The sequence below is a fragment of the Bifidobacterium sp. W8112 genome (assembly GCF_016101425.1).
In the GTDB taxonomy this organism is placed as follows: Bacteria; Actinomycetota; Actinomycetes; order Actinomycetales; family Bifidobacteriaceae; genus Bombiscardovia; species Bombiscardovia apousia.
On sequence record NZ_JACFQN010000001.1, the window covers coordinates 230686 to 461371 of the forward strand.

Sequence of the window (230686 nt, forward strand, 5' to 3'; positions counted from 1 at the left end):
AACCAGCAAACGCAATGGTCCTTGCGTTCGATTGTCTCCACGCTCTTCGTTTGGTTCCAACGCCATCCGTTGACGGCCGACCTGGGTCTGGTAATCGGAATCCTATTGGTAGAAAATCCAGGTCAAGCTCTCGCCATAGCACCTGTCACTCCCCAATATGATCCAGGCCGGCCAGTAAGAATCATTGCCACACTAGCTATAGCTTTGCCTCTGATTGTGCGCAGGGTCCGTCCCGGCATTTGCGCCGCCATAGTGGCTGCAGTCGCCGCCCTGCTGCTGCTCTTCTCGCCCTGGCTGCCGGAAGCTGCAGTCTTGTCCCCAATCGCCGTCTATTCGGCGATGGTTTACGGTAAAAACTCCACCAGGCGCTGGGTTCCGTTCGCGGTCATCACGGATATGGTTTTGTGGTCTGTCAGATGTGCAGTCAATACCCAAGGGTGTCCCACCATTTTGTCCTACATGACAGAAGGACCGGCAGAAGCCTCTTTTTCTGCATCCCATTTAGCGCTTTTTATAGTGATGGCCACACCGGCCTTGATCTGCCTGCTGACCATTCTGATTGCCTCACGCCGACGCACTCGTGGTTCGGTCCTGCTTCTCCAGCAGGAACGCGAGCGCGCCCTAAACCAGACCTTGCAGGAAAGCCAGGCTCTGGCAGCCAATCTAGAGCGTGAACTCATCGGCGCCACCATGCAGATAGAGGTGGCCGCCACACTGAATACAGTCATTGCATCCACCAGCAAAGCACTCGCTCAGTTGAACGATTACCAAGTCAAGGAGGTGGACCCTCCCCCAGAGCAGGTAGCACAAGCCTTCGGCGACATTGCAACCCAAGGACGCCATGCCCTGGCTCGTATGCGACAACTACTCACAGTCCTGCGTCACAGTTCCAGCACTGATTCGCGTTCAGACAATGACACCACCGACGTGTCAGACGAGAGCCCCAATTCAGACAGGAACCATATGGTCGATCCCACCCACAAGACCACACCTTCGCCGGCTCTTCACCCAGCCAAACCCCTGCCAGTAGATCTTGACGATCAGCCTGACAACCCTCCGCAACAGTCACAACAGGATAAGGAACCAGAGCATGTCTAATCGGACCAACCGTACTCCAGACATGAGCGTTCTTGATGATGTACACCTCCTATGGCGGGCACACAGGAAATGGATACATAGGAAACGTACACAGCAGGCAATCAGCCCACCGGAAGAATGGAGCATTCCATGAATCACGGACCTGAAGATCAGCCCAGGCCAGGAGTCAGTGACAGAAACGGCTCACTTCACCATTTGGTGGTGGATCCATCAACAGTTATTTCGGTAACAATCACTCAGACAACCATCGCTTAGACAACACTCAATCAAACAGCGATTACCTTGGCTACAAATTGTAACCTGTCGCAATTCCTAGCCACACTCGACTCAGATAAAATCGGATGGTGGCGCTGACCATCATCTAGCGGAAAGAAGCAGGCAGTTATGGAACGGACCGACCCCATCAGCGTTGCCATCGTGGATGACCAGGATCTGGTCCGGGCTGGCTTTGCCATGGTCATCGGCTCCCAGGATGACATGACCGTGGTTGGCCAAGGCGCGGACGGCGAGCAAGCGGTGGACCTGGCTTCACGCCTGCGGCCTGATGTGATCCTTATGGATGTCCGAATGCCCGGCATGGATGGTTTGACAGCTACCCGCCGGATCACTGCTTTGTCGCCTGACCGTCCGGAGCCCAGGGTCATTGTGCTGACCACCTTCGATCTTGACGAATACGTCATGGCTGCCATAAAAGCCGGCGCATCAGGATTTCTGCTCAAGGATACCGAACCTGAAACCCTCTTGTCCTCCATCCGTACAGTTCACCATGGCAATGCGATCATCGCCCCTTCGGCTACAAAACGCCTAATCGAGCATATGGCCCATGACATGCCTACGACCGGATCCATGCCATCGGGCTCAACCTATCGCGATCCCGAAGCAGACCTGCTCACTGATCGCGAGCTGCAGGTCCTGGTTCACATAGCCCAAGGCCTGAGCAACCAGGAGATTGCCGACAATCTGGGAATCTCACTGCCCACGGTGAAAACCCATGTCACTCACATTCTCCAGAAAATCAATGCCCGCGACCGTGTCCAAGCAGTGGTCTTCGCTTACGAAAACCATCTGGTATGAACCAGGCCATCAGTCAGCATCAATCATCACTGAGCGCCTCAATGGGTGAAACCTTGACTGCCTCCCTGGCTGGCAGCACACTGGCTGCCACCGCAGCCAGCAAGGCCACTGGCAGTATCAGCGCAAAAGCCGACCATGGCACGGTGAAGGTCACGGATCCTAAGGGCACAAAGACCTGATAGGCTCCTATCCACCCGAATAGCATTCCTAGAACGATTCCAGCCAGACTGGCTCCTAGGGCAATCATGCAGGCCTCGACTCCCAAGGATCGGCGAACCTGGACGCTGCTCATGCCGATTGCTCTGAGCGTGGCGGTCTCACGACGGCGTTCCAGCACCGACATCATCAAAGTGTTGGAGACCCCTATGAGGGCAATGATGACGGCAACGCCCAGCAATGCCACCATGATCGCCAACAAGGAATCGATTCTTTCGCCCCATAGCCGCTTTTGCGTCAGCCCACCGCTGATAGCCATGTCGTCATGCTCTCCGACAGCCTGACGTATGTCATCCAAGAGCAGCGCGGCATCGCGATCTCCCTGCGTCCTGATCCAGATTTCATGCGCCTTGGTCTCAATTCCAGCGACATTCCGGGAGTCCGTGATTGCATAGACGCCACTGGTATCCAGCCCGCCGAATCCGGCAAAGACCCCAGTCAATGTTCTTCTTGCATCTGCCTCCTTTTCACGTTCATCGTCCGCCTGAGGATCGGCTATCGACAACTTCAGCTGACTTCCATCCCGGTAACCGGAATGCTTGGAAATCGTTCTGGTCGACACCAGCAGTGCATCCGATTTTTGCGTATCTGGACCCAGATCGGCATGAAGCACATGCCTGATCCGTGAAGTATTCAAGGCGTAGACAGTCATGGAATCTTGTGAGGGGCCTCCTGACTCGACCTTGGCATTGAATCGTTGCACCAGCTCTGCATCAGCGACACCTTTGATCCGTTCAATGGCCCGCACATTATTCTTATTCAGCCCCTGACCAGATATTTCAATATCCAAGGAATAACGCTGATCAATATCCTTGGCCAAGGTCCGTTTAGTGGTTGCCGCACCTGTAGCCAGAGTGGAGACCAGGGTTACGCCAATCAGCAGAGCAACACCTGTGGCAGCGACTCGTGAGGGATTTCGTGCGATATTCGCCACTCCAACCCTGCAAGATGGTCCAATCCGGGACACAGGCCTACCCAGGCAACGCAGAAGAGCTGGAATCCACCGACGCGCCCCGATCAGCGCACCCAGAAAAATCAGCAAAACACCCAATACCGCGAGACCCAGCAAGAGTTCCTGCTGATTAGTGGTCTGGACTGTATCGCCGGTGTTTGTCCTGACTAGCTCCCTGACACGCCAAGAGGACCAGATCACGAATACTAAGCCGCAGACCGCCAACAGGATGCTGATCAGCAAACCGGTCCGTTTCCTGTTTCCTTGCTCCTGATAATCCACTGGCTGCAGGGCTTCAAGCGGTCTGACCCTGATAGCCGTACGCGTAGACCCAAAGGCAGCCACCAAGGTTGCCAGAACGCCAAGCGCAAATGGAACCAGAAGGGCAGCAGGAGTAAGCAGAAGTGCAAGCTCCATGGTGCCCGAATGCAAACCAAGGCAACCGGCAAGACCCATCAAGCCCATGGCCAGCAGAATGCCAATCAAGGACGATATGACACCAAGAAGCAGTGCCTGCTGCAGCACGCCTAACCTGATTTGCCGTCGATCCGCACCAATAACCCTCAGCAGGGCCAGATACCTGCGCTGTCTGGCCACCATGATCTGGAAGGTGTTGGCAATCACCAAGGCAGCCACCACCATGGCCAGTACACCGAAAGTCATGAGGAAGACAGTCATAATGTTCACGCCATTGCCTGTCTGCTCACTGAGCAGCCTGTCCTCCATGGCGCGACGGTCCTCCAGCCGGTATCCGTCGGGAACGTATCGACTGATCTCATGCAGAGTGTTCTGAAGTTCCTTGCCTTGGCCATCAACCTGCAGATAGACGTTTTCCACAGGAGGGGACGCCGGTCCAACCATTCCCATCTTAGTCAGCAGACGATCAATCCGGGAACCCGTCAGCACCACAGCTCCGCCGAAGTCGTCGTACTGTCCACCACGGCTCTTGCTGATGCCTGAGATGGTCAAGTCCACAGAACCTTGGCTGACAAGGCGTTCTTTATTTAAAGAATCTTGAGCACTATCACTTCCTGGCAACATCAACGGGGACAGATGGAGGCGCACCTTATCCCCGAGACGCGCCCGGAGCCTGTCGGCGACGGAACGCGGCAGTACCACCTGATCGTCTGAATCCGGCCATTGTCCCCGATCCAAATCGATAGGCATGAGCTCCCGCCTGGCACCCATAATCGCCAGAATCCCCTTGCTGGACTGACCGTTTGCTTCCGTATCCACCATGAGGTTGACATCGGGGCGCAGACCACGAACCCCCTGCGGTTTCGACAGCCCCCTGCTATCGAACTCGTCGAACAGAATTGGCTTGTCCTGATCCCTTCTGGAGGTCACAGCATAATTGGCTTGGCCGGCATCCATGCTGATCTCGCGACGCATGGAGGCATTCGCCACGTTGCCAAAAAGAAGCGTCAGGCACATAAAGAGGGTGCCGATCACGATGGCCAGACCAGCCGGCATCATCATTCGCGCATCGCGCTTCATCATCGTACGGGTTATCCGCCACACAATGCATCCCCTAGTCCTGTACCTGGGAATAGCCAGCAGCACCAGCCGAAACTTGTTCAGCCAGAAGATCGTTCATGGCTTTCACCGTCGGATTCTGTCGGTCCGCAACGATCTGTCCGTCGGCAAAGACCAGCGCACGGTCGGCATAGGATGCGGCATAGGCATCGTGAGTGACCATGATGACGGTCTGATTCAGCTCGCGTACGGAATCGCGCAGGAACTTCAGAACACCAGTGCTGGCTGCCAGGTCCAGGTTCCCCGTCGGTTCGTCCGCGAAGACCAGACCGGGTTTGGTTATTAGCGCTCTGGCGATGGCGACCCGCTGCTGCTGCCCCCCGGATAATTCACCGGGAAGATGGTTCAGCCTCTCCGACAAACCCAGCGTCTCTACCAGCTGCTCCATCCACGAGCTGTCAGACCGAACGCCGTCCAATACCAGCGGCATGAGGATGTTCTGTTTGGCCGTGAACATAGGCAGCAGGTTGAAGCTCTGGAAGATGAATCCCAGATGTCGTCGCCTGATCAGGGTCAGCTGACGGTCGTCCAGTCGTGTCAGATCGACTCGGCCAGCCTGATCAATCGATGGATGATGACGATGTCTACTCTTCGGCTGCAGAAGATCAGCGGCCATATAGACATGGCCAGAGGTGACAGTATCCAGACCGGCCAGAACGTGCATGAGCGTTGACTTGCCCGAACCTGAAGGCCCCATGATGGCCGTGAACCGGCCTTGCTCGAAATTCACGTCGATTCCGCGCAGGGCATGGACAGCATTCGAACCTTGCCCATAATCCTTGGTCAGCTGCCTGGCGCTGACGGCCGGCGGTCCCGCGACGCCTGGGCCTGCACTGTCGATTAACCCTTGTGAAGGTGAAGTATCCGCTTTGTTCTGCATGGTGCTCCTTATCCGCCAGGAAGCCTTTCTCCCGTTAGCTTCCGACCCTATGCGGCTATCAGCTGCCGCGATATGGTCCCTAGGAGGGATGAAAATAATCATTCTTACGGATGAGTGCGCTGAAAAACTCTTCCTGTTAGGCTGGCACCATCCAAATCAACGCGGGGCGGCGGGGATGGACATCTGGGAGATGAAGAACATCATGTTCAGCGCAAAAGACGTGAGCCTCAAGACATGCAACCATCGGACCAAGAGATTGAAACAGTTACCTGGATCCCCTTGATTGACTCCGGGAATATCAAGGTCCCTTCGCTCAAGCCGGCTCGCTTCCAAGCAGCAGCAGTGAAGACGGCATCTGGGGAGACAAATCAATCATTCCCGGCGCCGACCAAGGCGCGCTGAGATAAAGGCTGTGCTTATGATGCGCGCTGGTTGCTTACCGTCATTCCTCAGCAAGAGCCACGACCGGTGGAGTCCGGTTGACGCGTCTTGCAGGCAGGACGCTTGCCAAGATTGCGGCTACGAGCGCCACCAGCAGAATCACTATGCCTATGGTCCAAGGAATGGGGAAAGCCACCGTACCCAGAGAGGAGAAAATCTCATAGGCTGCAGCCCAGCCGAAAAGCAGGCCCAGGACCATGCCAGACAAGGACGACCCCAGGGCTATCAGCCCTGACTCCACAGCCAAGGACCGCCTGATCTGCTTGCGGGTCATCCCGATGGCCCGCAGGGTGGCGGACTCACGCCGACGTTCCAGCGCCGAAAGGGAAAGCGTGTTGGCCACGCCGATCAATGCGATGGCAACTGCCACCGCCAGCAGGGCCAGGATGATCATGAGCAGGTTGTCGATGGTCCGGTCCCACTGTCGCTTCTCAGCCAGCCCGCCCTTCACAGAAACAGCCGAATACCCAGAAAGCGCACTCTTCACCTTGTCTATGAACGCCGAGACTGTTGGCGAGCCATCGACCTTGGCCCAGATCTGCACGGTCTGAGGCTGAACGCCATTGAGTGAGGATGAGTCGGTCAGGCCATATAAATTGCTGGCATCAATCCCCTGGAAGGGCGCGTAGACACTGGTCACGAAGAGTCTTTGAGCCACCGATGCAGATCCGCCTTGAGCGTCGCCTTGAATTGGGTTGAGCACATTGAGTCCCAGATTTCCGCCGTCATGAAAATCCTTCTGTCTATCCATGAGGCTTTTGGGAAGTAGAAGGGCATCTTGTCCTGAAAGATCCCTGCCGACCTTGGCATTCAGGAGGCGATCGATCTTGTTTGAATCCAGAGCGAAAATAGTCATTCCTGCACCGTTCTCGCCGCCTGATTTGACCATGGCAGCATACTGGGGCACCAGTTCGGCCTGCGCGACCCCGTCGATCCGTCGAATGGCGTTCAGAGCCTTGGTATCCAGGCCATCGGCGCTGATCTGCAGATCGACCGAGTAGTGCTCATCCATCATGTCGGCCATGGTCTGCTTGGCGCTGGCGGCGCCTGTGGTCAAGGTGGCGACCAGCGTTACGCCGATCAGGAGGGCGGTGCCTGTTGCCGCCACACGGGAATGATTCCGTGCAATGTTAGCCACGGCGATTGTGGACGAGGGCCCGATCCGCGAAACCAGGGACCCGACTCCCTTGAGCATGAAAGGAATCCAACGATTGGCACTGAAAAGGATACCTAGGAAGGCAAGGACAATGCCGATGACAGCCATGGCAGCGACGATATTCGGCCCGTCTCCGGATGCCTTGCTGGCCTTGTCTGCCGTGACATTGAGCCTGACATGCCAGAGAGACCAGACCGTCATGGTGATGCCCAGCAGAATCATGACCACGCTGACAAACAGTCGTATTCTGCTCGTCCGCTTGTTCTGCAAAAGATCGGCAGGCCTCAGCGCCTCCAAAGGACTGACCCTGGTGGCGGCCCATGAAGATCCCAGGGAGGCCAAAACCGTAACGACGATGCCGAAAACGAGAGGCACCAGGATAACTGCCGGAGTCAGCTTCAATTGGAAGTAGAGGGAACTCGTATGAGCCTTGGCTACACCCAGAATGGCCATGATTCCGATGGCGGCGCCGACCCCGATCAGGGAAGCCACAGCGCCCAGGATGATGGAACGCATCAGGACGCTGGTCCTGACCTGGCTCTTATTGGCGCCAATCGTCCTCAGGAGGGCCAGGTAGCGACGTTGCCGAGCGACCATGACCTGGAAAGTGTTGGCTATGACGGTGGCAGCCACGAACATGGCCAGCGTGCCAAAGACCAGAAGGAAGGTGGTCACGGGGTTTTGGGAACCGCCGAGCGCGGTCTTGACCAGTCGGTCCTCCATAGTGTGACGGTCTTCAAGGGAATAGCCGGAAGGCATGAGCTTGCGCAAAGAGGCCAGACTCCCATCGAGGTCGCTGCCCTGCCCGCCAACATTCAGGTAGATGTTCTGGGCATACAGGTTACCCATGTCGCCAAGACCTGCTGTAGCCATAAAGGCATCTATGGTCTTGGGGGTCAGCACGATTGCGCCGCCCGACTCGCCAAACTCGCCGCCCTCGTTGCCCTGGTTCGAACTGACCCCCGACAAGGTCAGCGGCCTCGATACGAACCTGCCCGCAACCTGGTCAGCGCTGGCTTGCCCTTTCGGCCCAAGGTCCTCAGAAATATACAGCATGTTAGGCGACAGGTTCAGATTCACCTTGTCACCGAGGGAAAGCTTGAGCCTGGACACAGTCGGCCCGGGTAGGACCACCTGGTCATCAGCACTGGGCCAGGATCCTTTGGACAGACCAACCGGCATCAGCGATGAATCCGCCATAGGAATGGCAATCACGCTCTCGCTCTTGACCTTGCCGGCGCGGACATCCACCATGAGCTGGGTGTCTGATCTGACTGCGTGAACGCCTGGGACTTTTGCCAGCTCCTCTGTTTTGAAGTCCTTCACCCTTTTCTGCTCTGAATGGTTGCCTTCCGCTGGGATGATGGCGTAGTTGGCCTGGGCAGCATCGGATGAGACCATACGCCGCATGGAAACATCCATAGTGTTGCCGAAGAGGAAGGTCATGGCAATGAACAGTGTTCCGACGACAATGGCGATGCCGGCGGGAACCATCATGCCCAGGTCATGCCGCATCATTTTTCTAGCAACGAACCACATAAGCGTTCCCTCAGCGATGAGCAGCCGAGTCAGCTGTAGCTGTAGAGGCCATGACTTCCTCGGAGAGCAAGGCATTCATGGAATCCATAGTGGGTCTGTCCTGGTCTGCCACGATTCGCCCATCCGCAAATACCAAAGCCCGGTCGGCAAAGGAGGCCGCAAAGACATCATGCGTGACCATGATGATGGTCTGCCCCAACTCGCGGACCGAATCCCGCAGGAAGCTGAGCACTTCGGTCGAAGAGGCCGTGTCCAGGTTTCCGGTGGGTTCGTCTGCAAAGACAATGGAAGGTTTGGTGATGAGGGCCCTGGCGATGGCCACACGTTGCTGTTGACCGCCAGAAAGCTCGCTGGGTCGGTGGCTCAGCCTCTCCTCCAGGCCCAGGGTCTTGGCCAGAACATCCAACCAGGCTGTGTCTGGCTTGGCCCCATCCAGGATCAGAGGCATGAGGATGTTCTGCTTGGCCGTAAACATGGGCAGGAGGTTGAAACTCTGGAAAATGAAGCCCAGGCTCTGGCGCCTCAAGAGGGTCAGCTGATTGTCGTTGAGCTTGGTCAGGTCGACCACTCCCCTCTGCCCTCCTCGACGACGGGCCCGCCTGCTCTTCACACCGGCGGCATCGGTCCCGTTCAGGTAGACATGTCCGGAGGTAACGGTGTCCAAGCCCGCCAAGGTATGCATGAGGGTGGACTTGCCCGACCCGGAAGGACCCATGATGACCGTGAACCTGCCCCGTTCGAATTCGACATCCACGCCCCGCAAAGCATGAACCAGGTTCTCCCCACTCCCATAGTCCTTGGTCAGTCCCTTGGCCTTGATGGCCACCTGAGCTATCTGCCTCGGTTTCCCCGCACCGGACGACGGATCGGAAGACGCCCTCGTCTTTGCTCCATGTTTCATGCTTCCATCTTACCTACCGCAATATTGCCACCTCACTGGTCAGGTGCTGTCTGCCACTGGAGAAGGAAGGGGAGGCATATGCAAAGGCGCCCATCGAAACGTAATGAGGTTTCGACAGGCACCTTCTGCTTCTGTGCCTTCTCGGTCGTATATCACGCAGATATGACACCAAGAAGGAAGTGTGGTTGCCGGTTACTTGGCCAGACCGGACTCCTTCAATGCCTGGAAGGCACCCTTGAGGTCATCCAGAATGTCCTCGATGTTCTCCGTGCCGATGGAGAGCCTGATGGTACCGGGATGGATGGCCTGATCCTCCAGCTCCTCCGGCGTCTCCTGGGAGTGAGTGGTCGATGCCGGATGGATGGCCAGCGACTTCACATCAGCCACGTTGGCCAGAAGGGAGAAGAGATGCAGGTTGTTGATGAAGACCCTGGCCGCATCCTTGCCGCCCTTCAGATCGAAGGTGAAGATGGACCCGGCGCCGTTGGGGAAGTAGCGCTTGTAGAGCTCGTGGTCGGGACGCCCCTCGATGGCCGGATGGCTGACCGACTCCACCTCCGGCACGGTCTGCAGATAATCCACTACTTTCAGGGCGTTCTCGACGTGACGCTCAACCCTCAGCGAGAGCGTCTCGGTCCCCTGCAGGAGGAGGAAGGCTGCAAAGGGCGAGATGACGGCGCCGGTGTCACGCAGGAGAATGGCGCGAATGCGGGTGACGAAGGCCGCAGCCCCCAGATCCTGATAGAAGCGCAGACCGTGGTAGCTGGGATCGGGTTCGGTCAAGGTGGGGAACTTGCCGGGCACTGCCGCCCAGTCGAACTGCCCGCCTTCCACGACGACCCCGCCCAGGGTGGTGCCATGGCCGCCGATGAACTTGGTGGCCGATTCCACGACGATGTCAGCCCCGTGCTCCAGCGGACGGAAGAGGTAAGGAGTGGCAAACGTGTTGTCGACGATTACCGGCAAGTTGTGGTCATGGGCGATCTTGGAGATGGCCTCGAAGTCGGGCAGGTCGGCGTTGGGGTTGCCGAAGGTCTCGAAGAAGACCAGCTTGGTGTTCTCCTGGATGGCCGACTCGAAGTTGGACGGGTCCGAAGGATCCACGAAGGTGGTCTCGACACCATCGCGGGGCAGAGTGTGCTTGAGGAGGTTGAAGGTGCCGCCGTAGATGTTCTTGGAAGATACGATATGGTCCCCGGTCTGGGTGATGTTCCGGAAAGCATACTCCACCGCTGCCGCTCCCGAAGCCACAGCCAAACCAGCGGTGCCGTTCTCCAGGGCGGCGATCCTGTCCTCGAAGACCCCCTGGGTGGAGTTGGTCAGACGACCGTAGATGTTGCCCGGATCCTTCAGCGCGAATCGGGCCTCGGCGTGATCGAAGTCGTGGAAGACGTAGCTGGTGGTGGCGTAGATGGGCACGGCCCGGGAATCAGTGGCGGGGTCGGCCTGCTCCTGGCCCACGTGGAGCTGAAGCGTCTCGAAATGGTACTTGTGCGGGTTCTGGTCGGTCATGTCGATTCCTATCTGTTGGTGACGTGCGTCCTCGTCCATGTTCTTGAATGTGACCATAAGCGGCACAAGCCCACCTGTTCAAGCCAGAACGGACTTTTCGGTATCGTCCTTTTTTATAACAGCTTCCAAAAGGTTGAAAACGCGCCCTTTTCCATCTCGCCATTCCACACGCGGCGGTGCCCGTTCAATCCCTCCGCTGTAGAGTCGAGTAAGCAACGGAGAAGGCTCCGCTGCGAACAGCCTCAGCAGGCATGAAGGAGTTCAAGAGATGGCCGGACAGACGGACGATCAGAACAGGCTCTACCAGCGCGACAGCAAGTACATTCCCCGAGTCGCCGCTGTGCATGACATGTGCGGGTATGGCAAGTGCTCGCTGACGGCCGCCATCCCCATCCTTTCGGCAGCCGGATGCGACGTTTGCCCGGTGCCCACAGCCCTGTTCAGCGCGCATACCATGTTCAAGGATTACACCTTCCACGACACCACTGAAATGCTGCCGGGATACCTGGATGCCTGGCAGAAGGAGGGCGTCGACCTGGACGGGATCTACAGCGGGTTCCTGGGCAGCGCCGAGCAGGTCGACATCATTCAGCGCATGTATCGGGAATACCCCAAGGCTCTGCGGCTGGTCGACCCGGTCATGGGCGACGGCGGATCCATGTACCCCACCTACACCGAGGAGATGTGCCGGGCCGTGACCAATCTGGTCGATGGAGCCGACCTGCTCATGCCCAACCTGACCGAGGTCAGTCTGCTGACCGGCATCGACTACGAAGGCCAGGACCTCGACGATGCCCAGGTTGGCGAGCGTCTGGGCCGCCTGCTGGACATGGGCGCGAAAAACGTCATCATCAAGGGCATCGATCGGAAGGACGGCAAGCTGCGCAACTTCGTGGCCTCGGCAGATCATGGCGGGGTCAGCGAGCGCACCGAGCTGATCCACGACAAGCTCCCCTTCATGATTCACGGAACCGGCGATGCCTTCGCCTCCAGCCTCTGCGGGGCGCTCTTTGCAGGACGAGGCCTGGCTGATGCCTCCCGGATCGCCGGCGAATTCGTCCGCTCGGCCATGCAGCACACACGCAATCAGCCCGACTATCAGCAGCGCGGTGTCAGCTTCGAGCTGGATCTGAGGCAGATGACTGCTCTGATGCAGGAGCAGTAAGCCCAAGGTCGGTGAAGCAGTCTAGAAGTCCGAGCATTCGTCAAGTTTGGAAAACCAAGGTGGATGAATGGAATCCAGACCAACTCAATCGCCTTATTGTTGCCGACCAAATAACCGGTCGACAAGCTGATAAATCAGTCATAGAGATGGGTTGACCACAGCAGACCGGAAGGCGTTGCCAGCGAATTCGCCGGCGGTGTCTTCCGGTCTTTTTATCTGCCTGTTGCCCTGCTCCCTTTGCTTATTTGCTTTACTTGGTGTCACTCGTTGCTGCTTCCTTGGTTCTGCTTTTCTTGATTCCGCTTTGCTTGGTTTCTGTCTCAGTCCTTCTTGCCTTTGCCGCCTCTGCCTGATGCAGAGATAAGCGCAATAGGTACAGCGTCTGCATCGTCAATCCACTCGTTCATCCACTTTCGTGCGTGCGCAGGTTCATTCGACCACATGCCCGGTTCTATTAGTCGCCGACCTCCTTCCAGTGGTCTCCTAGAAACATGGACACACAAGCACTGACTAGACCAAGTAATCTCCGCACAATTTTCAACGACCGGGGTGGCAGCACTGATGCCGATATTAAGATCCCAGACTCAACGGTCGCGCAGCCCATAAGCGCTCTGCCTGCTTCCACAAGGTCCGCCGACAATCCAGAAACCAGGCGGCCTGGAAGAACAAGGTTAAATACGAGCAACCATGAATCCATCGACATGGAGCTGGCAGATGTTGAGCGACAGATCAGGGCCAAGGGCGTAAGCAGCCGAGAACTCGGACGTTTGGGCGAGGACTACGCCTGCCAGTGGCTGAGACAACGGAACTGGAGAATCCTGTCCCGGAATTGGAGAAGCCGGTTCGGCGAGCTGGACATCATCGCCCTGGATCCGGAGGCGACTTTGGTATTCGTTGAGGTCAAAACCAGACGCACCGGCCGGTTCGGATCCCCAGAACAGGCTGTCGGCCCGCGCAAACAGACCCACCTTCGTCGCGCTGCAGTCCAATGGCTGATCAGCCATGACCGAGATCCCAGCACACGGCATCGCGGCACCCGTTTCGATGTCATCAGCCTGTCAGTCAAGTCCGACCCTGGCAGAAGCATGCATTCCGAGGGCTCCCATCCCCCGGCTTCCTGTCCGGCATCCGCCGAGGCCGTCAGGGGATCCAACCGTTCGGGCAGGGGCGGATGGAATCCGGGATCGGTCTTCCTCAGACACACCAGGGAGGCCTTCTGATGCGTCTCGGATCCGCTGAATCCGTGGGACTGATAGGTCTCAAGGCCTTCCTGATCCACGTGCAGTCCTTCATCTCGCCAGGTCTGCCCTACTTCTCCATCATCGGCCTGCCGGATGCCTCCTTGTCCGAGTCGCGGGAACGGGTCAAATCCGCCTGCTCAGCCTGCGGATTCCGATGGCCGCAGACCAGGGTCACCGTCAACATGTCCCCAGCTTCAAAACCCAAGCACGGCTCCTCACACGACCTGGCCATTGCGACCAGCGTTCTCGAAGCCGGCGGTGCGCTGCCGACGGAAGGCCTGGACCATACGGTCATATTGGGCGAACTCAACCTGGATGGCACGATTCTGCCCATCAACGGTCTGCTGCCCATCCTGACGCAGGCCAGATCCCAGGGGATCACGCGGGCTTTCGTCCCTGCAGACAACCTGGACGAGGCTCATCTGGTACCCGATATCGAGGTCGTGGGACTACGCCACCTGGGCCAGCTTATCCAGGCCTTGGGCGGGCGAAGCAGGATCACCGCCCCTGAGCTAGACAGCCACCTAGACACCGACAAGTCAACCGCCATAGCGAGTGTGGATCCCAATAACTCAGGTCATGAAGACAACTCACCCGCCAATGCCGACCCGTCTCCGCCCAAGCCGGACATGGCTGATGTGATCGGCCAGGAGGAGACCAAGTGGGCCATGATGGTAGCTGCAGCCGGCGGCCATCACATGCTCATGGTCGGTCCTCCAGGAGCCGGCAAAAGCATGCTGGCTGCACGGCTTCCCAGCATCATGCCCGTCCTGGATGCTGTTCAACAACTGGAGGTGGCCTCCATCCGATCCCTGTGCGGCACGCTGAGCCAGTATGGGATCTCCGATGTGCCGCCCTTCGAGGCTCCTCATCATACGATCTCCATGGCGGCCATGGTTGGTGGCGGCGCCGGACTGGCCACGCCTGGCGCCATCACCCGTGCCCACCGCGGCGTCCTCTTCATGGATGAAGCCCCGGAATTCTCCCCAAGGGTGATCCAATCCCTGCGCGAGCCCCTGGAGATCGGGCGAATCTTCCTATCCCGCGCCAAGGGCAGCACCACCTTCCCGGCTCGTTTCCAGCTGGTCATGGCTGCCAACCCCTGCCCCTGCGGATACGGATACGGCACCGGCGAGCGCTGCACCTGCACGCCCCGCGAACGCCTCCGCTACTGGAACAGGCTCTCAGGACCCATCATGGACCGCATCGACATCCAGACCACGGTCCCCCCGGTGACCGACCCGGGATTCGACGACCACCGTCCGCGCCAGCACAGCGCTCAGATCCGCCAGCGTGTGACCCGCGCCCGCCAGACGGCAACAGAGCGTTTCCACAAGGAAGGCTGGACCTGCAACGCCCAGATCAGCGGCGAATGGCTGCGCCAGAACACATCAGCCAAGGCACGTTTGGTCGTCGACCAGGCCCTGCGCAGGCAGCGGATCAGTCTGCGCGGGGCCGACCGAACCATGCGCCTGGCATGGACTCTGTCAGACCTGGACGGACGGACCAGCCCCGGTGCCGACGATGTGACCACCGGCATCCTGCTCAGAACAAGGGCCGTCTGAGATGGCCCAACCCATGATGAAGACCATGCCCGAGAGCCAGCCGCAGCCGATGGCCATGGTCGAAAGCGACTGGCTTGCCAGAACCGTGCTGACTCTAGCGGCAGATGGCCCCGATGCTTTTATGATTGCTTGTCTTCTGGGCTCAGACCAGGCGGCCGATCTTTGTCGAAATCTGATCGAACTAAGAGCGCCAAACCAGGCAGGGACTGACAGCCATCATGATGCTGCTCGCACGAGACTGGATGAACGCTTTCTGAAGGGGACGGCTCGGTGGGGACGACAAACGAGCCCCGAGGATCTCACCCGGTTCCACAAGATCAGCAACTCCTGGCGAAGACGCCTGACACCCTTGCTTGCCATGGACACCGACCAGGTGCGGACCATAATGACTGGCGGTGGACGATTCTGGGTGTTGACCCCAAGCGATCCCTGCTGGCCAGGCCAGGTGGATGACCTGGCACGCCGCTCTGATTGGGCCCCTCCCCTCTGCCTGTGGGGGCAAGGCAATCCCGAAACATTGATCTGCTGTGACCGACCCTTGGCCGTGGTCGGGTCAAGGACATGTGACGAGTATGGTCGGTCCACTGCTCACCAGATAGCCAGGAAGGCTGCCGGCGAAGGCCACCTGGTCGTCTCCGGCGGGGCCATGGGCACGGATGCCGCCGCCCACTGGGGAGCCCTGGCTGCTGGCGGCGGACGCACGGTCGCCGTTTTTGCCGGAGGCTTGCTGCACATGGGTCCCAAACGCAACAGTCGTCTGTTCGAAAACATCGAGGCAGATGGCGGCGCACTGATCAGCGAGTTGCCGCCCGGAACCATCCCCGAGGCGCGTCGGTTCCTGCTGCGGAACCGGATCATCGCCGCCCTAGCCTCCGACATCGTGGTGGCACAGGCACGGCACAGATCAGGCGCGTTGAACACAGCCAACTGGGGCGTCGAATTGGGTCGTCGCGTACTGGCCGCTCCTGGCAGAATCGATCAACCGGAAAACACTGGCTGCAACCGGCTCATCCATGAGGGCAAGGCGGAGCTACTCCTATCTGCATCCGACATCCGAGACATTTGCCACCCTGCCCATGGACCGGTTCACCCCGGCAAGTCCGTCCGTCAAGAAGCCTCCGCTTCAGTCAGTTCCACCGAATCGTGTGATAACCAAATCAACAGGCAGAACGCGCGACGCATACCGACGGTTGGTTCGGATCATCCGGCCCAGACCATCAACGGTGGTCAATCGGACCCAACCGCGCTCGAACAGTCCCGGACTGATAGAGACGGACCTTCAACCCACTCTCAGAACAGAGAGGATTCTTCAACCCAGCCATCAAATTCGGGGACTGACAGTGAATGCAAAAAAGCAGATGACGAGTGTCTAACCAAGGAAGAGGCAACCGTGCTGGCGGCTATCCGCATCTGCCAGCGTCGGAATGGTCCTCCCATGACGGGACAGCTTCGCGCGGAACTGGCCGATCAGGGACATGAGTTCTCTGTCAGGCATCTGATGCAACTGCTGGGATCCCTAGAGATTCGTGGTCTCATCAACATGCAGGACGGATGCGTCGTAGCTGAGCACCCGAAGAGTCAGGCCTGCCAGCGGCAGCGGTCCAAATCCACCACCCAGCCGTCTGCACCAGCCGATTCGTCACTACGCGGAGGAACAAAATGAACGCCCTCATCCTCCAGCAGCTGACGCTGACGTTCCGGACCGCCAAAGGCGAATCCCGGCGCCAGAGAACCATCGCGGAAGACCACGCGATGACAGGGAATCACCCCGGGTTCGGGGTTGTCATGAAGCGCATAACCTACGAACCTGGCGTTGCGCGGATGACCAGTCAGGGAGGCGACCTGACCGTAGGTGGCTACCTTGCCGCGAGGGATCCGCCTGACGACCTGATACACCTGCTGGGAGAAGGAAAGTTCGGTCATAAGACCCATTCTGCCCGCGTAAGCAGACATGGACCCGAAGGGCCACCACTATCAACGGGTTGTGACAGTATCAATGGTATGAATCCGCAGAAGGTCAGAAACCGCTATGATGCCGTCATCGTCGGAGCCGGAGCGGCCGGGTTGTCAACCGCCCTGGGACTGTACAGGGCTCTGGAGAGCAACCGGAGCGAAAGCAGCTTATCGCCAAAGGTCCTGGTCGTCTCCAAGCTGCAACCCCTGCGCTCCCACACCGGATCAGCGGAGGGCGGCATCGCGGCCAGTCTGGGCAACCAGGAGAAAGACGACTGGCATTGGCACTACTACGACACCATCAAGGGCAGCGACTGGCTGGCTGACCAGGATGCCGTGCGGATTCTGGCCGAGCAGGCCCCGGGGATCGTCATCGAGCTGGAGCATGACGGGGTGGCCTTCTCAAGAACCGAAGACGGGCACATCGCCCAGCGGAAGTTTGGCGGCCATACCGCCGATTATGGCGGCCATCCAGTCCGGAGAGCAGCCTATGCAGCCGACCGTATCGGCCATCAGATCCTGCACGCCCTTTGGCAGCAGTGCCTGCACCTGGGAGTCGAGTTCGCTGAGGAATGGTATGTGACTGATCTGGTCGTCGACCCTCCTGCTGATGAGGAATCCGGCGGCCAGGCCCGTGGACTGATCGTCCTGGACACCCACGCCGGCAAACTGCAGGCCATCCAAGCCGACAATATCGTCCTGTGCACGGGCGGGGCCGGCCGACTCTTCCATACGACCTCCAACTCCTGGGATCTGACCGGCGACGGCATGGCGCTCGCCCTGCAGGCCGGCCTGCAGCTGGAGGATGTGGAGTTCATCCAATTCCACCCCACCGGCCTGGGCCACACGGGCATCCTGCTTTCAGAAGCCTCCCGCGCAGAAGGCGGCGTGCTCAGGAACAGTCAGGGCCGGGCCTTCATGCAGGACTACGCGCCGGGACACGGCGACCTGGCCGCCAGGGATGTGGTCAGCCGTTCCATCATGGCCGAGATTGATGCAGGTCGCGGGGTGGCCGATCCATCGGACCCGGACGGGCCTCATGATTGCGTCTGGCTGGACATGACCGGCATTGACGGCCAGCGCATGACCGCCCTGCTCCCCCAGGTCACCGAGACCATCCATCGCTACGCCCAACTGGATCCCACTGTGGACATGGTTCCGGTCAAACCCACCGCCCACTACACCATGGGAGGCATCCCCATCACGGATCGCGGCCGTGTCTATCGCTGGCAGGATGGACGCCGTCGAGTCGTCGACGGACTGTTCGCGGCCGGGGAATGCTCCTGTGTCAGCGTTCACGGAGCCAACCGACTGGGCGGCAACTCCCTGCTGGATGCCTGCCTCTTCGGCACCAGAACCGGACAGACCATCGCCGCCGCCATGCCCAAAGCCGACGAGCCAAACGACATGACCGACACGTCTCCGCTCGCACCAGCCCTGCAAAGGCGTCAGGCCTTCATGGACGTGTTGCTGGCTGGCGCAAGCAAGGCGGAGCCCACGGAACCAGCATTGGCCGACAACCAAGGCGAAGAACCCGACACCGGTGACGATGCCAGCCTGAACAACCCTTACGCACTGATGGGCCGACTGGGACGGCTGATGGAGGAGGCCGTTGCCGTCCGATGCGATCAGAGCAGCATCGAAAGGGGTTTGCGCGGCCTGGATCACCTGGATGCCGATGCCAGACAGCTGCATGCACACAGTGACACGGCAGTGCTTAACCAGGAGGTGACCGCCATCATGGAGGTGGACAACCTGCTGACCCTGGCTCGGGCTGTGTTGAACGCCAGCCTACGGCGTCAGGAATCCCGCGGCGCCCTGTACCGGAGCGATTATCCGCAGCGTGATGACGAACACTACCTGGCTCACACCATGATCGATGCCAATGAAAACGTCTCCTGGCAGCCCGTTCATATCGTCGACATGCCTCCCAAGGGTCGCAACTACTGATGGGCTCTGATGATGAACTCTGAGCCCAATCTGTTCAGACAGGCAACCGCTCGACACCTATCCAGATCAGGCAGGGATAGGATGGAGTCCGCGCATATCAGTGGGCATCGGGCCGTTTCCCGAACAAGGACAGGAGCAACCGTGACATCACAGTCCACGGAATCAGACGGATCCAAGGCATCCGGATCGGACCGCGATCCCCGCCCGGTGACCTTCCGAATAGCCCGGTTTACCCCACGACCTCAATCAGAGCGGCCGGCACGAACCAACCCATTCTCCAAAAGCAATCCTTTCGCCACAACAGGCAGTCGACGGGCTCGAGGTCGCCGCTGGACGCAGGAGTACACGATTCGAATCGCCCCACAGCGCACCGTTCTGGATGCCCTTCTGCAGATCAAGCGAGAGGTGGACCCCACACTGAACTTCCGGTACTCCTGTGGCCATGGCATGTGTGGGTCGGATGCCGTGCTCATCAACGGCCGCCCGGATCTGCTCTGCACAGCTACCATCGCCGACTGCCTGTCTGCATCCAAGACCATGCCGAACGCCTACGCCTCACCCGGTGTAGTTAATGGAACTCCGCAGGTCCAACAGTCTCCAGCCTTCCGTCGCACCGGCACAGCGACACCCAAAACGGCCATACCCCCGTCGGCATCACATCCGGATTCGGTCTCAGACTCAACGGCCTCAGACTTCTCGGCTACGGATCCTGTGGGCACAGCAGGCCCTGCAGAACTTTCAGAAGCTACAGGCCTTATAGATGCCACGCACCTTACAAAAACTTCAAACATTGCAGAATCTTCAGCAGTGGAGATCCGCCCGCTTCCCGGCTTCACCCCGCTCAGAGACCTGATAGTGGACACCGATGCCATGTTTGAGCAGATTCGACGCTTCAAGCCGTATCTGCTCCATAATGATTCCTCGGCTGATGGCAACCAATCGGCCCAGGCAAAGGCGGTCGACACAAAGCCATCGTCGGAATACCGGCAAACCCCGGAAGAGCTGGCCCGGTATGAACTGCTCAGCACCTGCATCGCCTGCGGGCTATGCCAGGGCGCCTGCCCTATTTATGCGGGCGGTGAAGCCTTTGCCGGCCCGGCAGCCATGATCGCAGCGGCTCGATTCATCAACGATTCGCGCGACAGCCATCGCCAGGAACGACTTGAGGCCATTGACCAGGTGGACGGAATCCAGGCATGCCAGTCCATACGAGCCTGCACCCGACCCTGCCCCCGAGGGATCGACGTGGGTGAAGAGATGTGGAAGCTGGTCGAAGCCGTCAAGGAATAGTCAGACTCATGCATACACAGGGCAGCATGAGCTGGCGACAGGCTTGTGCCCTCTAGTCGTTACCATGGTTAGCATGGACAAAACCTCGTACAACAACATCGCCAGAGGATGGGAATTCGCCGAGGCAAGCGCTCTGAACGTCGAATCCGACAAGTTGCAGACCTTGCGAGACAAGGCTTCGGAGGCCGGATTCGCCCAATGTTCCCGGTCTCAAGGCGCCTTCCTGCAGTTTTTGGCTGGCCGGAACGCTCCGGCATCCATCATCCTGGTCGGCAACGGCTCCGTGGTCGAAGCCCTGCGCCTGATGACAGGCCTGCATGGTCATGGCCAGTTCACCGCCGTCGACTCCACAGCCCAAGGCACCTCTCTGGTCAAAAAAATATTCGCGGGCATGGAGAAAGCCCACCCAGGCATGAGGCTGCGGGCGGTCAACGCTGCTGCCCGAACCTACTTCCCCAGACTCAACCCCAGCGACTACGACCTTATCGTCGTCTCAGGCAATGGGGACAACTACCAACAGGTTATGGACCAGGCTCCACGCCTGCTCAAGGACCGGGGACAGCTGATCTTCACGGATGCCTTTGACCTGCTGGACGAGCCTGACAAGGGCGGCGTGCTCAACCCGGCCAATAGATCCGACAAAACGACCACCTTACGCACCATCATGGAGGCCATGAGCAAGGACGATGCCTGGGAATCCTGCCTGCTGCCCATCGGCACGGGCATGATCATGGCCACCCGCGCCCGCTGACCGCCGCTCACCTATTATTCAGGCACGGTGACGCAGAATGGCCTGCACAGCCTCATCGGGATCATCAGTGCGGATGACCAGATCGGGGTCCAGATCAGAGATCATGCCCCGCTGCCTCACCGTGTCTGAGATCCAATCGAAGAGCCCCTGCCAGTAGGCCCTGTCGAAGAGGACGATGGGCATGCTGGGTGCCTTATGGGTTTGGACCAGGGTCAGCACTTCAAACATCTCATCCAGGGTGCCGAACCCGCCGGGGCAGACGATGATGCCCGAGGAGTATTTCATGAACATCATCTTGCGTACGAAGAAGTAGCGGAAGGTGATGCCCAGATTCACCCAGCGGTTTAGTCCCTGCTCCATGGGCAATTCGATGCCCAGGCCGACGGACTTGCCACCGACCTCAGCAGCGCCCTTGTTGGCCGCCTCCATGATGCCAGGCCCTCCCCCGGTGATGACCGCCATACCGGCCTTGGCCAGGTCGCCGCCCATCTTGCGCGCAGCAGCGTAGTTGGGATCATCACGGCCGGTCCGGGCTGATCCAAAGATTGCAGCAGCTGGCCCCAGCTCCGCCAGCGCGCCGAACCCGTCGACGAACTCAGCCTGGATGCGCAGCACACGCCAAGGATCCATATGCAGCCAGTCTGTGTCACCGCCAGACGAGAGCAAACCAGCATTGGCGTCCGCCTCGGGAATCATGGGCCCGCGCATGATGACCGGACCGCTGTGGTAGGTCCTGCCCAGGTCCGGGCCTTCGTCGTCATTGTGATCGTCAACCATATCCGCCATACACGCATTCCTTCATCGGGCCCCGATTCGAAGGACCCGCTCGATCCTGTTCCGGCTCTCATGATAGCGGCCCCCGCCGCCCGGCTGACGGCAAGACCGGATTCATATCAGGAGAAATAACCGCAGGAGTTGAGGGTAGCGTGGACGAGCTAAATCAAATCAACAGAGTATGGTGTTACAGTCCCAGACATGGACAAACAACTAAGAGAAAAACCGAGTTTGGCCCTCCAACCGTCCTATGGCTGGTGGCATGGATGACTTACAACTTGCTTGAATATTTCAACTTTCAAACATGTTTAATCAATGACACTTTGGGTTCCAAACTCACTCCACATCCCATTTGAAACCACGAACTGCCAAAAACACAAGCACTGCAGTAACAGCAAGCACGATGGAAGTTGAAAGCATGGCGCCCGTTTGCTGCAGAGGATTTTTTTCTGCCACACATTCATATAAAGATAAAAAACTCACTTATTAATTCGATCAGCCATCGGCAATACGGAATCTCTGCGGTTCCCCTAATAAGACATCTGCAGCCCCCCCCCCGCAGCCTCTCTGGCAAAACAAAACACTATCTCCCAGAACCTGGTTTCCTCATCCATGGCTTCAGCAAGCGATTTGCTCAAATGCCTGAATCTCAAATGCTGGAGTTCCCCGAGCGGAAACAATGTGTCTCGCAGGTTGTTGGGCGTTGCTTTTGCCACAACGAGAACCGTTATCCGACTTCTACAGATGGAAGAGGCCATGTCAGACTCTTTTTATACTGGGAAGGATCGATCCCTCCCACGAAGCACCCCAGGCAGAACTACAAGTTGCTTGAACCTATCAGGTTTCCCCCTGCGCAGTATGTCCAGCCACATACTGGGCACACTCAATCCCGCCCGACAGCGATCTGTACTCATACTTACCTGATGCTGGCAGTCGGCATTGTTTCACCGGGTGCTCATATAGCAAGCCAAACGGCGAATGCCAGGCTTGCTGCGCCCAATATGCACAGCGCAAACCAGCGCTTGTCCTTCTTGCCCAATACGAATCCCCGAACCATCAGTGCCAAGCCGAGCAAAGCCGCGAATACCATAATCCAGAAACCCATGTTCTAGACCTTACGTTGAAGTTTGATGATTCGATCATGCTGGTCAGCCAATGAGGCGTCATGCGCAACGGTGACGATTGTGGATCCCGAATCGTGGTTCAGGGCAAAGAGCAGAGCGATGATCCTCGACCTGTTCGCTGAATCGAGAGCGGCAGCAGGCTCATCAGCAAAAACAGGCTCGGAATTCAGAATAACGACCCATGCGAAGACTGCTCTTGCTTTTCCCCACCGGAATATTCAAGCGGTTTTTGCCAAATATAGACCCAATGCCCAGAGAGTCCGCCACCTGGCCGAATCTTTCGGAATGCTCCTTGCCTAGTGCCCCTGCATAGAGCAGGGGCAGCTTGATGTTGCCCACGTTGCTCAAGGAGCTGACGAGCCTTGATTCCTGCAAAACGAACCTGATTTCCTGGCTCCTCCATGCAGCCGATTCAAGCTTTTTCTATAAGGACCAGTCTGCGCTCTCGCCCTGCAAGCGAACCATCCGCGCAAACTCACCATCTGCAGCCATAAGCTCCTGCGGAGAACCCTGCTCGACCACACGCCCATGGTCAAGAACGACAATCTTGTCGGCCTGCTCAACAGTGCGCATCCGGTGGGCAATGACCATGACGGTCTTCTCCACCAGTAATTGCGACAGGGCTTCCTGCACCTGCGTCTCGTTCTCCACATCCAGGGAGGCAGTGGCCTCGTCAAGCAGGACAATCGGGGCGTCCTTGAGAATGGCTCTGGCAATGGAGATTCGTTGCCGCTCACCTCCGGAAAGCCTGGAACCGTTTTCACCAATCATCGTCTCGTACCCCTGTGGCAGGCGCGATACAAACTGGTCGCAGTTGGCGGCCCTGGCCGCAGCCAACACCTCCTCGTCACTGGCACCGCACCGCCCCATCCGAATATTGCCCATGACCGTGTCGTCAAAGAGCATCACGTCCTGGAAGACCACGGCATAGTCCCGCAGGAGAACCTCCGGATCCACCTTGCTCACATCCACCCCTCCTACGGTGATGGAACCTGAAGCGGTATCCCAGAAACGAGCCGCCAACCGAGCACAGGTCGATTTACCGGACCCCGAGGGGCCAACCAGGGCCGTAATCTCCCCCTCCTTGGCAGTGAAACCAACATCTTCAAGAACCGGCTCACCCGCCGCCTTACCAGCAAGGCCGGGATAGGAGAAGGCAACGTGGTCGAAGACGATATCGTGCCCATCGGGATGAAATTCCGTACTCCCCTCGGTTACAGGTTCCTCGTTGATGGAGCGAATCCGCCGGGCTGAGCCCTGGGATTGGAAGAGCTCCGAAACCAGCATCAGCGCCTGATCAAAGGGCGAGTAAATCCGTGAGACCATCAGGAGGAATAGGAACATGACCATGAAGTCGATCCTGCCCTGGATGATCAATCCGGCAGCCACCAGGAAGGTCGTTGCCACACCCAACCTCAAAACCACCATGGCGGAGTTCAATATAAGGCCATTGGTCATCTCGGTTCGGACCGTAGTGGCTTCGGTGTCATCGATGGTCGAGGAGAGCCTTTCCAGATACCTCTCTTCCTGGTTGGTGGCGTGAATCTCCCGAACGCAGTCAAGCGCCTCCTGAATGCCGTCACTGACCCGAATCTGGGCCTGCCTCGTACGCCGTGACGAAGCTTCAACGAATCGTCGAGTGGCAAAGATGATGGTGAAAGCCACCGGCACGCTCCAGAATGCAGCCAAATCAAGTGCCCAATTGATGGGCAGAAGCGACAGGAATATCAGGACGGATGAAACGACTGCGCCATAGAGCTGGCTCAGCGCATGGGCGTAGGCATGTTCCATGGTGGCCACGTCACCCAGAATGGTATCGGTCAGATCAGCCAGGTCACGCCGCCCGAAAAATGAGAGCGGCAGTTTGCGCAGTCTCTCGGCCAGGTCGATCCGCTGGGTTCCGGTCTGGCTGAAGACCGCACCGTAGGAATAACTGTACTGGAACCAGGAGGTGCCGAAGAGAATAAGCGCAAAGACCAGGAGACCGGCCAGATAGGGCAGGACTTTCGGCAGAGGCGCCCCTGCCGTCAGGTGCTCAACAAAAGCGTTCATGACCAGCAGAAGGGAGGCCGTTCCCGCCATGATAATCAGATTGGTCAGTGTGGTCCACAGCGTTCCCAAAACCACGATCTTCATGCCTCGGTCGGACAGGGCGTACTTCTTCTTGAATGAGGCGAACACTTATGCCTCACCTCCTTTCCTCTGGATGTCGGAATCACCGGTAGACGAGTCCGTAGCGAATGGCCCGACACCGGGAACGACGTGCTTCTCACCCGCAATGGGGCCTGCGGGATTTTGACCCGTTCCGGCGGCAGCCTTCGGAGAGTTGTCGACCTTCCAGGAGACCGCCCGTTCATAATCAGACCAGATACGGGCATAGGTACCCTGCGCATCAAGAAGCTGGCGGTGAGTGCCCTGCTCAACCAGGTGACCCCCATCCAGCACCAGGATTCGATCGACATGAGCCACAGTCGATAGACGGTGGGCGATCATGAGAACGGTTCGCCGTCGGCCCCCTTCGCCGCGTGTCAATTCGGCCAGCGCCTTCTGTATCAAGAATTCATTCTCGGGATCGGCAAAAGCAGTCGCCTCATCCAGGACCACAATGGGAGACTCCTTGAGGATTGCCCTGGCCAGGGCCACACGCTGGACCTCTCCCCCGGAAAGGTAGGTTCCACCTGAGCCGAGCATAGTATCCAGCCCCTCGGGAAGCTTGTCAACGATGTCCATGCATTGGGCCGCTCTCAATGCCTCCATAACCTGCTCAGGAGCGGCGTCCGGTCTGGCTGCGCGAACGTTCTCCAGGAGGGTGGTCGAAAAGAGCCTGTTGGTCTGGAAGACAAAGGCGACCTGCCCCATCAGATCATGTGGATCGATGGATCTGACATCAATGCCACCCACAGCGACCCTGCCCGAATCCACATCCCAAAAACGTGGCAACAGACTGGCACAGGTCGATTTGCCGCCTCCCGAGGGACCGACCAGAGCGACCATTCCACCCTCCGGCACCTTGAAATCAATCCGATCCAGTGCCGGGAGATCAGCACCTGGATAGGTATATGACACATGTTCCAGGGAAGCATCTGCCGACTTCGGGCGTTCCGGTTCGTCAGCTACCGTCAGAGGATCACTGCTGAGCACGCCGGCAATCCTGTCCAAGGCATCGTCGGCCTTGCTGAAGGACTCACTGGAGAACTGCAGACGAATCATGGCCGTGGGGACCATGCCCGAGAAGACGGCGTAGAAGGCGAAATCGGCCACAAAAGAGGTGAAGTCACTCTGCCCCGAAGCCAGCAGGATGGCCACAGGAATCAGGAAGATCACGGTCCCGTTCAGGGCCGTCATCTGAATGGTCTGGGGCAGGTGGCAGATTTGCATGGCATAGTTCCTGGCTATTCGGCTGTAATGCTCGATGGCCTCATGGAACGCCTTGAAGGAGTACACCGTCTGTTGGAAGACCTTGACGACCGGAATACCACGGACATATTCTGTCCCGGTCTTCGACATCCGCACCAGCGCATCCTGGTATTCCGTCATAAAGGACTGTCCCTGATCGTTCATCATCATGCGGATACAGACCAGGGCTATCAGAATGGGAAAAAGGCAGGCCAGGCCCATACGCCAGTCGAAGACCAGCATCAGTATCGGCATGCCTAGAATCATGGCGAAGGATCCAGCCGCGTCGGGGAGGATATGGGCGAGCAGATTCTCGGTATCGCCCGCCGAGCCATCAATGGTGCGACGCAGCTCGCCGGAGGCATGGAGGTCGAAATACCCCAAGGGAAGGCTCAGCAGGTGGCCTATGGCCGCTTTGCGCATGTTGGATGCGCTCCTGAAAGCCGCCAGATGCGTCATCAGCAGCCCTGCACAGTACAGAACGACGGAAGCTGCCGCAAACCCGAATCCCAGCCATCCATAAATGGCGATTTCCGTAGCCTGAGACCACCCCGGAGCAACGGCGAGGAGGTCTTTTACCGCCAGCCATATGCAGATGTAGGGTCCAAGACCGGCAATCGTGGAGAGGGCTGACAGACTACAGCCGAGATAGGAGAACACCTTACGAGGGCCGGCGAAATCAAGCAGCCGCCTGAGGGAACTACGCCCATGCGACCTCTCACGATTAGACGCACCTTCCCCGCCCTGTGCTTTACCTTCTGCAGGATCCGGTTTGCTTCCCGAATCCGCCTGATCTGTGGTCATCTCTTTCCTCCAGGTTCATCCAAAACTCTTGTCGTTCGCTGCCATCGAACGTAATCTGAGAAGTCAATGCCCGGAAGACCGTCACAGAGCGACGGATGAATCCATAAAAGGTGCGAACGAAAACGAAAGTCCGCCGAGATCGCCATAAAGCCGGCAAAATGAAACCAGGTGAGCCATGACAGACCACACGATATACTCCGAATCCCGCGAGATTCAGACCCTCTATCGCCCCCAGGCGGAGCAACTCGGCATGGAACTCCATCACCGATCGGGAGGATTGGAAGGGCAGGTCGATGGCGACATCTGTCAGGGAAGATTCCAAGCCAATCCAGCGGGTCCTCATTGCCTGGTCATATGGCACGACATCACCTTCCTGCGCGAGATGGATTTCAACGAGTACGCCGTGACCGACTACGCCTGCCTGACCCTGGATGAAAGCCCGGCATCCAACCACGCTCCCTATGGGTTGCAGCCATGTACGAAGCAGGAGGGCAATATGGTCTCCTTGGTACAGCAGGCGGGAACAGTCACCAACCATATGCCGGCAGGCTTCCGCTCGCGGACCCGGAGCATCTGCATCCTCCCCGACTATTTCATGGAGCTGGAAAACCAATGGCCCGGCCAGGTCAAGGGACTCTTTGACGCCTTCTGCCAACCCTGGCCATCCGATATTGCACTGGCCGCTTCAACCGCCCTGTCAAAGTTTGCCCCAGGGAGGCAGGGCCAGACAGAGTTCCTCATCAAAGCACACATCGACCTACTCCTTGCAAGGCTGGCCCAATCTTCCTCTGCCTTTGTACAGAGCCACGAACCGTCACACGACCGCGACCTGGTCCAGCAGGTCAAAGCCCACATCCGATCCCACTTGGGCGGCGACCTCTCCATTGATCGGATAGCCCAATCCCTGTATGTGGGACGCACACGTCTATGCCTGGCATTCAAGCGTGAGACCGGCACAAGTCTGGCCAGGTACATCAGAGAGCAAAGAATGGACCGGGCCCGTCATTTTCTCTCGTCCACCGAGGAGGACGTTGCCTGGATTGGCCGGCAGGTCGGATACATGCGCCCCAGCTCATTCAGCGCCGCTTTTACCAGAAAAACCAGGATCTCTCCAATCGCTTGGCGCGAGCACTGCAACCGTGTCGAGTGAGCTCGCTGCAATCGTTGTGTCCGCAGTTGCAAAGGTCAGGCAGATGGTCACGAAATTGCTGGCCTGATGCTTTATGTACGTTCCTTTACTGAGACCTTTGCCAAGGCTTAACTCAAAAATAAGGTGTTCTATAGAATGAAGGCGATGCTCTCGTCCAAGCAGAGGGGCACCATCTTACGTTCCTCTACCTGTAGAGCAGTTCATATAGTTCTGTATGGAAACGATGGGTGGCTATCTTTGACTTGCTGTCATGGACTGTGCCTTGTCTAACTACCAGCGTATATGGCTTGTGTAATTTGCGCACATTCACCAGCTCGTGCAGGGCATCCATGGGTCTCTTCTTCGGACATGGAATAGTCCCAGCGGTGAATGATATATCAGTGCCACACTTTATATCACAGAATTTGAATTCTGTATATTTATTTAGATATTGACTCATTTATCGCTCATGTCTCCTGAGCAGAGTCTGGAAATTTCTGTACAAGTCTGGACAATATCTTTTTGCAAAACTTAACAGCTTTTGCCTTCGACTCATCTATGTATATTTGTTTCTAACCGTCTAGCCATGTCTTGAGCAGAGCGCTCGTTTCTGATCTATGGCTTCAGCATGTCACTTAATTTGTTCAATGCCGTCTTTAACAGAGTCCCGTCAATTTTATGATGAATTATCCTATTAAGACACAATTGCAGGCATTGCTTTGACAATATAGCTTTTATTTTCTATCGCTTTGTTGTACTGCTATAACCGTTTATCAACATGTTCATTGTTTAACATACCAGTTTAGGTTAGAGAATCTTAAATCTTATGAGAAATCGCTATCAGTGCCGATCGGAGTAATGCAACCTTACAATATCAGGAGAACTGACATCGGCTGAGAGAATAGTGGGGGGATAAATGCTCGGCTTTCAGCCACACTCTTAGACCCCCGAGAGTGATATATAGTCAATATCAAACACTTACAAAAAAAATTTGGTGCTCCAGCTGGAACTGGGAGACTTATTGACGATTATTTGTATATCATGTCATTCGTACATTCAGGTCTAACGATGCCTCAACCACCGAAGCAACAAAGACAGGCCTTTTAAAGCCATTTGTAAAGTATTCTCAACATGAGCGGCATTAATGAAACGGTAATTCATGATGTAGAGAAGGAACCTAAAAAGTTGACGCAATCAGTTTTATCATTAAATTTCGATAAAAATTACGGAAAGAGCCTTGTAAATTTTCACACTCTCCTTCTAATAATTTTGAACGGGGATAGAATATTCACACGAATTATTTGACCAAAATGGCCAAATAGTATTCATACACAAAATTCCGAGACTGCGGGACAATGTCAATCCTTAAAAGAAAACAGATATTACTCAAAATCCTTGGCGACTATCTGAGCATTAAGATCTACCATCCCCACAAAATACCCCTGAGAGATGCCACCGCTCAAGCTAAGAAGAAGCCCAGCAATTGTGCACTATACCCTTTTAGATTCTTGATCGACAGCTTATATAACTAGTCGTTGGAACAATACCTGCATAAAACTTAACCTTCACCTTCATAACCCCCTATTTATATAATCATCTTACAAAGGTTATGGCATAGCTCACACTTATGCAAAGACCTTGCCTACCAAAATGAGAAAGACCTTTATTTGACATAATCTGCAGCCATGGACTCCAAGACACACCAAAATTGGTAATTCTCGAGATATTTTGGGTGTCATCCTGCAAAGTACACGCGCTGAATCACGCATCGTTGATTTCTTTGCAAAGAGTAACAGCCTCTTCCAATATTCTTGCAGATTCCTCTTGTGTTTTTGCGCTTAGCTTTTCAACCTTTTGTTCTTTCTTAACCTCTTCTTGAGCTATTTTCTCAATCTCCTCAAGATCCCCATGAGGCATTTTATTTAATTTATCCATATTATCGTTTGTTTCACTCATTTTCCTAGCCCCTTTACCTTTATCTAAAGCATCATTTCTATGAGATTAATCAAGTTGTCATTAAGCCTTTTACTCCTCTCTATGTTAATAAATCAAACTTATATATTTTAGTCTTCGCTACTTTATGTATACTACTATTTGCCGATTAATTGGAATTATTGTCCAGCATTCACCTTACCTTGTAAATTTAGGGTTTTTAGCTTTTGTATGAATGTTATACCATTTTTTATGTTTTCAAACATCTTTACTGAGATTTTCGGAATTGTGTTCAAGCTTTTCTGTTTTTTGTTTCAAATATTTATATAACACCTCAAGGTTTTGGGTTACACAATCCAGCTATTTTCTATACTGACTTTCGACATAGTTGCTTCTAGACAAAATTCTTACTGCATCAAATTCTAAAAACCATTTTTCATTGTGATGCGATAATTAAATCTGATATTCCTGATTTTCCCCCTTGGCCTGTTCTGATCAGATGGGGCGGGTTACTATAATTTTAATGCAATTTTAGCATATTTCATATTTAGTTTCATACAAATACATCTTGTATCACACACACTTTTAACCCGATAAGAAGTAAAAGCGACGAGCTAAATTATTTGACTCAGAATCAAGCAATACTGATTCGGCATTGAGGCCATGAGATATAATATCGCAACTCCAACAACCTCTTATATACTATAATAAAAAACAATAGCGATAATCTATAGCAGTTCATTATTCAACTTTATTCGAAAATAACAGATCAATTTGAGTACATGGGGAACTATGGATATTAATGCGCCCAATTTTATTGAAGCGTTCTGATTCACTATATATGGTTATCTCTTCCATTCGTTGCTCGAGAAAAATAGCATTCTTTAAAAAGAGAACCGTTGCCTATAGCTTTCTGCCGCAACTGAATGACCGAAGTTAGCAATGGGATTACTGGGCTGTGAGATGGGGTCATCCTCGCATGCACCAAGTTTTGGCTCTAGTCTACAAGCTGAAGGATTGGACACCGCTTTCGAACTGCCTTCATACTCAGACCGCGCGTAGGAGCAAGCTCCAATACACTGGCCCATAGGGCGGTTCTCTGCAAGCACACAATCTACGACCAAAATGAGGTAATCCGACTTCTCTTTAATTCCAGTAATGAAAACTGTCTTCCGAGCCAGAGGCATCCTGAGTGATGTAACACCTCTGATGGAGAGCATCATAGAAACCTCGTAAGCGTCTGGAGCGCTTGGGCTGGCAAAGATGGGACAAGTTAGCTCCCCCTGTCAACAGGATTCCCCGTATACCCTAGTTGGCGAACGCATGCTGGCATGAGACACCGTATGTAGTCCTCTCTGGACTAGACTAGTAAAATCCCCCGAGCAGGCAACAGAACAGTTGGTACACCAGGCAGCAAGCAGGCTAAGCATCTTCAAAACCTTCCTCATTTCGATAGGCATCAGTGCATATGATTTTCTGTGTATCATTGATACCAGTACCGTTGTCTTTTGGGCTGCGATAGATTAGGTAGCACTTGTCCTAGAAGGACATACTCCAAAGCTCGTATTTCACCTTAAACTCGATGCGATTCAGCAGCTCGACTCTTGTGTGGGCACAGTCCGGCATTTCCTTCTCTTATAGCTTTTTGCAGCCAATTGTTCCACCACCCATACCATTGCAACAATGTTAGAGCAGCCTCACCATTCAAATCAGCAGGTCGGTCATCATGCAATTTTACGACTACCGGGTGCTCCGATAGCCCCTAACCAAATATGAGACAAGCCCCATGGCTGGCTCTGTGGTCTTTAAAATAATCTTAAGCTCTCCGATCGCGGTTAGCAATCAGACTCGATCCAGTTAATCGGAGCTCATCAGACTTCCACATCCGAGGCTACTTCCCAGCAATTCACAATTAGCAGACTAGCACAAATAGACTGTTCGTATGGAAACTCCCTGATAAGCCTACCACTGCACAAGGCTCTAGTCACGCGCGCGTAACAGGTGCTGTCCAACAGTAGGCCTCTGAAACTGGACACCCTTTATAGCCATAACAGACTGGCGGCGGGGGATAGTCACACCCTAGACGATGACGGAAGGTGTGTCGTAGACTGCTCCAACGCTACCAAGCTCGTAATCATTCGGTCGTCCACCGGATCCACTGTACGATATCTATGCTGTAAGTTAGAGCTTCTGCAATAAGACGACTTGCAGCAATCACGAGTCAGAAACAAATGCGTCTTCGCTGCAGCAGAGTCAGTCTGACAATGCCGCAAAAGCTTCACCGGCTCCAGCCACGCCAAAAAGCCCTGGGTATGCAAGTCGATCCTTGCCAAGGCCGGACCCAACTGTGCTCTTATGTGCAAGAGCGCATTTATCTACCCACAGATAACCAGCGAAGCAAACCGGTTCAAGCCGAAAACTACCCATTATTATATATACAACTTACAAGTTAGCCAGAACGGTAATGTTTTACCGAAAACAAACGTTTCAGCAGACGATTGACAAGAACCCAGAAGGCATCCATACTCAGCTCAGCAGCGAGACGGATCGTTCACGCCTGACTAAGCAGTGTACGAGGTCCAGCACCTCGATAAGTAACAAATAGGCTCCACTCCGACGGGGTTGTCTTTTGCGATGACTTTTGTCACTCAAATGACACACAAAATCGTATTTTGTGAGAATTCTTTAAGTAATGGAAAAGCCCCACAGCTTTTGTGGCTGTAGGACTTCCACGTTGTGCGCCAGACAGGATTCGAACCTGCAACCTGCTGATCCGTAGTCAGCTGCTCTAATCCGTTGGGCTACTGGCGCATGTCATCTTGACGAGGAACTCGTTTTTGACAACTCACTTATATTACCGCAACTGTGGATTCTGTCCAGTCTGGTGTGTCGCGCGAGAAGCGGGAAGCCGCAGGCTTCAGGCTGACTGTGACCAAGATAGCCAGAGTAGATATTCTACGTTGCCATGAGCTCCGGTTATGGGCGATGTCATAGTGGCACGTACAGCGAATCCATGCTCACGTGCACAGGCCAGGACACGCTCCAGAGCCTCTTGCCTGCGGTCCTCGTCCGTCACAATGCCATGGTGGCCAAGAAGACTGCGTCCGACCTCGAACTGGGGCTTGACCAGCAGCAGACAGTTGGCAGCAGGCGCCAACAAGGCGGGGAGGACAGGAATGACATAAGTCAGCGAGATGAAGGACACATCCGAAACAACATATTCCGGGCGATACGGCAGGTCCCCCGGCTGGACTTCGCGTATGTTGACACCGCTCATGTCAATCACCCTAGGATCAGCGGCAATCCGTTCCAGCAACTGTCCGTGGCCCACATCAAGGGCGATAACTCGCCTTGCGCCATGTCTGAGCAGAACGTCGGTGAAACCACCCGTGGAGGCCCCGATATCGAGACAGAGCCAGTCACGCGGATCTGGCATCCCCTGCGCCGCAAAAGTCGTCAGAGCACCCTCCAGCTTCAGCGCTCCCCGGGAAGCATAGTCATCGCCCGGGTCCAGAAGAATCACATCGCCTGGCTGGACGATCTGAGCAGGCCTTGATACCAGATGATCGTTGACCGTAACCCGGCCCTGTCGAATCAGCCCCTGGGCTCTGGCCCGCGAATCCGTCAGCCCTTGCGCAGACAGGATGCGGTCAAGTCGGTCGCGGGCAAGAGCCACGGTTCTTCGCCGACCGGACCCAGCGCTGACGACCGTATCCTCATCGTTCACTTGCCCTCCCGGTTCAGATCCTGCTGGAGCCCGGCCAGCACCTTGCCGAGCAGCTCAACCTGTTGGGCATTGTCCAGGTCGTCCAATTGAGCCAAATCAGGGAAACGTTCCAAAAGAGGGGCCATGGCTTGCTTATCCATGGGCTCCTCAGGTGCTGACGCAGTTGTATCCTCATCATCTGTCTGTGAGGACCGTCCAGAAGGCTCAGACTCTACAGACTGCTCATTCTGGCCGGTCTGCTCAGGTAGCCCGTAGTGATTGGATTCCTGGGATGGTCCACTCGCTCCCAGCTGTCCGGGCTTGACCTCTTCCGACATGGCCGCTATGCCCCTACGACGAAGGCGGGCAGATTCAGCGCGTCCATGTCTCCACCACGATCCTGGTACTCCCAGAGCGCACAGGCGCAGGCTCGCACAGCATCCAGATCGGACAGGGGATCGCCGCTACCCTCAAGAGCACGCAAAGTGACATGCCCGTCGTCACCCACCTTTGCGGTTTGGCCTCCGCAGTGCCAGGTCTGGTCGGCCTCCTTACTGGGCTGAGGTTGCGGCGCAGTGAGGCCACGCAGGTCTTCAGCCAGATAGGTTGGCCGCCATTTGGCCGGTGCAGTCAGAATGGCGGGTGTTCGGGCCACGCCCGTCAGGACGAGCATGGAGTCGTACCCGCCCCGGTTGGCTGCCTCGATGTCAGTGTCCAGACGATCGCCCACAGGCAGGCATCGGTCAATGTCCAAGATCTTCTTCTGGTCATCGGCCAAGAGCAGCCGAGCCTCGTCGTACATGGCCGATTCCGGCTTCCCGGCCGAATCCTCCGGTTGCTTGCCAGTGGCCAGAATCACCGCTTGAAGCATGGCCCCGTTCCCGGGTGCCATGCCACCTTCGCGGGGCAGGGTCTGATCCTTGTTGGTAGTGAAGTAACGTGCACCGCCTTCGATGGCAAAGGCGGCCTGGGCCAGGTCCTGCCAGCTCAGTTCGGGATACCAGGCCTGAATGACGGCCTCTGGCTGATCTGCAGCCTTGTCTACCGGCACCATCCCGTTGATGCGGATCTGATCACGTAGATGATCGGATCCGATGACCAGCACCCTGGCGCCCTCCTGCAAATGTCGGCGCAGCATTCGTGCGGCGACTACGGCCGAGGTAATGACCTGGCCATCGTCCAGGGTCAGCCCGAACCCGCGCAGCTGATCGGCCACCACATGGGGAAACCGAGATGCATTGTTGGTGGTGTAGGCCATGCGCATGCCGAGCGTCTGAGCGCGGTCGATGCCCTCGGGCGCATGCTCGACAGGATCAGCGCCCCGGTAGACCACCCCGTCCAGGTCCAGCAGGGCCAGACGGTAGGTCTTTGCCGGAGCGTCATCAGTTCCTTTGAGGAAGACGGTCACGATTCAGCCCTGTCTTCATCAGACGTATCGGACTCCTTGACCTGCTCATCATTGGTCTGTTCGTTTTCATGATCGAAAGTGTCTGCCTCGGATCCTGCATTCAGGACAGCCGCGTCGCCGTTGTCAGCAGCGGATTTATCGGCGACAGCCGTGTCGGTTTCGTCACTGCTCTGGTCGCTTTGAGAGCCATCGTCCGAAGTTTGCCCATCAAGGCGAGAGGGCTCTTCCCTGTGTTGTTCCACAGCGTCTGACGATTTCTGCATTCCGGATTCCGGTATTTCGGATGAACCCGCTGAGTCGGACGAACCGGTTGAATCAACTGCGTCGGATGCATCAGCCGAATCAGATGAGTCAGTCGACTTAGATGAGCCACTTGTGTCAGTTGAGTCCGCTGAATCGTCCGAAGCTGCTGATTCAGGGGATTCCTCAACCTTGCTGTCATCGTCACCCTGATCGGATGCATCAGTGACATCAGACTCAGCGGCGTCAGTCTCAGCTTCAGCCTCATCCGAGTCCTCCTCACCGCCATCCGGGTCGATGGAGAGATCCTCTATCATGGCCGAATCCAGGTGCTCCAGGTCGTAGTCGATCAGGATCTCCTCGGACTGTCCGTCCTTCTGGCCATCCTCGTCCTCATCCTCGTCGGCATACTCCGCTTCCAGCCGATCCAGCAGAGGTTCCAGCTCCAGGGCCTCCTGACTGCGACCAGCCTGTTCGAGGAAGTTCTGCTCGGCCTGCACGGCACGCATCCGGTAGTCGCCGCTGAGCCCACGGGCCTTGGCCAGGGCCTGAACGGTCTCGATGGCCTTGTCCCACAGGCCCAGATCGCCCAAGGCTCCGGCATAGACCAGGAACATCTCCGCCTTGGACTCGCCCTGGAGCTGGCTGCCCTCCTCAGAGGTGGCCTCCTCAATGGCCTTGCGGGGATTGCCCAGACCACGCTCGCAGTCGGCGATGAAGGGCAGGTAATCGGAATAGCCGTTCATGCGGTGTGCAGTGCGGAACTCCTTTAAGGCAAGCTTGTAGTCGCCTTGACGGTAGGCCACCAGAGCCAGCGTCTCACGAGCGAGATCGATCCGCGAGGCCTGCCGGGCAGCCCACTTGGCATGAGCCAGAGCCCCCTGGGGATCGGTCTCCTCCAGCGCGTAGGCGGCCAGGATGTGCAAACCGATGTTCTCGGCATGCTCCTTGCTCAGCCCGCGCAGGCGCAGACGGTCATCCTTGGAGAGCATGGACCATTCAAGGCCCTTGGGCATCTTGGGCTCGCCAGGCCGGCGATCAGTGTAGGGGTTCTGCGAGGGATAGGAGATGGTCCCGTCTGAGTTGCGGCGACCGCGTTCATAGCCATTCTGGCGGTCACGCTGATAGGTCCCGCGGCGGTCGTCGTGGCGACGGTCATCGCGGCCATGCTGGCCCTGGTAGCGGTCGCCCCGATAGCCGCCTTGACGATGGTCATCACGGGAACGGTCGCCGTAGGAGCGGTTGCCGTAGGGACGGTCCTCATGTGAACGGTCTTGACGTGGACGGTCATCCCGCGAGCGGTTGTTCCATGGACGATCCCCGCCGAACCGCTCATCCTGCCGACGATCAAACCTCCGGTCGTCACCCCGACGGCGGTCTCCGTGGAAGCCCTGACCACGATCACGGTCACGGTCACGCCGCTGGTAGCCACGACCGGAACGACGATCGCCATACCCCGACCTACCGCGGTCGTTGTCATGATCACGATGCCCGTATCCGCCATGCCCATTGGCATGGAAATCACGACGTGGACGGTCGCCATCCTGTCGATGGCCGTGGCGATCCCGGTCGGAATCCCTACGGAAGCCGCCGTGGCCATCCTGACGATCATGCCTGTATCCGCGATTGTCCCGGTCGAACCGGTCGTGCCCGCGTCCGCGGAAGGGCCGCTGTCCATTCCTGCCCTCGGAACGACGCTCTTCGCCGCTCTCGCTGTCATGGTTGTGGAAGTTGCCGGAACGGTGCCCTCCCGAACGGTAGCCTCCGGAGCGGTATCCGCCCGAGTGCGAACCGCCCTTGTGGAAGCCCGAAAAGCGACGGCCGCCCGACCGGAAGCCGCCCGGGCGCGAACCGCCCCGGCCCCGTCCGCGATCGCCCCGGGAATGATTGTGTTCTTCTGCCATCAGTGTCCTTAATTCCTGCGTTCCTACTTGCCGGCCCGACGCTCAAGCGCGCCCAGGGCCTTCTTTCCTCTGCGAACCAGGGCGAAGCGCCCATGCAGAAAGTCCTTGTTCTCCAACACTTGATCCGGATCCTCGACCCGCTGGTTATTCAGGTAGAAGCCGCCCGAGGCCACAGTCTTGCGCGCCTCGGAGACCGAACGGAAGAGCCCGGCCGCAACCCCGGCTTCCACCAGACGCTGGCCCTCGCTGGCCGCGGGCAGAGCTCGCCCGCCTTGACCATCATCGACCTTGAGGCCGTCCAGTGCGGAATCCAGCACATCCTCGTCCAGCTCCTCCAGGGTCTTGCCGCGGCCGAAGAGGGCGCCTGAGGCATCGATGGCCCCCTGGGCGGCATGCTCGCCATGTACATAGGAGGTCACCTGCCAGGCCAGGACCTTCTGGGCCTCGCGAGCGCCCGGATCCTGAGCGGTCCGCTCCTCCAAACGCTCGATCTCGGCCTTGGGCAGGAAGGTAAAGGTCTTCAGCAGCTTGACCACCTGGTCGTCGGGCTGGTTGAACCAGAACTGGTAGAAGCGGTAGGGGCTGAACATGGTGGGATCCAGCCAGACTGCATTGCCCTCGGACTTGCCGAACTTCTTGCCCTGGGAGTCGGTGATCAATGGGCTGGTCATGACGTTGACGGAGGCATTGCGCACCTTGCGGATCAGGTCCAGGCCGCTGGTCAGGTTCCCCCACTGGTCGCTGCCGCCCAACTGCAGACTGCATCCGTAGCGGTCGAAGAGCTCCAGGAAGTCGTTGCCCTGGAGCACCTGGTAGCTGAACTCGGTAAAGGAGATGCCCTCGTCGGAGTCCAGGCGGCGGGCCACTGTGTCCTTGGCCAGCATGGTGCCCATGCGGAAGTTCTTGCCCACATCGCGCAGGAAGTCGATGGTGCTCATGGACCCGGTCCACTCATAATTATTGACGAACCGGACAGGATTCTCGCCTTCGGTATCCAGGAAACGCCCGATCTGGCCACGCAGGCGCTCGGTCCACTCAGCCACGGTCTGCTTGGGATTCAGGGTGCGCTCCCCCGACTGCCGAGGGTCGCCAATAAGCCCGGTGGCCCCGCCCACAACGGCGATGGGATGCAGACCGGCCGCCTGCAGGTGGCGCATGTTGAGCAGCTGGACCAGATTGCCCACGTGCAGTGAGGGAGCTGTGGGGTCGAATCCGCAATAATAGGTCACCGAGGGGTCGGCCAGCACCTTCCTGAGCTCGGACTCGTCCGTGCACTGGGCAATGAGACCGCGCCACTTGAGTTCGTCGAAAAGCGAGTTGAAACCCGCCTGCCTGAAATCGGTGACCTGCGACATGAGAGGCTACTCCCTATCGAATATTTGGATGAATGTATGCTAAACCCTACTATTCTTGCAACAGATACCGACACGACAGAGCCCCGGAACGCCGCAGACAAGGCCTCACCAAGCAGGAATCCCCAGGGGGCGAAACCAGATAATCACTGTGAATCGACCACTGCGAATTGGCGATTAACCGCTGGCTGCTTTGGCCAAGACGGGGCGGCCGGCTGAATCCTCTCAGCAAAACCACCGCGTCTAAGTCAGGAATGCGCAGACACAGACAACTTATCTATCAGGTCTTGGGGAATGTGGTCAACCACCCAGGCGGCCATGCGCCGGTAACCCTCTACTCCGGGATGGAAGTGGTCAATGCCCCAGAAGTCGGGTCGATCGGTGCCGACATCGTCGCGGGTGGCATCCACGAAGGGCACCGAGGCATCTTGACAGACCTGACGACTGGTCTGAGTCTGGCGGGCTATCCGACGCTCCACCTCGGCCCTGAGCGCCCGGCCCAGGGCAGGATCCCGATAAAGTTGACCGGAGCTCAGGACCAGCACTTGGCGGCCCTTGTTTTGGGCCAGCTCAATGCTGGCAGCCAGGTCATCCCGCCACTGCTCATCGGTGCGGTTGGCCATGATGTCGTTGGATCCTGCACACAGAACCAGCAGATCGGGATGGTCCTGCAGGGCGGGCAGGAACCGGTAGCGCACCCTGCGGATAGTGGCCCCCAGCCGCCCCTGGGTCGACCAGGATACCGGACGCCCCAGCCGGGCGGCCAGGCAGGCGGCTATATCGGGGACGAAGCCCTGGCTCTGGTCCTTCACCCCGCAGCCGACCGCCATGGAGTCGCCCACCACCAGCATGGTCAATGGCTCCAGGTCGCGGCCTTGGTCCGGAGGCGAGCACAGCCCCTGGCGGGAACCGGGCGGCTCCTTGGCCAGAGTGATGTGCTGCTTGGCCCACCAAGCCTGGACCAGTGCCACCGGATTCATGATCGCCGCCGCCTTTCGCTCTGTGCCCCTCCCCTTGAGGAATTGCCGTTGGGCATTCTAGCGCGATCACCGGCCTAGCAGAGATCAGAAGACTCACCTGGGCGGACGGTAGGCAGGCCCATCAGACTGCGAGTCGGCGAAGGTCTGCAGCTCCTTCAGCGCATGTGCCGCCTGGTCCATCTGCTCCTTGACCCTCTCCGGTGCGGTGCCACCCTGGCCCCGGCGAGCGCGTACGGCTCCCCCAGCTGTCAGGACAGAGCGGACCTCAGGAGCCCGATCGGCGGGCACCCAGTCAGCGAAGACCCTGACGAAATCGGCATCTTCCAGGTCGGCCAGCTCGCAACCACGGCCCTCGGCCAGCTTGACACAGGCGCCGGAGAGTTCGTGGGCATGCCGGAAGGGCACCCCCTGCCTGACCAGCCACTCGGCCAGGTCGGTGGCCAGGGCGAAGCCTGTGGGAGCCTGCTCCTCCAGACGATCCTTGTTGAAGGTCAAGGTGGCGACCATGCCGGCAAAGGCGGGCAGCAGGACCTCCAGGGTGTCCACCTGGTCGAAGACCGCTTCCTTGTCCTCCTGCAGATCGCGCGCATAGGCCGTTGGCAACCCCTTGAGTGTGGTCAACAGGCCAGCCAAGTCCCCGACCAGTCGACCGGCCTTGCCGCGAGCCAGCTCAGCCACGTCCGGATTCTTCTTCTGGGGCATGATGGAGGACCCGGTCGAGTAACCGTCATCCAGGCGGACGAAGGCAAACTCCTGGGTGTTCCAGATGATGATCTCCTCAGCCAGCCTGGACAGGTCCACGCCGATCATGGCGGCGACAAAGGCGAACTCGGCCACCACATCCCTGGCTGCGGTCCCGTCGATGGAGTTGGCACAGACCCGGCTAAAGCCCAGATCCTGGGCCACTGGCAGGGGATCCAAACCCAGGGTGGTGCCCGCGAGCGCGCCCGATCCGTATGGACTGGCATCGGCACGCTGATCCCAGTCCCTCAGGCGCTCCAGGTCACGGATCAGGGGCCAGACATGGGCCATAAGCTGGTGGGCCAGCAGAACAGGCTGGGCATGCTGCATGTGTGTGCGGCCAGGCATGACCGTGGTCCCCGCCGCCCGGGCCTGATCCATCAGAGCCTGGGCCGTGCGCAGCAGGTCCTTGGCCAGCACCCGGGCGTGACGACGCAGCCAGATCCGAATCAGGGTGGCGATCTGATCGTTGCGCGAGCGCCCGGCACGCAGCTTGCCGCCCAGCTGGTCCCCCGCAATGTCGATCAGGCCGCGCTCCAGGGCCGTGGCCTCGTCCTCATCGTCAGGTTCAGGGGCGAAGGCGTCGGAGTCCACCTGGTCCTGAAGCTCATCCAGGGCCTGCTCCATGCGTGCCAGCTCATCATCGTCCAGCAATCCAGCACGGTTGAGGGCCCGAGCGTGGGCCCGGGAACCGGCCAGGTCGTCATCGGCCAACCGCCAGTCGAACTGGGTGGACCGGCTGAGCTCGACCAAGGCCGGCGAGGGACCTCCGCTGAAGCGCCCGCCCCAGAGGGCCATGGGCTTGTCGCCGGTGCTCACTGCTCTTGCCCGTCCTGCGCGATGCCGTTGCCGAAGCGCATATCGCGGGCGGCGGCCACCTTGTCGGCCAGACCATAGATGGCGATGAACCCATTGGAGGCGTTCTGGTCGAAGCTGTCGCCGGACTCGTAGGTGGCCAGGCTGTAGTCGTAGAGGGAGCTGTCGGAGTGCCGGCCGGTGACCACGGCCCGTCCCCCATGCATAACCATACGGATGCGGCCGGAGACGTAGCGCTGGGTCTCCTCGATGAAAGCGTTCAGAGAGCGGACGGCCGGCGAGTACCACTGGGCGTCGTAGACCAGCTCGCCCCAGCGCTTGTCGATGTCGCGCTTGATCCGGTGCTGTTCGCGCTCCAGGCAGCAGTTCTCCAGCTCCTGGTGGGCGGTGATCAGGGCCACGGCCCCCGGAGCCTCATAGAGCTCGCGGGACTTGATGCCCACCAGCCGGTCCTCGATCAGATCCACACGTCCGATCCCCTGGGCTCCGGCGCGGCGGTTCATCTCCTCGATGGCCTCCAGAGGAGTGACGGCCCTGCCGTCGATGCGCACAGGGATGCCCTGCTCGAAGTCGATGGTCACCTCATCCTCGACCGGCGGGAAAGCCGGGTCGTCGGTGTAGGAATAGACGTCCTTGGTGGGCCCGTTCCAGGGATCCTCCAGGTAGCCGGTCTCGATGGCCCGCCCCCAGACGTTCTGATCGATGGAATAAGGGCTCTCCTCGGTCTGCTCGATGGGCAGGCGGTGCTCCTTGGCGTAGGCAATCTCCACATCCCTCATCAATCCCAGATCGCGAATGGGGCTGATGGCCTTCAGCGAGGGGTCGATGGACATGATGGAGACCTCGAAACGGACCTGATCGTTGCCCTTGCCGGTGCAGCCGTGGGCTATGGTGTCGGCACCGTACTGGTGGGCCGCCTGGACCAGATGCTTGGTGATCAGCGGCCTGGAGATGGCCGATACCAGCGGGTAGACGCCCTCGTACATGGCATTGGCCTTGAGCGCCAGCATGCAGTAATCCCTGGCGAACTCGTCCCGGGCATCCACCACGACGGACTCGACGGCCCCGCAGTCCAGGGCCCGCTGGCGGATGGTCTGCAGACGCTCCCCGCCCTGGCCCACATCCAGGGAGACGGCCACCACATCCTTGCCGGTGCGCTCCTTGAGGTAGGGAATGGACACTGAGGTGTCCAGGCCACCTGAGTAGGCCAGCACGATGCGATTGTTTTCGGTCATGGCGATCCTCTTTCCTTGTAATTTCACACTTGTCGATTTCCAGTTCGTGCCTTCCGCCGTCATCGGGCCCTGGCATCCTCCTGGCCGGAGACGATGGTCATGAGCCAGTCGGCCCGGGATGAAGCCGATTCATCGTCTGCAGCGATGATCAGAATCGTGTCGTCTCCGGCTATGGTGCCTAGGATCCCCTTGATGGGCTGGCGGTCCAGGGCGGAAGCTGCATATTGGGCGGCGCCGGCCGGGGTTCTGACCACCAGCAGGTTGCGGGCCCGGGCCACCGAGGTGATCAGCCCGGTCAGAATCTTGGCCAGGTAGGCATCGGTCTTGTTCTCCCCCTCGACTTCAGGCCCCTCTGCGACAGCGGCTTCCATGGCCTGCTGGTCGGTGGTGGCGGGAATCCAGTAGGCCATGCTGCCGTCTGCGTACCGCAGCTTGGTGGCATGCAGGTCGTCCAGATCCCGGCTCAGGGTGGCCTGGGTCACCTCGATGCCCTGCTCAGCCAAGAGGGCCGACAGCTGCTGCTGGGAGTTGACCCTATGTCGGTTCAGGGCCTGGCGGATGGCATCCAGCCGGGCCACCTTGGTCGTCGGACGCATCAGCACACCCCCTGCAGGAGGGATTCGTCACCCCGGGAGCGGGCCACCAGCCAGGTCATCAGGGCCTTCTGGGCGTGCAGCCGGTTTTCGGCCTCGTCCCAGACCACGGACTGGGGGCCGTCGATGACCTCGGCCGTCACCTCCCGGCCCCTGTAGGCTGGCAGGCAGTGCTGGAAGAGGGCATCCGGGCGGGCATGGGCCATAAGTGCGGCGTTGACCTGATAGGGCAGGAAGGGATGGGAGCGGATTTCATACTGGTCCTCCTCGCCCATGGAGACCCAGGTGTCGGTGAAGACGCAGTCGGCGTCCTCGACAGCCTGAACCGGATCCGTGGTGACCAGAATGGATCCGCCGTTTTCAGCGGCCAGGGTCCGCGCCTGATCCACCAGGCTTGGATCGGGCAGGAAGCCATGGGGCCCGGCAATCCGCACGTTCATGCCGGCCACTGCCCCGCCCAGCAGATAGGAGTTGGCCATGTTGTTGGCTGCGTCGCCCAGGTAGGCGATGGTCATGCCGGCCAAGGCATCGACCCCGCCCCGGTGCTGGGCCAGAGTCAGGAAGTCGGCCAGAACCTGGCAGGGATGGAAGGAGTCGGTCAGCGCGTTGATGACGGGCACGGTGGCATGGGCAGCCATGGTCTCCACCCGATCCTGGCCGAAGGTGCGCCAGACGATGGTGGACGTCATCCTTGTCAGCACCTTGGCGGTGTCCGCCACGGGCTCGCCACGGCCAAGCTGTGAGCCAGAGCTGTCGATGACCATGGGATAGCCGCCCAGCTGGGCCACGCCTACGCAGAAGCTGGTTCTGGTGCGCGTGCTGGGCTTGTCGAAGATGATCGCCACGGCCTGAGGCCCCTGATAGGGCTGGGACAAATAGGGATTGGTCCTGAAGGCCATGCCCAGCCGAAGCACCTCCAGCTGCTCCTCGTGGTTGAGGTCGTCGTCACGCAGCATGTGCCGCAAACCCTTGTTCATCTCTGCCTCCCTATCGCTATGGTGATGCACGTCATTGAGGGCTGATCTCACTGATCATCCTGCCGCAAGGCCTCGTCCGCGAGACTGGCGGGAGCCTTAGCCAGGATATCCACGGCCAGGTCGATCTGGTCGGCCTGGATGATCAGGGGCGGGGCTAGACGCAGGGCATCAGGGGCCACTGCGTTGACGATCAGCCCATGGTCCAGGGCCCAGGAGGCCAGATCCCCGGCACAGGGAGCGCTCAGCTGGACCGCATCCAGCAGCCCCCGGCCTCTGACCTGGCCATAGAGGGGATTGCCGCAGGCGGCGAGGCCAGCGCGCAGCCTCTCCCCCATTTGCTGCGCCTGTTCCAGCAGGCCCTCCCGCTGAATGGTCTCCAGGGTGGTCAGCGCCAGGGCCGATCCCAGGGGATTGCCACCGAAGGTGGACCCGTGCATGCCCGGGGTCAGCAGGCCCGATGGCTCAGGGCCGAAGGTGATCATCCCGCCCATGGGAAAGCCGCCTGCCACCCCTTTGGCGAAGGTGAGCACGTCTGGGCTGGCTCCTCCGGACAGGCTCTGGTCCTGGAAGGCGAACCAGTGGCCGGTCCTGCCCATGCCGGTCTGCACCTCGTCCAGAATCATCAGGGCCCCATGACGAGTGCAGAGCTCACGCACCTGCCGAACGTAGTCAGGATCCAGCGGCAGCACCCCGGCCTCCCCCTGGATGAGCTCCAGAATGACAGCCGCCACCGGCTCCCCTGAGGTCTCCCCCTGTGCGAAGGCCTCCTCTAGAGCCTCGCCGTCTTCTGCCGGCAGAAAGCCCATGCCCGGAACCAAGGGCTGGAAGGGCTCACGGATGGCCGGCTTCCAAGTCAGGCTCAAGGAGCCCATGCTGCGGCCGTGGAAACTATGGGTCAGCGCCAGGATCCGGCCAGGGTGACCGCCCATGCGAGCGCCATGCAGCCGGGCCAGCTTGATGGCCGCCTCATTGGCCTCGGTTCCCGAGTTGGCGAAGAAGACACGGGATCCCTCCGGAGCCTGAGCCAGGTCCAGCAGTCGTTCGGCCAGCTCGATCTGAGGCTGGGAGGCGAAGAAGTTGCTGATGTGGGCCATCTTCCCGGCCTGCTCAGCCAGGGCCTTGTTCCAGGCCGGATGGGCGTAGCCCAAGGCGTTGACCGCGATCCCGGCCATCATGTCCAGATAGCGGTTGCCGTCCAGGTCCCAGATCCAGACGCCTTGGCCATGGTCCATGACCCTGCCCGGGCGTCCGAAGACCTGCATGTGGACGCGGTCATAGCGGTCTGCCCATTGACTGCTCTGCGGCCCCTCGGGGGTCCTCATAGGTGCATCAGCATTCGTCATGGCTCCTCCTCATGATCATGTCCCGGCCCGGCACGACCACTGTGCCGATGCCGTTGCGGGTGAATATCTCGTTGAGCATGGAATGCGGCCGCCGTCCGTCGATGACGTGGGCCTCGCCCACCCCGGAGCGCACGGCCTGCAGGCAGGCCTCCATCTTGGGGCGCATCCCCTCATGCATGTCCTCCAACATATCCTCAAGACGGTCCACGCCGATGCTGGAGACCAGGGAGTCAGCCTGGGGCCAGTTGGCATACAGTCCCTCCACGTCAGTGAGAATGACCAGTTTCCGGGCCTCCAGAGCTACTGCCAGAGCCGATGCGGCCGCGTCGGCATTCACGTTGAGCACCTGGGTGGGATCCTGCTCGTCAGGAGCCACGGAGGAGACCACGGGGATACGCCCGGCATCGATCAGATCTTCGACGGCTGAGGCATCCACGCCCACGACCTCGCCCACCAGTCCCAGGTCGACTGGTCGGCCATCCGCCATGCCGGTGCGGCGGGCCGCACTGAACAGGCCGGCATCCTCCCCTGACAGGCCGACCGCCATGGGACCGTGGGCATTGATGGCACCGACCAGATTCCTGCCTACCTGTCCGGTCAGCACCATGCGGACCACCTTCATGGTTTCGGGGGTGGTCACCCGTAGCCCGCCGCGGAAGACTGAGGGGATGCCCAGAGCCTGGAGCATGCTGGAGATCTGCGGGCCGCCACCGTGCACCACCACCGGATGCATGCCCACCTGCCTCAGGAAGACCATGTCCTGGGCAAAGCACTGACGCAGGTGGTCGTCCACCATGGCATGGCCACCGTATTTGACTACGATCCTCTGACCGGCGAACTCCTCCAGCCAAGGCAGGGCCTCGATGAGCACCTGGGCCTTGTGGGCATCGTCCAGGGCCTTTTCGGCTTCGGCATCCTGCTCGTCATCCGCCATCCTCTTCCCCTTCCTTATGACCATCTTCCAATTGCTGCAGCTCTTGGCACCGTGTCCGATCAGGCTTCCTGTCAGGTGTGGTAGTCGGCATTGATGGTCACGTATTCGTGGGTCAGATCATCGGTCCATACCGTGGCCTGGCTGTCGCCCTGACCAAGGTCGATGTCGATATGGACTTCGGGAACGTGCAGGTCGACCAGTTCCGGGTCCTGCCCGGGACGGCCTCCCCGGCAGACCTTGATGCCATTGAAGCTGACATCCACATGGGCCGGATCATAGGCCGCCGTCGCAGCCGGGACGGTGCCCAGGGAGGACACCACTCGGCCCCAGTTGGGGTCCTCGCCGGCCACCGCGCACTTGAGCAGCGTAGAGCCGGAGACCGCCCGTGCGCAGGCAAGGGCTGCATCCTCATTGTCAGCACCGTCCACCCGGATGCGGATCCGATGCCTGCTGCCCTCACCGTCAGCCACGATCCGATGGGCCAGATCCGCGCAGGCCTGACCCAGCTTCTCCTGGAACTGGTCGGGGTCAGGCCGCACGCCAGAGGCCCCGGAGGCCATCAGCAGGACGGTGTCGTTGGTGGACATGCACCCGTCCACGTCGATCCGGTTGAAGCTGAACCGGCAAGCCTCGGACAGGGCTTGGCGAGCCTGTGCCGGCTCCAGAATGGCATCGGTGGTGATTACGCAGATCATGGTGGCCAACTGCGGAGCGATCATCCCGGAACCCTTGACCATGCCGCCCAGCCGCCAGCCAGAGCCGTCCACAGCCACGGTCTTGGTGCAGGTGTCGGTGGTCAATATGGCCTTGGCGGCCTCTTCGCCAGCCTCCTGACTGGCCGACAGCCCCTGGGCAGCCTGGTCGATGCCGGTCAAGATGGAGTCCAGATGCAGAAGATGGCCGATGATCCCGGTTGAGCAGACGGCAACCTGCTCGGTGGGCAGGCCCAATTGCTCTCCTGTCCGCTCGGCCATGGCCCTGGCCTGGTCCAGGCCCTCGGGACCCGTGCAGGCGTTGGCATTGCCGGAGTTGATGACCACGGCTCCAGCATGGCCTTCTTCCAAGATCCGACTGGTCCAGATGACCGGAGCAGCCCGGAACCGATTGGGGGTGAAGACCCCCACAGCCGTGTCCATGGGTCCGCTGTTGACGACCAAGGCCAGATTTCGGCGCTGCGAACCTCCCGGACGGTGGGCGATGGCGGTGCCGGTCCGGAAGCCTGCAGGGTAGGTGATGCTCATGGTGCCACTCCTATGGTTGTCAGTCCGGTCTCCTCAGGCAGGCCCAGGGCCAGATTCACGGCCTGAAGGGCCTGGCCTGCGGTGCCCCGGGTCAGGTTGTCAATGGCGGCGAAAGCGTAGAGGCGGTCGGCACGCTGGTCCACAGCGACCTGGACCTGGGCCCGGTTGGAGCCGTACACGTCAGCTGTCGAGGGAAGCTTGCCCTCGGGGAGCAGATCGACAAACGGCTCCTTGGCATAGATCCCTTCCCAGACGGCACGAATATCAGCCATCCCCATGCTCCGGCCAAGCGCGCTCAGCCTGGCTGAGACCACAGCCAGAATCCCCCTTGACATGGGGACGAGTATGGGGGTCAGCCCCAGGCGGATGGGTTTCTGAGACTGGGCGAAGCTCGGATCCACCGCAGCGGCCTTGCGCAGGTTCTGCAGAATCTCAGGGATATGCCGGTGGGTGCCTCCGACCGAGTAGGGATGGGCCGAATTGATGGCCTGGGCTGCCAGCAGATCCATTCTGCCGCTCGAGCGTCCGGCACCCGAATAACCGACTGCCAGGTCGGCCACCAGATCATCAGTCTGGACCAGTCCGGCTGACAGGGCAGGCTGGAAGGCCAGAGTGACTGCTGTGACATTGCACCCAGGACCAGCGATCCGATGGGTCTGTCCAAGCAGCTGACGCTGGCGGCCGCCACCCGGATTGAGCAGCTCAGGCATCCCGTAGGTCCACGGGCTTGAGAAAGGCCCGCCGTAGTAGTCTTGCCAGTCGCCTGGATCCTCCAGCCGGTGATCAGCCCCCAAGTCGACCATCAGCGATTGCGGATCCAGCTGCTCGGCCAGGGGGCCAGAAGCCCCGTGAGGCAGGGCCAGAACCACCAGATCATGGCCGGCCAAGATATCCGGCTTCGTATCCTGAATCTGCAACGAGGCCAGCGACTCCGGAAGGTTGGGAGAGAACTCCCCCAGCAACCGGCCAGCCGAGCCGTGACCGGTGACCGTGCATACCTGAAAGGCTGGATGGGCCGCCAACAGACGGATCATTTCCGAGCCGGCATACCCCGAAGCTCCCGCTACAGCCACCGTGTATTGCCGCATGAGTGCTCCCTTCATCGGGCACCATCATACATACTCATGCAGTGAAACGCATATTTATGCAATTCGGCGTGTCGCTATGCGTCTGCTTTCGCTGCGTTGCACTTTCAATATGCGAAGGGGTCATAACCGGAGTCTCGGTTGCGGATGTATTCCATTTGCCTACTGGCCCTGTCCGACGCCTCGGGCCCGCATGTGTCCTCCACAAAGGCCAGTGCCATGTCAATACCGGCCGAGATGCCCGAAGAGGTACGAAACTTGCCATCGACCACCCAGCGGGCATCCTTGATCCAATCCACGCGGTCCCCCGTGCCGACGACCCAGTCAAAGGCCAAGTCATTGGAGGTCGCACGCCGACCGTCGAGCACACCGGCGGCAGCCAAGAGAGCCGAGCCTGTGCATACCGTCATTACCTGCGGCGACTGGGCGGCCAGGCTTGCCAACTGCCCAATCCATCGGTCGCTTCTAACCAGAGTTCGCGTGCCGGACCCGCCAGGTATCAGCAAAACTCCCTTGGGATCGATCGCTTCGGATCCTAGAGCTTCGACCCTGACACCGCCCTCCCCGACTTTCACTCCAGGGCCGTCCAAGGAGAAGAGCCGCACCCGGGCGCCATCAGTATTGATGAACACCTCAAAGGGGCCGAAGACATCCAAGGGCTCAAACCCGTCGAATACGACAATATTGATATCCAAGCCCATCTGAATGACCCCCTGCTTAGATCTCAGGCGCTGACACCATCCCCGCCCGAGCCGCCGCCACCCGTTGAGGGCGACGGCACCATCTGTTGGTAGAAGTCGTTCAGGGAGACCCCGTTGACCAGAAGCCAGATCCAGGCCAAGGTGAAGAGCAGGTTGATGATCAGGGCAGCCATGGCCAATCCATAGCCCTTCATGTGCAATTTGCGGGTCCGATACATGGAAACGCCACCCAGCAAGGCGGGAATCACAGGCATGGGCAGGAAGAGGGCCATAAGGAAGGCGATGATGGCGCAGGGATCCCAGTGGCCGTAGACCGGATTTTGGGAGGGATCGTTCAGATCGGGCATGCCCTGGGGAGGCCATCCTGGCGCACCGGGACGGGTCTGAGGATTCCCAGGATTTCCGCCGCGACCGGGACCCGGCTGCCCCGCCATGGGCATAGGCCTATTGGCGGGGTTGCCCTGGGACGAATCGGATTCCTTGGCCTTGGGTTCGGGGTCTGGGCGACCGTATACGTACGGATTCCATCCTGGATAACGATCGGCACGGGCGCCATACAAGGGCTGGTCGCCCCCATCATGATCCTGGCGGTCGGGTCCACCGGCTGTGCCCTGTTCTTGAGAATCCGTCATGTCCCTCGGTCCCCTAGATGCCCGGTCAGGCACGCAGCACGGCGCCCAGACCTGCAGTCTTGTCAACGATGGCCTGGCGCAGGGATTCGCTGTCCTCGGACGTCAAGGTACGGTCCGGGGCGCGGAAGGTGACTGCGAAGGCCAGCGATTTTGCATGCTCACCGATCTGATCGCCAGTGAAAACGTCGAACAGCTCGATGGATTCAAGACTAGACCCAGCCGCTTCTCTGATGGCGGAAGTCAGGTCGGCTGCCGAGACCGTGTCCGGCACGGTGAAGGCCAGATCCTGACGGACCGGAGGGAAGGTCGACACGGGCTTGGCCTGCAGGGGGGTGTAGTCCAGTTGGTCCAGCACCATGTCCAGACTCAGCTCGAAGGCGGCCGAGTGGGCAGGGAAGCCCAGGGCCTGATCAACCCGAGGATGCAGCTCGCCCACCATGCCGACAAGCGTGCCGTCATCCAGGACCAGCCTGGCGGTACGGCCCGGATGCCACTGGTCGGGCACCTGCTCGGCCGGGAGCTGCTCCAGCCGATAGTGTGCCCCCAGCCTGTCCAGGACACGACGAGCCGATTCGACTGCATCGGTCCAGTCCACATCCCTGCTGTCCTTGAGCCAGCCGTCCTCCTGGGCGCGGCCGGTCAGCAAGGCCGCCACATGCAGCCGTTGCTCTGGCAGACCCTGGTCCAGGCGGGCCAGATCCTCGTCGCTGGGACGCACGCCGCCCGGAAGAGTGGGCACCGCTGGAGCCTTGGGATCGCGACGGAAAACATAGCCGATCTCGAAGAGGCGCACGTCCGTGTTGCCACGTCGCAGGTTGCGCTCCACGGTGTTGGCCAGCGGCAGCAGCAGGCTCTGCCTCAGATAGGGCCTGTCAGCTGCCATGGGGTTGGCCAGTTCCACGCTGTTGACATGGACCTGGTCAGGGTCCATGCCGAAGGCCTTGAAATCATTGTCGCCAACGAACGGGTAGTCCAGGACCTCGGTCAGCCCATACTCGGCCAGGGTGTCAGCCACCCAACGACGACGCTGCTGACGATCGGTCAGACCAACCGCTCCGGACACCTTGGGTGATGGCACAGTGACAGGGATGCGGTCATAGCCCACCAGGCGGGCCACCTCCTCGACCAGATCACAGCCCTCGCCCAGGTCAGGCCTCCAGGTTGGCGGGGTCACCGACAGCCGGTCCTGAGGATCGCCCTGGACCGTGCAGCCGATGTCACGCAGAATAGCAACGATGCGCTGGGGCTCCACCTCCAGTCCGGTCAGACGTGCCACCTCGCTGACGGCAAAGTCGATGACCGGCATTGGCTTGGTCTGGTTCATATCCAGCGGAGCATCCAGGTCCTGGCCACCGGCAAGGCGATGCAGCAGGTCAGCGGCCATGGCTGCGGCGGCCGGCTGCATCTGCGGATCGACCCCGCGCTCAAAGCGCTTGGAGGCCTCCGAGGGCAGCTTGTGGCGACGGGCGGTCCGGGCGATGGTCACCTGGTCGAAGTGAGCGGACTCGATCAGGATGTTCCGCGTCAGATCGGTCACCTCCCCGTATAGACCGCCCATGACTCCGGCCAGACCCAGGATTCGGGAACCCTCGTGCCCCTCGGGCGAGTCGGTGATGAGCAGATCTTCGGTGCTGAGCTCGCGATCCTTGCCATCAAGGGTGGTCAGGTGCTCGCCCTGCCTGGCCCTGCGGACGACGATGGGGCCGCTGAGCTTGTCCAGATCATAGGCGTGCAGGGGCTGGCCCAGGTCCAGCATGACGTAGTTGGTGATGTCCACCGGCAGGCTGATGGAGCGCATGCCGGCCCGAACCAGCCGACGACGCATCCAGCTGGGAGTGGCGGCCTTGGGGTCGCACCCGGTCAAGGCACGCAGGTAGTAGCGGTCGCACCCGGGCTGACCGTGAATGGGGTTCTCATCCTCAACATGTACGGCCAGCGGAGCCTGATCCTCCTGAGCTGCTGAGTCCGGCACCGTCTTGTTCAGCTCAATTACCGGATCCGTGTATTCGGCGCCCGTGGAGTGGTGGTATTCGCGGGCAACCCCCCGGTAGGAGAAGGCGTAGCCACGGTCAGGGGTGATGTTGATTTCAAGCACGGGCCTATTCATATGCAGGAGGCTCATGGCATCGTCACCGGGCTTGAGCTGCTCGTACTGCTCGGGGGTGAACCCGTAGTTGCGTAGCAGGATGATGCCCTGATGGTCCGAACCCAGCCCCAACTCACGCTCGGAGGCGCACATGCCATCCGAGATGTGGCCATAGGTCTTGCGCGGTTCGATGCGGAAGTCTCCAGGCAGGACAGCCCCTGGCAGGGTCACCACCACCTTTTCGCCCGCAGCCATGTTGGGGGCCCCGCAGACAATGCCCCGGGGCACCTTGCGGCCCTGGTCGTCCACGGCGTTGTACTGCTCGCCTACATCCACATGGCACCAGTTGATGGTCTTGCCGTTCTTCTGAGGCTCGGGCTCGGCATCCACCACATAGCCGACCACAATGGGGCCGGTCACCGTGGACTGATGGATGTCCTCCTCCTCCAGGCCGACCCGGACCAGGTCCTTGGCCAACTGTTCATAGGTCAGATCCTCGGGGACCTGCACATGCTCCTTGAGCCAGTCGATATCTACCATTGGCATCTGACGGTCACTCCCCCATCTCGAACTGCTGGCTGAACCGCACGTCGCCCTCGACCAGGTCGTGCATGTCGTTGATGTCGTGGCGCAGGAGCAGGGTGCGCTCCATGCCCACGCCGAAGGCGAAGCCTGAGTACCGCTGCGGATCTACGCCGGCCGACCTCAGAACGTTGGGGTTGACCATGCCGCAGCCTCCCCATTCGATCCATCCGGGGCCACCCTTCTTGTCGGGGAACCAGAGGTCCATCTCGGCGCTGGGTTCGGTGAAGGGGAAGTATGAGGGCCGCAGTCTGGTCCGGGCCTCGGGACCGAACATGGCCACGGCGAGCTTGTCCAGGGTGCCCTTGAGGTCGGCCATGGTCAGGTGCTCATCGACGGCGATGGCCTCGCACTGGTGGAATACCGGGGTGTGGGTGGCATCCAGTTCGTCGGTACGGAAGACCCTGCCCGTGCAGGCCACGTAGAGCGGTACACCACGGGTTATCAGGGAACGGGCCTGGTCGGGCGAAGTATGGGTGCGCATGACCATGTTGGATCCGACGAAGCCGGCGGCGTCCCTGGCCTGGCTGCCCTTGACGTAGAAGGTGTCCTGCATCTGGCGGGCAGGATGATCCGGGCCAAAGTTGAGGGCATCGAAGTTGTACCACTCGGCTTCCAGCTCGGGGCCCTGGGCGATGCTCCAACCCATGGAGACGAAGAAATCCTCCACATCCTCCATGAGCTTGGACAGCGGATGACGTGCGCCCTGAGGTTTACGCTCGACCGGAAGGGTCATATCCACCTGCTCGGCAGCAAGACGGCGGGACTCTTCCTCCTGACGCAACTGCCGGTCCTTGAGCCCGTAGGCACGGCCGAAGTCAGCCTTGAGCTTGCCTGCCAGACGCCCAGCGGTCTTCTTCTGATCCGCTGGCAGCCGTCCGATCATCCGGCCTGATCCGGCCAGGGCTGAACCTGTCCCCGCATACTTGGCCTTGATCTCCTTGAGTTCTGCCAAATCGGAGGCTTCGCGAATCCTGCCGATGCCCTCGTTGACCTCGTCGGTCATCGCCGCGGGGTCGAATTCTTCCTGTGCCACCATGGACCTTTCCACTGTTGCCAATGCCGTGTCCGGGCCGCAAATCAGCGGAAATCCCGGTCGTTGACGCCTTCACATTCTTTCAATACGACTCGACATGGCCATGGCGTAAAGCAGCACTGCTGCCGAAGTAGCCAGATTGAGTGATTCAGCCCGCCCGTATATGGGTATGCGGACGATCTGATCCATGGACTGCAGCAACTCATTGGGCAGTCCACGTGCCTCATTGCCGAAGAGCAGGGCCATGGGCTGACCCGCTGAATCCGGCTGTGACAGGGCGCCGCTTGCCATCAAATCAGTCAGGGAGCGGACCAGTTTGTCCGGCGTGCCATAGACATCAGCCGCCACCATGATCCGTCCCTGCCGTCTGCACAGGGCCAGGAAGTCATCAGTGTCCATGGTCATCAGGGGTATATGAAAGGCCGATCCAGCCGTGGAGCGAATGACCTTGGGATTGGTGGGTTCCACACACTGATCCACCAGGATGACCGCCCTGCAACCGGCGGCATCGGCGGTGCGGATCACGGTTCCGGCATTGCCTGGATCACGAATCTGCCAGAAGGCCGCCACCAGGTCGGGGCCCTCCCCGGTCAGGCTGCGGGGATCGCTGAGGTTCGTCGGCTGGGCCAGAAATCCGTCCGTATGGGCCTGCGCCAGGATCCCCTGGGCATTGCTGCTGATGGCACGCATGACCCGAGCGGAGACGAAGTGCCCGTAGCAGTCAGGCAGCTCCCGAGCCTGCTCCATGATGGCGCCTACAGTCTCGTTGAGCGGGCGCCGATGGCCGCCCTGGGCTGCAGGAGAGGACTCATCGGCCTGAATATAGAGGTCAGTCAGCAGGTCGGGACGCCAGCGGACCGCCTCGCGCACGCTCTGCGGCCCCTCTATCAGGAAGCGGCCATGACGCTGCCGGGCCCGCCGATCCTGCAGTTCAGCCAAGCGATGAACGCGTTGGGCATGGGGATTGTCAAGAAGGGTGTCATCAAAGGGCATGGGCACCACTCTAGCCCCGCCAGCCGAGAGCCCCGCAGTCCAGAAGCCTGCGGCTTCACCTCGGTGAATCTACATCTGTGGGAAAGTTCACTGAAAGAAAGGCCTGCGCCCCTTGTGCTCCTCGGACAAGGGGCTAGGGTAAAAGAACCGGTCGGGTCGACCACATCCGTTGTTGGTATGGCGCAGACCGACCATCACTCGTCTGGCTTGGCCAGAATCATTGTGAGGAGACGATATGCCCGTATACACACTTCCCGATCTGCCCTACGACTACTCGGCGCTGGAGCCGTACGTGTCCGGCAAGATCATGGAGCTGCACCATGACAAGCACCATCAGGCTTATGTGAACGGTGCCAACAAGGCCCTGGAGCAGATCCACGACGCGGCCGAGTCCGGCAACGTGGCTCAGTCCAACCTGCTGGAGAAGAACCTGGCCTTCAACCTGGCCGGGCACAAGAACCACTCCATCTTCTGGAAGAACATGGCCCCGGCCATCGGCCAGGAGCCAACTGGCGAGCTCAAGGCCGCCATCGAGGACCAGTTTGGGTCCTTCCAGGGCTTCCAGACCTACTTCGAGTCCATGTGCGCAGGCATCCAGGGCTCCGGCTGGGCCGTCCTGGCCTGGGATACCCTGGGCGAGCGCCTGGTCACCCTGCAGATGTACGACCACCAGGGTAACCTGCCCGTCACCATCTTCCCGCTGGTTCTGCTGGACCTCTGGGAGCATGCCTACTACCTGGAGTACCTGAACGACCGGGCCAGCTACGTCAAGGCCTGGTGGCACATCGTCAACTGGGAGGATGCCTCCAAGCGCTTCGACGAGGTGCGCAACATCAACACCACTCTGGCCAGGTAAGAGGCCAGCGCTTCCAACCACAGGTGGATCCCGGTCCTTTCCCCTCTCTGCGGGAGGCGGAAAGGACCGGGGTTCCTCCGTATCTGGAGCCTTCGAGAAACCCTGGCGGTCAGTTGCCGAAGAAGGCGATGGAGCCGGTCAGCGCAGCCGCGGTCAGGGAGATGGCAGGCACAGCCAGGCAGATGAGCAGGAAGCCCGCATCACGTGGTCTGACCTGGGAGACCCGGGCATGGGTGCGTGGCGTGCTGCCCCCAAAGCCCCTGGCCTCCATGGCCGTGGCTAAGGTCGTCGAACGCCTGATGGACAGGACCAGCAGGGCGAAGGCCTGGGGCATAAAGGCCTTGAAACGGTTCTCATCGCCCAGCCCTCGACTCCGGCGGGAGGCGGTCAGGGCCGACCAATCATCCTTAAGGACGGTGAAGAGTCGCATGCCGGCCAGCCCTCCGTAGACGAAGCGATCAGGCAGGTGGAGCACTTGGCTGAAGGCATCGGCCAGGTCAGTGGCGTCTATTCCCAGGACGGTAATGATAGCCGGGATCCCGATGGCCAGAATCCGCAGCGCCGTAGCCAGGGCCAGATCCAGCGACCGCTGGGTGATATGAATCATCCCCCACTGCCAGAAGGTGGCGCCACCGCTCTTGCCATAAAGGATGATCGCCAAGGCTGAGCCAGGCGCCCCCAGGAAGATAGGCCAGGTGGATCTGACCACGCGCAGAGGCGTGAAGCCTGCCGCGCCCAATAGCAGGAACTCCAGGATCAGGGCCGTCGTGGCCGAGACCGGGTCCAAACTGATCAGCAAGGGCAATGCGGCCAGAAAGGCCCCGATCAGACGGAAGGCCGGATTGATGGAGGCTATGTATGGCGACCGGCTGGCCGGCTTGACCGGCTCGTCCCGCTGATCCATGGGCGTGACGGTCAGTCTGGCCGCAACAGTCTTCTGACGGGCCTGCAAATCTGACTCTGATACAGGCCAGACGGCCTTCTGGGCTCCCGGAGGCGTCATCTCCACCAGACGGGCATCCAGGGCCTGGACCAGCTCCCGGTCGTGGGTGACCAGGATTATGCAGGCTCCCTGGTCGCGCAGGTCTGCAATCAGCTGGGCCATGCTGACCCAGGTGTTCCTGTCCTGACCGAAGGTAGGCTCGTCAAGAATCAGCATCTGCGGTGCGGCGGCCAGGGCCGAGGCCACGGTGAGCCGCCGCTTCTCACCGCCCGAGAGCGTGTAAGGGTTGGCATGCGCGTACTGCCTCAGCCTGAAACGGCCCAGCAGCTCCAGGGCGCGGATCTGGGCCCGGTCCTCGCTCATGCCGGTGCGCAGGGGGGCCAGTTTGACCTCATCCAGGACCGTGCCACGGGCGAACTGATGCTCGGGATTCTGAAAAACGTAGGCGATGCGCGCCGCCAGCTGGGATGAGGTCCATCGGATGGGCTCGGACTCAGCAGGCACCTGCCCCTGTGATCCCCGAAGCAGGCGGTCCTGGGCAAGAACCGAACCGGCCACCGGCTCCAGCAGACCGGCCAGGGTCATGGCCAGCGTGGACTTGCCGGCTCCGTTGGCCCCGACCAAAGCGGTGACCTGCCCGGCCCTGAATTCCAGATCGATATGCTCGGCAACCGCCCGGCCCTGACGGCCCACCACCAGATCCCGAGTGGCCAGCAGGACGGGATGATCATTGCGGCCCGATTCAGATTGCCCGGACCTAACCCGGGACCGTCCAAGCTCGGGGAGCGAATCCCTGGCGCTCCTATACGCTTCGGGAACCCAGACGCCCAGGGAGGCCAGGTCCAAACCAGGATCAGTGAAGACCTCCCGGGGGCTGCCGTCGGCCATGATCACCGTCTTGCGATAGGTCGCAGCGCCCGATCCGCTGGTGCTATCTTCAACCTCGCCCAGCCCAAGCACGATGACCCGGTCGATCATATCCATCCATGGACCTGCCCGGTGCTCGACCAGAACCATCGTGGAGCCCTGCCGGTCCAGGACCTTCCTGACGGCGCCGACAATCTGCTCGACACCGACCGGATCCAGGTTGGCCGTTGGCTCATCCAGCAGGAGCAGCCCAGGCTGCATGGCCAGGGCGCCGGCCAGGGCCAGACGCTGCATCTGCCCTCCGCTCAAATGCACGGTGGACCGGGTCAGCTGCAAGTCAGCCAAACCTACCTCGGCCATGGCCTTCTGTACCCGTGGCCAGATTTCCTGGCGGGGCAGCCCCATGTTCTCGGGCCCGAAGGCCACATTGTCACCAAGCCGCTGAAAGATGGCCTGAGCATCCGGATCCTGCAGGACCAGACCCACACGCCCCCGGCTGGAGACGGCCGGATTGCCGTCAATCAAGACCTGGCCCTGGGTCACCCCGCCTTCATCATCCTCGACCTGGTCCTGGCCGTTCTGCGGGGCATGATCGCCCAGCAGCCCGGCCACACCCTCGAGGATGGTCGATTTGCCGATGCCGGAGGCTCCCAGCAACAGCACCCGCTGACCTGCAGGAATGCTCAGGGAAAGATCCCTGACGGCGAAGTGGTTCCGATAGGCATGCCGATAACCCCAACCGCGCAGTTCCAAGGCTGCGGGTCGGTAGGGATTATCCTCGATGCTCTGGTCCACGCCCAGACCTCTACTTCCCGGTCGTACGAATATCGCGGCCGGAGGCGAAGCGGTCCAGAGCCCCGGTGGCGGCAATGGCCTTATAGAGGTACCAAACCAGCACTCCGGCGATCAGCGCGCCCGAAATCAGGGTGGCTATCAGATAGATCACCCCGTAGGGACCGGTCAGGTTGATGGCCTGCAGGTGCGTGCAGAAGGAGTACAGCCAGCAGCCGAAACCGGCGGCAGCGCCCGACAGTGCCACCGTGGACATGTTCCAGCGCCGGTAACGCAGCAGTATGAAGACCAGCTCGGCCATGAAGCCCTGAAGCAGACCGATCAGTATGGTCTCCACAGGCACCCAAAGGCTGCCCAGCAGCGACTCCAGGATGGCTGCGACCAACTCGGCATAGACGGCCGCACCCGGCTTGCGCACGATGACCGAGGCCAGAGGCCCGGCAAATAGGTAGAGACCGTTGAGGATGCCGCCCAGACCGGGCACGACCCCATCCAGGAACGACCAGGGAATGGTGGTCACCATGGCGACCACCCAGTAGATTACTGCGGAGGCCACCCCGATGACCGAAGCTACGGCGATATCCACCACCCTCCACCGTCGGGAGGGGGTCCTGACCTGGGAGGGAGTCCGCTCGGACTCCGGCTCCGATCCGGAAGCAGTGTTGTTGATGAAATGACCATCGGTCATGATCTTGTGCCTTTCCTCGGGGCGCTCCCTATGAGCGCCATCCCGTTCAGGCACGGGTCCAGTGACATCCGTGCGCCGGCATTACCCGGTAAACGTTCGTCCGGTTGAGGCTGAGCCTCCTCTCAGCCGCACGCCCATAGGCATACGGCCCCCGTGTCACTTGCCATCTTAGAACGTACGGTGGTCAAGGGAATCCAGCAGCAGGGCCTCGGTGATGATGTTGTCGACCAGCCCCTGCAGGGAGATGGACTCGTTCGGGCTGTGGGCGTTGGACTGGGGATCCTCTGGGCCGGTCACCAGGACCTGGGCCTCAGGGAAGAGCCGCTTGAGCTCGGGGATGAAGGGGATGGATCCGCCCTCGCCCTTGTTGACCGGGTCCCGTCCGAAGGCCTGCCGCATGGCCTCCTCGGCCTGCCGGACCACCGGGCTGCCGGCATCCATGGCCCATCCCATGCCCATGTCGCCGGGCGTGACCTCCACCCTGGCCCCCTGAGGAGCATGGGCGATCAAAAAATCAGCCAAGGCCTGCGCGGCCTGCTCAGGGCGCTGGGTGGGCGCAGTGCGCAGGGAAATGCGGAAGCGGGTCGTATCAGCCAGCACGTTGAAGGAGCCCTCCACCGGGTGGGCATCGAAGCCGATCACCGCCGCTGCAGGCTTGGTCCAGAGCCGGGAGGCCAGGGATTCGGTTCCGGCCAGCCGGTAGGAGTCCACTACGCCGGCATCCGCACGCAGCTGGGCCTGGTCCAGGTCACGCTGCAGGCCGCCTATGGGCTGTCCGCCCTCCAGGCCGGGCACCGCCAGCTGACCCTGGTCGTCATACATGGAGGCGATCAGCATGGCGGACAGGGTGTTGGCATCCAGGATGGGCCCGCCGAACTGCCCGGAGTGAACCGGGTGCTCAAGGACTGTGACCGTGACATCCAGGTCCGCATTCCCTCGCAGGGAGGTGGTCAGGCTGGGGGTGTCCGCCGACCAGTTGCCCGAGTCGGCCACGATGATCAGTTCCGAGGCGAAATCGTCCCGATGAGCCTGGAGGAAGGGGATGAAGCTGCGCGAGCCCATCTCCTCCTCACCCTCGATGAAGACCTTGACGTTGACGCGCAGGTCCTTGCCCAGGGCGTGCAGGGCACCCGAGTGGATGGCGATGCCGCCGCCGTCGTCGGCCGATCCGCGTCCGTAGAGCCGTCCCTCCTTCTCCACGCCGGCAAAGGGGTCAGTGGACCACTGGGAGGGATCGGGCACCGGCTGCACATCGTGATGAGCGTAGAGCAGGACGGTCGGGGCCTTGTCATCCACCTGCCGGGATCCGATCACCTCGAAGGCGCCCGGGGTCCCGTCAGGATTGGTCGCCTGGACCACCCGGGCATCTACACCCACCTGCCGCAGTTGCCCGGCCACATAGTCGGCCGATCGCCGCATGTGATCCCCGGTGATCCCCTTGGCCGAAACCGAAGCCAGGGCGATCTTGTCCTTGAGCAGATCGACGATCCGGCTCCTATCGTCCTGCACACGTGTGCGGATCGTCTCCAGGCCCAGCTCCGCCATCGTTACCTCCTGTGATTGCTTGCGAATCAATGCTTGCGAGTCTAGGCGTCACCGTAACCTGTTCGCATGACATGGAACCCCTTCTCACGCAAGGATCGACGGGACAAAGAGGCGGAGGCGGACCAGACGGCCTCCACTGAAGAAGCACGAGGCAAGGGACGCCCCACACCCAAGCGCAAGCAGGCTGAGGCCCGGAACCTGCGCCCGCTGGTCCCCAAGGACCGCAAGGCCTCTCGCAAGGCCGCCAAGGCCCGGATCCGAGCCCGTGAGGATGCCCAGTACGAGGCCATGAGAACCGGCGACCTCGACCACATGCCCAAGTCGGAGCGCCTGCCCTGGAGGATCTACATCCGCGACTATGTGGATGCCCGCTTCAATCTGCTGGAATGGATATTCCCGGCCATCATCCTTATGTTCGTCGCCACCCTGATGGGCATGTTCGTGGGCCCTCAGCACTATGCAACCTTCACCATGATGGTGACCGTCCTGCTCTATGGCTACCTGATCATTGCCCTGATCGATACCTGGCTGATGTGGCGCAAGCTCAAGCGCCTGCTGATCGACAAGTTCGGCGAGCGCTCGGTGGCCAAGGGTTCGCGTTCGGCCTCCTACGCCTGGCAACGGGCCATGATGGTCCGGCGGTGGCGGGTTCCCAAGCCCAATCAGAGCAAGCGCGGGCACTGGCCCGACTGACAGCCGATTATCCTGACATACCAAACGGTGAAGTAGTCATGCCGCCCGGTGCCCTTGGGTTCCGGGCGGTCTTTGCACTCACTCCGCATTGTGCGAATGCTCTTCATTCTCCCAGCCGGTACGGCTAGCATGGATTGTTATGCAGCAATCGATCAACCAAGCCGGCACAGAGTCTCTTGACCCATGGGACGCCGACAGCCGCCAGTACGACACCATCATTATCGGATCCGGCCCAGGCGGGTATGCCACAGCCCTGCGCACGGCAGAGCTGGGCGGACGGGTGGCCCTGGTCGAGCAGGACCCTGTGGTCGGCGGCGTCTGCCTGAACCGCGGATGCATCCCCACCAAGGCCCTGCTGACAGCCACCCAGGTTCTCGAACAGGCTGATCTCGGGGCCGCCATGGGCATCAATATCGGGTCGGCCAGCATCGACTACCATAAGCTCCAGGATTATCAGGACCGGATGGTGGACGCCATGACCGGCGGCCTGTCCAGCCTGCTGAAGCAGCGTGGCATCACCGTGGTGCACGGCCACGGCACCATCGTCGGCGACGGCCTGGTGGAAGTGACCGACGATGACGGCAATCGAACCCGGCTGACCACCTGCGACACCATCCTGGCCACCGGGTCACACGCCAGGCCCTTGGAGGAGCTCCCCTTCGATGATCTGGTCATCGACACCGACCGGGCGCTGACCCTCAAGCCCTTTCCCCGCCGGGCGCTGATTATCGGCTCAGGTGCGGTGGCCCTGGAATTCGCCACCATTTGGAACCAAGCCGGCTGCCAGGTGACCCTGCTGGTCAGACGGGACCGGGTGCTCTCCCACTGGGGTCGACGGACCGGCCAGATCATGACCCGGGAGCTGGAGCGTCAGGGAATTCAGATCATCACCCATGCCCGCTGCTCGGGCGGACACCGTCTGCCCGCAGATGGAGGCATGCAGGTCGACTACCAGCCGACCGACGACAAGGGCCAGGCGGGAGCGCTCGAGACCGATCTGGTTCTGGTGGCCATCGGCAGGGATCCCAATACCAACCCCCAGCATATGAAGGAGCTGGGCATCGACCTGGACGAGCAAGGTCAGGTCCTGACCGACTCCCAAGGGCGCACCAGCCGCGACCGGGTTTGGGCCCTGGGCGACATCACCCCTGGTCACCATCTGGCCCACAGGGCCTTCCAGCAGGGCATCACCCTGGCCGATGCCGCCTCTGGTCTGGATCCTGAACCTGTCAATGAGGCCACCATCCCCCGCGTGGTCTTCTCCTCCCCCCAGGCCGCAGCTGTGGGCTTCAGCCGGCAGGAGGCCGAGGACGATCCATCGCTGAACCAGGTCAAGGAGACCATCTACCCCATGATGGCCAACTCGCGCATGCGCATGAGCGGCCTGCAGGGCACCCTCAGCCTGATCACCGCCTGCCAAGCCACCGATCTGGAGAATCAGATAGTCGTCGGCCTGGAGATGGTCTCCCCACAGGCCTCTGAGAATATTGCCGAGGCCCAGCAGCTGGTGGGCAACCAGATCCCCCTGCACCGGGCGGCCGGGCTCATCCACCCCCATCCCACCTTCTCGGAAGCCATTGGAGAGGCCCTGCTCAAGGCTGACGGCAGACCCCTGAACATGCGTTAGGCATGCGGTAGACTGGTCAACCAGTGAACGTTTCCGAGTGAGGATGGCATGGCTACAGAGGACAGCAAGGGCAAAAAAGCAAAAAAGAAGAACAGCACGATCAGTCAGATCGTCAAGATCTACCAATTCACTTACGCAGAGGACAAGGCGCTTCCCTGGCTGCTGACTGCGGCCATTCTGGTGCCCACACTGATAGCGGTGGTGATCTGCCTGCTGGCCCACTTCAGCTGGCTGTCCTGGATCCTGACCGTGCTTCTGGGCATCATGGTCGGCCTGCTCCTGGCTACCATGACCCTGACCAGGCGCTCAGACAGGGTCGGCTACGCCAAGATGGAGGGCCGTCCAGGCGCTGCCGCCGCCGTGCTGAGCAGCATCTCCAAGGCAGGCTTCTCCTTCCCCCAGGAACCCGTCTGGATCGATGCCAAAACCAAAGATGCCGTCTGGAGGGGCACCGGCCGCACCGGGGTCTACCTGATCGCCGAAGGCGACTACAACCGCGTCAACAAGGCCATGAACCGCGAGGAGGAAAAGATCCGCCGCATCACCCGTGGATCAGCCATCCCCATCTACCGGATCAGCGTGGGCCACGGACCCGACCAGGTTCCGCTCAACAAACTTCAGCGAACCGTGATCAAGAAGAAAGTCAAGCTGACCGCCACCGAGCTGGAGACCCTGAACGACCGGCTGGTCACCCTGCAAAAGCGGCAGAGCGCCCTGGGGATGCCCAAGGGCATCGATCCGACCAAGATACACGTCAGCCGCAAGGCCATGCGCGGGCGCTGATGTTTCAAGGTCCCGGCATCTTCCACCAGGAAGGCGCCGGGACCTTCGCATGAAACACCCCCGTAACCTCAGCGGCGCATTGCCGAAAAAACCGGTCCCCTAGACTGGGTGACCGTTACGGTTTCCACGAAAGGAGCAGTTCAGTGAGCGAACTGAAGTCAAAGGCCGATTGTGAAGCTCTGATCAACCAGGAGGGCGTGGAATATGTCTCAGTCAGGTTCACGGACCTGATCGGGGTCCAGCAGCACTTCACCGTGCCCGCCAGCGAATTCCTCAAGGACGCCTTCACGGACGGCATGGCCTTCGACGGCTCCTCCGTCCAAGGCTTCCAAGCCATCAACGAATCGGATATGAAGCTGATTCCGGATCCAGAGACTGCTTACCTGGATCCCTTCCGCCGCCATCGCACCCTGAATGTGGCCTTCTCCATTGTTGACCCGGTGACCGATGAGCCCTACTCGCGCGACCCCCGGCAGATTGCCGCCAAGGCGGAGGCCTACCTGCGCTCCACCGGCATCGCCGACACGGCATCCTTCGCCCCCGAGGCCGAGTTCTTCATCTTCGACAAGGTCCGCTTCGAGAACAGCATGCAGCGCTCCTTCTACGAGGTCGATTCCATCGAGGCTCCTTGGAACTCGGGCGTCGACATCGAGGAGGACGGCTCCGACAACATCGGCTTCAAGAACCGGGTCAAGAAGGGCTACTTCCCTGTACCGCCCATCGACCACTACCAGGATCTGCGCGACGACATGGTGGCCAACCTGCAGAAGGTGGGCCTGATTCTGGAGCGCTCCCATCACGAGGTGGGCGGCGCCGGCCAGCAGGAGATCAACTATCGCTTCAACACCCTGCTGCATGCAGGCGACGACCTGATGAAGTACAAGTACGTGGTCCACGAGACCGCCGCCCTGGCCGGCAAGGCTGCCACCTTCATGCCCAAGCCCATCGCCGGGGACAACGGGACCGGCATGCACTGCCATCAGTCCCTCTGGAAGGATGGCAAGCCCCTCTTCTATGACGAGAACGGCTACGGCGGACTCTCCGACATCGCCCGCTGGTATGTGGGCGGCCTGATCGAGCATGCTTCGTCCGTCCTGGCCTTCACCAACCCCTCCACCAACTCCTACAAGCGGCTGGTGCCCGGCTACGAGGCCCCGGTCAACCTGGTCTACTCCGCCCGGAACCGTTCGGCGGCCATCCGCATCCCCCTGGCAGGCACCTCACCAGCTGCCAAGCGGATCGAGTTCCGTGCCCCCGACCCCTCCTGCAACCCCTTCCTGGCCTTCTCGGCCCAGCTGATGGCAGGACTGGACGGCATTCTCAACCACACCGAGCCCCCGGCCCCTATCGACAAGGATCTCTATGAGCTGCCCCCGGAGGAGCACGCCCAGATCAAGCAGGTGCCCGGCTCCCTGGAGGAGGCCCTGAACGCCTTGGAGGAGGATCACGACTTCCTGAGCGAGGGCGACGTCTTCACCGACGATCTGATCCAGACCTGGCTGGACTTGAAGCGCGGTGAACTGGACCAGACCCGTCTGGCCCCCACCCCCCTGGAGTATGAGCTCTACTTCCACATCTGAGTTCGCCTGATGACTGAGGCTGGCTGACCGGCCAGGTCACATGTGGCCCGATCCTTCCTGCAGAAGGGTCGGGCCTCTTTGCGTCGTCAGGACTATCGGCATCCACCCATTGACGGCAACACGCCAGCACCGGCATCCCGGCAGGCGGTCAGGCCAGAATGAGGAGAGGTTTGAAAAACGGATCCGATGGAGGTGGAGACCGATGCGCTGGCTGCGCGAATTCATGGAGTTGCCCGTCTATCTGCGAGCCATGCTCATCGTGGACCTCATGTGCAACTTCGGCATCGGCCTGGTCATGCCCATCGAGCTGCTCTTCGCCACCCATTCCCTGGGTGCCACCATGAGCGAGGCCGCCCTCCTGGTGACCATCAGTTCAGCAGGGTCCCTGATCTCCAACCCCATCATCGGCTGGGTCTCAGACCGGCGCTCCTCCTGGCTGGCTATGCATACGGCCATGATCTTCTCGGTCATCGGCCCCCTGATCTTCACCGTGGCCCACGACTACCGGGCAGCAGTGGCGGGAGCCTTCGTCTCAGGCTTGGGGATGGGCATGCAGACCTCCTGGGCCAGTATTCTGACACAGATCTCCACCAGGGAGCAGCATCGGATTGTCTATGGAATCAATCAGGCCGAGCTCAACCTGGGCATAGGCCTCGGTGCAGCCGTGGGCGGCCTGCTGGCTGCGGGAGGTCAGGACTTCCTCTATCGGATTGGCTTCGGCGGCAGGGCACTGGGATTCGCCTTGCTTAGCCTGTCCCTGCTGGTCATCGAACGACACTGGCAGCTGCGCCGCCTGACAGCTGAGCTCAAGGCCCAGGCAGAGCGGGAGGTCGTCCAGGAATCCGCAGGGGCAACCCAAGCCCTGAAAGCCAGCCAGAAAGACGGCACAGCAAGCATGGCCGTCAACGGCACCTTCGGCGGACGCACCAGCTCCCTGACCAGGGTGCTGGCCTCAATGGCCCTGCTGACCATGGGAACCTTCTTCATGGACCTGTTCGGCTACTCCCAGTTCGACGCCGGCCTGGTCACCACCCTGATCTCCGATCCGCACATTCCCCGCTGGTCCCTGTCAGTGGTGGACGTGGTCAACACCTTCTCGGTGGTGATCATGAACATCGTGCTGCTGCCCCGGCTCAAGGACGCCAACCATGTGCGCCTGCTGCGCACCGTGCCGGTCTTCTGGGCTGCGGCCTGGGTGATCATCGTCCTGGGCCTGCGCCTGGATTCCACCCCCGGCGCCCTGAGCGTGGCCTCCCTGGGCATCACCATCTTCGGGCTGGGCGAGGTCATGATGGGCATCTCCCAGCCGGTTGTGGCCGCCGAACTGGCCGGTCCATCCTTCAGCGGACGCATGTTCGGCCTGCTCAACACGGCCGCCTCCCTGGGCTACATCGTGGGACCCATGTTCGCCTCCTACATCCTGGCCGGACATGAGGTCATTCCCTTCCTGGCCATGTGCGCCATCGGCCTGGTCGTGCTGGCAGTCCCCTGGTTCCTGGCCATCCCCTCGCGGCAGAACACCAGCCAGCAGAGCCCGGCTGCCCTTTAGCCTCAGAGAAGGCACCGCGTCGGATTGCTACCCTTGTTTAAGAGTCAGTCTTCGCCGGCCGCCCGACGAGCATCGCCTGGCTCCGAACCTTCCATCAGGGTCTTGGCCAGATCTACGAATCTCTTGGTCAGCGGCGAATCATCCAGGGAGCCATCCGGTCTGAGCACGGCCGGCCGACCGGACTCCCCCGACTCGCGCAGGTCGGTCTGCAGGGGCAGCTGTTCCAGCAGGGGCACTTGGTATCCCAGATCCCGGGTCAGCTGGTCAGCCACCCGCTGGCCGCCTCCCTGGCCGAAAATGCGCAGTCGCTCACCATTGTGCTCGTACCAGGACATGTTCTCGATTACACCCTGGACCTTGGTGGGCAGTTGGAGGGCCACCAGCCCTGAACGCACGGCCACCTGCGAGGCCGATGGCTGGGGGGTGGTCACCACAATCAGCCGGCTGTTGGGCAGGGCCTGGGCCACCGAGAGGGCCATGTCCCCGGTGCCAGGAGCCAGATCCAGCAGGAGCACGTCGGGGTCCCCCCACCAGACATCGGAGAGGAACTGTTCCAGCGAGCGCTGCAGGCGAGGACCTCTCCAGAGGATGGCCCGGTCCGACCCGGCGAACATGCCGATGGAGATCAGCTTGACCCCCCAGGCGGTCACCGGCATCAGCATGCCGTGCAAGTTGGTAGGCCGGCTGTGTACGCCGAAGAGCCCAGGCAGGGAGAATCCATAGATGTCCGCGTCAATGGCGGCCGTGTCATAGCCCAGGGCAGCCAGCGTGGCCGCCAGGTTGACGGTCACCGAGGACTTGCCCACGCCCCCCTTGCCCGAGGCGATGGCAAAGATGCGGGTGCCCACGCCTGGTTTGGAGAATGGGTTGCTGCGCCGGGCGGCCTTGAGGTCGGCCACCAGGTTGTCCAGCTTCTCCCGGCTCATGGAGGAGACATCGATATGCGGGCGCAGCCGGGCTCGCGGGTAGGAGGTCACGGTCCCGTTGATCTGGTTGGTGATGGTGGTCGACAGCGGGCATCCCTTGATGGTCAGCTCCACCCGCACGGTCACCTCGTAGTCGGCCTGGGCATCCCTGGCCGGCTCGACAATGATGTCGGTGATCATGCCCAGATCGGTGATGGACCGCCCCAGCTCTGGATCGATGACCCTGCTGAGCCGCTCATAGACCTCCCCCTTGATTCTTCGAGGCAGCTCCTCCAGATTCCGGGTCCCTTCCTTGCGATGCTCTACTTGTTCCATGCCGTCACCATATCGCGCCCAGCCATCGGCTGCTAGGGCGCGGCTGGTCGGATATTGCGAATGTCACAATCAGCCTTGGGCCGGGCTGGGGTCGCCAGTGTCAAGCAGGCGATGGAAAGCCGCCTCGTCCAGGATAGGCAGGCCCAGACTCTCAGCCTTGTCGGCTTTGGAGCCCGGGTTGGCACCGACCACCACATAGGTGGTCTTCTTGCTGACGGACCCTGAGGCCTTGCCGCCGCGCTCCACGATGGCCTCCTTGGCAGAGTCCCTGGAGAAGTCCTCCAAGCTGCCGGTGACCACCACGGTCATGCCTTTCAGGGTCTGGGGCTTGGTGCTGCGTTCGACGTGGGCGCCCACTCCGGCGGCCTGCCAGGCATCCAGGATGCGACCGCGCCAGTCACCGAGCTGTCGGGCGCCCTGGAACCAGTCGTGGATGGAGTGCGCAATCTCGGGGCCCACCCCGTCCAGCTCGGACAGGTCCTCTACGCTGGCCTCCTCCACGGCCTTGAGTGACGGGAATCGGGTGGCGATGGCCCGAGCCGAGGTCGGTCCCAGGTGCCGAATGGACAAGGCGACCAAGACCCTCCACAGGTCGGCATGCTTGGCCTTGTCGATCTCTTCAAGCATCTGCAGGGTGTTCCTGGAGGGTTGGGCGTCGGCACTGTCCAGTGCGGCCTCCTGGATCTGGGTCTCATGACTGTTCATGGCCCGCTCGCCTTGTCCAGCCTGGGCGCCCTTGGGCAGATTATAGAAGGCCGGCACCCGGTACCAGAGGCCGCTGCCGCCAGTCCTGCGCTTGGTTGCGGCACGCCCCTGCCGGCCTTCGACCTCCACCTGCTCCATCAGAGGAACCTCACGCCAGACATAGACCTGACGCAGATCCTCCACCTTCAGGTCGAAGAGTCCTGCCTCGCTGGTCAGGACCGGATCCTGACGTGGCGGAAGCTTCAGGTCCGGATCCGGCTGGTAGGGGGCTGCCTGGCCGCCCTGGTCAACCAGAACCTCACGCAGGCCGGGCGCGTAGACCTCAACGGAATCAGGCCGGTTCTCATCGGGGTTGGTCAGGGCTATGGCGCTCTGCTCCCCCAGATGCTCGATGTCCAGGGCCTTTCGCGAGGCCATATGGATGATCCGCTCGGTCAGCTGGGCCGGGCAGGACTCCACGTTGGGGCAGCGGATGTCCACATCGCCCTCCTTGGCCGGAGCCAGACGGGCGCCACAGCTGGGGCAGGTCTCGGGCATGACGAAGGGTCTCAGCTCCTTCTCGCGCCCCTTCCTGGCCTCGACGACCGGTCCGACCAGCTCGGGGATCACATCGCCCGCCTTGCGGACCACGACCGTGTCCCCGATCAGAATGCCCTTGCGCTTGACCTCAGAGGCGTTGTGGAGGGTGGTTCTGGAGACCGTGGACCCGGCCACGGTGACCGGGGTGAGCACAGCCACCGGGGTGATCCGCCCGGTCCTGCCCACCTGGACGGTGATGTCCAGAAGCCGGGTATTGACCTCTTCCGGGGGGTACTTGTAGGCCACGGCCCAGCGGGGGGCACGGGAGGTGGCCCCCAGCCTGCGTTGAAGATCCCGGTCCTGCAGCTTGACCACGATGCCGTCCAGGGCGTGCTCGATGTCATTGCGGTGCTGGCCGTAATAGTCGATCATGTCCAGGATCTGGTCGAAGGAGGTGACGACCCGGTTGTGGGGGGAGACCGGAATCCCCCACTGCTTGTAGAGGTCGTAGGCCTGGGACTGGTCGATGACCTCGTCGTGTGTCCCCTTGGGATGGGCCGGGCCCCACCTCAGGGAGCCCAGGCCATGGGCGTAGAAGCTCAGACGACGGCTGGCTGTAATGCGCGGATCCTTCTGCCGAAGAGACCCGGCGGCGGCGTTGCGGGGGTTGGCAAAGGGCGCCTTGCCCTCCTTCTCCTGCTGCTCATTGAGAGCGTTGAAGTCGTCGAACCGCATGAAGACCTCGCCGCGGACCTCCACGAACTCAGGGATGTCGCGGGCCGGGCCGGACAGGTTCTGCGGAATGCTTGGGATGGTCCGGACGTTCAGGGTGATATCCTCCCCGGTCACCCCGTCCCCCCTGGTCAGCCCCTGCTCCAGCACCCCGTTGCGATAGAGAAGGTTGAGGGCCAGGCCGTCGATCTTGACCTCGCTGGTCATGGGCAGGGCCTTGTCCTGCGGCCAGTCAAGCTCGCTGCGCAGCCCCTCATACCACTGGCGCAGCTCAGCGACGCTGAAGACATCATCCAGGCTGAGCATCTGGGAGGGGTGGCGGACCGAGGCGAAGTCGTTGGAGAAGGTCCCTCCGACCCGGTGCGTCGGCGACTGGGGGGTGTCCAGGCTGGGGAAGCGGGACTCCAGCTCCTGCAGGCAACGCATCCTGGCATCGTAGGCCGCGTCGGAGGAGACCGGAGCATCGTCTATGTAATAGGCGACCTGGTCGGACTCCACCCAGGCGGCCAGCCTGGACCAGAGACGCTGGGCCTGTTGGGCTCCCAGGGAGTCAAGATCCAGCTCCCCCAGCCGCATGGCATCGGCATCGTCGGGCTGAAGGGAGGCTATCCATCGGTCAGTGCCCGGCCTGGGCCTGGACTGGGCATTCCCGTCCTCATCACTGGTTTGCTGATTATCTTCCTGAGCTGTTTTGTCATGCATTGAGCGACCTCATGAACTGTGCCTGTACCACATCAACACCTTCATTATCGTCGTCGTTCATCCTGGCGGCCGCCATTGACAGGGTCCGGGCCGGGACAAAGAGCCCGCCGTCCACACAGATGCGCGCAGCCTGGCGCACTATGGAGGCCACCTCGGTATGAGGCCAGACCGGCAGGCCATGTTCGGCCAGCACCCGACGGGCCTGCCGGTGGTCTTCGGGCAGGACCACGCACTGGGAGCGGGCCCTGGCCTGCAGCTCGGCCAGCTCGGTCTTGAGGGCCGGTATCCGGTCGGGACTGATATGCTCGCTCATCAAATAGGCCGCAGCAGCCACGTCGAACTCGTCGCGCATCCATGAAGCATAGGCCAGACGGTAGTAGGCGAAGGAGGCATCGTCCCGGTCCAGGGCCACCCGCAGAGCGTTCAGGGTGGCGGCCCGGGCCGAATCCCAGTCCTCCCGGTTGGCCAGCATGACCGCCAGCTTCAGGTGGGAGAGCGGGTAGGCGGGCGCATAGGCCACCATGGCGTTCAGATGCTTGAGGGCTGCCTGGTCCTCCTTGAGCTGGGCCAGCAGGTCGGCTATCTCAAGGTGGGCGTAGAAGAGGTTGTCAGGAATGAGCAGGGTCCGCTCCCCCGGGGTGGCGAAGAGGCGGTTGTAGACCACCCGCTCGGCGTAGGAGTTGAAGTAGCGGGGCACCTGGCCCTCGGCCGCAAAGACGGCATCCATATGGGCGATGGCATCCTGCTCAACCTGTATGCCCTGGGCCGCGCCGCCGGAAAAGAGCAGATCGCGGGCTTTGACGCGCTCCTTGTCCAGCTGGGAGGACAGGGAGAAGTCAAAGTCGGGAACAGGGGTGCCGTCGATCATGGCGCTGGCAACCTGAGGGGCCAGCTGTTCCAGCTCCGGGTCGCCGATGCTCTGGATGATGCCTGTGGCCTCCTGGGCCTTGGCTGCCGAAGTCATGGTCCGGTCCGAGGCCAGCTGATGGAAGCCGCCTACAGCCCTCTGCAGCAGGTCGGCCCGCTGGATGGACAGGTCCACGGCCTTATGCGCGCCCAGGGCCTGGGCTGACTTGTCGGCAAAGGTCACCTCGGAAAACTCGGGCTCCTCCTGGCTGCCATGGGGGCTGAAGTGGTCATCGCGCATGTCGAACACAGCCTCAGTGGGCTTGAGCCCTCCCTGGGAATCCACCTGCATGGCCGCGTCGAAGAAGCGGTAGATGGCACGTGGATCCTTCAGACCTTGTGAACGGATGCGGGAGAGGAAGAGTTCCCTGCTGAAGACCACCGAGACCAGGGTTCGGATGGTCGGATTGCTCTGCAGGGCACTCAGTGGATTCTGGGATGCGTCGTCCTCGGTCTGGTCTGTGGAGGCATCATCATTGGAGATATCCCCGTTCGAGGCTCCATCGGTGGCAGACTCGTCCTTGTCGGATCCATTGGCTGACGACGGCGCTGCAAAGGCTGCAGAGTCAAGGTCCACGCCTTGCATGAGATCCTTGAACTCGCGGTCCACGGATTCCTTTTCACCCTGATCCTCGGCCTTGTCTTCCTCTTCGTCCTGTCCTTGCTCAGGAGCCATCCGGGAGGCGATGGGCTTGGTGGGATCGCCGTGTACGTCGCCATCCTTGGGATCAGCCTTGGACCCAGTGGGAGCCACCTCACCCGAACGCATGCGTTCAAAGGCCTCCAAAGCCTGTCCCATCATGGTCCTGATGGCCGAGTTCTGCTGGTCGACAGCCTCTTCCAGACCGATGGAGTCGATCTGCAGGCTGACCTCGCGCACAGCTGGATCCGCACCGAAGGCCAGTGCGGCCATCATCAGTCCAACGCGCAAGTTGTAATCAGCGCTCATGGCGGAACGTTCGCCCTCGTCCAGGTCCCGCCAGGCCCGTGACTTGTCCTCGTAGCGGCTGGAGGGCATCATGGTGCGCCCTGCCGCAGTGAAGGCCAGAGCCACCTGCCCCTGGGCCAGATTGGACCTGAACTCCACATCAAAACGGAAGGGCAGCCGCAGGGATCGCATGAGCATGGCCAGCGTCTGCCGGTAGACCCACTCGGATTGCACGGGCTCCTGACCCTGGCCGTCCGCCCGCACCGGCAGCGCCTGGGGAGCCTGTTGACGCACCATGACAGCGGTGGCTGCGGCCTTGTCGACCATGGCGTTGATGGCGGTCCGCCCGTCGTCCTCCAGCGGGTCGAAGCGAATCGGATAGTCACCCGGGCGCAGCAGGGCGACAATGGCAGGATCGTCCAAGAGGGCCTGGTCCAGCCGGGTAGCCTGGACGCGGTTGATCGAGTCCTCGGTGGGCAGCGTCCCCAGGCGAGCATTGCGCTCCAGCCAGGCGCTGACAGCGGCAAACCTGTTCAGATTGCCTTCGATGCGCAGGGCCGCCAAGGCGGCGGTGAACTCCAGTCCGTTATCCCAGCTCAGGAAGTAGGCGCCGGAGTAGGAGGAAGCATACAGATGCAGGGGCTCCGCCCCGTGAACGGCCTCCAAACCCGAGACGGGCGACAGGGCCCCGGCCTCACGCATCAGGTCGGCGAACAGATCCTCCAGCCCGGAGACCCGCTGCCCATGGGAGCGTGCCTGGATCATGTCGCCCACGCTGCGTCGGATAGCTCCCATCGGTGCCTCCCGGTTGAGCCGGTAGAAGATGTTGCCCGAGCCGAACCCAGTGAAGGTCCCCTGGATGCGCGGCAGCAGGTAGGCAGCGAAGAAGGCGATGGCCACAGCATCCCGATACTCCAGGTCCAGACGCATCTCCGGAGGCAGCAGGGGCCGCAGCTGCTCCAGGCAATAGCGGCCATTGGATCGCAGCCAGGAGGCCAACCAGCGCAGGTGGCCGGCATCGTCACGACCTACTACAGCACCCTGCAGGGCGCGCACCGGTCCCGAACCCTGTTCTGGATTAAGGCCCAGCCGACGACCGTCGGCCAAGGTCACCTCCTCCTCCCGGCCCAGCAGGAAGGCAGGCTCCATGTTCTGCAAGTCCATCCGGCTCTGCTCGCCAATGAAAACCCGGCCATGGTCGTCAGCCAGAGCGATCTGGGCAAAGTGACGGCGATCGGTGAAGATTCCCAATGCGAAGCCCCGGCCAGGGGCATCGGGCCACTGGACCCAGCCCAGCGTCAGCCCCTCGGGCACGCCCTGCAGGCGGGGAAAAAGCCGGCGCTTGACAGCAATACCTAAAATACGGCTGTGAGAGGCCAGGAATTCGCGCATCTGCCGATCATCCGGATGGCCTCCCGTCCGGTTGATCAGATCGACCATGTCGGCCACCGAAGAATCCAGGGGACGATCCCCGCGACCCCCTGTGGTCGGCCGAGAGGAGCCCACCAATCCCTCCAGTGCGGAAAGAATGGAACGGCCCAGGCCGGACAGATCCCCGAGCCCCCGGGACTTCTTCGCGTTCTTGGACATACTTTTGATTCTCCCAATCCAGCGCGACATGTCGCCGTTAGAATAAAACCGTGATGACTCTGCCAGCCCTGCGACGACCCACCCCGGCCAGGGGCACGACCGTCCGGCTGCTGGTAGCGCTTGTTGTTGTGCTCATCCTCGAACTGGGAGTATTCAACCTGGCCCATTGGCAGTCGCTGATGGGCTCCAGGTCAAACTCTCCGGCACGGACGACGGGCGATGCCCACTCCCCACCAGGCCGGCTGGGACCAGGGCTGTCCCCTCTGCCAGGCGGGGGCCTGAAAATCACCGATCCGGCTGGCGCTTGGATGGATGTCCCTGTCGCCGATGGACGGGCCTCCTTTCTTCAGGCCCATCTGGCAGAAGACATCGAGGGTTCATTCCTGTCGCAGATCCATGTACGTCTGGACCTGCGCCTGGCCGGCGACAAGGGATGGACCCAGGGCACCCGAGGGCTGGTCTGCCCCGGTCAGGCCCGCAGCCACTACCTGCGCATACGAGGGAAACCCAGCGGCGCCCGGATCCAGTCCCTGCGCCTGTGGATACAGGAACCCGCCGGATCCCGGCTGGAGCTGACCGGTATGACCCCGGCCAAGGTAGTCCCCCTGGATCTCAACCTGGCACGGATACTGATGCTGGCCTGTCTGGCGGCGCTGATCCTGGGCTACCTGCCCGGCTCGATCCTCTGGCGGACCCGGCTGGATACGGGCTCAGCGAGCCAGCGCCTGGTCCTGGCCCTGATTCTGGCCCCACTGGCAGCCTGGTCCTGCTGGAACATCCAACATGATCTGTCCACCTTCACCCCCATGGCCTACCACCAGCCGCATGCCTACGTCTACGACTTCAACCAGTACGATCACGTAGCCCAGGCCCTTCTTCATGGACGCCCCTGGCTGGATCTGGGCCAGGCGCCAGGTCTGGCCAAGGCAGCCAACCCCTATGACATAGCCACCCGCAACGCACTGCTGGCCCAGGACCAGCAACCCATATATTGGGACTATGTCTACCGGGGCGGCCACTGGTACTCCTACTTCGGTGTCCTGCCGGTGCTGCTGCTCTTCCTGCCCTACCGAGTGATCACCGGCCTGGCGCATCCAGGCGGCTATGCCCTTCCCACCAGTTCGGCTGCAGCCCTGCTGGTTGCGGCGGCCACCATCATGACGACTCTGGCCACCATCCGCCTGCTGGCCCGCTGGTTCCCTCGGGTCAACTTGGCCGTGGTCGGCATGGCCCTGATAACCATGCTGGGAGGATCCGGCATGGTCTACCTCTGGTGCCGCCGCAATTTCTATACGATTCCGTTCGATGCCTCCTTGCTGGCCGTGATGACCGGACTCTGGCTCTGGATGGGGGCCAGACGGGTCCAGCAACAGTCTGCGGACGCTGGTGAACATCCGAGTCATCGGTCAACACGTATGTGGACCGTAGAAGACGGGGACCACTCCTGGCATCTGTCCCGAACCCGGCTCTTTTGGGGATCGCTGTCAATGGCTGCCACCCTGGGTTGCCGACCCACCTTCCTGGCCGCCGGTCTGTTGGCACTACCCCTGTTTGCCCAGGAAATACAGGCAGTATTCAGTACCCTGTTCACACGTGGCAGCCATCCTGACGACCTGTCCCGGGGGCGGGCGCTGTCCCTGCTGATCTGCGGCTTCTTGCCGGTCCTCCTGGTGGCCGCTCCCCTGCTCTGGTACAACCGCTGGCGATTCGGATCCCTGCTGGACTTCGGCAACCGGTATCAAATGACCGTCCTGGACCTGACCAACTATCATCCCGGCACCCAGGGCCTGCTTCAGATCTTTGGCTACTACCTGTTGCAGCCGTTGACCAGTCTGCCCCTCTTCCCCTACCTGCAATTCTCCCCGGCTCCCATGCGGATCTGGCACTTCACCGAACCTGGCCTGGGCGGGCTCCTGGTCACCTCCCCGGTACTCTTGCTGGCCATGGCCCTTGTCGCCCTGCCTCGAGTGCGAAACTATCTGCACCGCCGGGGATGGATGCCCGCCTTGATCCTGGTCCTGGCCCTGGCGGTCCTGGTCATGGCCGCAGACTCCTATATTGGCGGATTCTCAGTGCGCTATACCATCGATTTCGCTTGGCTGATCTGCCTGGCCGCCGTGGTGGTCATGGCCGCTGCATCCGCAACATACGAAGACGGCCGCTCCACAGTGGGAGTGGCCGTCATGAGCCTGCTGACACTGGCCTGCCTGGCTGGTCTGATCCTGACATTTGTCAACGCCATGGTCCTGCTGGAGCACTTCGACTCCAGCCAGGCCATGAACGTGGCCGTCTGGTTCCTAGGACCCTGAACCCAGCAGACCTCGGTGTCAGGAGTCCAGACCCTGTTGCTTGAGTGCCTGGCGATACCGGTCGACCATGTCGGCCACGATGCCATTGCCATCGCCGCCCGACAGGGTGATGACCGAGGCCAGAGGCATGGTGTCGAAAAGCTGGGCCGTATTGGGATCGTCGGGCAGCGGTATGCCATCCTGCTCGACACGGTCACGCAGGATGGGCCCGCCGATCGAATTCTCACGCCACTCGGCCATGGTCGATTCGGCATTCAACGGAATGAACCTGCCGTCGCCGTCCACCTGCAGGTCCTGCTCCGCAACCAGATCGCGGCTGGAGGTACCCACCTGGATACGGTAGGTGCCCGCCTCCACATGCCAGGTATCCATGGCTGTGGACCAGTAGGCGAAGTCGCGTTCAGTCAGGTCCATGCTCACTCGGCGGGACTGCCCGGCCTTCAGGAAGACCTTGGCGAAGGCCTTGAGCTCATGGCTGGGCCGGTTCACCCGGCTGGCGCAGGGGGCCACATAGACCTGCACGGTCTGAGCGCCGTCCACCTGCGAGGTGTTGGTCACCGTCACCTCCACCCGAGCCGAGTTGGCTCCGGTCTTGGTCACCGCAACCTGATCCAGGTCAAAGTCGGCATAGGACAGCCCGAACCCGAAGGGGAAGGCCACCGGACGCTGGAAGGTGTCATAGTAGCGGTAGCCCACGTAGACGCCCTCGCCATAGCGGGAGTGACCCTCCTCGCCGGGGAAGGAGGTGATAGTGGGGTTGTCCTCCAGCCGGACCGGGATGGTTTCAGGCAGATGGCCTGAGGGATTGGCGGCGCCGGTCAGCACATCCACCACGGCGCGTCCTCCCTCCTGGCCCAGCAGCCAGGTCTCCAGCAGACCCTTGGTCTTGTCCATCCAGTTGGCAACTGTCACCACGGCTCCATTGGAGAGGACGGCGACCACCCGGTCGTTGACCTCGGAGACAGCCTTGAGCAGAGCCACCTGCTTGTCGGGAAGATCCATGCTGGTGCGGTCGAAGCCTTCGGACTCGGCGTATTCAGGCAACCCCAGGAAGAGCACCACAGTGTCGGCTCCGCGCGCAGCCTCAAGCGCCTGCTGGGTCAGAGCGGGATCCTGCTCCTTGTCGTCCAGCGTGAACCCTGGCGCGAAGTCCACGTTCATACCGGCCTCCTTGAAGCCATCCAGCGCTGAGGAGACCTCGGTCGGTGTGATGTGCGAGGAACCACCGCCCTGGTAGCGCGGAGTCCGGGCGAATTCGCCGATGACAGCGACCTTCTTCTTCGGATCAAGCGGCAGGATCCGATCCTCGTTGCGCAGCAGCACGATGGACTCCTGGGCCGCGCGACGGGCCACGTTGTTGTGCTCCTGGACGTCGTAGCGATACTCCTGCTGGGACATGGCCGGACGGGCCTTGTCGATCAGGTCCAGGATCCCCTGGGCCATCCGGTCCAGCTGTTCCTTGTCCAAGTTGCCAGCCTGCACGGCCTGGACCACCTGGTCGTCAGTGCGGGAGGGCGGCATCTCCAGATTGAGCCCGGCCTGCAGGGCGTTGACCCTGTTGTGGACGGCACCCCAGTCGGACATGACCATGCCCTGGTAGCCCCACTCCCCGCGCAGCACGTCCGTCAGCAGCCAGCGATTCTCCGAGCTGAAGACCCCGTTGATCTTGTTGTAGGCGCACATGATGGTCCAGGGCTTGGCCTTCCTGACCACGTATTCGAAGGCCGGCAGGTAGATCTCGCGCAGGGTGCGTGCGTCGACGTCAGAGCTGACCCTGAGCCGGTCGGTCTCCTGGTTGTTGGCTGCGAAGTGCTTCAGAGAGGTTCCCACGCCCTTGGATTGAACCCCTTCGACCATACCTGCGGCTTCATGCCCAGCCAGGACCGGGTCCTCTGAGTAAAACTCGAAGTTGCGGCCGCCCAGCGGGCTGCGCTTGATGTTGATGCCGGGGCCCAGAATCACGGCGACCTTCTCCTGGATGCACTCTTCGCCCATGGCCTGGCCCACCTGGTAGGTCAGATCCGGGTTCCAGGAGGAGGCCAGCCCGGCGGTCGGAGGGAAGCAGGTGGCCGGAACCGAGCCGTAGACGTCGGAGCCAGTGGCCTTGCGCAGGCCGTAGGGGCCGTCGGTGATCATATAGCCTTCATAGCCCTTGTCGGGAAGCCCCTGCAGGTGCCAGGAGTCGGATCCCGAGGTCAGCGAGGCCTCCTCTTGCAGATCCAAATCCTTAGCTGTGGTATGCGATTCTTCAGTCATGTCTATTGTCCTTTCGGATTCGATTGCCCGGGCCGCCGCTCATCACAGGTCCGGATTACAGGTTTTCAGACTCACTTGACCTTACGGATCATCATGATAAAGAAGGTCCCCGCCAGCAGGCAGACGATGGCGACGGGGAAGATCATCCTGTAGCCGCCAAAGATGCCGATGACCAGAGTGGTGCACCCGGGAGCGATCACCTGACCTATGGTATTGGCCAGGTTGAGGATGCCCAGGTCCTTGCCGGCCTCCTTGGCATTCGGCAGCACATCGACATTCAACGCCTGATCCACTGACATGTAGCAGCCGTTGCCGATTCCAGCCAGGGCGGCATAAATGTACATGCCCGTTGCGGTCGGCATCAGGAAGGGGAAAACCATCCCGAGAGCAATGATCAGACAGCTGATGGCCACGATCACTTTCCGCTTCTGCAGGAAGTCCGAGAGGGGGCCTGAGACCACAGCGGCCAGGATGGTGGTGATTACCGAGAGCAGAGCCATGACCTTGAGTGTGGAGGCAGCCTGGTCATTGCTCAAATGGCAGTACTTCTGCAGAATGTAGAGCTGGTAGCCCTGGATCATGTAACAGCCGACGATGAAAGTGAACCTGCCTAGAAGCGCCATGTAGAAGTCCCGGCTGTTCTTGGTGGGCGGTATGAAGGACCGGCCGACATCAGCCCAGGTGCGCTCCACGACTGTGTTGGCTGCCGACTTCTCCCGGGGCCAGATCAGCACGGTGAGGATGCCCGAAAAGAGGAAGATGATCATGCCGACTACCAGGCCGGTGCGAATGTTGGTCAGAAACGAGCTGCCGATGATATTTCCCAGTTGCTGGCCGACCACCTGGCTGGCCCCATACAGTGCCGAATAGGTTCCCCTAGTCGATTCGGGAATCCTGTCTGAGAGGACCGCCACAGCCGGGGCTATCAGGCAGTTGATGCCCACCTGGACGATGCACCAGCCAAAGATGATCATGAAAAGGGTATGCGACTGGATGATCATCAGAAAACCGAGGGCACCTATGATACCGCCCAGCACGATCCAGGGGGTGCGCTTGCCGACGCGGAACCTGGACATATCCGAGAGAGCGCCGAAAACAACGTTGGCTACCAAGGCGAATACGCAGCCAATCGAATTCATCGTCCCTAGGGCCGCTTCGGCGCTGACCCCGTGCAGGGTATTGAAGATCTGAGGCAGAAGAACCCCCGAACCCATGGAAAAGGGCGCGGCCCAGAGCAGGGATACCAGGGCGAACCCGATGGCGAAACGAACCTTCTCCATGCTGTTGAGCCTTCTGCCCGTATCCGGAGCCAGGCTCGCATCCATGCCTTGGCCTGCGACGGCACCTCCGGTTTCATCTGCAGAGGCCATGGCTTTGATGTCCTCCCCGATTCGAGGGCCAACCCCATCGGCCGAGTCTCCCCTTCGATCCTTATTTCCGTTCCCCATCGTTACTGCTCCTTTGTGTGCAACCTTGCAATCAGTGGCTCATCATTGAGCCCCACCAATCTCCCCCTTCCATGACGGGTGATCATTCCGCACTTATTATCGGAGCAAACTAGGCAAGAGGAGGGTTTTCATCACAGCATTTTTTCGATAGCTGAGACGACTGAGTCAACATTTCGGCGGAATTCCAAGGTTTCCGGTAGGAGTGACAGGGCCAGGTATCCGTTGCCTGGCATGTCGAAAAAGTATCCGGGCTGACCAGTCAACCTGTAGGATCCGATCAGACGGAGAATCAGTTCCTCCTCGTCAATGACCTCGGGGAAGCGCAACAGAACGTTCCAGCCTCCCTCGGGCCTGAGCAGGGAGACACAGGACTCCTTTTGGACCAATAGCTGTCTGAGGGTTTCAAGATTGCCCCTGACACGCTCCCCCACTCGGCTGGTTTGACTGGGAATACTTGCCAGCATGGATTCCATGTCCCTGGTGATCAGAAGACTCATGGGCAGGTAATCGTCGGCTATCAGGTCAAGATGGCGCTTGGCCTGGGCAACCTGATCGGCTGGCCCGGAAACCTGGATCCAGCCCACCTTGGCGTGGGGAGCTGCCAGGCTCTTCGAAAACCCGTCCAGGGCAAAGGTCAGCACCTGCTCCTCACCGGCCAGCCGGGCACGACCCGGCAGAGGGTCCAGAGGGTAGTCGAAGAAGACCTCGTCCGCTATGATGGCCACCCCATGCCGCTGACAGAGTTCCAGCAGTGACTGGCGTTCTTCAAGATGAATGTAGGAACCGGTGGGGTTGTTGGGGTTGATAAGGACCAAGGCACGGATACGGTCGCCCTCAGATCCTTCCAAGGCCTGCCTGACTGTGGCCAAGTCAAGAACCCAGGATCCGTCGTAGGACAGACGGTAGGGGATAGTTCGGACGCATTCCAGACCGGCGATGGATTCAATCAGGGGATATCCGGGCCTGGGCTCCAGAATGGCATCACCCGGGTCGCAGAGGAGCTTCATCAGCCAGGAATAAGCCTCGGATGTCGATGAGAGCAGGTAGAGGTCATCAGGACTGACCACTCTACCGCCCGCGCTCTGACCCAATTCTTGATGCCTGGTCAGAAACTCAGCCAGGGCTTGACGGGCCTTACGAGGCCCCCTGGGTTCAGCCTCATAGACTTGTGGCAGGAATGACGGGGCCAGCCCGAAGCGGGTTGGGTTGGAATCATTCAGCCTGCCCAGCTTGAGGCCATGAGCTCGGGCTTCCGACTCGGCCAGAGCAATGCGATTGGGGCGGTCAGACCCTGTACGGTGAGAAAAATGCACGATTTCTCAGCTCCTCATCCGATCCAGCGATAGCCAGAACGCCCCAAACAGGTTGGTCGCAGGAAAAGCCCCGCTTCACCCCAGGTGCTTCTGCCGAAGATCAGCCAGATAGGCGGCGCCTACGATGCCGGCCTGGTTGCGCAGCTTGGCAGCTACGATGGGGGTCTTGATGTCGATGTGGGGCAGGAACTTCTCGCTCATCCGGCTGACACCGCCGCCGACGACGAAGAAGTCAGGGTTGAAGTAGTGCTCAAGCAGGCGGTAGTACTTGGTCAGACGATTGGCCCACTTCTTGTAGCTCAGCTTCTTGCGGTCACGCACCGATGAGGCTGCGTACTTCTCTGCGTCCTTGCCGTCCAGCGTCAGGTGGCCCAGCTCGCTGTTGGGAATCAGCACGCCGTTATAAATCAGCGCCGTGCCGATTCCGGTGCCCAATGTGGTGGCGATAACCAGACCCTTCTGGCCCTTGGCCGCCCCGTACTGCACCTCGGCGAGACCGGCCGCATCCGCGTCGTTGACAACGCTGACGGGCCTGCCGCAGGCCTTGGAAAGAACCTCTTGGACATTGGTACCCACCCAGGCCTGGTCCAAGTTGGCCATGAAATCCAGCGGCTTGTCAGGCTTGACAGGGGCCGGGAAGGCGATGCCCACAGGCACGTCCGAGGAAACTTCGAAGCGGTCCAGGAGCTCCTTGACGACAATCCCCACAGCCTCAGGCGTGGAGTGCTCGGGAGTGAGAATTTTCTTGCGAGGCTCTGCAAAATCTCCGATCGTCAGGTCAACAGGGGCAGCCTTGATGCCGGATCCACCAATATCCACTCCGAAAGCCTGCGCTGTTTCAATCATTGCTGCTCCTTAGCTGATCAAAGATGAGGGTCCGAACCGGCACGGTAGCGATTGTACCCCAAGGCATGCCTCTGCAGCCCTGGGAGCGGCATAAGCCAACCCAGGGCAGTCTCGCTGGCCGTGTGCTGCAGACTGCAGGAAGAAGGATTGGGTGGGATAATTGAAGTTATGACCGAACATACACAGCTCATCGACGCAGTCAACGTGCGCATCACCACTAGAGAATATGACCCCAAGCCCATCGATCCCGACCTGGCCAGGCAGCTGGGCAGCACCCTGAACGCTCTGAACACGTTGAGCGGTCTGGACATGCAGCTGGTCCTGGGCAAGCCCGACGCCTTCGCGGCCGACAACGCCTCCGGCCATCTGGCCAATGCGGCCAACTACCTGGCACTGGTCGGACCCAAGGACGATCAGGAGAGCCTGGAGAAAGCCGGCTTCTATGGCGAGCGCATGGTCCTTGCCGCCACCCTGTACGGACTGGGGACAGGATGGGTGTCGGGCAGCTGGGACCGTCAGGCAGCCGAGCGCCACTGCCGGATCACCCCCAGCCAGTCGCTCTACCTGGTGGTCACCATCGGCTATCCGGCCGACCAGATCGGCTACGGCAACCAGGACTTCGCCATGCTTTGCCAACGTCAAGCCGAACATCGAACATCCAAGAGCTATGAGGAACTGACTTCAGCCATGAGCACGCAGGACCGCCAGGATGCGCCGGAATGGTTCAAGGCCGGCGTTGCAGCCGCCGCCAAGGCACCTTCGGCCATGAACGGACAGCCAGTGGTTTTCGCCTGGGACAAGGACTCGGGCGATGCGATCGCCACTCTGGATCCCTCGGTCGCCTACGGATCCGCAGTCGATCTGGGCATAGCCAAAATGAACTTCCAGGTTGGCGCCAGCGGCGGCACATGGACCTGGGGCAACGGAGGCCGTTTCATCAGGTCCTGACCATGGATGTGCCATAGTGCTCCGGCAAGGGGGCCGTGTAGGGTGATGAACTATGAACAATGGAGCATCATCATCACAATCCGCCGCCGAACCGAGCACTGAAGCAGGTTCGACAACCCTGTACCTGACCCGTCACGGCAGAACCACGGCCAATGTCATGCATCTGATGCAGGGCTGGTCAGATTTCCCCCTGACCAAGCAAGGCCGCGAGGACGTGCGCCAGTTCGGCCGAGGCCTGCGGCCCATTCGTTTCCGGGCGGCCTGGAGCGGCAATCTGAGTCGTCAGTATGAAACGGCCCGCCTGGCCCTTGACATGTCAGGCAACGGGGACCTGCCCGTGGGTGTGGACCCCGACCTGCGTGAGGATAATTTCGGCAGTTTCGAGGGCCGGGACGAGCGCACCACTCTGGATCAGGTCTGCGCCGCCATGGGTTTTAAGGACTTCGTTACGGCCAAGGCAACCTACGGCAGGAGCATCTCCGTCCATATGCAGGACACCTTCCACCGGCTGGATGCCCAGGACGTCCTTTCCGCCGGACTTAAGGAACAGGATCGGGCTGAGACCACCGCCCAGGTCCGCAACAGAATGATCGCGGTGCTGACGCGCATCGCCCAGTCTGCCATCGAAGAAGGTGGCGGGCCTGTCCTGGTTGTTTCCTCGGGCATGTGCCTGCAACAGTTCCTGGTGGCCATCGATGACCACTGCCCCATCCCTGATATGGACAACACCGCTGTCACCAAGGTCGTCTACCAGGATGACGGTTTCCATCTGGCAGGGCCCATCGGTTCCATGGAGTACTTCCAGGCAGGAAGTCAGGAAAAGTAGCAGGCAAAACTTTCAGGCGCCCTGTATTTCCCCGGCTGGTTGGCCCTTGAGGGGCTCCATGGGCCTCCAGTCGGGATCATGCAATATCTGGCGCGAATCCACCCATCCCTTCAGGATGGCAGGAATACCAGTCATGATGTGACTGCGATCAACAGCCAGAAGGCGGATGATTTCCTTGAGAGCTGTAGCCAGGGTCCCTAGGGCGAAAGCCAGAGGCCGATAGTCCCCATGAACCATGAAATACCTGGCCATAAAGCCCCTGTTGCGCATGATGTGGTAACGATTCATATCCGAGGTGGAATTGAGCTGGCGCACCCCGGCAATGTTCCAATTGGCGATGTTACGAGTCCGACGCATGACTACATCGGAGACGACCACAGGCTGTGTGACCTTGGATGCCAAATACCCATAGATGGTGTCATCCCAATAGATAAAGAAGCGCGGGTCAGGCAGACCGATTTGCTCCACAACCTGCCGGGAGAAGAACCCTCCTTCAAAGCACATGGTGTTCATGGGACGACAGCCCGATGGACCGAACTCCCCCGGTGCTATCGGGTCTGGAATGCCCAAGGCGGTAAGAAAATGATACTGCCAATAGAAGGGGCCGCCATCATAATCCAGCCGGGAACCCTGCACCACCTGATAGCGTTCACTCCACTTAGCCAGCAAATCAAGTCCTTCAGGCTCCACGGCAACGTCATCATCCATGACCCAGAACCATTTGGCGCCCAGCTCGTATGCTTTCCCAACCCCGGCGGAGAAGCCTCCCGCGCCGCCGCCATTGTGGTCCTGCGGCAGATACACGACACGATCCTGATTGCCGGAGCCGTCGATGATCGTCCTGCCCCAACGTCCTGTCACACGTTCAGAAAACTGCTCGACCATGGTTCGCGTGTCTGCCGAATTCTCGTTATCCACCACCACGATCCGCCAGGGGGCCTGGGTGAGCTGGAGGATGGAGTCGAACAGGCCTGTCAGCAATTCCTGACGCTTATAGGTTACGACGACCATAGCCGCCTTATTCAAGGTCTTTCCCATGCTCTCCATTGTGACACCGCCCCGCAACTTTGCTTACTGAAGCAAAATCCTCCTAGTAAGTTCAGCCTTCTTCCGCCTTCCTGGATCGCAGGCTGCACACCCAGGATGTGAACACCGCCACCAGCAGCAGAACCACAGTCACCAGAAGGAACCGGCCGACGGGCACAGGGGTCAGAGCCATAGACATGCCAGCCTGGACAAAACTCAAGGCAATACAGCCCTCGACAATGGCGATCCCCAGCAGCGCCATCACTGCACCGCCGGCCACATCGGTCAGTGTCTCCATCACTCCCGACCAGGCTATTGACCTCCAGGCCACCCCGATCTGATTGAGCCGCTGGTTCTGCCGCTTGCGCTCCCAAGCCGAAATGGCGATGGACTGCATCATGAAAATTAGGGCAAGAACGGTCCCGCCGACGATCATGACCGTCATGGCCGTCTGCCCGGACAGGCCTCGTTGAATGAAGTCATCTATATACTCCTGCCTGGTCTGCACCGCGAAATCGCCCTGAAGGCCACTCTTCAGACGGGAGGTAATCCCGTGCGCATCTGTTGGATTGACAGCCGATATGGGAATGATCGTATGTGCGTCTTCACCCAATTGAGGCAGGTCATCCTCCGCCGTCAGAAACAGAGGATAGTTATTGCCTGCAGATAGTTCTGGAATGCCCTCAGGCGACTGAACAAGGGCAACGACCCGCACCTCATGTGGTTGATCATGGCGATCAAGAAGACGAACGGTGTCGCCTATGGAATAGGAGGAATCCTGATTCACAGCGACGCGGTCTGAACCGAGATCAGACGAATTCCCTTGGACAAAGGAGAAATGAATGCTCGGCGAACTCTGAACTTTCTGACCCTGCAATTGCTCGGCAGGTTCCCATACCACCGTTGCCGTCTGGCCCGGTGATCCTTCCATAGCCCATTGCTGAGTCTGGTAGGTAACAAAGTCTCGAACCTCAGGCATCCCACCGATCAGATCGGATGGGTTGCGGTTTTGGGCATCCGAATCAAGGGAAGTAGCCATAACATCGGCCTTCAGCGGATATAGGCTCAGAACCGCCCCTCCGATGGAGCCAGCCTGCATGGCTGCCACAAGGGAAATGACGATGGTCAGGATCATCATGGCGGGGAGGGCTATAGCGGTTGAGCCTGCGCTCTCCTTTCGAGCACGCTGCAGGGCCAGAAGACCTGGCCCCCCGGCCACCTTCGCCGGGATCAGACCAATGACTGACACAGTCAGGACAACCAGGATCGGAGCCGCCAAATAGACCGTAGTGATGACAAGAATGACCTCGAGCATAATACGCAGGTCCAGGGTCATAGAAGGCAGTGGGGCGAACCCGACCACCAAGGTCAGGATCAGGAAGACCAGGGCTGCCGAAGAACGAATCCATCCGATCCGCTTGGTTTTGTCACTGGTCTCCGTCATGAGCTGGAGCGGAGCTGCCCCGCCCACCTTGCGCATAGCCATCCATACTCCCAACAGGCAGGCGACCATCATCACGATGAAGGTGACAACTGCAATGGAAGGTCGAATCCGCGGTGTGAAAACCATGCCACTGTCGCTGAACTCGGCAGAGCGCGCGTAAAACCGTCCAACTGGTATGGTCAGGAGAGATCCGACCAGGCAGCCAATGAGATTCGAGAGGGCCAGGGGGATCGAGAATTCCAAGATACCTATGATCAGGATTCTCCTGCGTGAGGCTCCGTTCAACCGCATCATTGCATACTCGCGTCGGCGTTCATGAATCAGAAAAGTGACCGACGAGAGGACCAAAAAGACCGACACCAGCAGGCAGCAAGCCAGCGCCGGAATAGTGACCATAGAGAGATTTGAATAAGGTACCTTGGCTTGGAGACGCTGGTAGGTGTTCAACCTATTCAGATCGCCGATATTGTCAAAGGACTTTCCCGCTTGGTAGACCTGCATGGTCGAAGTGGTCAGCAGGGATGCCAGGAAGGTGGATAGACCCATGACCGCGTACGATGCTCGATGCTTCCTGATCAGGGACAAGACCAAGGAGAACAGGGTCGGTCGACTGATCGAGGAGAATGCATGCAGGGAATCCCGTCCGGGAACTTCTCCTCTTCCTGCTTGGCCTTTACCCGCATGCATCATCGTCCTACCCCCTGGCCGACCTGAGTCATGCTGGTCAGGTGAGTGGACAGCTGCTCGGCCGTATATCCTTGGCATATCGAATGCACTGTGCCGTCCACCAAGAAGACCGTGCGCTGCGCCCAGGCCGCCACATTGGGGTCATGGGTCACCATGAGCACGGTCCGTCCGCTCTCCACCAAGGTCGAAAGGGCATCCAGAACCATTTCCGAGCTGCGCGTATCCAGTGCCCCGGTGGGCTCGTCCGCGAAAATCATATCTGGCTGGGCGGCCAGCGCTCTGGCAATGGCCACGCGTTGCCTTTGACCGCCAGATATGTCAGACGGATATTGCTGCGCATACCCATCTAGACCCAAAATCTTCAAGGCCTGCAGCGATTGGACGACACCAACTTTGGGACCGCCGAAGAGCTGGGGCAGCATGACGTTCTGCAAGCAGGTGAAGGCCTCGACCAGGTTGTAATCCTGAAAAACGAAACCGATATGGTCGCGGCGCATCCTGGTTAGGGCGGACTCCTTCATCCTGGCTATGTTCTGGCCGGCTATCTCGACCGATCCCTGCTGTACTGGCAAGAGCCCTGAGGCGCAATAAAGCAAGGTGGTTTTCCCCGCTCCGGAAGGACCCATAACTGCGGTCCAAGATCCTGTCGAGCATTCCAGGCCGACTTGGTCTATTCCAGCTTCACCAGCCTTGTAATGGAAGGACACCCCCTCCATTTTCAGTGGCAGTTCATTCATTGATCTTCCTTTCATTCAGATCACCTAGGCAACAAAGCTTTCTGGCCGACCACCAGCAAAGACAAAGGGTCAAAACCAGCAGTCCCAGGATTAGGTAGAGCTCAATGCCGGGCAATGGCACAATCCGAGTCACCACACTGCCAATACAGCATGGATCCACGAGAAGCCAGACGACAAAGACATGAACGGCCAGCAACACCACCGGAACTGCAAGCAAGACCAAGCGGGTGTAGGTCCTGCAGTGCATGGAAATCCAGAGAACCAAGAGAAAAACAAGAAAGGCGGACCCCAGGCAGAGCAATACGAACACAGCCAGATACTCCCCCAAGGACCAGGTGAACCAAGGCAATGCATGTACATCAAAAACCGGAAGATCCTGCAAACCCGCGATCTTGGGCACCCACATCAGGAATGATCCCGCTGCCACCATGAGCATCATCAGCAGGCCCGCACAGACCATGGCGAACACCTGCAGCCCAGGCAAGAAGCGTCCGGTCCTCGTCGTCAACTGCGTCTGCCGGACCCCATGGACCTGGTCTTTAACAAGGCGTGGGGCCACGACAACCAAGGCTGCCAGAAGCGGGACCAGATAGACTGAAAGTCTGAAGTTGCTCTGAGTGTAGTCCAGTAATTCAGGAGCGGCCAGGCCCATACCCGCCCTGCACTGTCCACTTAAGATGTCAAGCCGCTTCGTCACCGATTCAGGCAGTTCGATGCCATTACTACCGCCCTTACGCAACTGTTTCTCGGCTCTTGCGGTCAGGGCTTCCCGGTTGCATCCACGATAGGCATCCATGACATCATGGCAATGAGCAAGCCGACGATAGCTAGGCAAGGCATTGATGCGGCCGGTCAGTTTGCCCCGGTCTGTATTCAGTACTGAAGGATTTGTCCAGCGCGAGCTCTCGACCGAATCGACCAGGTCCCTGGCCGACTGATAATTCTTGACGCCCAGTTGAACAGCCTGAGGACCAAGTGCCATCAGATCTTTGGATACCACCGGTTCAAGTCTGTCAGCCTCACGCTTGAATCCAGCAATGGTGGACTGACTGACATACGGTCCGTAGCTAGCTAGGTCATGATGGGCTTCGTCAGTGGGAATTTGGTCATACATAGCTAGATTCATACAGAAAACGAATCCAAGAGACAGACTGAGCACCACCCAAAAAGAGGTACCCAGAAGGTGCCGCATTTCGTTCCTGACTACCGTCCATCTCATTGAAGACATCCCTAGCAAGAAATAAGATTGCGAGCCCGATTCGGCGGGGTATGCTGCATCGCTACTCCTCGTCCCCGTAGATCACCAGGAAGGCATCCTCCAAGTTGGCAGGAACAGCCTGGCCCTGGGACGGCGGCTCAGGTGAGTAAATTCTGAGCCGGGTCGCATCCCCATCCAGCTCGTCCTCAAGGAGCAGCTGCCCCTGCCCTAAGCGATAATCCGCAGGAACCAGGAATATTTTGCCTTCCAGCCAGCGGCTTATCTGCCTTGGGGACTGGTTGCAGCAGATCTGCCCATCCTTGAGCATGATGACCCGGTCGGCGATGGTCTCCAGGTCAGAGACGATATGAGTGGACAGGATAACGATCCGGTCGCGCGAAAGAGCATGGACCAGGTTGCGGAAGCGGACACGTTCCCGTGGATCCAAACCAGCGGTCGGCTCGTCCAAAATCATCAGTTCCGGGTCGTTGATCATGGCCTGTGCCAGCCCCACGCGCTGAATCATGCCCCCAGAGAGCGTCTTCATCTTCTGCTTACCCTGGTCTTTAAGCCCCACGGTCTTCAGGAGATCTTTCGCCAGGGGCTTGGCCCGTTTCCGGCCGATTCCCTGAAGGGCTGCTATGTACATCAAAAAATCTTCAGCGCTGTAGTCTGGGTAATAGCCGAATTTTTGAGGCAGATACCCCAAGAGGCCGCGATAGTCCTCGTCCATAACCATGATGTCCTGCCCGTTCCAAGTGATGTTTCCCGAATCCAGGCGGATCAGGGTAGCGATCATTTGGATCAGCGTGGTCTTGCCTGCTCCGTTGGGTGCCAGGAGCCCATGGACACCGGTTCCAATAGAAAGGCTCAGATCGTTGATAACCCGCTTGTTCCTGAAGCTCTTTGACACATGGTCCAAGTGCAGCACGAAACTCACCGTCCTTTCACGCTAAACATGTAAGATTCCGCCCTCATGCCGTCGCCGGTCTTTTCATATGCCATACCCACCTTGGCAGAGGTGACCCTACGCAGCGTCCATGCAGAACAAGCAGGAAGACCGCCAGAAGAACAAGGCCCGTCGCCAGGCTCAAGGCCGGCGGAATGGAGACAAGGATGGGGGCGGTGGCGAATCGAGTCAGATAAAGCATCATGCCGAGCACAATCCAGAGTCCGAGAACCAGATAGATGGACAGTTCTCCATGCATATGCTCCTCCACCCAGATCTGTGCCAGGGAAAAGAGAAAGAGGGAGGAGAAGCTGATCCCCAGAAGGGTCATGGTGGACAGCCCCGGATTGGTCGTCCGCGCCAGCAAGACCGTAGCCAAGGATGAAATCATCATGCTGACCATGCCGAACAGAAGCATCCTGACTGCGGCTATCTGACGGAATGACCACCTGCAGGTTCTGATCAGATTCAGGGTATTCAGATTCCGTTCCTTGAGCACTACCAAAAGGTGCACCACCAGGAAAAGAGCAGGCGAGCAGACGAATATGGGGACAACCAGACCGAAGATTCTATCGACTCTGCTGGGCCAAGCAGTCTTCACGAAGGAACCAAAGACGGTCGCCCAAACTGCCACCGTCAGAATCAAGCCGATAAAGACGCAGTCCCAGAGGCCAAAGAGCAGATTTCTCAGGCCTAGGGAACGAACCATGGCTACAAGGGTCCAGATCAGCCCAGGACGTCTTCCCATCCCTTTGCGGACAATCGTTTTTATGGTTCGCTCGCGCATCCGGGAACTGCCGATTGGCGATTCAGCAAAATCATCGCGCTCAAGGTCGCTACCCTGAAGAGCCGCCAGAACGGGACGGATATCAGGTTCAGACCGATTCATGATCAAACTCCTTCCTCAAATTGTCCAAAAGTCGGTAATACCGAGCCTTGACCGTGTTTTCAGGCTCTCCGCAGGCCTCGGCAATCTGCGCGAACCCATAGCCGGCATACAGATGGAGACGCAAAACTTCCTGCGCCGGGACCGGGGCTTGTGAAATCTTGTCTTCAATCCGACCAACTAGGTCGTCCTTGAAGGTCTGGTCGGCGGGGTCGTCATGTTGATCGTGGCCGGATGCCACAAATACTTGTGCCTCCTGCCGCTGCCGTCTGCGACGGATACGCCAGTAGTCAATAACCTTGTAGGTTGCGATGCGGTGGATCCAGGTACGGAAGCTGGACTTGTGCGAATCGTAGCTGCCCAAAGACCGCAGAATGGCAACAAAGGCATCCTGGGCAAGGTTCAGCGACTCCTCCTTATCGCCTACTTGAGCTCGGATGTAGGCCAGGATGTCGTCGTAGTACTTGCGAACTAGGTCATCGGCTGCGCGAAAGGATCTAGTTGACAGTATGTTTCTGATCCATTCCAGGTCCTCTGCCTGGGATTGGCCACCATCAGCGTCTCCGTCACTGGTTTGTCTGACCAAGGCCGGATGTATAGCTTCATCCGCAGGCAGCAGATGGTCACCCATCCTCGCCATGCTCCAGCCTCCTTGCAGCATTGTGAACTTTCGACAACCTCATATTCGTTGTGCAGGCTGCAATAGTTGCATGGAAGGCGGTTTTATTTCCTTCCTGGCGTGTCTAGAAATGCACTATCAGTGAGAAAGAATTGACCATTCCAAGGACCGCAGCTATATTGAAATCGTCAGTTTCAGGGAAGGTGAAAGTCCTTACTGGCGGTATCCGGCTGAATGCCGGGAGCCCGCGACCCGCGCAAGCGGTGGATATCGGTTCAAGTCCGAAGCCAACGGTTACAGTCCGGATGGAAGAAACGAGGCCCTCTATGAGCATGCCCAATTCTCATTCACACACCACTGCAAACAAGGACACGCGCTTCAACGATGTCCACTCCACAGGTGCAGGCGGTTCAGGACGCTGGTCGACCAAACGGATTGCGGTCTACGCACTCTTCGTAGCCTTGGCCATGGTTCTGAGCTTCTTCTCATTCCCGATCTTTCCTGCCGCTCCCTGGCTCAAATACGACCCCTCCGGCATCGTCGTCCTGGTATGCGGCTTCGCCTTCGGCCCTGCTGCTGCAGCAATCATCTCCATTCTGGGATTCGTCCCGCACCTGTTCACCAACCCCTTCGGTGCTCTGATCTCGATGATCGTGGCCCTGGCCCTGAGCGTGCCGGCAGCCTTGGTCTACCGCAGGATGCACAGCCGCAAGGGGGCGGTCATCGGGATTGTCTCCGGCGCCATTCTGGGTGTGATTGCAGCCATCCTATGCAACGTGGTGATCACCCCCTTCTACGCGCACATGTCCATGGCCAAGGTAGTCGCCATGATCGTGCCCATCCTCCTGCCCTTCAACCTGATGAAGTTCGCCATCCACGGCGTGGTCACCTTCCTGATCTACAAGCCCATCTCCACGCTGATCAACAAGTAGGCCACGGCGGTTCGGCACGTCATGGCAGCACCCATGACCCAATCCGCCGTCTTGGATTCAGCGGATTCGAAGACAACGGTCGCCCGGCTCAGCCAGGTCTCATTCTCCTATGACGGAGGCGAGACCTGGGCCTTGGACCACCTGTCCATGGAGGTGCATGCAGGCGAACATCTGTGCATCCTGGGAGCGAATGGCTCCGGCAAATCCACGCTGGGAAGCATTCTCTCGGGCGCGACGGCACCTGACCACGGCCAGGTCGAGCTTATGGGCCGAGCGGTCTGCTCCGACACCCAGGATCAGGGCCGCCAGATCGACGCTGAGGCTTACCGGCAGGCACGGCGGAGCATCGGTATGGTCTTTCAGAACCCTGAGGACCAGATCGTGACCACCGTCGTCCAGGACGATGTGGCTTTCGGACCCGAGAATCTGGGCCTGCCCCGCCAGAAGATGCTCTCCTGCGTGCCAGCGGCCCTGGAACAGGTCGACTTGCAGACGCGGATGAATGATGATCCCACCCTCATGTCGGGCGGACAGCAGCAACGACTGGCCCTGGCCGGCAGCCTGGCCATGAATCCAGGCATGATGGTGCTGGACGAGCCAGGTGCCATGCTCGATGCGGCCGGCCGACAGGAGATTCAATCAATCCTCTGTCGGCTGACAGCCCAGGGCACAGCTGTCGTCCACATCACCCACCTGCTCGAGCAAGCCAGACAGGCTGATCGGGTCCTGGTACTTGACCATGGGCGCATCGTGGCCTCCGGAAGACCTGATCAGATTCTGACCAGGCAGGATCTGCCTGCCCTTGTTGGCGAACCTGACCAGAATTCGCTGACCCGAAGCAGGGCATCGGATACGGGCGCAAAGACCGCAGTCGATGACCACGCTATCCCCATGGTCAAGTTCTCGGATGTCTCTTACAGCTTTCCTGACGCAGGCAGCAAAGCCCTCAGCCAGGTGAATCTGGAGCTCGCTGGAGGACATACCCTAGCCATTATTGGGCGCAACGGATCCGGCAAGTCAACTCTGGCCAGGCTCATCTGTGCCCTGGCAGATCCCGACAGCGGATCCATCCAGGTGGCCGGCCTGCCCCTGGCCGGATCCGACCGGCCCAAGGCCAAGCATCTGCGACGCCAGAATCTGAAGCTTCTGCGCCAAAGGGTCGGCTATGTCATGCAATACCCCGAACATCAGCTTTTTGCGGATACTGTTAGTCAGGACATCGCCTATGGTCCACACAACCTGGGCTATGGGCCCGAACAGGTGCAGCAGCGGGTGGATGATGCCATGAAGCTTCTGGGCATCGGTGATCTGGCCGACCGCTCCCCCTTCGACCTCTCGGGGGGTCAGCGGCGCCTGGTGGCCATCGCCGGCGTCGTAGCCTGCAGCCCACAACTGCTGGTTTTGGACGAGGTCACCGCCAGTCTCGACCCCCAGGCCTGCGCACGAATTATGGCATTGCTCCGAGTGCTCCATCAGCGCGGCGTCACCATCGTCATGAGCACCCACGCCGATCGCGAGGCCCTGGATCTGGCCGACCAGACCCTGCTCCTGGAGCATGGAGAAACGCTAGCCTATGGGCCTACTGCCGAAGTCGTGGAGCGCTACCATCAGCTGCTCGCCACAGATGCAGCGGAGAAGGAGGCTGCCGGCAAAGAAACTTCAGGCAGGAAAGCGGATCGCACCCAAGCCGACCAGAAACCCTTATCCTTGCTGGCGAGGCTGGACCCGCGAGCCAAGCTGGTGACCTTCCTTCTAGCCATGTTCACCGCTTTCGCCATTTCCACGCCTGCGCAGCTTGTTCTGGCGCTGGTGGTCACTGTAGGCCTCTTTGCCGCCGCCCGGGCACCACTGCATTCCATTATGAAATCAGTCAAGGGCTTTCTGGCCCTCATGCTTCTGCTGGCCCTGTTCAATCTCTTGGTCACTCAGACCGGCCGCAGACTGGCTGCCTGGGGTCCATTCGTGCTGACCACCGGCGGCATTTGGGTGGCTGTACTCTATGCCTGCCGCTTCATGCTGATCATCTTTCTGGGAGCGCTCCTGGTGGAGACCACCACCCCAACACAGATGACCGATGCTTGTGAATCCCTGCTGAGCCCACTGTCCAGGCTGGGCATCCACACCAATGAAATCGCCCTGGTCCTGTCACTGGCTCTGCGTTTCATCCCTACCCTAGGACGTGAGGTTCAGGCCATCGTGGAAGCCCAGGCAGCCCGTGGCGGATCCATCGAGTCCGGCTCGCTCTCGCAACGCCTGCATGCGGCCATGGCTATCACGGTTCCCGTCTTCGCCGGAGCCCTGCGCCACGCTGACAACCTGAGCCGGGCCTTGGATGCCCGGTGCTATGAGGGCAGCCGTCAACAGCGCACCCACTACCGCCTGCTGCAACTGGGCAGGATGGACATCCTGTTCATCGCTCTTATGGCTCTCTATCTGCTGGCCCTGCTGCTGCATCCCCTGTTCTGAGGGGTCCGGCTACGTCAAGCATTTAGGTTCCTTGTTCCTTCAAGGTCAACAAGGCCTTCTTCCACGCCTGGCCTGAGTTCTTCATCACGCAACTGCCTGAGTCGCCGGCCGTTTGGGGTAAACGAACCGTTATGCATGGAATGCTGACCTGGCAAACACTGATGTCAATTACCTGCCAATTCCATCGCTGCCTTAAGCCTGATATAAGAGAATGATCGAACCATTCGATGGACTCGTAAGCAAAAGCAAATGCCGAGCTCACACTGCCAATAGAAGCCATGGATTCCAAGTGACGTTTCAGAAACTGCATTACAGAGATCGACGCAAATCCCCGGCAGTACAGAATAAGAGGGGTTGGAGCACTGTAATCTGCTCCAACCCCTCTTCAGTCAGCTGCGTCGGGCCTCAACCCTTATCTCAGTCACTGGCAGGCGAACTCTGAGCGGACTGCTCAGAACCTTGACCATCCTGGCTCTGGCTGTCGGCCTCGCCTGCTGGCGGAACATCAGCGTCGGAAGAGCTCACCGAAGCTCCGACCAGTTCAGACTTCTGGTCCTGTTTATCAGCGGAGCTGGCCGCATGACGGGGTCCTTCGAAGGGCTTGCCGGTGAAGGTGAACTCACCCAGGATGCCCTCGCCTTCGGCATCGACCTGGACGGACTCGTTGTCCGTAAGGTCGCCCATAAGGATCTTCTCGGAGACCGCATCCTCGATGTCCCGCTGGATGACGCGGCGCAGAGGCCGGGCACCCAGGAGCGGGTCAAAGCCCTTCTCGGCCAGCAGGTCCTTGGCCTTGTCGGTCAGATCCAAGGACATATGGCGCTCGAAGAGACGATCGTTGAGCTGAGCGATGTCCAGATCGACAATCTGACGGACCTGGGGCTCGGTCAGCTGCTGGAAGACAATGATGTCATCCAGGCGGTTCAGGAACTCGGGCCTGAACTGCTGCTTGAGCTCGCTGGTCACCTGGTCCTTCATCCTCTGATAGGAGGTCTCGGTGTTGCCGCTCACGTTGAAGCCGGTGTTGGCCGCCTTGGCGATGTCGCGGGTTCCCAGGTTGGTGGTCAGGATGATGATGGTGTTCTTGAAGTCCACCATGCGACCCTGCCCATCAGTCAGGTGGCCGTCGTCCAGCACCTGCAGAAGGGTGTTGAAGATGTCCGGATGAGCCTTCTCGATCTCGTCGAAGAGGACCACGGAGAACGGCTTGCGCCTGACCTTCTCAGTCAGCTCGCCGCCCTCTTCATATCCGACGTACCCCGGAGGAGCGCCGAAGAGACGGGAGGTGGAGTACTTCTCCGAGAACTCGGACATATCCACCCGGATCAGGGCATCCTCATCGTCAAAGAGGAACTGGGCCAGAGCCTTGGCCAGCTCGGTCTTGCCCACGCCGGTGGGGCCGGCGAAGATGAAGGAACCTGCGGGACGCTTGGGATCCTTGAGGCCTACACGTGTACGGCGGATGGAGCGGGACAGGGCGGAGACGGCCTCATCCTGGCCAATGATCCGCTTGTGCAGCTCCTTCTCCATGCCCAAGAGCTTCTTGGACTCGGCCTGGGTCAGCTTGAAGACCGGGATGCCGGTGGTCGAAGAGACCACCTCGGCGATTACATCCTCGTCGACAACCATCTTGACGTCGGACTCACCCTCGTGCCAGGCTTGCTCCTTTTCCTTGCGCTCGGCCTCCAGCTTCTCCTGGCTGTCGCGCAGCTGAGCGGCCTTCTCGAAGTCCTGGTCCTTGATGGCCTGGTCCTTCTGGGCCGAGATGCGATCCACCTTGGCATCCAGCTCCTTGAGCTCCGGCGGGGCGGTCAGCCGCTTGATGCGCAGGCGTGCGCCGGCCTCATCGATCAGGTCGATAGCCTTGTCAGGCAGGTTCCTGTCCTGGATGTAGCGTGCAGAAAGCTCAGCCGCCGACTGCAGGGCCTTGTCCGTGATAGTGACATGGTGGTGATGCTCATAGCGGCCGCGAAGACCCTTGAGGATCTCGATGGTCTGGGCGATGGTGGGCTCGGAGACCTGAATGGGCTGGAAGCGCCGCTCCAGGGCCGCATCCTTCTCGATGTACTTACGGTACTCGTCGGTAGTGGTCGCTCCGATGGTCTGCAGCTCGCCGCGGGCCAGCAGGGGCTTGAGCATGTCAGAGGCGCCCAGGGCCCCGTCAGCCGAACCCGCACCGACGATGGTGTGAATCTCATCGATGAAGAGGATGATGTCGCCGCGGGTCTTGATCTCCTTGAGTACCTTCTTCAGGCGCTCCTCGAAGTCGCCCCGGTAGCGTGAACCGGCCACCATGGAACCCAGATCCAGCGAGTAGACCTGCTTGCCCTTGAGGGTCTCGGGCACATCGCCCTCATGAATCTTCTGCGCCAGGCCCTCGACCACGGCAGTCTTGCCTACGCCAGGTTCGCCGATCAGCACGGGGTTGTTCTTGGTCCTTCTGGACAGGACGACCATGACCCGCTCGATTTCGTTGGCCCGGCCGATGACCGGATCCAGCTTGCCTTCAGCGGCCTCCTGGGTCAGGTTCCTGCCAAACTGGTCCAGGATGGCCGAACCGGTCTGTCCGCCCTTGTTGGAAACGCCGCCGGCATTGGCCAGATCGCCCTTGCTAGCATCGCCGCCCTCGTGATTGCCGCGAATCATGTCAATAGTGGCGGTCCGCAGATCGCCCAGGTCCACACCCATCTTGATCAGCACCTGGGTGCCGACGCCCTCACCCTCACGGATGAGTCCTAGCAGAATGTGCTCAGTGCCAATGTAAGAGTGGCCCAGCTGAAGCGCCTCGCGCAGCGACAGCTCCAGGACCTGACGGGCGTGCGGTGTGAATGGGATATGCCCATTGGGGACCGCATTGCCCTTACCGATCATCTCCTCAACCTGTTTGCGGGTGGCATCCAGTTCCACGCCCTTGGAGGCCAGGGCCTTGGCGGCAACACCGTCACCTTCCCTGATCAGGCCCAGGAGGAGGTGCTCGGTGCCGATGTAATTGTGCTGCAGGGTGCGGGCCTCTTCCTGCGCCAGCACAATCACCCGCCGCGCACGGTCGGTAAACCGTTCGAACATACTTGTCCTTCCCTTTGATCCGTAATTCACTCTACAGATTTACGGTGACGTTTATTCTCGGCCCGCCGGTGATTGCGCTCTGAACGCAACGAGGCCTTGGAATCAGTCTTCTGAGCCGTCTTCTGACTGCATCTGCTCCATGAGTTCCACCTCAGGGCGCTCCTCGCGGGGCTTCTGCCTGACCACGTCGATATGGAGATCGTCATAGGCCGGCTGGGACTGGATCCAAAGATGGGACTCCTCCTGGGGTTCGATCTCGGAATGCTCGCCGCAGCCATGATCCAAGGAAACCACGCGTCCGTCGTCCGGGCTCCAACGATTGGCACAGACGCCAAACATGGTCCCCAGATCACCTGCCAGAGGAATCATGAAGCCGCAGGTCTCGCAGGCCTTGCCCTTGGCTGTCCGGGTCGACAGGGACTTGGGGCCGTGCTGCCCCTCGTACCAGCGCTTGGCGGTGGCCGTCCTGGCCTCGGCGGTCATCACGTGCCGGCGGCTCAGAGCGAAGCGGTCGACGGCCTCATCCAGGTCATCGGAAGAGGTCTGTGCACCGAGGGGAATCTGATCATTCGATTCCTGCTCGTGAACGTCTTTTTCTCCACTTGGACGGTCTGCCAGGCGGAAGACCACGCCGTCAGTCTCCTGATCGGCCCCATCAACAGCAGGGGAACTCGATTCTTGCTGACCTTCTTCATCATCTCCGGGGTTCTGCTGTACTTGAGAATTCTGATGGCTAGCTTGCGCTGGCTTGTATCCGGCTGTCAGCCTGGGGTCGTCCGGCTCGGTTCCCATGGCATCGGTCACGCTCAGATCCGAGGGCAGCAGGCGATCCTTCCAAGGAACCCAAGCGGGTGGCTGCAGGGCCGCATCAGTAGGCACCAAAGACGATTCATCCACAGTCCAGGTATCGGCATCCTCATCGCAGTAGAGGGTGACCGACCACTGCCAGCCCTCATAGCCCTTGATGGCCGAGGCGAACCGGTAGTCCCAGACTCCGTCACCAATCAGGGTGCGGCCGACCAGCCCACCGACCTCATCGCTGTCGGCGGCCACGCTCAGAGCCACTCGCCTAGCCAGTTCCTCAGGATCCAAGTCCTCTTGAACCATCTATCACACCTTCATCATCAGTGGGACCGGATCAGACCGATCCACGTCGGATTTTTCTCGCCGTCTGCTCAGTCCGGCACGTCGAAGTCATCGGCCACGGCCCTCAAGAGGGTGGCCAGCTTGGCGGATTCAGCCCGACCTGGATAGTGGTGTCGACGCAGGCCATTGCCCGCGGAGTCCAGCAGCTTGATCAAGTCCTCCACGATGGCGGCCATGTCGTCCGGATCAGGTCGCTTGGCACGCAGAATGGAGGGGGTCGGCCCCACCAGCTTCAGATCCAGGGCCTGGGGGCCCTTGCGGCCCTCAGCCACTGAGAACTCCACCCGGGATCCCTTGCGTATGGTGGACACCCCGGCGGGCAGGGCCGATGAGGGCAGGAAGACATCCTCACCTTGTTCATCCGTGATGAACCCGAACCCCCGCTTGGCGTCGTACCACCGTACTCTCCCGCTGGGCATGCTCTGCCACTTCCTTACGTTGCTTCTTGAACTGATATATCCGAGTTCAGTCTACCTGAACGGAAGGGGCAGGACGACCCATCTTGTCATAGGCGTACGGGACGATTGGCGGCAGAATTGGCCTGGTCCTCAGCGTGCCCCTGATCCCGGCTGCCGCCCTGGGGTATGACGATGGTGAAAGTCAAACCGCCCCCCGGGGTCTGCGAGGCGCAGATGAACCCCTGATGAGCCTTGACAATGGACTGGACAATGGCCAGTCCAAGCCCCGTGCCGCCCTTCTCCCGAGCCCTGGACGGGTCGGCCGTGTAGAAGCGCTCAAAGAGCCTGGACCTGGATTCCTCCGGGACGCCTGGCCCGTGGTCAACCACCCGGATGATGGCATAGTCGGTGCCCACATGGCTGTTCTCTGCCACCTGGATCGCCTCGGTCAGGTGTCCCAGCGAGGACTCAGTGGCCTCCAACCTGGTCAGATCCGCCGGTGCGATGGTCGCCTTGACCAGGCCCACTCCCACCTGGACCGGCGAATCAGCTGGGGTGTAGCGGTGGATATTGCCTACGATATTGGTAATCACCTGACGCAGGCGGCTGGGGTCACCAGTCACTGGCACCAAGGGCAGGGGACCCTCCTGGATGTCCAGACTGACGGCTGGGCCCAGGTGCCCGCCCACGGTGATCTTTTCCTTGTTGCGTCCCTTGAGGCCTGGCAGACCCTTGTTGGGCGTGACCGGCTTCTCCTGGGGGGCGGGCTGGTCTTCGGTATGCAGGCAAACCCTTCCTGTAGCCACTTCTCTGCCCGGGTCCAAGGCATGCAGATCGTCCACCCCGTCTCGCACCAACCCAGTCAGATCGACCGGCAGGGTCGTGTCGATCCCCCTGCCCTCATCCAGACGTGCAAGCGAAAGCAGATCCGTGACCAGGACCGTCATCCTGGTCGAAGAGTCTTCGATGTGCTGGATGGACTTGTCGGCCCGCTCCAGAGCCCCGGGATAGTCGCGCTGCATCCTGTAGAGCTCTGCGTAGCCGTGGATGGCGGCCAGAGGGGTACGAAGCTCATGGCTGGCATCCGAAACGAACTGCTTCATTTTCTCGGTGGTCTGGCGCTGCTCGTCGAAGGAATGCTCGATTCGCGCCAGCATGGCATTCAGGGATGCTGCCAGGGAACCCACCTCGGTATTCTCCGGGAAGCTGGGAATGCGTTGGGATAGGTCACCGGCCGCTATCTTGGCAGCAGTCTTCTCGATGCGTTTGAGGGGAACCAAGGTGGACTGGATCAGCAGGACCGAGATGACTCCGCCCAGAAGGACCACAACAACGGAAATGATCATGCAGAAAGCCGTCAGATCGTGCACGGCCTCGTCCTGGTCGCTCATGGACAGACCGATGAAGAGGATGCCGCTGATTTCGGAGCCGTCCAGTTCGTTGCGCAGCTTCCACTGCATGGCTACCACCCGCCACGAGGCCCGGGCTCGCTTCATGGTGTCCCGGTCTGGCGAGGCCTGTCGCGAGACGCGCACATAGGCTGGCACCGTGGTCGGCTTGCCCAGGGGTATCGAGTCCAGGCTGCCGTCGGCGGGCAGACGCGGGCGGGAAATGACCCCGTTGACCTGCATAGGATTCAGATCGTCCGAAATAATGTGCAGCTTGTCGTCGCGGATCTGCAGGAAGTAGTCAGTGGGGCCAAGGCCATTCTTGCTCAGATCCTCCTGGCGCAGCAGGGTGGCGTTGCGGATGCCCAGGTTGGCCTGGCGGATCAGCTGGGAGTCCGTGCGCTTCATCAGATAGTCGTCGGCCATCTGGCAGATGGCCACAGAGACACCCACCGTGCCCACGATGAGCAGGATGAGCATGCTGGCTACAAGTTTTGTACTCAGGGGAATGGCAGCCAGCGGCGACCTGCGCATGGACCGACCCCTCGGTCTGCCGGAGCCCTTGCCCTTGTCAGAATCCGAACCCATGACGGAGTTGGTCCTGTCAGCCGACGGTTCTGCCATGGGAGTCGAGCCCAAGGGACTAGTCGCCATCGCCGCCATCCGATGCGTTCTGCCTAGGGGCCCGAATCATGTAGCCGATGCCCCGCTTGGTCTCGATCAGCGGGGTCACCTTGCGCTCCCCGCCGTGTCCGTCGCTGATGGTGATGCCATCCACCTTCTTGCGCAGGTAGGAGATGTAGGACTCCACAATGGCTGCATCCCCGCCCCAGTCGTACTGCCAGACATGGTCCAGAATCTGCGCCTTGCTGAGCACACGACCCTCATTGTCCATCAGGTAGCGCAGCAGCTTGTATTCGGTCGGACTCAGGTCGATGGGTCGCCCGGCCCTGGTGACGTCGTGCGAATCCTCGTTGATCTCCAGATCCCCCACCCGGATGATCGGATCGTCCTCCTGATGCTCGCGCGTCCTGCGCAATATGGCCTTGATCCTGGCCACAACCTCCTCCAGGCTGAACGGTTTGGTCACGTAGTCGTCGCCGCCCACAGTCAGCCCCATGACCTTGTCCTGGGTATCATCCCTGGCCGTCAGGAAGAGCACCGGCGCCTCGATTCCCTCCTGACGGATACGAGAGGTGACCGTGAATCCATCGATGTCAGGCAGCATGACATCCAGGACGATCAGATCCGGCTGGGTGCGCTCAATGACCTGAATGGCCTCGGAGCCGGACGCCGCGGTCTCAACCGCAAAGCCTGCGAAGTGCAGAGAGGCCACCAGCAGATCCCTGATGGACGGTTCGTCGTCGACCACGACCAGTTGTGCTTGCGTCGGTTTGCTCATGGTTTCAGCTTGCCGCGTCTTTCTGGGTATTATCTGATAGTTTGCTGACCGTCTCTGTCGGGCGCGATTGTTTCTTCCCAGAGCTGGACTTGCGATGATGGGCCCCGGTGCGGCTACTGCGACGCCACCAAATCCAAACCGCTACGCCCAGCATGACCAGGACGACAACCGTCACTGAAAGAGCAATGATCATCACCCGGTGATGCCGGTGGTTTTGGTCAAGAGTCTCAACCTGGTCCATCATGGCCTTGGCCGAGCCCACCCAGTCGGGATTGCGGCCCTTGGTGACCGGCTCCAGAGCAGCCTGCGAGAGCTGATCCACGCTGGACTGATCCTTGAGCCAGGCCTGCGAGTTGCTGGAGACCGCCACGACCAATTTGCCGTCCTGAGAGGCCACCGCCAGCAGAACCGTGTCGTGGGTGGGCTTCATCGATTCGAGCACCCTGGACGCCCAGGTCTCAGGCTTGACGCCCTGATAGAAATGCGGAAGGTAGAGCAGTCGGACCGATACTCCTGTCTGCTCGGCGGTTTCCTGGATAGCATCCTTGACGGAGCCCACATCCGAACCCAGCAGATTCTGCGGATCGGTGATCGTGTCGGTCATGGTTCCGGCCCCCGTCTGAGGCTCATCAGCAATAGCCTTGGTCGGCCCCAGAACGCCGACCGTCAAAATCATCAAGAGCAGGAAAGCCAGCACCCGCCTCATGGATGAGACGCCGACCGGATTCGTCTTGTGGAGGGGGACTCGTTCGACCACATGGGTCCGCGGACGGGGCAACTGCGTGAACACTGTCATAGTGTCCACAGTAGCGGTTGACGGCATTGGACTCCCCCACCATCACCGCCATTCACGGAAAGGACAATCATGACACGGTTCCAAGTTGATTCGGATCAGATACAGACGGCCTCCGGCGCGGTCAGTGGCTCAATAGGGGCCATCAGAGATGCCGTGGCGGGAATGTACACCAATCTGGACAATCTTCAAAGCGTCTGGCAGGGTTCGGCGGCCAGCCAATTCGCCACAGTGGCCCAGCAGTGGCGCGCCTCACAGGCTCAGATGGAACAGGCGCTTGAAGGTATCCAGGCAGCTCTGACACAGGCATCGTCGCTCTATGCGGACACCGAGGCCCAGGCCACCCGCCTCTTCGCCGGAGCCTGAGCACCAGACCATGGATGTTGGCAGCTTTCAACCGGTTCACCATGAGTACCTGCTGCCAAACCCGGATCGTGAAAACTCATGGCGCAGTAAACGAACAAGCAAACAGGGGCCTGCACACCATAGTCCGGTGTGCAGGCCCCTGTCCTCGGCGATCACCAGGTTCAGCCGGAAAGCCCTCGGCCGAACCTATAAGGATCAGTAGCCCATGTCGCCCTGAGGCTGAGCGGCGGCAGGTGCCGGAGGCTCAGGCTTGTTGGCCACGACAGCCTCGGTGGTCAGGAAGAGCCCGGCGATGGAGGCCGCGTTCTGCAGGGCAGAACGGGTCACCTTGACGGGGTCGGCCACGCCGGCCTCCAGCAGGTCCTGGTACTCGTTGTTGGCGGCATTGAAGCCCTGGCCAGCAGGCAGCGAACGGACCTTGTTGATGACCACGTCACCGGAGATGCCGCTGTTCTCGGCAATCTGCTTGATGGGGGCCTCGATAGCGCGGAAGACGATGGATGCGCCGGTGGACTCGTCGCCATCCAGCTTGACATCCTTCTCAGCCTTGGCAGCGGCCTGAACCAGAGCCACGCCGCCTCCAGGCAGCAGGCCCTCTTCGATGGCGGCCTTGGCGTTGCGGACAGCATCCTCGATGCGGTGCTTGCGCTCCTTGGCCTCGACCTCGGTGGCCGCGCCGACCTTGATGACGGCCACGCCGCCGGCCAGCTTGGCCAGCCGCTCCTGCAGCTTCTCGCGGTCGTAGTCGGAGTCGGTGTTCTCGATCTCGGTGCGGATCTGGCCCACGCGAGCGGAGACCTCATCCTTGGAACCACCGCCGGAGACGATGGTGGTCTCGTCCTTGGAGACGATGACCTTCTTGGCGGTGCCCAGCACGCTCATGTCGATGGAGTCCAGCTTGAGGCCGAGCTCATCGGACACCACCTGTGCGCCGGTCAGAATGGCCATATCCTGCAGCATGGCCTTGCGGCGGTCGCCGAAGCCAGGAGCCTTGACGGCGCAGGAGTTGAAGGTGCCGCGGATCTTGTTGAGGATCAGGGTGGGCAGCGCCTCGCCGTCCACATCCTCAGCGACGATCAGCAGCGGCTTGCCGGTCTTCATGACCAGCTCGGCGATGTGGACCACGTCCTGCTGGCTGGAAACCTTGCCCGAGGTCAGCAGAATGTAGGGATCATCCAGAACGGCGGTCTGGTCGTCATTGTTGGTGACGAAGTAGGGAGCGATGTAGCCCTTGTCGAAGCGCATGCCCTCGGTGAACTCCAGGTCCAGGCCGAAGCGGTTGTTGTCCTCGACGGTGACCACGCCGTCCTGGCCGACCTTGTCCAGGGCCTCGGCGATCTCATTGCCGATCTCGGGGTCGCCTGCAGAGATGGTGGCAGTGGCAGCGATCTGGTCCTTGGTCTCGACTTCCTTGGACTGAGCCACGAGCTCCTTGACGATGGCGTCGGCGGCCTTCTCGATGCCGCGACGCAGAGCGATGGGGTTGGACCCGGCAGCCACGTTCTTCAGGCCCTCATGCACCAGGGACTGGGCCAGTACGGTGGCGGTGGTGGTGCCGTCTCCGGCTACGTCGTCAGTCTTCTTGGCGACTTCCTTGACCAGCTCGGCGCCGATGCGCTCGTAAGGATCCTCCAGGTCGATCTCCTTGGCGATGGAGACGCCGTCGTTGGTGATGGTCGGGGCCCCGTAGGACTTGTCCAGCACCACATTGCGACCCTTGGGGCCCAAGGTGACCTTGACTGTGTCGGCCAGCTTGTCCAGGCCGGCAAGCATGCCCTGACGAGCTTCCTCGTCATACTCGATGATTTTTGCCATTGTTGCTTCCTCCGTCATGGCTTGAGGTTTCATGACCCACCGTCGGCGTGGAACGGAACCCGACCGTCAGCTGTCGTGTTATCACTCCCGCACCTCGAGTGCTAATTCAGCAGATTAGCACTCGGTGGAGCCGAGTGCCAACCTGAGGGGAAAATACGCTGCAGGCTGTATGTCGTATCGGCCCTGACATCGGCCCCGCCCACAGGCAATCCGCACCCTGCACAGTCCCGGCTCAGCACTGTAATTCAAAATACATGCTACAAAAAATGGACCCCGGAATAACCGGGATCCACCATGACGAATACAGAAGACGACAATCAGAGCTTGGTGACCTTGGTTGCCTGCAGACCCTTGGGGCCCTCTTCCACCTGATATTCGACCTTATCTCCCTCATCAAGGGTCTTGAACCCGTCGGACTGAATGGCCGAGTAGTGCACGAACACGTCCTCGCCGCCATCGTCGGGATTGATGAATCCGTAACCCTTGCCAGCGCTGAAGAATTTCACAGTGCCTTGTGCCATAACTAACTTCCTTAACATAGGTGCCGCGTCACAACAGATACGAGACTGACCGCATCTGCCTGGTCGGCAAGGTCAGTTTAGGCCTATTGATAGGGCAATTGCAAAACGCCGAGCCGAAATTCGGGAACTTTTGCCCTCGAATTTCTTTGGTCGTCCGGTTGGCTGAACCTCATTGCATGAGGATGGCTTCCACCGGTGTGGAGGCCACGGAGGACTGCTCCACCTGGGTGATGCCCAACAGGCTGGCCACCTCCTGGGCAGTAGCTTTGTCGGCCTCGTCACGGTAGCGGACCGTACTTACGCCAGGCAGAGCCCCCTGCGGGTTGGTTGCCGTGACCGCAGTGTAACCGGCGTTGACCAGGACCTGGCGCTTGCTGCCTGCATGCCCGGTGATCCTGGTTCCGTTGATGACGGCCACCTGTGTGCCCCTGTTGACCACAGGTGCCGGGCTGCTGCTGGATGCGCTCGCTGAAGGCGACTGCGAGGGCTCCTGTGAAGCCTGCTCCTGGGATGATGTTTCAGCAGAGGGCTTGCTGTCTGAGGAGGAGGAGGCGGACCGCTTGGGCAGATGGCTGCTGATGACCCGGGAGGCATCGGTGTGGGTCTGTTGCCAGGGCAGGGAGCCGCTGACTGCAGCCCATAAGCCCAGTCCGCACAGCACGGCCAAGACCACCACCAGCAGGTAGGGCAGAGCCCTGACCGGCAGGGAACGCGGCCCCCGATGCACACCGACCGGCCCCTTGGGAGGGTTGTCGAACGCATCATGAACCTGGGGGCGCGCCTGCGTCCCATTGTCGCGCGTGCTAGCCATGAACTCTCCTCCGCTCCACCGGATCCTGAACCATTATATGTAATGGGACGCCGGAGCAGCATCCCGCTGACCATCCGACGTTCCCCGCAAGCCTAAGAGAGCCATGACAACCCTGACCGGCTCATATCACCAAGCGATATAGTGACCTTATGAACAGCAGCCAGCCTATTGCCGCAACCTCCCCCGCGCCGACGAACGGAACCGGTACCAACCCTCCGACCATAGCAGGAGGCCAGGGCCGAACCCATCGCAAACCTCTGAGCGCCTTGGTGGACCCCGGCTGGGCCGAGGCTCTCGCTCCTGTCGAGCCCAACATTCACCGTATGGGCGACTTCCTCAGATCCGAGCTGGCCCAGGGCCACCGCTATCTGCCTGCCAGCAAGAACATCCTGCGCGCCTTTACCATCCCCTTCGACTCCATCAAGGTTCTGATCGTGGGCCAAGATCCCTATCCGACGCCCGGCCATCCGGTGGGCCTGAGCTTCTGCGTGGACCCTGCAGTCAGCCCCATTCCCGGCTCCCTGCGCAATATTTACACCGAGCTCAGCTCCGACCTGGGCCTGCCCACGCCCTCCAACGGCGATCTGACGCCTTGGACCAGGCGAGGGGTCATGCTGCTCAACCGCTGCCTGACGGTACGGGTGGGCAAGCCGGCCAGCCACCGGAACAAGGGTTGGGAGGAGATCACCGACGCCGCCATCCGAGCTCTGAACGACCGACGCGACCAGGAGGGCAAGGTCCGGCCCCTGGTGGCCATTCTTTGGGGACGACAGGCCCAGAGCCTGGAGCCCCTGCTGACCAATGCGGCCATCATCAAATCCCCGCATCCCAGCCCCATGTCGGCCCGATACGGCTTCTTCGGATCCCGCCCATTCTCCAAGGCCAACCAAGCGCTGGAGGCCATGGGCGCCCAGCCGGTGGACTGGTCCCTGACCTGAGTCCTGCTGGCTGAGTCGTCAGGAAATGCCGTTACCATATCTGCTATGGCATTATTCCCACCTCGACCCAGTCAGTCCCCATCTGTTCAGCCCGGTCAGGACCGGCAGGTTCCGCCAATCAGCCAGGACGACCTGCAACGTTGCCGTCAGTTGGCCGACCGGATTCGAACCCGCTTTTCCAGGACTCTGGTAGGCCAGGAGAACCTGCGCGAGGCCCTGATCCTGACGCTGGTGGCCTCAGGACACATCCTGATCGAATCCGTGCCCGGCCTGGCCAAGACCACCGCCGCCCAGACTCTGGCCACCTCGGTCTCCGGCAGCTTCAAGCGGATCCAGTGCACGCCCGACCTGATGCCCTCGGATCTGGTAGGCACCCAGGTCTACGACTTCTCCACACAGCGCTTCTCGACACAGCTGGGTCCCATTCACGCCAACTTCGTCCTCATGGACGAGATCAACCGCTCCAACGCCAAGACCCAGTCAGCCATGCTGGAGGCCATGGCCGAGGGCGCCACCACCATCGGCGGCGAACGCATAGCCCTGCCCCGGCCCTTCATGGTGATAGCCACCCAGAACCCCATCGAGGAGGAGGGCACCTACAACCTGCCCGAGGCCCAAATGGACCGGTTCATGCTCAAGGCCGTCATGACCTATCCTGATGCCGACCAGGAGACCCGAATGCTGCAGATGCTGACCAGCCGAGGCACCGATATGCCCGGCAAGGACGATCGGGACGCCTTGACCATCGCCGATGTGGACTTCCTGAGGCAGAAGGCCCGGCAGGTCCACGTGGCACAGCCCATCATGCGATATGCAGTCGATCTGGCGGCCACCAGCAGGGGGGCTGGATCGCGACCCATCCAAGGGCTGGCCGAGCAGGTGAGGCTGGGAGCCAGCCCGCGTGCCTCCATCGCCCTGGTGCGCATCGGCCAGGCCAGGGCCCTGCTGACTGGCAGGGATTACGTCATTCCCGAGGATCTGAAGGACTGGGCCCATTCGGTACTCCGCCACCGGATCCTGCTGACCTTTGAGGCTCAGGCCGACGGCATCAGCAGCGACGACATCATCGACCAGATCGTCGACACGGTGCCGGTGCCATGAGCCGCCGACGCTCGAATCGCGACCCGGTCCGCAGACGGATCGAGTCCTTGGACACCAGCCTCCGGCTTCCCACGGTGCGCAGGGCCCTTGGACTGCTGGAGGGCGAGCACTCCTCTGGCCGACGCGGCGGTGGAGACGAACGTGCCGACCTGCGCGCCTATGAGTTCGGAGACGAAACCCGCATGATCGACTGGCACGCCAGTGCACGGATGGGTCGACCCATGGTGGTTGAGCGCGAGCGCCTGGTTACCAGCAAGGTCTGGCTGCTGCTGGATGTCGGCCGCGAGATGTCCGGAACATGCCCTGACGGGGAGCAGGCCATCCAGGTGGCTGCCAACGCCCTGTGCATGTTCGCTTCCCTCTGCCTGCGCCGCAGCGATGAGGTGGACCTGGTCCTGGTCGATTCATCCGCCATCCGCCGCATACCATGCCAGGGGGGGTTCGCCCGATTCGAACAGACCCTGGACCGGGCTCTGGAGTCGCCGCTGGATCAGCCACGCAACCTTGAGGCCCTGCTGGGCTACGCCGCCGGCATCCAGGACCGGCAGGCCATGCTGGTCATTGCCACCGACCAGTCGGCCTTGCATGTTGACCTGATGCCGACCATCCGACAGTTGGCAACCACCCACCCCTTGAATTTCATCGGAGTGGAGACCATGAATCCCCTGCGGCAACAGCCCGCCATGGGCTCGGTAACGGATGCACCCAGCGGACGCAAGATCCCGGCCTTCCTGCGTACCGCGAACGGGACGCAAGCCGTGGACCTGCACAGGCGCTATCAGATTGAGGCCTTTAGCCGGGAATTGACCAGAATCGGAGCCTCGCTGATCAGGGCCGACTCCAGCACAGCCATGTTCAACAGGTTCATCCACCTGCTCTCAGCCGGCCGACCAGGCATTCCCATGCGGCAGACGGTGATGGCGGCATGAGTGCTGTCGTCCTGATTCGTCTTGCGTCCGGTCATGGTCAAATCCAGATCATGCCCGCCATGACCCAGCCCACCTGGCTGCTGGCTCTGACGGCGACCGCCATCATACTGGCCCTGGCCCTGGCCGGAGCGGCCATTCTCCTGCCCAGGTTCAGCCGTCAGCAGGAAGAGCATCCGATCCAAGCGAGCCCTGACTCCCTCGATGCATGGCGTCAGCGGATTGATCAGGTGGTGGCCCAGTACGACAAGGGCCAACTGAACCGCGACCAGGCCATGACAGCACTGGCCACCATCGCTCGTGGATTCGCCTCCCGCTCCTGGAACAGTGATATGAAGTCCAAGACTTTGGCCGAAATCCAGGCTCAGCCCCGTACGCCGAGCACCCGGCAGGGTCTGGACCTGCTTCGGCAGACCATAGATGCCCTTTACCCGCCTGAATTTGCCCTTCCCCGGGACAGCACAGGAACCGACGCCACGGTGGATCAGGCAGCCGACTGGGTACGGGAGTTGATTGAACGGTGGCCGCGATGAGCATAGGCAATCTGTCCTGGAGGTGGCCCTGGCTGCCGGTGCTGGCCCTGTTCCTGGCCCTGGCGTTCGGCCTGCTGGCCTCCCGTGCGGCGCGTCGTCGCAAGCTGGATCAGGAACGGGGCGCCCGGATCTGGACCTTGGACAGCGACTTGGACACCGAGGAGGGCCACGAGTCCCTGCGGCGCTGGCGACGATTGAACCGTTGCGCCGCAATCCTGCTCGCTCTGGCCCTGCTGATGGTTTTGAGCCTTGCTGCCAGGCCCGCCCGGGTCGATCGGACACTGGAGCAGGGGCACAACCGCGATATCGTGCTATGTCTGGATGTGTCCGGCTCCACCCTGCCCTACGACCGGCAGGTGATCGCCTCCTACCTCGATCTGGTCCGCAGCTTCCGGGGCGAACGCATGGCTCTGAGCATCTTCAACTCCACCTCGCGCACCGTCTTCCCCCTGACCGACGACTATGGCATGATCACCGCCGAATTGAGCAAGGCGCGACGGATCCTGGACGGGGTGCAGTCCCAGGACCGCATCGATGCCATGAGCGGACGACAGTACCAGGACATCAGCGACTGGCTGGAGGGCACGCAGAACCGCCGGGACACCACCTCACTGATCGGCGACGGGCTGGTGGGTTGCGCTGCGCTCCTGCCGCAATTCACTCCCAAGGGCCAACCCGAACCGGCAAAGGCCGACCAACGTTCGAGCTCCCTGGTCCTGGCCACCGATAACGTGGTCTCCGGCAAACCCACATACACCCTGGAGGAGGCGCTCAAGCTGACCTCGGCCGCAGGAATCGCGGTGGACGGACTCTATTCGGGACCGGACCAAGGCACCGAGGCGGAGAGCACCCGGCAGATGCAGCGGCTGATCGAAGCCCGTGGCGGTATCTTCCTGCAACGGCAGGACGGGAACTCCATCAACGCGCTGGTCCGCCGGATCGAACATCGCCATGGAGCCGACCCACGCCAGCAGGAGCAGTCCAGCCTGGTGGATGCACCCGGCTGGTGGACCCTGGCCCTGGCCCTGGCGCTATCCGGATATCTGCTCCTGGCCTGGAGGCTGAAGCGATGAACATACTCAAGTCCCTGACCTTTGAGCCTGCCCTGGGCTGGGTGGCCGGCGGCCTATTGTCGGGCCTGCTGCTGCTCCTGGCTATTGCGCTGGTCATCCATGGACTGCGCAAGGGCCGGGATACGGATGCCGATCGCTGGGCCTTGGCCCGGCGCACCGCCATGGTCCTGATCCTGGCCCTCATGGTCCTGACCCCAAGCACCGTCAGCAGAACCACCAATAAAGCCGTCAACGCCACTGATGTCTTCATTGCGGTTGACGTGACCGGATCCATGGCAGTCAAGGATGCCGGATATGGGGCCCAGGACGGCATCAGCCGGTTGGAGGCGGCCAAAGCAGCCGTCCGCGGGCTGGTCGACACCTATCCGGATGCATCCTTCTCGGCCCTGAGTTTCGGCGCCTCGGCCAGCGTCGATCTGCCCCTGACCCCCGACGTGCGAGCTGTGGACAACTGGGCCCGCGGGCTGGCCACAGAGCCCACCTCCCGTTCCTCCGGCTCCAGCTTGGATGCTCCTCTGGATCGGCTGACTCTGGCATTGAAGCAGACCAAGGACCAGCATCCCAACGACCGGATCCTGCTCTATCTGATCAGCGATGGAGAGCAGACTGGCAGAGACGAACGGCGATCCTTCAGCGTTCTTAGAGAGGGGCTGGATGAGGCCTTTATCCTGGGAACCGGCTCAGCCAAGGGAGGCCCGGTGCCCTTGACCTCGGATGTCGGCGGCAGCGGCGCCGGAGGCTGGGTGACGGATCCGCAGACCGGCCAGCCGGGCATCTCGGCCATGGATCCGGACACTCTCAAGGCCATGGCCGACGAGATGAGCGGCCACTATCAGGCCCTGGCCAAGGGGGTCACTGTCCGCGAGGGCGCTACAGCTTCGGTCTCCAAGCGCTACCGGGTGACCACGGTCGATCAGGTGCGCCGACATGTCACCCCGCTGGTCTGGCCCTTGGCACTGGTGGAACTGGTCCTGATCCTGGTTGAGGCAGGGCAATGGGTCCGTACTTCGAGGAGATTGCTATGAGCAGGAACACCCTTCGAACGCGTCTGGTCCTTATCGTTTTAGCCCTGATAGCAGCGCTGACCGGGGCATGGGGCCTGATCAACGTCAGAGCCATCGCCACTTACAACGAGGCCACGCGCACACTGAACACCAGCATCCGGCAGGCCCGAAACCCACAGGCAGACCCGGCAGCAATCAAGGCGCTGCAAGATCAGGCAGACCGCCTTTTCGCCCAAGCGGCGCGGCCGGGCCCCTTGCTTCTGCCGAAGACCAGGCAGGCCGCGCAAGCCAACCAAGCGACCAGCACTGCGCTGACCAAACGTACGGAACGGATTCTCAAAAAACAACAAGCAGACACAACCAAGAACGAGCAGGGCGGAAAGAGCGGATCAGGCAAGGGCGCATCCTCCGGGCTGACCAAGCAGCAGGAAGCTGAGGTAGAGGATCTGCTCAAGCGCAACCAGGAACAGAGCGATCCCTCCTCATCCCCCAGCCCAACAGGCAATACGGGCGGCCACCAGGATCGGGAAAAGGGCGTCAAACCCTGGTGACCGGCCTCACCAGGCATTGCTCGATCATTTTTCGAAGACCTGTCCCCATCAAAACGGATCAGGCAACATTCGACCACATGGCCCAATCGACGCCATGCAAGCATGACTGCAGTGATGAAGTAGACGCATGGACAAGTCATCACCATCGTCACTACCCACCCTGGCCCCCTTCCTCGAGCAGTCCTCCTACCTGTCCGATCCTGAGGCGGCCGGAGCCTGCCCCTGCCACGCACGGGTGGCCCGTTGCCGGACCATGCTGGCCGATATGGCTCGGCAGTCGCGAACAACCCTGGTCCACCTGAGCGAATTAGCCGACCAGGCCCTAAGGGTCGACTGGCAGGGAAAGGCCGCTCACGCCTACCGGGCCCAGGTACGGGCCATGGATGCACTCTGCCAGGATCAGCGTGTCCAGGCAGGACGCACCCTGAACCTGATCGATCAAGAGAGCCGACCATGAAGCGGACGGTCACCGCGGCACCCGACGCCAACGGTTACACCAGCACCGAATTGGATCATCTGACCGGCATGGCTGACCGGCTCAACCAGGCAGGCGGTGCCCTGGCCACCCTGCAGACGCAATGGATTCTCACCAATCAGGCTATCCGCAGAACCATGCCAGGGTTGCCCGCCCTCCCCTGCACCCAGGCTGCCGTGCCGCCGCCAGGTCACGCCCGTCTGCCCCTGGACCTGATGGTGACCTTCTGCAGTGACCAAGCTCAGGCCTGCGAAGACCTACGCACCAAGCTCCAGTCTGTGGCCGATCGGCTGACCAAGGCCTATGGGTTGTACTCGCAGGCGGAATCATTCATGGAAAAGCTGATGGACTCCCTGATATCCACGGCCGTGACCCTCTTTCAGCCCATCGCCCCGTATATGTTGGGAACCATCGGTCTGAGCCTGGGAGCAGCTAAACTGACCGGCAAACTGGATGCCTCGCAATTCCAGGAATTTCTGGAAACTACGGCCGGCATCCATCAGCCTCTGCTGGCCGCCGCCGCATCCGACCTGACCTCGGACCACCGCGATCCTATTGGCAGATTGGTCACCGATCCAGGCCTGCTGGTGCCCTTCATCCTCGCTCATCTTCAGGGTGACCAGCTCACGATGGATCCTATACAGCCACAGGGCAAGGGGTTGGGCGAGGCTCATGACATTGCCACCGCCCTGCAAAATCTGGAGAGCCTGGGATCCTGCCAGGACGGCATTCCTTACGCAACCATCGCTGTACAACGATATCGGGAGGCGGACGGCAGGGACCGTTGGCTGGTCTACATACCCGGCACCAGCTCCCATCTCGATTCCCCCATCGGCTGGTTCCAAAACATCCAGCTCATGAGCGACAAGGCTTCAGTACGCGAAAGGGCGGCCTCGCTGCGTCTGGTGGACCAGGCCATGCGCGAGGCTGGGGTGCGCCCGGACGATCCGGTCAGCCTGGTGGGTCATTCCCAGGGCGGTATCGTGGCCGCCACCATGGCCTCGGATCTTTCCAACCGCTACCACTTCGACCACATCGTGACCGTCGGATCGCCCATCGCCCATCGCCAGATAGGGTCAAGCACCTGGGTCACCAGCGTGGAAATGCGCGAAGAGCTGGTCTCCAGCCTCGATGGAGCCGACAACCCCTCACGGCCCAATCAACTGACCGTCAGGGGAAGGGCAGGCGGATCTCCCCCTCCAGGCGGCAGCCAAACTGGCCGGACAGTGACCACTGCCGGATCCGGCAAGGAATCCACCCATGGCATGGCCTACCAGCGGGCGGCCTGGGCCGATGCCCGAGATCAGAACTCACCAGCAGTACGACGTCAGGACAACCACTTCGCCCATGCCATCGAGGGCGATCTGCAGGAGACCCGCTACTACCGCGGCAGGCTACGCCGATGAGCGGGACACGCGGACCCCCAAGAGCACCCATATCGATTCCTGCTGGTTGACCCGGTCGTCTAGGCTGGAGGCATGAACCTGAGCCGAATCACCCCAGTCATCCCCCTCAATCCCTTGGACGGACGTTACCGCAGGCAGACCGCCGATCTGGTGGACTATCTGAGCGAACCTGCCTTGAACCGCGAGCGTATGCGGGTCGAGGTCGAATGGATGATCATGCTGGCCAACGGCTACCAGGGCAACGGCCAGCACCCGGTCCTGCCGGGCGTAGAGCCTCTGACAGAGACAGAACAGGCCTACCTGCGAGCCATCCCCGAGGATTTCGATGCCGATGGCATCACCGAACTGGCAGGCATTGAAGCTCAGACCCACCACGACGTCAAAGCTGTGGAATATTACATCGACCGCCGTCTGGAGGCTTCAGCCACAGCCCTTGGCCCTGAGTCCCAACTTCCCGGGTTGACACCCCTGGTCCACTTCGCCTGCACCAGCGAAGACATCAACAATCTGGCCTATGCCCGCTGCATCCGAGGCGGGGTCGAACAGGTCTGGCTCCCCAAGGCCACCCGAATCGAGAGCCATCTGGCGACCATGGCGGAGCAATACCGGGATCTGCCCATGCTCGCCTTGACCCACGGCCAGCCTGCCACACCCACCACCCTGGGCAAGGAGATGGCGGTCTACGTCCACCGGCTGCACCGGCAGCTGGATCGGATCCGCCATCAGGACTACATGGGCAAGATGAATGGCGCCACTGGAACCTTTGGCGCCCATCTGGCCGCCCTGCCGCAGGTGGATTGGATCGATCTGACCCGGGCCTTCGTCACAGAACGGATGGGCCTGGTCTGGAACCCACTGACCACTCAGATCGAGTCCCACGACTGGCAGGCCGAGCTCTTCGGCAACATCGCCCACCTAGGCCGGATCCTGCACAACCTGGCCGTGGATGTCTGGATGTACATCTCCCGCGGCGTCTTCGCCCAGGAACCCGTCAAAGGCGCCACCGGCTCCAGCACCATGCCCCACAAGGTCAACCCCATACGCTTCGAGAACGCCGAAGCCAATCTGGAGATCTCAGGAGCCCTGCTGGACACCCTGGCCACCACCCTGACCGAAACCCGCTGGCAGCGGGACCTGACTGACTCCACCACCCAGCGCAACATCGGTTCGGCCCTGGGCTACAGCCTGCTGGCTCTGGACAACCTGGACGGCGGCCTGCAGACCATCCACCCCGACAAGGCCCTAATGGCCCACGAGCTTGACAGCAACTGGGAGGTCCTGGGCGAGCCCATACAGACGGCCATGCGGGCCGCCGGACTGGCTGGACGCTCAGGCATGGATCACCCCTATGAGCAGGTCAAGGAGCTGATGAGGGGCAAGAGGATCGGCCGGGAGGATGTCGAGCACTTCATCGACGGCTTGGACCTGGACCAGGACACGGCGAGCCGGCTCAAGGCCTTGACGCCGGCAACCTACACCGGTGCAGCCGGAACCTTGGTGGACTTCGATCGCGACTGACCATGACCCCGTCCCAGTCGACCATCACCCCCGAGGACACCGATTCCGCCGACCCTGTGCAGGAAGACCAGGTCGTCATTCGGGATACCCCACCCCAGCGGGTTCATGATGCCGAAGACCTGCTTCGAGCCCTGGCAGCACTGATCCTGGGAATCCTGGTCACTCTGGCAGCTGTCTATCTGAAGGGCATAGCCGCCGGGGTCGAGTCGGACATGCGCCAGGCCGGCAATGCCATGGACTGGCTCATGGACGTGCCCACGGCCTTCCTTCAGCAAGCAGTGACCGTGACCGTCGTCCTGGCGGTGCTTGTCCATCTGCTGGTCAACAGGGAATGGATCCAGGCCATCACTGCCCCCTTGGCCATGTTCCTGGGCTTCGGGCTGGTCATGCTGACCTCCAACCTGATCCTGAAGGCGGGCAACCCGACCCTGATCGCCTCATTCAGCTCCCAGAACGCCATAGGGTCTCCCGTCCTGCTGCCTGACTTCTATGCCGGTCTGGCTGCCTTCCTGAGTGCAGCAGGACCCCGTCGACTACGCAGCTCGGTCAAGTGGGGATGGAACGCTCTATACGTCGTGGCCATCATCATGGTCGCCATATCCTCCAATTCGGCCAGCGGGGTTCTGGTCTCGCTGATCCTTGGCCGAATCATGGGCATGGTCGTCCGATACCTGGCGGGCACACAGAACAAGGGCGCTTGGGGGCAGGGCGTGGTGCAGGCCATAGCCTCCATCGGCATCCATGCCGCCAGCCTGGAGCGTCAGGATCCCAGTCTAGACAACGATGGCCAGCCACTGCCCGCCCTCGACGACGACCTTATCGAGGCCTCCCGCATCTACAGGGCCCGTGACAGGGATGGCCGCACCTACACGGTTTCGGTCATGGACGGCCAGCTGCACACCATGGGCTATCTGATGCAGCTCTGGCAGTGGATCAAACTGTCCGGAGTCTCCATGCGCCGGGACCGGTCGGTCAGAAACTCCATGCAACACCATATGGCCATGCTGACTGAATTGCGGGACCTGGGACTGACCACCCTGCACCCCTATGGTCTGGCGGAGAGCGCCGAATCCTCAATTCTGGTCCTTGAGGATGATGTCCATCTTGGGCCTTTGGAACCTGAGAACCTGGACGCCGACAGGGCCAAGCAGCTGATGGACTATCTTCGCCGGGCCAACGAGCGCGGCTTCACACACCGCCGCATACGCCCAGAGACTCTGGCCGTGGACCAGTCAGGCTCCGCGGTCATCGCCGGCTGGGAGAACGGCGACAGCGCCAGCTCCCAGGCCAACATCGCCCTGGACCGGGTCCAGCTTCTCGCCCTGATCGCCGCGATGATCGGCGTGGACCAAGCCATCACAGCTGCCCGCGCCTCCTGGGGGGTCAAGACCCTGGCGGGGCTATCGCCATTCTGCCAGATGGTGGCCATTCCGTCACAGACCCAGGCCCTGCCTGGCTGGAATCGACAGATTCTGACTGATCTGCGCAAACAGCTGCAGACCTTGGCTCCTCCTGAGTCGGTGGCTGATACCGGCCAGGTAACCCTCTCACGTTTCAGTCTGCGCAGCTTCGTGGCCCTGGCCTTGCTGGTAGTAGCTGTCGCCGTCATCGTCACCCAGTTCAATCTGCCCCAGGTCATCAGCGCCGTCCGCAATGCCAACCCTTGGATGGCTGGCCTCTCCTTCCTGCTGGGATCACTGTCCTGGGTGGGCTGCGCCATTACCCTAGGAGTCTTCATCGACCCGGCCAAGCGCGACTTTAAGGGCATCTTCCTATCCCAGGTGGCCTCCTCGTTCACCTCGGTCTCCATGCCCGCCGGGGTGGGGCCGGCCTTCGTCAACCTGCAGTTCCTGCGGCGGGACGGCTATGACAACACCATGGCCACGGCCATCATGAGCGCCGTGGTGGCCGTCCAGTTCGCTACCACCTTCTGTCTGCTGATCGGCATCGGGCTGTTCACCGGGCGCAACACCCTATCCGGGATGATCCCCACCAACACCCTGGTCATCGTCATCGGGACAGTGGCCATCATCGCAGCCCTGATCATGGCCGTGCCTTACACACGGCGACTGGTCATGGAACGCCTGATGCCCATCGTGGCCTCCTACGCCCGCCACCTTATAGAGATTCTGACTCAGCCCAGGCAGCTGGTGGTGGCCGTGCTTGGGGCTGTGATGCAGTCAGCCGCCCTGGGCATGAGTTTCTGGGCCGCCCTGATGGCCTTCGGCTGCCGGACCAACGTTTTCGAGACCACCTTCGTCTTCCTCCTGGCCAATACGCTGGGTTCGGCTGTCCCCACACCCGGCGGCCTGGGAGCCATAGAGGCGGTGCTCTTCTCCGCCTTCCGCCTGGCAGGCGTTCCCTCGGGCGTAGCCATCTCGGCCACTCTGGTCTTCCGGGTGGCCACCTATTGGCTGCGCATCCCCTTGGGAGCCTTGGCCATGCGCTGGCTGAGCAACCATAATCGCATCTAAAGGGCCCCTCGGACACTTTCATTCCCAAGGGCCTCAAAAATCGCGTGGTGAAATGTCGAAAACCCCCGGAAAATGCGGTGTTTGGGCCTAATCTGCGCTAATATCAGTCATTGACCGTTGGGCTTTCCCCAAATCAAGCAGTGGGAGGCCCCCGAAAGAAGGATGTTCTATGGCATACAACAAGTCTGATCTCGTTTCGAAGATTGCGCAGAAGTCCAACCTGACCAAGGCTCAGGCGGAAGCTGCTGTCAACGCCTTCCAGGATGTCTTCGTCGAGGCCATGAAGTCCGGTGAGGGTCTGAAGCTGACCGGTCTGTTCTCGGCCGAGCGCGTCAAGCGTGCCGCCCGCACCGGACGCAACCCCCGCACCGGTGAGACCATCAAGATTCCGGCCAGCTATGGCGTGCGGATCTCTGCCGGCTCGCTGCTGAAGAAGGCCGTCACCAACAAGAAGTGAAACCAGCCTTTCTGCAAGGGCCCCGGCATCCATCCACGGATGCCGGGGCCCTTCTTTTTACAGCAGACTTGACCGATGTCCCATATGCAAACCATCCCTAGGCATGCGGCTCCGCTGTACCTCTCAGGAAATCCATCAGGGAGTGGTATCGGGGTGGGCCCAGATGGTCGAAGGGGTCAGGCAGGGTTACCTCGACGCGGTGAGAGCCGCCCAGGACCAGGTGGCTCCAGTCGCAAGACCAGGTGCGCGTTCCCCGGTCCGCGGCACGGACGAAATTGCCACGCAGACGGGCCCGGGTATCCTCTGGAGGTTGATCCATGGCGCGACGTATCTCAGAGTCGTCGACCGGCGAGTGCATGAGCCCATGCCTGACCAGGCCAGGGAAGGACCTTCCCGCGCTCAGATCGTGATAGTCCAGGTCCAGCGCCTTGTCCAGATCCCGTCCGGCGCCTCGCCGACTCAGGCCCTGGAGCAACCGCAGCTTGGCGGCCCAGTCCACCCAGTCAGCCAGATCCTGCCAACGCCCCGCATCCAACGCATCCAAGGCCGCTCTCCACAGTTCCAGGGCCCGCAGTGCTTGGGACCGGTCGATGCCTATATCTTCCTGCTGGTCCACCAAGGCCTTGCAGGCCGACCAATAGGCCTCTTGCAGACCCAGAGCGCTGATGCCGCCCGTCTTCGTGGAAGCCTGCAGATCCAGGGTGACCCGGCCAGTCCGATCCCGGCTGACGGCTCGGACCGCTGCACCAGGATCAGCCAGGGCCCAGTCGGCCAGATCCGGCCGTCGGTCCCGGCGGCAGGCTTGCTCGATCAGGTTCAGGACCAGGTGGGTGCTGGCCATCTTAAACCAAGTGACCAAGGGCGACCGGTTGGTGTCCCCAACGATCACATGCAGACGCCGCCATCGTTCAGGATCAGCCAGCGGCTCGTCACGGGTGTTGACCATAGGACGGGCACGGGTGGTGGCCGAGGAGACCCCTTCGTCCAGAAAATCGGCCCGCTGGCTGAGCTGGAACCCATCGGGACTCAGACGACCCGCCCCGGTGATCAGCTGTCGGGTGACCAGAAAGGGGACCAGGCAGGCTCCGATCATGTCCAGGGGGACTCGCCGGTCCAGCAAATAGTTCTCATGGCAGCCGAAGGCATGGCCTTGGGCATCCACATTGTTGGCAAAGAGGTGAACCTTCACCGGCCTGCCCAGGTCCTCCGCCAGGCGTTTCCCGGCGCGCTCCGCAAGGTCGGTCACGATCCGCTCACCGGCCAGCACCTGGGTCAGGGCCGTCAGCGGATCGCGGGCCTCCGCCGTGGCATACTCCGGGTGGGAGCCCACGTCCAGGTAGAGTCGGGCGCCATTGGGCAGATAGATGTTGGTTGACCCGTGCTTCTCAATCAGAGGGCGGAACATGGCCATGGCGACCCGGCCGGCAGCGTAGGGTCCACTGGCGCCGGTCAGGCTCAGTCCGTATTCGGTCTCGATGCCGAATATCCTGCGAAAGTCCGAGTCAGCCCCCTGCCCGTCCGCCATGGATCACTGGCCGCCCTTCTGGACAAAGCCCTGCACATACTCCTTGGCGTTGGTCTCCAGGGTGGTCTCGATGTCATCAAGGACCGCATCCAGGTCGGACTCAGCCGTCTGACCCTGTTTATGCGCCCCGGTCTGCGGCAGATTCTCTTCCTGCTCCTGCCGCTGCCCGGCTGCCACATGCCGTCCCTGCTGGGATGCCTCAGCCATGGTCGCCCTCCTTTCCGGCGCGGATCAGCGCCCGCTCAGATACGTGTTCAAATCCTCGGCGATAAGCCCGTTGGTGGCCACCACGTCGTTGCTGCCCTCCCAGCGCACGTGCCCGCCGTCCCAGCGCCAGAGGGTACCCTTGGCCTCCCGGACCACGACAGCCGCCGCAGAGACAGCAGGGATGTCCCAGGAGTGCAGGGCCGGTTCGAAGTAGGCATCGTAGCTGCCGTCCGCCACCCGGCACAGATCCAGCGAGACCGGACCGACACGCTTGATGTCGGCAGGCTTGCCGGCCATGCGCGAAACAATCTGCAGGACCTTTTCGGATTCGTTGGGGAAGTAGGACATGCCGAAGCTGATCACTGACCCGTTCAGGGTGGTCATCGTGGAGGGGATGATCTTCTCACGCTTGTCGCCCACAATGGTCCGTCGGATCCTGATGGCGCCTTCGCCCTTGGCGGCTAGGTAGGTCAGGCCCAGGACCGGTGCATGGACGATGCCCAGGACCGGTGAAGCGTGGCCCTTCTCGTCCACGGCAAAGAGGGAAATGGTCAGCGTCCACTCGGCCATGTTGCGCACATAGTTGACCGGACCGTCGATGTGGCCCAGGCACCAGTAGCGGCCGCCCGGACGACGGTTGCCGGCCTCCTCCTCCCAGAAGCCGTCCATAGGGTCCAGGGCAGCGATCTTGGTCCGGCAGTAACGAATCAGCCGCGTGTCAATGCCCGGCGAAAACTGGGTGCCCTGGCCGATGGCTGAGGTGGAGCGGGGATCGTGGGGATTGATCTGGTCCTGGAGGGCATGACGGCCGGCCTCCACAGCAATGGTGGCGGCTTGCATGGCCAAATCGCGCAATTCCATACTTCTCTTCTCTTTCAAACGGGTGGTCGAGGCATTGCCAACTGTGGTCCACCGGTGGTCGTCCGGTTGGATATCGGACTGTTTTCTGCGCTATCTGCAGTATATGTCGCGGCCATCCCGGCAGGAAGACCGTGTGTGACCCAGCGGATCGGACAAGTCCACCATCCTGGTTTGAGGCTCCCCCTCCGATCCCTGCTCCTCAAGAATGACACGACTCCAGGAGACGGCTTTGACCGCATCAGGGCAGCGGTGCAGCAGCTGGGAACGGCACCAGGCACGAGTCTGCTCCGGCCCCTGGTCCATGGCCCTGGTGATCTGGTCGGGATCAGCCAGTCGCTGGATAGATCCTTGCAGTCGCCATGGCAGATCACGGCCGGGGTCCACCCGTGCCCAGGCCAGATCCAGCGCCGCCAGACGGGGATCCGACCAGTCGGGCATGGCACGGCGGCGGCGCAGTCGCTCCAAGAGCTGCCACTTGAGCAGCCATTCCAACCTGCCTGCCTGATCGTGCATGGCCAGACGAGCCTCCTCGTCGCCCGAACGCACGGCAGCCAGATCCGCGAGCACCTGGTCCCAGAGGTTCAGAACCCGATCGTCGGCACAACCTGGCCGGTCGATACCCCTTCTGGCCTGGCGGGCCGCATCCAGCAATGCCTTTTGGATGGTCAGCGCATCGGCGAACCCCCCGTTTGCCAAGGCCAGCGGCTTGGTCAGAGCGACATCACGGGAGACCGTGTGCAGGGCCGCCACCGGATCATCCAGCGTCCAGCGATCCAACAGCTCATCGATCTGACGGGTCGAATCGTCCTCGGATTCCAAGAGGCCCAGCAGTAAATCAGTGGTCCCCAGCTTGAGGACCAGGGGCGCATCCAGCCGGTTGGCATCACCCACGATCACGTGGAGGCGACGGCTGCCCGGCCCAGCATGTGACTCGTCCCGGGTATTGATGATTGGCCGCCCGAAGGTGGTCTGCAGTCCAATCCGGCTGGTCAGATAGTCGGCGCGCTGGCTGAGCTGGAAGCCGGCCTCCTCGCTCCTGGGCCCCAGGCCCACTCTGCCCGAGCCGGTGTAGATCTGGCGGGTGACGAAATGAATGGTCATCAGGGCCGCCACCCTGGCGAAGGGCACCGCCCTGTCCATCAGATAGTTCTCATGGGATCCCCAGGCGGCGCCCTTGCCGTCCACGTTGTTCTTGTAGAGAGCCAGACCTCCAGCCTTTTCCGCGGCCTGGGCCATCAAACGGTCACCCGCACGATCCTGAACCAGCGCGTCGAAGGCATTCACCGTTTCCGCCGAGGCATACTCTGGGTGGGCATGATCCACGTAAATCCGCGCGCCATTGGGAGCTGCCACATCGATCAGCCGGGCGCCGGGCGCATCAGTGAGCATGCTCGGAGCGGCAGCGGAACGCGGCAGCCGACCTCCCCTGGCATCATTGACCGGGTCCTCTTCCCCATAGTCCCAGCGGATGTGCGCCAAGGCCGGCTGGGCGGCAGCCCTTACCAGACGCAGAGCCAGAGCACGTGGATCAGCGCCGGGATCCTGGGGGTCGGCAATGGCGTACTCCGTCTCGGTACCCATAACCCGCCCGGCATTCATGATCGCTCCCCTGGCCCGTCTACCGGGCGAACCTCCTGAACCTGCCCGGGGCGCAGTCCTGCCAGATCGGCCCACCGGTCCGGATCCTGTCCGCTGAGCTCCTCCAGAGTGTCCTCGTACTGCCCACGGACCGCCCTCAAGCAGAATCCACGGTCGAGACCCACCTGTCGACCCTGTTCGATGGAGGCCTTGACCGCCATGGTCTTGACCCGATCAACCAGGTTGTGCAGCATGGCGCCGGAGACCACAGACTCCAGGTAGAGCGGCTGCCAGCGGCCCGTGGCATCCATGACCTTGCCCAGCAGGTGGTCATCATCCCGGGCGAAGAGTCCGTCAACCAGCACCTGGATCAGCTCCTCCGGCCCGGCATCATCCTGCATGGGCATGTCGGAGCCCAGGTACTTGCCCAAGATAGCGGCCGACCTGGTCCTGTCGGGCCGATCGATGCGGATCTTGACATCCAGCCGTCCTGGGCGCAGAACCGCCGGGTCGATCATGTCGATGCGGTTGGAGGCGCCGATGACCATGACCTGGTCCAGGGACTCGACACCGTCCAGCTCGGTCAGGAACTGGGGGACGATGGTGGTCTCCACATCCGATGAGATGCCCGATCCTCGGGTGCGGAGCAGGGCATCCATCTCGTCGATGAAGACCACCACTGGTCCACCCTGGCCTGCCAGGCTGCGGGCTCGCGCGAACAGGCGGCGGATCAGCCGTTCCGACTCGCCCACGAACTTGTTGAGCACCTCGGGGCCCTTGACCGACAGGAAGACCCCGTGACCGTCGCTCTCCTGGGCCAGGGCGCGGGCCAGGGCCTTGGCGATCATGGTCTTGCCATTGCCGGGCGGCCCGTAAAGCAGAACACCCTTGGGGGCCTGAAGCCCATAACGACGCATCAGATCGGCATGCTGGAAGGGCAGCTGGACCGCATCACGGATGCGCTCGATCTGCCTGTCCAGGCCGCCAATATCAGAGAAGTCCACGTCAGGAGTCTCCTCCAGCAGCATGTCGGACTGGTCCGACTCAGGCAGCACAGCCAGGGCCATCGAACAGCTTTCGTCCATGAGCAAGGCACTGCCCGCCTCAATGGGCTGGTCCTGCAGAGAGCCCGCACGCGCAGCGACGCGGGTCTGCCCGGAGGGGTCTTCCACCAGCAGAGCACCGGATTCCAAGGTCTCCCGCAGCGTGCGGACCTGCCCGGTCACCGGCTGATCGCCCACACGCACCACCACCATGTCGGCGTTGAGCAGAACCTCCTGGCCGGCCCTGATCCGCTCGGCGTGGATATTGGGCGCCAGGGGCACCACCATCCGACGCGAGCCGTTCAGGATCAGCAGCCGGGCCTGTTGCACCCCCTGGCTGTCGTAGGCCACAGAATCCACCCCCAAGGCCAGGGCGATTGTCAGGGGCGGCTGAGCCAACTGGGCCAGCTGGCTCTTGGCCTTGGACAGCTCTTTCGCAGCCCTGGTCAGCGCCGCAGCCAGCGCACGGTTGCGCCGATCCCCGGCCAGATCCTGGTCATTTGCATCCTCGGCCTGCTCCTTGTCGGCCTGGTCAGCATCATCAGACTGCATGGCTTTCCTCCTTCATTCGCCCCTGGAATCCCCGCATGGCCTGGACAGCCAGCCGGTGGAAGAATTCAGCTGCAGCGGGCCCCGTCTTCCAAGCGAGCGCCACGGGCCCAGTCCATGGCCTGCATGGCGCGCTTGCCGGCAGCCTTGACCACCTGCAGCTCCAGAGGCAGGGTCTTGGTGCCCACCCAGAGGTGGCGACGATCCATTGCCAGCCGACCCGGCTCCAGATGCGAGGGAAGACCAGGCTCATCCCCTCGGGCCGGAGCCGCCCTGAGCACGGTCAGCCCTGTCTGCCTGTCCTGCGGGTCATCGCCTTGCCGATACAGACACCAGGCTCCCGGTTCCGGGCTGCAGGCCCGAACCTGCCGATCCAGGGCAAAGACGGGCACATCAAAACGCATGTGGGCATCCTGGTGGGTGATTTTGGCGGCCACCTGGTAGGCGCCCTGCGTCTGCTCCTTGGGTTGAATCCGACCTTCCGCAAGGGCCTCCAGGCTGGCAGCCAGCAGGTGGGACCCATCCTCGGCCAGGCGATCCAGCAGCTCGCCCGATGTCTCGTGCGGCCCGATTTCCACCGTTGACTGGGCCAGGACGGGCCCCTCATCCATGCCGGCCGTCAGCCTGAAGACCGTGGCGCCAGTGATGGTATCCCCGGCCCAGATGGCCCGTTGGACCGGAGCTGCCCCCCGCCACTGCGGCAGCAGGGAAAAGTGCAGGTTGTACCATCCACCATCAAAGGCATCCAGGACCGGCTGACGCAGGATCCGTCCGTAGGCCACGACGGCCGCACATCTGGCGCCTGTATCCTGCAGCCGCGCCGGAAAATCCGGATCGGATGGATTGTTCTCAAGAACGGGGATCCCCAGCCTGAGGGCCTCAGCCTTGACCGGACTGGGATGCAGATGCCTTCCACGCCCCTGGGGGGCGTCGGGTCTGGTGAGCACGGCAGCAACCCGGAAATGCTCCTGATCGGCCGCCAGCAGTCTCAGCGATGGCAAGGCGACCTGGGGTGTGCCTGCAAACAGCAATGTCATGACCATATCGGCAATCTCCTTTTCATCTGACGGCTTCGGACCTCCGCGCCTTCACTGGACCTGAGGAATGTTCACCCCTGCCTCAATCAGGGCAGTGCGCAGCCCGTAGGGGTTGCTGAATCGCAAGCTGCGGATGCCGGCCTTGTTGGCGCCGACTACATTCATACCCTTGTCATCCACGAAGAGGGTCCTGCCAGCCTGGATTCCGAACTGATCCAGGGCGTACCGGTAGATGGCCGGGTCAGGCTTGCGCATGTGGATGGGCCCGGAGACCACCACCCCGTCCAGCCTATGCAGGAAGGAGTCGCCGTCCCAGGCGTGATGGAAGAGCTCGGCACCCCAGTTGGTCAACCCCCAGACACCCAGGCCTGCCGCCTTCAGATCCTCCACCAGCATGCGGGCACCAGGCACCGGGCCGGCCAGCGAATCGACGAAGTGGTCACAGTAGTAGGCGAACATGGCATCCCAGGGGGATCCGCAGTTGGCGGCCACCCAGTCACGGGCCTGGGCGCAGGTGGCTCCGCCGTCCATCATGTCGTTGGCCCGGTAAAAGCCGGAACGGCTGTCATCCAGCATGGCTTCGATGCTCTTGCGCCCGTACCGGGCCACCATGGCCATCTCGGGCTGCCAACGAATCAGGACGTTGCCGAAGTCGAAGATGACCTGTTCAATGGGCTGACCCTGGCACTGAGCTGCTTCCTGCTCAGCCTGGATCACATCTGCTTCAATCTGGACCTCGCCCGGCCAGCCCTTCATGGCTCTCCGCCTTTCCCGAATTCGTTCATCTGCGCCTCTGCCTGCGCCCCCTCATGAAACCACGCCGCATAGACCCTGCAGATATTCGCTTGGAGCGACAATCAGGTCAGATCCTTGGGATCCATCCGGAAGCGCAACTCCCCTCGCCCGCGGCCGGCCACGTACCTGGCCTGAGCCTGCTTGAGATCATCAGCCAGCTTATCCCTGGAGCTGATGGGTACCCGAACCAGAGCTTGGACCCTATCCTGGGTTCCCTCCAAATAGCCGGCTTTCAGTGTGGATGGCGCCGGTATGGGCACAGGCCCAAGCAGGGCAGGAACAGACTCAGGACCGGCATCGGTTACTGCCTCCTGACCCGGTGCAATCCCGACGGCGTCCAGCATCGAGACGACGGCCTCCCTTTCACCCCATATTGCAGCCATACCGACCGCAGGGGGCATGGCCGTCAGCCGACGATCCTCCAGATCGGCAGCGGCCAGTACCGGCCCCTGCCAGGTCATCAGCGCCTGGGCCAGCTGGGGATCGCATTCCCCCAGCAGGAGCACCTGACCGCCCTGGGCCCGGGAGCGACAGAAGGAGGACACGCGCATCCAAGCTCCCAGGGTATCCATACGCGCATCGACGCCAGGGGCATACAGACTGGTCCAGGCATCCAGAATGGCCACGGCCCGGTATCCTCGCGACAACCGGGGCAGATCCGAATCGTTGGTGCCCTTGTTGTTGCCTTCCATACTCGGGGCGACCACTCTGGGCTCGGCACCTGGAGTGGCGATAACCAGACTGGGACGATCCTGTACACGCTCGACCACCCCGCGGGGCTGACTGGGCGAAGAGATGACGATGGGCACATTTCTGAAGAGCATGCGCAGCTCCTGGGCCGTCCCAGCGGCGCCTACCCTGACCACCCGAAGCCGTGAACCCCCGCAGTCAGGACAGGACCAGTCCGTAGCCGCAGCCCCGCACCAAGCGCATCGGGGCGCGCCAGGCCGCCTGGCCCGCAAAGGTCCGGTGCAACACGGGCAACGAGCCTGATGATGGCAGCGAGCGCAGCTCAGGCTTTCGAAGATGCCATCCTGCGGGATGGACAGCAGAACCGGACCACGCTCCAAGGCTTTGTTGATGACAGCGACGGCGGTATGAGGAACCCGGGCGCCCATGGTCGGGTCGGCCAGATGGCTCAGCTCCTCCCTGTTCAGCCAACGGATCCAGGGCAGCAGGGTCGTCACTGCAGACCGATCAAGTGTCAGAGCAGTGCCTGGACCGGTCACGCCAGAGTCCGCTTCGGTGGCCTCTGGCTGACTCTCCCAGTGAGAACGCACGCTTCTGGCACGCGCCATGGCCAGGAAGACGCCGCCGTGGGCGCGTGCCCGCAACCTCAGCACTCCGCGGGCGTTGGCGTAGGGCATCATCCCATCGGCGTACTGGTAGCTAGCATCGTCCATCAGAGCGAAGAGGGCGGGACCCTCCACCGGGGCGTACATGGCTGCCCGCAGCCCAATAGCGCAGCGGACTTGGCCGGAGGCCAGCGCAAGGTAGGCCCTGTAGCGCTCGGCAGGAGCCATGCCGCTGTCCAGAATGGCGAAATCACCAGACCAGCCGTGAGCCTCCTGTTGACCAGGACCGGCGGCAACAGATGGACCGAAGGGGCGCAACCCCAGCTGCTGAAGGACTGCGGACAGATGGGCCACCTGACGGGTGCCTGGCAGCACCATAACTGCCGACCGTCCGGCCAGCAGGGCACCTATCAGCACCCTGGCAGCCAGGAGTGCGGCCTGGTCCATACCGGGCAGAATGTCGATCAGATAGGCGGTGAACGTATCCTCTTCCAGTGACTGATCCAGTTTCTCCAGCCCCTGATAGCCCGAATCAAGCCTCTGTTTCAGATCCCGCTGCCGCTGGTCCAGCCCGGCCACCCAGGCGGGGTCAGAGGCCAACCGAGGCTGACCGGGAACCAGCTGCTGCTCCTTGTCGATGCGGGCCACACGAGGGGGCAAAGCCAGCCGCAGAATGTTGGCCTCGGTTCCCCCGTAGGCCTTGGCGATAGCAGTGATGTCCGCGCGCAGGGAAGGTGAGATCAGGCTGCGATCCAGCACCACTCGCTCCAGGAAACGCAGGGAGGCGCGGGGAACCTGGCTGTCTGCCACACGTTCCCAGATGATGCCGTTGACCCTGCGCGCTCCGAACCTGACGCGAACCAGGCATCCCGGCTGTGCATGATCGTCCTGGTCCGCATCCACCAGATAATCGAAGGTCCCGCCCAGATGAGTGGCCTGCACGTCCAGCACCACCCGTGCCACAGGGAGTTCATCGGCCGGTCGGCGCGGAGGTTTCTTTCGACTGCTGCTCGAACGACGGCGCGGAGCGAGACCGTCCAGGGCGGGCTGACTGACGTCCTGCGAATCCATGGCTCCTCCCCTCGCTTTTACAATGAAGAGAGCCGCGGCGGATTCCCCAGTCGATGACCCGGGAAACCGCCGCGGCTCTTGATGAACAGCTGCTACCTGGTCATGCCGATGGCGGCCTTGAGCTCGCCCACCTTGTCCACCTGCTCCCAGGTGAAGTCGGGATCCTCCCGGCCGAAGTGCCCATAGGCTGCAGTCTTGGCGTAAATGGGCCTCAACAGATCCAGCTCATCGATGATGGCAGCAGGCCGCAGGTCGAAGACCTCGCGCACAGCCTCCTGGATCTGCTCCCGGCTGACCCCCTGCTCGGTGCCGTAGGTCTCCACGTTGACGCTGACCGGTTCGGCCACTCCAATGGCATAGGCCACCTGGACCTCGACCTTGTGCGCCAGTCCAGCGGCCACGATGTTCTTAGCCACCCAACGCGCGGCGTAGGCGGCGGACCGGTCGACCTTGCTGGGATCCTTGCCGGAGAAGGCGCCGCCTCCATGATGGGCCGCACCTCCGTAGGTGTCCACAATGATCTTGCGCCCGGTCAGTCCTGCGTCAGCCGCGGGGCCGCCCAGAATAAAGGAACCGGTAGGATTGACCAGCACCCGGTAGCCCTGGTGCTCGACGGCCTGGCCGCAGACGCGATCCAGCACGGGCGTGATGACATGCTCCATCAACTGCTCCTGCAGCCAGTCATGACCCACCTCGGGATCGTGCTGAGTGGAGATGAGGACCGTGTCCACCCGGCGGGGACGGTCATCCTGATCGTATTCGATGGTGACCTGGGTCTTGCCGTCGGGCCGCAGATGGGGGATGATCCCCTCCTTGCGCACCTGTGCCAGCCGGAAGGCCAGCTGATGGGCCAGATAGATGGGCAGGGGCATGAGCGTGTCGGTCTCATCACAGGCGTACCCGAACATGACGCCCTGGTCGCCGGCCCCCTGGGACTGGTAACGCTCCTCACGGGTGGCAGCACTCTCCTGGCTGGCCGACAGCCGTTCCACACCCTGGTTGATTTCCTTGCTCTGCTCGCTCAGAGCCACGGTCACGCCGCAGGAATCCGCGTCCAGACCAATTTCTGACGATGTGTAGCCGATCCTGCGCAGCACCGACCGGACCTGGGACTGAATGTCCGTGTAGCCCTGGGATGAGACCTCTCCGAAGACGAAGAAGAGGCCAGTGGCCGCAGAGGTCTCCACAGCCACATGCGAATGCGGATCCTGGGCGATCAGATCGTCCAGAATGGCATCGGAAATCTGGTCGCAGACCTTGTCTGGATGGCCCTCGGTCACTGATTCAGCCGAAATCAGCCGTCGCTCTGTCATTTCATTCACCTTTGTCTAGAAACCGTCACCGTCCGAGGACCCTGCACTGAGAGTCGAAAGCTCAGTTGCCTTCGCTCAGATCGTCCTCGCCCAGGGTCTCTTCAAGCAGGCCCTCATTGATCTCCCGGAAGGCGATGGACAGGGGCTTCTCCTGGTTCTGGTACTCAACCAGCGGACCGACGTTCTGCAGCAGGCCCTCATTGAGCTGTGTGAAATAGGAATTGATCTGACGGGCCCGCTTGGCCGCGAAGATAGAGAGCGCATACTTCGAATCGGCGTGCTTCATGAGGTCGTCGATGGGAGGATTCGCAAATCCCTGCGGATGGGGCTCGGTACCGAATGCCATAAGATGTTTCTCCAATTCAACTGGATGAACCATTCATTCAATCTGAATGATTTTACCGCCCGGGCTCGATTTTAGCCTGGGATACTTCTCTGCTGGGGAAAGCAAGGCGGAAACCTCAGAAATTCCAACATGTGGTCATGTTCGAACCGTTGATGCCTGCGATCACTTGAATAAAACTATGCAGATGCGATCAGCCAAATTAATGAAGGAACGAGAGTTCGCGGGCGCCCGTGCTCTCTATCGTGCCGCTGGCGTCAAGGGTGAGGACTTCGGCAAGCCCATCGTGGCCATCGCCAATTCCTTCTCCGAGTTCGTGCCCGGCCACGTCCACCTGAACAAGGTGGGGCGCCTGGTCTCCAAGGCCGTCAAGGAAGCGGGCGGCATCCCCCGCGAGTTCAACACCATCGCCGTGGACGACGGCATCGCCATGGGCCATACGGGCATGCTCTACTCTCTGCCCAGCCGTGACCTGATTGCGGACGCTGTGGAGTACTCGGTCAACGCCCACTGCGCCGATGCGCTGATCTGCATTTCCAACTGTGACAAGATCACCCCTGGCATGCTCATGGCCGCTCTGCGTCTGAACATTCCCACGGTCTTCGTCTCCGGCGGCCCCATGGAGGCCGGACGGACGGTCATGCCCGACGGGACAGTCCAGGAGAGCACGGATCTGATCGACGTCATGTACGCTTCAGCGGATGACAGCATCGATGATGCGGGTCTGCTGGCCCTGGAGAAGACGGTCTGCCCCACCTGCGGGTCCTGCGCCGGCATGTTCACGGCCAACTCCATGAACTGCCTGACCGAGGCCATGGGTCTGGCCCTGCCCGGCAACGGCACCACCTTGGCCTCGCACACGGCCCGGAAGATGCTCTTCGAGCGGGCCGGCAAGCTGGTCGTGGAGATTGCCAACCGGTACTACCAGGATGATGACGACTCAGTCCTGCCGCGTTCCATCGCCACCAAGAAGGCCTTCGAAAACGCCATGACCATGGATGTGGCCATGGGCGGATCAACCAACACCGTCCTACACATCCTTGCCGCCGCACAGTCGGCGGATGTGGACTTCACCCTGGACGACATCGAGCGCATCTCACACACGGTCCCCTGCATCTGCAAGGCCTCTCCCTCCGGAGACTGGGAGATATCGGACGTCCATCGGGCCGGCGGCATCTGCGGCATTCTGGGTGAGCTGGACCGTGGCGGAGTGCTGCACAAGGACACGCATTCCATCGACTACCCGGATCTGGAGTCCAAGCTCAACGACTGGGACATCATGCGCCCCACCTGCCTGGACCAGGCCAAGGATCTCTACCACGCAGCGCCCGGCCACATCACCTCCCCCGAGCCCTTCAACCAGTCCAAGGAGTGGGAGGATCTGGACACCGACCGCGTCAATGGTGCCATTCACGACCTGGATCACCCGGCCGTCTCCGAAGGCGGTCTGGCCATACTGCGCGGCAATCTGGCCCCCGATGGCTGCGTGGTCAAGACCGCAGGCGTACCCAAGGAGATCTGGAACTTCCGCGGACCGGCCCTGGTGGTCGAATCGCAGGAGCAGGCTGTGGAGGTCATACTCAATGGCACCCTGCACAAGGGCCAAGCCCTGGTCATCCGCTACGAGGGACCCAAGGGTGGCCCTGGCATGCAGGAGATGCTCTACCCCACCTCATTCGTCAAGGGCAAGGGCATCGGCAAGGACGTGGCCCTGCTGACCGACGGCCGCTACTCCGGCGGCTCATCAGGCCTGGCCATCGGCCATATCGCTCCTGAAGCAGCCAACAAGGGCCCCATCGCCCTGATCCGCAACGGCGACATGATCCGCATCGATATCCCCAACCGGCGTGTAGACGTCGAGCTGAGCGATGAGGAACTCGCCCAGCGCCGCGCTGAACTGGAGGCCGGCGAAGGCTATGTGGCCCACAGGGACCGCAAGGTCTCCCTGGCACTGAAGGCCTACGCCGCCTTCGCCCGCTCAGCAGACAAGGGCGCCACCCGCGACCCCGACCTGATCAACCGACTGTCGGGGCTGGACTGATAGACCAAAATCCCCCAATCCGGCTCTCACTCAATTGGGGGATTTTTTGACTCTGCTGAGGCAGAGCCTAGGAAGGTGCTCAGAGGCCGTATTCCTTGGCGATTACCGACCAGAGCGCCTGCGCGGCCTTATCCACATTGTCGTTGACTATGACCTGGTCGAACTGCCCCTCGGAGGCCAGCTCCACCTTGGCGGTCTCCAGCCTGCGGGCCCGCTGCTCCTCATTTTCGGTGCCCCGCATGTTCAGCCTGGTGACCAGGTCTTGGAATGACGGCGGCGCCAGGAAGACGTAAAACACTTCCAGGCCCAGCTCCCCCGCCCGCTGGCGGACACGATGCGCCCCCTGCAGGTCAATCTCCAAAATCGTGGGCACCCCTGCTGCCAAATGATCCAGGACCGGCTGCAACGGGGTGCCATAGTGGGACATGCCATGGACCAGGGCGGTCTCCAGAAAATCTCCGGCTGCCTCCCTGCGGGCAAACTCCTGCTCGTCCATGAACCAGTAGGTGATGCCGTCCTTTTCGCCCGGACGCGGAGCGCGGGTGGTGGCCGAGACGGAGACCCAGACCTCCGGGTGGGCATGACGCAGGGCCGCCTCCACAGTGCCCTTGCCAACTGCCGTAGGCCCCGTCAACACGATCAGCCGGCCACCCGTCTTCCCTGGCCCCCCGGTCTGCTCTCCCGAAGAGTCCTGAATCGACATGTCGGCACCGTTGATCGCTGACACGGCCACTTCCTTTCCTTAAAGGTCACCCTCCGGCCTAGCTGGACCGGAACATGGGTCAATCATATAGCGAGCACCTACCTGGCCTTCTCCAGCTCCAGCAGCCGGGCCGCGTGCTCCTGTATGCTCATGACCTCGTAGTCGTCCTTTTTGACCACATCAATGGCCATCAGAGCGGCTGAGAATTCGGTGATGGTAGTGAACTGCGGCAGATCGGCGGCAATGGCGGCCACCCGGATCAGATAGCCGTCGGAGCGCGAACCCCTGGAGCTGGGCGTGTTGAGGATCATGTCAATGGCCCCATCCTCAATCAACTGGACAGGATTTCGGCCCATATGCCTTACTCCGTCGGCATCTGTGAAGGCCTGACCCGGCTCTTCAGCATCGCTGATCTTGTCGACAACGGCCACATCAAAACCGTACCGACGCAGGACAGAGGCCGTGCCACGGGTGGCGCAGATGCTGAAGCCCTGCTCCAGCAGACGCGCTGCCAACATGGGCAGCTGCCGCTTGTCCGCGTCATTGACCGACAGGAAGACGACCCCGCTGGTGGGCAGACCTCCTTGGTAGGCGGCCAGCTGGCTCTTGGCGAAGGCGTGGGGGAAGTCCCGATCGAAGCCCATGACCTCTCCCGTGGAACGCATCTCCGGGCCCAGCAGAATGTCCACGGTACGACCCACTGGAGTGCGGAAGCGCTTGAAGGGCAGAACGGACTCCTTGACCGCCACAGGCTGGCCGACACGGACCATGCCGCCGTCGCCGACAGGCAGGAGCAGGCCATTGGCTCGTTGCTGTGCGATGGACTCCCCCACCATGATCCGCGCCGCGGCCTTGGCCAGCGCCGTACCCGTGGCCTTGGAGGCGAAGGGGACGGTCCGGGATGCGCGGGGGTTGGCTTCGATCACATAGAGGGTGTTGGCCATGAAGGCATACTGAACATTGATCAGCCCCTGGACCCCGCACCCTTGGGCGATTGCCAGGGTGGCCTGCCGCAACCGGTTGATCTGGTCGTCAGAGAGCGTCGAGGGCGGCAGGGTGCAGGCGGCATCACCGGAATGGACGCCTGCCTCCTCTACGTGCTCCATGATCCCGCCAATATAGAGCTCCTGGCCGTCATAAAGGGCGTCCACATCGATCTCGATGGCATCCTGGAGGAACTTGTCGATCAGCAGGGGCGAGGGCAGGCGGCCAGAGACCACCGTATCGGCCTTGGCTTCCTCCAGGGCGCGATCCACGTAGGTGCCCAGCTGCTGGTCATCGTAGACGATCTCCATGCCTCGTCCGCCCAGCACATAGGAGGGCCTGACCAGAACCGGATAGCCGATGGCATGTGCCGCATCTCTGGCCTCATCCAGGGAAAGAGCAGTGCCGTACCGGGGGGCGTTCAAATGCTCCTTGCTGAGCACCTGGCCGAAGAGTTCGCGGTTCTCGGCCAGGTCGATGGACTCGGGACTGGTTCCCAGAATGGGCACCCCGGCCGCCTTGAGCCTGGCTGCTAGCGACAGGGGTGTCTGACCGCCCAGCTGGACGATGACCCCCTTGACCGGTCCCATGGCTTTCTCAGCCCGGTAGATCTCCAGAACGTCCTCGAAGGTCAGCGGCTCGAAATAGAGCCTGTCCGACATGTCATAGTCGGTGGAGACCGTCTCGGGATTGCAGTTGACCATGATGGTGTCATAGTCCTTGCCCAGCTCCTGGACGGCGTGCACGCAGGTGTAGTCGAACTCCACCCCCTGGCCTATCCGGTTGGGCCCGGAACCCAGGATGATGACTGCCTCGCGTTGGCGGGGGCGCAGCTCGGACTCGTCGGCGTAGCAGGAGTAGTAGTAGGGCGTGACCGCATCGAACTCAGCTGCACAGGTGTCCACAGTCTTGTAGACAGGATGAAGACCAAAAGCCCAGCGAAGCTCCCTGACGACTGCCTCGCCCTGGTCGCCCATGCCACGCAGGTGGGCGATCTGCAGGTCGCTCAGCCCCGATTGCTTGGCCCGGCGCAGCAGGTCCTCGTCCAGGACCTCGGACTGACGCACCTGCAGGGCCAGGTCATTGATCATGCTGATCTGCTCCAGGAACCAGGGATCGATCCTAGTGGCCTGGTGGACCTGCTCAACGGTGGCTCCGCCCCAGAAGGCCCGCTGAATCTGCAGGTAGCGGTGCTCTGTGGGAGTGTGCATGGCCTCCAGCAGCTGGTCCGTCTCGGCCTGGTCGGGCCGGGGACCATCCCAGGAGAAGGTCATATGCCGCTTGTCGATGGAGCGCATGGCCTTGCCCAGGGACTCGCGGAAGTTGCCGGCCAGGGCCATGGCCTCGCCCACGGACTTCATCGAGGTTGTCAGGGTCGTGTCCGCCCCGGGGAATTTCTCGAAGGTGAAGCGCGGGATCTTGGTGACCACATAGTCGATGGTCGGCTCGAAGGAGGCAGGCGTTGAACGGGTGATGTCGTTCTCGATCTCATCCAAGGTGTATCCAAGGGCCAGCTTGACCGCGATCTTGGCGATGGGGAAGCCGGTGGCCTTGGAGGCCAGAGCCGAGGAGCGCGAAACACGCGGATTCATTTCGATGACGATGATCCGTCCGTTCTTCGGGTTGACGGCGAACTGGATGTTGCAGCCGCCAGTGTCCACCCCCACGCCGCGGATGATGGCGATGCCGATGTCACGCATCCGCTGATACTCCCGGTCGGTCAGAGTGAAGACCGGGGCCACGGTGATGGAGTCGCCGGTGTGCACGCCGACCGGATCCACATTCTCGATGGGGCAGACCACAACCACATTGTCCAAGCGGTCGCGCATGAGCTCCAGCTCATACTCCTTCCACCCCTCGATGCCCTCCTCCAGAAGTATCTCATCGGTGGGCGAATAGTGGATTCCTGCACCGGCGATCCGCCTCAGCTCCTCGCGATCATGGGCGATTCCAGAGCCCAGGCCGCCCATGGTAAAGGAAGGACGAACAACCAGAGGGTAGCCCAGTTCGGCAGCTACTGCCTCGGCCTCATCCAGACTGTGGGCGATGCGGGACCTGGCCGACTCGGCACCGGCCTGGTCCACCACCTGCTTGAAGAGCTCGCGGTCCTCTCCCCTGTCGATGGCCTCCAGCGAAGCACCGATCAGCTCAACCCCGTAGCGCTCCAGCACGCCGGCCTTGCCCAGCTCCACGGCAGCGTTCAGAGCGGTTTGGCCGCCCAGGGTGGGCAGCAGCGCATCCGGACGCTCCTTGGCGATGATCCGCTCCAGGAAGGGCAGGGCGATGGGCTCGATGTAGGTGGCATCGGCCATCTCTGGATCCGTCATGATGGTGGCGGGATTGGAATTGACCAGGATGACGCGAATCCCCTCTTCGCGCAGCACCCGGCAGGCCTGGGTCCCCGAATAGTCGAACTCGGCCGCCTGTCCGATGACGATGGGCCCCGAGCCGATGACCATGACCGAATGGATGTCCTGCCGCTTAGGCATGTGCCTTCCCTTCCTTGGCGTCCTGCATCAGAGTGACGAACCTGTCGAACAGGTAGGAGGCATCGTGCGGACCAGCCGCCGCCTCCGGATGGTATTGAACGGAGAAGGCCGGAATATCAAGGCACTCCAGACCCTCGACCACGCCGTCGTTGAGATCGACGTGAGATACCCGGACACGACCATAGCGGCCTTCACCATAGGGTGAGGGCACTGGATCCCCCTTGGGCGCCTTGACTGCGAATCCGTGATTATGGGCAGTGATCTCAACCTTGCGAGTTTTCAGATCCATGACCGGCTGATTGATGCCGCGATGACCGAATTTCAGCTTGTAGGTCTCGAAGCCCAGGGCACGGCCCAGAAGCTGGTTGCCTAGGCAGATGCCGAAGAAGGGCAGCCTTGCATCAAGCACCTGGCGCAGGAGGGCCACCTCCTGGTCGGCCGTAGAGGGATCGCCGGGACCGTTGGAGAAGAAGACGCCATCAGGATTGAGCGAGCGGACGGTCTCCATGGTGGTGCCCACGGGCAGCAGGTGGACCCGGCATCCGCGTTCGGCCAGCCGATGAGGGGTCATGGCCTTGATGCCCAGATCGACGGCAGCCACCGTGCAGAGCGGCTCCTGATCCTGGTACTGACCACAAGGCTCCACCGTGTAAATGTGCTCTGTGCTGACTTCGCCGGTCAGGTGGGAGCCGCCCATGGTCGGCGCCTGTCTGACCTGATCCAAGAGACTCTGGATGCTGGCATCGTCCAAGGCCGAGCCAGAAAAAATACCGGCCCGCATGACGCCCGCAGAACGCAGGTGCCGCACGAGCCGGCGAGTGTCTATGCCGCTGATGCCGACGATGCCTTGGTCGATCATCTCCCCTTGGAGACCGCCAGTAGCCCGCCAGTTGCTGAAAGTGGGACTGGGCTCCCGGACCACATATCCGGCCACCCATATCCGTGACGACTCGCCGTCCTCCCCGTTGACGCCGGTATTGCCGATGTGGGGAAATGTCTGGACTACGATCTGTCTGTCATAGCTGGGATCGGTCAGGGTCTCCTGGTATCCGGTCATCCCCGTGGCGAATACGACCTCACCGATAGTGCTGCCCAGTGCCCCGAAGGCCTTCCCCTTATAGACCTGGCCGTCCTCCAGCAGAAGGATGGCGGAATCGGAGAAACGACGATCGGAGGCGATGGCGTTGGTGTCCTTCAGGTTCACCGAACCCCCTTGTTTGCCGTGGATATTCGCACTCATATTAATGACCCCCATGGATCATGCCGAACGGATTGTTCAAAGAACGGTTGAGCAGCTCTTGCCGCGAGCCCAGCTGATCTCCCGGTCTGCATATGGCAAAAGGCCGACCCGATGCCCTGACAGCCAGCGGACATCGGTCGGCCTTTACATAGATCATTGCTCAGTTTCCTGACGGGTGATCCGCATCCGGGGCCAGTTCCTCCGGCATGGTCAGTTTCAGCTGGTCCAGACTAGGGGCGGACTGATCGGAACCCCCATCTTCAGGTCTGCTCGTTGCCGATTCCGAATCGCTGTCAGCATGGGCATCCCCAGAGGAGACAGACTCTGCGGATGCGACCTCCGCTTTTGCCTTATCTGATTCATCATCCGAAACGTCCGCATCGGCCTCGGCATCAGCCAAGGCAGCGATACGATCGGCTTGCTGACGACGAGCCTGGTGCTCGTCCTTCTCCTGCTCCAGGGCGCTCAGAACGCCGTGAATGAAGGAGGGGGCATCGGCATCCGAGAGGGTCTTGGCCAAGGACAGGGCCTCATCGATGGCCACCTTGTCGGGAACGTCAGGGTTGTAGAGCATCTCCCAGGCGGCGATACGCAGTATGTTGCGGTCGATGGCATGCATGCGGCTCAACGGCCACCGGGTGGAGTGGGTCTGCAGAGCCTCATCGATATCTCGACGATGCTCCGCCACACCCTCAACAAGGGTCACGGCATAGGCGGGCAAAGGCGTCTGCGCCCCCGGCCGAACCTTGCGCTCCTCCAGCAGGGAGAGGAAATCCTGGCTCTTCTCATCGGCCTCATACAGGGTGTTCAAGGCCCGCTTGCGGGCTGTGGAACGTGCCATGGATGTGTGGTTTCCGCCTTGCTCAGTTCTCGCGGCCCAGGTAGGAGCCGTCGCGGGTGTCCACCTTGACCTTCTCGCCCTCGCCTACGAAGAGGGGCACCTGGATCTCGGCCCCGGTCTCCACGGTGGCGGGCTTGGTGCCGGCGTTGGAGCGGTTGCCCTGGACGCCGGGCTCGGTTTCGGTCACGGTCAGCACCACGGATGCGGGCAGCTCCACAGACAGGGGGTTGCCGTCATGGAAGCTGATGATGCAGTCGGTGCCCTCGAGCAGGAAGCGCTCCTGATCGCCGACCAGGGCCTCGGAGATGTTGACCTGCTCGTAGGTGCTCATGTCCATGAAGACGAAGGAGTCGCCGTCCCGGTAGGAGTACTGCATGGTCCGGTTGTCGACGGTCTCGAAGTCCATCTTCATGCCTGCGTTGAAGGTGCGATCCACTATCTTGCCCGAGAGGACGTCCTTGATGGTCGTGCGCACGAAGGCCGGCCCCTTGCCCGGCTTCACGTGCTGGAACTTGATGACGGTCCACAGCTTGCCGTCCAGGTTGATGACCGATCCGTTCTTGATGTCGTTGGAAGTCTGTGCCACCTTGATACCACCTCATTCTGATGAACGTTCCTTCGGAGGGCTCTTGGCCATCTGCCGAAAGCACCGGGCCACACAGGATCCGGCCCGCTCGCGATAAATCCTCGCCTATTATGCCACGGCGCATGAACACCGCAATCGGCTCAGTGGCGAATCTGGCCGGATATGGGCGGGGCCCGGAATCACAGGAAGGATTCCGGGCCCCGTCATTGAATTGTGCCGATAAGCGACAGGCAATCCTACTCGATGACCTTGGTGACTCGACCTGAGCCGACCGTGTGGCCGCCTTCACGAACAGCGAAGGTCAGGCCCTCCTCCATGGCGACGGGCTGAATCAGCTCGACGGAGAAGGTGGCGTGATCGCCGGGCTGAACCATCTCCACGCCCTCGGGCAGGGTGATGACGCCGGTGACGTCGGTAGTCCGGAAGTAGAACTGCGGACGGTAGTTGGAGAAGAACGGCGAGTGGCGTCCACCCTCGTCCTTGGTCAGCACGTAGACCTCGCCCTCGAACTTGTGGTGAGGGGTCACGGTGCCGGGAGCAGCCACGACCTGGCCGCGCTCAACGTCCTCACGGCCGATGCCGCGCAGCAGCAGACCGGTGTTGTCGCCAGCCTCGGCCTCGTCCATCTGCTTGTGGAAGGTCTCGATGGAGGTGACGGTGGTGGACTGGGTGTCCCGCAGACCGACGATCTCCACGTTCGTGTTCACGGGCAGCTTGCCGCGCTCGACACGACCGGTCACCACGGTGCCACGGCCGGAGATGGTGAAGACATCCTCGATGGGCATCAGGAAGGGCTTGTCCAGGTCGTGGACCGGAGTGGGGATGTAGTCGTCGACGGCATCCATGAGGTCCTTGATGGTCTGAACCCACTTGTCGTGGTCAGGGGCATCGTCGTGCAGGGCGCCGTAGGCGGAGGTGCGGATGACGGGGCAGTCGCGGTCGAAGCCGTTCTCATCCAGCAGATCGCGGACTTCCTCCTCGACCAGCTCGATCAGCTCTTCGTCGTCGACCATATCGCACTTGTTCAGGGCGACCAGGATCTTCGGCACGCCGACCTGGCGGGCCAGCAGCACGTGCTCGCGAGTCTGGGCCATGGGGCCGTCAGTGGCGGCGACCACCAGGATGGCGCCATCCATCTGAGCAGCGCCGGTGATCATGTTCTTGACGAAGTCGGCGTGTCCGGGGCAGTCCACGTGGGCGTAATGGCGCTTGGCGGTCTGGTACTCGATGTGCGCGATGTTGATGGTGATGCCGCGCTCCTTCTCCTCAGGAGCAGCGTCGATCTGAGCGAAATCGTACTCGGGGTTGACGTCCGGGTACTCCTCATGCAGCACCTTGGAGATGGCCGCGGTCAGGGTGGTCTTGCCGTGATCGACGTGGCCGATGGTGCCAATGTTAACGTGCGGCTTGTTCCGCTCGTACTTTTCCTTTGCCATTGTATTTTGTCCTCCTGGACGTCTCGTAGGTTGCCTGCACGAACCACGCACAGAGCACTCGCTACATATTACTGGGTTATCGGGTTCTTTGCCACTTTTGCCCTCCGCCCAGTCAGCGCTACAAGAGTGTAACGCCGACTTGTGACAGAAGAGCCTTTTGGCGGCGGCCCGCCATGGCGGCGGACCGGACCGGTATTACTCGCCCCGCTGGGCCTTGATGATCTCGTCGCTGACAGCCTTGGGAACCTCAGCGTAGGAGTCCATCTGCATGGTGAACATGGCGCGCCCCTGGGTCTTGGACCGGAGGTCGCCGATGTAGCCGAACATCTCCGACAGGGGCACCTTGGCGTCGATGACCTTGACGCCGGTGGCGTCGGTCATGGACTGGATGGAGCCACGGCGGGAGTTGATGTCGCCCATGACGTCGCCCATGTACTCCTCGGGAGTACGGACCTCGACAGCCATGATGGGCTCGAGGATAACGGGCTTGGCCTTGGGAGCGGCCTCCTTGAAGCACATGGAGCCGGCGATCTTGAAGGCCATCTCCGAAGAGTCGACCTCGTGGATCTGGCCATCGGTCAGGGTCGCCTTGACGCCCACGACCGGGAAGCCCGCCAGCACGCCGGACTCCATGGCCTCCTGCACACCTGCATCGACCGAGGGGATGAACTCCTTGGTGATGTGGCCGCCGGTGACCTTGTTCTCGAAGATGTAGGATTCGCCCTCGGAAGTGTCCAGAGGCTCGAAGTTCATGAGCACCTTGGCGAACTGGCCGGAACCGCCGGTCTGCTTCTTGTGGGTGTACTCCTGGTTCATGACGGGCTTGCGGATGGTCTCGCGGTAAGCCACCTGAGGCTTGCCCACGTTGCATTCCACGTGGAACTCGCGGCGCATGCGGTCCACCAGGATGTCCAGCTGGAGCTCGCCCATGCCGGAGATCAGGGTCTGGCCGGACTCCTCGTCGGTCTTGACCTGGAAGGTGGGATCCTCCTCGGAGAGCTTCTGCAGGGCGATGCCCATCTTCTCCTGGTCGGCCTTGGTCTTGGGCTCCACGGCCACCTCGATCACAGGATCGGGGAAGGTCATGGATTCCAGCACCAGCGGCGCCTTCTCGTCGCACAGGGTGTCACCAGTGGTGACGTTCTTGAGCCCGACGAAGGCGTAGATGTTGCCGGCGATGGCCTCGTCGACCGGATTCTCCTTGTTGGAGTGCATCTGGAAGAGCTTGCCGACGCGCTCCTTCTTGTCCTTGGTGGAGTCCAGAACCGTTTCGCCCTGGGCCACCTTGCCGGAGTAGACACGCACGTAGATCAGCTTGCCGTAGAAGGGGTGGGTGGCCACCTTGAAGGCCAGAGCCGAGAAAGGCTCGTCCACGGTGGGCTTGCGATCGATCTCGACGGACTCGTCGCCGATCTTGTAGCCCTTGATGGCCGGCACGTCCTCGGGGCTGGGCAGGTAGTCCACGACCGCGTCCAGCATGGGCTGCACGCCCTTGTCCTTGAAGGCGGACCCGCAGAAGACCGGGAAGGCCGACTGCTCGATGGTCATCTTGCGCACAGCGGTGCGGATCTCCTGCTGGGAGATCTCCTCGCCGCCCAGGTACTTCTCGAGCAGATCCTCGTCCGACTCGGCCACGGCCTCGAGCAGCTCGGTGTGGTACTGCTCGGCCTTGTCCTTGAGATCATCGGGGATGTCGATGGTCTCGTACTTGGCGCCCAGGTCGGCCTCGTCCTTCCAGTAGTAGGCCACCATGCGCACCAGGTCGACCACGCCGTGGAAGTCGCTTTCAGCGCCGATGGGCAGCTGCATGACCAGCGGCTTGACGCCCAGCTTGTCCTTGATGGTGTCCACCGAGTAGTAGAAGTCGGCGCCCAGCTTGTCCATCTTGTTGATGAAGCAGATGCGGGGCACGCCATACTTGTCGGCCTGACGCCAGACGGTCTCGGACTGGGGCTCCACGCCCTCCTTGCCGTCGAACACCGCCACAGCGCCATCGAGCACGCGCAGGGAGCGCTCCACCTCGGCGGTGAAGTCCACGTGGCCGGGGGTGTCGATGATGTTGATCTGGTAGCGGTCCTCAGGATCGTGGGACTGGCGGTTCCAGAAGGCCGTGATGGCGGCGGAGGTGATCGTGATGCCACGTTCCTTCTCCTGATCCATCCAGTCCATGGTGGAGGCGCCATCGTGGGTCTCGCCGATCTTGTAGTTGACGCCGGTGTAGTAGAGGATACGCTCGGTCGTCGTTGTCTTGCCGGCATCGATGTGGGCCATGATGCCGATGTTGCGGACCTTGGTCAGGTCCGTGAGCACGTCTTGTGCCATAATTCCTTGTTCTCGCTCTCTTGGGATTACCAGCGATAGTGGGCGAACGCCTTGTTGGCCTCGGCCATCTTGTGGGTGTCCTCGCGGCGCTTGACCGCAGCACCCAGGCCGTTGGAGGCATCAAGGATCTCGTTGGCCAGCCGCTCCGACATGGTCTTCTCGCGACGGGCACGGCTGTAATCGGTCAGCCACCGCAACGAGAGCGTATTGGCGCGGTTCGGCTTGACCTCGACGGGGACCTGGTAGGTGGCGCCGCCGACACGACGGCTGCGGACCTCCAGGCTGGGACGAATATTGTCCAGGGCGCGCTTGAGCACGGCCACAGGCTCCTGGTCGGTCTTCTCCTTGACCTGCTCCAGAGCAGTGTAGACGATGTTCTCGGCGATGGACTTCTTGCCGTCCAGCAGGATCTTGTTGATCAGCTGGGCCACCACGGTGGAACCGTAGATGGGATCGGGCAGGAGCTGGTGCTTTTTGGCTGGTCCTTTGCGTGACATGTGTTACTTGGCCTTCTTTGCTCCGTACAGGGAACGGCCCTGCTTGCGATCCTTGACTCCCTGGGTATCCAGCGCACCGCGCACGATGTGGTAGCGCACGCCGGGCAGATCCTTGACACGTCCGCCGCGCACCAGCACGATGGAGTGCTCCTGCAGGTTGTGGCCCTCGCCGGGGATGTAGGCGGATACCTCGATGCCGGAGCTCAGACGGACACGGGCGACCTTCCGCAGAGCCGAATTCGGCTTCTTGGGGGTGGTGGTGTAGACACGGGTGCACACGCCGCGACGCAGCGGGCTGCCCTTGAGTGCCAAAGTCTTCGACTTGCGAGGCTTGGCTTTGCGCCCTTTGCGGACGAGCTGTTCAATTGTTGGCAACTGACTCTCTCCGATTCCTTCGATGAACTTGTCTTCGTTTGCACTGCGAGACCGCCGCACCGCAGCCGCAGTCGCTCCCAGGAGGAGAGATCAGCCACTGTCCACCGGCCCGATGGCCCCTGATCCTCCTGCCGGGCATTGCTGCCTGCATTCTTCGGATTCGGGGATATCCCGACAAGCTCACCTGTAACATAAGGCATGCTGTCGGCACACACGAGGAAAAGTATATCACCGGGGCAGACACGGCCACGTCTAGCACTCGGAAGTATGCTCTGAGCTTTGCTCACTGTGATGCCGCGCCGGAACCGTCGATACGAAGCCCCTTGCAAGAGACCTTTGGCTGGCTTTTGCATGCACCGCTCACAGATTCCAATAAAGGAACGGGCGCCCGCCTATAACAGCTTCCTAATATACAGGTGTCGGAAAAGACATAGCATATCTGTATCAGCAAATAGAGATGCCAGAAACATCAATGCCTGCGTTCGGTCACGTAAGCATCAGCGTGCGGGGATGCCCTGGGATTCGTGGGTGGCCGGCCGTCTACTTGTTGTCCTTCTCAAGAGCATGGCGAATGTAGTCGCGCAGGATCAGGGCATGGTTGACGGCCGGATCCTTGGCCGCATAGACCAGTGTCGTCCGATCGTGTTCGCGCACAATGCTCAGCAGATCCTCCAAGGCGGGATTGTCATCCAACTCAGTGCGGTAGCGGCGGGCGAATTCCTCGAAACGGTCCGGACCATGATGCCACCAACGCCGCAGATCCGAACTGGGTGCGACATCCTTGATCCAGCCGGACAGGGCTGCCCGCTCCTTGCTGACGCCGCGCGGCCAGAGCCTGTCGACCAGAATGCGGATCCCGTCCTCGTCAGCGGCCTGCTCGTATACGCGCTTGATATCCACCTGACCCATCATCTGCCTCCTGAAACCAAGGACCCGTGTGATTCATGTCTCCTTGAACCATGATATTGACGGAATCGGCATTACGGAAGAGGCAGCGACTGCCATACCAGGGCGTAGGCTGATGAGTATGCTTACAGACGCAGACAAGGGCAAGGCAGCCGGATCAAACGGCAGCAGACCAAGCCCTCAAGCCCGCAATTCGGCAAAACCGACCGGACCAGGATCCAAGGGACGGCAGTGGCGGCGCCTATGGATACCCGACCAGATAGGCGGCTGGGCCATGGCCTTGATGCCGGGCTTGGCTGGGCTGCTGGTCGGAGGCCCGACCTGGAGGAGCCTGCTGCTCATGGTCGCCTGGGCCTTCTGCTACTGCTTTGAATTCACCGGTTCACGGTGGATGGTTTCGCACCGAGCTGCCAGATTCGCACCACCGGCTTTGGGATACGCCCTGCTCACGGCCGTTACCGGGCTAATCCTATTGGTCGGTACCCCTGGGCTCCTGCGATGGGCCCCGCTCTACCTGGTGCTGGGTGTGCTGAACTTTGCCGCCGCCTGGATGCGAACGGAACGCTCCTGGTGGAACGATACGGTGGCCGTGACTGCGGCCTGCACGCTTTGTCTGATCGCCGTCTCCCTAGGGTCACGATTCCAAAAGCCTGGATCAGGACTGGAAGGAGCCAACTCTGGCTACTTCGGATGCCAACCAAATCCTGCTGTGGACTGTTTCGCCAGCGGATTCCTGCCAAGTGCCGCCCTGCCATCGGTTGGAGTGGTCAGTGCAGCGGTCTTCGCCGTGACCCAATTCGGTTCGGTCATCTTCGTCAAGACCATGATCCGCGAGCGCGGCAAGACCTGGTGCTACCTGCTTTCGCTGGCTTGGAACCTGGCCCTCTGCCTGATCGGGGTCGCCATGATACGCACCGCAGGATGGTGGCCTTTATTGACCGCCCTAGTTCTGTTGGTGCGCGCGGCCCTGCTGCCCGCAATCTCCCGTCGGCGCCGCATCCCCATTCTGTATGTGGGACTGGTCGAATGCGCCACCAGCCTGCTGGTCTTCATCCTGGTGATCGCTCAGGCTGACGTGATGACTGCGGCTCTGACAAGCCTGCTCGGCGCATGACTGCAGGTTCGTCCTCACACGTCACTCATGAGTTCGGGCCTGTCTGGAATGACCGGTCTCGTGCGCTGATCCTGGGATCCATTCCCAGCCCGAGCTCGCGTGAGGCTGGCTTCTACTACATGTTTCCGCGCAACCGCTTCTGGCCCGTGCTGGCCGCGCTCTTCGACCAGCCTGTTCCAGAGCCCGATCCGGCTGTCCGCGCCAAGTTTGCGCTCAATCACCGCATTGCCCTCTGGGATGTCATTCAGGAATGCGACATCCATGGTGCCTCTGACGCTTCAATCACCAATGTCGTGCCTACCGACATCGCCGGCCTGCTGGACCGTGCGCCCATCGGCACCGTATTCACTACAGGACGAAAGGCCGGACAGCTTTACCGTCGCTACTGCCTGCCGAATCTGGAGAAAAAGGGGTATCGACCGACCATGATCAATCTGCCATCCACCAGCCCTGCCAATGCCGCCATGAATCTGGCTGATCTAATCAAGGCCTACCACCCAATAAGAAAAGTGCTGGACGACGAAGAGCCCAATAGGCAAGACACTCGCATCGACTTTGGCAAGTAGACAAATACCGACGGTCAAAGCCGGAAATGTTGGGAACCTTCCCAAAGATGGATTCGCCTCCCGGGTCCAGAACGCAATCGGCTGGTAAACGCAATTCTGAATGGGCGCGAAACTGCTATGGCCTGCCTGATGCAGAGTACATCCACGATCATGAATCACTGCCCTACTCCGACCGACGAACGGTTCTAGTGAACTCAGATGACCAGCCAGCCGCCGTCCTTAGATATGCCTCGGTGAAGGTAACCCGACCGGGTTTGGTCACGTGGCAGCATGTTCTGCATGAAGGAGAAGGCTATAAAAGTCTGATGAATTGGCGCAAGGCTCATATTCTGCATGTCAAAGAGCGCGCGACAAGCGTTGAATGATCCGGACTTCAAGTCGACAACCAGAGCCCAGTTGTGCCAGAGACTTTACATAGAGGCCATGGTCGTGAACTGAAAGCCCAAAGGCGAAGCACAACCTTTGCCACATGGGTCAGGCTTCACCGGCGTGCCATGTCATGCCATCGTGTATAGTTTCATCTGTTGCATTGATCCGCCATGCGGGTCGATTCACCATGGTGGCTATAGCTCAGTCGGTAGAGCACCTGATTGTGGTTCAGGAGGTCGCGCGTTCGAGCCGCGTTAGCCACCCGTTTTGTTCGTATGCTTCCAAATTTCCTATGAGCTATTACATTGAATTGCTTCGCCTATGAAGCCACCGGCCTGAAAAAGCTCCATTGCGGGTATACAGTGCACGATTGCTTATCACATAAAGGTCAATAGCGGAACGATATTGGCTTGATGCCGGTCAATGCCGCTTGTACGAGAAAAGCACACATAGACTGGCCTCAACGGAGGTTGCTTCCTAAAAGTAGGTGGGCCGCCAAATGACCTGCCGCAAGCATCAGGGAAGAACAAGCTTGGAGGGTCAGATGAGCAACAATCGAAACGAACGAGCGAATAAGAACCAAGGCAAGCATGAGGAATCGCGGGTGCCCGACAACCAGCAGAAGAGGCATGAGGGCAACTCCTCACAGAGCAACAGCACTCGGGGAAGTTCCCAACAGACAACAATGAACAGCAAAAACCACATGCCAAAACCAGTGGACGATGCCGAGGCCAGAAAAGAGAACCAAGTAGAAAATTCACCCAAGCCGAAGCCTACATCTGAACAAACAGGCGAGAAGGAAGGCAGAGATTCATCCACCAAGGACGCTGATCATGACAGGCCTGAAGCACAACATAAGCAGGAACAGGCACCAACCGCCGATCATTCGCAGGCCGGCCATCCAGACAGCGGCCATGACCCTTCCCATGATCATAAGCCGAACCAACCTAGTAAACCTGTCGATAAGCCGTCTCAGCCGATGAACGTTGCCAGCGTACCCAAACCACCCAAGGCGAAGAACCATGACTCCTTCTATCTGGGCCTAGCCTCGGCAGTCCTGGTCGCAGCTCTGGGCCTCAGCCTGAGCACCATGCCGATCTTCTTCTCCCTGCCTCTTGCCGCCGTCCTCTTCGGAATCGGTATCTGGCTCCTCTCCTATGCCAGCTTCAAGTCTCCCGGCAAGCCGGAGGGAGAGGGAACGGAGACGGACAGGCATACCAGGACGGTAGTCGTGGCGACGGTCCTTCTGGTGCTGCAGACCTTCATCATGGATGTCTTCATCTTCACCCGAATGGGAACAGTCGGCAAACACCAGAACGCCATCGTGATCACCTGGATCATCGCCAGCATGATCGAGACCCTGGCTGCCTTCGCCCTTATCTACCATCACAATCCCCTGCAGTCCAAGCCCAAGGATTCCGCGGCAAACGACAAGCATGAGGGAAGGGAATAAGGCGCCACAGCGCACATCAATCAGAGATGACACACAAGTCCAGAAAGGCGGACTGGCCGTCAATGTGAGACCGCCTCAGCAGACGAACAAATCAGCTCACCAAGTCGTTCTGTCGCCAAGGTCTTGTGCTCATTGATGTTTTGCATCTCATGGTGCCGCGTATCATTCTTGAAGACGCGCGGCACCCTAGCATGATCAACCCACATGCCGTAGCTGGTCATAGCTGGAAACTGTCGGATGGACAGGGCTGCGATGCCATGTGCTATGCCGACCGGCTCCCAAAAAATTCGGTAACAAAACCGTGAGCCCATTTTTCGGACGTTACAACTCTTCAGACATTGCATAGGTTGCGCGGGTGCAACTATGCGGGCACAGCTTCATGCTCCTTCTATTTCTCGTCCACATTCGAAAAATACCTTGAGGTTGGTCCCTTCTCGACTGATACTTATAAAGCGCAAGCACATACAGGCTGCGCTAACCTCCCAACAGCAAGGTGCAGCAACTAGAATCAATGGTGAAATTGCTCACACACAGTTGTGTTTGAAAAAGGAAAGACATGAGTGGACCAGAACAATCTCCCGTAACCTTCGGGGTCCTCAAAGAGACAAACGAGGAAGAGTCTCGTGTGGCCCTAACGCCAGACATCGCGACCCGGCTGACCAGGCAAGGCATCACCTGCCTATTGGAGTCCGGGGCCGGGGCTCGAGCCGGCTTCCGGGATGAGAACTACCAGCGGACGGGAGCCACAGTCACCGACAGGGATACCGTCCTATCCAAATCAGAAGTCCTGGGTTTCGTCAACAGACCGGATAGCTCCTTGCTGAAGAGGATTCCAGCCGGAACATGGATCATCGGCATGCTGGGGTCCTTGAGCGACAGGGACTACATCAAATCCCTGGAAGCGGCCGGGCTTACGGGAATCGCCATGGAGCGGCTCCCCCGACAGCTCAGCTCGGCCCAGTCCATGGATGAGATGACCTCACAAAACTCGGTCATGGGATACAAGGCGGCCCTGGTGGCTGCCGATGCCTATGGATCCTTCTTCCCCATGATGACCACTGCAGCAGGAACCATTCGACCAGCCAAGGTCCTGGTCCTGGGTGCGGGGATTGCAGGCCTGCAGGCCATCGGGACCGCAAAACGTCTGGGAGCCGTGGTCACCGCCTATGATGTCAGGCCCGCTTCCAGGCAGGAGGTGGAATCCTTGGGAGCCAAGTTCCTCGACTTGGGGCTGGACTTCTCCAAGGGACAGGGCCAGGGCGGCTATGCACGGCAGCTGACCGACCAGGAACAGGCCCAGCAGCAGGCTGCGGTGGATGCCAAAGCAGCAGGCTTCGATGTGGTCATCACCACGGCCAAGGTTCCAGGCGGAAAGCCTCCTCGCCTCCTGAGCGCCAAGGGTGTGGCCAATCTGCACCCCGGAGCAGTGATCGTGGACTGCGCCGCCAGCGATCTGGGCGGCAACGTCGAGGGATCACAGGTGGGAACCAGGACCACCGACAAGGGGGTCATCATGATCGGGGCACCATACCTGGCCAGCGGTGTAGCCACGACGGCCTCCAACCTCCTGTCCAGAAATGTAGCGGACGTATTGGTGCACTTCCTTCGTGATGGCGCGCTCAGCATCAAAGCAGACGACGAGATCGATCAAGCACTGGTTGTATCTAATGCATCCGATTCCGGCGCGCAAGGAAGCGCTGATACCCCAGATGCCGAAAAGACCGAAGAGAAAGGTCAAGAGCAATGAATTCTGTGGTTATAGCAATTACGCTTTTCATTCTGGCCCTGCTGATCGGCGTGGAGGTGATCGGCAAGGTTCCGGCCACGCTTCACACACCGCTCATGTCAGGCGCCAACTCCATTCATGGCATTGTGATCGTCGGAGTAGTCATCATCGCGGCAGAGGCTCACTCCCCGCTTTCCTATGTACTCATATTCCTGGCTGCCGTCCTCGGCGCCATGAATGTGGTAGGCGGCTACGTGGTGACCGACAGGATGCTGGAGATGTTCAAGTCCTCCAAACCCGACAAGGGAAAGGATAAGGCCAGCCAGGACGAACAGGCTTCGTCCCTCACGACCGAGAGCGCTAAGGACCAGGGAGCCGACAAGTGAATACCCTCGATATCATCACCTGGTTCGTCTATCTCCTTTCCTCGGTCATGTTCGTCATGGGCCTGCACTACATGAATTCCCCCAAGACGGCCCGTACAGGTAACCGAATTTCGGCAGCAGGCATGGTCATCGCCGTGGCCATGGCCTTCATCCACCTGTTCGCCACCGGTTTCACCTCATCCCTGGCCATCGTTCTGCTCGTGCTTGGTATCCTGATCGGATCCGCAGCAGGGGTCTACTCGGCCAGGAAGGTCAAAATGACGGACATGCCTCAGCTGGTTTCCGTCTTCAACACGGTCGGCGGCGGCGCTGCAGCCCTAGTCGCCCTGAACGACATACTGACTTCCGAGGGCACCCCGACTCTGGTGGTGCTGATCACCGCCGGCCTGGGCGTGGTCATCGGTTCCATCACCTTCACCGGCTCCCTGATAGCTGCCGGCAAGCTCCAGGGCATCAGCCTGATCAAAAATCTGAAACTACCAGCAAAGGCCGTCTGGAATGTGCTTTTCGCCCTGTTGACGGTCCTCAGCCTGGTCATGCTCTGCCTGAATCCCGGCAATCGAACCCTATGGGCCATCCTCACGGCCATCTTCGCCCTGGGCTATGGACTGGTCTTCGTCATCCCCATTGGCGGTGCCGACATGCCCGTGGTCATCTCCGTCTTGAACGCCTGCACCGGCACAGCTGTGGCCATGAACGGCCTGGCCATCGACAACGTCGCTCTGATCGTGGCAGGCGCTCTGGTAGGCGCAGCAGGGGCCACTCTATCCGTCCTGATGGCCCAGGCCATGAACAGGCCGCTCCTGAGCGTTCTGGCCGGCGGGTTCGGCGGCTCCTCGACCAATGCTGCCCAGGACGCGAGCACCCAAGGGACCATGAAGGAGACCACGCCCGACGATGTGGCCGTCCAGCTGGTCTATGCCGACAAGGTCATCTTCGTCCCCGGCTTCGGTCTGGCACAGGCCCAGGCCCAGCGCGAACTGGCCGACCTGGGCGAACTGCTGAAGGGCCGCGGCGTGGAGGTCTCCTATGCCATCCATCCGGTGGCCGGCCGCATGCCCGGACATATGAACGTCCTCTTGGCCGAGGCCAACGTCCCCTATGAGGAATTGATCGACCTCGACGACATCAATCCCCAGTTCCCATCAGCCAACGTCGCCTTGGTGGTCGGCGCCAATGACGTGACCAACCCGGCTGCACGACGACCGGGGACCGCGGTGTCTGGCATGCCCATCCTGGACGTTGACAAGGCCCAGCATGTTGTTGTCCTCAAGAGAGGCAGGGGCAAGGGGTACGCCGGCATCGAGAACGAGCTCTACTTCAACCCGAACACGCAGATGCTCTTCAATGATGCCAAGGCCAGCCTGCAAGCGATCATCGCCTCCGTCAAGGAACTCATCGCCTGAGCATATGCTGTAGTGAGTACCCTGGCTCCGGATCGGCTTGGCTGGTCCGGAGCCAATAATCGTCGAACCGGAAGGACCCACATGCTGTCATTCGTCAACGACTATTCCGAGGGCGCCCACCCCGCAGTCCTGCAGCGGCTGATCGACACCAACATGGAGCACCTTCCCGGCTATGGCAAGGATCGGTACTGTTCCTCCGCCGCTCAGAAGATCGCTCAGGCCTGCGACTGCCCCCAGGCTCAGGTCTATTTCCTGGCAGGCGGGACCCAAACCAACCAGGTCGTCACCTCCTGCCTGCTGAAGCCTTACCAGGGAGTAGTCGCTGCAGATACCGGCCATGTCAACGTCCACGAGGCCGGCGCCATCGAAGCCGTAGGCCATAAGGTCCTGACCATTCCCGGCGAACAGGGCAAGATTCGCGCCGAGGACCTTAAGGCCTTCCTGGAAGGCTTCTACGCCGACGAAAACCATGAGCAGATGGTCTTCCCCGGCATGGTCTACATCTCCCATCCCACCGAGTATGGAACCCTCTATACCCGCGAGGAGCTGGAAGACCTTTCGCAGACCTGTCGGGAACACAAGATTCCGCTCTACCTGGACGGGGCCAGGCTGGGGTACGGACTGGTGGCCCCCGGAACCGACATCGACCTGACGGACATAGCCCGTCTTTGCGACGTCTTCTACATCGGCGGGACCAAGGTCGGAGCACTCTGTGGGGAAGCGGTGGTCTTCCCCAGGGGGAACGCTCCCGAGCATTTCAGCACCATGGTCAAAAGAAGAGGTGCCCTTCTGGCCAAGGGAAGACTCTTGGGTGTGCAGTTCGACGCTCTTTTCACCGATGACCTCTATTCACGAATCAGCCGCAACGCCATCCAGACAGCAGCGATGATCAAGAAGGCCCTGCATGCGAAGGGGTATCAGATTGTCATGGACTCCCCCACCAATCAGACCTTCGTCCGCTTGGACAATGAGCGCGTGGAAGCGCTATCCAAGCAGGTCGCCTTCGACTTCTGGGAACGCAGCGATGCCACCCACACCGTGATCCGACTGGCCACCTCATGGGCGACGACTGTTGAGGACACCCAAGCTCTGATCAATTTGCTGTAAAGGCCCTCCGAGTTCAACCAAGACAAACCACGGTCATCCTTGCTACCCCTCCCCTGCTGGTCTTCCTTAGGGAGGGGTATTCGCATATGTACGTGAACTTTTCATCCGCCCTGCGAACACGACCAATCCCACATTGTTGGACATATCACACTCGTTCGGGTGAGTGCAAAGCTCTCGTTCAGTAAGATCTTTATTGCAACAATGCTGATGCACACACCCCCGCCCTGAGCATAGGGGGTCGAAATGTTTCAACGATGAAAGGAAGCTTATGAAAGCCGTTGTTTTCGAACAATTCAACACCTTCCCCACCCTCAAGGAAGTGCCGGAGCCGACCCCTGGAAGCGGCGAAGTTCTGCTCAAGGTGGCCGGGGCAGGTTGCTGCCATTCCGACGTCTCCGTCTTCCAGGACTACACCCCAGAAACCGGGAGCCACACCAAGCCGCCGTTCATTCTGGGGCACGAGACCACCGGCTGGGTCGAAGAGGTAGGACCCGATGTCACGGGCTTCAAGAAGGGCGATGCCTACATCGTCTACGGGCCCACCGGATGCGGCCACTGCCCTCACTGCGTGGCCGGCCAGGAGAACTACTGCTCCAGCGCCGCGACCAATAAGTCACTGGCCCTGGGACTGGGACGCGATGGCGGCATGGCTGAGTACATGACTGTCCCTGCCCGCAACCTGGTGCCCCTGGGCGATGCGGATCCAATCGCGGCTGCACCCCTGGCTGACGCTGCCCTGACTCCCTACCACGCCATCCGTGCTGCCATGCCCCACCTGAACGGCGGCGGAAAGTACGCTCTGGTCATTGGCCTGGGCGGACTGGGCCAGATCGCCATTCAGATTCTGCACGCTCTGACCGGCGCCACTGTGATCGCCACTGACACCAAGCCGGAGGCCCTGGCCAAGGCTGAGGCCAAGGGCGCCATCCCTGTGGTCAGCGACGAACACCAGGTGGAGAACATCAGGAAGATCACCCACGGGGAGGGCGTGGACGCCGCCTTCGATTTCGTGGGTGTGGCCCCGACCATTGCTGCCGCACAGGCTTCGGGCGGCCCGGGATCCCGGGTGACCGTGGTCGGCATCGCCGGCGGCAAGGCGGAATACGACTGGTACTCCAAGCCCTGGGAGCAGGAGCTGCTGGGCGTGTACTGGGGCTCCATCCCTGAGCTCTACGATGTGGCCAACATGTATCGCCACGGCCAGATCGAGACCGAGATCGAAACCTACTCGCTGGACAACGCCTTGGATGCTTACCACAAGCTGGTCGACAACAAGCTCTCAGCCAGGGCCGTCATAGTCCCCCACACCAAGGCCTGATTTTCCCTTGATCCTAGACGCAGAAGCGGCTCATCCATCGATTGGATTGAAGCACAATCGGATTTAAACACAATCAGATTGATGTGCTGACACCATTTCTCCGCCTACATACACTCGGTGGCCTGTCTCGGCCTTGTCATAAAGGCCGAGACAGGCCACAGCATCTTAACAAGCGACCTTGAACCCGCATTGTTTATGATTGGCTTGATTGGGGAGCATCACTCAGCAGCAAGTGGACCAAGAAAATACCATTGGCGGATTCCAGCCTCATGGAGCCGCCGAGCGAATCCACCAGGGAGTCGACAATGCTCAGACCCAGACCCGTGCTTCTGATCTCGGTCCGTGATTGGTCATCGGTCTGGAACCGTTCCATGAGCCTGTCCACATCGACGGCTCCGCCCTTGGTTTCGTTGCCGAAGTCAAGATGAATCCGCCCATCTTCATCCTGGTGCAGGTCAACCCAGGCTGAATCCTGCGCATACTTGAGCCAGTTGCCGATCAGGTTCTGAATTATTCGACTCACCATGGTCTGGTCCGTCGTAATTTCCACACCAGTTTCAATTCTGGGCTCCACGGTGACGGACCGCGCAGTCAGCGAATCGAAGGCGTTGAAGAGCTCCTGCTGAACCATTGCAGACAGATTCACCTTGGTCAGATCCAGGCTCACGCTCTTTTCCTGTATCAGATTGAAATCCATCAGGTAATGCAGATAGTGATCCACCGACTGCAGGTTATTGAGGATCCTGCTCAATTGCTCCTGATCAGCCGATCCTTCCTTGAGCAGTTGGGCGTATCCCCTGGCCACGGTCAGCGGGGTCTTGATGTCATGGGTTAGGTTGGTCAGCATCTGCCGGACTTGCTTATTCTGCTCAGCCTGGGTGATCTGCAGCCGTCTGGTCTTGTTCAGAACGGCATTGATCCTATCCGCCAGAGTGCGGATGAGCCCGATATTGGACCCAGTGGTTACCAAGGCGTTAGTGTCGGCATGGTTGATGAAATCCAGATCGTCGCTGATTCGTTTGAGATCGACGATCAACAGTACCAGACCAATCGCCAGGGCTAGAGCGACAAGACCCAGAACAAGTGCGGCCACTTTCACGGATTCACCTCCGACGACCCTTATCCATCGTTCTTCCCTCCATCCCGATTCAGACCAGGCGGACGCCGATGCCCCAGACCGACACGATGTAGCGCTGGCTGCCGGCGCACCTGTTCAGGCTGGTCCGCAGGGTGCTCAGGTGCACATTGAGGGTATTCTCGGCATTGATGTAGGGCTGGTTCCAAACCTGCCTATAGAGGTCCTCCTTCTCGAAAACCCGATGCGGATGGTCCATCAGGAGCTCAAGGATGGCGAATTCCTTGCGGGCCAGATCGACCCGGTGCCCATCAACGCTGACCGTGTGCTCCATCCGGTCCAGCTCGATACCTTCGAAACACATCTTGGAGTCGGATTCACCTTCTGCATCCGCATCGGCTTTCAGTGCCCCGGATTGGCGCAGCTGGACCTGGACACGAGCGCGGAGCTCGTCAATGTCGAAAGGCTTGGTCACATAATCATTGGCGCCCTGCTCCAGGAGGCTGACGGTTCTGGTCTTATCCTGAATGGCCGTGAGGATGATGACCGGCACCGACGACATATGCCGAATGGCCTTGAGGACGCTGTCCCCGGTAACTACAGGGAGCATCAGATCCAGAAGGATCAGGTCGGGTTCCTCCTGCTGGAAGCAGGACAAGGCCTGGGCGCCCGTCGTCGCCTGGATGATCCGGTAGGTCCCTCCCAGCACATCCTTGAGCAGGGACTGGATGTCCTCCTGATCCTCCACAACCAGAATCGTCGGCATGCTTTCTTCCTTTCGCAGGTCACTCTCATGTTACTGAAGCCACCCAAGGAGGCCGGTCTTGCCCAATCGGATTTATGCAATTCTTAATGATTTCTTGGCCAAGCACTTAAGAAAGGCCTTTTAGATTTTGAAGGTAGCGACACAGAGGAAGGAACCCCATGGACGATACCATTCTGGATATCAGCCATGTCAGCAAACGGTTCGGCCGCTTCCAGGCACTGGACGATGTCAGCCTTTCCATAAACAAGGGCGAGATCTACGGGCTGATCGGCGAGAACGGCGCTGGCAAAACCACCCTGATGCGTCTGATCACCGGACTGTCCCCCATGCAGAGGGGGAGCATAAGGCTGATGGGGCACACAATTGGCAAGAATAGCCGCATCCTGAGCAGGATAGGCTCGATCATCGAGTCTCCGGCCGCCTTTAAAAAGCTGACCGTCATCCAGAACATGAAACTGACAGCCATCCAGCACGGGCTGGCCGACGACAAGGCCATCGTCCAGGCCATCGACTTCGTCGGTCTGGGCGAGAAGGCCAAGACTCGGGCCGGTCACCTCTCTCTGGGCCAGCGTCAGCGCCTGGGGCTGGCCATGGCCATCCTCACCCGACCCGATTTCCTGATTCTGGACGAGCCCATCAACGGCCTGGACCCGGCAGGAATCATGGAATTCAGAACACTCCTGGACAGGCTCAACCAGGAGCGCCAGACGACCATCCTCATCTCCAGCCACATTCTGAGCGAACTCTACCTGGTCTCCTCCCGGTTCGGGTTCATCAGCCACGGCCGCCTGATCAAGGAGGTGGGCAAGGATGAACTGGATCGGATCAATCAGAACGGACTGTTGATCGACGTGGACCAGAGCTCCAAGGCCGCCATGATCCTGGATCGCCAGGGAATCGGCCCCTTCCAAGTCCTTGATGACCATCAGATTCTGATCAGACAGGGGAATCTGGAGCCAGGCCCCATCAACAGACTTCTTGTTCAGGAAGGAATCCTGGTCAATCAGATCAGCCAGCAGAAGGGATCGCTGGAGGAATATTTCGCGGATCTGCTCAACAAGGACCCTCAAGAGCCGAGGAGGCAACAATGATCAACCAGATCAGAGCGGACTTTTATAGGCAGCTACGCTCCATCGGCATGCTGATTCTGCTGATTGCCACTGTGGCCCTCGGCATAGTGACCACATGGAGCAAGACGACAATAGGAATAAGCACTGGAGGCGAAGACTACGATCATAAACTGATGGAAATCCAAGGCCAAAGCTGGACCATCAGGACCGGCCTGCAAGTGGGTGCCGCCTCCGCCTCGTCCCTGGTTTACTTTTACATCGCGGTCTTCGTTATCGTCATTGGTTCGGAATACAGCCAGCACACTTTGAAGAACACGTTGACATCAGGCATCTCACGAATACAGTTCATCCTAGGCAAGTACGTGACCATCCTGATTGACATCATCCTCCTGACCCTGTGCTACTTCATCACCATCCTGATCACCGGTCTGGCTCTAGGAAGGAAGCCGGGGGCCGACTGGGGCGTCTTGAGCAAGGATGTGGCCGTCATGACCCTACTGGTGAGCTTCTGCATCTCCGTCATCATCAGTCTGGGCATTGTCCTCTTGATCATTGCCAAATCCCTAGTCATCCCAGCGGTGGCGATCGTGATATGGCCCGTGCTGATCGGCCTCGTAGAGTTGACAGCAAAATGGCAGTGGCTGAAATACTTCGACTTCGTCGGGTTCGGTGAACAGATCGTTCTGAACACTCTGGAGGCCGATCAGGCCTGGATCTATGCCGGAGCATCCGTAGGCGTGGTCCTGGCGGCCATCATCGGATCGGCTCTGATCATATCCAAGCAGGAGATCTAAGCCTGGTCAGGCTATACTTGCTCCGGCTCTTTGATCGCTGACGGCCTGCATGGCCATATGGGCAAAGGCCTTGACGGAGGCATCCAGGGAATAATGTTCCTTGGCATGTTCGGCGTAGCGTCCGGACCAGACTGCAAGGGCATCAGGATGGTCTATCCACCAGTCGATTTGCTCAGCCAGGGACCGGGCCCTGCCGACCGGGAAGAGCGAGTGCTGCGTCAGGGCGAAGTGTCCTGCGGCGCTCAGATCAGACTGGGCGATGATCGGGACTGCGCCGCAGGCCATCCCCTCCAGGACGCTGACGGATTCCAGATCCGCGATGGACGGGTGGACCAGCAGGTCGGCCTGCCTGAGCAGATCGGGCATGGTCGAGTTCTGATGGAATCCAATCGAAACCTTCATGCCGGCCAGCTGCCGGGCGGCTTCCGTTCTCAGGCACCGCTCCATGGGACCTGTACCTGCTATGGTCAAGCTGATCCTGTCTTTGTTCCGGCACAAGGCCAGGGCACGGATCAGGGTCAGATGATCCTTTTCCCGAGCCAGCCTGCCGGAGGCCACGACCTGGATCAACCGACCGGATCGCTGCCGCTCGTATCGGTCACCAGGGTTGAACCTGGGCTGGTACCCGTTGGATATGACGTGCAGACGGGCCTTGTACCCATGCGAGCGCAGCAGGTCGGCCGTCAACTGGGTAGGAACGTGGATGTGCCCGACATGGTCGTAGAGCCAGAACCGAAAGAGCCGGTAGATGGCCGCATCCACCCCGGGCAGCCAGCGCAATGGGCCTGCGGAATAAGTGATGTTCTCAGGCTGAATGTGAAACCCTGCGGTCACCGGTATGCCCATGGACCTGGCCTGTGCCAGGGCGGCCCGGCCGAAGGCGAAGGGCTCATAAATATGGACCAGGTCAACACCGGTAAAGGCCCTTCGGAAAAGTTCCGGATCAGCACGAGCGAAGCTCATCTGCTGCCTGGCCGCCACACGGGAGACCAGAGGAATTCGATGCACTCGCGCCGGATACTCGGTCGATCCAACCCCCACCAAGCGGACCCTATGCCCCAGCGCTTCCAGACCCTGGGCGTATTGGATGGCGGAGTTGGAAGTCCCGTTGCCCCTGTTGCCAAAGGAGTCCAGAACCAGGGCCAGCGTCAGGCGCTTAGGATCCCTCATCAGCCTTCCCCCTGCTGTTCATCATTAGCAGCTTTGGGTCGGACCAAAAAAGGGCGACGACCCGATTGCACCCACTATTAGTAGGAGAAGGCCGGGACGGCCGCCCCACGGTAGTAGCGGTTGATGGCATCAGCCACATATCGACTGTGGTAGGCGGAGACCAGAGCCTTGTAGGCAGGGTCGTTCTTGTCGGCCTGCCTGGCCACGATGATGTTGACATAGGGGTGATTGGCTGGCGATTTGAGATCGCCGGGCACCTGGTAGATGGCATCCTGGATCTTCATGCCGGCATCCAGGATGAAATTGGTGTTGGTAATGCCGGCCGCATAGTCGGGCAGGACCTTGACGATTCCCGGCGGATCGACCTGGTCCAGGACCAGCCCGCGCGGATTGTCAACGATGTCTTCGGGAACCGGCGTGGTGGCCTTGGGGTCGCGCAACCCGATCAGCCCGGCGCTGGCAAGCACCTTCAGGGAGCGGCCCAGGTCGATGGGATCGCTGGGAATGGCCAGCCGCTCGCCATGCCCTATCTGGTCAACGCTCCGGTACTTCTTTGAGTAGAGGTTGAGCGGTGAAATGTAGGTGTCGCCGATGGCGGCGAAGCGATACCCATGCTGCTTGGACTCCTGCTCCAGAAAGGCATAGTGCTGAAAAGCGTTCAGGTCGATCTCCCCGTTGGCCAGCGCCTGATTGGCGTAGCGCCCGTATTGGAAGGACCGAAGCTTGATTTTTATGCCGGCCCGGCGCTGGTCCAACTCGTGCTGAACAGCCTTCCAGATCTCCTCATCAGCATCGCCCACCAGGCCGATGCTGATCTCCCGCTGGCCGCGCTCGGGCTGGTTGACCTTGACATAGGCCACGCCCATCAGGACGGCGACCACCAGGATGACGACCGAGACAGCCGCCAGCTCTCGCTTGGCCCTGGTTCTTCTGGTGCTCATATCCGTCCTCCTTCATTGCTGGAACCTATCGCATCAGGAAACCTTGAATGCCGGCAGGCAGGCGCCCTTGTAGACACGGACGATGGTGTCGGCTACGGGCTTGGAATGATAGGCGCGCACCACTGCGGCGTAGGTGGGGTTGTCACGCTGATCCTTGGTGGTGACGATGATGTTGATGTATGGCTTGTTGGCCGGGTTCTGCAGGTCGTAAGGAACCTCGTGGATGGCATCATGCACGCTGCGCCCTGCATCGACCACGAAGTTGGCATTGGTGACCCCGCCCGCATAGTCAGGCAGCAGATTGAGGATGCCGGCCGGATCCACCTGCTCGATACTCAGATGCTTGGGATTGTCCACCACATCCTCGGGCAGCGGGTTGGTGGCCTTGGGGTCGCGCAGCCCGATCAGCTTGGCATCGGCCAGGACCTTCAAGGCCCGGCCCATGTTGGTGGCGTTGTTGGGGATGGCCACCCGGTCGCCGTCCTGGAACTGCGATGGCTTGGCATAGCGCTGCGAGTAGAGGTTCATGGGCGAGATGTAGGTATTGCCAAGCACGGCCAGCTGGTAGTGGTTGGTCTTTACATCGTCCTCCAGGTAGGCATAGTGCTGGGCTGCGTTGAAATCCACCTCGCGGTTGGACGTGGCCTGGTTGACGTAGATGGCATCCTGGAAGGGCTTGAGCTCGATCCTGATGTGCTCACCCCGCCGATCCAGCTCTGCCTGGACGGCCTTCCAGATCTGATCGTCCGAGCTGCCGATGACGCCGACCTTGACGACCTTGACATCGGCACCCACCTGGTTCAGACGGACATCGGTACCGACCACCAACGCCAGCAGGAGGACGATGACCAGGCTGAGCGCCGCCAGCTGGATCTTGGCTCTGTTCTTTTTGCCGACGCGACTACGACCGACCACGATAATCTGACCTTTCCCGGGTTGCTCAGTGTTCGACGACCTCGGCCAGAAGCCGGCCGAACAGTTCGATCAGGGCGATGAAGATGACCAGCACAATGATGGTGGCGATGGTCACGTCATTCATGGACCGCTGGTAGCCCAGACGGATGGCGAAGTCGCCCAGACCTCCGCCGCCCACGATGCCCACGGTGGCGGTCTCGCCCACCAGACTGACGATGGTGATGGTGGTCACCCGGATGATGGAGGGGATGCCCTCACGCAGGTAGACATGCCAGATGATCTGCCAGGTGGTCATGCCCATGGACTCCGCCGCCTCGACATACCCAGGATCCAGACCGGCCAGAGCGGACTCGATCTGTCGGGAGAAGAATGGGGTGATGCCCACGACCAGGGGGAAGATCGCCCCCTTGGGCCCGATGGCCGTGCCCATGAGCATCCTGGTCACCGGCACCAGGGCCGCCGCCAGAATGATGAAGGGGATGGAGCGGAAAAGGTCGATCAGCTTGTCCAGGATAGTGAAGACCAGGCCGTTGTGGCGGATGCCGTCACGTCGGCTGATGATCAGCCCCACCCCGATGACCAGGGCCAGCAGGAAGGAGATCACCCCGGAGACGCCGACCATGACCAGGGTCTGAACCATGCTGCTGAAAAACTCCGGCAGCCGGCTCATGACGTTGGGGAACCAGGCGGTAAGCAGGGACGTCATGACTTGAGAACCTCGATTCCGATGTTGCGCGAGCGCAGGTATTCCATGGACTGGCGGATGTTTTCAGCGTCGCCGCCCACTCTGACCACCAGACCGCCCAGGGGCGCACCCTCCACCACATCGATGTCGCCGAAGATGATGTTGACGTCCAGGTTGTAGCGACGGCTGATGGTGGAGACCAGGGCCTCGGAGACCTCCTTGGAGACATAGGACATGCGCATGAGGATCTGCCCGGGCTCCAGGGCCACCAGGGGCGAATCGGCGGCCATCAGATCCTTGACCTTGTCCAGGTTGGAGGTGGTGGCCACGAAGGATTTGGTCAGCTGGGCCTTGGGGTCTGCAAAGACATCGAAGACCCTGCCCTGCTCCACGATGACGCCCTGGTCGATGACCGCCACCCGGTTGCAGATCTGCCGGATGACCGACATCTCATGGGTGATCATGACCACGGTGATGCCCAGCTGGTCGTGCAGGTCGCGGAGCAGCTGAAGAATGGAGCGCGTGGTGGTCGGATCCAGTGCGCTGGTGGCCTCGTCGCTGAGCAGGATATCCGGTTCGTTGGCCAGGGCTCGGGCGATGGCCACCCGCTGCTGCTGGCCGCCGGAGAGCTCGGCGGGATAGTGGTCGGCCAGCTCGGTCAGCCCTACCAGTTCCAGAAGCTCGGACACCCGGGCCCGTCGAGATGCACGGTCGCGGCCGCTCCCCCGCAGAGGCAGGCCCACATTGTCGGCCACCGTTCTGGAGGGCATCAGGTTGAAATGCTGGAAGATCATGCCGGTGCGACGCCTCAGGTCCCTCAGCTCGGCCGGAGCCAGATCCTTGACCTCGCGGCCGCGGACCTTGACGCTGCCCGAGTCGTAATCCTCCAGCCCGTTGATGCAGCGGACCAGCGTGGACTTGCCCGCCCCGCTCAGACCAATGATGCCAAAAATATCCCCAGTCTCGACGGTCAGATCAATGTCGGCCAGTGCCGTCTTGTCTTCGTCGTCGTCGCTGTGATAGGTCTTGGTCAGGTGCTCCATCCGCACCGCCGGTGTCCGCTCGCTCACGTTCCCGCCTTCCCTGGTCGACTGCATGACATGGTAATCGTCCCGGCGGCCAGCGGACAAGAAGGCCTCTATAGATGTCGCTTATAGGCATGTATCGATAAACCGCCTGCTTGGTCGATGGGTCGGTGGCAGAATATGGGTATGAGCGCATCCGGTCAGCAGCGGATTATCAACACCATCAATCCCGGGGAGCGACCGTTCGGCTCTCCTCTGGGGCCAAGACCTACACGAGTCCTTCTCCTAGGAGCCGGCGAACTCGGCCGCGAGATAGCCATCAGTCTGATGCGGCTGGGTGCCTGGGTTGGCGCGGCGGACTCCTACCCTGGCGCACCGGCCACCCAGGTGGCCCATGCCGGCTACCAGGTGAAAATGAGCGATCCGCAGGCTTTGGAGGACCTGATCGACAAGGTCCACCCCGATTTGATCGTGCCTGAAGTGGAGGCCATCGCCACAGACCGCCTGGTCGGTGCCGCGGCCCGGGGCATCCAGGTAGTGCCTGCCGCCCCCCTGGCGGCCATGTGCATGGATCGCAGGGCCCTGCGCGTCTTCGCCCACGAACAGGTAGGCCTGCCCACTACTCCCTACCGATTCGCCGACTCCCCCGAAGAGCTGGCCAGCGCGGCGGACCAGGTGGGCTACCCCTGCATGGTCAAACCCCTGATGAGCTCCTCCGGCCACGGACAGACTCTGGTGCGAAGCAGGGAGGGTTTGTCTCAAGCCTGGAATTCGGCACTGACCCAAGGCCGGGCAGCCACCAGGCACCAGGGCAAGGCCGAGGTCATCGTGGAGGCCCTGGCCCCCCTGGCCCATGAGCTGACGGTTCTGACCGTGGCCTCCTGCGCCGGCGTGGCCACCTGCACGCCCATCGGCCAGCGTCAGGAGGACGGGGACTACCGCCTCTCCTGGCAACCGGCGGATCTGAATGCTGACATCCTGCAGCAGGCCCGGAGCATGGCCACCCGGTTGGTTGAGGCCATGACCTCCCTGGCCCGCCAGAGCGGCGAGACCGGTTGGGGGATCTACGGTGTGGAGATCTTCGTCCTGCGCGACGGCTCCTTGCTCTTCAACGAGGTGGCGCCGCGCCCCCATGACACCGGCATGGTGACCATGATCTCCCAACGGCTGAGCGAGTTCGACCTTCACGCCCGGGCCATCCTGGGCATTCCCGTCCACCAGGAGGATCTGGCCCTGAGTCTGCCGGAAGGCGCATGCGCGGTCAGCCGGCCCATCCTGGTCAGGGGCCAGGGACCGGTCAGCTTCCAAGGCTTGCCGCAGGCCCTGGACCACCCAGGCACCGATCTGCGCATCTTCTCCAAGCCGGAAGTGCATGGCCTGCGCCGCATGGGCGTGGCCCTGGCCCTGGGCCCTGACCTGCAGACTGCCACCAAGCGTGCCGAAGCCGTGGTCCACGATCTGAAACCCCGGGTGGGCACGGGGATGTAACCCGGGCTTGCTATGGTGGTCGTGTCCCAAGCAGTGCAGAAGTTTCCAATTCGCAACAAACTCGAGGAAGGCGAACAGTGGAAAAGTTGGGAATGCGCTATCAAGGCAAGGCCAAGAAACTGTACGAGACGGATGACCCGGACATACTCTGGGTTGAGTACACTGACCAGGCCACCGCGGGGAACGGGGCCAAGAAGGCCAATATCGAAGGCAAGGCCAGACTGAACAACAGGATCACCACGGTGATATTCTCCCTGCTGGCCCGCCGGGGGATCCCCAGCCACTTCGTACGCAGCATCTCGGATACCGAACAACTCAACCGCCGGCTGGACATGTTCCCGCTGGAGATCGTCATGCGCAACCGGGCCGCAGGCTCCTTCGCCCAGCGGTACGGGGTTGAGGAAGGCACCGCCCTGAAGCAGCCGGTGCTGGAGTTCTTCTATAAGTCCGATCCCCTGGATGATCCGTTTATCAACCGGGACGACATCCTGGCCCTGGGACTGGCCACTGAGCAGGATCTGGACATCATCGCCGCGAAGACCCGGGAAATCAACGGGGCCCTGACCAGCATCTTCCGCGCCATCAACGTGGAGCTGGTGGACTTCAAGATCGAAATGGGCAAGACCGGCTCGGGCATCATCCTTCTCGGCGACGAGATCACCCCCGACACCTGCCGGCTCTGGGCGATCGGCAACAATAATGACGGCCAGGTCACCCACTTGGACAAGGACATCTTCCGCAGGGACCTGGGCAGCATCATTCCGGCTTATCAAACCATTCTGGATGGGCTGACCGAATTGGAGGAGCGCGAAAGCCAATCGAACAGCTGAATCGGTCGACCCGGGAGCGAGCATATCGCCTCCGGGTTTTTCATTGGTCCCCAACCAGTCCATCGCGAAAGGATCCATTGTGCTCTTCCGTGTCTATACCGAGAAAAAGCGGGGCTTCGACCAGGCCGCCGACAGGCTTGCCGAACAGCTGCGCACCCTGCCGGGCGTGCAAGGGCTGACCGGCCTGCGCATGTTCAACCGCTACGATCTGGAAGGCATCGACGAAGACCTCTTCAAACGCTGCCTGCCCACGGTCTTCGCCCAGCCCCAGACCGACCTGGTGGCCACCCAATTGGGGCAGGCCCTGCGCATGAAGGGCGACGAGGACCTGCCGCCGCTGGACTCCCCCATGCTCTTCGCCGTGGCCCCCCTGCCCGGCCAGTTCGATCAGCGAGCCGACTCCGCAGCCCAATGCGTCCAGCTTATCGGCCAGGGCGCCCGCCCCTTGGTGGCCACAGCCACTGTCTACCTGCTCCAGGGCGAACTGGATGCCGAGCAAATAGAGGCCATCCGCAATTACCTGGTCAATCCGGTCGACTCACGGGTGGTAGGGCTGGAGCAGCCCAAGACCCTGGCCATGCCTGACGACGATCCGGATCCAGTGCCCGTATTGGACGGGTTCCGCGATCTGGATGATCCTGGACTGGAAGCATTGATCGACAAGCTGGACCTGGCCATGGATCTGCCGGATGCCCGCTTCTGCCGGGATCACTACCGCCAGGAAAAGCGCGACCCGACCCTGACCGAGCTCAAGGTGATCGACACCTATTGGTCGGACCACTGCCGGCACACCACCTTCAACACCAGGCTGGAGCGAATCGAGGCGGACAACCCCCGAGTACGGACCACGCTGGAACGGTATCGGGCAATCCGAGGAGAGCTGGGCCGTCAGGACCGACCTGAATGCCTGATGGACATGGCCACCATCGGAGCCAAGTACTTGCAGAAGCGCGGCATCCTGAACGACGTGGACCAGTCCGAGGAGGTCAACGCCTGCACTATCCGGACCAAGGTCGACGTGGACGGCCAGGATCAAGACTGGCTCTTCCTGTTCAAAAACGAGACCCATAACCATCCCACCGAGATCGAGCCCTTCGGTGGTGCAGCCACCTGCATCGGCGGAGCCATCCGTGATCCCCTGTCCGGAAGGGGCTACGTCTACCAGGCCATGAGGGTCAGCGGGGCAGCAGATCCCCGTCAACCGCTGGATCAGACCCTGCCCGGCAAGCTGCCCCAGAGCCGGATCGTCCGTCAGGCAGCCGATGGCTACTCCTCCTATGGCAACCAGATCGGGCTGGCCACCGGGCAGGTCCGGGAGATCTACCACCCAGGCTATGCGGCCAAGCGGATGGAGGTGGGCGCTGTGGTGGCTGCCACACCGGCCGACCATGTGATCCGCCGGCGGCCTGCACCCGGCGATCTGATCATCCTGGTGGGCGGCAGGACCGGCCGCGACGGAATCGGCGGCGCCACCGGGGCTTCCAAGTCCCAGAATGAAGAAAGTCTGGAACGTTGCGGAGCCGAGGTGCAGAAGGGCGATGCCCCTGAGGAGCGCAAGCTCCAGCGCCTCTTCCGCCGTCAGGAGGCGGCCAGGCTGATTGAGCGCTGCAATGACTTCGGAGCCGGCGGCGTTGCCGTGGCTGTGGGCGAACTGGCGGACGGGCTGAACGTGGACCTGGACCGGGTGCCGCTCAAGTACCAGGGGCTGGACGGGACCGAAATCGCCATTTCCGAGAGCCAGGAGCGCATGGCCGTGGCCCTGGCTGCCGAAGATGCGCCCGCCTTCATCGACTACGCCCAGCAGGAGGACCTCGAGGCCACCGTCATCGCCGAGGTCACCGAAGAACCCCGGCTGCGGATGACCTGGCGATCAGAGACCATCGTGGACATCCCCCGATCCTTCCTGGCTTCCAACGGCGCCCCTCATAAGGCCGATGCCCAGGTGGCGGTCCCTGCTCCCTACCATGCCCCCTTCGAGGTCCAAGGCAACCTGGACGCGCGCATGAAGGCCCTGCTTGCAGATATCAACGTCTGCTCCCAGCAGGGTCTGGCCGAACAGTTCGACTCCACCATCGGCGCAGGCACCGTCCTCATGCCCTTCGGCGGAGCCCGACAGCTGACACCGGCCCAGGCCATGGTGGCCAAGCTGCCCGTGGATGGGCACACTGCCACCGCCTCGGCCATGGCCTGGGGATTCAACCCCTGGATCAGCAGCCAGGACCCATACACCGGCGCCTACCTGGCCGTGGTCGAGAGCCTGGCCAAGCTGGTGGCCTCTGGCTTCAGCCGTTCCCATGCCCACCTGAGCCTGCAGGAGTACTACCCCAAGCCCGGCGGCGACCCCCGGCGATGGGGCCTGCCAGTGGCCGGCGTCCTTGGCGCCCTCCAGGCCCAACTGGACCTGGCGGTGGGGGCCATAGGCGGCAAGGACTCCATGTCCGGCAGCTTCGAGGACCTGGATGTGCCGCCCACACTGATCAGCTTTGCTGTGGCCCTGGGGCAGGCCAAGGATGCAGTCTCCCCCGAATTCAAGGCGGCTGACCGTCAGGTCTATCTCTTGGCGCCCGAATACCAAGAGGACGGTTTGCTGCCCGATCCGGAGAGCCTGCGGACCGTCATGGACCAGGTGGAATCGATGATCAGCCAGGGCCTGGTGGATGCTGCAGCCACTCCGGGCTACGGATGCATGGCACAGTCCCTGATGGAAATGTGCATAGGCAACAGGATCGGGCTGGATCTGGCATCAGACACTGCTATATCTGCGCTCTTCCGCCCCGCCTATGGAAGCTTCATCCTGGAGACCTCGGGTCCGGAGCCCCTGTTCATTCAGAATTCCGGCCTGCATTTGCGCCTCCTTGGACACACTCGCGAGGATTATCGTCTGCGCTGCGGCGGCGAGGATCTGGACTTGGCTGAGCTTGAGGAAATCCGTGCCAGGGGATTGGAAGGCATCTTCCCGTACCGGGGCCAAGGCGACCAGGTGCCGACCATCGGCCGTACCGACCGTGAGCCCGGCAGGCCAGCGGCGCGCAGAACCAGGGGGTATGCCAAGACCGCACGCCCCCGGGTGGTCATGCCCGTCTTCCCCGGCACCAACTGCGAGTTCGACTCCGCACGGGCCTTCCAGGACGCTGGAGCCCAGGTGGATACCGTGGTCATCCGCAACCTGAATGCCGAGGACGTGACCGAAAGCTCCAGCCGCCTGGCCCGGGCCATCCGCAGCAGCCAGATACTGATGCTGCCCGGAGGCTTCTCCGGCGGCGATGAGCCAGACGGTTCGGCCAAACTGGTGGCATCCTTCCTGCGTTCCAACCAGGTAGCCGACGCCCTCCAGGAGCTTTTGCAGGACCGGGACGGGCTGGTTCTGGGCGTTTGCAACGGCTTCCAGGCGCTGATCAAGCTGGGCCTGGTTCCCTATGGCAAAATCGTCACCGGCTCGCCCGAGGATCCCACCCTGGCCGTCAACACCATCGGTCGCCATCAGAGCCGTCTGGTCCACACCCGGATCAGCTCCATACGCTCCCCCTGGCTGAGCGCCTGCCGGGTGGGCGACATCCACACCATGCCCATCAGCCACGGGGAAGGACGGTTCGTGGCCGAGCCCGGCCTCCTGCGCACCCTGATCGACCGAGGACAGGTGGCAGCCCAGTATGTAGATGAGCAGGGCCGTCCCTCCATGGATCCGCTGGTCAACCCCAATGGATCCGACATGGCCGTCGAGGCCATCACCAGCCCGGACGGCCGGGTGCTGGGCAAGATGGGCCACACGGAGCGCAGCGGTCCCGACCTGTATCTCAACGTGCCCGGAAACCGCACGCAGCCGCTCTTCCAGTCGGGAGTGGACTACTTTGCCGCCTAGGGGAAAGGACATAGACCATGTCGTTGGAGCTTGAAGGCATCCACGAGGAGTGCGGGATTTTCGGCGTCTGGGGGCACCCCGACGCTGCCCGGCTGACCTACTTCGGCCTGCATGCCCTGCAGCACCGCGGCCAGGAGGGCGCCGGCATCGTTTCCAACGACCAGGGGCACCTGATAGGACGGCGGGGCCTGGGCCTGCTGACTCAGGTCTTCCCGGACGAGTCCAGCCTGGCACCGCTGACCGGTGACCGGGCCATCGGCCACGTTCGTTACGCCACAACCGGCTCAGGGTCCATCGAGAACATCCAGCCCTTCGTCTTCCGCTTCCATGACGGGGACATAGCCCTGGCCCACAACGGCAACCTGACCAACTGCAACAGCCTCAAGGCGCAGCTGGAGGATCAGGGGGCCATCTTCCACTCCAACTCCGACACCGAGGTGCTCATGCACCTGATTCGGCGCAGCCCTGAAAAGGACTTCATGGCGGCGCTCAAACAGGCCTTGCGCCAGGTCCATGGCGGCTTCGCCTACCTGCTCATGACCGAGGATGCCATGATCGGAGCCATGGATCCCAACGGCTTCCGTCCCCTTTCCCTGGGCCAGCTGCCAGGAGGGGCCTATGTCCTGGCCTCGGAGACCTGCGCCTTGGACCTGGTCGGCGCCAGGCTGGTGCGGGACATCGGTCCCGGCGAAATCGTCCGGGTGGACGACTCGGGCTACAGCATCGAGAGCTATACCGATCAGACCTGCCTGTCCATCTGCTCCATGGAGTTCATCTACTTCGCCAGGCCCGACTCCAATATTTATGGGGTCAACGTCCATTCGGCCCGCAAGAGAATGGGCGCGAGGCTGGCCCGTGAGGCCCCGGTGGACGCCGACATGGTCATCGGGGTGCCCAACTCCTCCCTGTCCGCCGCTTCAGGCTATGCCGAGGCGGCCGGGCTGCCCAACGAGATGGGGCTGATCAAGAACCAGTATGTGGCCCGCACCTTCATCCAGCCCAGCCAGGCCATGCGCGAGCAGGGCGTCAGAATGAAACTGGCCGCTGTGCGCGGCGTTGTAGCCGGCAAACGAGTGGTGGTCATCGACGATTCCATCGTCCGAGGCACCACCTCGCGCAGAATCGTCCGCCTGCTCCGGGAGGCTGGGGCCAGCGAGGTGCACATGCGCATCGCCTCCCCTCCCCTGCGCTACCCCTGCTACTACGGCATCGACATCCAACGGACCTCCGAGCTGATTGCTGCCAAGAAGTCCGTGGAGCAGATCAGAGAAGCCATCGAGGCCGATTCCCTGGCCTACCTGAGTCTGGACGGTCTGGTGGATTCCATCGGCCTGGGTCGTGATGCACCCTACCAGGGACTCTGCGTGGCCTACTTCAACGGAGACTACCCAACGCGGCTTGACGACTACGAGCAGGGCTTCCTGGCCTCGCTGACCCCAGAGGACCGGGCCCGGCTGGAAGCCTCCAAAGGATCCTACGGGCTTGACATGCCTGCGGGGTCGGGGCAGAAGACAGACCAATGAGCACTAGCGAAGAGCAGAACAGACAGCGCAGAGAAAGGGGCATCCATGCCGAAGGCATATGAGCAGGCTGGGGTATCGGTGGAGGCCGGATACGAATTGATCGACAGGATCCGCTCCCACACGGCCAGGACCCGCAGGCCGGGCGCCGGCGACATCGGCGGCTTCGGCGGCGACTTCGATCTGTCTGCGCTCAATTACCGCCACCCGGTCCTGGTCTCGGGCACTGACGGCGTGGGCACCAAGCTGATGGTGGCCCGGGAAGCCGGCCGCCATGACACCATCGGCCAGGACTGCGTGGCCATGTGTGTCAATGACATCATCGCCCAGGGGGCCGAGCCGCTGATCTTCCTGGACTACATCGCCTGCGGACACAACGATCCGGCTCTGCTGGAGCAAGTGGTCAAGGGCGTGGCCGACGGCTGCGTTCAGGCTGGGGCTGCCCTGGTAGGCGGGGAGACCGCCGAGATGCCCGACATGTACCAGCCGGACGAATACGATCTGGCCGGATTCACCGTGGGTGTGGTCGAACGGGAGTCCCTGGTGGACGGTTCGGCCATCAAGGAAGGCGACCAGCTGATCGGTCTGCCCTCCTCTGGCGTCCACTCCAACGGCTTCTCCCTGATTCGTCAGGTCCTGCTGGACCAGGGGGGCATGAAGCTGGAGGATCGGCCCTACCAGCTTGATGGACGGACCCTGGGAGAGGAGCTGCTGACCCCCACCCGTATCTACGTCAAGGCCCTGCGCCCGCTCTTCGCCTCGGGCCTGCTCAGGGGCGCAGCACACATCACCGGCGGCGGCTTCGTGGAGAAGGTGCCGCGAATCCTGCCCGAGGGGCTGGCTGCCAGCTTCGACCTGAATGCCTGGAAGGTGCCGCCCATCTTCACCATGATCGAAGAGATGGGCAGGGTCGACCATCTGGAGATGTACAACATCTTCAACATGGGCATTGGGATGGTTCTGGTGGTTTCTCCTGACCAGCTGGACCAGGCCCGCGCAGTCCTGGATGAGGAGCAGGAGCCCTACGCCTTGATCGGACAGGTGACAGATGCTCAAAACGGTCAGCAGGTCATCCTTAACGACAACGGTCGTCAGTAATAGCGAGAGGAGCCCATCATGGCGGACAAGGTACTGGTCATCGGCTCGGGAGCCAGGGAGCACGTTATCGCCACCACCCTGCTGTCCGGACCAGGAGTGGATCGGGTTTGGTGCGCCCCAGGCAACCCGGGTATGGAGCCGGACGGCATCAGCCTGCTGCAGGAGGATTCCTCGCAGCCAGAAAAACTGATCGCTGCAATACGCGAGCTGAGGATCGACTGGGTCTTCGTCGGACCCGAAGCCCCTTTGACGGCTGGATTGGTCGACGACCTGCAGGCTGCCGGAATCCCCGCCTTTGGTCCTACCAAGGCTGCGGCCCGCATCGAGGGATCCAAGGGCTTTGCCAAGGACCTGATGCGCAGGCATGGAATTCCGACCGCCGACTATGCGGTCTTCCATGACCTCGAGACAGCCAAGTCCTATGTGCGCTCGCACGGCGCACCCGTAGTCATCAAGGCTGACGGGCTGGCTGCAGGCAAGGGCGTGACGGTGGCCGCCGACCTTGACCAGGCCATCCGGGCCCTGGATGACATCTTCATCGATCATAAGTTCGGACAGGCCGGAGCCCAAGTGGTCATCGAGGATCAGCTGGTCGGTCAGGAGTGCTCGCTCATGTGCTTCGTCCGGGGTGAGCAGTTCTGGCCCATGCCCCTGTCACAAGACCACAAGCCCGCCTATGACGGGGATCGGGGTCCCAACACCGGCGGCATGGGGGCTTACTCCCCTCTGCCACAGTTCGGCCCGGAACTGACCCAAAAGGCCCTGGATACCATCGTTGCACCCACCGTCCGTGCCCTGGTTCAGGAAGGCAGCCCCTTCACCGGAGTCCTCTACACAGGATTGATGGTCACCGACCAAGGCCCCCAGGTCATCGAATTCAATGCGCGACTGGGGGACCCGGAGACCGAGGTGGTGCTGCCTGCGCTGACCAGCGACTTGGGCACGGCCATCCGCACGCTGATGGAGGGCGAAGAGCCGCAATTCACCTGGGACGACTCCCACAGCCGCTTGGGGGTGGTTCTGGCAGCCCAGGGCTATCCCGGCAATCCCAAGACCGGGGTGCCCGTGCCGCTGATCGCCCCGGAGCAGGATCTCAGAGCCTACTACGCCGGAGTGTCCGGCTCGGCTTCCACTGGTCTGACGTCCTCCTCAGGAAGGACCGCCCTGGTCATGGCCCAAGGCGCCGACCTGGCCCAGGCAGCCCGTCGGGTCTATGACCGGCTGGACGGATTGTCGATGCCGGGCCTCTTCTATCGGCACGACATCGGCCACCGCGGGCTGGAAGCCTAGTTGGCCGAGCTGGTCGTGTTCTCGCTGTCCTTATCCTGGGTTTTCTCCTCGAGGCGGGCTTGCTTCTTGGCCTCTACCTTGGCCTGACGCTCCATTTCGGCCTTCTGCCGGGCAGCATCGGAGCGGCGGGTAGGCGTGGTGTTGAAGCCAGTCCCCTGCAGGTAGTGCTTGCCGGCCATGATGTCGTACTGAATCAGCTTGTAGTCGTTCAGGAGCTGTCGGGTGGCTTTGTCGAAGTCTCGGGCATTCATGGGCTGGCCCTGGGCATTCAGATAGTTGGTCTGCCCTGCCGGTATTCTGTTCCAGTCCTGGATCTGGTTGGCCACCGGAGGCTCGATGGCACTGATCTTGTCGTGTAGCTCGGTCAGGAAGGCCGTAAAGGGCGAGACCTTGGCATCCATGTGCTCGGCCGCCTGGGCCTGGAAGAAGTTAGGCGAGGAATAGGCACTGTTGCTTACCTGCGTTCCCGAAGCATCCGAGGCCTTGTTAGACCAGATAAAGTAATCGGTCAGATGCAGGGCCAGGGAGTTGCGCTCGTCCCAGCTCGCCGTGCCATAGATGCCAGGCAGGTGATCCCCGTAGAAGACCACGGTGACCGGCTTGCTTTGGGAATCGAGGCTGTTCAGGAAATCGGCGGTAGCCTGATCGCTCAGGCTGACCCCCTTGGCGTAGGTGCGTATGGACTGCATCTCATCGTCGCCCAAGGGCCTGTTGGGGTCGGATGAACTGACCGAGAAGCCGTTGTTGTCATACCAGTCGTTGTAGGGCATGTGATTCTGCATGGTGATGACCTCGACGAACTGGTTGCCCCTGTCGTCGCCCATCTGCTCCAAGGCGGAGTCGTAGGCGGAGCGATCCCCCACATACTGGCTGCGGTCGATGCGGTCCTGGTGGGCTATCTGGTCAGGACCGGTCAGCGAGTAGAAATGCGAGAAGCCGAACTTCTTGTAGTTCTCGGCCCTGGAATACATGGAGGACTCGTAGGGGTGGAAGGCCAGGGACCTGGATGGCGTCCCCCAGGCCTGATTGACCGTGGGTATCCAGTTCAGGTGAGGGATGACCTGCTGATAGGGGGAGGTCAGCGAGGGATCGAAGTTGGCCATGGACAGGCCGGTCATGGCCTGGAACTCCAGATTGGCCGTTCCCCCGCCATAGCCGGAGGAGAGCATAAGCCCGCTGGTGGTGCCCTCCTTGATGGATCTGATATGAGGCATGGGGTCCTGGTTGAGCGCGACGCCCGGCACCCGTGTGGGATCCGAGAACGACTCAGAGAGGATATAGACCAGGCTCGACTCATTCATATAGGACTTGCGGTCATGGTTGATGCGGTCCGCCGAAAGCTGGTAGCGATGGGCCAGAGACTGCATGGTGGCACGACTGTATCCTGCGGGCTGGTCCATGACCTTGGGCCGCAGCTGCCGGGAGAATGACACGAAGACCCCGTTGCGCTGGGCGTCATAGACCGAGTCCCACATGGAGGGTTTGTCGCCCATGAACTGCGAGAAACGATAGGCGGGACTGCCGTAGGTGCCCACAGTGGACATGAACACCGCCACCACCAGAACCGGAACAAGAACACCTGCTGTACGGAGTCCCGCACCCAAAGGCTTGTTGCCAGTGGCCACCGGACGGCCGCGACGGGCATCCATCCGTGTCAGCACCCAGCACAGCGCTCCGAGGACGATCAGGGCCACAACACCCAGCCCGATCATGATCAGGGACCGGGCCGGCAGGAAGGAGACCAGGTTGGCCGCATCAGCATGGAGGAAATCCAGATCCGAGGGCAGGATGGCCTCATAACGGGCACGCACCTTGAAGCGTTCAATGACCGCAATGACCGCACAGATGGCCAGAATCAGGCCTGATGCCGCCCAGAAGCGATTGGCCAGGTAGGTCAGAGCCAGGTAGACCAGGCCCACAGCCAGCATGTTGAGCACCAGGACGAACCGACGCTGGGTCCACATGGCCGAGATGAAGCCCCAGAATCCGATCAGCGGGTTGGACAGCTCGACGCGGGAGCTGTTCAGAGAGACCCCCCACTGCAGGATGCCCACCGACAGGAAGTCAATCAGGATGAAGGCGAGCAGGTAGACCCACCCGCGTACCCGAAGACGTCCGGTCATGTTCTGCATCCAGGATGTCCACCGGCCGGGCTGACGCTTACGATCCTTCACCGCATACTCCTGACTTTGGCGATTGGGCCCACTGGGCCTTTACCCATACCTGTGCCATTGTTCCCATCAAGGACGACAAGCCCCACGAAAACACCCCTTAGCGAACATCAAGCGCAAGCGGACTCATCAGGCCTTGGCACCCGGCACCTGCTGGACCAAGGCGCTGATCCAATCCTCCAGGTTCCGGTACTTATCGGGGCGCTGCTCGCTGACCTCGAAGACCGGCACATGGGCCTTGCGAGCCTCAGCAGCCAGCTCCTTGGAGGTTCGATTGACTTCTTGGGTATTGAGGACCAGCATGTCCAAGCGTCCGGATGCCAGCAAATGACGGAAGGCCACCAGGTCCTCAGGCGAGGGCTCGCTCTCGTTGGCGGCCGCCCGCAGGTACCCCTCTGGGGTCAGATCCTCCATGCCCAGATCATGGCAAAGGTAGTAGGCAGCCGATTCCGTGGCCGCGTAGTGCCGTCCCTGGGTGTGCTTGCGCGCATCGGCAATAAGATCGTCCAGCCGGGCCTGCCGACCCTGCCAGTCCTGGTAGGCCTTGTCGAAGCCAGCCGCTCGGTCTGGACGCAACTGCCTGTAGGCCTCATGCACGGCCTTGGCGGCTGCTCTCCTGCCCTGGGAGGAAAACCAGAGATGGGGGTTGTCGCCGGTCTTTCGCCCTGCTGCCTTGGATACGTCCACCAGCTTGGCCTGTCCGGTTTCCGCGGCCTTGGCAGCCCAGTCGTCGATGCCGGCCCCGTTGACGATGACCAGATCTGCACGACTGATCCGGGCGATGTCCGCCGTCGTCGGCTCATAGTCGTGGGCATCAGTCGAGGTGTTGCTCAGAACGGTATCCACCCGGGCCTGGTCGCCGCCCAGGTCCACGGCCAGGGACTGCCATTGATTGATGCTGGCCACCACCTGCAGAGGGCCGGATCCCGTGGACGACGAGGACGATTCGCTCTTGCCGCAACCTGTCAGACAGGTCAGCAGGGTCAGTCCGGCCAGGAGGGCAGCGACCAAGGTGCGGGTCCGGCGGAGGCGTGGGCTGCTGGCATGCATGAATGGGTGGTTCCTTCCTGGCGACGGCACTGGACGGACCTGTCGTCAGGCTCGCCGACCGTTACTGAGATTGATTATCAATAAATCTACCATAGACGAACCCATGACCGGAATCTGAAGATGCGGTCCTGGCGAGAATGAATGACTGCACAAATGGCAGCTGTGCGAACGGACACTCCCTATACTGAACTGCGGATGTATTTTGGTTGGAAGGAATGGCATGGGTGCATGGCTGGCAAAGGTTCATCTGACCCAGGGGTGGCTGCCTGCGTCAATATTTTCGCTGACGGCCCTGGCCCTGATCGTGCTGGCGCTGACCGGACTGACGCATGGACGCTGGCGGACCCTGCTGCGCCAAGCGGCCATTGCCCTAGGCATAGGAGGCCTAGGGCTGTTGGCCACCTGGCTGGTCTCCGACGTCTTCATGCTCTTCGGCGTCTCTCTGGGCTGGATGGTCATCATCAGCGTGGCCTTGGGATTCCTGGCAGCGGGGTTTGCCGTCTGCATCCTGATCACTGCCCGGGGCTGGCGCCGCGTCCTTGCCGCCCTGACCGTCCTGCTCTGCCTGCTTTCCACCGGGCTTCGAGTGGATATCATCTACGGGGAGTTCACCACTCTGGGGTCCCTGTTCAGCGTCTCCCTCTACCCCGACTACAAAGACCATAAGACAGCCAGACCGGCCATGAGCGTAGCACAATGGCGATCCTTGGCCTCACGGGGCGAACTGCCCTCGCATCCCAGCGTCGGCCGCTCCTACAGCATGCGCATCCCCAACAGCCGCTCCCGATTCGCAGCACGGCCAGCTGATATCTACCTGCCGCCTGCCGCCTTGAGCGACAAACCGCCCGCGCTTCCTGTGTTCGTGCTTCTGGCCGGCCAGCCCGGAAGCCCCGACCGGCTCTTCACCGCCGGAGCCATTCCGGCCATGATGGATGCCTACGCCGCCCAGCACGACGGCCTGGCACCAGTGGTGGTCTCCCCCGACCAGAACGGTGCATCCTCTCACAACAGCCTATGCGTGGACTCCCCGGTCTACGGGAAGGCTGAAACCTACCTGAGCAGTGACGTTCCCGCCTGGATCCGCGCTGAACTGCCCGTCGCCAGCCAGCCCCAGCAATGGGCCATCGGCGGATTCTCCCAGGGCGGGACCTGCTCCACCCAGCTTGGGGCACGGCATCCAGACGTCTATGGAAGCATGCTCCCGGCTGATGGGGAGCTGGAACCGACCCAGGGTCGGCAGGAACAGATGATCCGCGACTACTTCGGCGGCGACCAAAAGCGCTTCCTGGCCCAGGTTCCGGCCAGGGCCATGCTGGAGCGGGCGCCATCCCGCCAGCTTCTGTTCACCGCAGCCGGGTCCAACGATAAAGAGTCACAGCACAATATGATGGTCATCGCCAAGGCCGCCAACCAGGCGGGCATGAAGGTGCGGGCCGTCATCACCCAGGGATCGGGCCATGACTGGCATACAGTCAAGACGGCTTGGAAACCCGGGCTGGAGTGGGTGGGCGAATCCATGGGACTAGGACCCATGTCCCGACCAGTTGAAGATTTCCCGAACATTATCGAAACACACCTCGGCTGAACCGCTGACAGATCAGAGCGTCCAAACCGATAAGCAGAAAGAGCCGCCGCAATCATGGAGACAACAAATAAAGGATCCGGGCTGATGGAGCCTTCGGCCAAGACCGTGCTTCTGCGGGACCTGACCAGATGGGTCAGACGTCACGCTCTTGCACTGGCTTTCAGCCTTGCGCTGGTCCTGCTCAACCTGATCACCTGGCTGCTGATCTGGCTGCTGCGCATCCCCGGCAGGACACGGCTGGGCATGCCGCTGTCAGACCTGATCATTCACCAGGTTCCGCATCCGGTCCACGGCCAGGGCCACCCCTCGCTTCTGGTCCAGTTCGCACGGCTGCTGGTATCCTTGGTCATCACCCCTGGCCCCCTGCAACTGATCATAGATGTGGCGCTGGTGCTGGTCATGCTGTGCATCGCCGAGACCCGACTGGGTCGCAGACGCACCGTGCTGGCATCAGTCATCAGCGCGATAGGCGGCGCGGCTGTCGGGCTGATCATCTGCACCCTGATCAATGCACTCCAGGACCATTGGGCCTGGTTCATCCGAGTGCCCATGACGCTCAGCCCCATCATCCTGGTGGTCGGATCCCTGATGGCCTCCATCCCCTTCAGCGACTTCCTCTGGCGACGCAGGATCGCCACAATAGGCTACACGGCCTTGATACTGATGGTGCTGTATACCGGCAACCCCGGCTACTATTGCGCCCTGGCTGCAGCGCTGATCGGCCACTTGACCGGCCACCTCTGGCACGGACCGGTCCAGGACGCCAATCCGCATGGCCACAGCGGCTCCTATGAGACCCGCCACCTGCTAGGGGCCATTTCCACGGTTCTGGCTCTCGGCCCTCTGGTCACCGTCTCCTCCAGGATCCGCGCTGGATTCTTCACCCCGCTGGGCATGTTCCTGGGTTCGGACCCTGGCGGCAGCGCTGCCCTGTCCCGCTGCCTGGCCGAGAACAACCAGGCCAGCTGCTACGCCCAGTACGGTCTGGTCGCCGGCCAAGCACCCACCGGCGTCTCGTCCCTGATCATGCCCACCCTGGTACTGCTGGTGGTGGCCTGGGGCATCTACCATGGCCGCCGGGTTGCCGCTGTCACCGGTCTGGTCCTCAACACCCTGACCATCATCTTGGCCATACTCTATTTCCTGGTCTTCCCCCTGACCATCGGAGACGGCCTGCCACGGGTCATTCACCACGGCGCCCTGCCCTCCCTGCTGATCATCACCCTGCCGCCGCTGATTCTCAACTGGTTCCTGGCACGCAACCTGCGCATCTTCCTGGTGCGGACCAAGGCCTCGCGCTTGCAGGTGGGCTGGGCAGCCATCGTCCTGGCCTTCCTGGCCACAGCCATGGGCTATCTGGCCTTCACTGCCGCAAGCCCCGGGTCCTTCCACCCCTGGCCCACCACCGGCAGGGCCCTCTCTCAGCTGCCCGAACTCTACCTGCCCAATGGTGTGGCCTCGCGCTTCCGCCCAGCCCTGGTCCCACGCACGCCCACCGGGATGATCGTCAGCCATGGGGTGGGGCTGATCTTCTGGCTGGCGGTCCTGGTGGTTCTGCTCTCCTGGATGCGCAGCTCGGTCATCCAGAACGGCAGCGAGCGCCAGGAGGCCGATCGTTTGGTCGAGTATGGGGGCGAGAGCATGTCCTTCATGACCACCTGGGAGGGCAACAGCTACTGGTTCTCTGACAGCGGGCGCTCGGCCATCGCCTACCGGCTTTTGCACGGCATAGCCCTGACCACCACTGGACCATTCGGCGACCCTGACGAATATGCGGATGATCTGGACGGATTCGCACGCTTCTGCAGTGCCCACTCCTGGTCACCGGTCTTCTACAGCGTCCACAAGCCCCAACGCGATCTGCTCGCCTCCCGCGGCTGGTCCACCCTGACAGTTGGCTCGGAGATGGTGGTCACCCCCAGTCTTTGGCAGACCAAGGGCAAGAAGTGGCAGGACATTCGCACAGCCATCAACAAGGCCAAGCGCGACAAGATCACGGACGTGCTGACCACATTCAACGATGCCTCCTGGGATGTCCAATCGCAGATTGTGGACATCTCCGAGCAGTGGGCCGAACTCAAGGCCCTGCCCGAGATGAAGTTCACTCTGGGCGGCCTGGATGAGCTGAGGGATCCGCGCATGGCCATCCTCTACGCCGTGGACGACCAGGGCAAGGTGTTGGCCGTGACCAGCTGGATGCCCACCTACCGCCAGGGCCAGGTAATTGGATGGACCCTGGACTTCATGCGGCACAGAACCGACAGTCCCAACGGGATCATGGAGTTCCTGATAGCACGGATGGCCGAACGGCTGCGCGACCAGGGGACGGCGGAATTCATGAGCCTATCGGCCGCTCCCCTGGCCGGCATGGACAGCAGCGAAGACGATGACGATGGTCAGGGTGAAGATCGGACCGCCTTCCTGCAGCATGCTCTTCACCTGGTGGCCGACCTGATGGAGCCGGCCTATGGCTTCCGCTCGCTCTTCTTCTTTAAGAAGAAGTTCCAGCCCAGTGAGCACCCGGTCTATATCTGCTATCCCGACCCGGCCCAGCTGGCTCAGATCGGTCTGGCTGTAGTCCAGGCCTACTTGCCCAATCTCAAGGCTTCGCAAGCCTGGGATGCCATCAAGACCATCATGCCCAAGAGCCGGGAGGATCACTGACATCGGTCTGACCGGAGGAGCGGTCCCGACAGCTGCTGCACAGCCCGTAGACCTCCAAGGTGTGCGAGGAGACGGTAAAGCCATGCTCAGACGCCACGGCCTTCAGCCAGCCATCATCAGGCGGGCTGATCTCCACGGTCCTGCCGCAGCGTTCGCAGACCAGATGATGATGGTGCTTCCGTTGGGCCAGGCAGACCCGGTAGAGGCGGATGCCTCCATGCTCAATGCAGTCCAGGCTGCCGGACATATGCAGGGAACCCAACTGACGATAGACCGTGGCCAAGCCGATTCGTTGGCCTGAATCCCGAAGAAGCCTGTGCAGCTCCTTGGCTGAGACGAAGTCATTCTGGGCCTGAAGAACCTTCCAGATGGCGTTCTTCTGCCGCGTCCGGCGGCCGACGGATGAGCCAGCGTTCATGATGAGACACACTCCTTGGGCTCCACCAAGCCTACATCCGGATTGCCAGGGCAGATGTGAGGATTCGGTTCAGTCCAGGTCGGACCAACAGCCTGTGGCCTCCAGATCCTGGGCAGTACGCTCAGGATCGTCGGTCAGCACCGTCAGATGCCCCATCTTGCGGTCGGTGCGCACTTCGGCCTTGCCGTAATCATGCAGGAACCATTCAGGGTGCTCACCCAGCAGCCTTCTTACCGGAGCCACATGCTGGCCCAGAACGTTGACCATGACCGCCGGGCTGAGCAGGCGAGGGTCAGGCAGGGGCCACCCAGCGATGCCCCGGACGTGGGCATCGAACTGGTCCATGGAACAGGCCTCGATAGTGTAATGACCGGAGTTATGAGGGCGCGGGGCCAACTCGTTGACCACCAGACCGCCGTCGGGCATGACAAAGAGCTCAAGGGCCAAGGTCCCGGCCAGCTTGAAGCCGCCGGCCAAAGTCAAGGCCATGTCACGCGCCCGGTCAGCCATCTCAGGCTCGACCTTTGCCGGCGCCAGAGTCATGTGCAGGATGTTGTGACGATGCTCGTTGCGCACCATGGGGAAGGTCACATAATCCTTCCCGTTGCCTGAAACCAGTATGGAGGCCTCGAAGGCGAAGTCCACGAACCCCTCCAGCACGGAGGACGGGAAGTCACGGCCTTCCATCCGTCCTTTCAGGGCCTGCAGATCCTCCTTGGTGCGCAGGACCGCTTGGCCATGGCCGTCATAGCCGCCGGTTCGCGTCTTGAGCACAGCGGGCATTCCCAGCTCTTTTAGGGCTGCGTCAAGCTGGTCAAGACTGTCAACCTGCCTCCAAGGGGCGGTATCGATGCCATGGCGGTTGATGAAGGTCTTCTCGTGGACCCGGTCCTGGGTGACCCTGAGCAGGTCGGTCCCCTGGGGGATGGCCACACGGTCCCTCACCTGATCCAGTGCGTCGGCATCCACGTTCTCGAATTCGTAGGTGAGCACATCGCTGCGTTCGGCAAGCCGCTTGAGGGCATCCAAGTCCCCATAGTCGGCTGTCTCCTGGAAGTCGGCTACCTGGGCCGCGGGAGCATCGGGCGTGGGGTCCAGCACACCGATGCGGAACCCGTGGTAGCGGGCGCTCAGGGCCATCATCCGTCCCAGCTGGCCGCCACCCACGATACCGATGACGGACCCCGGCTCCAGGTGATCGATTCTTCCCTTGGTCTCCTCAGACAAGCTTGGCATTGGAAGCCTCCACAGATCGGGCCAGCTCGGCACGGTAGTCATCCAGGGCCTGAGCCAGCCTTGGATCATTGATGGAGAGAATCGAAGCCGCCAACAGGCCGGCGTTGGTAGCCCCGGACGCCCCAATAGCCGTGGTCGCCACAGGAATGCCGGCGGGCATCTGCACGATGGACAGGAGTGAATCAACCCCGCTCAGGGCGTGGGATTTCACTGGCACCCCGATGACCGGCAGCGTGGTCTGAGCCGCCACCATGCCCGGCAGATGGGCAGCTCCTCCAGCCCCGGCGATGATGACCCCTATGCCCTGGCTCCGGGCCTGATGCGCGAACTCCGCCATGCGCCCAGGTGTGCGATGGGCGGAGATGACCTCCTTGGTATAGACGATAGCGAACCGGTCCAGCATCCGACAGGCTTCCTTCATCGTCTCCCAGTCGCTCGATGATCCCATGATCACTGCGACGCGTGCCCCTTCATGTGTATTGTCAGCCATCGGCCCTCCAATGTTCATGCACATCCGATACTACGCAAGGCCGGGGAGAAGCCGATTAATCGTGACGGTCCTATGAATGTAAGGGCCGGGCCTGGTGAACATCGGGCTTTCAACGGTTCCAAGCCCCCTTCCCAGACCTAGAATCATTGGATTGCATTACAGAAACCGACAGGAGGGTTATGGGCAAGCTTCTGGACAGCATCGACTCCCCACAGGATCTGAAGGTTCTCTCCTTGGAAGAGCTGAACCGACTAGCGGACGAGATCCGTCATCTGCTGATCCGCTTTTGTCGACGTCACGGCGGCCACCTGGGCTCCAACCTGGCCACCATCGAGCCCATCATCGCCCTGCACTATGTCTTCGACATGCCTCATGATCACCTGATCTTCGATGTCTCTCATCAGGCCTACACCCACAAGATTCTGACCGGTCGGCGCCGGGCCTATACAGATCCTGAGTCACAGGAGGATCTGTCTGGATTCACCTCGCCCAAGGAGAGCCCCTACGACGACTTCATGCTGGGGCACACCGGCACCTCCATCGGCCTGGCCTGCGGGATGGCCGCCCAGCGGGATGCGACCGGCGGCAAGGCCAACATCATCGCCTTCATCGGTGACGGCTCCCTGAGCAGCGGACCGGCCTTCGAGGGGATGGACTGGGCTGCAGAACAGGGCGGCAACCTGATCATCGTGGTTAATGACAACGAAATGTCCATCGCCGAAAACCACGGAGGGCTTTACAAGAGTCTGGCGGCCCTGCGTGCCAGCGGGGGACACAGCTCAAACAATCCCTTCCGCGCCCTTGGATTGGACTACCGCTACGTGGAGGAGGGCAACCACATTGAGGACCTGATCAAGGCCTTCCGCCAGGTCAAAGACACTGACCATCCGGTGGTGGTTCATATCCATACCCGCAAGGGACTGGGACTTGGTCAGGGCAGCCCAGAACAGATCGGCCCGGCTTCCATGGATGGGGGTATTGGCGAAAAAGCCCGTATGACCCCCCTGCCCGACCTGCCCGCCGAAGGTCCAGTGGAAGCCAACCACTGGCAGGACGGCTTGGACTCCCTTGACCGTCTGCCCAACTCACGAAAGACTTACGGAAGAATGGCCATGCAGGCCCTGGAAGCCCGGTTCCCACAAGAGCCGGGCCTGACGGTCATCTCCCCCGCCACGCCGCTGTCAAACGGCATCGATCCCGACTTCCGCCAGCGGGCCGGCAACCACTACCGGGACGTGGGCATCGCCGAATCCCACGCGATAGCCTATGCCGCTGGCATCGCCAAGGCCGGAGGCACTCCCGTGGTCGCCACCTCAGCTACCTTCTTCCAGAGGGCCTACGACCAGATCGAGCAGGAGATGGCTTTGAACGGCAGTGCGGTGACCCTGCTGGTTTTCTCCACCGGCATCGCCAAAACCGATGCCACACATTCCGGCACGGCCGACATGGTCATGATGCGAGGCATCCCCGGACTGACCTGCCTGGCCCCGACCAACGGATCCGAGTTTCTGGACATGCTGGCCTGGGCTACTGGCCCGACCCGGCAGCCTGTGGTCATCAGGGTGCCCGGCGAGCGCACGCTGGCTGCAGAACGCGCGGGCAAGCCGATAGCGGGGTCTCCAGATTCCTCGAAGACCGATGCCGAATGCAGATCAGACGATGCTCCCTGGGATCGCTATCGCATCCTGCAAGGGGGCAGAACGGTAGCCCTGCTGGCTCTCGGCGATGCCCTGCCGCTGGGCCGTGACCTTGCTGATTCTTTGGAGAGGTCCACAGGGGTGCAACCCACACTGGTGGATCCTCATCGCTATGACCGTTTGGATGAGCAGACCTTGGATGACCTGGCCAGCACTCACTCCCTGGTGGTCACCATCGAGGACGGCCAGCTGGACGGCGGCTGGGGACAGGCCGTGGCAGCCTACTACGGACCGAGCCAGGTTCGCACCCTGACCTTCGGAGCGGCCAAGGAGTTCAACGACCGGGTTCCCCAGGCCACCCTGCTGGAAAGGTATGGCATGACCGTTCCCGCAATGACGCAAGCCATATCGGATGCTCTTGGCGACCAGGCTTCATAGATCTGACCCGCCGGTGGACCCAGGCGGGTACAATGAAAGGGTTTGGCCCCGTAGCTCAGCTGGATAGAGCAACTGACTTCTAATCTGTAGGTCGAGAGTTCGAATCTCTCCGGGGTCACCAATTGCACTCCCTGCATTTGCCCAGACACAGGGAATCTCCCGTTTAGTGCATGTCGCCATAGCAGCATTTGTTCCCTCATGCACGACCTACTCGCCTGAAGACAGAAGGACGGTCAGGTCAAGAGGCTCCAGCAAGAACTTAGGAACCTGCCTTGCACAGGACATCGATTGTTCGCGTCACGACACCCGCAGGATGCCGTGAGCGCCCTTTTCAGCCAGGCTCATGACGTGATTGACTATGGCATAGTCGCCGGGCTGATCGACCTTGAGCTCGACAAATCCGCCTTGGGCCGGCAGCAGCGGCAGGACCTGCGCTCCGACTGATGGGGATGAGGCAGCAGCGGAATTTCCTCCTGAACCTCCGCCGATCAGGTAGCGGCCCTCGGTCCAGACCGTGTCGAACTGGGTTCCCACGATATGGAAGGACATCGGCTGGTTAGGTCCGGCGTCCAGAACCCAGATGCGAACCCTTTGCCCCTTCTCCAGCTTGAGGGGGTGGGCGTCATATTGAAAAGCCCGTCCGTTGAAGGTCATGATATCCGGGGTCAGGCCCGCTACTTTTTCAGCATCGGCAGTCCCTCCGTTGGGCCCCAGATAGATTTCAGACTGGACCAGAACATATTCGGCAGCCACTGGCGGCAGGGTGCCGTCATCGACCACCACGGCCCCGTTCATGCCGTTGGCTATATGGTTTGACATGGGGTCGCTGCTGCAGTGGTACATCCAAATGCCAGCCCGATCAGCGGTGAAGGTGTACAGAAGCTCCTTGCCTGGCTCTATATTGCGCATCATGGTCTGGGGGACGGCCGGACCGGCATGAAAGTCGATGGAATGGCTCATACTTCCCTTGTTCCTGATGGTGATTTCAAAAGTGTCTCCCACACGGCCCCTTAACACCGGACCCTGAGCCAAAGGGCGCGATCCCCTATCCCGCGAATCGTTCGCGTCGTCGAAGCTCCAGACCGTGCGCTCAATCCCTGCCGCCACCTGTTCCTTGCGCTCTTTGACCTCCAGCGTGTACTTTCTGGTTCCTGCCTTCCCCTGGTCATCCAAGGGTGGAAGACCCGCCTTGGCCGGATCGCTCTTCTCGGCCTGCAACTTGAGCTTGGCGGCTGATGGGACATGGCCTAGGGCTGTCTTCCCAGTGGAGGACTGACCTTGCTCAGCAACAGTTCCGCCCTGTGTTTCGACCTTGAGCTCCATGCCCATCTGGCGATGTCCTGCCAGTGAGCACCATCCCAAGGTATCCGCACCTAGGACCCCCACGTCGACCGAGACGCTCTGACCTACAGGGACGGATCCTGTGCTCTTGCCATTGGCGAAAACCAAATCGTGCCGCTGATCTCCGGTGTTACGAAAATCCACAACCAGCCGGTCGCCTGCCTTGATGGTGATGGTATCCGGCACAAAGGCCATCCCCTTTACCTTGATCGCAGCTCTGCTGGTGTGACCCGTTGGTTGGACGCTCTTCGACGATGCCTCCTGGACGCCTCCGGCACGAGGTGCTGCCCCGACCGAGACAGCCAGCGTCGGCCGCAGGGCCATCAAAGCCACGGCGGCCACGAGGACCAGCACAGCAGCCGAGGTGGCAATCAGGTCCGCTCTCAGTGCCAGGGTCCCCACGCGTTCGCTTTGCGAACCCTTGGGCTGGCGCCGACGGTAGCGCTTGGATGCCAGGATCTGCTTGCCACGAGCAGCCAGGTAGACCACAGTCAGCATCATGGAGAGGATTCCCAGAACATTCAGCAGGTTCCCCGCCTTCCATAAGGGCGTGTAGAGCCGGATGGTTCCAAGGAGCCTGATCAGCAAGCCAACCTGCATAAGCCCCCAGGCACCCCAAAGGAGGGGTTGGAAGGGCAGAGGCCTGCGAATGACCGAGGGGACGATCATGCAGACATGGGCGATGACCATGGTCATGATGAATCCGATAGCCAAGGCATGCAGCGCCATATCCCCCCAGTAGGTGCTGGAATCCAAGGGCGCCGCCATCCAAATGAGGGCAGCCAGAAGTCCCCAGGCGTAGGCCGACAGCATGCAGGTGCCCATGAATCCTGGCAGACCGCCATGACGGAAGGTGCCCTTGGCCACATCATGACTGGCCATGACCAGGAGGAGCAGTCCCAGCGACAGCCCCAGAAGCGGATAGCCGACCGAAGGCGCCATGGCTTGGATCGGCAGCATCAGGACTGTCAGGAGGCTGAGCCCCAAAATTCCCGATTCAAGACGAATATCCGAAAAGACCGCCCTGGCCAGCTCCACTCGCTCCCCCACGATGGTCAGAATAAGAAAGAAGAGCCACGTTGGGGCCAGAACCGAGGCGTCCAACCCTACAACCCATGCAGCAGCTCCGACCAGACCAACCAGGGATCCGAGGACCTGTATGAGCACCTCTGCAGAAGGCTGCCGACGCCAGATGGCCAAGTACATGGCTGTCAGAACCAACATGGACAAAGTCCACGGAATGCCGCCAAAAAGCTCCACCCTGACCCATGCCGGGGCATCACCATGGCTGGAAACTATCAGCGACAGCAGGCAGAGCAGAGACCCCAGCAGACCCAAGGCAGGAGCGAAAAATCCCCAAGAGGGTTTGCTGGATCCGCCGCTGCGATAAGCCACTGCCCTCTCCAGGCCAATGGCAGCGCCCAAAAAACCATAGACCATGAGCCCGCCGTGCAGGTCAGCCAGGGGCACCCTGTCTGAAAGGTGGATCAGATCCGCGCGGATTAGCGCCGCTACAAGACCAAGCAGCGCAGCCAGACCTGCGCCGATGAGGAGGACCATTCTGGATCTGGGCACGGCCATTCTGCCGCCGGACTTACGCATCTTCTGGTCATCCTGCATGAGTCTGCCCGCCTTGTCCTGGGTTGATAATTAATTTGATAGTTATACAATTTAATCGATGAGTCAGGAAATTCAAGCCCATGAGCAACAGATTCGAACCTCCCGCAAGCGCAGACGCGGGGAAGAGATCCGCTCTGCTATCTTGGATTACCTTCATACGGCAGCCGAACAGACCGGTACAGGTCTAACCACACAGCAGATCGGAGCAGCCTTCGGCATCCATCCCACGACTGCTCGTTTCCACCTTGAACGTCTGGTCGAACAGGGTGAAGCGGTCCGCCAGAGAAACGACAGTGACAGCCAGTCAACCGGTCGAGGCAGACCTGCTGTCATCTACTCCCCCATATCCACGAACCGAGCCAGGGAGGATATGATCTCCTCGCTCTGCCTGGCACTGGAAACTGCCTGTCCCGATACAAGGAGCAGGAATGAGGCCGCCTTGAAAGCGGGGCAGGCATGGGGTCGTACTCTGGCTCGGCAGGACAAGATCAATGCAGGAAAAAGCGTGCCATCGAGCATGAGGCAGACACTGCTGGATGCTCTGACCACCTTAGGTTTTGCACCGGTGAGAGCGCGGCCGGATTCAGCAAGTCTGTATCTGACCGCATGCCCCTTTCTGGAAAGCGTCAGCAACCATCCCATTATCTGCAAGATTCATCTAGGAATGATCCAAGGGCTGGCGGACGGCAACAATAAGGAGCCCGTTGACAAAAAAGCCAATGTAGTGTTGAAACCCCTGTCATCGCCAAAAGGATGCTTCCTGAAAGTAGCCAAAGCAGACAGTCGATCAAAAAGGAGAGTAAAGCAATGACCTACGTGATTGCCCAGCCCTGCGTGGACGTCAAGGACAAGGCCTGCGTGGACGAGTGCCCGGTGGACTGCATCTACGAGGGCCCCAGGAACCTATACATCAACCCCAACGAATGCATCGACTGCGGTGCCTGCGAGCCCGTCTGCCCGGTGGAGGCCATCTTCTATGAAGAGGATCTGCCAGAGGAATGGACCTGGTTCAAGGATGCCTCCGAAGACTTCTTCGCCCAAGTCGGTAATGCCGGCGGCGCCCAGGCCCAGGGACCCTACGATCACGACCATCCACAGGTCGCCGCCCTGCCCCACCAGGATAATTTCGTCTGTGTCCAGCCGGAATCGCGCGGCCAGCGCGCGGTCTGGGTCCGTAAGGACCAAATGGAATGAAGGCCGGTTCAAGCCAGGACGATCACCTGGTCTTCCCAGACTTTCTGGACCGCCCTGTGGAGGAAGCAGCCCGTCTGCTTTTGGGCTGCCTGATCATTCGAGACTACGAGTCGGAAGGAAAACAGGCCAGGGTACGGATCGTGGAAACCGAAGCCTACGATCAGAATGATCCGGCCAGCCATGCCTACCATGGACGGTCAGCTCGCAACGCTGCCCTCTTCGGCCCCAGCGGACACATGTATGTCTACTTCACCTATGGCATGCACTACTGCCTGAACATCTCCTGCCAGCAGGACGGGTTCGGCGCCGGTGTGCTGATTCGAGCCTGCCAGCCAGTGCAGGGTCTGGATCTTCTGCGCATCCACAGGCACGGACGTCACCCGAACCGGGAGCTGACCAACGGTCCCGCCAAGCTCTGCCAGGCATTGGACATTGACAAGCGCTACTACGGCCATGACCTTAGAAAACCGCCCATCCGTCTGGCAGCTGGCGGACTGGCCCAGGACGAGACCATCACGGCAACGCCACGAATAGGCATATCCCACGCCAAGGAGACTCTGCGAAGGTTCGTCGTCACAGGCAATCCCTACCTGTCTCGATAAGTGAGCGACAATGCTTCACTTTTAGCTCGCACTGTCTAAAAGAGTGGCTTATCACTCAATGAAGCGTGACTCGACACAGCTCTGGAAGCGGACGAGCGAGAGCATGACTGCAGCCAGCAGAGCGATGATCAGCATGCCCATGAAACTGCCGGTCACCGGATCCAGACCAAACGCTGACGAGAAAGCCTTGAAGACCCAGGTGGATGCCGTAAAACCGAGGCTTGTGGTGGCTGAAAAGACCCCCATGACCAGCGGATAGCGCTTGTGCTCAGTCAGATTGGACAGATAGAAGGGGCAGGTGGCCATATTAATGGCGCTGCCCGACCCAATCAGAAACGCCGATAAACAAACCAGCGGGAACGAGCGGGTGGTCAGGAAAAGCAAGGCGCCCAAGGCCATCAGAAGGAAGGCGACCGGAATGGTCCATTGCCGGCATACCTGCTTGATGCCGTTGATGCTTAGCCCGACCACGACCGAGGAACCCGTGTTGAACATCAGGGCCACCCCGGCTGCACTGGTACTGCCCAAGCCGTACTTGGCTATGTAGACCGCGAGCTTGTTGTACAGGACCGCGACCAGGAAAATACTCAGAAACCCGATGAGGATACAGGAAATGGTAGCCCACCAGCATTGTCCGCTTTTTTGAGAGGACGATGCCTCGGATCTTACGGCCTTTTCCGACTCCTCCTCGACAGCGCCGACCCCGGGAACCATGAAGATGACCAAGACCAGGGCAGGCAAGGCCAGAAAATAGAGCCAATAGTTGTGCAGCCACCCTCCCTTGGCCAGCACACCGCCCAGGGCAAGGACCAGCATGGAAGAGCCATCCTGAACAGCCAAGACCAGCCCCATCAGCGCCGCCAACTGCTTCCCGCGGAAGAACCTGGCCGACAGGCTGGGCAGAACTGTAGTGGCGATACCCACGCCGAACCCGACAACCAAAGCAAACAGGAGCAGCTGGCTTACGCTGCTGTGCACAACCAAGGGCATCAAACCACCCAAGGCGACACACAGACAGCTGATGCAGGCAGCGGTCCTGAAACTCATTCTGGTCAAGAGCTGGCCAAACAACAGAGCTGAAATTATAGCTGCCGAAGAGCCGATGGAGACCACCGATTCAACGGTGGAGGGATCAGCATGAGGAAAGGATGCTTGGATGGCTGCAACGGAAGGAGAGATGATGGAGTCAAACCGCGACATGATGGCCAAGGCCATGATTCCGACCAGAACCCCAAGATTCCGTCTGGTCAATATCCCTGTGTTCTTAGGCTTAGACGCGCACGGGTCCGGTTCCACCGTTGCTGCCTCCCTCTCAATATCAGCGGCACCATTCCTGGTTGATGGGGGTAGTCTACTCCAGCAGCAGGGCCATGCCAACCAACACGACGAGGAAGAGCAGATTAAAAGCGGTATAGATCTTCAGGTAATCGCCTTTCTTGCCCGGATACTGCTTGACCACAGCCTTGTAGGAAATCAGTGAGGCCATCGAAGCAACCAGGGTGCCGAGCCCGCCCAGGTTGGTACCCAGAATGATCGGGCGCCAGGCTGTCGAAAAACCTGAGACCAGCAGGGCTGTAGGCACATTGCTGATGACCTGACTGCACAGGACCGAGGTAATCAAAGGGTGGATATTGACCAGGCTGCTGACCAGGCTGTAGAACTGGGGGATCCGTCTGGCATTGCCTATAAAGATGAAGAAAGCCACGAAAGTCAGGAGCAGTCCCCAATCCACATGCAGAAAGACCCGCCTGTCGCAGATCAGAAAGGTCACCGCCACCACCAGAACCATGGCCCATTGGGGAATCAGCTTGGCCACACCGAGCAGGCAGACAAGAAAGAGCAGGAGGTAGATGGCGATGCGCCATCCGCTGGACTGCTGCATCTCCTTGACCTGAGGCTGTATGCCCTCCTCCCTGGGCGCTAGTATGCTGCGGCGGATCTCTTGCGCATCCATGCCCTCGAACTTATTCAAATGCTGATTCCTGAAGACGAACCAGCAGCACAGGAAGAGCATCAGGGCTGCAGCCAGGGCATAAGGCGCCATGAGGAGGAGGAATTCACCGGCAGGCATCTCGGAGCGGGCCTTGAGGTATAAGTTGTGGGCGTTGCCGATGGGCGTCAGCATGCTGCCCACATTGGCGCCCAGGGTCATCAGGGTGACGATCAGCAGGGCATGGTTCTCCAGGCCGGCCATGATGAGGACAGCAATGGCGAAGGGCACGAAGGTGACCAGTGCCACATCGTTCGTGATGAACATGCTGGAGAAGAAAGGCAGAGAAACCAGCACCAAGGCCAGGCCCCGCACCGAGCGGACACGACTCAGCAGGCCGGCACCAATGGCATGGAAGACCCCGATGCGCTGAAATCCGCAGACCACCATCATGAGGGATCCCAGCTGGGTGAGGGTATTGACGTGGATGTAGCCCAGATACTGCCGGTCGGGAGGAATGAGGATGCAGGATACGAGAGCGATGACTGCCGCGACGACCAGGACGGTCTCGTTTTTCAGCAGTCCGATCACCCGATGTTGCATGGTCACCTCCGGCGAACGAATTCCTCACTTAGTTTACGCGCCCGCCCCCGGCTCACAGGACCTCTCCAGGCGCTATTTTCCGCCCCTAAGCCCGAGGTCGGGACACTCGGCGCTACTGGCTGCTAGCTTGACTGGCCCCGACTTCTGACCCTTGTCGGATGTGCATAGAATCGGATGCCCATAAGGCATGGAAAGGGGTCCTGCGAATGTGCTGATTCGCAGGACCCCTTTCAGACCGTGATATTACTTGTCGTTCATTCGCTCCGGATCGGGAATCAGATAGGACAGGGCCAGGGCAAGCAGCACCAGCACGCCGCCGCCGATCATAGCCGCAATGTATCCAGTACGGGCTCCGCCGGATGCCGCCAAGCCGCTCATGCATGCATAGAGGACCGCATAGCTCAGGCCTGAGCCCAGGTTGAAGGCTCCGGCGTTGAGTCCCGGCAGATAGCCGGTGTTGTCCGCAGGAGACAGAACCACGCCCAGCCCATTGAGCATAATGTTAGCCGTCCCTGCGTAGGAGACACCTAGGATCAGGGAGAGCGCCACCAGGCTCCAGATGCTGGGGGCAAGGCAGACGTAGATGCCAAAGACCAGTCCCAGCACGCTGACCAATTGACCGACTCTCAGAACCTTGAGATAGCCGAAGCGCGAGGCCAGCATCCCAGCCACAGGGCCAAAGACCAGACCGACCAGGGCATATGGGGTCAGCGTCGCAAAGGAGACGATGCTGGCCTTCAAGCCGACGCCGACCTCGCCATCCTGAGCAAGCGCCGGAACGATCCCGTTCATGATGGCGAAGACGCCGACCATGGTGGTCAGAGTCGTCAGCAGAAGGCCCCAGGTGCGCCGCTGCTTGAGGTAGGTGGTGGTGACCATGGGTGCCGACGTGGTGCTTTCGACTTTCCAGAAGATCATGAAGAAGACCGCAGCAACCAGGATCTCGACGACCACCAGGATCCAGCGCGCTTGAGCCAGCTTCTCGACCTCATTGATAGCCAGGTAAGCCGCCAGGAAGGCTATGCAGAGGAAGACCACGCCGGCCCAGTCCATGCGGGGACGATCGTCTGCATAGCTCTCGCGGGCGAAAACTGCTACTAGGAGGACAGCAATCACTGCAATGGCCACCATGAACCAGAAGACCGACCGGAAGCCGAAGGTGCCGGCCAGCCAACCGCCTAGGATAGCATCCACGCCTCCGATGCCACCGTTGACCGCCGTCAAAACGGCCATGAGCTTGGCGTAGCGGGCCTCATCGGTCACTTCGGCATGCAGCATGATCAGGGTCATGGGTACGACCGGACCGGCCACTCCTTGAATGACGCGCCCAATCATCAGCATCGTCACATTGGGAGCCAGGGCGGAGACCACGCATCCCAGCGCCGTCAGGCTCAGCATGCTCAGCAGCACCTTCTTGCGGCCGGCCAAATCGCCCAGCCGAGGCAGGAAGAGGGAGAAGACGGCACAGGAGGTGAAGAACACCGTTTGTGTCAGACCAATGCTGGAGCTGCTGGCATTGAGCTCGGTTTCCATGGTCGTTAGGGCCGGCGAGAGCATGGAGGCGTTGAGCTGGAAGGCGAAGACGGCGGCCATCAGGGCCGTCATCAAGGCGACAATAGAAGCGCCAGAGCCACCAGCGGTCGTGGCAGCGGGCTTGTCAGTCTTGGGTGCAGCTGCGTTCGAAGTCTTCATTGATTTCATCCAATCGTGGTGATGGCCTTGACCACCAGGTCCCAGAATCCCTGGAAGTCCAGCTTGACAGCCACCTGGGTGTGGCAGTCCTCGGCAGAAGGCTCCGGACCGCGCAGATCAGCCACGGTCATTCCGCAGGTCAGATCTCCGCGCAGCTCCACATCAACCGGGCAACGACGAGTGCTCACAATGGTCGGGTCGATCAGATAGGCCACAGTGCAGGGATCATGCACAGGCGGATCCACGAAGTCCTGGTTGTCCTGGTAGGACTTGCGGAAGAAGTCCATCAACCCGCTGACGAAATGGGCCAGATCGGTGCCGATGCCCTCAATGCGCTGCTGGACCTCCGGGGTGCACAGGGCCTGATGAGTCAGATCCAGCCCCACCATGGTGACCGGCCAGGGCTCGTTGAAGACGATATGTGCGGCCTCGGGATCCACCTTGATGTTGAATTCAGCAACAGCGCTCCAGTTGCCCACATGGTAGCCGCCACCCATGAGCACAACCTCTTGAACGCGATCGACAATGCGGGGTTCCTTGCGAACGGCCATAGCAATGTTGGTCAGGGGTCCAGTGGGAACCAGAGTCACCGTGCCCGGCTCCTCGCGCATGATGGTCTCGATGATCCAATCGACAGCATGGCCAGGATCCAGGGGCCGGATAGGTTCGGGGAGCTCGACACCGTCCAGACCCGTCTGACCATGGATGGAGGCGGCTACTTCCTGAGGACGCACCAAGGGCCTATCACATCCGGCATGGACCGGCACCTGGCGCGCATGAGCCTTTTCCAGCACAGCCCTCGCGTTGTAGGTAACCTTGTCCAGACTCTGGTTGCCGCCAACCGTAGTCACTCCGATCAGGTCGATCCGCGGATCGCCTACTGCCAGAAGGATAGCCACCGCATCGTCATGACCTGGATCGCAGTCCAGGATGATCTTGCGCGTCGTCATATACTCGCCTGCGCCTTTCTCATGAATATGTCCTGGGCCATGGATCATGGCCCAGGACATGATACTCCTGATTGGCATTCAATCCTTGTAGGCGCGTTAAGCTGGTCAGTCCTGGACGCGGGCGAACCCACCCACTGCCCAGGCCAGTCGATTCCGAAGCTCGGGATCGACTGCGAATAGCCCCAATCCGTGCACCCCTCGTTTGAGCAACACATTGAACTCATGACGAAGGTTATCCACAGGATTCATCTCTGGCTCCGACCGATGATTAGTCGCCAGTGTGTTGCAACTGAACTTCGGTTCGAATTTGATCTTTCCATTCCTATAAGTGACTGATGGTCCAATGATGACCCCCGCGTAGTTGAGGTCAAAACCTTGGATGGTGAATATGGAGCCCACCTCATCGATGGTGAAGGGCAGCTCGGCCCAGGCAATCCGGTGATTTGCAGCAGAGTTTCCCTGGGCCTCATAAAGCTCGTAATTCCAAGGCATGGCGAATTCACCATCCCCTTCCTGACCCTCTTCGGCCCACACCCACTGGCCTGAATCCCCTTGGCGCAGTACAACCTGCCAATGACGGGAGGAATCCAGTGGATCCGGGTGTTTCTTGCTGCTGTAAGGCCAGTCATAGGTGGCCAGGAGTCGGCAAAGGCCCAAGGAGCCCCCTCCCCTTTGCTCCCTGTCTTTATAACGAATAAACTCCCTTAAATCCTTGGGCGAATCAAAAACCTTGATCTCATAAGGATGCTCCCAAGGATCCGGATGCAGTGGTTCAATGACACCATCCTTGGCTGTCATCCGATCCAGCCAGGCGCAGGTTGCAGGGTCAGCCTGAATACGCATCTGTTGATCCAAACGAACATGACTGACCTGGAAGGTATCCTCGTGCGCTTGACCGTCCCGTGACTTTTCGCGGATATGCATTGGTTGCGAGAAGGCCTTGTCATGCTCGGAACCAGTCAATCCCAGAAGCCGACTTTCCTGGGCATCCACGAACTGGGACCCACGCAAGACTTGTTCGGGATCGAAGACCACGATGGCTACTTTTGCCCGCCGTAGGATGTCATAGAGCTGGTTGCTTCCGGAGTAGCTCTGCGACCCTTGCGTCAGCAACAGGTGCGCCTCGTCAATCAGCACCACATCCGCCTTGGCATCGACGCTATTCATGGGGTCAGCTGCCCTGCCTGTGGACCGGCCATTTCGATTGGTGTGCTTGCTGAATCGGTTGATGAACTGGACAGCCCCAACCACACACTGACCCCGTTTCTTCTGCAATCCCAGCTTCAGAGCCATCTGGTTGTAGACATTAGCCTGCTCGGTCTGGTTGACAATAATGTAGGAACGCTGCCTGGCGTTTGCCGAATGGTTATCGTCCTTGTCGTTCAAGTTTCCATAGATGCCATATCTAGCACATATTTGATAGAAGAGATGACTGAGCAAAACGGTCTTGCCAGTGCCTGACATACCCTGAACGACAATGACCTGGGTATCGGCGTCACCATCAATCTGCACCGGACCCGTTGACTCCGTCATCGAGTGGAAACCTTCGCCAGGGTTTTGAATAATCACCGACTCCAACACATGAAGAACAGCCTCTTCAGCCCGCCGTTGTTCGTCGGTGAGTTTGCGGAAGGGTGAGGCTTTGAACAGAGCAGAGTCCAGAATAGCCTTCTCTTCCGGGAACAGATCAGGCTCCATTTCATGCAGGGTCTGCCAAGCCTTGGAAAAGATGCTGTCGAATTCATCGCTGGTGTAGTACATGTCCTGAGCGTTGGTTCTACGGTTCATAACCAGCTTGACCGCGTCGACGCTCTGCATATACCCCATCAACCGATTTTCCATATCCAGAGTCAAGGACTTATTGAAATGGCGGTCACCGATGATGTACTGGCAGACCCTGTCCTGATGATTGCGCATGAATTGCACCAGGCGTTCCCAATCCGTCCGAGTCCGTGGATCCAACTCAATGTGCTGCCTGGTTCGAGAACGAATGTCGTTGGTTTCCCCGACGTAAACCACATAAGGAGATCCACCGCCATGCTTTTTGCTGCTGTCCCTTTCATCGGCAGAGACAATATATACAGTGGGATAGCGTAGGAACAGCTCCTCAAGCAGCCTCCCCTCCACCTTACTGCCCTGACTGCCAACAGCTTTCGTCTGCTTGTACTCTGCAATAGCCTTGGAAAAATCCTCATCGCTGAAATCGCCATAGGGCAGCGTCATCACCACAGGCTGCGGCGCGCTTGATGAATCCATGGTTTTCACTATGCCACGAACCCACACCAATCTGATGGCAGGAGGGCCGGCTGATAGGCTCGAAATCATGATCAGCAAGGAAACGGAAACAGCAGTGATGAATTTTGTGCACGAGCGCGACTGGGATCAATTCCACACGCCTGCCAACCTGGCCAAATCAATCTGCATAGAAGCCGCCGAGCTCTTGGAGTGCTATCAATGGGGGGATGATCCCAGGGACGGAGATGAAGGCCACGTGACCGACGAACTGGCAGACGTGCTCACCTATTGCATCCAGCTGGCGGATCGGCTGAATCTGGACATGGATCGGATCATCATGGACAAACTGCACAGGACGGCCAACCGGTATCCAGTGGCCACTTCACGCGGTTCCAGCCGGAAATATCGGCCCCTGCAGTAGACAGATTGATTCAGCAGGTCTGCGCAGCCGGTGACCCAGATTGTTCGAGTCGCTTGGCGATCAATGCTGACAGATCATCCAAGGTGACTCCAGCATAGCTATTCATGGAAGCGAACTGAGGACCTGAAGAGGTGTCGACCGGGTTGCTGCCGGTATAGGCCACAGTGGTGGCTCCCGATGCCACAGCAGAAGTGATGCCAGTCAGGGTGTCTTCGAAAGCCAAGCAAGAGACCATTTGATCAGGACTTGTGATGCCCAGCAGACCCGCCGCATGCAGATAAGGAGCGGGGTCGGGCTTTTGCGCCAGTCCGTCATCCCCGCACACATAGTCGGCAAAAGCCCCGTCAGGAGCCTTGGTGACCACAGCCTGAGCCATGCGGCGTGGCGAAGTAGTGACCAGAATGGAGGGGATACCAGCCTCAACTAGCTCTGCCAAGACATCACGGACTCCTTCAATCCATGGCATGTGACGCTCCTCCATGGCAATCACCCCGTCAATCAGCAGATCCGGAATCTGATCCTCTGAAAGGTCAAGACCCCGCTCGCGCATCACCCTTGCTACTTTGGGCAAGGGTTTGCCCGAAACCTGCCAACCCATGTCAGTATTCCAGTCTCCTCCATGCTTGCGCGCTAGATCTACCTCGGCCTGATGCCAGTAAGGCTCTGAGTCGATCAGGGTTCCGTCCATATCCCAGAAGACAGCAAGCGGTCGACGACCTTCAACAGACCGAGTTTTGCCAGTCGACTCAGCACGACTTTCTTCCTTTTGATGCTCCATGTTCATGCATTCACCCTATCGGCAGGGCTTGCCGACAGTCAAAACACTAACAAGAACAGGGTGGGGGGCCAGCTTATCTGGTCACCAGTTCACTCGGCGTTGCCGAAGACCTGGTTGCGCAAGTTGTTACGCTGGGTCTCGTATTGAGTGAGCTGGCCAAGAAGGTCGAACTTTTCCTGACCGTCGGGCAACTGATTCATCTGGTGCTTGACTGAGGCGATCAGCCGCATGTAGGTGGCATCCAACAGCCTTGCCAACAGCTCGGAGGCATACTGACGCTCCTCCGGGCTAGGCTGCCTCAACTGAACATCCGCTTCTTTGGAGCCCTCGCCCTGGTCTTCTTTCTTATTGACTCTCTTGGAGCCCGGTCCCGAGTCCCTCTGCTTATCCTCCTGCTTATCCAGATTCAGCGGCAGGGGCATGACGGCCAGCTCATTGATGGCCGACTCCAGCATGGGCCCGCCCGCCTTGGTGAGATTGTGCATCCACAGTCCTTGGGGCGTCTTCCTGTCAGGCAGTCCTCCGGCGGCCTGCACAGCCCGATAGAGGGAGCGGAAAATCGGAACCTCGAAACTGTCTGGGCTGAGCTGGCCAAAGGCATCCGACCCGACCGCTCTGGGAATCTGGATGAGCACGCCCATGAACTGCTGCTCGCAGATGAAGACAGCATCATCGATGTGATGATAGCCCTGTCGGAGGGCATCCTCACGCTGTATCCTGCGGCGTTGCATGGCATCGTCACTGCCCTGGCCCGCACGACCCTCAGATTCACCCGCGCCGTGGCGAGGAGTGCGGACCGCATAGGCATCCTGGTCCTTCACATGCAGCTTACGACGTGCCCTGTTGACCTCCTGACGCAGTAGATCCAGATCCACGCCGATTTTTCTGGCGGTCTTACGGGTATAGGCCCCCACCAGGGAGCGGTCCCTGATTTGGGCCAAGATGGGCGCCACGGCCTTGACTGCCCCCATCTGCCCGGTGGTGTACTGGGTATCGAACATGGTCACAGCGGTATCGATGACGAAGTCGTACAGCGGTCGGGCATGCTCGACCAGGGAACGCACAGCCTCATCGCCGTAGCGGATGCGCAGATCACAGGGATCCAGATTCTCACGCGCCACCGCTACGAAAGTCTGCGTCAGAAAGCTCCCGTCAAGACCGAAGGCATGCAGAGCGGCCTTCTGCCCGGCGGCATCCCCGTCGAAGGTGAAGACCACGCGGGATCCCTGGACCGGCCCCACCAGCTGGATGGCGCCGAGGGCATCGTCGGAGATGAGCCGGCGGACGATCTTGGCATGATCCTCGCCGAAGGCAGTGCCACAGGTGGCTACAGCCGTGTCGACCCCAGCAAGGTGGCAGGCCATGACGTCGGTATAACCCTCCACGATGACCACCTGCCGCTTTTTGACAATGGCGTCCTTGGCCAGGTCGATGCCGTAGAGCACCTGGTTCTTGCGGTAGAGCTGGGTGTCCGGCGTGTTGATGTACTTGGCGTTGATGCCGTCGTCCTCGTAGAGCTTGCGAGCGCCAAAGCCGAGGGTACGGCCAGTGGAATCCCTGATAGGCCAGGTGACCCTGCCCCGGAAGTAGTCATAGACCCCCCGTTGCCCCTTCCTGGCAAGCCCGGCATCCAGCATCTCCTGCTGAGTGAAACCCTTGGTGGATAGGTGACGAACCAGATTGTCCCATCCGCGTGGAGCATATCCGCAGCCGAAATGCGCGCTGTCAGCCTGGGAGAAGGTTCTGCCCGCCAAGAGCTTGCGCGCTGCCAGCGCCTCCTTGCTCATGATCTGCGAGACGAAAAACCGCTGGGCCTCCTCGTTGGCCTCCAGCAACCGGGAACGTTTGGACCCACGGCGCTTGTCCTGACGGGAGTTTTCATAATGCAGCTCGATCTGGTACTTGTCTGCCAGGATCTCGACGGCATCGCCGAACTCGACGTTCTCCTCCTGCTCAACATAGGTGAAGACATCGCCGCCCAGACCGCAGCCGAAGCAGTGCCAGACCCCCATGGACGGACGTACCGAAAAGGACGGGGACTTCTCGTCATGGAAGGGGCACAAGCCCATATAAGTGCCGGAACCTGAAGGCTTCAGAGTCACGCTTTCAGAGACGATCTCATACAGATCGGCCTTGGCTCTGACCTTCTCGATGTCTTCCTTCTTGATCATTCCGGACATGACACCTAGCCTACCGGGCCAGGCCGATGTGTTGCGCCCGGCATAAATGCCGCAGGCCTAGGGGCAGACCAGGGAATGCAGGGCCAAGGCCGAGCCGTCGGTCAGAGAGGCCACCTGGTCGATGGCCACCCGCAGGCGTTCCCCGTCTGACCCCGCCTGGCGCCAATCCTCCAGGAAGACATCCTCCAGAGCATCCGAAGGTGCTGGCGAGTCGGCCATCATCACCTCAACCAGGTCGGTCACGATTTTCAGCTGCTCTGCATGGAAGGGCTCCTTCTCACGGGGAGCCATGACGAAGTAGACAGCAATCCCCTTCAAGGCCACAATCTCATAGGAGGTCCGGGGAGGAATGACCAGCCCCCCCGAGTACCTGGTCAGCGGACCTTGGCCGTGGCGGCTTCGGGTGGCCGCCTCCACGGAGTCGGCAAAGCGCCCTATCAGATAGCTGGTGGTGTTCTTCAACGTAGCCAGGGCCCGACGTGAACCGTCGAAGCCCAACGGCAACATGCCACGGACGGTTTCCAAAGCTCGTACCAGCTGGTCGGCATCCCATCGGTCGCCATACCAGGATCGGGCAGCCCGGACCACGCCATCGATGATCCTGGGCTCAGCCAGTCGCTCAGGCACGAAAGAACCGACCACGATGGCATCCTCCACGTCATGGACGCTGTAGGCGATGTCATCAGCCAAATCCATGACCTGGCATTCCATGGGCGTGCTGGCCTGCGGCGCCCCCTGCTTAAGCCAATGAAAGACCTCTTGGTCGTCAGGGTAGACGCAGAACTTGGCCGTCCTCTCCCCCTTGGGATGAGCCGAGGCCTCAGCCAGGGTCCAGGGATATTTGACCGCAGCATCCAAGGCAGCCCTGGTCAGGTTGACCCCTGCCGAGCGTCCGTCCGGATGGAAGACCTTGGGCTCAAGCCTGGTCAGCAGTCGAAGGGTCTGCGAATTGCCCTCGAATCCCCCAATATCCGAGGCCAGCGAGGACAGGGCACGTTCGCCGTTATGGCCGAAGGGCGGATGGCCTAGGTCATGGGCCAGACAGGCACAGTCCACCACGTCGGGGTCGCAGCCCAGCATGGTCCCGATCTGCCGACCAATCTGGGCCACCTCCAGGGTGTGGGTCAGCCGCGTACGTGCAAAGTCGTCAGTTCCAGCGACCAGAATCTGCGTCTTGGCCCCCAACCGACGCAGCGCCGAAGAGTGAACCAGGCGCGCCCTATCGCGTTCAAAGGCGGTCCTGCTGCTGGTCTTTGGGGGCTCTGGGGCCCACCGTTCCTGATCCTGGGCAGAGTAGCCCTCGGCCAGCAGGCGGGATCCGCCCTCCTCCTCAGTGCCCATCAGGCGCGCCCGCTCCGTTCAGTCCAGATTGTCCACAACCACCACTTCAGTGGGCACATTGCCCGCCGTGGCCTTGGAATAGGGGCAGAGCTCCTGGGTGCGTTCCACCAGGCGGGTGGCCAGATCACGATCGACACCGGGCAGGCAGACTTCAATCTGCGCCTTGATGCCGAAGGACTCGCCCTGGTCACCGAGGGAGATATGTGTGCGCACCTTGCTCTGGGCCAACTTGGTGGCTGGCACACGCAGCTCCTTGCCGGCCAGTCCCATAGCTCCCTGGAAGCAGGCGCCCCAACCGATGGCGAAGAGCTGCTCGGGGTTGGTGCCCTGGCCCTTGCCGCCCATGGCCTTGGGCGTGTCCAGATCCAGGGAGAGATCGGGCTCGTGGCTATCCGCATGGCCCTCGCGGCCTCCGGTGATGTCAGCTACGGCTGTGTATGAGATATTGCTTGGTTCATTTCCTGTATATGTAGTCATAACCTCATCTCACCACTTATATTGCCCCTTGACAAGGCCCCAAGCCCAGGTTCTACCTGTGATAGTGGTCTCAAAGAATGGATTCAGCGGCCATCAGGTGCAGGTCGGAAGGGTCGATCACCTCATGCACGCCCAAGTAGAGCCGTGGAATCCGGCTGCGCAGACAGGTGAAGATCTCATAGCTGATGGTGTCGGCGGCCCGTGCCCAGTCGTCAGCGGTTGGCTCGGCCTGATCCTCTCCACTGCCTGGACCGAAGAGAACAACGGTATCGCCTTCGCTCACTCCCAGATCGGAAGCCATGCCCTTGAGGTCAAGTACGCACTGATCCATGCAGACCCTGCCAGCGACGCGAACCAACTTGGGCCCCTGACGAGTCATCAGACGGACAGGCCCGCCCAGGTGCTCTCGGCCCGTAGCGCCCTCGCGGTCGAAGCCCGAAGCCGACCGGTGAATCCCGTCGGCGTAGCCCAAGGGCATGATGGCCGTGCTGGTGGGTTTCTCCGTCAGATAAGTGCGCCCATAGGAGATGCCGTGGCCGGCCGGCATATCCTTGACGGTGCCTAGCTGGGCCTGGAGGGTCATGGCCGGACGCAGACCATAATCGGCCGAAACCCCCATGGAGGGATCGGGCTCATATCCGTACAGGCCGATGCCCGGACGGGTCAGGTCATAGCGTATCCCAGGACGGGTGAGCGTGGCGGCGGTGTTGGCCAGATGCCGGATCTCAGGTTTCAAGCCTGCGGCCGTCATCTTGTCAGAGAACTGCTCAAAGAGGGCGATTTGCTCGTCAGTGGACGACACGAACTCGTCCACCTCAGGCATGTCGGCCACTGCTAGATGGCTGAAAAGCCCCACGGGCTCCAACAAACCCTTGGCGGCCAGGCGAGAGAGCTCGCGCAGGGCATCTCCGAAGGTTTCAGGGGTGAAGCCGTTGCGTCCAAAGCCGGTGTCCACCTTGATATGGACGCGTGCAGGTCTGCCGGCCCGATCTGCCGCCTGGGCTGCCATGTCCATGGTCTTCAGGGAACCGATGCCCAGATCGATGTCAGCCTGGATCAACTGATCAAAGGGGGCGCGGTCCCCATTGAACATCCAGGACAGAATCCGGCAACGGTCGGGGCCGATGCCTGCACGACGCAGACGCAGGGCCTCGCTGGACTGTGCCGTTCCCAGCCAAGTTGCCCCGCCCGCCAGTGCCGCTAGGGCGGCGGGGATGAGCCCGTGGCCGTAGGCATCGGCCTTGACCACACCCATGACTGCAGCACCGGGGTTCGTGGAATGAACCAGCTTCACCAGGGTGGCCATATTGGCCTTCAAGGTCCGCAAGTCCACGATGATCTGTCCAGGATAGGCCCGAAGAGCCTGCTCGTAATGCCGCTGGCCCTCGGGCCCGGAGAACCGCCATGCCGGTGCTGCGCTCAATGTCATGGCTCCATTGTGCGACGGCGCTGCGACGGTCGGCCTCCGCCCTCAGACGGCGACCAAGCGCCTGGCGGCCCTTTCACGCTCAGCCAGGTCAAGGGGACGATCGTGCCGCTGGTAGGCCACCCGCACGTTCTCGATCTCCTTGTTCTCAGGCATGATGATGTTGCCGCAGCGTGTGAAGCCATGAGTCTCCAGGATGTGCTGCATGGCGTAGTTCTTCAATCCCGTGTCGGCGCGGATGTTCTCGTACCTGCGCATGCTCCAGTCAAGCAGATCCCCGGCCGCATGACGCCCCAGTCCCGAGGCAGCCACCCGATGGATGGTGGTATAGGGCCGGTCGTCCAGCCAGCTGCCGTCAATGACCTTATAATCAGGTTCCGGGTCATGGAAGAGGGCAAAAACGCCGATGATGCGCTCGTGGCTGCCCTTGTGCTCGTCCAACTCAGGTTCAGGGTAGGCAGGATCGTCAGGAATCTGATCCATGCCAGCCGCATCGTCAACCAAGAGCATGGTGTGGCCCCCGGCGATGTCCTCGCGGATGCGTTCGGGCAGGGGGTACTTGTCCCCCCACTGACGGGGGTTGCCGGTCTCGGCCATCCGCTTTCTGGCGTAGGCGTAGACAGGCATGATCGCCTCAAAGTCGTCCATGGTGGCATGACGGATCCAACGTGCAGTCTCCATCGCGTACCTGCTCACTGTGGCTACCTCTTTCTCGACCGGTGCGGCAGGGACGAGACCCGCCCCCGCGATTGCCGAAGTACGAGTGTATCCATCAGGAAGCTGTCACGAAGTGAGTACGCATTGAGCGAATCGGGGAATAGTTTGGGCTATTGTGCGATCCTCATAAAAAACTCAGAACTTTGCTCTATTAGCTCCGTAGCCAGACTTTCATGCTTCCCGTCTCCCTATTGGCCCAAGCATAGTAAGGAACCAACTTCATGTTTACAGATCGCTCATGCTTATCCGACAGGGGGACGTAGAGAGGATCATCAGGGCCATCCTCGGAATCAAGCATGGCTGGTATGGTCAGCACGTCGACGCCGCCAAGCAGATCCTGGTGGAATTCAGAACTCACTTTCTGGGGATCGACAAGAATCCGGTACTGCCAAAGCTTCCCTGGGTTATCAGTCGACTCGGCGCAATAAACCAGAGGGCCTCGCATAAGCGCAACGGATCCGGCATCCGACGAAACCCGCGAGTTGGCTCTCATGAACCTAACGGACATATCCATTTCCAGATGAACATGGCTCTTTTGGCCCGGTGCCAGATCCACATAAAAGAATCCGCGGTCAGGCTCTGTCGATTCTTCGTATCCGTCAAGGGTCAACTTGTATGAGTCCGCCGTCCAACTGGGCACTCTGATGCCGAAACGAACTGGTCCAGGCGCAGCCGTGGACATTTCTAAGTCGTAGTCAACAAGCCCACTCCATGGGAAATTCGTGGATTCCACAACTTCAAGGCCATTGTCAAAGCTAGCCTGATTGGCGATGAACTGATGGCTGAGCACCGTGGAGTCATCAGGCCTTGCATAAATATATCTATCCACGGAGGCAATCAGTCTGGCGATATTGGCGGGACAGCAGGCGCAGCCAAACCAGTCCACTCTATGCGCCAGAACGTGATGACGATCTGGATTGTCTACGCCCTCAGGATCAACCTGGAGGGGATTGACATAGAAGTACTGACGTCCATCCAGACTGATGCCTGCCAAGGCACCGTTGAAAAGCTCGCGCTCCAGTATGTCGCCGTATTCACCATCTGAATCCAACGCAAGCATTCTCTCGGCCAGCATGGTAGCCCCGACCGATGCGCAGGTTTCACCGTACATAGTGTCATTAGGCAGGTCATAATCGTAGGTAAGGGACTCACCAACATGGGTGGACCCGATATTCCCGGTGATATACATACGCTTGTCGATCAAGTTGCGCCATAGTCGGCGTACTGCGCGTTCCAAGTCTGCATCTTGGGTAATGGCAGCCAGATGAGCCATACCCGTGCATAAATACATCAACCTCACTGCATGGCCATGAGCTGTTTGTTGCTGGCGAACCGGACGATCAGCCTGAAAGTACTCCAGAGGATAATCGGCCATATCCGGTGCGATTTGCTCTCCTGGCGCGCTCTCTTGTTGCTTTGCATAGAAACGTGGATCCCGCCCACGAACATCGATGAGATAGGCAGCCAATTGCTTATACCGCTCTTCACCAGTGGCCTCAAAGAGCTTGCAGAGGGCAAGCTCGATTTCAGGATGACCATCGGCTCCGTGGAGTTTCCCCTCTTCAGGTCCTATATGCGCATCAATGCAATCAGCCATCCGACAAGCTATATTCAGTGCCTGCCTGTTGCCGGTGACTTGGTAATAGGCCACTCCCGCTTCTATGTAATGACCCATGCTGTAGGTTTCATGGGACTGCTGCAGCTGCGTGAAAGGCCTGCGATCTGCCCAAGGACCCGTCCCAATCTGAAAAGCGGTGACCAGGTACCCGTCTGGAGCCTGCGCCCGGGAAATAATGTCCACAGTGCTATCGCAGACCTCTTGCAGGTGGGAATCCGGATGGTACTTCAGTACATAGGCGGCTTCCTCCAGCCACTTGTAGACATCGGAATCCTGAAAGACCATGCCTTTGAATTCTCCATCCTGCTCACCAGCGGCAATGCGCAAATTGCTGACGGCATGACTGAGTGGGTCGGAACCCTGATTGCCGGCTGGATCATCAGGCACATTTACATTAACTTGATCATTGAGAACCTGCCACTGATAGGGCAAAACCACACGTGCAATCTGCTCCCGCCGTTGTTTCCAAAAAGTTGATGTAATCCTGACTCGGGGTTCACTAGGCAGTGGCTTCCCACGCAACTGTGATTTTCTCATTCGTTCTCCTTCTGTCCACGATCGTCAACACGAACCGTCAGCCCTTGACTGCGCCTGCCATGAATCCCTTGACGTAATACTTTTGAAGCGCCAGGAAGAGGATTGCCGCAGGCAAGAGCAACACAACCACACCGGCCTCTGTAGCCCCGTAGTCAATGACGCCCATGGTCTGCTGACGCATGTTGACCAAGGCCAACGGCAGGGGGGCGTGCGAGGACCCGACAAGGTAGAGGGGAATCATGAAATTATTCCATGCTTCAAGGAAGGCCAGCAGCCCCACGGTCACCATGGAAGGTTTGACCACAGGCATCAGGATTTTGATCAGCGCCTGCAGGCTGTTGCATCCGTCCACCATGGCCGCCTCCTCCATATCCTTGGGAATGGCGTCAAAAGCTATCCGCATAATGAAAGTGCTCATGGGAAGTTGGAAAAGAGTCAGGACAAGACCGACGCCAACCAGGGAATCGTTCAGACCGATATCCTTGTACCAAACCATGAGCGGTATCAGCAGGGATGCATACGGCACCATAAGAATGGACAGCGTTACCATAAATCCCAGATCATGGCCTGGATATTCGAATCTGGAGAAGGAGTACCCGGCCATAGTGCAGACAATTACGGAAAGCACCACTGTAACCAGGGTGATTACCAACGAATTGGCCAGGTAGGTGGGCAACCCATCCTGGTAATGCAACAAGGTCAGATAATTGCCCGGTCCCCAGCCGTCCGTCTGGGCCGATCCAGTCTGCGGACTGAAGGAGCAGATGACCACCCATATCAGGGGAGCAACGAAGACCAGAGCCAGCAGGGCCTGAAGAATCCTGCTTATACAGCGTTTCCACAAGGGCGTAGTCATGATTCCCCTTACTTGGTATTGTCGCGCAGACCGCGCATTTGAATTGAATTGATGATGACCAAGGCCAGCAGCACAATCAAAGAGAGCGCTGCAGCCATGCCCAGGTCTTTCTTGGAGTCGAAGGCAAAGTTGTATATGAGCTCGACTACGGTCATGGTCGCGTTGTTGGGCCCACCCTTGGTCAGGATAAAGAACTGATCGAAAGCAAGAATGGACCCCGTTACGCAGTAGACCAAACACATGATGATGGTCGGCCGCATCAAAGGAAGGGTGATTGACCTGAAAATCCGCCAAGTACCCGCCCCATCCATGCGCGCGGCTTCGTAAAGATCACCCGGAATGGACTGCAGACCTATCATCATGAGTAGCATGTAGTACCCCGAGAACCGCCAGACAATGACGATGATGGTGGCCCAAAGAGCACTCTGCCCGGTAGCCAGCACAGAACCATTGGCATCCATGAGTCCCAGATGAGCCAGGATTTTCGTGACCGGTCCCACCTGAGGCGAATACAAGGCATAGAAGAGCAACGATGCTGAAGCCAGTCCGGTGGCGCTAGGCAGCAGGAAGCAGGTCCTAAGCACGTTGTTCCATGCACTGGACTCCTGCACAAGCAAGGCCAATCCCAGTCCGAGAACCAGGAGAATAACGGTTACTATGACCGTGTACTCCAATGTGAACCCGATGGCATGGCCAAGCAGTTCATTGTGCAGAACCTTGATGAAATTCGTCGGAAAATTCCAACCCCGATTACCACCCATCAAGGTCCAGCGAGAACCCGCCATGACGATCAGCAGGACGATGGGAACGACGAAGAGGACGATAATGAACAGCCAATCCGGGAGAGCATAAATCATCCCTCGACGCATTCTTCTTCCGCGTACCCTGCTTCGTCTTCGTGTTACTGCTTGCTCACTGCTGCCTGACATATTGCACCCCTTCATTGGTCATACCGATCGTCGGCTATCGTCAGAGAGGTTCCTCCGCAACCTTTCTGGCAAAACCGATAGATCCTTATTTACGACCATTCACTCCTTGGACAGGACCTTGCTGACTGCCTGATTGTCGGCTTGCAAATTACCCTTGCCCCAGACGGCATTTTGAATTAGCAGCTGCCAGGGCGACCCGGCGGCATTGAATGCCTCGTTGAAGGCCGGAGACTTGGGGGTCTGACCATGGCCATCGATAATGACGGAATTGATGGTCTGTACCCGCGGATCAGCGTCGGTATAAGCGGTCTTCAGGGTACGGATGTTGGAGGCGGTGTCACCCTTGTCGGCGAATACCTGCTTCTGGCTATCCGCCTGCATCAGCCAGGAAAGGAAGTTCCAAGCCTGAGCGACATGCTTGCTGTCCTTGGAGATCCCCATGGCATCCCCGCCGAGGAAAGTGGCGGTCTTGCCCTCCTTAGTGCCGGGTATAGGAGCCACACCAACCTTGAAGCCGCCCTTCTTCTCCGCCTCAATGACTGCGGTCACCGAGGTGTTGGGATAGGGCATCACACCGACCTTTCCGTTGGCGAAGGGGGCTGTCCAAGTCGCGCCTGTCTCCTCCTTAGAGCCTGCTCCTAGGCCATTGGTGGTCTCAGCAAGCTGATGGTATGCATCCAGGGTGGCTTTCATAGAGGGGTTGTCCAGAGAAGCCTTGCTGCCGTCGTCATTCATCACTTCATGACCATCAGCCCATGAGGACGGGAAAAGATCAAATGCCAGCGCCCCGCCTGACTGACCGGCCAGATATGATCCTGAGACCCCGTCCTTGTTCAAACCGGCGATCTTCTTGGCCTGACTTGCGAATTCCTCTATGCTGGCCGGACCTTTCTCCGGGTCCAGACCGGCCTGCTGGTAAAGGTCCTTGTTCCAGACCATGATCGATACATCGGTGATGAATGGCAGTGTGTATTTCTTGCCATCCACGGTCCCAGCCTTGATGTGTCCCTGTTGTAGATCGGCTTTATTTGACAGGGCATCGATCTGCTTGGTGATGTCCTTGAAGATGCCCTCAGAAGCCCAATAGGGAATACGAACCACATCACCCGCCAGAATATCCGGCAGCGAACCAGTCTGGGAGGCTCCGCCAACCTTGCCTTCCATATCGTCGTTGGGAATGATCTCCAACTTGACCTTGTTCTTATGGGACTTGTTGTACACCCCAACTACATTTTTTGCCTGCCGCTCCAGTGGCGATCTGGTCCACAGGGTGATTTGCGCCCCGTCGTCCGTCCCCTTGGCCGGTATCTTGTCGGAAACCGCGCCGGACTGCGATCCCCCTCCACATGCGGCCAATGGCAGGAGCATGGCGGCAGCGGCTATGGCCGTCGTCGTACGTACGATGCTCTTCATCGAGATCATATCTGCTTCTTTCTCTACGTTCCCGCTCATCGTTGAGAGCTGGCAGCGGAAACTCCGCTTAGCATTCGACGAGTGTCATTTGAATCCAACCGAATGGTCCACGCCGAAAGCCCTTTCATCATATGTGATATAAGCGAAAATGCAAAATCGCTTTCTCATCATGTTACAAACCTATTGTTTATAACTCAGTGGAGTATTTTCTTCTACTTTTCGATGTACTTATGCGAAAATATCCGTTCCAAGTTTTCGCGACTACTGAAATCCTCGTAAGGCCGCACTAGCATAAGGATTAACACACGGTACAATGAACTGCTCGGAAAACTGGCGAACTGGAGTCGGACATGGAGAAGACAACACGGACTGTCAGGCTGTCGGATGTGGCACAAATGGCTCAGGTGTCACTGTCGACGGCTTCTAAAGCGCTTCATGACCAGCCCAGGGTAAGTCCCGCGACCAGAAAAAAAGTTCGGGCAGCGGCAGAACATCTGCACTACAGCCCAAACAAGATGGCTCAATCCCTCGCTAGCGGCAAGAGCGGCATCATCGGCCTGGTCACGTCCGACCTGACCGGCCGTTTTTCAACCCCTATCCTGATTGGGGCCGAAAACGAGTTGCGCGCTGGCTCCGTCTCCGTTTTGCTGGCGAACGCCCGAGGTGATGAAGCACTGGAGCGTAGCCATGTTGAAAAACTACTTTCGCTGAATGTGGACGGTCTGCTCATCGTGCAAAGGGAGACCAATCCCCGTTCCAGTTTGGGAAGCGTAGGCGTTCCTTTGGTCTATGCATATGGACCGTCAACCAATCCCAATGATGCTTCTGTCACCTGCGATAATGTCGATGCCGGACGAATCGCAGTCAATTCGCTCATCTCCTGCGGACGCAACAAAATAGCCATCATTGGAGGCGACGAAACTTTTACGGCAGCCACAGACCGGACCAAGGGATCACTTGAGGCGCTAGCAGAATTCGGCCTTGAACCTGCTGGGCCAATTCGATATGGCCGCTGGAATGAGAATTGGGGACGCGCAGCTACCAGGCTATTGCTTGACCAAGGTGTCGATTTTGATGCAGTCGTCTGTCAAAGCGACCAACTGGCAAGGGGCTGCATCGATGCATTGAAGCAGCAGGGACTGTCGATTCCCGATGATGTGGCGGTAGTAGGCCACGACAATTGGGATGTGCTGGTCAACGCCTCCAGGCCTTCATTGACTAGCATCGACAACAACACCGAGCTGATTGGCCGCATTGCCGCTCGGCAGCTCATGGATGCCATCAAAGGACAGCCGCACCATGGGATTGACTACGTACCCTGCCGTCTGATTCAACGCGAGTCCACCGTACCCATGGATTAACACAAGATAGAGGCCCAGGCCGAACTTTCATCTTCAGCCTGAGCCTCTCTGTCAACGATCAGACCAGCTTGCGCTCGTAAGGATCGGAGCTGATGCCGGCAGCGACGATGTCGCGGCTCCACTGCTTGGCCGAGAAGAGCGAATGGTCGCGATAGTTGCCGCATGAGGTGATCTCGGTGCCGGGCACGTCGTCCCAGGTGGCCTTTTCGGCGATGAATTCCAGTGACTCCTTCAGGGCCTTGGCCACATCCTCGGTCGAATGACGGCCCCAGGCAAGCAGGTGGAAGCCCGTCCGGCAACCGAAGGGCGAGCAGTCGATGTATCCGGGGATGCGCTCGCGCAGGAGCACGGCGATGGTGTGCTCGATGGTGTGCAGCCCGGCAGTGGGAATGGCGTTCTGATTGGGCTGGACCAGGCGCAGATCATAGTTGGAGATGATGTCTCCCTGAGGGCCCTTCTCCTCGTCGATCAGACGAACGTAGGGCGCCTTGACCTTGGTGTGATCCAGCTGGAAGCTCTCTACGATTGGTTTGTCAGCCATTGTTATTTCCTTTCCTGTCGGGCGCCGGGTATGAAAGGCAGCCACGATGAAGTCATGTACATTCTATGGTAGGCCGACCCGCCTATCAGATCCGGAAGTGCCCTTGGCCACATCCACCCCTCTTCTGGCCGAGAACTCGGAGATGACCCCCATGAATTGTGGTCCATACTGCTCCAGCTTGTGCTGTCCCACCCCATTGACGGCCAAGAAGGTTGCATCATCAGCCGGACGAAGACGGCACATATCGCGCAGTGCCTTGTCGGAGAAGACAATGTAGGGAGGCTTGCCAATCTTGCGGGCTATGCTGGTCCGCAGATCGCGCAGCTTCTGGAAAAGTTCCTCATTTTCTGGGTTGGCATCGCTTGCACCGGCCTGATCGAGACCGTCATCGTCGACCGTCGAAGAAGACCCGCCGCCGAAGACCTTGCCTGAGGCATGTGGGCGTTCCGTCCGCTTGATTTCATAGTGAAAGTCCGGACTGACCGTCTGCGCGGCCTTGGATCCGAAATGGACCATGGGCAGCCGCCCTTCGGTAATGTACAGATACCCGTCCGAGGCCATCTGGTTGAGCACGTCGCGGATGCGCGCCTCTGGAACCTGGTCCAGAGCCCCGTAGCTGGCGCACCGATCCAACCCTCGCCGAAGAAGGTCCTGCGAGCGCGAACCTCGGAGAATTTGCGCGATCTTGCCGGAGCCGAATCCCTGGTTCACATCATGCACGCACCTGCTGATGGCACGGGCCACATCGCTGACGTCGATGGTCGTGAAGGTGCTCAGACAGTTGGAACAGTTCTGGCAGCCGCCGCTGCCCGTGTCGGGATGCCCGACCGGGACGGATTTGCCCTTGTCGGCCTCGGCAGGAGAAAGGCCCGCGGCAGCCTGGTCCACCTCCTCGCCGAAGTACCGCAGCATGTACTGGTGAAGGCAACCCGTGGTTCGACAGTAGCCAATCATGACATTGAGCAGACGCCGGTGTTCGGCTCTGACCGCTTCAGCCTGCTCACCGGTCAGTCTGTCGTTGCCGTTGTCCATGTCCAAGAGGCGCCTGCGGGTGACGATGTCGCTCTCGTTCCACAGCAGCGAGCAGCGGGCGGGCTCGCCGTCACGTCCAGCTCTGCCGGCCTCCTGGTAGTAGGCCTCGATGCTCTCAGGCATGTTGTGATGGATGACATAGCGCACGTTGGACTTGTCGATGCCCATGCCGAAAGCGTTGGTGGCCACAACCACCTGCACCTTGTCGTTGACGAAGTCCCGTTGCGCCTGCTCCCTGTCCTGGGCATCCATCCCAGCGTGGTAGCTGACAGCGCTTACACCGGCCTTGGTCAGGTCATCGGCCAGGGCCTCGGTCTCCTTGCGAGTGGCACAGTAGACGATGCCTGAGTCATCGCCATGCTTTAGGGCATACTGGACCACCCAGCGATTTTTGTATTTGCTCTCCAGCTTGATCACGTCGAAGAAGAGGTTGGGCCTGTCGAAACCCGTCACCGCTACATAAGGGTCGTCCAGGCCCAGCATGTATACGATGTCACGTCGAACCTTCTCGGTCGCCGTAGCGGTGAAGGCTGCCACCGTGGGCCGGTTGGGCAGGAATCTGATGAAATCGCCGATGCCCAAGTAGGCAGGGCGGAAGTCCTGACCCCACTGGGATACGCAGTGGGCTTCGTCCACAGCCAGCAGGGAGATCCTCGTATGCTGGGCGAACTCCCTGAATCTGGGGGCATCCAGCCGTTCCGGAGCCACGTAGAGGATTTTGCTGCGTCCCTGGGCAGCCTGAGCCAGAGCCAGGGACTGCTCATCCATGTCCTGGGTGGAATTGACGAACGAAGCATGAATGCCGGCATCCTCAAGCCCGTCCACCTGGTCCTTCATCAGGGAAACCAAGGGAGAGATGACGATGGTCAGACCGTCCAGAAGGGTGGCAGGAATCTGATAGCAGATTGACTTGCCGGCTCCGGTCGGCATAACACCCAGGCAGTCCTGCCCGTTCAGGATAGCCTTGACCAAATCCTCCTGACCCGGGCGAAAGGACTCATATCCGAAATACCGCTTCAGCGCCTGCCCTGCATCCTGGATGTCCACCATGATTCCCCAGTCTATTGCCTCGGCAGGAGTCAAGCAGTGGGCGAACGACCATGTGGTCAATCGTCGCTGGAATTCTTAGCTATCCTGCCACTAACCCAGAATGCTGAGCCCCTGGATAGCTGGTAGCTGCCGACGGCTGGTGAGCCAGTAGCTGAACAGGATGCATATGGCGGAGAAGACTAATGTGAAGACCACTTGGGGCCAGAGTAAATACACGGTGACGTATCCCCATAAATCAACATTCATGAAGGGGCTTAAGGTCTTGTACATCCAATGGCCGCGCATAAGGTTGATCATCTGAACCGCCGTTTGCTGCCACCCCCAGAAATTCCAGCCGGAAATCGAATGCCAGAAACCAACACAGATCAACAGCCCTACCAGCAGCAGACATCTGCCTTTTCGATCAAGACGGGCGGCCAGGTCACCCAGCACCTGGCCAAGCAGAACGAAGGCTACCTGCACCATAAAGACATGCAGCGCCAGAGCCAGCCAACGGAACGGCTGCTGGGCATACGACTGGTTAAAGCATGACACACTCCAGGGATCAAGAGTCAGTCTCCAAGGCGAACAGCCCTGTACGAGAAACCTTTGGTAACTTTCTGTAAAGGGCATCCATCCGATTTGGCCTAGGCTGCTGATAATCGCGAGCACGATCATGAAAGTGGTTGTCGCCAGGGCCATGACCACATTGGAGATGATCTGGGTCCATGCGATTGTAGAACGAGTCACAGCGTTGGAGATCAGGGGCCGGAAAGTCGTCAGTGAGCAGACGAAGGCGGTGGCCATGAGCACCATTTCGGTGAACAGACCGGTGAACCCGGAGCTCAAGGGGATGAACCCCATAACACCCAGAGTGAGGACGAGAGCCCAAATCAAAAAGACGATCAGCCTCGGCATCACCTGTACGCGCAGAGCCATCCGGGTCTGCACCGCAGGCGACAGGAAACTTTTGATTCGGGCCCACCCTTCAGCTGGTCCAGCACCCAGGTCGGGGCTTTCTGGCCCCAGCTTGGTCTTCGTCCGCACTACCCCCGCAACTTGCGTGTTATTCATTGTGCCGCTCCTTCCGTTATCTGGACGAAGTAGGTCTGCAGATCCATGGGGGCGACAATAAGCCCCTTGGGCTGCTCGTCGGACACTGGCCCCTCGAAGCTGACGCGCAGCAGGTCGCCGATGCGCTGCCTGCTCAGCAGCTGTGGGTCGCCCTGGGCAAGGTAGCCCTCCACGTCACGCGGACGGCCAGTGACAGTGGTCCCCAGGGCTGACAGATCATCCACGCTGAAAGATCGCAGAACCCGCCCCTGGTCGATGATCGTGGCGCGGGAGATGAGCTGGCTGACCTCGTTGATGATATGGGTGGCGATGATCATGGTCGGTCCGCGCTGCTGATAGGCCTCCAGAACGAAGGAGTAGATCCTCTCCCTGGCCGCCGCATCCATTCCTGTTGTCGGTTCATCCAGAATGAGGTATTCCACAGGCAGGCAGAGTCCGATGACGTCCTTGACTACCTGACGCTGCCCCATGGAGAGGGAAGCAAAAGTGTCAGTCAGCCTCAATGCGAAGCTCTTAAGAATACGCTCAGCCAAGTGCCAGTCGAAATCACCATAAAACCCCTCGGCCATGGCGAATGCTTGTCTAATGTGTCGTCGGGATGGATAGGGCCAGGTTTCGTTGACCAAGGCCACGCGGCGAGCGATTCTTGAGTCGCTGACCAGATCGCTTCCATCCAGGTGGACCAGCCCCTGGTCAGGAAGTGTCCTACCCGTCATCAGATTGCACAGGGTGGACTTGCCGGCTCCGTTCCGCCCGAAAAGTCCGTATATATTGCCAGGCTCAAAGCAGAGTGAGATCTCATCCAGGGCCTTCAGCTTTCCGTACGATTTGTCCACCTTGGAAACTGTCAGACTCATTGGTAGACCCTTTCTATGATGGCGTCCAGGTCCTCACGAGATACGTTCAGAGACTTGGCTTCTTCGACCAGATCCTGGAACCTGCCGTTCAGGAGTTCCCTCCTGCGACGCTCACGAACGCTCCGGCCAGCACCGGCAGTGACAAACATGCCCAGCCCCCGCCGTTTCTCCAGAAGGCCCCGGTCGACCAGCAGGTTCATCCCCTTGAGGACGGTTGCCGGGTTGATCTGGTAAGCGGTCGAGATTTCCGTGGTGCTGGGAATCCTTTCACCATCGGCGACCAGTCCCTCGGCTATGGCTTCGGTCAACCGGTCTGCCACCTTCACGAAAACGGGCCGACCATCTGGTATTTCGATCGCCATCGTTTGACCGCCTTGTCTGCCTTGATTCGGGGCGTCGAATTAGGATCTGCATTACTGTTTATTACTTAGTTACTTGAGTAACTAACCAACAGTCTACGATTTGCTCTACCAACCGTCAAATCAGGTGCAGTCTTTAACCGTCCGTTTCTCTGCACAGATGCTCTCGCTGCCCTCCTTCATTCCGTCAAGGACGGGCATGCACTCATGTAATTTTGCTTGGCCAGAATGCCGATGAGCACCGGTACCTATAGGGTCGCAGCTGCCAGTAGCTGACGAGTATAAGACTGACTGGGGTGATCGAGGATGGCTTTCACAGGCCCCTCCTCCACCACCTTTCCTTGACTGAGCACCATGACCCTGTGCGCGATGTGCTGAACCACGCCCAAATCATGGGAGATGATGATCATGGACATGCCATTTGACGGATTGCTCTGCTTTCTGGACTGGGCCATGATGGACTGAAGGGTATGAAGAATCCCAACGCGTGCTGAAACGTCAATGGCGCTCATGGGCTCATCGGCCAAGAGTATCCGGGGCTTGACAACAAGGGCTCGGGCTATGGCCGCCCGCTGAGCCTGGCCTCCGGACAGATCGGAGGGATAAGCCGTCATGATCCTGCCTGGATCAAGCTGAACCTCTGACAAGACCTTGGCCACCTGATCAGCAGAGCCCGTCCCACCCTGACGACGATGCCATAGGTGCCCGCTTCCCCTGCGCCTGGCAGCCAGAAGAGGTTCAGCAACCGATCGACCGATAGTCCAGCGCGGGTCGAGGGAGGCAAAAGGGTTCTGAAAGACCAGAGCAGAGTCCCGGGCAAGCTCCTTGGCGGCCGGGGAACCATGCAGAACTGGTCTGCCCTCATATGCCACCTGCCCGGCATCAGGCCTCAACTGACCAAGGAGCATATGGGAAAGCGTGGTCTTCCCTGAGCCGGACTCCCCTATGATCGCCAAGCACTCCCCCGGCAGGAGGGAAACATCGATGCCGTCAACTGCAGCTTCTCGAGCCGTTCCACTGTCCCTGGAGGCATAGACCTTGGTCAGGCCCTCCCCGATCAGGATCGGATCGGCATGTGCACTGTCAGTCGTCCTCATGCTTGCCTCCATCTGTGCTCAGCGTCAACTCTCTGGCCGCTCGCACCAGGGTCCTGCCCTGTGTGCTGGATGGGCTGCGCAGAATGCTCTGCGTCTGTCCGCTTTCCACCACTCGCCCTGCATCGAGGATGTAGCAGTAATCGGCAACCCGGGCCAGGACTGAGAAATCATGGGTGATGAACAGCAGGGAGGCCCCGCTCTGGTCGACCAAGGAGACCAACAGGTCCACAATCTGCCGCTGGGTTATGGCATCCAGGGCCGTGGTCGGCTCGTCTGCCAGAATCAGTCTGGGCTTGGTGACCAGGGCTGTGGCTATGGCCGCCCGCTGCTGCTGTCCCCCGGACAGCTCATGCGGATAGGATCCAGCCAGATCCGCATCCAACCCGACCTGGGCCAATATCTCCATGACCCGCCTGCGCCGTTCCTGGACGCTCAGACGATAGTGGCGGCGAAGAGGCAGCTCAACCTGGCTGTAGATCTTCTTGACCGGGTTCAGGGCCGTGGAAGGATTCTGAAAGATCATGCCCATCCGGGAACCGCGCAGATCCGCCAGGGACCGGTCGTCCGAACCGAGAATCTGGAGCCCGTCCACCAGAATGGATCCCGACAGGGAGGCCGTCAGTGGTGTGGTGCCCAAAACGCTGCGGGCGATCATCGACTTTCCGGAGCCTGAGGAGCCGATCAGGCCTACCCGCTGGCCGTCCCCGACTTTGAGGTCCACCTGGTCGAGAATGGTGTGGCCATTGATGGACAGGCTCAGGCCGTCAATATTCAGCGACATGATTGGCCTCCCTCGCCTGTATGGACCGCATTCTCGACATGATGATCAGCGTCATCTGATTGCCCGGATTGAAGAGTGGACCGTCCGGCGGCAGCTACGGCAGCCCTGAGCCTGGGGTTGGTAACCGGATCGATGGCATCACGCAGAGCGTCGCCGAATAGGTTCAGAGCAACCACCACCATCGTGACCACCAGGCCAGGCCAGAGCACAGTAAGTGGAAAGACATTGATGAACTTGACCGAGGTGGTCAGCGAGTGCCCCCAGGAGGGCAGACCAGAGGGAACGCCCACCCCCAAGTAGGTCAACCCTGACTCAGCCAGCACGGAGGTCCCCGCCGACATGGAAAGCTGCACGCACAGGACCGGAATGACATTGGGTACCAAATGAGTGCAGAAGATTCTGAAGGATCCGACCCCGCTGTGCCGGGCGGATTGCACATAGTCCGACTCTGCTGCCAGAAGCGCTTGGGGCCGTACGATCCGGGCCAGGTTGAGTCCGTAGCCGAATCCGCAGGCCACAACAACCACGGCGATGCTGGGTCCCAGGGGGACGGCCAGAATCAGGGCCAGCAGAACCGTAGGCAGGGAAATCAGGGCGTCGACCAGAACCACGACGGTCTGCGACACTCCCGAACGGCGCGAGACCATGGCCATGACCAGAAGAAGCCCCAATACACCCGATAGGAGGACCGCCAGAAGGCTGATGGCCAGGTTGGTGGCCGATCCCGCCATCAGCCAGGAGAGAATGTCTGCCCCGGTGCCATCCGTTCCCAGCAGGTGGTCGCGGCTGGGGGCCTGCCAGATCCGGTACCCGTCGGTGGTCCAGATAGGAACCGGGGTCCAGAACCTGGAGACCAGGGAGACCAGGATCCATATGGCCAGAACAATCAGCGAGTACCGCCCCGAGGCCTTGCCCCACATGCTGGCCAGCACCACCCGCATCCGCCTGAAAAATCCCAGTCGGCCCGGGAATACGGCCCTCGATCCCAAGCGCGGCCTGTCTGCGTGTTCCCAGCTCATCAGTCAGCCGCCTCCTGCCTGGCCACACCTCGAAAGCGCGGATCGATCAATCTATGGATAACGTCCACCAGCAGTCCCAGGAAGAGGAAGAAGGCCGCCAGAAGAAGCAGCTCGGACTGAACCGCCGGAAGATCCCGGTTGCCCACGTCGGTGATCAGCATGGAGCCCAGTCCAGGCAGGGCGAACAGGTTCTCACTGACCATGACACCGGTGATCATTTCGGCCATGGTCAGCCCGACCACGGAGACCAGCTGGGGGGAAGCCAGTCGCAGACCAATGCGCAGGGCAGCCTGGGTTCTGGTCATCCCGCAGGCCATGCCCATGTCCACATACCCCGATGAGAGCATGTCGCCCAGCAGGGAGCGGGTGTACCGCATGATGCCGGCGCCCACGATGATGCCGGTGGACAGAGCAGGCAGAATCAAAGCTGCCAAGGCCGGACCCGGCTGAGCCCAGCCGAGAGCAGGAAAGCCCTGGGAGGGCAGCAGGCCAATCAGGCCGCTGCCCTTGGCGAAGAGCATGATCAGCAGCAGTCCTGACCAGAGGGCGGGTACGGATCCGCCCACGATGGCGGCCATGTGGCTGAAGGACTGCATCCGTGGCGAGCGCGCCAGAGCGGCCGCGCAGCCCAGGGGAATGCCCAGCAGCAGGGCCACACTCAGCCCCAGAAGAATCAGCGGGAAGGTGATCTGGGCCCGGACACCAACCTGGGAGGCGATGGGACGGTTGGTCAGAATGGACCTGCCCAGGTCCCCTTGCAGAAAGCCGCTGATCCAGTCCAGATACTGCCTTGGGTAGGAGCGGTCCAGGCCCATCTGCCGACGCAGCCGGTCAACACGCGCAGGCGGAGCATCCAGCCCGGCCATGACGGCGGCCACGTCACCAGGCAGGATGCGCAGAGCCAGGAAGATCAGCAGGGAGATGCCCATCAGCGCCAAGATGAAGAGCACCAGGCGCCGCACTAGGAATTTGGCCATGGCTATCCCCGCCTGTAGGTCACGCCGGACAAGGGCAAGAGGGACTGGTTCAGATCGACCGGGAAGCCCTCCAACCCCGTCCGCCAGGCCGTGGTCACCCGGTAGTTGAAGAGCCAATCCGCCGCCGCATCGTTGCTGACAATCCGGGCGGCCTGGGCCAGGAGCCTGTCGGAGTCATCGGCGGAGGTCGTGGCCATGGCCTGCCTATAGAGCTCCTGGACCTGACGATTGTCATAGTTGTAGTAGTAGCCGGGGTTGGCCCACTGATGGAAGTCGTGGCTCTCGCCATGATCCACCAGAGACAGGTCATAGTCCTTGTTGGCATGCACGTCCTGCAGCCAGACCGAGAACTCCACCACCCTCACATCCAGGTCGATGCCCACCTGGCGCAGCTGCGAGCGCAGCTGATCGCCCAGTTCGCTGCCATAGGTGTTGGCATAGGTCAGTCGTAGCTTGAGCCGGTGTTCGGGACCGTACCCGGCCTGGGCCAGTAGCCGCCGCGCCTGCTCCGGATCGTGGGGGTAGAGCCCGGTCAGATCCTGATAGCCGGGATCCAGGGAGGGTATGGGGCCGCCTAGGGCCCTGTCCGATCCGCCCCGGGAGGCGATCAGCTGCCGATGGTCGATGGCATGGCGGATGGCCTGGCGCACCCGCGGGTCGGATGTGGCGGCGCCCTTGCCATTCATGGCCAGGACGTACTTGTCGGTGTCGTCGCCCGCCTTGACCTGGAAGTCCGGGTTCTTGCGGAAGGGACTGGCCAGGTTCTCGGTGACCGGAGCCAGCACCTGCACATCCCCGCTGCGCAGGGCGTTGACAGCGGCGTTGTCGTCATTGAGATAGCGGATGACGATGGTTGGCGTCTTAGGCTTGTCGCTGCCCCAGTAGTGCGGATCGGCCTTGAGGGTGACCGAATCGTTTGGCCGGAAGCTTTCCAGCAGGTATGGGCCGGATCCCACGGCCTGGGTCTTCATGTCGTAATGGGCCCGCCGGTCAAAGACCAGGCCAGCCCGGCCGCTCAGCTGCCAGAGCAGGTCCTGGTAGGGTCTGGACAGCATCAGGCGCACCGTCAGCGGATCCGTAGCCTGAACGCCCTGGAAACCCTCCAGCATCTCGCTGCCCTGATAGTGTCCTGCCATGAGCCCACGAATGGAGTCGACCACGTCCTGGGCCCGAAGAGCATGACCGTTGGAGAAGCGGATGCCCTCATACAGGTGGAAGGTGTAGACCAAACCGTCCTCGGAGACATTCCAGGTTCTGGCCAGGCCCGGGCGCACCTGGTTCCGGGAATCCCGTGACACCAGGCCCTGATAGACATTGCCGATCAGAAGCTGATCCAGCGCCGTGCCCGACTGGTTGCGGATGTCCAGATTGGTGGGAGCCAGCTTGAGCCCCACCGTGACCGTGTCCGCTACGGTTCCTCCCTCGGCCTGGCCAATAGGTCCACGATGCCCGGTCCACAGGGAGAGTGCCAAGGCCACGGCCAGCAGGAGACTGAGCAGCTTCCAGGGCAGGGTGTTGCCGCCCGACCTCATAGGCCTGATCCTGGCGTTGAGTTCGGGGTCAGTGCTGGGGCCTGGCTCCTGGGCCGCCTCTGTATCTGCTGCGGTCACGCTGCCATGGGCATGCGTGCCGTGTCGATCTGCGTTCATTGACGAATCCTTATGCTGTGGTTGACCGCCATTCTGGTCGATCACCGCCCACCAGCATACTCCCCGAAGCCATCACCCAGGCTTATGCGCTTAGGATGGATTCGGAAAGCGCCACGCGCCCGGACGACGGCAGGGAGGAAGAGACATGCTGCTGGCCATCGACATCGGCAACACCAACATCGAGGTCGGATTCATGGAGGGCGACCAGGTCGCCGCCTCCTACAGGCTGACCACAAGGATCGACCACACGGCCGATGAGTTCGGGCTTCTGCTGGGGCAGCTCATGGCCCTGGCCGGCTACAAGACTGCGGACGTGCAGGATGCCATCATCTCCTCGGTGGCTCCTGCGGTCATGCACGCCGTCAGATCCTGCCTGATCCGTTTCTTTTCCATCGACCCCATGGTGGTGGGCCCTGGTGTGAAGACGGGCATGAACATCCGTCTGGACGACCCGCGCTCCCTGGGCGCCGACTGCCTGGCCGACTGCGTTGGCGCCTTCCACCGCTACGGAGGGCCGGTCCTGGTCATCGACTTCGGCACAGCCACCACCTTCAACTATGTGGATGACAGGGGCGCCATCCGCTCCGGCCTGATCGTGCCAGGCATCCGTTCCGGGGCCCAGGCCCTTGCCGGTCAGACCGCCCAGCTCCCCCAGGTGGAGATCACCCGTCCTCAGACCATCATGGCCACGGGCACCAGGACGGCCATGCAGGCCGGGCTCTATTACAACTTCCTTGGCGGCCTGGAGCGGATCATCCGTCAGTACCGCAGCGAGATAGGCCGTGACTTCCACGTGGTGGCCACGGGAGGCATGGGCCGTACGTTCTCACAGGACACCGACCTGATCGGGGTCTACGATCCCGAGCTGATCTTCGCCGGCATGTACAGGATTCACCAGCTCAATGCCGATGGCCGACCACACGCTGCACCAGCGCGCCATTGACCTGCAGACTGGCCTGCTTGCCCTCCCCGTCAACGCTGGCCAGTGAACCCACCAGGGCTTGGCCCTCCAGCTGAACCTGCACCGGATGCCTGGACCGGTTGAACAGAAAGACAAATCGCGTCCGATCATCCTTGCTGACTCGCTCAACTCTCAACAGATCGGAGTCTCCATGGGCCGACCGCATATCAGCGACATCCAGGGCCTCCAGCAGGGCAGGAAGAACCTTGGCCAGATCCTGGGCATCCATACGGCAGCCCAGATAGGCGGCCTTGCCATGACCCCAGTCATGGACGGTCATGGCCGGCATGCCATCCATCCCTGTCCAGGGATCCGCCCGGTAGCTAGCCAGGACCTCGGTGCCCTTGTCCAGGTGACTGATGACATCGGCCCAGTCGTGCGCCGTGACCCCGTTGGCCAGGTCCAGGTGATCCAGCAGGCCAGGTGTGCCGGGAGCCATGGGTGCGAACTCCTCGACCGACAGACCCAGCAGGTCCCGAAGCGGCCCCGGATACCCACCGGTCCAGACGCGGTCCTGCTCGTCGGCGATGCCGCTGCCCCAGGTGACGATCAGCCGCCCTCCACTGTGTACATACTTGTGCAGCCGCTTGGAGAGGTCAGCGTCGATCAGGTAGAGGGCTGGCAGGACCACCAGCGGATACTCTTCCCATCCGGCCCTGACCGGCAGGACATCGGGCCGAATGGCGTTGTCCAGAAAGGCCCGGTACCAGACCGGCGGCTCCTGGCCATGCTCGACCCGGTCGCTGGGTGAGGCTGCGTGAGAGCTGGCCCACTGGCTTGCATAGTCGAAGACCAGGGCCACCGGGGCCTTGGCCAGCGTGGTACCAGCCAAACCAGCCTGCGAGAGGCCCTGCAGATCCCTTCCCAGCTGGCAGACGTCGCGGAAGACTGCCGTGTCCTCGCCGGCATGAGGCAGCATGGCCGAGTGGAACTTTTCCGCACCGGCCCGGGACTGCCGCCACTGGAAGTAGCAGATGGCATCAGCACCGAGTGCCAGGTGGGCCAGAGAGTCGCGCTCCAGCTGTCCAGGCTCCTTGCGGAGGTTGACCGGCCGCCAGTTGACCGCCGAGGTGGACTGCTCCATAAGCCACCAGGGACGTCGGCGGGCGATGGCGTCCACCAGGCTGGAGGAATAGGCCAGCTCCTCCAGATGATCCCTGCCCGGCGTCACATAGTGGTCGTTGGCCACAAAGTCCACCTGGTCGCCCCAGTCGTCGTAGTCCAGGGCGAATCCGCCGGCGCTGACCATGAAGTTGGTGGTCAGGGGGATGTCCGGGGTGATCTCAGCCAGGGTGTCACGCTCAGCCATGTAGAAATCCTTGAGGGCATCGGAGCTGAACCGCTCGAAGTCCAGCATGCGGCCCGGATTCTGGAAATTCCCCTGACCGATAAAGCGCGGCGGCAGAATCTGCGAGAAGTCGCTCAGCCTCTGTGACCAGAAATCCGTGCCCCAGGCGCGGTTGACGGCCTCGATGTCCTTGTAGCGGCGGCGGCACCAGCGCTGGAAGGCCCGCATGGCATCGTCGGAATAGTCGAAGCGATTGTGGCAGCCATACTCATTGCCCACATGCCAGGCCACCAGATAGGGGTTGTTCCGGTAGTGCTCGGCCATGGCCCGGCAGAGCTTCAAGGCATAGGAGCGGAAGATCGGCGAGGTGGGCCGCCAGTGCTGCCGGGCCCCGGGCCAGACCGTGTCGCCTCGCTCGTCCCTGAGCAGAACCTCAGGATGGGCCTGGGTGAGCCAGAGCGGCGGCGAGGCCGTGGCCGAGGCCAGGTTGACCCCGATGCCCGCCCGGCCAAGCTTGTCGATGATCCGGTCCAGCCAGTCGAAATCGAAAACACCCTGGCTGGGCTCTATGCGCGACCAGGAGAAGACCGCCAAGGCCACCACGTTGACCCCTGCCTTGGTCATCAGCCTGATGTCCTCATCCCATGTATCCTCGGGCCATTGGTCGGGGTTGTAGTCGCATCCGTACCAGAGGGACTGCTGACCCTTGAGGTGCTTGGGCCATCGATAGGCCCGCCGTGTCGGTTTGCTCATGGGTAGAACCTCCTGGTCCGTCTCAAACCTCGGACGGGGATACCTGCCGCGTCCACGTCGTCCCGCGGCTCGGGGATCCCCTGACCATTATGTCTTACCAGTCTGACTGTTCAGGCTTTTCCTTGAGGCTCCAAGGGAACGGAAGAGGTGAAAGTTCGATCAACCCCGGTGAAGGGGTCGGTGAACTCCAGGCGACGGGCCACCAATTGCAGCGGCTGGGAGAAGTCGTCATAGGCCCGGGACTGGATTCGGGGGTAAAGATCGTCACCCACTATGGGCAGCCCCAGAGCGTTCATGTGCACACGAAGCTGGTGGGTCTTACCGGTCTTCGGGTAAAGGGTGTAGGTGGCCAGGCATCCCTGGCCCGCCGTCAAATCGATCCGAGTAACCGCATTGACAGGCCCTCGCTCCTCCCAGGCCTGGAGAACCCCACGGCGCTTGATCATCCTGGAACGGCGCTCCAGCGGGAAGACCCGGGGCGAATCCAGGTGTCGCACAGTGCCGGTCCGCGGACGCACTATGGGTCGCACCGGCGCCAGGCACTGGTAGACCTTGCGCACGCGATGCTCCTGGAAGAGCATCTGATAGGCCCGCCTGGCAGCCGGATCTCGCACCAGGACCAGCACGCCCGCAGTAGCCCTATCAAGCCGGTGGGCAGGGATGATGTCGGGCTCCCCGTAAAGTCGGCGCATTCGGATCAGCACAGTACTGGCGTACCACATCCCTCGAGGCATAGTGGCCAGAAAATGGGGCTTGTCGACCACGATGATGCGCTGGTCCTCGTATATGATTCGGGGTTCGAAGGGGATCCGCGGCTCCTCAAGGACCATCCGGTGCCCCCGCTGCCCGGACCCGACAGCCATGGGATCCTATTCCACCGTGACCGACTTGGCCAGATTGCGGGGCTTGTCCACATCCAGACCCTTGAGCCGGGCCATGTCCAAGGCGAACAGCTGCAGGGGAACCACGTCCACCAGGGGGCTGAGCAGGGTTGGGCAGGGCGGCCTCCAAAAGACCACGTCAGCATAGCGGTCGGCGTCCGGGTCGCCCTCCTCGGCCACGACAATGGTGAAGGCGCCACGGGCCTTGACCTCCTCGATGGCCGAGATGACCTTGTCGTGCAGCACATTGCGGCCCCGTGCGCTGGGTACGATGACCACCACAGGCTCCCCCGGCTCCACCAGGGCGATAGGCCCGTGCTTGAGCTCGCCAGCGGCGAACCCCTCGGTGAAGATGTAGGCGATCTCCTTGAGCTTGAGCGCCCCCTCCAGCGCCACCGGGTAGCCCACATGCCGCCCCAGGAAGAGGAAAGAGCGGGCCTTGGACATACGCTGAGCCGTCTGGCTGATGACCTCGGCCTGTCCGTCCAGCACCTTCTGGATCTTGGCAGGCATGGCCTTGAGGCTGTCGATGGTCTGGTGAATCTCGTCTCGATACATGGTCCCCTTGACCTGGGCCAGGTAGAGCCCCAGCAGGTAGGCCGCCACGATCTGGGCCAGAAAGGCCTTGGTGGAGGCCACAGCCACTTCGGGGCCGGCGTGGGTGTAGAGCACGGCGTCGGACTCCCTGGGGATGGTGGACCCCTGGGTGTTGCAGATGGCCAGAACCCGTGAACCCTGTTCGCGTGCGTGGCGAAGCGCCATCAGCGTATCCATGGTCTCCCCGGACTGGGATATGGCCACGACCAGGGTGCGCGGGGTCAGAATGGGATCACGGTAGCGGAACTCATGGGCCAGCTCGACCTCCACCGGGATGCGGACCCAGTGCTCGATGGCGTACTTGGCCACCAGGCCAGCGTAGGAGGCCGTCCCGCAGGCCACGACGATGATCTTGTCGATCTGGCGGAAGACCTCCTCATCGATGTGGACCTCGTCCAGATCCAGGTCGCCCGACTCGTCGTATCGGCCCAACAGGGTGTTGGAGACGGCAGCCGGATCCTCGTGGATCTCCTTGTCCATGAAGGAGTCCCATCCGCCCTTTTCGGCGGCCGAGGCATCCCAGTCGACGGTATAACGGCGGGGATGCTCAACCGGGTGCCCTTGGAAGTCCGTAACCTTGACCTGGTCCGCACTGATGCAGACAGCCTGGTCCTGCCCCAGCTCCATGGCCTGGCGTGTATAGGCTACGAAGGCGGCCACATCGGAGCCCAGGTAGTTCTCCCCGTCTCCCAGACCGACCACCAGCGGCGAATCATGTCGGATGCCCACCACCAGATCAGGCTGACGTGAGTCCACAGCCAGGATGGTGAAAGCTCCTTTGAGCATACGGGCCAACCGCCTGATGGCCTCGAAGATATCGGGCTGGCCGGTGGCATCGACGATCTCCTGGGCAATCTTGCCCAGAAGCTTGGCCGCCACTTCGGTGTCCGTGGAGGACACGAAGGTGTATCCCTCGGTCTCCAGGTCCAGTCGCAGCCTTGAGGCGTTCTCGATGATCCCGTTGTGGATCAGCGCGACCTTGCCGTCACGGCTGGTGTGGGGATGAGCGTTGACATCAGTGGGTTCGCCATTGGTGGCCCAGCGGGTGTGCCCGATGCCCACGGTGGCTTCGGGCATGGGCTTGGTCTTCAGATCAGCAACCAGATTGCCCAGGCGCCCTGCCTTCTTGCGTATGGCCACCTGCGTCATTCCCGGGGCAGCAAGAGCCACTCCAGCCGAGTCATAGCCCCGGTACTCCAAACGTTCCAGACCCTTGAGGCAGACCTCCAGGGGCCTGCCGCAGGCCGTCCGCACCGATCCTGCATAACCGACGATTCCGCACATGGACCCCAGTCTAGCCATGGGAGTTCCGCCGTCGCCTGTCCGGAAGGCTTCTTGCCGGAATTTCTACAACCTGGACAGGGCCTGAGCCTGCTGAGGCTAGAGTACGGTATGCAAGAATTCAGCGAACCTCTCGGAGTGCGGATGGTCGATGATGTCAGGGCCTCCCTGCTCCACCACGACGCCCTGATCCATAAAGACGATCTGCTCAGCCACCTCGCGGGCGAAGCCCATCTCATGGGTGACCACCACCATGGTCATGCCCTGTTGGGCTACCTGCCGCATGACCCCCAGGACCTCCCCTACCAGCTCCGGATCCAGGGCTGAGGTGGGCTCGTCGAAGAGCATGATGTCAGGGTGCATGGCCAGGGCTCGCGCGATGGCCACACGCTGCTGCTGACCGCCGGAGAGCTGGGCAGGATAATAGTCCATCCTGTCCTCCAGCCCTACACGTTCCAGCTGGGCCTGAGCCTCCTGGCGGGCATCGGCCTTGGGAACCCGGCCCACATGGACCGGCGCTTCCATGACGTTCTCCAAGGCAGTCATGTGGGGAAAGAGGTTGAAACGCTGGAAGACCATGCCGATCTTGGAGCGCTGCCTGGCAATGGCCTTGTCGTCCAGGGTCTGCAGCACAGGGCCCTTGCCGGTATCGATCTTCTGGTATCCGGTCAGCTCGCCGTCCACATAGATTTCGCCGGCTGTGCGGGTCTCCAGCTGGTTGATCAGCCGCAGCAGCGTTGACTTGCCCGAACCAGAAGGCCCCAGGACGGCCGTTACCGTGCCGGGCATGACCTCCAGGTTGATTCCCCGCAGTACATGCTGGTCGCCGAATACCTTGTGCACATTCCTGATGACGATAGCCGGATTCTTATTGACTTGCCCATTTTTCCTGGTCTGCCTGTCCTCGTCCATGATTTTCCTCCTGCGCTCAGGCGTTCAGCCCGGCCATCATGACCTTGTTGACCTTGTCAGTTTCCTGACGGGTCTGCGGGTCCTCGCCATCCTTGCCGTCCTTGGCCCCTGATCCGGCCAGGGGCCGCGAGTCGAAGCCCTTGCCGTAGTGCTTCTCCAGCTGGGCCTGGATGACCATCAGAACGGAGGTGATGACCAGGTACCAGATGCAAGCCACGATCAGCAGCGGGATGGTCTTGTAGATGCGGTTGGCGATGGCGTTGGTGGCGAACTGGAGCTCCAGGGTGAAGGGCACGGCAAGGGCCAGGGATGTGGTCTTCAACATGCCGATGGTTTCATTGCCGGTAGGCGGCACGATGATGCGCATGGCCTGAGGCAGGACGATCCGTCGCATGATCATGGAGGGCGGCATGCCCAGAGCCTTGGCGGCCTCCTCCTGGCCGGGGTCCACAGCCTCGATGCCGGCACGGACGATTTCGGAAAGGTAGGCAGCCTCGTTCAGCCCCAGGCCCAGAACCGTGGCCACGGTGGCGTTGAGCACGGTTTTGGTGTCGACGCTCCAGAACTCCGGCCCGAAGGGGATGCCTATGGCCAGCTTGGGAATCAGCACGGAGAGCAGGCCCCAGAAGACCAGCTGGGTGTATACAGGAGTGCCGCGGAAGAACCAGATGAAGAACCAGCTGACCCAACGCAGGACCGGATTGGACGACTTGCGCATGACCGCCAGGATGATGGCCAGGATTGTGGCCAGAACCATGGCGTAGACGGTCAGCAGAAGGGTCCACTTGATGCCGTCCAGGACATGCTCGTTGAAGAGATACTTCCAGACCGTGGGCCAATCAAAGTTGGGATTGGTCACCATGCCATGGATCAGCATGGCCACGAAAACGGCCACGATGACGGCGGCCACGATCGGCCCCGGCTTGCGCACCGGCCTGGCCTCTATTCTGCCGGGGATCTGAATCTGGTCCGTCCCCTTCTTGGTATGCATCTCCTGCTTCCTTCCGCACCGCTGAACGTATTCAGGCCCAGCCTATCCAGCCGGGCCAACCGCTAGGCGCAGACCGGTTGTCGAGCCGACCCTCGCCTAGAGGCCTGTCTCAGTCAGAGACCGCAGGGTTGATCTCCGCCTTTTCGACTGCCCCGCTCTGGACGCCCCAGTTCTTGAGGATCTTGACGTAGGTGCCGTCGTCGATCAGCTTCTGGAGTGCCGCCTGAGTGGCTTCAGCCATGCCACTGCCCTTCTTCAGAGCAGCTCCTTGCAGGACGATGTCGGTATCCTTGCCCAGCTTCTGCAACTGGCCGTCGGTCTGCTTGATGGCATATCCGGTCACCTGGGAGTCGGCGTAGAAGACGTCGATCTTGCCGTTGACCACCGCCGTGGCGGCATCGGTCTGCTGCTTGTAGGACTGCACATCCACCGGCTTCTTGCCCTTGGCCTTGCACTCGGCCGAAATCTTGTCTGTCGCCTGCTGCTCTTCGATGGTGCCCGTCTGCACACCGACCTTGACGCCGCAGATGTCGTCAGGATTGATCTTGTTGGGGTTGCCTTTTTTGACTGCAAAGGCCGTGCCTGCCTTGAAGGTGGTGACGAAGTCAACCGACTGCATCCGCTCCTTGGTGATGGTGAAGCTGGAGATGCCCGCGTCGTACTTGCTGCCGATGGCCGGGATGATGGTATCGAAGGAAGCGCTGACCATCTCCCCCTTGAGCCCCATCACCTTGGCGATGGCGTTGGACAGGTCGACGTCATAGCCGATCGGTGTCTTTCCGTCCTCATTCATGAATTCACCCGGAGCATACGAGGTCTCCATGCCCACAGTCAGCTTGCCGTCCTTGGAAACCGACTCGGGCACCTTGGCCGCGATGGCCGGATCCTTTTTGATGCCACTGACGTCAAAAGCCGCCGGATGGGAACTTGTTGTGGACTTGCCCGATGCACTGTTGCTGTCCGCCTCGTCGGTGGTTCCGCAGGCCCCGAGGGAGGCCAGCAGGGTGACACTCAGAGCCGCCGCCAGCACCGCCTTGATCTTGCCCATGTCTCTTCTCCTCTTCCGGACCGCCCGAGGCGACCCTCCGTGTCCCTTGATCGACATGCACTATTATGCACACATTTGTATTTTTATGCACGCGGCTGACTATTGAATCTTCCATTGCGATTTGCTCTGCAGGGCGGAATTTGGCTCCAGGTCAAGCTTCAGGACCTTATAGAACACCGCCAATCGCCTTAGCCCCGGGCGTGTCGACCTGCATAGTGCAAGGGAATATCAGCAGACAACCGTCCCTATCCAAGAGTCATCTGAGCATCGGAAAGTGCATCAGCACGTATCTCAGCCCCGCCGGTTCCGGTAGCGCATGGCCCTTTGGGCCTCACGGCGGTCCTGTTCCTCCCGCAGGGACTGACGCTTGTCATACTCA

General features: G+C 60.7%; 181 protein-coding genes, 3 tRNA genes and 2 riboswitches (2 of these 186 running past the window's edge). Of the genes, 62 read left to right on the forward strand and 122 right to left on the reverse strand.

The window, feature by feature from the left end; all coding sequences use genetic code 11:
* Both H3T92_RS00940 and H3T92_RS00945 read left to right on the forward strand, forming a co-directional pair.
* Positions 1 to 1098: the 3' end of a DUF7134 domain-containing protein gene (locus H3T92_RS00940; RefSeq protein ID WP_442859986.1), read on the forward strand. It extends 1581 nt beyond the left edge of the window; 1098 of the gene's 2679 nt are visible here — the last part of the coding sequence; the start codon falls outside the window, past its left edge; its stop codon occupies positions 1096 to 1098.
* Positions 1099 to 1482: 384 nt separating this feature from the next.
* On the forward strand, positions 1483 to 2172 hold the full coding sequence (locus H3T92_RS00945) for a response regulator (RefSeq protein WP_198189250.1): 690 nt from the start codon (positions 1483 to 1485) through the stop codon (positions 2170 to 2172).
* A gap of 19 nt (positions 2173 to 2191) precedes the next feature.
* On the opposite strand, the gene H3T92_RS00950 is transcribed toward H3T92_RS00945, so the two are convergent.
* From H3T92_RS00950 to H3T92_RS00970, 5 genes are all read right to left on the reverse strand, one after another.
* Positions 2192 to 4840, reverse strand: coding sequence for an ABC transporter permease (locus H3T92_RS00950; RefSeq protein ID WP_198189251.1), 2649 nt, complete (start codon positions 4838 to 4840; stop codon positions 2192 to 2194).
* Between the two features lie 31 nt (positions 4841 to 4871).
* Complete coding sequence (locus tag H3T92_RS00955) at positions 4872 to 5756, reverse strand: ABC transporter ATP-binding protein (RefSeq protein WP_198189252.1); 885 nt, start codon at positions 5754 to 5756, stop codon at positions 4872 to 4874.
* 442 nt (positions 5757 to 6198) lie between these two features.
* Positions 6199 to 8892 (reverse strand): ABC transporter permease, encoded by a 2694-nt coding sequence (locus H3T92_RS00960; protein ID WP_198189253.1) that lies wholly within the window; start codon positions 8890 to 8892, stop codon positions 6199 to 6201.
* Positions 8893 to 8902: 10 nt separating this feature from the next.
* Complete coding sequence (locus H3T92_RS00965; protein ID WP_232341815.1) at positions 8903 to 9793, reverse strand: ABC transporter ATP-binding protein; 891 nt, start codon at positions 9791 to 9793, stop codon at positions 8903 to 8905.
* A gap of 192 nt (positions 9794 to 9985) precedes the next feature.
* A complete protein-coding gene (locus H3T92_RS00970) occupies positions 9986 to 11305 on the reverse strand; it encodes an O-acetylhomoserine aminocarboxypropyltransferase/cysteine synthase family protein (protein ID WP_045925083.1) in 1320 nt (439 codons plus the stop codon).
* Positions 11306 to 11573: 268 nt separating this feature from the next.
* On the opposite strand from H3T92_RS00970, the gene H3T92_RS00975 reads away from it, so the two are divergent.
* The 4 genes from H3T92_RS00975 to H3T92_RS00990 all read left to right on the forward strand — a co-directional run bounded on the left by H3T92_RS00975 (position 11574) and on the right by H3T92_RS00990 (position 16939).
* Positions 11574 to 12470: a pyridoxamine kinase gene (locus H3T92_RS00975; RefSeq protein WP_198189254.1), complete on the forward strand. Its 897-nt coding sequence runs from the start codon at positions 11574 to 11576 to the stop codon at positions 12468 to 12470.
* Between the two features lie 701 nt (positions 12471 to 13171).
* Positions 13172 to 13690, forward strand: a complete 519-nt coding sequence (locus H3T92_RS00980) for a YraN family protein (RefSeq protein WP_144085809.1) — start codon at positions 13172 to 13174, stop codon at positions 13688 to 13690.
* Positions 13690 to 15276, forward strand: coding sequence for a YifB family Mg chelatase-like AAA ATPase (locus tag H3T92_RS00985; protein ID WP_144085808.1), 1587 nt, complete (start codon positions 13690 to 13692; stop codon positions 15274 to 15276). Before H3T92_RS00980 ends, H3T92_RS00985 begins: the two co-directional genes overlap by 1 nt.
* 1 nt (position 15277) lies before the next feature.
* The gene (locus H3T92_RS00990) at positions 15278 to 16939 is read left to right on the forward strand and encodes a DNA-processing protein DprA (RefSeq protein WP_232341816.1); all 1662 of its coding nucleotides are present in this window, start codon (positions 15278 to 15280) and stop codon (positions 16937 to 16939) included.
* Here the strand turns inward: H3T92_RS00990 and H3T92_RS00995 are convergent.
* The gene (locus tag H3T92_RS00995) at positions 16855 to 17199 is read right to left on the reverse strand and encodes an MGMT family protein (RefSeq protein ID WP_024626499.1); all 345 of its coding nucleotides are present in this window, start codon (positions 17197 to 17199) and stop codon (positions 16855 to 16857) included. The two genes, H3T92_RS00990 and H3T92_RS00995, sit on opposite strands and share 85 nt — an antisense overlap.
* Before the next feature lie 78 nt (positions 17200 to 17277).
* On the opposite strand from H3T92_RS00995, the gene H3T92_RS01000 reads away from it, so the two are divergent.
* The 3 genes from H3T92_RS01000 to H3T92_RS01010 all read left to right on the forward strand — a co-directional run bounded on the left by H3T92_RS01000 (position 17278) and on the right by H3T92_RS01010 (position 21220).
* Positions 17278 to 19179, forward strand: a complete 1902-nt coding sequence (locus H3T92_RS01000; protein WP_144085807.1) for an FAD-dependent oxidoreductase — start codon at positions 17278 to 17280, stop codon at positions 19177 to 19179.
* Between the two features lie 207 nt (positions 19180 to 19386).
* Complete coding sequence (locus tag H3T92_RS01005) at positions 19387 to 20469, forward strand: succinate dehydrogenase/fumarate reductase iron-sulfur subunit (RefSeq protein ID WP_260804475.1); 1083 nt, start codon at positions 19387 to 19389, stop codon at positions 20467 to 20469.
* A gap of 73 nt (positions 20470 to 20542) precedes the next feature.
* Positions 20543 to 21220: an O-methyltransferase gene (locus H3T92_RS01010; protein WP_186279425.1), complete on the forward strand. Its 678-nt coding sequence runs from the start codon at positions 20543 to 20545 to the stop codon at positions 21218 to 21220.
* An 18-nt stretch (positions 21221 to 21238) separates the two neighbouring features.
* Here the strand turns inward: H3T92_RS01010 and H3T92_RS01015 are convergent, their stop codons facing one another.
* The 4 genes from H3T92_RS01015 to H3T92_RS01030 all read right to left on the reverse strand — a co-directional run bounded on the left by H3T92_RS01015 (position 21239) and on the right by H3T92_RS01030 (position 27318).
* Positions 21239 to 22006, reverse strand: coding sequence for a TIGR00730 family Rossman fold protein (locus H3T92_RS01015; protein WP_144085804.1), 768 nt, complete (start codon positions 22004 to 22006; stop codon positions 21239 to 21241).
* 943 nt (positions 22007 to 22949) lie between these two features.
* On the reverse strand, positions 22950 to 23099 hold the full coding sequence (locus H3T92_RS01020; RefSeq protein ID WP_186279424.1) for a hypothetical protein: 150 nt from the start codon (positions 23097 to 23099) through the stop codon (positions 22950 to 22952).
* A gap of 442 nt (positions 23100 to 23541) precedes the next feature.
* Positions 23542 to 25299, reverse strand: coding sequence for an ABC transporter ATP-binding protein (locus H3T92_RS01025; RefSeq protein WP_186279423.1), 1758 nt, complete (start codon positions 25297 to 25299; stop codon positions 23542 to 23544).
* Positions 25300 to 27318: an ABC transporter ATP-binding protein gene (locus H3T92_RS01030; protein WP_144085803.1), complete on the reverse strand. Its 2019-nt coding sequence runs from the start codon at positions 27316 to 27318 to the stop codon at positions 25300 to 25302. It abuts the gene before it with no gap.
* 175 nt (positions 27319 to 27493) lie between these two features.
* On the opposite strand from H3T92_RS01030, the gene H3T92_RS01035 reads away from it, so the two are divergent.
* Positions 27494 to 28468 carry a helix-turn-helix domain-containing protein gene (locus H3T92_RS01035; RefSeq protein WP_144085802.1) on the forward strand — a complete coding sequence of 325 codons (975 nt, stop codon included), beginning with the start codon at positions 27494 to 27496 and terminating at the stop codon, positions 28466 to 28468.
* Between the two features lie 1740 nt (positions 28469 to 30208).
* On the opposite strand, the gene H3T92_RS01040 is transcribed toward H3T92_RS01035, so the two are convergent.
* The 21 genes from H3T92_RS01040 to H3T92_RS01140 all read right to left on the reverse strand — a co-directional run bounded on the left by H3T92_RS01040 (position 30209) and on the right by H3T92_RS01140 (position 54964).
* The gene (locus H3T92_RS01040) at positions 30209 to 30403 is read right to left on the reverse strand and encodes a hypothetical protein (protein ID WP_144085801.1); all 195 of its coding nucleotides are present in this window, start codon (positions 30401 to 30403) and stop codon (positions 30209 to 30211) included.
* 2713 nt (positions 30404 to 33116) lie between these two features.
* Positions 33117 to 33190: transfer RNA gene (locus H3T92_RS01045), tRNA-Arg, on the reverse strand.
* Between the two features lie 106 nt (positions 33191 to 33296).
* Positions 33297 to 34106, reverse strand: a complete 810-nt coding sequence (locus H3T92_RS01050; RefSeq protein WP_144085800.1) for a TlyA family RNA methyltransferase — start codon at positions 34104 to 34106, stop codon at positions 33297 to 33299.
* A complete protein-coding gene (locus tag H3T92_RS01055; protein WP_186279422.1) occupies positions 34103 to 34246 on the reverse strand; it encodes a hypothetical protein in 144 nt (47 codons plus the stop codon). The genes H3T92_RS01050 and H3T92_RS01055 overlap by 4 nt, the downstream gene beginning before the upstream one ends.
* A gap of 182 nt (positions 34247 to 34428) precedes the next feature.
* Complete coding sequence (locus H3T92_RS01060; RefSeq protein WP_198189255.1) at positions 34429 to 35493, reverse strand: HAD-IIA family hydrolase; 1065 nt, start codon at positions 35491 to 35493, stop codon at positions 34429 to 34431.
* Positions 35490 to 37637, reverse strand: coding sequence for a helicase (locus H3T92_RS01065; protein WP_332460616.1), 2148 nt, complete (start codon positions 37635 to 37637; stop codon positions 35490 to 35492). Before H3T92_RS01065 ends, H3T92_RS01060 begins: the two co-directional genes overlap by 4 nt.
* Before the next feature lie 23 nt (positions 37638 to 37660).
* Positions 37661 to 38992, reverse strand: coding sequence for a tyrosine--tRNA ligase (gene tyrS, locus H3T92_RS01070; RefSeq protein ID WP_198189256.1), 1332 nt, complete (start codon positions 38990 to 38992; stop codon positions 37661 to 37663).
* A 245-nt stretch (positions 38993 to 39237) separates the two neighbouring features.
* The gene (locus tag H3T92_RS01075) at positions 39238 to 39969 is read right to left on the reverse strand and encodes an SGNH/GDSL hydrolase family protein (RefSeq protein ID WP_198189257.1); all 732 of its coding nucleotides are present in this window, start codon (positions 39967 to 39969) and stop codon (positions 39238 to 39240) included.
* Between the two features lie 93 nt (positions 39970 to 40062).
* The gene (gene argH / locus H3T92_RS01080) at positions 40063 to 41508 is read right to left on the reverse strand and encodes an argininosuccinate lyase (RefSeq protein ID WP_198189413.1); all 1446 of its coding nucleotides are present in this window, start codon (positions 41506 to 41508) and stop codon (positions 40063 to 40065) included.
* A 17-nt stretch (positions 41509 to 41525) separates the two neighbouring features.
* Positions 41526 to 42761 (reverse strand): argininosuccinate synthase, encoded by a 1236-nt coding sequence (locus H3T92_RS01085; protein WP_045924607.1) that lies wholly within the window; start codon positions 42759 to 42761, stop codon positions 41526 to 41528.
* Positions 42762 to 42820: 59 nt separating this feature from the next.
* Positions 42821 to 43357, reverse strand: coding sequence for an arginine repressor (locus tag H3T92_RS01090; RefSeq protein ID WP_144085795.1), 537 nt, complete (start codon positions 43355 to 43357; stop codon positions 42821 to 42823).
* Positions 43357 to 44331, reverse strand: coding sequence for an ornithine carbamoyltransferase (gene argF / locus H3T92_RS01095; protein ID WP_144085794.1), 975 nt, complete (start codon positions 44329 to 44331; stop codon positions 43357 to 43359). Before argF ends, H3T92_RS01090 begins: the two co-directional genes overlap by 1 nt.
* Positions 44332 to 44378: 47 nt before the next feature.
* Positions 44379 to 45653 (reverse strand): acetylornithine transaminase, encoded by a 1275-nt coding sequence (locus H3T92_RS01100; protein WP_144085824.1) that lies wholly within the window; start codon positions 45651 to 45653, stop codon positions 44379 to 44381.
* 7 nt (positions 45654 to 45660) lie between these two features.
* Positions 45661 to 46608 (reverse strand): acetylglutamate kinase, encoded by a 948-nt coding sequence (argB, locus tag H3T92_RS01105; protein ID WP_144085793.1) that lies wholly within the window; start codon positions 46606 to 46608, stop codon positions 45661 to 45663.
* A gap of 71 nt (positions 46609 to 46679) precedes the next feature.
* Positions 46680 to 47849: a bifunctional glutamate N-acetyltransferase/amino-acid acetyltransferase ArgJ gene (gene argJ / locus H3T92_RS01110; RefSeq protein ID WP_144085792.1), complete on the reverse strand. Its 1170-nt coding sequence runs from the start codon at positions 47847 to 47849 to the stop codon at positions 46680 to 46682.
* Positions 47846 to 48937, reverse strand: coding sequence for an N-acetyl-gamma-glutamyl-phosphate reductase (gene argC, locus H3T92_RS01115; protein ID WP_144085791.1), 1092 nt, complete (start codon positions 48935 to 48937; stop codon positions 47846 to 47848). The genes argJ and argC overlap by 4 nt, the downstream gene beginning before the upstream one ends.
* Before the next feature lie 104 nt (positions 48938 to 49041).
* Positions 49042 to 49635, reverse strand: a complete 594-nt coding sequence (locus H3T92_RS01120) for a DJ-1/PfpI family protein (RefSeq protein WP_186279421.1) — start codon at positions 49633 to 49635, stop codon at positions 49042 to 49044.
* A 23-nt stretch (positions 49636 to 49658) separates the two neighbouring features.
* Complete coding sequence (locus H3T92_RS01125) at positions 49659 to 50267, reverse strand: DUF4190 domain-containing protein (protein ID WP_186279420.1); 609 nt, start codon at positions 50265 to 50267, stop codon at positions 49659 to 49661.
* A gap of 25 nt (positions 50268 to 50292) precedes the next feature.
* Positions 50293 to 52899 (reverse strand): phenylalanine--tRNA ligase subunit beta, encoded by a 2607-nt coding sequence (gene pheT / locus H3T92_RS01130; protein WP_144085789.1) that lies wholly within the window; start codon positions 52897 to 52899, stop codon positions 50293 to 50295.
* Between the two features lie 7 nt (positions 52900 to 52906).
* Positions 52907 to 53974, reverse strand: a complete 1068-nt coding sequence (gene pheS / locus H3T92_RS01135) for a phenylalanine--tRNA ligase subunit alpha (protein WP_144085788.1) — start codon at positions 53972 to 53974, stop codon at positions 52907 to 52909.
* Between the two features lie 69 nt (positions 53975 to 54043).
* Entirely contained in the window at positions 54044 to 54964 is a 921-nt protein-coding gene (locus tag H3T92_RS01140) for a TrmH family RNA methyltransferase (protein ID WP_198189258.1), read from the reverse strand.
* A gap of 235 nt (positions 54965 to 55199) precedes the next feature.
* On the opposite strand from H3T92_RS01140, the gene H3T92_RS01145 reads away from it, so the two are divergent.
* A complete protein-coding gene (locus H3T92_RS01145) occupies positions 55200 to 55820 on the forward strand; it encodes a superoxide dismutase (protein ID WP_015022073.1) in 621 nt (206 codons plus the stop codon).
* 109 nt (positions 55821 to 55929) lie between these two features.
* On the opposite strand, the gene H3T92_RS01150 is transcribed toward H3T92_RS01145, so the two are convergent.
* The 3 genes from H3T92_RS01150 to H3T92_RS01160 all read right to left on the reverse strand — a co-directional run bounded on the left by H3T92_RS01150 (position 55930) and on the right by H3T92_RS01160 (position 60655).
* On the reverse strand, positions 55930 to 58425 hold the full coding sequence (locus H3T92_RS01150) for an ATP-binding cassette domain-containing protein (RefSeq protein WP_144085786.1): 2496 nt from the start codon (positions 58423 to 58425) through the stop codon (positions 55930 to 55932).
* 10 nt (positions 58426 to 58435) lie between these two features.
* The gene (locus tag H3T92_RS01155) at positions 58436 to 59110 is read right to left on the reverse strand and encodes an ECF transporter S component (protein ID WP_144085823.1); all 675 of its coding nucleotides are present in this window, start codon (positions 59108 to 59110) and stop codon (positions 58436 to 58438) included.
* Positions 59111 to 59159: 49 nt separating this feature from the next.
* Positions 59160 to 59275: riboswitch (TPP riboswitch) on the reverse strand.
* A gap of 3 nt (positions 59276 to 59278) precedes the next feature.
* Positions 59279 to 60655 (reverse strand): dipeptidase, encoded by a 1377-nt coding sequence (locus H3T92_RS01160; RefSeq protein WP_144085785.1) that lies wholly within the window; start codon positions 60653 to 60655, stop codon positions 59279 to 59281.
* 66 nt (positions 60656 to 60721) lie between these two features.
* Between H3T92_RS01160 and H3T92_RS01165 the strand changes: the two genes are divergently transcribed.
* The 5 genes from H3T92_RS01165 (at position 60722) to H3T92_RS01185 (ending at position 66887) form a co-directional block, all read left to right on the forward strand.
* Positions 60722 to 61348, forward strand: a complete 627-nt coding sequence (locus H3T92_RS01165) for a DUF3043 domain-containing protein (protein WP_144085784.1) — start codon at positions 60722 to 60724, stop codon at positions 61346 to 61348.
* A 139-nt stretch (positions 61349 to 61487) separates the two neighbouring features.
* Positions 61488 to 62975 carry a dihydrolipoyl dehydrogenase family protein gene (locus H3T92_RS01170; protein ID WP_144085783.1) on the forward strand — a complete coding sequence of 496 codons (1488 nt, stop codon included), beginning with the start codon at positions 61488 to 61490 and terminating at the stop codon, positions 62973 to 62975.
* A gap of 48 nt (positions 62976 to 63023) precedes the next feature.
* Positions 63024 to 63758, forward strand: a complete 735-nt coding sequence (locus H3T92_RS01175) for a DUF4191 domain-containing protein (RefSeq protein ID WP_144085782.1) — start codon at positions 63024 to 63026, stop codon at positions 63756 to 63758.
* A 143-nt stretch (positions 63759 to 63901) separates the two neighbouring features.
* A complete protein-coding gene (gene glnA, locus H3T92_RS01180; RefSeq protein WP_144085781.1) occupies positions 63902 to 65338 on the forward strand; it encodes a type I glutamate--ammonia ligase in 1437 nt (478 codons plus the stop codon).
* A gap of 202 nt (positions 65339 to 65540) precedes the next feature.
* The gene (locus H3T92_RS01185) at positions 65541 to 66887 is read left to right on the forward strand and encodes an MFS transporter (RefSeq protein WP_186279419.1); all 1347 of its coding nucleotides are present in this window, start codon (positions 65541 to 65543) and stop codon (positions 66885 to 66887) included.
* A gap of 44 nt (positions 66888 to 66931) precedes the next feature.
* Here H3T92_RS01185 and H3T92_RS01190 read toward each other — a convergent pair whose 3' ends face one another.
* From H3T92_RS01190 to H3T92_RS01200, 3 genes are all read right to left on the reverse strand, one after another.
* Positions 66932 to 68128, reverse strand: coding sequence for an Mrp/NBP35 family ATP-binding protein (locus tag H3T92_RS01190; protein WP_144085779.1), 1197 nt, complete (start codon positions 68126 to 68128; stop codon positions 66932 to 66934).
* Between the two features lie 69 nt (positions 68129 to 68197).
* Positions 68198 to 70786 carry an NAD-dependent DNA ligase LigA gene (gene ligA, locus H3T92_RS01195; protein WP_198189259.1) on the reverse strand — a complete coding sequence of 863 codons (2589 nt, stop codon included), beginning with the start codon at positions 70784 to 70786 and terminating at the stop codon, positions 68198 to 68200.
* Positions 70779 to 74210: a tetratricopeptide repeat protein gene (locus H3T92_RS01200; RefSeq protein ID WP_232341817.1), complete on the reverse strand. Its 3432-nt coding sequence runs from the start codon at positions 74208 to 74210 to the stop codon at positions 70779 to 70781. Before H3T92_RS01200 ends, ligA begins: the two co-directional genes overlap by 8 nt.
* Positions 74211 to 74263: 53 nt before the next feature.
* Here H3T92_RS01200 and H3T92_RS01205 point away from each other — a divergent pair, with 53 nt between their 5' ends.
* Positions 74264 to 76519 (forward strand): hypothetical protein, encoded by a 2256-nt coding sequence (locus tag H3T92_RS01205; protein ID WP_186279418.1) that lies wholly within the window; start codon positions 74264 to 74266, stop codon positions 76517 to 76519.
* Positions 76520 to 76537: 18 nt separating this feature from the next.
* On the opposite strand, the gene H3T92_RS01210 is transcribed toward H3T92_RS01205, so the two are convergent.
* The 4 genes from H3T92_RS01210 to ppgK all read right to left on the reverse strand — a co-directional run bounded on the left by H3T92_RS01210 (position 76538) and on the right by ppgK (position 82382).
* Entirely contained in the window at positions 76538 to 78775 is a 2238-nt protein-coding gene (locus tag H3T92_RS01210; RefSeq protein WP_144085776.1) for an exo-alpha-(1->6)-L-arabinopyranosidase, read from the reverse strand.
* Between the two features lie 71 nt (positions 78776 to 78846).
* Positions 78847 to 80223, reverse strand: a complete 1377-nt coding sequence (locus tag H3T92_RS01215) for an MFS transporter (protein ID WP_101432570.1) — start codon at positions 80221 to 80223, stop codon at positions 78847 to 78849.
* A 131-nt stretch (positions 80224 to 80354) separates the two neighbouring features.
* Positions 80355 to 81536, reverse strand: coding sequence for a pyridoxal phosphate-dependent aminotransferase (locus H3T92_RS01220; protein WP_144085775.1), 1182 nt, complete (start codon positions 81534 to 81536; stop codon positions 80355 to 80357).
* Positions 81537 to 81611: 75 nt separating this feature from the next.
* Positions 81612 to 82382: a polyphosphate--glucose phosphotransferase gene (gene ppgK / locus H3T92_RS01225; RefSeq protein ID WP_144085774.1), complete on the reverse strand. Its 771-nt coding sequence runs from the start codon at positions 82380 to 82382 to the stop codon at positions 81612 to 81614.
* A 168-nt stretch (positions 82383 to 82550) separates the two neighbouring features.
* Between ppgK and H3T92_RS01230 the strand changes: the two genes are divergently transcribed.
* The gene (locus H3T92_RS01230; RefSeq protein WP_144085773.1) at positions 82551 to 83330 is read left to right on the forward strand and encodes a nitroreductase family protein; all 780 of its coding nucleotides are present in this window, start codon (positions 82551 to 82553) and stop codon (positions 83328 to 83330) included.
* Between the two features lie 52 nt (positions 83331 to 83382).
* Positions 83383 to 84156 (forward strand): histidine phosphatase family protein, encoded by a 774-nt coding sequence (locus tag H3T92_RS01235; RefSeq protein WP_144085772.1) that lies wholly within the window; start codon positions 83383 to 83385, stop codon positions 84154 to 84156.
* Between the two features lie 12 nt (positions 84157 to 84168).
* Here H3T92_RS01235 and H3T92_RS01240 read toward each other — a convergent pair whose 3' ends face one another.
* The 7 genes from H3T92_RS01240 to H3T92_RS01270 all read right to left on the reverse strand — a co-directional run bounded on the left by H3T92_RS01240 (position 84169) and on the right by H3T92_RS01270 (position 91723).
* On the reverse strand, positions 84169 to 85194 hold the full coding sequence (locus H3T92_RS01240; protein ID WP_442859984.1) for a glycosyltransferase: 1026 nt from the start codon (positions 85192 to 85194) through the stop codon (positions 84169 to 84171).
* A gap of 61 nt (positions 85195 to 85255) precedes the next feature.
* Positions 85256 to 87172 carry an FtsX-like permease family protein gene (locus H3T92_RS01245; protein ID WP_198189260.1) on the reverse strand — a complete coding sequence of 639 codons (1917 nt, stop codon included), beginning with the start codon at positions 87170 to 87172 and terminating at the stop codon, positions 85256 to 85258.
* Between the two features lie 140 nt (positions 87173 to 87312).
* Positions 87313 to 88065 (reverse strand): ABC transporter ATP-binding protein, encoded by a 753-nt coding sequence (locus H3T92_RS01250; protein WP_332460454.1) that lies wholly within the window; start codon positions 88063 to 88065, stop codon positions 87313 to 87315.
* Positions 88043 to 89176 (reverse strand): hypothetical protein, encoded by a 1134-nt coding sequence (locus tag H3T92_RS01255; RefSeq protein ID WP_186279416.1) that lies wholly within the window; start codon positions 89174 to 89176, stop codon positions 88043 to 88045. Before H3T92_RS01255 ends, H3T92_RS01250 begins: the two co-directional genes overlap by 23 nt.
* A 154-nt stretch (positions 89177 to 89330) precedes the next feature.
* Positions 89331 to 90188: an ABC transporter ATP-binding protein gene (locus H3T92_RS01260; protein ID WP_260804466.1), complete on the reverse strand. Its 858-nt coding sequence runs from the start codon at positions 90186 to 90188 to the stop codon at positions 89331 to 89333.
* Positions 90189 to 90222: 34 nt separating this feature from the next.
* Positions 90223 to 91086: a hypothetical protein gene (locus tag H3T92_RS01265; RefSeq protein WP_144085767.1), complete on the reverse strand. Its 864-nt coding sequence runs from the start codon at positions 91084 to 91086 to the stop codon at positions 90223 to 90225.
* Positions 91073 to 91723, reverse strand: coding sequence for an RNA polymerase sigma factor (locus H3T92_RS01270; RefSeq protein WP_186279415.1), 651 nt, complete (start codon positions 91721 to 91723; stop codon positions 91073 to 91075). Before H3T92_RS01270 ends, H3T92_RS01265 begins: the two co-directional genes overlap by 14 nt.
* Positions 91724 to 91888: 165 nt before the next feature.
* Positions 91889 to 92023: riboswitch (FMN riboswitch) on the forward strand.
* On the opposite strand from H3T92_RS01270, the gene H3T92_RS01275 reads away from it, so the two are divergent.
* Positions 92008 to 92634 (forward strand): ECF transporter S component, encoded by a 627-nt coding sequence (locus H3T92_RS01275; protein WP_045924627.1) that lies wholly within the window; start codon positions 92008 to 92010, stop codon positions 92632 to 92634. (Overlaps the previous riboswitch by 16 nt.)
* A 33-nt stretch (positions 92635 to 92667) precedes the next feature.
* Entirely contained in the window at positions 92668 to 95100 is a 2433-nt protein-coding gene (locus H3T92_RS01280) for an energy-coupling factor transporter ATPase (protein WP_144085765.1), read from the forward strand.
* A gap of 417 nt (positions 95101 to 95517) precedes the next feature.
* Here H3T92_RS01280 and H3T92_RS01285 read toward each other — a convergent pair whose 3' ends face one another.
* The 6 genes from H3T92_RS01285 to H3T92_RS01310 form a co-directional block, all read right to left on the reverse strand.
* Positions 95518 to 98166 carry an ATP-dependent Clp protease ATP-binding subunit gene (locus tag H3T92_RS01285; protein ID WP_198189261.1) on the reverse strand — a complete coding sequence of 883 codons (2649 nt, stop codon included), beginning with the start codon at positions 98164 to 98166 and terminating at the stop codon, positions 95518 to 95520.
* A gap of 102 nt (positions 98167 to 98268) precedes the next feature.
* A complete protein-coding gene (locus tag H3T92_RS01290; protein WP_198189262.1) occupies positions 98269 to 99273 on the reverse strand; it encodes a DUF3027 domain-containing protein in 1005 nt (334 codons plus the stop codon).
* Between the two features lie 68 nt (positions 99274 to 99341).
* Positions 99342 to 99731: a cold-shock protein gene (locus H3T92_RS01295; protein ID WP_101432595.1), complete on the reverse strand. Its 390-nt coding sequence runs from the start codon at positions 99729 to 99731 to the stop codon at positions 99342 to 99344.
* Positions 99732 to 99817: 86 nt separating this feature from the next.
* Complete coding sequence (locus tag H3T92_RS01300) at positions 99818 to 101722, reverse strand: sensor histidine kinase (protein WP_232341818.1); 1905 nt, start codon at positions 101720 to 101722, stop codon at positions 99818 to 99820.
* Positions 101723 to 101741: 19 nt separating this feature from the next.
* Positions 101742 to 102500: a response regulator transcription factor gene (locus H3T92_RS01305; RefSeq protein ID WP_144085762.1), complete on the reverse strand. Its 759-nt coding sequence runs from the start codon at positions 102498 to 102500 to the stop codon at positions 101742 to 101744.
* Positions 102501 to 102504: 4 nt separating this feature from the next.
* Positions 102505 to 103296, reverse strand: coding sequence for a TPM domain-containing protein (locus H3T92_RS01310; RefSeq protein WP_186279414.1), 792 nt, complete (start codon positions 103294 to 103296; stop codon positions 102505 to 102507).
* A gap of 69 nt (positions 103297 to 103365) precedes the next feature.
* On the opposite strand from H3T92_RS01310, the gene H3T92_RS01315 reads away from it, so the two are divergent.
* The gene (locus tag H3T92_RS01315; RefSeq protein WP_024626574.1) at positions 103366 to 103659 is read left to right on the forward strand and encodes a WXG100 family type VII secretion target; all 294 of its coding nucleotides are present in this window, start codon (positions 103366 to 103368) and stop codon (positions 103657 to 103659) included.
* Positions 103660 to 103854: 195 nt separating this feature from the next.
* On the opposite strand, the gene groL is transcribed toward H3T92_RS01315, so the two are convergent.
* From groL to H3T92_RS01330, 3 genes are all read right to left on the reverse strand, one after another.
* A complete protein-coding gene (groL, locus tag H3T92_RS01320; RefSeq protein ID WP_101432598.1) occupies positions 103855 to 105474 on the reverse strand; it encodes a chaperonin GroEL in 1620 nt (539 codons plus the stop codon).
* Between the two features lie 317 nt (positions 105475 to 105791).
* A complete protein-coding gene (locus H3T92_RS01325; RefSeq protein ID WP_045924634.1) occupies positions 105792 to 105995 on the reverse strand; it encodes a cold-shock protein in 204 nt (67 codons plus the stop codon).
* A gap of 169 nt (positions 105996 to 106164) precedes the next feature.
* Entirely contained in the window at positions 106165 to 106806 is a 642-nt protein-coding gene (locus H3T92_RS01330; RefSeq protein WP_144085760.1) for a LytR C-terminal domain-containing protein, read from the reverse strand.
* 149 nt (positions 106807 to 106955) lie between these two features.
* Here H3T92_RS01330 and H3T92_RS01335 point away from each other — a divergent pair, with 149 nt between their 5' ends.
* The 12 genes from H3T92_RS01335 (at position 106956) to H3T92_RS01390 (ending at position 119262) form a co-directional block, all read left to right on the forward strand.
* The gene (locus H3T92_RS01335; protein ID WP_232341819.1) at positions 106956 to 107744 is read left to right on the forward strand and encodes a uracil-DNA glycosylase; all 789 of its coding nucleotides are present in this window, start codon (positions 106956 to 106958) and stop codon (positions 107742 to 107744) included.
* A gap of 45 nt (positions 107745 to 107789) precedes the next feature.
* Positions 107790 to 108845: an AAA family ATPase gene (locus H3T92_RS01340; RefSeq protein ID WP_144085759.1), complete on the forward strand. Its 1056-nt coding sequence runs from the start codon at positions 107790 to 107792 to the stop codon at positions 108843 to 108845.
* The gene (locus H3T92_RS01345) at positions 108842 to 109774 is read left to right on the forward strand and encodes a DUF58 domain-containing protein (RefSeq protein WP_101432601.1); all 933 of its coding nucleotides are present in this window, start codon (positions 108842 to 108844) and stop codon (positions 109772 to 109774) included. Before H3T92_RS01340 ends, H3T92_RS01345 begins: the two co-directional genes overlap by 4 nt.
* On the forward strand, positions 109771 to 110304 hold the full coding sequence (locus H3T92_RS01350; RefSeq protein WP_144085758.1) for a hypothetical protein: 534 nt from the start codon (positions 109771 to 109773) through the stop codon (positions 110302 to 110304). The genes H3T92_RS01345 and H3T92_RS01350 overlap by 4 nt, the downstream gene beginning before the upstream one ends.
* Entirely contained in the window at positions 110301 to 111377 is a 1077-nt protein-coding gene (locus H3T92_RS01355; RefSeq protein ID WP_144085757.1) for a vWA domain-containing protein, read from the forward strand. The genes H3T92_RS01350 and H3T92_RS01355 overlap by 4 nt, the downstream gene beginning before the upstream one ends.
* Entirely contained in the window at positions 111374 to 112402 is a 1029-nt protein-coding gene (locus H3T92_RS01360) for a vWA domain-containing protein (protein WP_144085756.1), read from the forward strand. Before H3T92_RS01355 ends, H3T92_RS01360 begins: the two co-directional genes overlap by 4 nt.
* Entirely contained in the window at positions 112399 to 112932 is a 534-nt protein-coding gene (locus H3T92_RS01365; protein WP_144085755.1) for a DUF6466 family protein, read from the forward strand. Before H3T92_RS01360 ends, H3T92_RS01365 begins: the two co-directional genes overlap by 4 nt.
* A 127-nt stretch (positions 112933 to 113059) precedes the next feature.
* Complete coding sequence (locus H3T92_RS01370) at positions 113060 to 113389, forward strand: hypothetical protein (RefSeq protein ID WP_144085754.1); 330 nt, start codon at positions 113060 to 113062, stop codon at positions 113387 to 113389.
* Positions 113386 to 114813 carry a PGAP1-like alpha/beta domain-containing protein gene (locus tag H3T92_RS01375; RefSeq protein ID WP_144085753.1) on the forward strand — a complete coding sequence of 476 codons (1428 nt, stop codon included), beginning with the start codon at positions 113386 to 113388 and terminating at the stop codon, positions 114811 to 114813. Before H3T92_RS01370 ends, H3T92_RS01375 begins: the two co-directional genes overlap by 4 nt.
* A gap of 72 nt (positions 114814 to 114885) precedes the next feature.
* Complete coding sequence (gene purB / locus H3T92_RS01380) at positions 114886 to 116331, forward strand: adenylosuccinate lyase (protein WP_144085752.1); 1446 nt, start codon at positions 114886 to 114888, stop codon at positions 116329 to 116331.
* A gap of 2 nt (positions 116332 to 116333) precedes the next feature.
* Complete coding sequence (locus tag H3T92_RS01385) at positions 116334 to 118805, forward strand: lysylphosphatidylglycerol synthase transmembrane domain-containing protein (RefSeq protein ID WP_144085751.1); 2472 nt, start codon at positions 116334 to 116336, stop codon at positions 118803 to 118805.
* A 169-nt stretch (positions 118806 to 118974) separates the two neighbouring features.
* Positions 118975 to 119262 carry an HU family DNA-binding protein gene (locus tag H3T92_RS01390; RefSeq protein WP_015022121.1) on the forward strand — a complete coding sequence of 96 codons (288 nt, stop codon included), beginning with the start codon at positions 118975 to 118977 and terminating at the stop codon, positions 119260 to 119262.
* 97 nt (positions 119263 to 119359) lie between these two features.
* On the opposite strand, the gene H3T92_RS01395 is transcribed toward H3T92_RS01390, so the two are convergent.
* From H3T92_RS01395 to rpoZ, 10 genes are all read right to left on the reverse strand, one after another.
* Positions 119360 to 120787: a proteasome accessory factor PafA2 family protein gene (locus H3T92_RS01395; protein ID WP_144085750.1), complete on the reverse strand. Its 1428-nt coding sequence runs from the start codon at positions 120785 to 120787 to the stop codon at positions 119360 to 119362.
* 3 nt (positions 120788 to 120790) lie between these two features.
* A complete protein-coding gene (locus H3T92_RS01400; protein WP_144085749.1) occupies positions 120791 to 120994 on the reverse strand; it encodes a ubiquitin-like protein Pup in 204 nt (67 codons plus the stop codon).
* 24 nt (positions 120995 to 121018) lie between these two features.
* Positions 121019 to 121855, reverse strand: coding sequence for an inositol monophosphatase family protein (locus H3T92_RS01405; RefSeq protein ID WP_144085748.1), 837 nt, complete (start codon positions 121853 to 121855; stop codon positions 121019 to 121021).
* A gap of 90 nt (positions 121856 to 121945) precedes the next feature.
* Entirely contained in the window at positions 121946 to 123454 is a 1509-nt protein-coding gene (gene dop, locus H3T92_RS01410; RefSeq protein ID WP_144085747.1) for a depupylase/deamidase Dop, read from the reverse strand.
* Positions 123451 to 125028 (reverse strand): proteasome ATPase, encoded by a 1578-nt coding sequence (arc, locus tag H3T92_RS01415; protein ID WP_144085746.1) that lies wholly within the window; start codon positions 125026 to 125028, stop codon positions 123451 to 123453. Before arc ends, dop begins: the two co-directional genes overlap by 4 nt.
* 65 nt (positions 125029 to 125093) lie before the next feature.
* The gene (gene fmt / locus H3T92_RS01420; protein ID WP_144085745.1) at positions 125094 to 126068 is read right to left on the reverse strand and encodes a methionyl-tRNA formyltransferase; all 975 of its coding nucleotides are present in this window, start codon (positions 126066 to 126068) and stop codon (positions 125094 to 125096) included.
* A 45-nt stretch (positions 126069 to 126113) separates the two neighbouring features.
* Entirely contained in the window at positions 126114 to 126818 is a 705-nt protein-coding gene (locus tag H3T92_RS01425; protein WP_045924649.1) for an HAD family hydrolase, read from the reverse strand.
* A 101-nt stretch (positions 126819 to 126919) separates the two neighbouring features.
* Complete coding sequence (locus H3T92_RS01430; protein WP_144085744.1) at positions 126920 to 129223, reverse strand: primosomal protein N'; 2304 nt, start codon at positions 129221 to 129223, stop codon at positions 126920 to 126922.
* A 92-nt stretch (positions 129224 to 129315) separates the two neighbouring features.
* Complete coding sequence (metK, locus tag H3T92_RS01435) at positions 129316 to 130536, reverse strand: methionine adenosyltransferase (RefSeq protein ID WP_198189263.1); 1221 nt, start codon at positions 130534 to 130536, stop codon at positions 129316 to 129318.
* Positions 130537 to 130597: 61 nt separating this feature from the next.
* Positions 130598 to 130882 carry a DNA-directed RNA polymerase subunit omega gene (gene rpoZ / locus H3T92_RS01440; RefSeq protein WP_015022131.1) on the reverse strand — a complete coding sequence of 95 codons (285 nt, stop codon included), beginning with the start codon at positions 130880 to 130882 and terminating at the stop codon, positions 130598 to 130600.
* A gap of 178 nt (positions 130883 to 131060) precedes the next feature.
* On the opposite strand from rpoZ, the gene ilvD reads away from it, so the two are divergent.
* Positions 131061 to 132920, forward strand: a complete 1860-nt coding sequence (gene ilvD / locus H3T92_RS01445; protein WP_101432618.1) for a dihydroxy-acid dehydratase — start codon at positions 131061 to 131063, stop codon at positions 132918 to 132920.
* A gap of 79 nt (positions 132921 to 132999) precedes the next feature.
* On the opposite strand, the gene gmk is transcribed toward ilvD, so the two are convergent.
* From gmk to H3T92_RS01495, 10 genes are all read right to left on the reverse strand, one after another.
* The gene (gene gmk, locus H3T92_RS01450; protein WP_144085819.1) at positions 133000 to 133623 is read right to left on the reverse strand and encodes a guanylate kinase; all 624 of its coding nucleotides are present in this window, start codon (positions 133621 to 133623) and stop codon (positions 133000 to 133002) included.
* Between the two features lie 98 nt (positions 133624 to 133721).
* The gene (carB, locus tag H3T92_RS01455) at positions 133722 to 137096 is read right to left on the reverse strand and encodes a carbamoyl-phosphate synthase large subunit (protein WP_144085742.1); all 3375 of its coding nucleotides are present in this window, start codon (positions 137094 to 137096) and stop codon (positions 133722 to 133724) included.
* Positions 137089 to 138300 carry a glutamine-hydrolyzing carbamoyl-phosphate synthase small subunit gene (gene carA, locus H3T92_RS01460; RefSeq protein WP_415873693.1) on the reverse strand — a complete coding sequence of 404 codons (1212 nt, stop codon included), beginning with the start codon at positions 138298 to 138300 and terminating at the stop codon, positions 137089 to 137091. Before carA ends, carB begins: the two co-directional genes overlap by 8 nt.
* A 196-nt stretch (positions 138301 to 138496) precedes the next feature.
* Entirely contained in the window at positions 138497 to 139177 is a 681-nt protein-coding gene (gene nusB, locus H3T92_RS01465) for a transcription antitermination factor NusB (protein ID WP_144085740.1), read from the reverse strand.
* A 22-nt stretch (positions 139178 to 139199) separates the two neighbouring features.
* Positions 139200 to 139763, reverse strand: coding sequence for an elongation factor P (efp, locus tag H3T92_RS01470; RefSeq protein ID WP_144085739.1), 564 nt, complete (start codon positions 139761 to 139763; stop codon positions 139200 to 139202).
* A gap of 236 nt (positions 139764 to 139999) precedes the next feature.
* A complete protein-coding gene (gene tuf, locus H3T92_RS01475; protein WP_101432623.1) occupies positions 140000 to 141199 on the reverse strand; it encodes an elongation factor Tu in 1200 nt (399 codons plus the stop codon).
* Positions 141200 to 141394: 195 nt separating this feature from the next.
* The gene (gene fusA, locus H3T92_RS01480) at positions 141395 to 143521 is read right to left on the reverse strand and encodes an elongation factor G (RefSeq protein WP_045924656.1); all 2127 of its coding nucleotides are present in this window, start codon (positions 143519 to 143521) and stop codon (positions 141395 to 141397) included.
* A gap of 26 nt (positions 143522 to 143547) precedes the next feature.
* Positions 143548 to 144018, reverse strand: coding sequence for a 30S ribosomal protein S7 (gene rpsG, locus H3T92_RS01485; RefSeq protein ID WP_015022140.1), 471 nt, complete (start codon positions 144016 to 144018; stop codon positions 143548 to 143550).
* 3 nt (positions 144019 to 144021) lie between these two features.
* A complete protein-coding gene (gene rpsL / locus H3T92_RS01490; protein WP_015022141.1) occupies positions 144022 to 144393 on the reverse strand; it encodes a 30S ribosomal protein S12 in 372 nt (123 codons plus the stop codon).
* Between the two features lie 540 nt (positions 144394 to 144933).
* Positions 144934 to 145302 carry a DUF488 domain-containing protein gene (locus H3T92_RS01495; protein WP_144085737.1) on the reverse strand — a complete coding sequence of 123 codons (369 nt, stop codon included), beginning with the start codon at positions 145300 to 145302 and terminating at the stop codon, positions 144934 to 144936.
* A 112-nt stretch (positions 145303 to 145414) separates the two neighbouring features.
* Between H3T92_RS01495 and H3T92_RS01500 the strand changes: the two genes are divergently transcribed.
* From H3T92_RS01500 to H3T92_RS01540, 9 genes are all read left to right on the forward strand, one after another.
* Complete coding sequence (locus tag H3T92_RS01500; protein WP_144085736.1) at positions 145415 to 146413, forward strand: YwiC-like family protein; 999 nt, start codon at positions 145415 to 145417, stop codon at positions 146411 to 146413.
* The gene (locus H3T92_RS01505) at positions 146410 to 146979 is read left to right on the forward strand and encodes a DNA-deoxyinosine glycosylase (RefSeq protein WP_144085735.1); all 570 of its coding nucleotides are present in this window, start codon (positions 146410 to 146412) and stop codon (positions 146977 to 146979) included. The genes H3T92_RS01500 and H3T92_RS01505 overlap by 4 nt, the downstream gene beginning before the upstream one ends.
* Positions 146980 to 147538: 559 nt before the next feature.
* Positions 147539 to 147611: transfer RNA gene (locus tag H3T92_RS01510), tRNA-His, on the forward strand.
* Between the two features lie 281 nt (positions 147612 to 147892).
* Positions 147893 to 148801, forward strand: coding sequence for a hypothetical protein (locus H3T92_RS01515; RefSeq protein WP_144085734.1), 909 nt, complete (start codon positions 147893 to 147895; stop codon positions 148799 to 148801).
* Positions 148802 to 149357: 556 nt separating this feature from the next.
* A complete protein-coding gene (locus H3T92_RS01520; protein WP_144085733.1) occupies positions 149358 to 150548 on the forward strand; it encodes an NAD(P) transhydrogenase subunit alpha in 1191 nt (396 codons plus the stop codon).
* The gene (locus H3T92_RS01525; protein ID WP_045924660.1) at positions 150545 to 150913 is read left to right on the forward strand and encodes an NAD(P) transhydrogenase subunit alpha; all 369 of its coding nucleotides are present in this window, start codon (positions 150545 to 150547) and stop codon (positions 150911 to 150913) included. The genes H3T92_RS01520 and H3T92_RS01525 overlap by 4 nt, the downstream gene beginning before the upstream one ends.
* A complete protein-coding gene (locus tag H3T92_RS01530) occupies positions 150910 to 152319 on the forward strand; it encodes an NAD(P)(+) transhydrogenase (Re/Si-specific) subunit beta (protein ID WP_198189264.1) in 1410 nt (469 codons plus the stop codon). The genes H3T92_RS01525 and H3T92_RS01530 overlap by 4 nt, the downstream gene beginning before the upstream one ends.
* A gap of 81 nt (positions 152320 to 152400) precedes the next feature.
* Entirely contained in the window at positions 152401 to 153426 is a 1026-nt protein-coding gene (locus tag H3T92_RS01535; RefSeq protein ID WP_198189265.1) for a threonine aldolase family protein, read from the forward strand.
* A 268-nt stretch (positions 153427 to 153694) separates the two neighbouring features.
* Positions 153695 to 154744: an NAD(P)-dependent alcohol dehydrogenase gene (locus tag H3T92_RS01540; RefSeq protein ID WP_198189266.1), complete on the forward strand. Its 1050-nt coding sequence runs from the start codon at positions 153695 to 153697 to the stop codon at positions 154742 to 154744.
* A 193-nt stretch (positions 154745 to 154937) separates the two neighbouring features.
* Here H3T92_RS01540 and H3T92_RS01545 read toward each other — a convergent pair whose 3' ends face one another.
* Positions 154938 to 155843: a sensor histidine kinase gene (locus H3T92_RS01545; protein ID WP_198189267.1), complete on the reverse strand. Its 906-nt coding sequence runs from the start codon at positions 155841 to 155843 to the stop codon at positions 154938 to 154940.
* Between the two features lie 49 nt (positions 155844 to 155892).
* Complete coding sequence (locus H3T92_RS01550) at positions 155893 to 156585, reverse strand: response regulator transcription factor (RefSeq protein WP_198189268.1); 693 nt, start codon at positions 156583 to 156585, stop codon at positions 155893 to 155895.
* A gap of 158 nt (positions 156586 to 156743) precedes the next feature.
* Here H3T92_RS01550 and H3T92_RS01555 point away from each other — a divergent pair, with 158 nt between their 5' ends.
* Both H3T92_RS01555 and H3T92_RS01560 read left to right on the forward strand, forming a co-directional pair.
* Positions 156744 to 157676 carry an ABC transporter ATP-binding protein gene (locus tag H3T92_RS01555; protein WP_198189269.1) on the forward strand — a complete coding sequence of 311 codons (933 nt, stop codon included), beginning with the start codon at positions 156744 to 156746 and terminating at the stop codon, positions 157674 to 157676.
* Positions 157673 to 158449, forward strand: a complete 777-nt coding sequence (locus H3T92_RS01560; RefSeq protein WP_198189270.1) for an ABC transporter permease — start codon at positions 157673 to 157675, stop codon at positions 158447 to 158449. Before H3T92_RS01555 ends, H3T92_RS01560 begins: the two co-directional genes overlap by 4 nt.
* A gap of 6 nt (positions 158450 to 158455) precedes the next feature.
* On the opposite strand, the gene H3T92_RS01565 is transcribed toward H3T92_RS01560, so the two are convergent.
* The 5 genes from H3T92_RS01565 to H3T92_RS01585 form a co-directional block, all read right to left on the reverse strand.
* The gene (locus H3T92_RS01565) at positions 158456 to 159619 is read right to left on the reverse strand and encodes a glycosyltransferase (RefSeq protein WP_198189271.1); all 1164 of its coding nucleotides are present in this window, start codon (positions 159617 to 159619) and stop codon (positions 158456 to 158458) included.
* A gap of 77 nt (positions 159620 to 159696) precedes the next feature.
* Positions 159697 to 160560: a MetQ/NlpA family ABC transporter substrate-binding protein gene (locus H3T92_RS01570; protein WP_015022162.1), complete on the reverse strand. Its 864-nt coding sequence runs from the start codon at positions 160558 to 160560 to the stop codon at positions 159697 to 159699.
* A 33-nt stretch (positions 160561 to 160593) separates the two neighbouring features.
* Positions 160594 to 161475, reverse strand: coding sequence for a MetQ/NlpA family ABC transporter substrate-binding protein (locus H3T92_RS01575; protein WP_198189272.1), 882 nt, complete (start codon positions 161473 to 161475; stop codon positions 160594 to 160596).
* A gap of 25 nt (positions 161476 to 161500) precedes the next feature.
* The gene (locus H3T92_RS01580) at positions 161501 to 162181 is read right to left on the reverse strand and encodes a methionine ABC transporter permease (protein ID WP_045924669.1); all 681 of its coding nucleotides are present in this window, start codon (positions 162179 to 162181) and stop codon (positions 161501 to 161503) included.
* Positions 162178 to 163230: a methionine ABC transporter ATP-binding protein gene (locus H3T92_RS01585; RefSeq protein ID WP_198189273.1), complete on the reverse strand. Its 1053-nt coding sequence runs from the start codon at positions 163228 to 163230 to the stop codon at positions 162178 to 162180. The genes H3T92_RS01580 and H3T92_RS01585 overlap by 4 nt, the downstream gene beginning before the upstream one ends.
* A 135-nt stretch (positions 163231 to 163365) precedes the next feature.
* Here H3T92_RS01585 and purT point away from each other — a divergent pair, with 135 nt between their 5' ends.
* The 6 genes from purT to purD all read left to right on the forward strand — a co-directional run bounded on the left by purT (position 163366) and on the right by purD (position 173270).
* Entirely contained in the window at positions 163366 to 164673 is a 1308-nt protein-coding gene (gene purT / locus H3T92_RS01590; RefSeq protein ID WP_415873687.1) for a formate-dependent phosphoribosylglycinamide formyltransferase, read from the forward strand.
* 77 nt (positions 164674 to 164750) lie between these two features.
* Positions 164751 to 165503 (forward strand): phosphoribosylaminoimidazolesuccinocarboxamide synthase, encoded by a 753-nt coding sequence (gene purC, locus H3T92_RS01595; protein ID WP_045924672.1) that lies wholly within the window; start codon positions 164751 to 164753, stop codon positions 165501 to 165503.
* Between the two features lie 79 nt (positions 165504 to 165582).
* Positions 165583 to 169362 carry a phosphoribosylformylglycinamidine synthase gene (locus tag H3T92_RS01600; RefSeq protein WP_198189415.1) on the forward strand — a complete coding sequence of 1260 codons (3780 nt, stop codon included), beginning with the start codon at positions 165583 to 165585 and terminating at the stop codon, positions 169360 to 169362.
* 17 nt (positions 169363 to 169379) lie between these two features.
* Entirely contained in the window at positions 169380 to 170885 is a 1506-nt protein-coding gene (gene purF, locus H3T92_RS01605) for an amidophosphoribosyltransferase (protein ID WP_045924674.1), read from the forward strand.
* A 45-nt stretch (positions 170886 to 170930) separates the two neighbouring features.
* Positions 170931 to 171980, forward strand: a complete 1050-nt coding sequence (gene purM / locus H3T92_RS01610; RefSeq protein WP_198189275.1) for a phosphoribosylformylglycinamidine cyclo-ligase — start codon at positions 170931 to 170933, stop codon at positions 171978 to 171980.
* An 18-nt stretch (positions 171981 to 171998) separates the two neighbouring features.
* A complete protein-coding gene (gene purD / locus H3T92_RS01615; protein ID WP_198189276.1) occupies positions 171999 to 173270 on the forward strand; it encodes a phosphoribosylamine--glycine ligase in 1272 nt (423 codons plus the stop codon).
* Here purD and H3T92_RS01620 read toward each other — a convergent pair.
* Entirely contained in the window at positions 173267 to 175444 is a 2178-nt protein-coding gene (locus H3T92_RS01620; protein ID WP_198189277.1) for an LTA synthase family protein, read from the reverse strand. The two genes, purD and H3T92_RS01620, sit on opposite strands and share 4 nt — an antisense overlap.
* 126 nt (positions 175445 to 175570) lie before the next feature.
* Positions 175571 to 176491, reverse strand: coding sequence for a metal ABC transporter solute-binding protein, Zn/Mn family (locus H3T92_RS01625; RefSeq protein WP_198189278.1), 921 nt, complete (start codon positions 176489 to 176491; stop codon positions 175571 to 175573).
* A gap of 220 nt (positions 176492 to 176711) precedes the next feature.
* Between H3T92_RS01625 and H3T92_RS01630 the strand changes: the two genes are divergently transcribed.
* Together H3T92_RS01630 and H3T92_RS01635 are read left to right on the forward strand one after the other, a co-directional pair.
* Positions 176712 to 178076, forward strand: a complete 1365-nt coding sequence (locus H3T92_RS01630; RefSeq protein ID WP_198189279.1) for an alpha/beta hydrolase — start codon at positions 176712 to 176714, stop codon at positions 178074 to 178076.
* Between the two features lie 54 nt (positions 178077 to 178130).
* Positions 178131 to 180740, forward strand: coding sequence for a bifunctional lysylphosphatidylglycerol flippase/synthetase MprF (locus H3T92_RS01635; RefSeq protein ID WP_232341821.1), 2610 nt, complete (start codon positions 178131 to 178133; stop codon positions 180738 to 180740).
* Here H3T92_RS01635 and H3T92_RS01640 read toward each other — a convergent pair.
* The 3 genes from H3T92_RS01640 to purE form a co-directional block, all read right to left on the reverse strand.
* The gene (locus H3T92_RS01640; protein WP_198189280.1) at positions 180712 to 181158 is read right to left on the reverse strand and encodes a Fur family transcriptional regulator; all 447 of its coding nucleotides are present in this window, start codon (positions 181156 to 181158) and stop codon (positions 180712 to 180714) included. The genes H3T92_RS01635 and H3T92_RS01640 overlap by 29 nt on opposite strands.
* 69 nt (positions 181159 to 181227) lie before the next feature.
* A complete protein-coding gene (gene purK, locus H3T92_RS01645; RefSeq protein WP_198189281.1) occupies positions 181228 to 182394 on the reverse strand; it encodes a 5-(carboxyamino)imidazole ribonucleotide synthase in 1167 nt (388 codons plus the stop codon).
* A complete protein-coding gene (gene purE / locus H3T92_RS01650) occupies positions 182378 to 182884 on the reverse strand; it encodes a 5-(carboxyamino)imidazole ribonucleotide mutase (protein ID WP_024626635.1) in 507 nt (168 codons plus the stop codon). Before purE ends, purK begins: the two co-directional genes overlap by 17 nt.
* A gap of 179 nt (positions 182885 to 183063) precedes the next feature.
* Between purE and H3T92_RS01655 the strand changes: the two genes are divergently transcribed.
* Positions 183064 to 184959 (forward strand): 1-deoxy-D-xylulose-5-phosphate synthase, encoded by a 1896-nt coding sequence (locus H3T92_RS01655; RefSeq protein ID WP_198189282.1) that lies wholly within the window; start codon positions 183064 to 183066, stop codon positions 184957 to 184959.
* A gap of 44 nt (positions 184960 to 185003) precedes the next feature.
* Positions 185004 to 185080, forward strand: a tRNA-Arg gene (locus tag H3T92_RS01660).
* A gap of 176 nt (positions 185081 to 185256) precedes the next feature.
* On the opposite strand, the gene H3T92_RS01665 is transcribed toward H3T92_RS01660, so the two are convergent.
* The gene (locus tag H3T92_RS01665) at positions 185257 to 187920 is read right to left on the reverse strand and encodes a multicopper oxidase domain-containing protein (RefSeq protein WP_198189283.1); all 2664 of its coding nucleotides are present in this window, start codon (positions 187918 to 187920) and stop codon (positions 185257 to 185259) included.
* A gap of 58 nt (positions 187921 to 187978) precedes the next feature.
* On the opposite strand from H3T92_RS01665, the gene H3T92_RS01670 reads away from it, so the two are divergent.
* The 3 genes from H3T92_RS01670 to H3T92_RS01680 are packed head-to-tail and all read left to right on the forward strand — an operon-like array spanning position 187979 to position 189716.
* Positions 187979 to 188731, forward strand: a complete 753-nt coding sequence (locus H3T92_RS01670) for a helix-turn-helix transcriptional regulator (RefSeq protein ID WP_198189284.1) — start codon at positions 187979 to 187981, stop codon at positions 188729 to 188731.
* Positions 188728 to 189114 (forward strand): ferredoxin, encoded by a 387-nt coding sequence (gene fdxA, locus H3T92_RS01675; protein ID WP_198189285.1) that lies wholly within the window; start codon positions 188728 to 188730, stop codon positions 189112 to 189114. Before H3T92_RS01670 ends, fdxA begins: the two co-directional genes overlap by 4 nt.
* The gene (locus tag H3T92_RS01680; RefSeq protein ID WP_198189286.1) at positions 189111 to 189716 is read left to right on the forward strand and encodes a DNA-3-methyladenine glycosylase; all 606 of its coding nucleotides are present in this window, start codon (positions 189111 to 189113) and stop codon (positions 189714 to 189716) included. The genes fdxA and H3T92_RS01680 overlap by 4 nt, the downstream gene beginning before the upstream one ends.
* Before the next feature lie 51 nt (positions 189717 to 189767).
* On the opposite strand, the gene H3T92_RS01685 is transcribed toward H3T92_RS01680, so the two are convergent.
* The 5 genes from H3T92_RS01685 to H3T92_RS01705 form a co-directional block, all read right to left on the reverse strand.
* Complete coding sequence (locus H3T92_RS01685) at positions 189768 to 190931, reverse strand: MFS transporter (protein WP_332468203.1); 1164 nt, start codon at positions 190929 to 190931, stop codon at positions 189768 to 189770.
* 136 nt (positions 190932 to 191067) lie between these two features.
* A complete protein-coding gene (locus H3T92_RS01690) occupies positions 191068 to 192249 on the reverse strand; it encodes an SLC13 family permease (protein WP_198189417.1) in 1182 nt (393 codons plus the stop codon).
* Positions 192250 to 192492: 243 nt separating this feature from the next.
* Positions 192493 to 193941, reverse strand: a complete 1449-nt coding sequence (gene uriT / locus H3T92_RS01695) for a uridine transporter UriT (RefSeq protein WP_442859985.1) — start codon at positions 193939 to 193941, stop codon at positions 192493 to 192495.
* 5 nt (positions 193942 to 193946) lie between these two features.
* Positions 193947 to 194891, reverse strand: a complete 945-nt coding sequence (gene uriH, locus H3T92_RS01700; protein WP_198189288.1) for a uridine-preferring nucleoside hydrolase UriH — start codon at positions 194889 to 194891, stop codon at positions 193947 to 193949.
* 105 nt (positions 194892 to 194996) lie between these two features.
* Positions 194997 to 197147 (reverse strand): DUF2075 domain-containing protein, encoded by a 2151-nt coding sequence (locus tag H3T92_RS01705; protein ID WP_232341872.1) that lies wholly within the window; start codon positions 197145 to 197147, stop codon positions 194997 to 194999.
* A 67-nt stretch (positions 197148 to 197214) separates the two neighbouring features.
* Here H3T92_RS01705 and H3T92_RS01710 point away from each other — a divergent pair, with 67 nt between their 5' ends.
* The gene (locus H3T92_RS01710; protein ID WP_198189290.1) at positions 197215 to 197547 is read left to right on the forward strand and encodes a nucleotide pyrophosphohydrolase; all 333 of its coding nucleotides are present in this window, start codon (positions 197215 to 197217) and stop codon (positions 197545 to 197547) included.
* Between the two features lie 10 nt (positions 197548 to 197557).
* Here the strand turns inward: H3T92_RS01710 and H3T92_RS01715 are convergent, their stop codons facing one another.
* The 10 genes from H3T92_RS01715 to H3T92_RS01760 form a co-directional block, all read right to left on the reverse strand.
* Positions 197558 to 198331, reverse strand: a complete 774-nt coding sequence (locus H3T92_RS01715) for an HAD family hydrolase (protein ID WP_198189291.1) — start codon at positions 198329 to 198331, stop codon at positions 197558 to 197560.
* An 83-nt stretch (positions 198332 to 198414) separates the two neighbouring features.
* Positions 198415 to 200505, reverse strand: coding sequence for a DNA primase (gene dnaG / locus H3T92_RS01720; RefSeq protein ID WP_198189292.1), 2091 nt, complete (start codon positions 200503 to 200505; stop codon positions 198415 to 198417).
* 57 nt (positions 200506 to 200562) lie between these two features.
* Positions 200563 to 201846, reverse strand: a complete 1284-nt coding sequence (locus H3T92_RS01725) for a deoxyguanosinetriphosphate triphosphohydrolase (RefSeq protein WP_198189293.1) — start codon at positions 201844 to 201846, stop codon at positions 200563 to 200565.
* An 18-nt stretch (positions 201847 to 201864) separates the two neighbouring features.
* On the reverse strand, positions 201865 to 202323 hold the full coding sequence (locus H3T92_RS01730; protein ID WP_198189294.1) for an Ohr family peroxiredoxin: 459 nt from the start codon (positions 202321 to 202323) through the stop codon (positions 201865 to 201867).
* A 70-nt stretch (positions 202324 to 202393) separates the two neighbouring features.
* The gene (alr, locus tag H3T92_RS01735) at positions 202394 to 203752 is read right to left on the reverse strand and encodes an alanine racemase (protein WP_198189295.1); all 1359 of its coding nucleotides are present in this window, start codon (positions 203750 to 203752) and stop codon (positions 202394 to 202396) included.
* 42 nt (positions 203753 to 203794) lie between these two features.
* Positions 203795 to 204430 (reverse strand): N-acetyltransferase, encoded by a 636-nt coding sequence (locus H3T92_RS01740; RefSeq protein ID WP_198189296.1) that lies wholly within the window; start codon positions 204428 to 204430, stop codon positions 203795 to 203797.
* A gap of 187 nt (positions 204431 to 204617) precedes the next feature.
* Complete coding sequence (locus tag H3T92_RS01745) at positions 204618 to 206621, reverse strand: glycoside hydrolase family 127 protein (RefSeq protein ID WP_198189297.1); 2004 nt, start codon at positions 206619 to 206621, stop codon at positions 204618 to 204620.
* A gap of 37 nt (positions 206622 to 206658) precedes the next feature.
* Positions 206659 to 207477 (reverse strand): carbohydrate ABC transporter permease, encoded by an 819-nt coding sequence (locus tag H3T92_RS01750; protein WP_198189298.1) that lies wholly within the window; start codon positions 207475 to 207477, stop codon positions 206659 to 206661.
* 8 nt (positions 207478 to 207485) lie between these two features.
* Positions 207486 to 208406 carry a carbohydrate ABC transporter permease gene (locus H3T92_RS01755; protein ID WP_198189299.1) on the reverse strand — a complete coding sequence of 307 codons (921 nt, stop codon included), beginning with the start codon at positions 208404 to 208406 and terminating at the stop codon, positions 207486 to 207488.
* Between the two features lie 99 nt (positions 208407 to 208505).
* Positions 208506 to 209828 (reverse strand): ABC transporter substrate-binding protein, encoded by a 1323-nt coding sequence (locus H3T92_RS01760; protein WP_198189300.1) that lies wholly within the window; start codon positions 209826 to 209828, stop codon positions 208506 to 208508.
* A gap of 341 nt (positions 209829 to 210169) precedes the next feature.
* Here H3T92_RS01760 and H3T92_RS01765 point away from each other — a divergent pair, with 341 nt between their 5' ends.
* Positions 210170 to 211180 (forward strand): LacI family DNA-binding transcriptional regulator, encoded by a 1011-nt coding sequence (locus H3T92_RS01765; RefSeq protein ID WP_198189301.1) that lies wholly within the window; start codon positions 210170 to 210172, stop codon positions 211178 to 211180.
* Between the two features lie 58 nt (positions 211181 to 211238).
* Here the strand turns inward: H3T92_RS01765 and H3T92_RS01770 are convergent, their stop codons facing one another.
* From H3T92_RS01770 to H3T92_RS01815, 10 genes are all read right to left on the reverse strand, one after another.
* On the reverse strand, positions 211239 to 211721 hold the full coding sequence (locus H3T92_RS01770; RefSeq protein ID WP_029678668.1) for an S-ribosylhomocysteine lyase: 483 nt from the start codon (positions 211719 to 211721) through the stop codon (positions 211239 to 211241).
* Between the two features lie 63 nt (positions 211722 to 211784).
* Positions 211785 to 213803, reverse strand: coding sequence for a RecQ family ATP-dependent DNA helicase (locus H3T92_RS01775; RefSeq protein ID WP_232341873.1), 2019 nt, complete (start codon positions 213801 to 213803; stop codon positions 211785 to 211787).
* 90 nt (positions 213804 to 213893) lie between these two features.
* Complete coding sequence (locus H3T92_RS01780) at positions 213894 to 214856, reverse strand: hypothetical protein (RefSeq protein WP_198189302.1); 963 nt, start codon at positions 214854 to 214856, stop codon at positions 213894 to 213896.
* Positions 214853 to 215713 carry an ATP-binding cassette domain-containing protein gene (locus H3T92_RS01785; protein ID WP_144085147.1) on the reverse strand — a complete coding sequence of 287 codons (861 nt, stop codon included), beginning with the start codon at positions 215711 to 215713 and terminating at the stop codon, positions 214853 to 214855. Before H3T92_RS01785 ends, H3T92_RS01780 begins: the two co-directional genes overlap by 4 nt.
* Positions 215710 to 216075: a GntR family transcriptional regulator gene (locus H3T92_RS01790; RefSeq protein ID WP_198189303.1), complete on the reverse strand. Its 366-nt coding sequence runs from the start codon at positions 216073 to 216075 to the stop codon at positions 215710 to 215712. The genes H3T92_RS01785 and H3T92_RS01790 overlap by 4 nt, the downstream gene beginning before the upstream one ends.
* Positions 216076 to 216320: 245 nt before the next feature.
* Positions 216321 to 217169, reverse strand: coding sequence for an ABC transporter ATP-binding protein (locus tag H3T92_RS01795; RefSeq protein ID WP_198189304.1), 849 nt, complete (start codon positions 217167 to 217169; stop codon positions 216321 to 216323).
* The gene (locus H3T92_RS01800; RefSeq protein ID WP_198189305.1) at positions 217156 to 217950 is read right to left on the reverse strand and encodes an ABC transporter ATP-binding protein; all 795 of its coding nucleotides are present in this window, start codon (positions 217948 to 217950) and stop codon (positions 217156 to 217158) included. Before H3T92_RS01800 ends, H3T92_RS01795 begins: the two co-directional genes overlap by 14 nt.
* Positions 217941 to 218891, reverse strand: coding sequence for an ABC transporter permease (locus H3T92_RS01805; RefSeq protein WP_232341874.1), 951 nt, complete (start codon positions 218889 to 218891; stop codon positions 217941 to 217943). Before H3T92_RS01805 ends, H3T92_RS01800 begins: the two co-directional genes overlap by 10 nt.
* Positions 218892 to 218968: 77 nt before the next feature.
* Positions 218969 to 219946, reverse strand: a complete 978-nt coding sequence (locus H3T92_RS01810; RefSeq protein WP_198189306.1) for an ABC transporter permease — start codon at positions 219944 to 219946, stop codon at positions 218969 to 218971.
* A gap of 2 nt (positions 219947 to 219948) precedes the next feature.
* Positions 219949 to 221595, reverse strand: coding sequence for an ABC transporter substrate-binding protein (locus tag H3T92_RS01815; protein ID WP_232341823.1), 1647 nt, complete (start codon positions 221593 to 221595; stop codon positions 219949 to 219951).
* A gap of 145 nt (positions 221596 to 221740) precedes the next feature.
* On the opposite strand from H3T92_RS01815, the gene H3T92_RS01820 reads away from it, so the two are divergent.
* Positions 221741 to 222538 (forward strand): type III pantothenate kinase, encoded by a 798-nt coding sequence (locus tag H3T92_RS01820; protein ID WP_198189307.1) that lies wholly within the window; start codon positions 221741 to 221743, stop codon positions 222536 to 222538.
* On the opposite strand, the gene H3T92_RS01825 is transcribed toward H3T92_RS01820, so the two are convergent.
* From H3T92_RS01825 to smpB, 7 genes are all read right to left on the reverse strand, one after another.
* On the reverse strand, positions 222495 to 224597 hold the full coding sequence (locus H3T92_RS01825) for a beta-galactosidase (protein WP_198189308.1): 2103 nt from the start codon (positions 224595 to 224597) through the stop codon (positions 222495 to 222497). The genes H3T92_RS01820 and H3T92_RS01825 overlap by 44 nt on opposite strands.
* Before the next feature lie 110 nt (positions 224598 to 224707).
* Positions 224708 to 225460 carry a pseudouridine synthase gene (locus tag H3T92_RS01830; RefSeq protein ID WP_198189309.1) on the reverse strand — a complete coding sequence of 251 codons (753 nt, stop codon included), beginning with the start codon at positions 225458 to 225460 and terminating at the stop codon, positions 224708 to 224710.
* Between the two features lie 6 nt (positions 225461 to 225466).
* Positions 225467 to 227359: a glutamine--fructose-6-phosphate transaminase (isomerizing) gene (gene glmS, locus H3T92_RS01835; RefSeq protein ID WP_198189421.1), complete on the reverse strand. Its 1893-nt coding sequence runs from the start codon at positions 227357 to 227359 to the stop codon at positions 225467 to 225469.
* Positions 227360 to 227455: 96 nt separating this feature from the next.
* Positions 227456 to 228268: an amino acid ABC transporter ATP-binding protein gene (locus H3T92_RS01840; RefSeq protein WP_198189310.1), complete on the reverse strand. Its 813-nt coding sequence runs from the start codon at positions 228266 to 228268 to the stop codon at positions 227456 to 227458.
* A gap of 16 nt (positions 228269 to 228284) precedes the next feature.
* Positions 228285 to 229259, reverse strand: a complete 975-nt coding sequence (locus tag H3T92_RS01845; RefSeq protein WP_121914155.1) for an amino acid ABC transporter permease — start codon at positions 229257 to 229259, stop codon at positions 228285 to 228287.
* Positions 229260 to 229368: 109 nt separating this feature from the next.
* On the reverse strand, positions 229369 to 230307 hold the full coding sequence (locus H3T92_RS01850) for an ABC transporter substrate-binding protein (RefSeq protein ID WP_198189311.1): 939 nt from the start codon (positions 230305 to 230307) through the stop codon (positions 229369 to 229371).
* A gap of 291 nt (positions 230308 to 230598) precedes the next feature.
* On the reverse strand, positions 230599 to 230686 hold the 3' end of the coding sequence (gene smpB, locus H3T92_RS01855; protein WP_024626674.1) for an SsrA-binding protein SmpB. 389 nt of this gene lie beyond the right edge of the window; 88 of the gene's 477 nt are visible here — the last part of the coding sequence; the start codon falls outside the window, past its right edge — the gene reads right to left on this strand; the stop codon is at positions 230599 to 230601.

Coding starts and splice junctions, on each gene's coding strand:
- H3T92_RS01390 (WP_015022121.1), top strand. CDS start 118,975: ATGGCATACAACAAGTCTGATCTCGTTTCGAAGATTGCGCAGAAGTCC.
- H3T92_RS01520 (WP_144085733.1), top strand. CDS start 149,358: ATGAGTGGACCAGAACAATCTCCCGTAACCTTCGGGGTCCTCAAAGAG.
- purK (WP_198189281.1), bottom strand. CDS start 182,394: ATGCCAAGCTTGTCTGAGGAGACCAAGGGAAGAATCGATCACCTGGAG.
- H3T92_RS01350 (WP_144085758.1), top strand. CDS start 109,771: ATGAGTGCTGTCGTCCTGATTCGTCTTGCGTCCGGTCATGGTCAAATC.
- H3T92_RS01670 (WP_198189284.1), top strand. CDS start 187,979: ATGAGTCAGGAAATTCAAGCCCATGAGCAACAGATTCGAACCTCCCGC.
- argJ (WP_144085792.1), bottom strand. CDS start 47,849: ATGAGCATCACCTACCCTGCAGGCTTCCGGACCGGCACCGCCATCGCC.
- H3T92_RS01085 (WP_045924607.1), bottom strand. CDS start 42,761: ATGACCGAAAACAATCGCATCGTGCTGGCCTACTCAGGTGGCCTGGAC.
- H3T92_RS01710 (WP_198189290.1), top strand. CDS start 197,215: ATGATCAGCAAGGAAACGGAAACAGCAGTGATGAATTTTGTGCACGAG.
- rpoZ (WP_015022131.1), bottom strand. CDS start 130,882: ATGGCATTCGGTACCGAGCCCCATCCGCAGGGATTTGCGAATCCTCCC.
- H3T92_RS01325 (WP_045924634.1), bottom strand. CDS start 105,995: ATGGCACAAGGCACTGTGAAATTCTTCAGCGCTGGCAAGGGTTACGGA.
- H3T92_RS01165 (WP_144085784.1), top strand. CDS start 60,722: ATGACATGGAACCCCTTCTCACGCAAGGATCGACGGGACAAAGAGGCG.
- tuf (WP_101432623.1), bottom strand. CDS start 141,199: ATGGCAAAGGAAAAGTACGAGCGGAACAAGCCGCACGTTAACATTGGC.
- H3T92_RS01810 (WP_198189306.1), bottom strand. CDS start 219,946: ATGGCCAAATTCCTAGTGCGGCGCCTGGTGCTCTTCATCTTGGCGCTG.
- pheS (WP_144085788.1), bottom strand. CDS start 53,974: ATGGTGGCACAGGAAGAATTCGACCCCGCGGCGATGACCGACGAGGTC.
- gmk (WP_144085819.1), bottom strand. CDS start 133,623: ATGTCGATTCAGGACTCTTCGGGAGAGCAGACCGGGGGGCCAGGGAAG.
- H3T92_RS01240 (WP_442859984.1), bottom strand. CDS start 85,194: ATGGGAAAGACCTTGAATAAGGCGGCTATGGTCGTCGTAACCTATAAG.
- H3T92_RS01825 (WP_198189308.1), bottom strand. CDS start 224,597: ATGAGCAAACCGACACGGCGGGCCTATCGATGGCCCAAGCACCTCAAG.
- H3T92_RS01845 (WP_121914155.1), bottom strand. CDS start 229,259: ATGCATACCAAGAAGGGGACGGACCAGATTCAGATCCCCGGCAGAATA.
- H3T92_RS01000 (WP_144085807.1), top strand. CDS start 17,278: ATGAATCCGCAGAAGGTCAGAAACCGCTATGATGCCGTCATCGTCGGA.
- H3T92_RS01280 (WP_144085765.1), top strand. CDS start 92,668: ATGACCCAATCCGCCGTCTTGGATTCAGCGGATTCGAAGACAACGGTC.
- H3T92_RS01290 (WP_198189262.1), bottom strand. CDS start 99,273: ATGGTTCAAGAGGACTTGGATCCTGAGGAACTGGCTAGGCGAGTGGCT.
- H3T92_RS01315 (WP_024626574.1), top strand. CDS start 103,366: ATGACACGGTTCCAAGTTGATTCGGATCAGATACAGACGGCCTCCGGC.
- H3T92_RS01090 (WP_144085795.1), bottom strand. CDS start 43,357: ATGCGTCCGACGACCAAGGTGGCCCGGCTGGATGCCATCCGCCAGGCC.
- H3T92_RS01270 (WP_186279415.1), bottom strand. CDS start 91,723: ATGGCGAGGATGGGTGACCATCTGCTGCCTGCGGATGAAGCTATACAT.
- H3T92_RS01515 (WP_144085734.1), top strand. CDS start 147,893: ATGAGCAACAATCGAAACGAACGAGCGAATAAGAACCAAGGCAAGCAT.
- H3T92_RS01040 (WP_144085801.1), bottom strand. CDS start 30,403: ATGAGTGAAACAAACGATAATATGGATAAATTAAATAAAATGCCTCAT.
- H3T92_RS01690 (WP_198189417.1), bottom strand. CDS start 192,249: ATGCAACATCGGGTGATCGGACTGCTGAAAAACGAGACCGTCCTGGTC.
- H3T92_RS01330 (WP_144085760.1), bottom strand. CDS start 106,806: ATGGCTAGCACGCGCGACAATGGGACGCAGGCGCGCCCCCAGGTTCAT.
- H3T92_RS01765 (WP_198189301.1), top strand. CDS start 210,170: ATGGAGAAGACAACACGGACTGTCAGGCTGTCGGATGTGGCACAAATG.
- H3T92_RS01155 (WP_144085823.1), bottom strand. CDS start 59,110: ATGACCGATGGTCATTTCATCAACAACACTGCTTCCGGATCGGAGCCG.
- H3T92_RS00995 (WP_024626499.1), bottom strand. CDS start 17,199: ATGACCGAACTTTCCTTCTCCCAGCAGGTGTATCAGGTCGTCAGGCGG.
- H3T92_RS00980 (WP_144085809.1), top strand. CDS start 13,172: ATGGAGCTGGCAGATGTTGAGCGACAGATCAGGGCCAAGGGCGTAAGC.
- fdxA (WP_198189285.1), top strand. CDS start 188,728: ATGACCTACGTGATTGCCCAGCCCTGCGTGGACGTCAAGGACAAGGCC.
- H3T92_RS01495 (WP_144085737.1), bottom strand. CDS start 145,302: ATGGGTCAGGTGGATATCAAGCGCGTATACGAGCAGGCCGCTGACGAG.
- purE (WP_024626635.1), bottom strand. CDS start 182,884: ATGGCTGACAATACACATGAAGGGGCACGCGTCGCAGTGATCATGGGA.
- H3T92_RS01625 (WP_198189278.1), bottom strand. CDS start 176,491: ATGCATGCCAGCAGCCCACGCCTCCGCCGGACCCGCACCTTGGTCGCT.
- H3T92_RS01525 (WP_045924660.1), top strand. CDS start 150,545: ATGAATTCTGTGGTTATAGCAATTACGCTTTTCATTCTGGCCCTGCTG.
- purD (WP_198189276.1), top strand. CDS start 171,999: ATGGCGGACAAGGTACTGGTCATCGGCTCGGGAGCCAGGGAGCACGTT.
- dnaG (WP_198189292.1), bottom strand. CDS start 200,505: ATGTCCGGAATGATCAAGAAGGAAGACATCGAGAAGGTCAGAGCCAAG.
- H3T92_RS01310 (WP_186279414.1), bottom strand. CDS start 103,296: ATGACAGTGTTCACGCAGTTGCCCCGTCCGCGGACCCATGTGGTCGAA.
- H3T92_RS01815 (WP_232341823.1), bottom strand. CDS start 221,595: ATGAACGCAGATCGACACGGCACGCATGCCCATGGCAGCGTGACCGCA.
- H3T92_RS01505 (WP_144085735.1), top strand. CDS start 146,410: ATGACTGCAGGTTCGTCCTCACACGTCACTCATGAGTTCGGGCCTGTC.
- argC (WP_144085791.1), bottom strand. CDS start 48,937: ATGCGGCAATACACGGTGGCTGTAGCGGGAGCTTCGGGGTATGCCGGC.
- H3T92_RS01170 (WP_144085783.1), top strand. CDS start 61,488: ATGCAGCAATCGATCAACCAAGCCGGCACAGAGTCTCTTGACCCATGG.
- H3T92_RS01365 (WP_144085755.1), top strand. CDS start 112,399: ATGAGCAGGAACACCCTTCGAACGCGTCTGGTCCTTATCGTTTTAGCC.
- H3T92_RS01055 (WP_186279422.1), bottom strand. CDS start 34,246: ATGGATAAGCAAGCCATGGCCCCTCTTTTGGAACGTTTCCCTGATTTG.
- H3T92_RS01770 (WP_029678668.1), bottom strand. CDS start 211,721: ATGGCTGACAAACCAATCGTAGAGAGCTTCCAGCTGGATCACACCAAG.
- H3T92_RS01775 (WP_232341873.1), bottom strand. CDS start 213,803: ATGGTGGACATCCAGGATGCAGGGCAGGCGCTGAAGCGGTATTTCGGA.
- alr (WP_198189295.1), bottom strand. CDS start 203,752: ATGACATTGAGCGCAGCACCGGCATGGCGGTTCTCCGGGCCCGAGGGC.
- H3T92_RS01755 (WP_198189299.1), bottom strand. CDS start 208,406: ATGTCAGGCAGCAGTGAGCAAGCAGTAACACGAAGACGAAGCAGGGTA.
- purM (WP_198189275.1), top strand. CDS start 170,931: ATGCCGAAGGCATATGAGCAGGCTGGGGTATCGGTGGAGGCCGGATAC.
- H3T92_RS01395 (WP_144085750.1), bottom strand. CDS start 120,787: ATGGCGGACGGGCAGGGGGCTGACTCGGACTTTCGCAGGATATTCGGC.
- H3T92_RS01715 (WP_198189291.1), bottom strand. CDS start 198,331: ATGAACATGGAGCATCAAAAGGAAGAAAGTCGTGCTGAGTCGACTGGC.
- H3T92_RS01790 (WP_198189303.1), bottom strand. CDS start 216,075: ATGGCGATCGAAATACCAGATGGTCGGCCCGTTTTCGTGAAGGTGGCA.
- H3T92_RS01785 (WP_144085147.1), bottom strand. CDS start 215,713: ATGAGTCTGACAGTTTCCAAGGTGGACAAATCGTACGGAAAGCTGAAG.
- argF (WP_144085794.1), bottom strand. CDS start 44,331: ATGAACAAGGGTTTGCGGCACATGCTGCGTGACGACGACCTCAACCAC.
- H3T92_RS01375 (WP_144085753.1), top strand. CDS start 113,386: ATGAAGCGGACGGTCACCGCGGCACCCGACGCCAACGGTTACACCAGC.
- H3T92_RS01820 (WP_198189307.1), top strand. CDS start 221,741: ATGCTGCTGGCCATCGACATCGGCAACACCAACATCGAGGTCGGATTC.
- H3T92_RS01745 (WP_198189297.1), bottom strand. CDS start 206,621: ATGAGAAAATCACAGTTGCGTGGGAAGCCACTGCCTAGTGAACCCCGA.
- glmS (WP_198189421.1), bottom strand. CDS start 227,359: ATGTGCGGAATCGTCGGTTATGCAGGATCGGTGCGGACGGCCTGCGGC.
- H3T92_RS01265 (WP_144085767.1), bottom strand. CDS start 91,086: ATGAATCGGTCTGAACCTGATATCCGTCCCGTTCTGGCGGCTCTTCAG.
- H3T92_RS01680 (WP_198189286.1), top strand. CDS start 189,111: ATGAAGGCCGGTTCAAGCCAGGACGATCACCTGGTCTTCCCAGACTTT.
- H3T92_RS01185 (WP_186279419.1), top strand. CDS start 65,541: ATGCGCTGGCTGCGCGAATTCATGGAGTTGCCCGTCTATCTGCGAGCC.
- H3T92_RS01500 (WP_144085736.1), top strand. CDS start 145,415: ATGAGTATGCTTACAGACGCAGACAAGGGCAAGGCAGCCGGATCAAAC.
- H3T92_RS01145 (WP_015022073.1), top strand. CDS start 55,200: ATGCCCGTATACACACTTCCCGATCTGCCCTACGACTACTCGGCGCTG.
- H3T92_RS01740 (WP_198189296.1), bottom strand. CDS start 204,430: ATGGAGACTGCACGTTGGATCCGTCATGCCACCATGGACGACTTTGAG.
- H3T92_RS01580 (WP_045924669.1), bottom strand. CDS start 162,181: ATGACGTCCCTGCTTACCGCCTGGTTCCCCAACGTCATGAGCCGGCTG.
- purT (WP_415873687.1), top strand. CDS start 163,366: ATGGGTATGAGCGCATCCGGTCAGCAGCGGATTATCAACACCATCAAT.
- fmt (WP_144085745.1), bottom strand. CDS start 126,068: ATGGTCATGACATTGCTGTTTGCAGGCACACCCCAGGTCGCCTTGCCA.
- uriT (WP_442859985.1), bottom strand. CDS start 193,941: ATGAAGACTTCGAACGCAGCTGCACCCAAGACTGACAAGCCCGCTGCC.
- H3T92_RS01795 (WP_198189304.1), bottom strand. CDS start 217,169: ATGAGGACGACTGACAGTGCACATGCCGATCCGATCCTGATCGGGGAG.
- ligA (WP_198189259.1), bottom strand. CDS start 70,786: ATGCATGACAAAACAGCTCAGGAAGATAATCAGCAAACCAGTGATGAG.
- H3T92_RS01175 (WP_144085782.1), top strand. CDS start 63,024: ATGGCTACAGAGGACAGCAAGGGCAAAAAAGCAAAAAAGAAGAACAGC.
- H3T92_RS01285 (WP_198189261.1), bottom strand. CDS start 98,166: ATGTTCGAACGGTTTACCGACCGTGCGCGGCGGGTGATTGTGCTGGCG.
- H3T92_RS01425 (WP_045924649.1), bottom strand. CDS start 126,818: ATGAAGGGCTGGCCGGGCGAGGTCCAGATTGAAGCAGATGTGATCCAG.
- argH (WP_198189413.1), bottom strand. CDS start 41,508: ATGGCCCTCTGGGGCGGGCGCTTCAGCGGAGGTCCCTCGCCGGCCTTG.
- carB (WP_144085742.1), bottom strand. CDS start 137,096: ATGCCTAAGCGGCAGGACATCCATTCGGTCATGGTCATCGGCTCGGGG.
- H3T92_RS00945 (WP_198189250.1), top strand. CDS start 1,483: ATGGAACGGACCGACCCCATCAGCGTTGCCATCGTGGATGACCAGGAT.
- H3T92_RS01360 (WP_144085756.1), top strand. CDS start 111,374: ATGAACATACTCAAGTCCCTGACCTTTGAGCCTGCCCTGGGCTGGGTG.
- rpsG (WP_015022140.1), bottom strand. CDS start 144,018: ATGTCACGCAAAGGACCAGCCAAAAAGCACCAGCTCCTGCCCGATCCC.
- H3T92_RS01705 (WP_232341872.1), bottom strand. CDS start 197,147: ATGGATTCATCAAGCGCGCCGCAGCCTGTGGTGATGACGCTGCCCTAT.
- metK (WP_198189263.1), bottom strand. CDS start 130,536: ATGACAGAGCGACGGCTGATTTCGGCTGAATCAGTGACCGAGGGCCAT.
- H3T92_RS01560 (WP_198189270.1), top strand. CDS start 157,673: ATGATCAACCAGATCAGAGCGGACTTTTATAGGCAGCTACGCTCCATC.
- H3T92_RS01750 (WP_198189298.1), bottom strand. CDS start 207,477: ATGACTACGCCCTTGTGGAAACGCTGTATAAGCAGGATTCTTCAGGCC.
- H3T92_RS01630 (WP_198189279.1), top strand. CDS start 176,712: ATGGGTGCATGGCTGGCAAAGGTTCATCTGACCCAGGGGTGGCTGCCT.
- H3T92_RS00970 (WP_045925083.1), bottom strand. CDS start 11,305: ATGACCGACCAGAACCCGCACAAGTACCATTTCGAGACGCTTCAGCTC.
- H3T92_RS01020 (WP_186279424.1), bottom strand. CDS start 23,099: ATGGGTTTCTGGATTATGGTATTCGCGGCTTTGCTCGGCTTGGCACTG.
- H3T92_RS01635 (WP_232341821.1), top strand. CDS start 178,131: ATGGAGACAACAAATAAAGGATCCGGGCTGATGGAGCCTTCGGCCAAG.
- H3T92_RS01370 (WP_144085754.1), top strand. CDS start 113,060: ATGGACAAGTCATCACCATCGTCACTACCCACCCTGGCCCCCTTCCTC.
- H3T92_RS01205 (WP_186279418.1), top strand. CDS start 74,264: ATGACTCTGCCAGCCCTGCGACGACCCACCCCGGCCAGGGGCACGACC.
- H3T92_RS01535 (WP_198189265.1), top strand. CDS start 152,401: ATGCTGTCATTCGTCAACGACTATTCCGAGGGCGCCCACCCCGCAGTC.
- H3T92_RS01255 (WP_186279416.1), bottom strand. CDS start 89,176: ATGAATCTAGCTATGTATGACCAAATTCCCACTGACGAAGCCCATCAT.
- H3T92_RS01215 (WP_101432570.1), bottom strand. CDS start 80,223: ATGGGGAACGGAAATAAGGATCGAAGGGGAGACTCGGCCGATGGGGTT.
- H3T92_RS01245 (WP_198189260.1), bottom strand. CDS start 87,172: ATGGGTCTATCCACCTTCCTGGCATCCCTGCTGACCACTTCGACCATG.
- H3T92_RS01640 (WP_198189280.1), bottom strand. CDS start 181,158: ATGAACGCTGGCTCATCCGTCGGCCGCCGGACGCGGCAGAAGAACGCC.
- argB (WP_144085793.1), bottom strand. CDS start 46,608: ATGGCGGATGACGAGCAGGATGCCGAAGCCGAAAAGGCCCTGGACGAT.
- H3T92_RS01665 (WP_198189283.1), bottom strand. CDS start 187,920: ATGCAGGATGACCAGAAGATGCGTAAGTCCGGCGGCAGAATGGCCGTG.
- H3T92_RS01210 (WP_144085776.1), bottom strand. CDS start 78,775: ATGACTGAAGAATCGCATACCACAGCTAAGGATTTGGATCTGCAAGAG.
- H3T92_RS01140 (WP_198189258.1), bottom strand. CDS start 54,964: ATGCCCTTTGATGACACCCTTCTTGACAATCCCCATGCCCAACGCGTT.
- pheT (WP_144085789.1), bottom strand. CDS start 52,899: ATGCCAATGGTAGATATCGACTGGCTCAAGGAGCATGTGCAGGTCCCC.
- H3T92_RS01300 (WP_232341818.1), bottom strand. CDS start 101,722: ATGGCAGAACCGTCGGCTGACAGGACCAACTCCGTCATGGGTTCGGAT.
- H3T92_RS01570 (WP_015022162.1), bottom strand. CDS start 160,560: ATGAGCACCAGAAGAACCAGGGCCAAGCGAGAGCTGGCGGCTGTCTCG.
- H3T92_RS01430 (WP_144085744.1), bottom strand. CDS start 129,223: ATGGATTCGCAGGACGTCAGTCAGCCCGCCCTGGACGGTCTCGCTCCG.
- H3T92_RS01840 (WP_198189310.1), bottom strand. CDS start 228,268: ATGGACGAGGACAGGCAGACCAGGAAAAATGGGCAAGTCAATAAGAAT.
- H3T92_RS01540 (WP_198189266.1), top strand. CDS start 153,695: ATGAAAGCCGTTGTTTTCGAACAATTCAACACCTTCCCCACCCTCAAG.
- H3T92_RS01230 (WP_144085773.1), top strand. CDS start 82,551: ATGACCGAACATACACAGCTCATCGACGCAGTCAACGTGCGCATCACC.
- H3T92_RS01555 (WP_198189269.1), top strand. CDS start 156,744: ATGGACGATACCATTCTGGATATCAGCCATGTCAGCAAACGGTTCGGC.
- H3T92_RS01015 (WP_144085804.1), bottom strand. CDS start 22,006: ATGGCGGATATGGTTGACGATCACAATGACGACGAAGGCCCGGACCTG.
- H3T92_RS00955 (WP_198189252.1), bottom strand. CDS start 5,756: ATGCAGAACAAAGCGGATACTTCACCTTCACAAGGGTTAATCGACAGT.
- uriH (WP_198189288.1), bottom strand. CDS start 194,891: ATGACGACGCGCAAGATCATCCTGGACTGCGATCCAGGTCATGACGAT.
- purF (WP_045924674.1), top strand. CDS start 169,380: ATGTCGTTGGAGCTTGAAGGCATCCACGAGGAGTGCGGGATTTTCGGC.
- H3T92_RS01235 (WP_144085772.1), top strand. CDS start 83,383: ATGAACAATGGAGCATCATCATCACAATCCGCCGCCGAACCGAGCACT.
- H3T92_RS01030 (WP_144085803.1), bottom strand. CDS start 27,318: ATGACCACAGATCAGGCGGATTCGGGAAGCAAACCGGATCCTGCAGAA.
- ilvD (WP_101432618.1), top strand. CDS start 131,061: ATGCAGATGCGATCAGCCAAATTAATGAAGGAACGAGAGTTCGCGGGC.
- H3T92_RS00975 (WP_198189254.1), top strand. CDS start 11,574: ATGGCCGGACAGACGGACGATCAGAACAGGCTCTACCAGCGCGACAGC.
- H3T92_RS01405 (WP_144085748.1), bottom strand. CDS start 121,855: ATGGAATTGCGCGATTTGGCCATGCAAGCCGCCACCATTGCTGTGGAG.
- dop (WP_144085747.1), bottom strand. CDS start 123,454: ATGAATGCCGGGCGGGTTATGGGTACCGAGACGGAGTACGCCATTGCC.
- H3T92_RS01355 (WP_144085757.1), top strand. CDS start 110,301: ATGAGCATAGGCAATCTGTCCTGGAGGTGGCCCTGGCTGCCGGTGCTG.
- H3T92_RS00965 (WP_232341815.1), bottom strand. CDS start 9,793: ATGAAACATGGAGCAAAGACGAGGGCGTCTTCCGATCCGTCGTCCGGT.
- H3T92_RS01305 (WP_144085762.1), bottom strand. CDS start 102,500: ATGAGCAAACCGACGCAAGCACAACTGGTCGTGGTCGACGACGAACCG.
- H3T92_RS01345 (WP_101432601.1), top strand. CDS start 108,842: ATGAGCCGCCGACGCTCGAATCGCGACCCGGTCCGCAGACGGATCGAG.
- purB (WP_144085752.1), top strand. CDS start 114,886: ATGAACCTGAGCCGAATCACCCCAGTCATCCCCCTCAATCCCTTGGAC.
- fusA (WP_045924656.1), bottom strand. CDS start 143,521: ATGGCACAAGACGTGCTCACGGACCTGACCAAGGTCCGCAACATCGGC.
- H3T92_RS01760 (WP_198189300.1), bottom strand. CDS start 209,828: ATGATCTCGATGAAGAGCATCGTACGTACGACGACGGCCATAGCCGCT.
- H3T92_RS00985 (WP_144085808.1), top strand. CDS start 13,690: ATGCGTCTCGGATCCGCTGAATCCGTGGGACTGATAGGTCTCAAGGCC.
- H3T92_RS01850 (WP_198189311.1), bottom strand. CDS start 230,307: ATGGGCAAGATCAAGGCGGTGCTGGCGGCGGCTCTGAGTGTCACCCTG.
- arc (WP_144085746.1), bottom strand. CDS start 125,028: ATGCAGTCTGATGATGCTGACCAGGCCGACAAGGAGCAGGCCGAGGAT.
- H3T92_RS01065 (WP_332460616.1), bottom strand. CDS start 37,637: ATGGCAGAAGAACACAATCATTCCCGGGGCGATCGCGGACGGGGCCGG.
- H3T92_RS01250 (WP_332460454.1), bottom strand. CDS start 88,065: ATGAAAGGAAGATCAATGAATGAACTGCCACTGAAAATGGAGGGGGTG.
- H3T92_RS01550 (WP_198189268.1), bottom strand. CDS start 156,585: ATGCCGACGATTCTGGTTGTGGAGGATCAGGAGGACATCCAGTCCCTG.
- H3T92_RS01730 (WP_198189294.1), bottom strand. CDS start 202,323: ATGACTACATATACAGGAAATGAACCAAGCAATATCTCATACACAGCC.
- H3T92_RS01010 (WP_186279425.1), top strand. CDS start 20,543: ATGGACAAAACCTCGTACAACAACATCGCCAGAGGATGGGAATTCGCC.
- H3T92_RS01075 (WP_198189257.1), bottom strand. CDS start 39,969: ATGAATCCGGTGGCACTGGTCCAGGCTTGGTGGGCCAAGCAGCACATC.
- H3T92_RS01190 (WP_144085779.1), bottom strand. CDS start 68,128: ATGGAACAAGTAGAGCATCGCAAGGAAGGGACCCGGAATCTGGAGGAG.
- H3T92_RS01120 (WP_186279421.1), bottom strand. CDS start 49,635: ATGGGCTTGGATATCAATATTGTCGTATTCGACGGGTTTGAGCCCTTG.
- H3T92_RS01200 (WP_232341817.1), bottom strand. CDS start 74,210: ATGTCCAAGAACGCGAAGAAGTCCCGGGGGCTCGGGGATCTGTCCGGC.
- H3T92_RS01655 (WP_198189282.1), top strand. CDS start 183,064: ATGGGCAAGCTTCTGGACAGCATCGACTCCCCACAGGATCTGAAGGTT.
- H3T92_RS01100 (WP_144085824.1), bottom strand. CDS start 45,653: ATGAGGACCCCCGAGGGGCCGCAGAGCAGTCAATGGGCAGACCGCTAT.
- H3T92_RS01275 (WP_045924627.1), top strand. CDS start 92,008: ATGGAAGAAACGAGGCCCTCTATGAGCATGCCCAATTCTCATTCACAC.
- H3T92_RS01340 (WP_144085759.1), top strand. CDS start 107,790: ATGGCATTATTCCCACCTCGACCCAGTCAGTCCCCATCTGTTCAGCCC.
- H3T92_RS00990 (WP_232341816.1), top strand. CDS start 15,278: ATGGCCCAACCCATGATGAAGACCATGCCCGAGAGCCAGCCGCAGCCG.
- H3T92_RS01335 (WP_232341819.1), top strand. CDS start 106,956: ATGAACAGCAGCCAGCCTATTGCCGCAACCTCCCCCGCGCCGACGAAC.
- tyrS (WP_198189256.1), bottom strand. CDS start 38,992: ATGTCGCAGGTCACCGATTTCAGGCAGGCGGGTTTCAACTCGCTTTTC.
- nusB (WP_144085740.1), bottom strand. CDS start 139,177: ATGGCACGTTCCACAGCCCGCAAGCGGGCCTTGAACACCCTGTATGAG.
- ppgK (WP_144085774.1), bottom strand. CDS start 82,382: ATGATTGAAACAGCGCAGGCTTTCGGAGTGGATATTGGTGGATCCGGC.
- H3T92_RS01125 (WP_186279420.1), bottom strand. CDS start 50,267: ATGACGGATTCTCAAGAACAGGGCACAGCCGGTGGACCCGACCGCCAG.
- H3T92_RS01160 (WP_144085785.1), bottom strand. CDS start 60,655: ATGGCGGAGCTGGGCCTGGAGACGATCCGCACACGTGTGCAGGACGAT.
- H3T92_RS01725 (WP_198189293.1), bottom strand. CDS start 201,846: ATGGGCACTGAGGAGGAGGGCGGATCCCGCCTGCTGGCCGAGGGCTAC.
- H3T92_RS01400 (WP_144085749.1), bottom strand. CDS start 120,994: ATGGCTGAGGCATCCCAGCAGGGACGGCATGTGGCAGCCGGGCAGCGG.
- H3T92_RS01685 (WP_332468203.1), bottom strand. CDS start 190,931: ATGGCCTTGGCCATCATGTCGCGGTTTGACTCCATCATCTCTCCTTCC.
- H3T92_RS01805 (WP_232341874.1), bottom strand. CDS start 218,891: ATGCGGGTGGTGCTGGCCAGCATGTGGGGCAAGGCCTCGGGGCGGTAC.
- H3T92_RS00950 (WP_198189251.1), bottom strand. CDS start 4,840: ATGATGAAGCGCGATGCGCGAATGATGATGCCGGCTGGTCTGGCCATC.
- H3T92_RS01830 (WP_198189309.1), bottom strand. CDS start 225,460: ATGGCTGTCGGGTCCGGGCAGCGGGGGCACCGGATGGTCCTTGAGGAG.
- H3T92_RS01800 (WP_198189305.1), bottom strand. CDS start 217,950: ATGTCGCTGAATATTGACGGCCTGAGCCTGTCCATCAATGGCCACACC.
- H3T92_RS01565 (WP_198189271.1), bottom strand. CDS start 159,619: ATGAGGGATCCTAAGCGCCTGACGCTGGCCCTGGTTCTGGACTCCTTT.
- groL (WP_101432598.1), bottom strand. CDS start 105,474: ATGGCAAAAATCATCGAGTATGACGAGGAAGCTCGTCAGGGCATGCTT.
- H3T92_RS01035 (WP_144085802.1), top strand. CDS start 27,494: ATGACAGACCACACGATATACTCCGAATCCCGCGAGATTCAGACCCTC.
- H3T92_RS00960 (WP_198189253.1), bottom strand. CDS start 8,892: ATGTGGTTCGTTGCTAGAAAAATGATGCGGCATGACCTGGGCATGATG.
- H3T92_RS01295 (WP_101432595.1), bottom strand. CDS start 99,731: ATGCCCAGCGGGAGAGTACGGTGGTACGACGCCAAGCGGGGGTTCGGG.
- H3T92_RS01385 (WP_144085751.1), top strand. CDS start 116,334: ATGACCCCGTCCCAGTCGACCATCACCCCCGAGGACACCGATTCCGCC.
- H3T92_RS01780 (WP_198189302.1), bottom strand. CDS start 214,856: ATGAATAACACGCAAGTTGCGGGGGTAGTGCGGACGAAGACCAAGCTG.